217 protein-coding genes, 5 tRNA genes and 1 other RNA gene (1 of these 223 only partly in view) are annotated in these 228703 nt (G+C 59.9%); 112 read left to right on the top strand and 111 right to left on the bottom strand.

Annotated elements, in window-relative coordinates:
* From cbiB to rfbC, 7 genes are all read right to left on the bottom strand, one after another.
* Window positions 1-539, bottom strand: the 5' portion of a protein-coding gene (gene cbiB / locus BM399_RS02505) for an adenosylcobinamide-phosphate synthase CbiB (RefSeq protein WP_092863771.1). It extends 436 nt beyond the left edge of the window; the window shows 539 of its 975 coding nt (coding positions 1-539); its start codon is at window positions 537-539; its stop codon lies off the left edge, out of view.
* 48 nt (window positions 540-587) lie between these two features.
* Window positions 588-2084 (bottom strand): uroporphyrinogen-III C-methyltransferase, encoded by a 1497-nt coding sequence (cobA, locus tag BM399_RS02500; RefSeq protein WP_092863768.1) that lies wholly within the window; start codon window positions 2082-2084, stop codon window positions 588-590.
* A 153-nt stretch (window positions 2085-2237) separates the two neighbouring features.
* The gene (gene trhO, locus BM399_RS02495) at window positions 2238-3059 is read right to left on the bottom strand and encodes an oxygen-dependent tRNA uridine(34) hydroxylase TrhO (RefSeq protein ID WP_210186946.1); all 822 of its coding nucleotides are present in this window, start codon (window positions 3057-3059) and stop codon (window positions 2238-2240) included.
* A gap of 167 nt (window positions 3060-3226) precedes the next feature.
* Window positions 3227-4105 (bottom strand): glucose-1-phosphate thymidylyltransferase RfbA, encoded by an 879-nt coding sequence (rfbA, locus tag BM399_RS02490; RefSeq protein WP_092863762.1) that lies wholly within the window; start codon window positions 4103-4105, stop codon window positions 3227-3229.
* A gap of 10 nt (window positions 4106-4115) precedes the next feature.
* Complete coding sequence (gene rfbD / locus BM399_RS02485; protein ID WP_092863759.1) at window positions 4116-5072, bottom strand: dTDP-4-dehydrorhamnose reductase; 957 nt, start codon at window positions 5070-5072, stop codon at window positions 4116-4118.
* Window positions 5069-6160 (bottom strand): dTDP-glucose 4,6-dehydratase, encoded by a 1092-nt coding sequence (gene rfbB, locus BM399_RS02480; protein ID WP_092863756.1) that lies wholly within the window; start codon window positions 6158-6160, stop codon window positions 5069-5071. The genes rfbD and rfbB overlap by 4 nt, the downstream gene beginning before the upstream one ends.
* Before the next feature lie 25 nt (window positions 6161-6185).
* Window positions 6186-6737 carry a dTDP-4-dehydrorhamnose 3,5-epimerase gene (rfbC, locus tag BM399_RS02475; RefSeq protein WP_092863753.1) on the bottom strand — a complete coding sequence of 184 codons (552 nt, stop codon included), beginning with the start codon at window positions 6735-6737 and terminating at the stop codon, window positions 6186-6188.
* A gap of 707 nt (window positions 6738-7444) precedes the next feature.
* Here rfbC and BM399_RS02465 point away from each other — a divergent pair.
* Window positions 7445-8575, top strand: coding sequence for a glycosyltransferase family 4 protein (locus BM399_RS02465; protein ID WP_177228021.1), 1131 nt, complete (start codon window positions 7445-7447; stop codon window positions 8573-8575).
* Window positions 8576-8680: 105 nt separating this feature from the next.
* On the top strand, window positions 8681-9760 hold the full coding sequence (locus BM399_RS02460) for a rhamnan synthesis F family protein (protein WP_092863743.1): 1080 nt from the start codon (window positions 8681-8683) through the stop codon (window positions 9758-9760).
* Between the two features lie 15 nt (window positions 9761-9775).
* Here BM399_RS02460 and BM399_RS02455 read toward each other — a convergent pair whose 3' ends face one another.
* A complete protein-coding gene (locus BM399_RS02455; RefSeq protein ID WP_092863740.1) occupies window positions 9776-10651 on the bottom strand; it encodes a ParA family protein in 876 nt (291 codons plus the stop codon).
* 930 nt (window positions 10652-11581) lie between these two features.
* Between BM399_RS02455 and BM399_RS02445 the strand changes: the two genes are divergently transcribed.
* Window positions 11582-12094, top strand: coding sequence for a tetratricopeptide repeat protein (locus BM399_RS02445; RefSeq protein ID WP_244531034.1), 513 nt, complete (start codon window positions 11582-11584; stop codon window positions 12092-12094).
* 195 nt (window positions 12095-12289) lie between these two features.
* Here BM399_RS02445 and BM399_RS02440 read toward each other — a convergent pair.
* The 3 genes from BM399_RS02440 to BM399_RS02430 form a co-directional block, all read right to left on the bottom strand.
* A tRNA-Phe gene (locus tag BM399_RS02440) sits at window positions 12290-12365 on the bottom strand.
* A gap of 89 nt (window positions 12366-12454) precedes the next feature.
* A complete protein-coding gene (locus BM399_RS02435) occupies window positions 12455-12679 on the bottom strand; it encodes a DNA gyrase inhibitor YacG (RefSeq protein WP_092863731.1) in 225 nt (74 codons plus the stop codon).
* Between the two features lie 7 nt (window positions 12680-12686).
* Complete coding sequence (locus tag BM399_RS02430; protein WP_092863728.1) at window positions 12687-13436, bottom strand: Maf family nucleotide pyrophosphatase; 750 nt, start codon at window positions 13434-13436, stop codon at window positions 12687-12689.
* A gap of 150 nt (window positions 13437-13586) precedes the next feature.
* On the opposite strand from BM399_RS02430, the gene BM399_RS02425 reads away from it, so the two are divergent.
* A complete protein-coding gene (locus BM399_RS02425) occupies window positions 13587-14294 on the top strand; it encodes a Crp/Fnr family transcriptional regulator (protein WP_244531033.1) in 708 nt (235 codons plus the stop codon).
* 32 nt (window positions 14295-14326) lie between these two features.
* Window positions 14327-15649, top strand: coding sequence for an adenylate/guanylate cyclase domain-containing protein (locus BM399_RS02420; RefSeq protein WP_092863722.1), 1323 nt, complete (start codon window positions 14327-14329; stop codon window positions 15647-15649).
* Here BM399_RS02420 and BM399_RS02415 read toward each other — a convergent pair.
* The 5 genes from BM399_RS02415 to BM399_RS02395 form a co-directional block, all read right to left on the bottom strand.
* Window positions 15615-16112 carry a UPF0262 family protein gene (locus BM399_RS02415; protein ID WP_092863719.1) on the bottom strand — a complete coding sequence of 166 codons (498 nt, stop codon included), beginning with the start codon at window positions 16110-16112 and terminating at the stop codon, window positions 15615-15617. The two genes, BM399_RS02420 and BM399_RS02415, sit on opposite strands and share 35 nt — an antisense overlap.
* A 6-nt stretch (window positions 16113-16118) precedes the next feature.
* Window positions 16119-17417, bottom strand: a complete 1299-nt coding sequence (hisD, locus tag BM399_RS02410; protein ID WP_092863716.1) for a histidinol dehydrogenase — start codon at window positions 17415-17417, stop codon at window positions 16119-16121.
* 34 nt (window positions 17418-17451) lie between these two features.
* On the bottom strand, window positions 17452-17925 hold the full coding sequence (locus tag BM399_RS02405; protein WP_092863713.1) for a DUF2948 family protein: 474 nt from the start codon (window positions 17923-17925) through the stop codon (window positions 17452-17454).
* A 107-nt stretch (window positions 17926-18032) separates the two neighbouring features.
* On the bottom strand, window positions 18033-19325 hold the full coding sequence (gene murA, locus BM399_RS02400) for a UDP-N-acetylglucosamine 1-carboxyvinyltransferase (protein ID WP_092863710.1): 1293 nt from the start codon (window positions 19323-19325) through the stop codon (window positions 18033-18035).
* Between the two features lie 121 nt (window positions 19326-19446).
* Window positions 19447-19629, bottom strand: coding sequence for a hypothetical protein (locus tag BM399_RS02395; protein ID WP_143111307.1), 183 nt, complete (start codon window positions 19627-19629; stop codon window positions 19447-19449).
* A gap of 190 nt (window positions 19630-19819) precedes the next feature.
* Between BM399_RS02395 and BM399_RS02390 the strand changes: the two genes are divergently transcribed.
* Window positions 19820-19894: transfer RNA gene (locus tag BM399_RS02390), tRNA-Thr, on the top strand.
* A 295-nt stretch (window positions 19895-20189) separates the two neighbouring features.
* Here the strand turns inward: BM399_RS02390 and rnk are convergent.
* Together rnk and BM399_RS02380 are read right to left on the bottom strand one after the other, a co-directional pair.
* Window positions 20190-20603: a nucleoside diphosphate kinase regulator gene (rnk, locus tag BM399_RS02385; RefSeq protein ID WP_092863704.1), complete on the bottom strand. Its 414-nt coding sequence runs from the start codon at window positions 20601-20603 to the stop codon at window positions 20190-20192.
* A gap of 257 nt (window positions 20604-20860) precedes the next feature.
* On the bottom strand, window positions 20861-21637 hold the full coding sequence (locus tag BM399_RS02380) for a glycosyltransferase family 25 protein (RefSeq protein ID WP_092863701.1): 777 nt from the start codon (window positions 21635-21637) through the stop codon (window positions 20861-20863).
* A gap of 191 nt (window positions 21638-21828) precedes the next feature.
* Between BM399_RS02380 and BM399_RS02375 the strand changes: the two genes are divergently transcribed.
* The 3 genes from BM399_RS02375 to folE all read left to right on the top strand — a co-directional run bounded on the left by BM399_RS02375 (window position 21829) and on the right by folE (window position 26718).
* Window positions 21829-24243: a tetratricopeptide repeat protein gene (locus BM399_RS02375; RefSeq protein WP_092863698.1), complete on the top strand. Its 2415-nt coding sequence runs from the start codon at window positions 21829-21831 to the stop codon at window positions 24241-24243.
* A 268-nt stretch (window positions 24244-24511) separates the two neighbouring features.
* Window positions 24512-25882, top strand: a complete 1371-nt coding sequence (gene mgtE, locus BM399_RS02370; RefSeq protein WP_092863695.1) for a magnesium transporter — start codon at window positions 24512-24514, stop codon at window positions 25880-25882.
* Between the two features lie 242 nt (window positions 25883-26124).
* Window positions 26125-26718, top strand: a complete 594-nt coding sequence (folE, locus tag BM399_RS02365; RefSeq protein ID WP_092863692.1) for a GTP cyclohydrolase I FolE — start codon at window positions 26125-26127, stop codon at window positions 26716-26718.
* On the opposite strand, the gene truA is transcribed toward folE, so the two are convergent.
* From truA to BM399_RS02300, 13 genes are all read right to left on the bottom strand, one after another.
* Window positions 26666-27466 carry a tRNA pseudouridine(38-40) synthase TruA gene (gene truA, locus BM399_RS02360; RefSeq protein ID WP_092863689.1) on the bottom strand — a complete coding sequence of 267 codons (801 nt, stop codon included), beginning with the start codon at window positions 27464-27466 and terminating at the stop codon, window positions 26666-26668. The genes folE and truA overlap by 53 nt on opposite strands.
* A 94-nt stretch (window positions 27467-27560) precedes the next feature.
* A complete protein-coding gene (locus BM399_RS02355; RefSeq protein WP_092863686.1) occupies window positions 27561-27983 on the bottom strand; it encodes a hypothetical protein in 423 nt (140 codons plus the stop codon).
* Between the two features lie 80 nt (window positions 27984-28063).
* Window positions 28064-28999, bottom strand: coding sequence for a methionyl-tRNA formyltransferase (fmt, locus tag BM399_RS02350; protein WP_092863683.1), 936 nt, complete (start codon window positions 28997-28999; stop codon window positions 28064-28066).
* A 66-nt stretch (window positions 29000-29065) separates the two neighbouring features.
* Window positions 29066-29581: a peptide deformylase gene (gene def, locus BM399_RS02345; RefSeq protein ID WP_092863680.1), complete on the bottom strand. Its 516-nt coding sequence runs from the start codon at window positions 29579-29581 to the stop codon at window positions 29066-29068.
* Window positions 29582-29612: 31 nt separating this feature from the next.
* A complete protein-coding gene (locus tag BM399_RS02340; RefSeq protein WP_092863677.1) occupies window positions 29613-30599 on the bottom strand; it encodes an NAD-dependent epimerase/dehydratase family protein in 987 nt (328 codons plus the stop codon).
* Window positions 30600-30703: 104 nt separating this feature from the next.
* Complete coding sequence (locus BM399_RS02335; RefSeq protein ID WP_092863674.1) at window positions 30704-32068, bottom strand: MATE family efflux transporter; 1365 nt, start codon at window positions 32066-32068, stop codon at window positions 30704-30706.
* A gap of 122 nt (window positions 32069-32190) precedes the next feature.
* Window positions 32191-32796, bottom strand: coding sequence for a recombination mediator RecR (recR, locus tag BM399_RS02330; RefSeq protein ID WP_092863669.1), 606 nt, complete (start codon window positions 32794-32796; stop codon window positions 32191-32193).
* Between the two features lie 7 nt (window positions 32797-32803).
* Complete coding sequence (locus tag BM399_RS02325) at window positions 32804-33178, bottom strand: antibiotic biosynthesis monooxygenase family protein (RefSeq protein WP_092863665.1); 375 nt, start codon at window positions 33176-33178, stop codon at window positions 32804-32806.
* A gap of 11 nt (window positions 33179-33189) precedes the next feature.
* Window positions 33190-33510 (bottom strand): YbaB/EbfC family nucleoid-associated protein, encoded by a 321-nt coding sequence (locus BM399_RS02320; RefSeq protein ID WP_092863661.1) that lies wholly within the window; start codon window positions 33508-33510, stop codon window positions 33190-33192.
* A 47-nt stretch (window positions 33511-33557) separates the two neighbouring features.
* Window positions 33558-35372 (bottom strand): DNA polymerase III subunit gamma/tau, encoded by a 1815-nt coding sequence (locus BM399_RS02315; protein WP_092863658.1) that lies wholly within the window; start codon window positions 35370-35372, stop codon window positions 33558-33560.
* Between the two features lie 132 nt (window positions 35373-35504).
* Window positions 35505-35600, bottom strand: an RNA gene (gene ffs, locus BM399_RS02310) — signal recognition particle sRNA small type.
* A 98-nt stretch (window positions 35601-35698) separates the two neighbouring features.
* The gene (locus BM399_RS02305; protein ID WP_092863655.1) at window positions 35699-36610 is read right to left on the bottom strand and encodes a prephenate dehydratase; all 912 of its coding nucleotides are present in this window, start codon (window positions 36608-36610) and stop codon (window positions 35699-35701) included.
* Window positions 36611-36637: 27 nt separating this feature from the next.
* Window positions 36638-37372, bottom strand: a complete 735-nt coding sequence (locus tag BM399_RS02300) for a 3-deoxy-manno-octulosonate cytidylyltransferase (protein WP_092863652.1) — start codon at window positions 37370-37372, stop codon at window positions 36638-36640.
* Between the two features lie 159 nt (window positions 37373-37531).
* On the opposite strand from BM399_RS02300, the gene BM399_RS02295 reads away from it, so the two are divergent.
* The 8 genes from BM399_RS02295 to BM399_RS02260 all read left to right on the top strand — a co-directional run bounded on the left by BM399_RS02295 (window position 37532) and on the right by BM399_RS02260 (window position 47248).
* The gene (locus BM399_RS02295) at window positions 37532-38095 is read left to right on the top strand and encodes a c-type cytochrome (RefSeq protein WP_092863648.1); all 564 of its coding nucleotides are present in this window, start codon (window positions 37532-37534) and stop codon (window positions 38093-38095) included.
* A 163-nt stretch (window positions 38096-38258) separates the two neighbouring features.
* The gene (locus BM399_RS02290; RefSeq protein WP_092863645.1) at window positions 38259-40190 is read left to right on the top strand and encodes an extracellular solute-binding protein; all 1932 of its coding nucleotides are present in this window, start codon (window positions 38259-38261) and stop codon (window positions 40188-40190) included.
* Window positions 40187-42094 (top strand): extracellular solute-binding protein, encoded by a 1908-nt coding sequence (locus BM399_RS02285; RefSeq protein WP_092863641.1) that lies wholly within the window; start codon window positions 40187-40189, stop codon window positions 42092-42094. The genes BM399_RS02290 and BM399_RS02285 overlap by 4 nt, the downstream gene beginning before the upstream one ends.
* On the top strand, window positions 42094-43215 hold the full coding sequence (locus BM399_RS02280; protein WP_092863638.1) for a microcin C ABC transporter permease YejB: 1122 nt from the start codon (window positions 42094-42096) through the stop codon (window positions 43213-43215). Before BM399_RS02285 ends, BM399_RS02280 begins: the two co-directional genes overlap by 1 nt.
* Window positions 43216-43217: 2 nt before the next feature.
* On the top strand, window positions 43218-44432 hold the full coding sequence (locus BM399_RS02275) for an ABC transporter permease (RefSeq protein WP_244531120.1): 1215 nt from the start codon (window positions 43218-43220) through the stop codon (window positions 44430-44432).
* Window positions 44432-46063: an ABC transporter ATP-binding protein gene (locus BM399_RS02270; RefSeq protein ID WP_092863635.1), complete on the top strand. Its 1632-nt coding sequence runs from the start codon at window positions 44432-44434 to the stop codon at window positions 46061-46063. The genes BM399_RS02275 and BM399_RS02270 overlap by 1 nt, the downstream gene beginning before the upstream one ends.
* An 11-nt stretch (window positions 46064-46074) precedes the next feature.
* The gene (locus BM399_RS02265) at window positions 46075-46710 is read left to right on the top strand and encodes a glutathione S-transferase N-terminal domain-containing protein (RefSeq protein ID WP_092863632.1); all 636 of its coding nucleotides are present in this window, start codon (window positions 46075-46077) and stop codon (window positions 46708-46710) included.
* A gap of 88 nt (window positions 46711-46798) precedes the next feature.
* Window positions 46799-47248, top strand: coding sequence for a hypothetical protein (locus tag BM399_RS02260; RefSeq protein ID WP_092863630.1), 450 nt, complete (start codon window positions 46799-46801; stop codon window positions 47246-47248).
* Between the two features lie 7 nt (window positions 47249-47255).
* On the opposite strand, the gene BM399_RS02255 is transcribed toward BM399_RS02260, so the two are convergent.
* Entirely contained in the window at window positions 47256-48152 is an 897-nt protein-coding gene (locus BM399_RS02255) for a C40 family peptidase (RefSeq protein ID WP_244531032.1), read from the bottom strand.
* The gene (locus BM399_RS02250) at window positions 48149-49570 is read right to left on the bottom strand and encodes a leucyl aminopeptidase family protein (RefSeq protein ID WP_092863627.1); all 1422 of its coding nucleotides are present in this window, start codon (window positions 49568-49570) and stop codon (window positions 48149-48151) included. Before BM399_RS02250 ends, BM399_RS02255 begins: the two co-directional genes overlap by 4 nt.
* Before the next feature lie 222 nt (window positions 49571-49792).
* Between BM399_RS02250 and BM399_RS02245 the strand changes: the two genes are divergently transcribed.
* Window positions 49793-50743: a tetratricopeptide repeat protein gene (locus tag BM399_RS02245; RefSeq protein WP_092863624.1), complete on the top strand. Its 951-nt coding sequence runs from the start codon at window positions 49793-49795 to the stop codon at window positions 50741-50743.
* Window positions 50744-50914: 171 nt separating this feature from the next.
* On the opposite strand, the gene BM399_RS02240 is transcribed toward BM399_RS02245, so the two are convergent.
* The 10 genes from BM399_RS02240 to BM399_RS02195 all read right to left on the bottom strand — a co-directional run bounded on the left by BM399_RS02240 (window position 50915) and on the right by BM399_RS02195 (window position 60344).
* Entirely contained in the window at window positions 50915-51898 is a 984-nt protein-coding gene (locus BM399_RS02240) for a type II secretion system F family protein (RefSeq protein WP_092863621.1), read from the bottom strand.
* Between the two features lie 39 nt (window positions 51899-51937).
* On the bottom strand, window positions 51938-52927 hold the full coding sequence (locus BM399_RS02235) for a type II secretion system F family protein (RefSeq protein ID WP_092863618.1): 990 nt from the start codon (window positions 52925-52927) through the stop codon (window positions 51938-51940).
* Window positions 52920-54413, bottom strand: coding sequence for a TadA family conjugal transfer-associated ATPase (locus tag BM399_RS02230; RefSeq protein WP_092863615.1), 1494 nt, complete (start codon window positions 54411-54413; stop codon window positions 52920-52922). The genes BM399_RS02235 and BM399_RS02230 overlap by 8 nt, the downstream gene beginning before the upstream one ends.
* A gap of 13 nt (window positions 54414-54426) precedes the next feature.
* Window positions 54427-55728: a CpaE/TadZ family protein gene (locus BM399_RS02225; RefSeq protein ID WP_092863612.1), complete on the bottom strand. Its 1302-nt coding sequence runs from the start codon at window positions 55726-55728 to the stop codon at window positions 54427-54429.
* Window positions 55729-55743: 15 nt separating this feature from the next.
* Window positions 55744-56481: a CpaD family pilus assembly protein gene (locus BM399_RS02220; protein ID WP_092863609.1), complete on the bottom strand. Its 738-nt coding sequence runs from the start codon at window positions 56479-56481 to the stop codon at window positions 55744-55746.
* A gap of 19 nt (window positions 56482-56500) precedes the next feature.
* The gene (locus BM399_RS02215) at window positions 56501-58069 is read right to left on the bottom strand and encodes a type II and III secretion system protein family protein (protein ID WP_244531031.1); all 1569 of its coding nucleotides are present in this window, start codon (window positions 58067-58069) and stop codon (window positions 56501-56503) included.
* 89 nt (window positions 58070-58158) lie between these two features.
* A complete protein-coding gene (cpaB, locus tag BM399_RS02210; protein WP_092863603.1) occupies window positions 58159-58965 on the bottom strand; it encodes a Flp pilus assembly protein CpaB in 807 nt (268 codons plus the stop codon).
* 225 nt (window positions 58966-59190) lie between these two features.
* The gene (locus BM399_RS02205; RefSeq protein WP_092863600.1) at window positions 59191-59700 is read right to left on the bottom strand and encodes an A24 family peptidase; all 510 of its coding nucleotides are present in this window, start codon (window positions 59698-59700) and stop codon (window positions 59191-59193) included.
* A 100-nt stretch (window positions 59701-59800) separates the two neighbouring features.
* On the bottom strand, window positions 59801-59980 hold the full coding sequence (locus tag BM399_RS02200) for a Flp family type IVb pilin (protein ID WP_092866151.1): 180 nt from the start codon (window positions 59978-59980) through the stop codon (window positions 59801-59803).
* Between the two features lie 187 nt (window positions 59981-60167).
* The gene (locus BM399_RS02195) at window positions 60168-60344 is read right to left on the bottom strand and encodes a Flp family type IVb pilin (RefSeq protein WP_092863597.1); all 177 of its coding nucleotides are present in this window, start codon (window positions 60342-60344) and stop codon (window positions 60168-60170) included.
* 466 nt (window positions 60345-60810) lie between these two features.
* Between BM399_RS02195 and BM399_RS02190 the strand changes: the two genes are divergently transcribed.
* The 4 genes from BM399_RS02190 (at window position 60811) to BM399_RS02175 (ending at window position 63690) form a co-directional block, all read left to right on the top strand.
* Complete coding sequence (locus tag BM399_RS02190; protein WP_342028733.1) at window positions 60811-61416, top strand: pilus assembly protein N-terminal domain-containing protein; 606 nt, start codon at window positions 60811-60813, stop codon at window positions 61414-61416.
* Window positions 61417-61576: 160 nt separating this feature from the next.
* Window positions 61577-62146, top strand: a complete 570-nt coding sequence (locus tag BM399_RS02185) for a TadE/TadG family type IV pilus assembly protein (RefSeq protein ID WP_092863591.1) — start codon at window positions 61577-61579, stop codon at window positions 62144-62146.
* Window positions 62147-62173: 27 nt separating this feature from the next.
* A complete protein-coding gene (locus BM399_RS02180; RefSeq protein WP_177228020.1) occupies window positions 62174-62776 on the top strand; it encodes a TadE/TadG family type IV pilus assembly protein in 603 nt (200 codons plus the stop codon).
* A 386-nt stretch (window positions 62777-63162) separates the two neighbouring features.
* Complete coding sequence (locus tag BM399_RS02175) at window positions 63163-63690, top strand: TetR/AcrR family transcriptional regulator (protein ID WP_244531030.1); 528 nt, start codon at window positions 63163-63165, stop codon at window positions 63688-63690.
* Here the strand turns inward: BM399_RS02175 and BM399_RS02170 are convergent.
* Window positions 63656-64591 (bottom strand): metal-dependent hydrolase, encoded by a 936-nt coding sequence (locus BM399_RS02170; RefSeq protein WP_244531029.1) that lies wholly within the window; start codon window positions 64589-64591, stop codon window positions 63656-63658. The two genes, BM399_RS02175 and BM399_RS02170, sit on opposite strands and share 35 nt — an antisense overlap.
* A gap of 222 nt (window positions 64592-64813) precedes the next feature.
* Here BM399_RS02170 and BM399_RS02165 point away from each other — a divergent pair, with 222 nt between their 5' ends.
* Window positions 64814-65731 (top strand): cation diffusion facilitator family transporter, encoded by a 918-nt coding sequence (locus tag BM399_RS02165; RefSeq protein ID WP_092863579.1) that lies wholly within the window; start codon window positions 64814-64816, stop codon window positions 65729-65731.
* Here BM399_RS02165 and rimO read toward each other — a convergent pair.
* Window positions 65728-67119, bottom strand: a complete 1392-nt coding sequence (rimO, locus tag BM399_RS02160) for a 30S ribosomal protein S12 methylthiotransferase RimO (RefSeq protein WP_092863576.1) — start codon at window positions 67117-67119, stop codon at window positions 65728-65730. The two genes, BM399_RS02165 and rimO, sit on opposite strands and share 4 nt — an antisense overlap.
* Before the next feature lie 71 nt (window positions 67120-67190).
* Here rimO and BM399_RS02155 point away from each other — a divergent pair, with 71 nt between their 5' ends.
* Together BM399_RS02155 and BM399_RS02150 are read left to right on the top strand one after the other, a co-directional pair.
* A complete protein-coding gene (locus BM399_RS02155; RefSeq protein WP_092863573.1) occupies window positions 67191-68219 on the top strand; it encodes an XdhC family protein in 1029 nt (342 codons plus the stop codon).
* A complete protein-coding gene (locus tag BM399_RS02150; protein WP_177228019.1) occupies window positions 68216-68827 on the top strand; it encodes a nucleotidyltransferase family protein in 612 nt (203 codons plus the stop codon). Before BM399_RS02155 ends, BM399_RS02150 begins: the two co-directional genes overlap by 4 nt.
* On the opposite strand, the gene BM399_RS02145 is transcribed toward BM399_RS02150, so the two are convergent.
* Genes BM399_RS02145 through BM399_RS02125 form a run of 5 tightly spaced genes read right to left on the bottom strand, consistent with a single transcriptional unit; the run spans window position 68806 to window position 74950 of the window.
* Window positions 68806-69909: a DUF1513 domain-containing protein gene (locus BM399_RS02145; RefSeq protein ID WP_244531028.1), complete on the bottom strand. Its 1104-nt coding sequence runs from the start codon at window positions 69907-69909 to the stop codon at window positions 68806-68808. The genes BM399_RS02150 and BM399_RS02145 overlap by 22 nt on opposite strands.
* Window positions 69899-70969 (bottom strand): imelysin family protein, encoded by a 1071-nt coding sequence (locus BM399_RS02140; RefSeq protein ID WP_092863564.1) that lies wholly within the window; start codon window positions 70967-70969, stop codon window positions 69899-69901. The genes BM399_RS02145 and BM399_RS02140 overlap by 11 nt, the downstream gene beginning before the upstream one ends.
* Complete coding sequence (locus BM399_RS02135; RefSeq protein WP_092866148.1) at window positions 70966-72129, bottom strand: di-heme oxidoredictase family protein; 1164 nt, start codon at window positions 72127-72129, stop codon at window positions 70966-70968. Before BM399_RS02135 ends, BM399_RS02140 begins: the two co-directional genes overlap by 4 nt.
* Before the next feature lie 8 nt (window positions 72130-72137).
* A complete protein-coding gene (locus BM399_RS02130; RefSeq protein ID WP_092863561.1) occupies window positions 72138-73616 on the bottom strand; it encodes a multicopper oxidase family protein in 1479 nt (492 codons plus the stop codon).
* A 47-nt stretch (window positions 73617-73663) separates the two neighbouring features.
* Window positions 73664-74950, bottom strand: coding sequence for an imelysin family protein (locus BM399_RS02125; RefSeq protein ID WP_092863558.1), 1287 nt, complete (start codon window positions 74948-74950; stop codon window positions 73664-73666).
* A 214-nt stretch (window positions 74951-75164) separates the two neighbouring features.
* Between BM399_RS02125 and BM399_RS02120 the strand changes: the two genes are divergently transcribed.
* The 8 genes from BM399_RS02120 (at window position 75165) to phoB (ending at window position 82629) form a co-directional block, all read left to right on the top strand.
* The gene (locus BM399_RS02120) at window positions 75165-75662 is read left to right on the top strand and encodes an RrF2 family transcriptional regulator (protein WP_092863554.1); all 498 of its coding nucleotides are present in this window, start codon (window positions 75165-75167) and stop codon (window positions 75660-75662) included.
* Between the two features lie 48 nt (window positions 75663-75710).
* Window positions 75711-76976: an ATP-binding protein gene (locus BM399_RS02115; protein WP_092863551.1), complete on the top strand. Its 1266-nt coding sequence runs from the start codon at window positions 75711-75713 to the stop codon at window positions 76974-76976.
* A gap of 378 nt (window positions 76977-77354) precedes the next feature.
* Window positions 77355-78398: a phosphate ABC transporter substrate-binding protein PstS gene (gene pstS, locus BM399_RS02110; RefSeq protein WP_092863548.1), complete on the top strand. Its 1044-nt coding sequence runs from the start codon at window positions 77355-77357 to the stop codon at window positions 78396-78398.
* Window positions 78399-78491: 93 nt separating this feature from the next.
* Window positions 78492-79475: a phosphate ABC transporter permease subunit PstC gene (gene pstC / locus BM399_RS02105; protein ID WP_092863545.1), complete on the top strand. Its 984-nt coding sequence runs from the start codon at window positions 78492-78494 to the stop codon at window positions 79473-79475.
* Window positions 79476-79477: 2 nt separating this feature from the next.
* Complete coding sequence (gene pstA / locus BM399_RS02100) at window positions 79478-80329, top strand: phosphate ABC transporter permease PstA (protein WP_092863542.1); 852 nt, start codon at window positions 79478-79480, stop codon at window positions 80327-80329.
* Complete coding sequence (gene pstB, locus BM399_RS02095; protein WP_177228018.1) at window positions 80326-81111, top strand: phosphate ABC transporter ATP-binding protein PstB; 786 nt, start codon at window positions 80326-80328, stop codon at window positions 81109-81111. The genes pstA and pstB overlap by 4 nt, the downstream gene beginning before the upstream one ends.
* 62 nt (window positions 81112-81173) lie before the next feature.
* Window positions 81174-81887 (top strand): phosphate signaling complex protein PhoU, encoded by a 714-nt coding sequence (gene phoU, locus BM399_RS02090; RefSeq protein ID WP_092863539.1) that lies wholly within the window; start codon window positions 81174-81176, stop codon window positions 81885-81887.
* 34 nt (window positions 81888-81921) lie between these two features.
* Window positions 81922-82629 carry a phosphate regulon transcriptional regulator PhoB gene (phoB, locus tag BM399_RS02085; RefSeq protein ID WP_092863536.1) on the top strand — a complete coding sequence of 236 codons (708 nt, stop codon included), beginning with the start codon at window positions 81922-81924 and terminating at the stop codon, window positions 82627-82629.
* Between the two features lie 33 nt (window positions 82630-82662).
* Here phoB and BM399_RS02080 read toward each other — a convergent pair whose 3' ends face one another.
* The gene (locus BM399_RS02080) at window positions 82663-83652 is read right to left on the bottom strand and encodes a zinc ABC transporter substrate-binding protein (protein ID WP_092863533.1); all 990 of its coding nucleotides are present in this window, start codon (window positions 83650-83652) and stop codon (window positions 82663-82665) included.
* Between the two features lie 181 nt (window positions 83653-83833).
* Here BM399_RS02080 and BM399_RS02075 point away from each other — a divergent pair, with 181 nt between their 5' ends.
* The 7 genes from BM399_RS02075 (at window position 83834) to BM399_RS21455 (ending at window position 88641) form a co-directional block, all read left to right on the top strand.
* A complete protein-coding gene (locus BM399_RS02075; protein ID WP_244531027.1) occupies window positions 83834-84496 on the top strand; it encodes a DUF1007 family protein in 663 nt (220 codons plus the stop codon).
* A gap of 123 nt (window positions 84497-84619) precedes the next feature.
* Entirely contained in the window at window positions 84620-85012 is a 393-nt protein-coding gene (locus tag BM399_RS02070) for a thioredoxin domain-containing protein (protein ID WP_092863528.1), read from the top strand.
* A gap of 173 nt (window positions 85013-85185) precedes the next feature.
* A complete protein-coding gene (purE, locus tag BM399_RS02065; RefSeq protein WP_092863525.1) occupies window positions 85186-85683 on the top strand; it encodes a 5-(carboxyamino)imidazole ribonucleotide mutase in 498 nt (165 codons plus the stop codon).
* Window positions 85680-86789, top strand: a complete 1110-nt coding sequence (locus tag BM399_RS02060; protein WP_244531026.1) for a 5-(carboxyamino)imidazole ribonucleotide synthase — start codon at window positions 85680-85682, stop codon at window positions 86787-86789. The genes purE and BM399_RS02060 overlap by 4 nt, the downstream gene beginning before the upstream one ends.
* Before the next feature lie 182 nt (window positions 86790-86971).
* Complete coding sequence (locus BM399_RS02055; RefSeq protein ID WP_092863522.1) at window positions 86972-87739, top strand: intradiol ring-cleavage dioxygenase; 768 nt, start codon at window positions 86972-86974, stop codon at window positions 87737-87739.
* A 255-nt stretch (window positions 87740-87994) separates the two neighbouring features.
* Entirely contained in the window at window positions 87995-88363 is a 369-nt protein-coding gene (locus BM399_RS02050) for a hypothetical protein (protein WP_143111306.1), read from the top strand.
* Window positions 88364-88512: 149 nt separating this feature from the next.
* A complete protein-coding gene (locus BM399_RS21455) occupies window positions 88513-88641 on the top strand; it encodes a hypothetical protein (protein ID WP_280140513.1) in 129 nt (42 codons plus the stop codon).
* On the opposite strand, the gene BM399_RS20835 is transcribed toward BM399_RS21455, so the two are convergent.
* The 5 genes from BM399_RS20835 to BM399_RS02030 all read right to left on the bottom strand — a co-directional run bounded on the left by BM399_RS20835 (window position 88622) and on the right by BM399_RS02030 (window position 93959).
* On the bottom strand, window positions 88622-89479 hold the full coding sequence (locus tag BM399_RS20835) for a hypothetical protein (protein ID WP_143111305.1): 858 nt from the start codon (window positions 89477-89479) through the stop codon (window positions 88622-88624). The genes BM399_RS21455 and BM399_RS20835 overlap by 20 nt on opposite strands.
* Window positions 89476-90468, bottom strand: a complete 993-nt coding sequence (locus tag BM399_RS02045) for an HAD family hydrolase (protein ID WP_092863516.1) — start codon at window positions 90466-90468, stop codon at window positions 89476-89478. Before BM399_RS02045 ends, BM399_RS20835 begins: the two co-directional genes overlap by 4 nt.
* A gap of 69 nt (window positions 90469-90537) precedes the next feature.
* Window positions 90538-91422 (bottom strand): formate/nitrite transporter family protein, encoded by an 885-nt coding sequence (locus BM399_RS02040; RefSeq protein WP_092863513.1) that lies wholly within the window; start codon window positions 91420-91422, stop codon window positions 90538-90540.
* Window positions 91422-92105, bottom strand: a complete 684-nt coding sequence (locus BM399_RS02035; protein WP_092863510.1) for a TlpA disulfide reductase family protein — start codon at window positions 92103-92105, stop codon at window positions 91422-91424. The genes BM399_RS02040 and BM399_RS02035 overlap by 1 nt, the downstream gene beginning before the upstream one ends.
* A gap of 84 nt (window positions 92106-92189) precedes the next feature.
* On the bottom strand, window positions 92190-93959 hold the full coding sequence (locus tag BM399_RS02030; protein WP_092863507.1) for a glycosyltransferase family 39 protein: 1770 nt from the start codon (window positions 93957-93959) through the stop codon (window positions 92190-92192).
* 60 nt (window positions 93960-94019) lie between these two features.
* On the opposite strand from BM399_RS02030, the gene pyrE reads away from it, so the two are divergent.
* A complete protein-coding gene (gene pyrE, locus BM399_RS02025; RefSeq protein WP_092863504.1) occupies window positions 94020-94598 on the top strand; it encodes an orotate phosphoribosyltransferase in 579 nt (192 codons plus the stop codon).
* Window positions 94599-94750: 152 nt separating this feature from the next.
* Here pyrE and BM399_RS02020 read toward each other — a convergent pair whose 3' ends face one another.
* Together BM399_RS02020 and BM399_RS02015 are read right to left on the bottom strand one after the other, a co-directional pair.
* Entirely contained in the window at window positions 94751-95422 is a 672-nt protein-coding gene (locus BM399_RS02020) for a dienelactone hydrolase family protein (protein WP_092863501.1), read from the bottom strand.
* Window positions 95423-95578: 156 nt separating this feature from the next.
* Window positions 95579-97168, bottom strand: a complete 1590-nt coding sequence (locus BM399_RS02015) for a phosphoenolpyruvate carboxykinase (protein ID WP_092866140.1) — start codon at window positions 97166-97168, stop codon at window positions 95579-95581.
* Between the two features lie 457 nt (window positions 97169-97625).
* On the opposite strand from BM399_RS02015, the gene BM399_RS02010 reads away from it, so the two are divergent.
* The 5 genes from BM399_RS02010 (at window position 97626) to BM399_RS01990 (ending at window position 101488) form a co-directional block, all read left to right on the top strand.
* On the top strand, window positions 97626-98330 hold the full coding sequence (locus BM399_RS02010; protein WP_092863498.1) for a response regulator transcription factor: 705 nt from the start codon (window positions 97626-97628) through the stop codon (window positions 98328-98330).
* Between the two features lie 26 nt (window positions 98331-98356).
* The gene (locus BM399_RS02005) at window positions 98357-100204 is read left to right on the top strand and encodes a stimulus-sensing domain-containing protein (RefSeq protein ID WP_092863495.1); all 1848 of its coding nucleotides are present in this window, start codon (window positions 98357-98359) and stop codon (window positions 100202-100204) included.
* 37 nt (window positions 100205-100241) lie between these two features.
* Window positions 100242-100664, top strand: coding sequence for an HPr kinase/phosphorylase (locus tag BM399_RS02000; RefSeq protein WP_244531117.1), 423 nt, complete (start codon window positions 100242-100244; stop codon window positions 100662-100664).
* 107 nt (window positions 100665-100771) lie between these two features.
* Entirely contained in the window at window positions 100772-101173 is a 402-nt protein-coding gene (locus BM399_RS01995) for a PTS sugar transporter subunit IIA (protein WP_092863489.1), read from the top strand.
* A gap of 9 nt (window positions 101174-101182) precedes the next feature.
* Window positions 101183-101488 carry an HPr family phosphocarrier protein gene (locus BM399_RS01990; protein WP_092863486.1) on the top strand — a complete coding sequence of 102 codons (306 nt, stop codon included), beginning with the start codon at window positions 101183-101185 and terminating at the stop codon, window positions 101486-101488.
* A 115-nt stretch (window positions 101489-101603) separates the two neighbouring features.
* On the opposite strand, the gene BM399_RS01985 is transcribed toward BM399_RS01990, so the two are convergent.
* Complete coding sequence (locus tag BM399_RS01985; RefSeq protein ID WP_092863483.1) at window positions 101604-103046, bottom strand: pilus assembly protein; 1443 nt, start codon at window positions 103044-103046, stop codon at window positions 101604-101606.
* A 360-nt stretch (window positions 103047-103406) separates the two neighbouring features.
* On the opposite strand from BM399_RS01985, the gene ahcY reads away from it, so the two are divergent.
* The 7 genes from ahcY to trxA all read left to right on the top strand — a co-directional run bounded on the left by ahcY (window position 103407) and on the right by trxA (window position 116999).
* The gene (gene ahcY, locus BM399_RS01980) at window positions 103407-104816 is read left to right on the top strand and encodes an adenosylhomocysteinase (RefSeq protein ID WP_092863480.1); all 1410 of its coding nucleotides are present in this window, start codon (window positions 103407-103409) and stop codon (window positions 104814-104816) included.
* 204 nt (window positions 104817-105020) lie between these two features.
* Window positions 105021-107534, top strand: coding sequence for a sensor histidine kinase (locus tag BM399_RS01975; protein WP_092863477.1), 2514 nt, complete (start codon window positions 105021-105023; stop codon window positions 107532-107534).
* 11 nt (window positions 107535-107545) lie between these two features.
* Complete coding sequence (gene tsaE, locus BM399_RS01970) at window positions 107546-109093, top strand: tRNA (adenosine(37)-N6)-threonylcarbamoyltransferase complex ATPase subunit type 1 TsaE (protein ID WP_092863474.1); 1548 nt, start codon at window positions 107546-107548, stop codon at window positions 109091-109093.
* A 22-nt stretch (window positions 109094-109115) separates the two neighbouring features.
* On the top strand, window positions 109116-109856 hold the full coding sequence (locus BM399_RS01965; RefSeq protein ID WP_092863471.1) for a nucleotidyltransferase family protein: 741 nt from the start codon (window positions 109116-109118) through the stop codon (window positions 109854-109856).
* A complete protein-coding gene (gene addB, locus BM399_RS01960) occupies window positions 109856-112987 on the top strand; it encodes a double-strand break repair protein AddB (protein WP_092863468.1) in 3132 nt (1043 codons plus the stop codon). Before BM399_RS01965 ends, addB begins: the two co-directional genes overlap by 1 nt.
* Window positions 112984-116568: a double-strand break repair helicase AddA gene (gene addA, locus BM399_RS01955; RefSeq protein ID WP_092866137.1), complete on the top strand. Its 3585-nt coding sequence runs from the start codon at window positions 112984-112986 to the stop codon at window positions 116566-116568. The genes addB and addA overlap by 4 nt, the downstream gene beginning before the upstream one ends.
* 98 nt (window positions 116569-116666) lie before the next feature.
* A complete protein-coding gene (gene trxA / locus BM399_RS01950) occupies window positions 116667-116999 on the top strand; it encodes a thioredoxin (protein WP_092863464.1) in 333 nt (110 codons plus the stop codon).
* Window positions 117000-117092: 93 nt separating this feature from the next.
* Here the strand turns inward: trxA and BM399_RS01945 are convergent, their stop codons facing one another.
* The 18 genes from BM399_RS01945 to aroA form a co-directional block, all read right to left on the bottom strand.
* A complete protein-coding gene (locus tag BM399_RS01945) occupies window positions 117093-117692 on the bottom strand; it encodes a cysteine hydrolase family protein (RefSeq protein ID WP_092863461.1) in 600 nt (199 codons plus the stop codon).
* Between the two features lie 50 nt (window positions 117693-117742).
* On the bottom strand, window positions 117743-118138 hold the full coding sequence (locus BM399_RS01940) for a DUF779 domain-containing protein (protein WP_092866134.1): 396 nt from the start codon (window positions 118136-118138) through the stop codon (window positions 117743-117745).
* A 78-nt stretch (window positions 118139-118216) separates the two neighbouring features.
* Window positions 118217-119737 carry an aldehyde dehydrogenase gene (gene adh, locus BM399_RS01935; protein ID WP_092863457.1) on the bottom strand — a complete coding sequence of 507 codons (1521 nt, stop codon included), beginning with the start codon at window positions 119735-119737 and terminating at the stop codon, window positions 118217-118219.
* Between the two features lie 249 nt (window positions 119738-119986).
* Entirely contained in the window at window positions 119987-121336 is a 1350-nt protein-coding gene (locus tag BM399_RS01930; protein ID WP_092863454.1) for a bifunctional folylpolyglutamate synthase/dihydrofolate synthase, read from the bottom strand.
* A 24-nt stretch (window positions 121337-121360) separates the two neighbouring features.
* Window positions 121361-122446, bottom strand: a complete 1086-nt coding sequence (accD, locus tag BM399_RS01925) for an acetyl-CoA carboxylase, carboxyltransferase subunit beta (RefSeq protein WP_092863451.1) — start codon at window positions 122444-122446, stop codon at window positions 121361-121363.
* Between the two features lie 175 nt (window positions 122447-122621).
* Window positions 122622-123452, bottom strand: a complete 831-nt coding sequence (gene trpA, locus BM399_RS01920; protein ID WP_092863448.1) for a tryptophan synthase subunit alpha — start codon at window positions 123450-123452, stop codon at window positions 122622-122624.
* Between the two features lies 1 nt (window position 123453).
* Window positions 123454-124695, bottom strand: a complete 1242-nt coding sequence (gene trpB / locus BM399_RS01915) for a tryptophan synthase subunit beta (RefSeq protein ID WP_092863444.1) — start codon at window positions 124693-124695, stop codon at window positions 123454-123456.
* Window positions 124696-124739: 44 nt separating this feature from the next.
* A complete protein-coding gene (locus BM399_RS01910; protein ID WP_092863441.1) occupies window positions 124740-125390 on the bottom strand; it encodes a phosphoribosylanthranilate isomerase in 651 nt (216 codons plus the stop codon).
* A 13-nt stretch (window positions 125391-125403) separates the two neighbouring features.
* A complete protein-coding gene (locus BM399_RS01905) occupies window positions 125404-125643 on the bottom strand; it encodes a hypothetical protein (protein WP_092863437.1) in 240 nt (79 codons plus the stop codon).
* 17 nt (window positions 125644-125660) lie between these two features.
* On the bottom strand, window positions 125661-126011 hold the full coding sequence (locus BM399_RS01900; protein WP_092863434.1) for a LapA family protein: 351 nt from the start codon (window positions 126009-126011) through the stop codon (window positions 125661-125663).
* 47 nt (window positions 126012-126058) lie between these two features.
* Window positions 126059-126355 (bottom strand): integration host factor subunit beta, encoded by a 297-nt coding sequence (gene ihfB, locus BM399_RS01895; protein WP_092863431.1) that lies wholly within the window; start codon window positions 126353-126355, stop codon window positions 126059-126061.
* A gap of 32 nt (window positions 126356-126387) precedes the next feature.
* Complete coding sequence (sppA, locus tag BM399_RS01890; protein WP_092863427.1) at window positions 126388-127353, bottom strand: signal peptide peptidase SppA; 966 nt, start codon at window positions 127351-127353, stop codon at window positions 126388-126390.
* 225 nt (window positions 127354-127578) lie between these two features.
* Window positions 127579-129300: a 30S ribosomal protein S1 gene (gene rpsA / locus BM399_RS01885; RefSeq protein ID WP_092863423.1), complete on the bottom strand. Its 1722-nt coding sequence runs from the start codon at window positions 129298-129300 to the stop codon at window positions 127579-127581.
* Window positions 129301-129617: 317 nt separating this feature from the next.
* The gene (gene lpdA / locus BM399_RS01880; RefSeq protein ID WP_092863420.1) at window positions 129618-131378 is read right to left on the bottom strand and encodes a dihydrolipoyl dehydrogenase; all 1761 of its coding nucleotides are present in this window, start codon (window positions 131376-131378) and stop codon (window positions 129618-129620) included.
* A 9-nt stretch (window positions 131379-131387) separates the two neighbouring features.
* Window positions 131388-132701 (bottom strand): 2-oxo acid dehydrogenase subunit E2, encoded by a 1314-nt coding sequence (locus tag BM399_RS01875; protein WP_092863418.1) that lies wholly within the window; start codon window positions 132699-132701, stop codon window positions 131388-131390.
* A gap of 18 nt (window positions 132702-132719) precedes the next feature.
* Window positions 132720-135398 carry a pyruvate dehydrogenase (acetyl-transferring), homodimeric type gene (gene aceE, locus BM399_RS01870; protein WP_092863415.1) on the bottom strand — a complete coding sequence of 893 codons (2679 nt, stop codon included), beginning with the start codon at window positions 135396-135398 and terminating at the stop codon, window positions 132720-132722.
* 244 nt (window positions 135399-135642) lie between these two features.
* The gene (gene cmk / locus BM399_RS01865; protein WP_092863412.1) at window positions 135643-136272 is read right to left on the bottom strand and encodes a (d)CMP kinase; all 630 of its coding nucleotides are present in this window, start codon (window positions 136270-136272) and stop codon (window positions 135643-135645) included.
* Between the two features lie 64 nt (window positions 136273-136336).
* Window positions 136337-137680, bottom strand: coding sequence for a 3-phosphoshikimate 1-carboxyvinyltransferase (gene aroA / locus BM399_RS01860; protein WP_092866131.1), 1344 nt, complete (start codon window positions 137678-137680; stop codon window positions 136337-136339).
* 234 nt (window positions 137681-137914) lie between these two features.
* Between aroA and BM399_RS01855 the strand changes: the two genes are divergently transcribed.
* From BM399_RS01855 to BM399_RS01835, 5 genes are all read left to right on the top strand, one after another.
* The gene (locus BM399_RS01855) at window positions 137915-138292 is read left to right on the top strand and encodes a TIGR02300 family protein (RefSeq protein ID WP_092863409.1); all 378 of its coding nucleotides are present in this window, start codon (window positions 137915-137917) and stop codon (window positions 138290-138292) included.
* A gap of 90 nt (window positions 138293-138382) precedes the next feature.
* A tRNA-Ala gene (locus tag BM399_RS01850) sits at window positions 138383-138458 on the top strand.
* A gap of 144 nt (window positions 138459-138602) precedes the next feature.
* Complete coding sequence (locus BM399_RS01845) at window positions 138603-140654, top strand: carbon starvation CstA family protein (protein ID WP_092863406.1); 2052 nt, start codon at window positions 138603-138605, stop codon at window positions 140652-140654.
* Between the two features lie 3 nt (window positions 140655-140657).
* Window positions 140658-140873, top strand: a complete 216-nt coding sequence (locus BM399_RS01840; RefSeq protein ID WP_092863403.1) for a YbdD/YjiX family protein — start codon at window positions 140658-140660, stop codon at window positions 140871-140873.
* 123 nt (window positions 140874-140996) lie between these two features.
* Window positions 140997-142817, top strand: a complete 1821-nt coding sequence (locus tag BM399_RS01835) for an ABC-F family ATP-binding cassette domain-containing protein (protein ID WP_092863400.1) — start codon at window positions 140997-140999, stop codon at window positions 142815-142817.
* A gap of 76 nt (window positions 142818-142893) precedes the next feature.
* Here BM399_RS01835 and pqqA read toward each other — a convergent pair whose 3' ends face one another.
* Together pqqA and BM399_RS01825 are read right to left on the bottom strand one after the other, a co-directional pair.
* Entirely contained in the window at window positions 142894-142983 is a 90-nt protein-coding gene (gene pqqA / locus BM399_RS01830; RefSeq protein ID WP_045838205.1) for a pyrroloquinoline quinone precursor peptide PqqA, read from the bottom strand.
* Window positions 142984-143131: 148 nt separating this feature from the next.
* A complete protein-coding gene (locus tag BM399_RS01825; protein ID WP_092863397.1) occupies window positions 143132-143836 on the bottom strand; it encodes a hypothetical protein in 705 nt (234 codons plus the stop codon).
* Window positions 143837-144098: 262 nt separating this feature from the next.
* Here BM399_RS01825 and BM399_RS01820 point away from each other — a divergent pair, with 262 nt between their 5' ends.
* Window positions 144099-144545 (top strand): Hsp20 family protein, encoded by a 447-nt coding sequence (locus BM399_RS01820; RefSeq protein ID WP_092863394.1) that lies wholly within the window; start codon window positions 144099-144101, stop codon window positions 144543-144545.
* 140 nt (window positions 144546-144685) lie between these two features.
* Complete coding sequence (locus BM399_RS01815; protein ID WP_092863391.1) at window positions 144686-144973, top strand: BQ00720 family protein; 288 nt, start codon at window positions 144686-144688, stop codon at window positions 144971-144973.
* A gap of 129 nt (window positions 144974-145102) precedes the next feature.
* Here BM399_RS01815 and BM399_RS01810 read toward each other — a convergent pair whose 3' ends face one another.
* Complete coding sequence (locus BM399_RS01810; protein ID WP_092863388.1) at window positions 145103-146077, bottom strand: complex I NDUFA9 subunit family protein; 975 nt, start codon at window positions 146075-146077, stop codon at window positions 145103-145105.
* 206 nt (window positions 146078-146283) lie between these two features.
* On the opposite strand from BM399_RS01810, the gene BM399_RS01805 reads away from it, so the two are divergent.
* Window positions 146284-146369, top strand: a tRNA-Leu gene (locus tag BM399_RS01805).
* Window positions 146370-147281: 912 nt separating this feature from the next.
* On the opposite strand, the gene BM399_RS01795 is transcribed toward BM399_RS01805, so the two are convergent.
* Genes BM399_RS01795 through BM399_RS01775 form a run of 5 tightly spaced genes read right to left on the bottom strand, consistent with a single transcriptional unit; the run spans window position 147282 to window position 151537 of the window.
* Window positions 147282-148070 carry a sulfite exporter TauE/SafE family protein gene (locus BM399_RS01795; protein WP_092863382.1) on the bottom strand — a complete coding sequence of 263 codons (789 nt, stop codon included), beginning with the start codon at window positions 148068-148070 and terminating at the stop codon, window positions 147282-147284.
* Window positions 148067-149734, bottom strand: a complete 1668-nt coding sequence (locus BM399_RS01790) for a bifunctional protein tyrosine phosphatase family protein/NAD(P)/FAD-dependent oxidoreductase (protein ID WP_092863379.1) — start codon at window positions 149732-149734, stop codon at window positions 148067-148069. Before BM399_RS01790 ends, BM399_RS01795 begins: the two co-directional genes overlap by 4 nt.
* Window positions 149735-149751: 17 nt before the next feature.
* A complete protein-coding gene (locus tag BM399_RS01785; protein ID WP_092863376.1) occupies window positions 149752-150186 on the bottom strand; it encodes a DUF6691 family protein in 435 nt (144 codons plus the stop codon).
* Entirely contained in the window at window positions 150183-150617 is a 435-nt protein-coding gene (locus tag BM399_RS01780) for a YeeE/YedE family protein (protein WP_177228016.1), read from the bottom strand. The genes BM399_RS01785 and BM399_RS01780 overlap by 4 nt, the downstream gene beginning before the upstream one ends.
* Entirely contained in the window at window positions 150617-151537 is a 921-nt protein-coding gene (locus BM399_RS01775) for an MBL fold metallo-hydrolase (protein WP_092863370.1), read from the bottom strand. The genes BM399_RS01780 and BM399_RS01775 overlap by 1 nt, the downstream gene beginning before the upstream one ends.
* An 84-nt stretch (window positions 151538-151621) precedes the next feature.
* Here BM399_RS01775 and BM399_RS01770 point away from each other — a divergent pair, with 84 nt between their 5' ends.
* The 9 genes from BM399_RS01770 (at window position 151622) to BM399_RS01725 (ending at window position 159938) form a co-directional block, all read left to right on the top strand.
* On the top strand, window positions 151622-152260 hold the full coding sequence (locus BM399_RS01770) for a peroxiredoxin (protein ID WP_092863368.1): 639 nt from the start codon (window positions 151622-151624) through the stop codon (window positions 152258-152260).
* Entirely contained in the window at window positions 152257-152667 is a 411-nt protein-coding gene (locus tag BM399_RS01765; RefSeq protein WP_092863365.1) for an ArsR/SmtB family transcription factor, read from the top strand. Before BM399_RS01770 ends, BM399_RS01765 begins: the two co-directional genes overlap by 4 nt.
* Before the next feature lie 529 nt (window positions 152668-153196).
* Window positions 153197-154282, top strand: coding sequence for a DNA polymerase IV (dinB, locus tag BM399_RS01760; RefSeq protein WP_092863362.1), 1086 nt, complete (start codon window positions 153197-153199; stop codon window positions 154280-154282).
* 433 nt (window positions 154283-154715) lie between these two features.
* The gene (locus BM399_RS01750; RefSeq protein WP_143111304.1) at window positions 154716-155171 is read left to right on the top strand and encodes a hypothetical protein; all 456 of its coding nucleotides are present in this window, start codon (window positions 154716-154718) and stop codon (window positions 155169-155171) included.
* Between the two features lie 152 nt (window positions 155172-155323).
* Window positions 155324-156262 carry a phosphoenolpyruvate carboxykinase (ATP) gene (locus tag BM399_RS01745; RefSeq protein ID WP_143111303.1) on the top strand — a complete coding sequence of 313 codons (939 nt, stop codon included), beginning with the start codon at window positions 155324-155326 and terminating at the stop codon, window positions 156260-156262.
* Window positions 156259-157056: a glycosyltransferase family 2 protein gene (locus tag BM399_RS01740; RefSeq protein ID WP_092863350.1), complete on the top strand. Its 798-nt coding sequence runs from the start codon at window positions 156259-156261 to the stop codon at window positions 157054-157056. The genes BM399_RS01745 and BM399_RS01740 overlap by 4 nt, the downstream gene beginning before the upstream one ends.
* Complete coding sequence (locus BM399_RS01735) at window positions 157053-157802, top strand: glycosyltransferase family 2 protein (RefSeq protein ID WP_092863347.1); 750 nt, start codon at window positions 157053-157055, stop codon at window positions 157800-157802. The genes BM399_RS01740 and BM399_RS01735 overlap by 4 nt, the downstream gene beginning before the upstream one ends.
* A 4-nt stretch (window positions 157803-157806) precedes the next feature.
* A complete protein-coding gene (locus BM399_RS01730; RefSeq protein ID WP_092863343.1) occupies window positions 157807-158487 on the top strand; it encodes a glycosyltransferase family 2 protein in 681 nt (226 codons plus the stop codon).
* On the top strand, window positions 158484-159938 hold the full coding sequence (locus BM399_RS01725) for a nucleotidyltransferase family protein (protein WP_092863339.1): 1455 nt from the start codon (window positions 158484-158486) through the stop codon (window positions 159936-159938). Before BM399_RS01730 ends, BM399_RS01725 begins: the two co-directional genes overlap by 4 nt.
* Window positions 159939-159979: 41 nt before the next feature.
* On the opposite strand, the gene BM399_RS01720 is transcribed toward BM399_RS01725, so the two are convergent.
* Together BM399_RS01720 and BM399_RS21530 are read right to left on the bottom strand one after the other, a co-directional pair.
* Window positions 159980-161878, bottom strand: coding sequence for a potassium transporter Kup (locus BM399_RS01720; protein ID WP_092866128.1), 1899 nt, complete (start codon window positions 161876-161878; stop codon window positions 159980-159982).
* 204 nt (window positions 161879-162082) lie between these two features.
* The gene (locus tag BM399_RS21530; protein WP_342028732.1) at window positions 162083-162292 is read right to left on the bottom strand and encodes a hypothetical protein; all 210 of its coding nucleotides are present in this window, start codon (window positions 162290-162292) and stop codon (window positions 162083-162085) included.
* A 68-nt stretch (window positions 162293-162360) separates the two neighbouring features.
* Here BM399_RS21530 and BM399_RS01715 point away from each other — a divergent pair, with 68 nt between their 5' ends.
* From BM399_RS01715 to BM399_RS01700, 4 genes are all read left to right on the top strand, one after another.
* Complete coding sequence (locus BM399_RS01715) at window positions 162361-163548, top strand: metallophosphoesterase (RefSeq protein WP_092863336.1); 1188 nt, start codon at window positions 162361-162363, stop codon at window positions 163546-163548.
* A 96-nt stretch (window positions 163549-163644) separates the two neighbouring features.
* Complete coding sequence (locus BM399_RS01710; RefSeq protein WP_244531025.1) at window positions 163645-164520, top strand: ABC transporter ATP-binding protein; 876 nt, start codon at window positions 163645-163647, stop codon at window positions 164518-164520.
* Window positions 164517-165308: an ABC transporter permease gene (locus BM399_RS01705; protein ID WP_092863332.1), complete on the top strand. Its 792-nt coding sequence runs from the start codon at window positions 164517-164519 to the stop codon at window positions 165306-165308. Before BM399_RS01710 ends, BM399_RS01705 begins: the two co-directional genes overlap by 4 nt.
* A 14-nt stretch (window positions 165309-165322) precedes the next feature.
* On the top strand, window positions 165323-166270 hold the full coding sequence (locus tag BM399_RS01700) for an ABC transporter substrate-binding protein (protein WP_092863329.1): 948 nt from the start codon (window positions 165323-165325) through the stop codon (window positions 166268-166270).
* A 41-nt stretch (window positions 166271-166311) separates the two neighbouring features.
* Here the strand turns inward: BM399_RS01700 and BM399_RS01695 are convergent, their stop codons facing one another.
* On the bottom strand, window positions 166312-168699 hold the full coding sequence (locus tag BM399_RS01695; RefSeq protein WP_092863326.1) for a PHP domain-containing protein: 2388 nt from the start codon (window positions 168697-168699) through the stop codon (window positions 166312-166314).
* A 261-nt stretch (window positions 168700-168960) separates the two neighbouring features.
* Here BM399_RS01695 and BM399_RS01690 point away from each other — a divergent pair, with 261 nt between their 5' ends.
* The 4 genes from BM399_RS01690 to BM399_RS01675 all read left to right on the top strand — a co-directional run bounded on the left by BM399_RS01690 (window position 168961) and on the right by BM399_RS01675 (window position 172872).
* The gene (locus BM399_RS01690; RefSeq protein WP_092863323.1) at window positions 168961-170376 is read left to right on the top strand and encodes an ABC transporter substrate-binding protein; all 1416 of its coding nucleotides are present in this window, start codon (window positions 168961-168963) and stop codon (window positions 170374-170376) included.
* An 11-nt stretch (window positions 170377-170387) separates the two neighbouring features.
* Entirely contained in the window at window positions 170388-171185 is a 798-nt protein-coding gene (locus BM399_RS01685; RefSeq protein ID WP_092863320.1) for an ABC transporter permease, read from the top strand.
* Window positions 171182-172024 (top strand): ABC transporter ATP-binding protein, encoded by an 843-nt coding sequence (locus BM399_RS01680; protein WP_092863317.1) that lies wholly within the window; start codon window positions 171182-171184, stop codon window positions 172022-172024. The genes BM399_RS01685 and BM399_RS01680 overlap by 4 nt, the downstream gene beginning before the upstream one ends.
* An 89-nt stretch (window positions 172025-172113) precedes the next feature.
* Window positions 172114-172872, top strand: coding sequence for a Crp/Fnr family transcriptional regulator (locus tag BM399_RS01675; RefSeq protein ID WP_092863314.1), 759 nt, complete (start codon window positions 172114-172116; stop codon window positions 172870-172872).
* A gap of 1 nt (window position 172873) precedes the next feature.
* On the opposite strand, the gene BM399_RS01670 is transcribed toward BM399_RS01675, so the two are convergent.
* Window positions 172874-173107, bottom strand: a complete 234-nt coding sequence (locus tag BM399_RS01670) for a 4Fe-4S dicluster domain-containing protein (protein ID WP_092866122.1) — start codon at window positions 173105-173107, stop codon at window positions 172874-172876.
* A gap of 14 nt (window positions 173108-173121) precedes the next feature.
* Window positions 173122-173433 (bottom strand): gamma-butyrobetaine hydroxylase-like domain-containing protein, encoded by a 312-nt coding sequence (locus BM399_RS01665; protein WP_092863311.1) that lies wholly within the window; start codon window positions 173431-173433, stop codon window positions 173122-173124.
* A 143-nt stretch (window positions 173434-173576) separates the two neighbouring features.
* On the opposite strand from BM399_RS01665, the gene BM399_RS01660 reads away from it, so the two are divergent.
* Together BM399_RS01660 and BM399_RS01655 are read left to right on the top strand one after the other, a co-directional pair.
* Window positions 173577-175346, top strand: a complete 1770-nt coding sequence (locus BM399_RS01660) for a fumarate reductase/succinate dehydrogenase flavoprotein subunit (protein ID WP_092863308.1) — start codon at window positions 173577-173579, stop codon at window positions 175344-175346.
* The gene (locus BM399_RS01655) at window positions 175343-176305 is read left to right on the top strand and encodes a HEAT repeat domain-containing protein (RefSeq protein ID WP_092863305.1); all 963 of its coding nucleotides are present in this window, start codon (window positions 175343-175345) and stop codon (window positions 176303-176305) included. Before BM399_RS01660 ends, BM399_RS01655 begins: the two co-directional genes overlap by 4 nt.
* Before the next feature lie 8 nt (window positions 176306-176313).
* Here the strand turns inward: BM399_RS01655 and BM399_RS01650 are convergent, their stop codons facing one another.
* Window positions 176314-177450, bottom strand: a complete 1137-nt coding sequence (locus BM399_RS01650) for a porin (protein ID WP_244531024.1) — start codon at window positions 177448-177450, stop codon at window positions 176314-176316.
* Between the two features lie 618 nt (window positions 177451-178068).
* On the opposite strand from BM399_RS01650, the gene BM399_RS01645 reads away from it, so the two are divergent.
* The 8 genes from BM399_RS01645 (at window position 178069) to BM399_RS01605 (ending at window position 187532) form a co-directional block, all read left to right on the top strand.
* Window positions 178069-178154 (top strand) — tRNA-Leu (locus tag BM399_RS01645).
* A 568-nt stretch (window positions 178155-178722) separates the two neighbouring features.
* Window positions 178723-178974 carry an autotransporter domain-containing protein gene (locus tag BM399_RS01640; RefSeq protein ID WP_177228015.1) on the top strand — a complete coding sequence of 84 codons (252 nt, stop codon included), beginning with the start codon at window positions 178723-178725 and terminating at the stop codon, window positions 178972-178974.
* Window positions 178975-180387: 1413 nt separating this feature from the next.
* Window positions 180388-182640 (top strand): DUF3141 domain-containing protein, encoded by a 2253-nt coding sequence (locus BM399_RS01630; protein WP_092863299.1) that lies wholly within the window; start codon window positions 180388-180390, stop codon window positions 182638-182640.
* Between the two features lie 76 nt (window positions 182641-182716).
* Window positions 182717-183112 (top strand): hypothetical protein, encoded by a 396-nt coding sequence (locus BM399_RS01625; RefSeq protein ID WP_244531023.1) that lies wholly within the window; start codon window positions 182717-182719, stop codon window positions 183110-183112.
* A 21-nt stretch (window positions 183113-183133) separates the two neighbouring features.
* Complete coding sequence (locus BM399_RS01620) at window positions 183134-184093, top strand: phosphate acetyltransferase (RefSeq protein WP_092863293.1); 960 nt, start codon at window positions 183134-183136, stop codon at window positions 184091-184093.
* A gap of 3 nt (window positions 184094-184096) precedes the next feature.
* Window positions 184097-185311, top strand: coding sequence for an acetate/propionate family kinase (locus BM399_RS01615; protein ID WP_092863290.1), 1215 nt, complete (start codon window positions 184097-184099; stop codon window positions 185309-185311).
* On the top strand, window positions 185308-186090 hold the full coding sequence (gene fabI, locus BM399_RS01610; protein WP_092863287.1) for an enoyl-ACP reductase FabI: 783 nt from the start codon (window positions 185308-185310) through the stop codon (window positions 186088-186090). The genes BM399_RS01615 and fabI overlap by 4 nt, the downstream gene beginning before the upstream one ends.
* Before the next feature lie 251 nt (window positions 186091-186341).
* The gene (locus BM399_RS01605) at window positions 186342-187532 is read left to right on the top strand and encodes an OmpA family protein (protein ID WP_177228014.1); all 1191 of its coding nucleotides are present in this window, start codon (window positions 186342-186344) and stop codon (window positions 187530-187532) included.
* 194 nt (window positions 187533-187726) lie between these two features.
* On the opposite strand, the gene BM399_RS01600 is transcribed toward BM399_RS01605, so the two are convergent.
* Window positions 187727-188062, bottom strand: coding sequence for a hypothetical protein (locus tag BM399_RS01600; RefSeq protein WP_177228013.1), 336 nt, complete (start codon window positions 188060-188062; stop codon window positions 187727-187729).
* A 413-nt stretch (window positions 188063-188475) separates the two neighbouring features.
* On the opposite strand from BM399_RS01600, the gene betI reads away from it, so the two are divergent.
* The 8 genes from betI to BM399_RS21035 all read left to right on the top strand — a co-directional run bounded on the left by betI (window position 188476) and on the right by BM399_RS21035 (window position 196576).
* Window positions 188476-190404 (top strand): transcriptional regulator BetI, encoded by a 1929-nt coding sequence (betI, locus tag BM399_RS01595; RefSeq protein WP_092863281.1) that lies wholly within the window; start codon window positions 188476-188478, stop codon window positions 190402-190404.
* Between the two features lie 672 nt (window positions 190405-191076).
* Window positions 191077-192615, top strand: coding sequence for an alpha/beta hydrolase domain-containing protein (locus BM399_RS01590; RefSeq protein WP_143111301.1), 1539 nt, complete (start codon window positions 191077-191079; stop codon window positions 192613-192615).
* A gap of 99 nt (window positions 192616-192714) precedes the next feature.
* A complete protein-coding gene (locus BM399_RS01585; protein ID WP_177228012.1) occupies window positions 192715-193770 on the top strand; it encodes a helix-turn-helix domain-containing protein in 1056 nt (351 codons plus the stop codon).
* A gap of 352 nt (window positions 193771-194122) precedes the next feature.
* Entirely contained in the window at window positions 194123-194665 is a 543-nt protein-coding gene (locus BM399_RS01580; protein WP_092866115.1) for a sigma-70 family RNA polymerase sigma factor, read from the top strand.
* On the top strand, window positions 194662-195294 hold the full coding sequence (locus tag BM399_RS01575) for a ChrR family anti-sigma-E factor (protein ID WP_092863271.1): 633 nt from the start codon (window positions 194662-194664) through the stop codon (window positions 195292-195294). The genes BM399_RS01580 and BM399_RS01575 overlap by 4 nt, the downstream gene beginning before the upstream one ends.
* Before the next feature lie 97 nt (window positions 195295-195391).
* A complete protein-coding gene (locus BM399_RS01570) occupies window positions 195392-195817 on the top strand; it encodes a hypothetical protein (protein ID WP_092863268.1) in 426 nt (141 codons plus the stop codon).
* A gap of 142 nt (window positions 195818-195959) precedes the next feature.
* The gene (locus BM399_RS01565) at window positions 195960-196310 is read left to right on the top strand and encodes a four-helix bundle copper-binding protein (RefSeq protein ID WP_092863265.1); all 351 of its coding nucleotides are present in this window, start codon (window positions 195960-195962) and stop codon (window positions 196308-196310) included.
* Window positions 196311-196417: 107 nt separating this feature from the next.
* Entirely contained in the window at window positions 196418-196576 is a 159-nt protein-coding gene (locus BM399_RS21035) for a hypothetical protein (protein WP_177228011.1), read from the top strand.
* Between the two features lie 22 nt (window positions 196577-196598).
* On the opposite strand, the gene BM399_RS01560 is transcribed toward BM399_RS21035, so the two are convergent.
* A complete protein-coding gene (locus BM399_RS01560; RefSeq protein ID WP_092863262.1) occupies window positions 196599-196886 on the bottom strand; it encodes a hypothetical protein in 288 nt (95 codons plus the stop codon).
* 581 nt (window positions 196887-197467) lie between these two features.
* Between BM399_RS01560 and BM399_RS01555 the strand changes: the two genes are divergently transcribed.
* On the top strand, window positions 197468-197686 hold the full coding sequence (locus BM399_RS01555) for a hypothetical protein (protein ID WP_092863260.1): 219 nt from the start codon (window positions 197468-197470) through the stop codon (window positions 197684-197686).
* A 126-nt stretch (window positions 197687-197812) separates the two neighbouring features.
* Window positions 197813-198001 (top strand): DUF3606 domain-containing protein, encoded by a 189-nt coding sequence (locus BM399_RS01550; RefSeq protein WP_092863257.1) that lies wholly within the window; start codon window positions 197813-197815, stop codon window positions 197999-198001.
* A 528-nt stretch (window positions 198002-198529) separates the two neighbouring features.
* On the opposite strand, the gene BM399_RS01545 is transcribed toward BM399_RS01550, so the two are convergent.
* Entirely contained in the window at window positions 198530-199342 is an 813-nt protein-coding gene (locus tag BM399_RS01545) for a COG3904 family protein (protein WP_092863254.1), read from the bottom strand.
* A 5-nt stretch (window positions 199343-199347) separates the two neighbouring features.
* Window positions 199348-200655, bottom strand: a complete 1308-nt coding sequence (locus BM399_RS01540; protein ID WP_143111300.1) for a hypothetical protein — start codon at window positions 200653-200655, stop codon at window positions 199348-199350.
* A gap of 219 nt (window positions 200656-200874) precedes the next feature.
* Here BM399_RS01540 and BM399_RS01535 point away from each other — a divergent pair, with 219 nt between their 5' ends.
* Window positions 200875-201177 (top strand): polyhydroxyalkanoic acid system family protein, encoded by a 303-nt coding sequence (locus BM399_RS01535; protein ID WP_092863248.1) that lies wholly within the window; start codon window positions 200875-200877, stop codon window positions 201175-201177.
* A gap of 280 nt (window positions 201178-201457) precedes the next feature.
* On the opposite strand, the gene BM399_RS01530 is transcribed toward BM399_RS01535, so the two are convergent.
* The 7 genes from BM399_RS01530 to BM399_RS01505 form a co-directional block, all read right to left on the bottom strand.
* Window positions 201458-201715: a hypothetical protein gene (locus BM399_RS01530; RefSeq protein WP_092863245.1), complete on the bottom strand. Its 258-nt coding sequence runs from the start codon at window positions 201713-201715 to the stop codon at window positions 201458-201460.
* Between the two features lie 259 nt (window positions 201716-201974).
* Window positions 201975-203984, bottom strand: coding sequence for an AI-2E family transporter (locus BM399_RS01525; protein WP_092863242.1), 2010 nt, complete (start codon window positions 203982-203984; stop codon window positions 201975-201977).
* A 53-nt stretch (window positions 203985-204037) separates the two neighbouring features.
* Window positions 204038-204253 (bottom strand): CsbD family protein, encoded by a 216-nt coding sequence (locus BM399_RS01520; protein WP_092863239.1) that lies wholly within the window; start codon window positions 204251-204253, stop codon window positions 204038-204040.
* 116 nt (window positions 204254-204369) lie between these two features.
* Window positions 204370-204501 carry a hypothetical protein gene (locus BM399_RS21450; protein WP_280140511.1) on the bottom strand — a complete coding sequence of 44 codons (132 nt, stop codon included), beginning with the start codon at window positions 204499-204501 and terminating at the stop codon, window positions 204370-204372.
* Between the two features lie 147 nt (window positions 204502-204648).
* Window positions 204649-204990, bottom strand: coding sequence for a hypothetical protein (locus BM399_RS01515; protein ID WP_143111299.1), 342 nt, complete (start codon window positions 204988-204990; stop codon window positions 204649-204651).
* Window positions 204991-205003: 13 nt separating this feature from the next.
* Window positions 205004-205486, bottom strand: coding sequence for a hypothetical protein (locus tag BM399_RS01510; RefSeq protein WP_092863233.1), 483 nt, complete (start codon window positions 205484-205486; stop codon window positions 205004-205006).
* A 15-nt stretch (window positions 205487-205501) separates the two neighbouring features.
* A complete protein-coding gene (locus BM399_RS01505) occupies window positions 205502-205792 on the bottom strand; it encodes a DUF883 family protein (protein ID WP_092866112.1) in 291 nt (96 codons plus the stop codon).
* A gap of 237 nt (window positions 205793-206029) precedes the next feature.
* On the opposite strand from BM399_RS01505, the gene BM399_RS01500 reads away from it, so the two are divergent.
* The 3 genes from BM399_RS01500 (at window position 206030) to BM399_RS01490 (ending at window position 208334) form a co-directional block, all read left to right on the top strand.
* Complete coding sequence (locus BM399_RS01500; RefSeq protein WP_092863230.1) at window positions 206030-206638, top strand: hypothetical protein; 609 nt, start codon at window positions 206030-206032, stop codon at window positions 206636-206638.
* A 48-nt stretch (window positions 206639-206686) separates the two neighbouring features.
* A complete protein-coding gene (locus BM399_RS01495) occupies window positions 206687-207493 on the top strand; it encodes a COG4705 family protein (protein WP_092863227.1) in 807 nt (268 codons plus the stop codon).
* A gap of 103 nt (window positions 207494-207596) precedes the next feature.
* Entirely contained in the window at window positions 207597-208334 is a 738-nt protein-coding gene (locus BM399_RS01490) for a phosphatase PAP2 family protein (RefSeq protein WP_177228010.1), read from the top strand.
* A gap of 18 nt (window positions 208335-208352) precedes the next feature.
* On the opposite strand, the gene BM399_RS01485 is transcribed toward BM399_RS01490, so the two are convergent.
* A complete protein-coding gene (locus tag BM399_RS01485) occupies window positions 208353-209753 on the bottom strand; it encodes a sensor histidine kinase (RefSeq protein ID WP_244531022.1) in 1401 nt (466 codons plus the stop codon).
* Entirely contained in the window at window positions 209737-210414 is a 678-nt protein-coding gene (locus tag BM399_RS01480) for a winged helix-turn-helix domain-containing protein (RefSeq protein ID WP_092863221.1), read from the bottom strand. Before BM399_RS01480 ends, BM399_RS01485 begins: the two co-directional genes overlap by 17 nt.
* Window positions 210415-211275: 861 nt before the next feature.
* Between BM399_RS01480 and BM399_RS01470 the strand changes: the two genes are divergently transcribed.
* Both BM399_RS01470 and yghU read left to right on the top strand, forming a co-directional pair.
* Complete coding sequence (locus BM399_RS01470; protein WP_092863215.1) at window positions 211276-212394, top strand: THUMP domain-containing class I SAM-dependent RNA methyltransferase; 1119 nt, start codon at window positions 211276-211278, stop codon at window positions 212392-212394.
* 50 nt (window positions 212395-212444) lie between these two features.
* Window positions 212445-213311, top strand: a complete 867-nt coding sequence (gene yghU, locus BM399_RS01465) for a glutathione-dependent disulfide-bond oxidoreductase (RefSeq protein WP_092863212.1) — start codon at window positions 212445-212447, stop codon at window positions 213309-213311.
* On the opposite strand, the gene BM399_RS01460 is transcribed toward yghU, so the two are convergent.
* A complete protein-coding gene (locus BM399_RS01460; RefSeq protein ID WP_177228009.1) occupies window positions 213312-213989 on the bottom strand; it encodes an alpha/beta hydrolase in 678 nt (225 codons plus the stop codon). It lies immediately after the preceding gene.
* Between the two features lie 99 nt (window positions 213990-214088).
* Between BM399_RS01460 and BM399_RS01455 the strand changes: the two genes are divergently transcribed.
* Entirely contained in the window at window positions 214089-214871 is a 783-nt protein-coding gene (locus tag BM399_RS01455; RefSeq protein ID WP_092863206.1) for a cobalamin-binding protein, read from the top strand.
* Between the two features lie 144 nt (window positions 214872-215015).
* Window positions 215016-215453: a hypothetical protein gene (locus tag BM399_RS01450; RefSeq protein ID WP_092863203.1), complete on the top strand. Its 438-nt coding sequence runs from the start codon at window positions 215016-215018 to the stop codon at window positions 215451-215453.
* A gap of 245 nt (window positions 215454-215698) precedes the next feature.
* On the opposite strand, the gene BM399_RS01445 is transcribed toward BM399_RS01450, so the two are convergent.
* On the bottom strand, window positions 215699-215923 hold the full coding sequence (locus BM399_RS01445; RefSeq protein ID WP_143111298.1) for a hypothetical protein: 225 nt from the start codon (window positions 215921-215923) through the stop codon (window positions 215699-215701).
* A 281-nt stretch (window positions 215924-216204) separates the two neighbouring features.
* Between BM399_RS01445 and BM399_RS01440 the strand changes: the two genes are divergently transcribed.
* The 3 genes from BM399_RS01440 (at window position 216205) to BM399_RS01430 (ending at window position 219162) form a co-directional block, all read left to right on the top strand.
* Complete coding sequence (locus tag BM399_RS01440; RefSeq protein ID WP_092863197.1) at window positions 216205-216483, top strand: hypothetical protein; 279 nt, start codon at window positions 216205-216207, stop codon at window positions 216481-216483.
* 148 nt (window positions 216484-216631) lie between these two features.
* Window positions 216632-217627, top strand: a complete 996-nt coding sequence (locus BM399_RS01435) for an aldo/keto reductase (RefSeq protein WP_092863194.1) — start codon at window positions 216632-216634, stop codon at window positions 217625-217627.
* A gap of 71 nt (window positions 217628-217698) precedes the next feature.
* Complete coding sequence (locus BM399_RS01430; protein ID WP_092866106.1) at window positions 217699-219162, top strand: MFS transporter; 1464 nt, start codon at window positions 217699-217701, stop codon at window positions 219160-219162.
* 5 nt (window positions 219163-219167) lie between these two features.
* Here BM399_RS01430 and BM399_RS01425 read toward each other — a convergent pair whose 3' ends face one another.
* Genes BM399_RS01425 through ssuD form a run of 3 tightly spaced genes read right to left on the bottom strand, consistent with a single transcriptional unit; the run spans window position 219168 to window position 221967 of the window.
* Entirely contained in the window at window positions 219168-219956 is a 789-nt protein-coding gene (locus tag BM399_RS01425) for an ATP-binding cassette domain-containing protein (RefSeq protein ID WP_092863191.1), read from the bottom strand.
* 29 nt (window positions 219957-219985) lie between these two features.
* Window positions 219986-220786 (bottom strand): aliphatic sulfonate ABC transporter permease SsuC, encoded by an 801-nt coding sequence (gene ssuC / locus BM399_RS01420; protein ID WP_092863188.1) that lies wholly within the window; start codon window positions 220784-220786, stop codon window positions 219986-219988.
* The gene (gene ssuD / locus BM399_RS01415) at window positions 220783-221967 is read right to left on the bottom strand and encodes an FMNH2-dependent alkanesulfonate monooxygenase (RefSeq protein WP_425284045.1); all 1185 of its coding nucleotides are present in this window, start codon (window positions 221965-221967) and stop codon (window positions 220783-220785) included. The genes ssuC and ssuD overlap by 4 nt, the downstream gene beginning before the upstream one ends.
* Before the next feature lie 248 nt (window positions 221968-222215).
* Here ssuD and BM399_RS01410 point away from each other — a divergent pair, with 248 nt between their 5' ends.
* Window positions 222216-223193, top strand: a complete 978-nt coding sequence (locus BM399_RS01410) for an aliphatic sulfonate ABC transporter substrate-binding protein (protein WP_092863183.1) — start codon at window positions 222216-222218, stop codon at window positions 223191-223193.
* 53 nt (window positions 223194-223246) lie between these two features.
* Here BM399_RS01410 and BM399_RS01405 read toward each other — a convergent pair whose 3' ends face one another.
* Together BM399_RS01405 and BM399_RS01400 are read right to left on the bottom strand one after the other, a co-directional pair.
* Complete coding sequence (locus BM399_RS01405) at window positions 223247-224863, bottom strand: DHA2 family efflux MFS transporter permease subunit (RefSeq protein ID WP_092863180.1); 1617 nt, start codon at window positions 224861-224863, stop codon at window positions 223247-223249.
* Window positions 224864-224900: 37 nt separating this feature from the next.
* Complete coding sequence (locus BM399_RS01400) at window positions 224901-226127, bottom strand: HlyD family secretion protein (protein WP_092863177.1); 1227 nt, start codon at window positions 226125-226127, stop codon at window positions 224901-224903.
* A 114-nt stretch (window positions 226128-226241) separates the two neighbouring features.
* Between BM399_RS01400 and BM399_RS01395 the strand changes: the two genes are divergently transcribed.
* Together BM399_RS01395 and BM399_RS01390 are read left to right on the top strand one after the other, a co-directional pair.
* The gene (locus BM399_RS01395) at window positions 226242-226889 is read left to right on the top strand and encodes a TetR/AcrR family transcriptional regulator (RefSeq protein WP_092863174.1); all 648 of its coding nucleotides are present in this window, start codon (window positions 226242-226244) and stop codon (window positions 226887-226889) included.
* Between the two features lie 192 nt (window positions 226890-227081).
* Window positions 227082-228224: an HlyD family secretion protein gene (locus BM399_RS01390; RefSeq protein ID WP_092863171.1), complete on the top strand. Its 1143-nt coding sequence runs from the start codon at window positions 227082-227084 to the stop codon at window positions 228222-228224.
* Window positions 228225-228703 lie beyond the last annotated feature (479 nt).

Here is a 228703-nt window from a genome sequence, read left to right as displayed (position 1 = left end):
TAAACGGCAAGACCCGGCAGTCCGAAAAAGGCAAACCAGAACACCGGCGCGACGACGCCGTCGGACGCATTCTCGGCCAGACTTTCAATCGCGGCCCGCGCGACACCGTGTTCGTCGAGCGTCTCAGGATTGCGGCCGACGATACGGCCCACCGCAAGCCGCCCGCCTTTGAGGCCATCGTTCGCGAGCGCGCGAGCGACAGCTGCGACATGGTTGTAAAGACTTCGGCTCGCGATGAGCGTCGAAGCCAGAACCGCGATCAGAATTTCACCAATCGCGCTATACGCCGACGCCCGCTCGATGACCCAGGCGACTGCACCGGCAGTCACGACGATGATGCTGAGCGCCAGAACGCCCGCCAAGCGGCGTGCCTCGGCGCTTTCGCTCTCCTTGTTGAGGCGGTGATCGAGTGCGGAGATGAGCGAGCCGATCCACGATACGGGATGGCCGATGCGCTCATAAAGCCAGTTCGGGTACCCAAAGAGCGCTTCCAGCGCGAGCGCGCCTGCCACAATGAGAAGGGTCTGGGCCTCACTCACGGAAATTGCACGTGATGCTGGTGTGAGAGACGCGCACGGCCGCCGATCTCAAGATTGCTCGGGCAGAACGCCGTAAGTTGCAGCGATCGCCTCAGCCTGCTTCGCAGCGTCTCGGGCTGTGGCATAACGCAAAGCCTCCCCAAGCATGACAAGCACCGGCCCCTCCGGATGCGCTGCTTCGAGCGCCGTGGCAATGGCACCGATGGTCGAGATGAAAACACGCTCGTCCGGCCGCGTTGCGTTCGCGACGGCGATGGCGGGCGTCTTCGGGTCGAGCCCGTGCACGAGCGCAATCTCGGTAAGTTCCGCGAGCGTCCGCTTCGGCATGTAGACGACGGTCGTCGCCGCGCTGTCGGCAACAGCACTCCAGTCGATGTCCTTGGGCAGCTGTCCGCGACGGTCGTGCGCCGTAATGAACTGCAAACGGCGCGCATGATCCCGATTGGTCAGCGACACCTTGAGATTGGCCGCCGCGCCCTGCGCCGACGTCACGCCCGGCACGATGCTGATCGCAATGCCTGCCGTCTCGCACGCTTCGATCTCTTCGCCCGCACGGCCGAAGATCAGCGGATCGCCCGACTTGAGACGCACGACATTCAGCCCCTCGCGCGCAAGCGACACCATTTGCGCATTGATGTCGGGTTGCTTGCACGACTGCCGGTAGCCGCGCTTGCCCACATCGATCAGGCGAGCCCCAGGGCGGACCAGATCGAGGATGGGTTTCGCGACCAGATCGTCGAACAGCACAGCATCCGCCGATTGCAGCGCATTGAGTGCCTTGATCGTCAAAAGCTCGGGATCCCCGGGTCCCGCCCCGACCAGCGTGACTGCGCCCAATACTTTGGCGTCTCCCGGACGAGAGCCCGTCTCACCAGTCGCGAGCGGCCCTGAACCGGCCGTAAAATAGCGCGTATCGAAAGCTGTTCGCGGCTGCCACCCGTGTCGTTCGAGCTCGGGATCGAGATGTTCTTCGATCGGCCAGCCGAGTGAGAGATATCCGACGAGCTTCCACTCGGCAGGCACGCCAAGCACCCTAGAGACTTCCGCCGGGTCGATGATCGACACCCAGCCAAGCCCGAGCCCGGCCTCGCGTGCAGCGAGCCACAGCACCGTCACCATGCACGCGCAGGAATGGTCGAGCGCTTCCGGCATCGTATGCCGCCCGAGCCCGTGGCCCTGGAGCGTGCCGTGATCGGAAAAGATCGCGAGATGCACGGGCGCCGCGTTCAATCCCTCGAGCTTCAATCGATTGTAGAGATCAGCCTGATCGCCGTCGTAGCTCGCTCCTGCTCGGACGCGCGCCCCTTCGAAGTTCTTCGCAATCTCCGCTCTGACTTCCGGAGACCGCACGTTGACGATCCGCCACGGCTGACTGTTGCCAACCGACGGCGCGAGATCCGCGAGCCGCAAAAGCCGGTCGATCAATGCATCGGGAACCGCATCTGTCTTGAAGCGCCGAACGTCCCGCCGCCAGCGGATAAGCTCCTCCAGCGTCGCGCGCTCTTCCCCGTTGGGGTTCTCATCGTCGGGCTTGCGAATAGTCATTGCAAAAATATTCGGTCAGGATGGCTGGGCGCTACCAGCTATATCATTATTCCGGCCCCGGCGAGCAAGCGGGCATCTGCGGTGCCTGACGCACGGGGCCAAGTGAGGCCAAGAAGCCTCCTTTTAGCGCTGGCGGAGCGACCAGAGCTGGATTTAGTCCGCGTTGACCATGGTTTCGCGGCAACCGTCGCAGACCGCGGTTTCGCCGGCCCCGTCCGGGCGCTTGATCGGAAATCCGCATTCGGAGCAGAGCGTGTGGTGCCCCTCGCGAACACCGTGCTCCAGCGCGACCCGCTCATCGAAAACGAAGCATTCGCCACGCCACAAGCTTTCTTCCGGCGCAACCTGCTCCAAATAGCGCAAGATGCCGCCGTTCAGCTGATAGACGTTCGGAAAACCCTCGCGAAGCATAAACGCGCTCGCCTTTTCGCAGCGAATGCCGCCCGTGCAGAACATCGCGATCTTGCGCTTCGGATCGTCCGAAAGCGCTCGCTTGACGTAGTCGGGGAACTCGTTGAAGGCCCGCGTTTCCGGATTATGCGCGCCCTCGAATGTGCCGACCTGAAACTCATAATCGTTCCGCGTATCGATCACGAGAACGTCCGGGTCGGCAATCAGGGCATTCCACGCATCGGGTTCGACGAACGTGCCGGTCGCGACGGATGGCCGGGCATCGGGAACGCCGAACGTCACGATCTCCTTCTTGATCTTCACCTTCAGCCGCTGAAACGGATGCGCGCTCGCTTGCGAATATTTGACGATCAGATCCGAAAATCTCGCATCCGCTACGAGCGCCTCGATCAGCGCATCGATATCGCTCTCGGCACCCGAAACGGTGGAGTTGATACCTTCGCTTGCAACCAGGATCGTGCCTAGAATTCCGCGCGCCGCGCAAAGCTCGCGTAGGCTTGCCTGCAGCGTCTCGGGCTCGTCGATCTCGACGAATTTGTAGAAGGCGGCGACTTTGACCGTCACGCACGTAGCTTTCATATATGAACCGGTGGATCGGCAAATCAGGGACGGCCGTCCGAGAATTACGCCGGTTTCAATACGGTCACGGCCCCCGAAGAGCAAGCCGCGGCATTTTGGCCGCATCCCGGGGCGACGCGGGACGATCCCCTGCAGCCTTTAACTATTGGCGATCATATACTGGCGATGACGCGCCGGATGTACTCGGCGTAAGGGCTCTTCCCCAGGCGGCCAAGCCAGGGCTCCAGGCCGGAAGGCGAAATGAACCCCATGCGCACGGCGATTTCTTCGGGGCAGGAAATCTTGAGGCCCTGACGGCGCTCGATCGTTCCGATGTATTCGCTCGCGTCGCTCAAGCTGTCGAATGTACCGGTATCGAGCCAGGCATACCCCCGCCCCATGCGCTCGACATGAAGCGCGCCCGCCGCCAGATACATTTCATTGAGCGTCGTGATCTCAAGCTCGCCGCGCGCCGAAGGCTTTACTCGCGACGCAAAGTCAACGACCCGGTTGTCGTAAAAATAAAGACCCGTTACCGCCCAATTGGAATTCGGTTTTTTCGGCTTCTCATCGATCGCCTTCGCGTTGCCCGCCTTGTCGAACGTCACGACGCCGTAGCGTTCGGGGTCGGCCACCTCATAGGCGAAAACCGACGCGCCGTCTTCGCGGAGCGCCGCACTTCGAAGCAGTTCGCTGAACCCATGACCGTAGTAGATGTTGTCGCCGAGCACGAGCGCGCACCGGTCGTCACCGATGAAATCGCGGCCGATGATGAAAGCCTGCGCAAGCCCCTGGGGTTCCGGTTGCACCGCATAGCTCAAGCGCAGCCCGAACTGCTCTCCGGTCCCGAGAAGCGTTTGAAAAAGGATTTGGTCATGCGGCGTCGTGATGATCAGGATATCTCGGATGCCAGCCAGCATCAGCGTCGACAGCGGATAATAGATCATCGGCTTGTCGTAGACGGGAAGCAGCTGCTTCGAGATCGTCAGCGTCAGCGGGTAAAGGCGCGTGCCGCTGCCGCCCGCGAGGATGATGCCCTTGAGGGTGCTCATGTCAGCGTGCTCATGCGAATTTCCCGGCTCTATTTATCTGTTGCGAATGTTCCGCAGCTTCGTCGCGGGGAGGACCGGCGAGCCGATCCAGGCAATCGGAAAGCGCGTCTCTCCACGGCCGAAGTTCAAGCCCGTAGACGGCGCGGAGCTTTTCCGTGGAGAGCACAGAGTAGGCAGGGCGCGCGGCCTTGGTCGGATAATCTTTGGTGCCGATCGGCAGAACCCCGATATCGCGCCCGCCCCGGCGCGCCGCGCCCTCGATGATCGCCTGGGCAAAACCGAACCATGTCGTCTCGTTGCGATTGACCGCATGAAAGGTCCCGAAAATTCGCGGGTCCGGCGAGGATGCGCTTGCGAGAGGAATGAGCTTACCGACGAGATCCGCCAAGTCCGGTGCGAACGTCGGGTTGCCGCGCTGATCGGCGACGACTTTGATTTCCGGGCGTTCCACGCTCAGGCGCAGCATGGTCCTGACAAAGTTGCTTCCGAACGGGCTGAAGACCCAAGCGGTGCGAAGAATGATGTGCTTCGGATTGGCTTGAGCGACGCGATCCTCGCCCTCTTGCTTGCTGCGTCCGTAAATCCCGAGCGGCGCCACGGGATCCGTCTCGACGTAGGGCACGCGCTTGCTTCCATCGAACACGTAGTCGGTCGAGAAATGAATGATCGTCGCGTCGACATCGGCGGCGGCCTTTGCGGCGGCTTCCGCACCAGCGGCATTTACGGCGAAAGCCGCGTCAGGTTCATCTTTTGCCTTGTCGACGGCCGTGTAGGCTGCGGCATTGACCACGACGCTCGGCCGAGCCGCGAGAATGGCGCGTCTCACGGATTGCGGATCGCGAAGATCGGCCTCCGGTCGCCCGGCGACAGTGAAACGCTGCCCGCCGGCCTCCAACAACTCGATAAGAGATCTGCTGACCTGACCATGCCGACCGATGATGAGTATGCTTCGCTCGTCGCTGGTCACACGACCGACTCCGCCCGCGCGACATCTTCCGGCATGGGCGTCTGGAGCAAGCCAAGCCTGTTCCCCGCGTAGACTTTGTCGCGAAGCGGCCGCCACCACCACTCATTGCTCAAGTACCATTCGACCGTCGCCGCAATGCCGTCGTCGAAGGTTTTCTCAGCGCGCCAGCCAAGCTCCGTCTCGATCTTGCTCGGATCGATCGCGTAACGCCTGTCGTGTCCGGGCCGATCGGGAACAAATGTAATAAGGCCTCGGCGCGACTCTCCGTCTGGCCGAAGGCTGTCGAGAACATCGCAAATCCGCTCGACCACAGAGATGTTCTCCATCGGCGCTCGGCCGCCGATATTATATGTCTCGCCCACGCGGCCTCTTTCGAGAACCATCGTAAGAGCCTTCACATGGTCCTCGACGTAGAGCCAATCCCGAACCTGCCGCCCGTCGCCGTAAACCGGCAACGGCCGCTTCTCGAGCGCATTCAGCAGAACGAGCGGAATGAGCTTCTCCGGGAAATGATACGGACCATAATTGTTCGAGCAGTTCGTGATCAGCGCTGGCAACCCGTATGTTTCGCGCCAAGCACTCACGAGATGATCGGACGAGGCCTTGCTCGCCGAATAAGGCGATCTCGGATCGTAAGCCGTACTCTCGACGAAGAAGCCGCCGTCCGCGAGGCTGCCGTACACTTCGTCGGTCGATACATGCAGAAATCTGAAAGCCTTCCGTCCTTCCGCGCCAAGCCCATTCCAATAATGCCGGCTGGCCTCGAGGAGAACGTGGGTGCCAAGAATGTTCGTTTTGATGAATTCGGCGGGAGACGTGATTGACCGGTCGACATGGCTTTCAGCGGCGAGATGCATCACGGCATCAGGGCGGAATTCCGCGAAAACGCGATTGATCGCATCGGCATCGCAAATATCTGCAAGAACGAACCGGTAGTTTGACTTGTCCGTGAGCGAGGAGAGCGACTGCAAGTTGGCGGCATACGTCAGCTTATCGACATTCAGCACGTCCCAGCCCCGGTCGAGGACGAGGTACCGAACGAGTGCCGAGCCGATAAATCCGGCTCCGCCCGTAACAATGACTCTCATCCCCGCCCCCGCGTTCAAACGACGTTCAAACTGTCCCCGCGATGTCTCTCAGCAAAGGAAGCTTTGCATCCTTGTCCGAGACGATCGCGTCCTGTGCGCTGACCGGCCATGCGATACCGAGCTCCGGATCGGACCATAGAACGCCCGCTTCTGCTCCAGGAGCGTAGTGACTCGAAACTTTGTAAACGACCTCGGTGTCGGGTTCCAGCGTGCAAAAGCCATGCGCAAAGCCGCCAGGGATATATATCTGCTGCCCATTCTCAGCCGATATCTCGGTAGATACGTGCCGCCGATACGTCGGCGACGATGGCCTGAGGTCTACGGCGACGTCGAGAATGCGGCCGCGGCTGACCCGAACGAGCTTGGTTTGCGAATGGGGCGGAACTTGAAAATGCAGGCCCCGGATCGTTCCGGTCTTCGAGGACAGAGAAAAGTTATCCTGGACGAACACATCCCGGATACCAGCCTCTTCCAGCGCCTTGCTGTTATAAAGTTCGGTAAAAAATCCTCTCGTATCTTGAAAGCGCTTTGGTGTGACTACGATCAAGCCGGGGATATCGAGTTCAGTTATTCGCACGCGCGATTTCCAAGTGGCTGTTCGGCCTGCCTATGTGCCGGTGGCGAATAGTTCGCACATCGAGCCTTGAAAGAACAATCCCAGACTGGCTCGAGCGTGCGGCGGTCCGCAACATTCGCCAACGTGTGCTCGATGCGTCACGCCACTTGGTCCAGCTCACCCGAGCGAAGCGCGTTCCAGTGGCCTGTGCCATTGCGGCGATTGCGAGCGCTTGAGCGCATCAGGTCTTTGTGCAGGCTCGAGTTGCACGCGTCGACGCAGCCGTCTGTCACCAACTCGTTCAAAGCGGCAAACGGCCATCTGCGAACGAAGCCCAAGCCTGCTTTCAAACCTTTCAGATACTCAAACAGCTTGGCTCCGCCGAATTCGATGAGGCAGACCGATACATCGCGATGATCATTTCGCGGGCGCTGCAATGGATGCGGCACGAAAAACCGATTGCGACCGCTCCGACGTTGTATTCACGCCTATTATTTCTCTATGCGACGTTGCCGGTATCAAGTCTGGTATCAACTCCGGCACGACGGGAAAACGATCTTGACTCCGCCGCTGAGAGCTACGTACGCTTTATTCCTGCGGATGGACGTTTGTATTGATTGGGCGTGTGTATTGATAATGAATTAGCCTCGCTTTCGAGTTATTCGACCTCAACAGATTGCAGGCCCACGGTTCATACTATGCGCATATTGATGTTTTTGCCCCGGCACATGCGTTTCGGTCCTAGCAACGCATCCTCAATTGACCTTTGCGTTCGCGACCTCGTCGCGGCGAGCCGTTACCGCCAAACGACGACGGTCATCTGCTGCGAGAACGAGACACTTTTTCCCGGCATCGACGTGATGACCTACTCACGCGCCGTCGACGACTCACGACGCCGCAAGGTGGCGTTTGCGTTGAGCGAAGTTTCGCGCATATCGCCGGATCTTATCGTCGTGCAACAACACCTTCCGACAGCCGCGGCGCTCGCCTCGCGCACCCGCGTTCCTGTGGTTCTTCACAAGCACAACATGATCAAGCCCGTTCCTAGCGGCAGTTTGTTCAATGGGCTTCGGCGGCAGTTCAAGCTCCGGCAATATCGCGGGCTCGCCGGTATGATCTTCGTCAGCAACTTTTGCCGGAAGACATTCGAAGCGGACTGGCCGGAGGTACGCCTGCCGACTTCCGTCGTTTACAACGGCCTGGATTTTTCACAATGGCACCCATCCACGCAGAAGCTCGACGAGATCATTTGCGTCGGCCGTGCAGCGCCCGAAAAAGGAATTAAAGAGGCGGCATTGGCGATTGCCGCCGTCTTGAAAGAGCAGCCCGGCTGGCGGGCGCGTTTCATTCTTAGCGAACCGGAACGCTTTCCGGCTTACATGGAGGAAGTTCTTGCCGTCATTCGCCCATTCGAAAGCAAGATAACAGTAGAACTGAGCCTGCCTTTCGCCGTGGTGAAAGAGCGCTATGAAAACGCGGCCATCGCAATCGTTGCTTCCAGGTGGGAAGAACCCTTTGGCCGCACGGCACTCGAAGCGCACGCTGCAGGTTGCGCCGTGATCAGCTCGGGCACCGGGGGAATGGCCGAAATTTCACCGGACGGCGCTCTGATGCTGCCTCCGAACTTCGCACCGGATCACATTGCCGTACACTTGCGCACACTCCTCCTCAATGGGGATCTCCGTGCTCGTCTTGGCAAGACCGCACGAGAATTTTGCGCCAACAAATTTGCACTCGCCGAAGTTGCACGCTCAGCGGATGACTTCTACGACCTCGCAACGGCCAGCCGAACAAGCGGCATCGTCTCCGCACACAGAGTGGGCGCCGAAACGCCTGCGAGCGCCAGCAGCCACATTTAACCTGTGGATTGCTCACTGCACGGCAGCTGATGCCTTGCCCCAGCGCTCCGCGCGACGTAACGAGAGCACAGTTGGAGCGTAGTGCTCGCGGAGTGGATTGGCCGGATGAGATCTCAGCGGATCTTCGAAACGCCCACACCAATTTTTCAACTCGCAAAATACAGCCGCCGCGCCGCCAGCCTCGCGATCTTCCTGCGCGCAGCACTTCGCCATCCGACGAATCAGCAAAAGCGTCGTCTCTCTTTCGAACGAGTGAACGCTTGGGTCGATGACGAATTGCCATTCGAAAAGTGGGTGCATCCGCAGCGAACTCTGCAGGACGACCGTTGCATACGCTTTCCCGAAGACAGGCCCATTGACCGCGATGGACTGACGCGACCTTTGAGGGTCGCCGTCGTATGCCACCTCTATTACGATGACCTCGTCGAGGAAATACGGACCCGCCTCGCTGTCATTCCGACGAAATTCGATCTCCTCGTATCGACCGACACCGCGGAAAAGAAGAGCCGCATTGAAGCCGCACTCTCGTCAAGCACGGCATCGAACGTCGTCGTTCGAGAATTTCCGAATGTTGGCCGGGATATCGCCCCGAAGCTGATGGCCTTCAACGACAAGTTCGATCAGTACGATGTGATTTTATTCATTCACGGCAAGAAGTCGGTATTTTCTCCAGGACTCTCGGAATGGCGCCAATATATTTTCGACACTCTGATAGGAACGCGGGATCGCACCCAATCCATATTGTCGTCTTTCCAAGATATTCCCGAATTAGGGATGATTGCCCCGGAACATTTCGCTCCTGTCAAAGGCGTCGGCTGGAGAGACAATTTTAAAATTGCAGACGGGCTCTGCTCCAAATTGCTGGGCGATAAATACGCGTTCAACTATTTCGACTTTCCATGCGGATCGATGTTCTGGTGCCGCCCGGCTGCGCTGAAGCCGCTGCTCGATCTCAATTTGAGTGTGCAGGAGTTTCCGGCGGAGCAAGGCCAAGTAGACGGCACGCTCGCACATGCGATCGAAAGATTCTTTTTCACCTCATGCGAACTCGCAGGGCTCCGCTGGTTGAAAATGGCAGCAGACGAAACGAAAATCTTACCGGTGGAGATCGTCGACGTCGGGTCGAGCGCAGAGGTTCGGCAAGTCTTGAAGCGGGCAGGCGGCCGGGTCCTCGCGCCACGGTGAGATAACTCACGACGCTCACGCACCCGGACTAATTCTTTCAACCACGGCCTTTGTCAGCGCCATGACCTCAGGCAACGCACTTCCGTATTTATCGCGCGCGGAGCGAAACACCCCGAGCCCTGGATGCGTAGCCGCATTCTGCAGCGCACTTGTATAGGGCACAGGCCTCGAAATGGCGTTGAGGTGATGCAGACCCTGCTTGATGTGATGCAGCATCTCGCGCTGCACGGTATTCGTTGCCTGATACTGCGTGATGAGCGGATGAACTTTCACCTGCGACGCAAGATCGAGATCGTCGGCGAGAATGAATTTCAAGAAATCCGTGAGGGTCGAATACGCGTTCGTCTCAAGGCTCGTCGGCGCCACTATGTGCTCGGCCAGCCTCATGGCCGCGAGCCCCAGCACGCCGGGCCCCGCGGGACAGTCGATCAGAACGACGTCGTAGTTCGCTTCGATTTTCGAAAGCTCTGATCTCAAGGCATCGGATAGCAGAACATCGAGACGATCTTTGCGCTTCTTTCGCCGCGCCACGTGCTCGAACTCGGCCATCTCGCGAAGAAGTTCGTGATTGGACGGCAAAAGATCGATGAAACCCGCTTGCCTATCGTGCAACTCGATCAAATCGCCTGCCGCCACACGGTGGGCGGCAAGGCGCATACTCCGGCCGCTGGCGAAAGCTCGCAGCATGGCCGCCAAGCCGATCTGCCGTTGGGTGAGTTGCTGCTCCGCGCCGATGCCGAGGAGCGCCTTCGTGACGCCGGCTTGCGGATCGGCGTCGAGAACGAGCACCCGCGCACCGTATGAAAGGGCCAAGCCGTCCGCGAGCATCATGGTGGTCAGCGACTTGCCCACGCCGCCTTTCGGGTTGGCGATCGCGATTCTGACGCTCATCGACCGGCATCCGTGGACCGCCCGGCGAAGGGTCGGGAGGGAGCCTCAATATGGAACGATCCGGCGGAGGCGCGGCTTGCAACCGGCGGAGCCCCGGGCTCCGCCATCGGGCGAGAAAAATCGCCTCCGGGCAGTCTCAGCCGCTGTAGATCACGCCGCTTGCGATACATGAAAAAAGGCTCGTAAAGACAACGCTCGAGCATGCGGAAGCGCCCCACCCGGTTCTGCGCGCGACACTACGTGGAGGTCCAGCCAAATACTAGCGGCTAGAAATCCCAGCGCTATTTTTTCGTCTCGCCGACAGGGCGCCGGGACGGCCCATCATCGAAGCGCCACGGGCTGTTTTTGCGGGCCCGCTCGGCCGCGGCGTCTTTGTCGACTTTGGGACGCTTGTTTGATGCCCGCGGCTCGTTATTTGGCGGCTGCGGCTCGGAGACGTCTTCAGGCACCTGTGGTGCGCGCTTACTCATCCAACCGAGTATGCCCATCGATTCATTCCTTTGGCAGAATCTCAAATTTGCATGCGCGAGACTTGGGCGGTGATTGCGCTTTCCATGTGGCTGCCGTCTGTCGGACATACGCAAGATTGCACAACTGCCTTTTGCTGGACCTTATGTTGCAAACGTCAGCACGTTGCTAACCCATCGACTGACAAATTTCGCGCAAAACAAAAATGGCGACTTGCCCATGTCGCGATCTCGACTATGGAAGAAGCTCTACCCACTTTTAGAAAACGCTTCCTGATCTCTGGTCCGGCGAACCAAGACGCGCCGTTATCTGGGTCATGAAAATTTAATTCCACTGCGAAGACACTGACTTGACATGGGAGCTGGCGCGAAACCGTCTGGCCCCTTGCGAAGTAGTATTGACGACGGCGCAATGTTCGGTCGCTATTCGGTAGCTGACCCCCAAGCGACAAGGCATCCCCTGGTGAACCGCGTACTCAAGCTGGCGACGGCCATTTTCATTCTCACATCGGTACACGCTCGAGCGGACGCCACAGAAGACTGCAACGACGCGACCAATACGACCCAGAAGATTCGGGGGTGCACCGAAGTCATCCAGCGCACGATGCAGAGCGATGCTCTTTCGACGGCCTATATGAATCGGGCCATCGCCCGCGCGGAACGCAAGGAAATGGCAAAGGCGCTGACAGACTTCACCGCGGCCATACACGCCGACTCGGAAAATAATTTCGCATACTACAATCGCGGCAACGTTTACCTCGACTTGCGGAAGCCGAAGCAGGCGAAAGCCGACTTCACCCGGGCGCTTGAAATCGCGCCTGACATGTCTCCCGCGCTCCTCAACCGGGCGTTGGCCAACGAAATGCTTGGCGAACGCGAGGCCAGCATTGCCGATTTTCGCGCCGCGCTGGCACTCGAGCCGACACTCTTCGCAGCCTCCGAGGGCTTGAAGCGGTTGGGCGCAACGCCCCCCTGATAGGCCCGGAATACCTGCGTCCAACAGCTATCCAAGCACGCGCTCCAAGCACGCGCCCCAATCACGCACCTAGTCTGCGTGATCGTTCGATCGTGATTCCTTCGATGCCGGTGAAATTTCAGCGGTCTCGCATGGAGATCACGTGTGGCTGATCTCGCTCGCGGGGCCGATCTTTGGGGTGATTTCGTGGGGCTATGGTGCCCAGGGCCGGAATTGAACCAGCGACACTGCGATTTTCAGTCGCATGCTCTACCAACTGAGCTACCTGGGCCTGCCTCCGCGGCGTTGAGCCCGTGCGAAGTAGAGGCGTCTTATAGGGGCGTGATCCGCAGGATGCAAGCGCCTCAATACGAGATGTTTTCAGTCTTCTTCGTCCTCGCCATTTGGTCGCTGGGACGGTTCTTTCGCGGCCGGGTCGTCGCCCTCGTCTTCTTCCCTGCCGCCGATCGCGTAACTGCCGCTGAACCACTTCGCGAGGTCGATGTCGGCGCAGCGCTTCGAGCAGAACGGGCGATAGGCGTCGACCGCCTCCTTCCCGCAAATAGGACAACGCAACGGCTTGCTGGCGGAACGGGACGCTGACATGGCGCGCTCAATCGCGATCGACTTCTGCGTATTTCAGCCAATTGTACTGGATCGGAAATTTTTCCGAGTTGAGAAGGCTGACGACCTCGGTCAGCGGCAACCCAACCACGTTCGTGTAGGAGCCGATGAGCCGCTGCACGAAACAGCCGGCAAGCCCCTGAATGGCGTAGCCTCCAGCTTTGCCGCGCCATTCGCGGGAGGCGATATAGGATTCGAGCTCCGACCGGTTGATATAGCGGAACCGTACCCGCGTATCGACGATCTTCGTGCGAACCCTGTCGTCGGGTGTGATCAGACAAATACAGGTCTGGACCTTGTGGGTACGCCCCGACAGCAGTTGTAGAGACGCCATCGCCTCCTCGATATGCGTCGGCTTCATCAATACCTTGCGCCCCATCGCGACGACCGTATCGGCCGCGAGAATGTAGGCCCCCGCCAGATCCCGGTCATTCGCGATTTGATCCCGCGCGACCTCAGCCTTCGCCCGCGCAAGCCTTGAAACGAGCGCTCGTGGCATCTCGCCCCGCTTCGGCGTCTCGTCGATGGAAGCGGGCCGCAAGGCATCCGGCGTCACGCCAACCTGCGCCAGCAGCGTCACGCGCCGGGGGCTCGCGCTCGCCAGAACAAGCTGCGGACGCTCGATTTCCGTTTTGGACGATGCCATCTCGCGCACCAGCGAACGGCGCAGCGTCTCGCGGCCGGGGGCTTCGGAGCGTGCAAAGGAGGGAAGGAAGCTGCTCATAAGACTCGATATCATGATCGTGACCAGGGGATAATTAAGGTGAGGCGGCGCAGCCCTTTTCCGACAATGGCGCAGGCATTCCACCCTTAGCAAGTCCGCCTGCGTTGCGGTTGAGAACAAAACAGGGCATGAATAGCGCATTCTTTAACAAAATTGATGGCGGCAATGGCTCTGAAACCAGACCCTGCGGACCTCCTTGCTCGAACGCCACTTTTCGGCGCCCTCGACGAACCGAGCCGTAAGGCCGTCGCCCTGGAATTGCGCGACGCAGCCTTCGAGCCGGGCCAGATCATTTTCTCGCGCGGCCAGGCGGGCTCTGAGCTCCACATCGTAACAAAGGGCCGGGTCCGGCTGTCGGTCCTGACCGCCGACGGACGTGAACTTTCGTTCGCCCACGTTGAGGCGCCTTCGATTTTCGGAGAACTGGCAGTCTTCGACGGAAGGCCGAGATCGGCGGACGCGACGGCCGTCAATAAAGTCGAGACGCTGATGCTCTCGAAAGCAGCATTTCTCCGTCTGCTCGGAACGCGCCCAGCCGTCGGTGAAGCAGCCGTGCGCTTTCTCGCCGGCCGGCTCCGCGACGCCGATGAACAGCTCGAAGCCATCGCCCTGCATCCGATCGAAGCGAGGCTTGCACGCTTCTTTCTCGCCGCCGTGCGCCAGAAAGATCCAACCAGCAAAGCCGAGAAGATCTCCCTTCCCCTTCCGATTTCGCAAAGCGAGCTTGCCCTTCTCGTCGGCGCGAGCCGCCCAAAGGTCAACGCGGCTTTGGGCTTACTCGAATCCGAGGGCGCGATAGAGCGCCGGGGTCAGCAGGTCGTATGTGATATCGCGGCGTTGAGCGGCATTGGCCGGCTCGACGAAAAGGAATAGCCGCCCTTGCATCTATTCGCGGGGCCACGCGTATGACGATCATGGATCGGCAACAACGGCGAGCACGACCGGCGATTCTGCCGGCGCCGGTGCTCGGCGCGTTTCGCGTGATCCGTTCCTTCGTCCGCCGCATAGCGAGCTTCGGCATACATGGCTACCCACCGGATATTCAGCGGCGACTGAAGATCGTCAACGTCTTCTCGTCCCTCGTCGTGGCGACAACCTTTATCTACGCCATGCAGCTTTGGGCATCGGGCAACAAGGAGATGATGCCCGTCGTCTATATCAACCTCGCGCTCGCGTTCATCGTCTCGCTCGTTCCCTTCATGCACAGGATCAACGAGCTTGCAGGAGGACTTCTCCTGGTGTTCGCGGAATTCGTCGCACTCATCGGCTTCACGTCCTACTTCGGACGCCTAGGCGGCGCGCCGTTGCAATACGTCGTGGCGGCAGCGGCGCCCTTCGTCATTTTCGAAGCGCGGCGCTTCTGGCTCGTCATCACCATCGTCGTCGCAGCCCTCATCCTGCATTTGATCGCCTGGTTCCAGTTTCCGATGGAAGCCGCCCAGCTCCAGGCGGACGAAAAAATCATAAGCTCCCTCTACGTCCAGGGCGCCGTTACCACATTCGGCCTCATCGCGGCCTGCGTGTACTATGCCTTCAACCTTTTCGAGCGCGCGAAAGCCGAAACGGAAGCCGTGCTTCGCAACGTCCTGCCCGACAGCGTCGTCGAGCGCCTCAAAGCGTCGCCGGGCGAGACCATCGCCGACGGATTTTCCGAAGCCTCTGTTCTGTTCGCAGACATCACCGGCTTCGTCAGCATGGCCCGCGGACTTGGACCGGAAAAAACGGTGGCGCTATTGAACAAGCTTGTCAGCGCATTCGACGAGCTTGCCGAGCGCCACGGCGTCGAGAAGATCAAAACGATTGGTGACGCCTACATGGTAGCGTCCGGAGTGCCGATCGCGCGTCAAGACCACGCGCACGCATTGGCTGCGATGGCGCTTGATCTGGTGGCTGTCGTGCAGGAAGTCAGTGCCGCTGAGAATGTTCCGCTCAACGTCCGGGTCGGCATGGCGAGCGGCCCGATGATGGCGGGCATCATCGGCAAGAATAAATTCAGCTATGACGTCTGGGGTGATCCGGTCAATCTCGCGAGCCGCCTCGAACAATCGAGCGTTCCAGGCCGTATCGCCATTTGCCCGTCGTGTTGCGCGGCGCTCCGCGATGCGTTCTCGATCGAACCGCGCGGCCTTATCGAAATAAAGGGTGTGGGACCGCAGGAGTCCTGGTTTTTGCTCGGCCGCAAGGACAGGGACGTCAGCCCTTCCAGTGCAGCGAGCACACGAGCGTAAAGAGCCGACGCGCTGTATCGTCATCGACGATGATCCGCGGCAGCAGCTTTTCCTTGAGCAACGCGCTGCCCTCGTCGTGAAGCGCCCGCCGGCTGACATCAATGGCCTGAATGCGAGCGGGAGGCGCGGTTCTGACGGCCTCGTAGTAGGACTCGCAGATCATGAAGTAATCTTTGACGATGCGCTTCAGCGGCGTCAGCGCAACCGTGTGCTCCACGGTTTCCGCTTCGCCCGAAGGACTGATCGCCATCGAAAGCCGGTCGTCCGCCAGCGAGAGATGAAGCTTGTACGGGCCTGCATCGATGCCATCGATGCGGAAGGCATTACCGTCGAGAATGTCGAAGATCGCGACTTCCCGCTCGTGCTCGATATTCGAGTTGGCCCGCCCGAGCGATTTCGCATCGAGTGTAATGTCGACGAGGCGATCCCGGCTTTTCTCTTGAGCGGCGACCGTTTGATCCATCGAAATTCAGCCTGCCTCTTCGAGCCGGATTTCGACAGAGCGGCGGTGGCCTTCCAATCCTTCGGCGCGAGCGAGTGTCATGGCCGCAGGCCCGATTTTTTCGAGAGCGGCACGATCGAGTTTCAGGATCGATGTTCGCTTCATGAAATCCAGAACTCCAAGGCCCGATGAAAAACGTGCACTGCGCGCCGTCGGGAGAACGTGGTTGGAACCGGAAACATAATCGCCGATGACCTCGGGCGTCACGCTTCCAATGAAAATTGCCCCGGCGTTTCGAATGCGCATCGCGAGATCTTCCGCATCCGCCGTCGCGATTTCCAAATGCTCGGCGGCGATACGGTCGGCCAAAGGAACAGCCTCTCCGAGCGACCCTAGAATGATCGTGGCGCCAAACGTGTTCCAGCTCTCGCCCGCGATATTTCCGCGCGGCAGCGTCCCGAGTTGGCGGCGAACAGCTTGCTCGACCGCCTCGGCGAACGCCTCGTCGTCCGTCATCAAAATCGACTGGGCAGCTGTGTCGTGCTCGGCCTGCGCAAGAAGATCGGAAGCGATCCACTCCGGATCGTTGTTCTTGTCCGCGATGACCAGAACTTCGGACGGACCCGCGATCGAATCGATGCCGACCGTGCCGAACACCTGCCGCTTCGCCGCCGCGACCCACGCATTGCCCGGTCCGACGATTTTGACGACCGGCCGTATCGTATCAGTGCCGTAAGCGAGCGCAGCAACCGCTTGCGCGCCGCCGACGCGATAGATCTCCGATACGCCCGCAATTTTCGCGGCCGCCAGAACAAGCGGGTTGAGTTCGCCGCTCGGCGACGGCACGACCATGACGATGCGCGGAACACCTGCGACCTGCGCCGGCACAGCATTCATCAGAACGGAGCTCGGATAGGACGCAAGGCCGCCCGGAACGTAGAGCCCGACGGATTCGACAGCCGTCCAGCGGTGACCGAGCTCGACGCCGGCCGCGTCTGTGTAGCGATCGTCCGACGGCAGCTGGCGCTTGTGATGATCGGCAATGCGGTCGCGCGCGAACATCAACGCATCGAGCGTTTCCTTCGAGCACGCGGCATAGGCGGCTTCGACCTCGGCAGCAGTCACCGCGATGCCGGTCTTGCGAAGATCGAGCCTGTCGAATTTGAGAGAGAGATCCACGAGCGCCGCGTCGCCGCGCGCCCGGACATCATCGATGATTGCGCGAACCGCGTTGTCGACGTCGGTCGAGACTTCGCGCTTCAGCCCGAGAAGCTCCACGAAGTGAGTCTCGAAATCCTTGTCGTTGCTATTCAGCCGCACAGGCATCGGGCATTTCCTTAAGGCAAGCGGTCGAAGGAAATCAGCTTGCGTCCTCGGGATGCTCCGGCGGGCGCTTCGTTGCCCAGGCTGCCCCGAGGTCCTTCAATTCGATCTCGATACACTCGACGCCCAGCCGAATGGCCGCACCGCCGGAAAATGTCAACGTGACATCGCCTTCGGGCGATTCTGAGCCGGCCGTCGGTTCGTAAGTCATCGCGAGCAGCGCCAACGCCGCCCTTTTGTCGTTAAGGTCAAATCCGTGCACTTTCACGGCGTTGACACGCTCGAACCGAACGGCGCACCGGCGTCGCTCGTACTCGGGAGCGATCTTGGTTTTCGATGCTTGCGCATCCTCCGCAAACTTCTGCCAGTCAAACCGGTTGGCTATGCCAACGAAACGCTTCTGCTTCGGCAAATATTTCATGTCGCCGACACGCAGAACGGCGTCCTGCAACTGAGCGGAGATGACGCCGAGATCTTCCGTATCGAAGGCGATGAGCTTGAGGTCCGGCATCGGTATCGAAGGTCTCCGCTGTGCGGCCCCAAAAGGCATGGATCACTGGCTATGATCGCAGAGTGTTACAAAGGCGTGCAGAAAGCTGCAACGCAAGAGCAAGCGCATCAGCCGCTGGCGATACGCTCAATGTCCGCGCCGCAGGCACTGAGCTTCCGCTCGAGTTGCTCGAAGCCTCTGTCGAGATGGTAAACACGGTTGATCACCGTTTCGCCCTCTCCGGCAAGCCCGGCGATGACGAGAGAAACGGAAGCGCGGAGGTCCGTCGCCATGACGGGCGCGCCCTTGAGCGTTTTGACGCCCGTGATCGTCGCCGTATCGCCGTGCAGCTGGATGTCCGCACCGAGACGGGCCAGCTCCTGCACATGCATGAAGCGGTTCTCGAAAATCGTTTCGCGAATGACGCTCGTACCCGAGGCCCGCGTGAGAAGCGCCATGAGCTGCGCCTGCAGGTCTGTCGGAAACCCTGGAAACGGCTCCGTCTCGACCGATACCGGAGCAATGCCCCCGCCGTTTCGATAAACGCGAACGCCCGTTTCGGCCTCCTGGATCGAAGTCCCGGTACTCGCGAGAATTTCGAGCGCAGTCTTGAGATCGCCGAGGCGCGCACCCTCGAGCGTCACGTCCCCGCCCGTCGCCGCAACCGCCATCGCGAACGTGCCGGTCTCGATACGATCCGGCAACACCGTGTGAACCGCGCCTTCGAGACGATCGCGCCCCTGGATCCGAAGCACCGACGTGCCGATCCCTTCGACCTTCGCGCCCATCTTGCTGAGGCAAAGGGCGACGTCTCCGATTTCAGGCTCCCGCGCCGCGTTTTCGATAACGGTCTCGCCTTTGGCCAACGCGGCCGCCAAGAGAACGTTATGCGTGGCGCCCACCGACACCTTCGGAAACACGATACGCGCCCCGTGAAGGCCCTTCGGAGCCCGCGCAATGACGTATCCGGCGTCGATGTCGATTTCCGCTCCCAGCGCCTTGAGCCCCATCAGGTGCAGATCGACCGGCCTTGTTCCGATCGCGCAGCCGCCCGGCAGCGACACGCGCGCTTCGCGCATGCGCGCGACGAGCGGGCCAAGAACCCAGAAGCTCGCCCGCATGCGCGAAACCATTTCGTAAGGAGCCGTCGTGTCGACGATATCGCGCGCCGTGAGATGAATGGTGTCGCCGAGATGAGTGGCCGGACCAGGCCGCTTGCCGTCGACCGCGAGATCGACGCCATGATTCCGCAGGATGCGAACCAGCAGGTTGACGTCCGCGAGGTTGGGGACGTTCTTGAGCGTCAGACGGTCTTCCGTCAGAAGGCTCGCGATCAACAGCGGCAGTGCCGCGTTCTTGGCGCCTGAAATCGGAATGCTACCGCGGAGCGGCTTCCCGCCGACGATTTTGATCCGATCCATGTATGCCAATTGTCTCCGAATGATAAAAACGGCCGCGAATCTCAATCCCGCGCAAACAAGCCAAGCGTGATTAAAGGTTGAGAGACCGCATCGGCAAGCGGCTTTTACGACAGATGGAGCCCTAGACGCCGTCCTCGTCGGGAGGCGGATCGCCGCCCTCCCCCCTCTGGCGCCGGGCCGCGGCCTTGCGCCGCTTCAAATTCGCACGGAGCTCTTCCGCGAGCCGTTCCTGGCGCGTGAGCTTGCCGGAACTTTTCGGCTTATCCGCATTTCCTGGCGGCTTTGGCTGGAAATTTCCCGTCATGCCCGGTCTCGCGCGCTCCACAACTCGATGCCGGCCTTCAATTTTACCGTGCCAGCGTCGTCCACTAACAGCTTGGCTTTCCGTCTTGCTCACCGTCAAGCCTTGTGGCAGTGTCCGCCCGCCCGAAGCAGGAGCGTACCAACGCGACGCCCCTGGCATGTTCGATTCTTCGAGTCACAAAACGCCTTCAGCTGCCGTAGCTCAGTGGTAGAGCACTCCCTTGGTAAGGGAGAGGTCGAGAGTTCAATCCCCTCCGGCAGCACCAGCCAAAAAACTCAAAAAATTCTGGTAAGTCCGAGCCGCGACTCCGTCGCGCCCCGAAGTGCGCCGGATAAAAGGCAGCAACCTCATCAAACGTGACAGCTATTGGTGTCTCTTTCGGCGGCGCCCCCTGGCTGCGCCGCAATCGATACGCGCTCAATGGTGAAGATCAGCGCGGACATCCGGGTGGCGCCTGGCCTGACCTGTCCCGATTGGGACAAGCCAGGGCGGCGACCTATTGAATGCCTGCCATGGCCCGCATTGCTTCAACGGCGCCGCGCATGGATGTTTGATCGAATTTATTGGCCCCGCACGGGCTGCGTGACTTTTTGAATCGTCAGTTGCCGTTCACGCCCTTCGCGATCGGGCCAGCGGATCGAATGACCTTCGCGCAAGCCAATCAGCCCTGCGCCGACGGGCGTGAGAATCGAAATTCGCCCGTTCGATATATCAGCCTCCGCTGGGTAAACGAGCTGCACTGTGCGTTCAGCACCGCTCCCCTCGTCAGTGAATACGACGGTCGAATGCATTGTGACGACGTCGGAAGGCATGCGCTTCGCGCTATGCATCTTGGCGCGCGCAATCTCGCTCATCAGCAGTTCGCTGACCTGAGGCATGGTCTCGGCCACACCCAATGCAAGATTGGTTAGATTTTCCGCCTCGGTATCGATGAGATGAACAGGAGGTCGCCCCGTTCTGGTGCTTTGGGTCATGGTGCTGGCTTTCGAGTGGAAAAGTCGCTCGTCTGAAAAACGGCGTACGTCAGTCCTTCGAGTCATCCCGAGCCCGTGCCGAAATGCACCGGAACCCGGGGCTAGATGCCCTCGAGAAGCTGCCCCCCTTGGTGGCGAAAGCGCAAATGATGAGCACATGACTGCATGGGAGCATGCCTTGGCATGCGGAGTCGTCCAAGTCAAATACGGTGGCTAACCCGGGACTGAATTAAAAATTAGGGCGTCTACTTGGCTCGCTAAGAATGTCGGGTTATCCGGCTCGGCGCAACCGCCGCGCTCAACCCTATCGTCCTGATGATATGGGCGCGCCGCCTGATTTCGTGGCCGAGTTTCCAGGCGCGGTAGGCCAAGATGCTGCGCAGGTCGGAAGAGGGAGGTCTCTCCATCCGGTCACATTCAATTCGTGACCCGGCAAGGTCCTCTTGCACAACGAGCGTCGGAACGACCTCGAACGTCCTCGCGCCATGCACGTGCGTATCCCGCAGATAAATGTCATACGGAAACCGGATCGGCAGAATTCGGCGCAAAAGCTGCGAAGCGCCCTGCCGCGAGACGACATAGGCGTGCGCGCAAACCGTCGTCGCATGAGTCTCCACGATCTTCCCGACAGCGGTTTCCTGCAGCAGTCGCCCCCTGACGCCTCCAATGCCGCCGACTTTGAGGATACCCCAATTCAGAGGCAGGCGATCGACAAGAAGAGCAATCGCATCACCAAGGTTCGACGGGACCACCGCGTCGTCCTCGAGGATCAGCGCCGTCGACTCACTGCTGGCCAGGAATGTTTCGAGTGCGAGCTTGTGAGATAGCGTGCATCCGACCTCCGCCGGCCCGATCTCGCGGCGGAAGCGCGCCATGAACCGGTCTGGAGCAAAAGACTCGATCTCCGCCTCCGAAAGCTCGCGCCCGACGATGCCCGGAAGCATGGAAAACGACATTCCGGCGGCTTGCAGCCCGGCCGAAATCTTTTTCTGACGCTGCGTTGACAAAGGCAGGCTAATGACGAGTGTAAGCATCGGTGCCCCCCAGCCGCCGGCCAGCCCTTCGAGACTCGCTAACTCAAATAGTGCGTATGCAGAATATACCTCCCGTACCAAGACGCCCAGGGCTTTGCAAACACCTTTTGAGAAGCGCTCTGAGCTTCGCACAAGCCATCTCAATCAACTCGCGGTTGCCGCACCAAACACTTATCTGAACGGGAGAATTCATGCTGTCGTTTGCAATTATCTGCGGAGCAAACAAACCCGCCGCCGACGCTTTGGCAGAGCAGATCACAGCAACTGCTGCGACATTGTATGGAGGCCCGCTTGGTGAGCTTTGGGATTGGTCGCCGCGGCATTGCCCGTCGATCAGAGTCCTGGCGTGGCGAAGCGGAAGCGCCAGCAATATCGACCTTTCTCAAGGATTCAGATCCTCCGTCGGCTGGAAGACCAATGGCAATAGAGCCCTCGGAGAATACCTGGACATTGAAATCAATGAGTACGGAACGGGGCAGATCAGTCGAAACAAGTCCGGCATATACGGCCTCTACAAAACCGTCACACCGAGCGGGCTAACGCTCTTCAGCAACAGGAGCACCTTTTGTGCATTCTGCGCGCGCTCGTCCACTCGCTTCGATTTGGATCAACAGTACATGGCTGCCAGTATGGGCGTTGGCTGGTCAATGTTCTCCAACTCGCTATTTCAATCAGTAACTCCCATACGCCCTGGAGAAGAGCCAATATTTGGCGACGGTAATATCTCATACCGCCAGCCGGATCCTGAACCGTTCAATAACAAAGAAATGCGCGAGCTATGGCTTCGCAATCCAGATTCATTCTGGGACAGCGCTTTGGAAGATCTCCGCAGCATGTTCGACCAGTTCTTCGGCGTCGATGGAGAACCTCTCATCCCATTCTTGTCCCTGAGCGGTGGCAAGGATAGCCGTCTGATCATCGCCTTGCTGCTGCAGCGCGACGGGTTTCGCAAAGTTCCCATCCGGACGAGCGGGAGCCCGTATCATGGCGATGTTATCGTGGCATCGATGATATGTGAGAAATTTGACCTGAAGCACCTTGTTTCAGACGTGGTCTTTTCCGATTTCGAAATTGGAAGCTCACTTCGTGAGCACCTGTTTGTGTCAGAGGGAAGGTGCGCTCCACACGTGCCGCTTCGACGCGTATCGAAGCCGCCATCAGGCATCCACTTGTACGGCCACGAACTAGGCATGCGAGAGCCATTCCCAGTTCAAGACGATTTTAGCCCCGATGGCGTGTTGCGCGCTGCGACTAAAGCTCTTGGTGGTTTCGATATCGCCGGCATACTCACAGATGATGCTGTCGCCGAAGTGAGGCGCCTAGCCCGCGAACAGATCAAATCTCTCCACGAGCGTACGGCGAACCCTGAGAATGTCGGATGGCGTTTTTATATTGAGAACCGGCTTCTTCACTACGTCGTTCAGCTGAAGCAGCAGGGAGAGTTTTTATCGCACGTACCATTCCCGCTGATGTCTGACCGTGTGGGCGAGATGTCATACGTGATTGGCATCGATGCCCGCTTGGAAGAACGACCTCACTACGAACTCATGCGAAGACTGGAACCATGGCTCGTCTATGGCTGCCCCCTGAATAGTCAGACTTGGCCGGCCAAGCTTAAATCAAAGGAAAGAGAGCATCTCTTCGCATCGCCCACCCCAATGCACTCGAGTACTCTGGCCCCATCGAGCGGCATGTATGCGGCGGCCGATCGCAGTCGCGCAATATTGAAGGAGTTCGCCCTCGACAACGCCCATAAACTAGCGGCCATCGTCGACCGCAGCAAAATATCGGCCGCATTCGAGCGCGAGAAATGGACACAGCATGAATTAGGTGCCCTCGTCAATTTGGTGATGTTCTGTGGCGCGTCCGGGTCTGACTGGAATGATGTGGCCTCACCCGCGGGTGACAGGTTGTTTCCTCGCGCCCAGTATTCGACCATCCCAACCTCTGGCTCACCGGATGCCGCCAAGGTTGATCTGTATCTAAAGATTGTGCCGCGCGCGATCGCAAACATATGCCGGCCAGAGCAAGCAAGCCTAATTCTGCGCGACGCCTATGCTCTGCAGGCAGAAGGGCGGCACGACGAGGCCATTCCACTGTACGCGGCGGCGGCTAGCCTTGGCAGTCCGTCAGGACAGCTTCATCTCGGTCGTGCCTACATTAATGGCACTGGCGTGAACACGAATATAGAACTTGGCATCAAGTACCTGAAAGCCGCTCTTGGCAATGGGAACAACTTAGCGGCAGCCACCCTGGGGGACATCTACAGTCAGGGTAATGGCGTGCCTAAGTGCTTGGAGACGGCGCTCGGTTTTTTCACTATTGCCAGTTCGACGGATGATGCTTGGTCAAGCTTAAAGGTTGCCAAAACGTTGGACGCCATGAACCGGCCATCAGTTAAAGAGTGGACAACCGCCTACGAACGGCTTGTTTCGTCCGGGCTTGCAAGTCGCAACGCTTACGCCGCCTTCACTTGCTGGGAGATCGCGAGCAAGCCTGAACATGACGTTGGCGACACGGCTCGTTCTCATCTCGATGATGCGGTACGTCTTGGGCACCCGCGGGCAAAAGAGATCCAAGCACGCCTTCTGCCGGCAGGCGCGTAGGCAAACTCGGTTTCGACCGCACAGAGCTTATCGGCGATCGAAAGCCGCCGGCCAGTGCGCCCAAAAATGCGGCTTCCCCCGCCCTTGACTATTGTTGTCAATCGGATCATGTGGGCTTGTGGCCGCCATGATTTCGGCGCCGCGATTTCGAAGGAACCCAACCCTTGTCTGGCGACAGTAGTCGAATGCTTCGGCCGTTGCGGCTCGTGGCCTGACCTTCGGGTCGGCTCGCCACGATCCGTTGCAACGGCGGATCGGAAGGTGAGCCATGGAAAACATCCGCACCGCATCGGGTGAAGACGTCGATCCGATTGTCTTGGTCGAGCTGCTCGAAGAGCATGATGCCGATATTGTCGCCCAGCTGAATGAGCTGGACCTCGAGACGGCAGGCTCGATCCTCGCCGAATTGCCCCTTGATCGCGTTATCGAAATATTCGACCGGCCTGAGCTCGCGCGCGCCGGCGATCTCATCCTCGAACTCCCCGACGAATTCGCAGGCCAAGTGCTCAAGGGCATGTCCGCCGACCGCGCGGCCGACACCCTCCGCCAGCTTGATGGGCCCGACCGCACCAAGCTGCTGACCCTGCTCGACTTCGAAACCGCCCAATCCCTGAAACTGCTGCTCGCTTACCCTGAAGGCACCGCCGGCAGCATCATGACGACCGAGTTCGTCAGCGTTCCTTCGACCTACACCGTTGCCGAAACCCTGAAGCTCATCCGCGAGGTGGAACACACGCGGGAAACGATCTACGCGATCTATGTCCTCGACCCGCAATCGCGCGAACTGGTGCGGACGGTCACGTTGCGTCAGCTAATCATGGGACAGCCCGATCAGTCGATCCTCGATATTGCGCCCGACCGCGACCCCGTCTGGGTCTCACCCGACACGGACCGCGAGGAAGTGGCGCGTCTGATCTCGATCCACGACCTTCTCGCAGTCCCGGTCTTGAACGCGCGCCATCGCGTCCTCGGCATCGTGACCGTCGACGACGTCGTCGATGCGATCCTCGCCGAAAGTACGGAAGACGTTCAAAAGTTCGGCGGCGTCGAAGGTATCGCGGAGCCGTATCTGCAGATCGGCTTCGTTGAGATGATCCGGAAACGCGCCGGCTGGCTTTCCGCCCTCTTCCTCGGCGAAATGCTGACGGCCAGCGCCATGCAGCACTACTCGGATGAACTGGAAAAAGCCGTCGTGCTCACCCTTTTTATCCCGCTCATCATGAGCTCGGGCGGCAATTCCGGCTCGCAGTCCACCTCGCTACTCATTCGTGCGCTCGCGCTTGGCCAGTTGCGCCTGCGCGACTGGTGGCGTGTGGCCGTCAGAGAAGTCCCGACCGGTTTGACGCTTGGAGCCATCCTCGGCGTGATCGGCATGGCCCGCATCGCGCTATGGCAGCAGCTCGGCATCTTCGATTACGGCGAGCACTGGAAGCTGGTGGCATTGACGGTTGGATTGGGGCTCGTCGGCATCGTGACCTTCGGCTCGCTGGCGGGCTCCATGTTGCCGTTCGTACTGAAACGCCTCGGCTTCGACCCGGCAAGCGCCTCGGCCCCGTTCGTCGCGACGCTCGTCGATGTGACCGGCTTGATGATCTATTTCAGCGTCGCGCTGCTTGTCCTGCGCGGCACGCTGCTTTGACAGGGAAAATTTGACGGGGGTGATCCGGCCGGAAACGCGCGCCGTATCCCCCCAGTGCCCCATATTAACTGCGAGAGGCGTCCCATATCGACAAACCGCGTCTCCGCTCCCATCTAACGGCGGCCCCCAATCTACCGGCGGCAAGGTGACGTTTGCCGTCTGGAATCCGATGGGTCTATAAGGGCCGACGTCCAAAGCCGTGCTACGATCCCCCCCCTTCCAATAACAACCAGTGTTTTCCAATGAATTCAAACAACAAGCCGACGCGCGCCGAGGTTGAAGCAGCCGTCAAGACGATCATCCGCTGGACGGGTGATGATCCTTCGCGCGATGGCCTGAAGGAAACGCCTTCCCGCGTGACGAAGGCATTCGAGGAATATTTCCGCGGCTACGACCAGGACCCGGTGGCGATCCTCCAGAAGACCTTCGAAGAGATCGAAGGCTACGACGAGATGATCGTCCTGCGCGGCATTCGCTTCGAAAGTCATTGCGAGCACCACATGGCGCCGATCATCGGCCGCGCTTGGGTCGGCTATATCCCCGATGGCCGCGTCGTCGGCATCTCGAAGCTCGCCCGTGTTGTCGATGCCTACGCCAAGCGGCTCCAGATCCAGGAGAAGATGACCGCGCAGATCGCCAACACGATCCAGGACGTGCTGCAGCCGCAGGGCGTCGCCGTCATGATCAAGGCCGAACATCACTGCATGACGACACGCGGTGTGATGAAGCCCGGCACCGACATGGTGACGAGCAGAATGCTCGGCGCCTTCCGCGACAACCCGATCACTCGTCAGGAGTTTCTGGCGATCGTGACGGAGGATACGAAGACGTCGTAATGGCGTCCTCGGGGTAATCAACACCAACGAGATAGAGGCCTGATGCGGGCGACACCGTCCCGCACGCCTCGCGATTGCGCGCGGCGAGCGCCGAAACGATATCCTCGCGCGACCACTTCCCTTCGCCGACGAGCTTCAGGCTGCCGACCATCGACCGCACCTGATGGTGCAGAAACGATCGCGCCGATATCTCGCAAACGATTTCCTCGCCCGAACGCGTGATGTCGAAGACATCGAGCGTCTTCACGGGCGAGGGCGCTTGGCATTGCGCCGCGCGGAATGTCGTGAAGTCGTGTCGTCCGACAAACACCTTGGCGGCATCGGCCATCGCCTCTGCATCGAGATCGCGCATCGTCCACCAGACACGGTTTTTGTCGAGAATCGGCGGCGCGCGACGGGTCAGAAGCCGGTATCTGTAATGGCGCTTCACCGCGCTGAAACGCGCGTCGAACGTAGCATCGACGGCATCCGACGCGACGACGCCGATTGGATGCGGACGCAGATGAAAATTCATCGCGTCGCGCACGCGCGAGGCCGCCCAGTCTTTCGTCAAATCGACATGCGCGACCTGCCCCAGCGCATGAACGCCCGCGTCGGTGCGGCCCGCGCCGCGCACGCCGACGGTCTCGCCGGTGAATTTACGAATTGCCTCTTCGAGCAGGCCTTGGATCGATAGGCCCTCGGCCTGTCTCTGCCAGCCGACGAAAGGCGTGCCGTCGTATTCGATGGTAATGCGGTAGCGCGGCATCGGGCTCAGGTTGAAAAAATGCTTCGGCCATCCCTAGCCTTTGCTGGGCAGCAGCTCAACGGCGCATCGTCACGTCAAGCACCACTTCGAAGCGCTAATGAGCCGGTTGGATAGCGTGCGGCTTGCCGTGGTGACCCGGATGCAAGCCCTCGCGCGGTCCGCCGATACGATAGAAACCCGGCCGCCACTGATAAGCCAGGCCCCAAGCCGGGGCATGGTAGAGCCCGTCGCCGGTGTAGACATTCGCGCTCCCATCATAGACCGCTGGCGCGCGCTGCCCGTAGATGTTCGTTTCGCTGATGCTGAGCGACAACGGAACCCGGTCGGGGTTGATGATGACGTAACGATCCGGCGGCAGCGGGCGATAGACGCGAACGCCATGTTCGAGCGTTACGACGGCGCCATAGTAGGGGCGCGTCTCGATCCGGGTCGTGAAGCTATCGGCACTCGCTGACGCCGCCAGCGCGCACATGGCCGAACCGCAGGCAGCAAGACGAAGCGCAAACTCTGAAAGCACGGCTGGTTCTCCGGACCGAGGAATCACGCGAAGAGATTAACCTCACACCGCGAATGTCTCAGAGCCTTTCACGCCTATGATTAACAGGCGAGACGTAACCCCGCCGCGAGTCGCGTGCCGCGAAGGAAGTCGGCCGCAGCCATCGGTTGCTTTCCCGCCCGCTGCAGTCTTTCGACGCGAATGGCGCCAGTGCCGCAAGCGATCGTCAGATTGTCGTCGATGAGCGTGCCAGCCTCGGCCGTCCCCTCGGCCGCCGTCGCCGTCAGGACCCTGATCCGTTCGGCCTTGCCGCCAATTGTGATCTCGAACCATGCACCGGGGTACGGTGAAAGCCCGCGAATGTGATTGATGACGTCGTCGGCGGGCCTTGAGAAATCGATGCGCGTTTCACTCTTGCCGATCTTGGCGGCATAGGTCGCGCCCTCGGCCGGCTGCGGCACGCAGTCGATCTCACCCGCCTCGATCTTGGCAAGCGCTTCGACCATCAGCGCCGCGCCGAGCTTCGACAGCTCGTCGTGCAACTCTCCGGCGGTCATGCTGCGAGGAATAGGAACGTCTCGGCCGAGGCAGACCGGCCCCGTGTCGAGCCCCTGCTCCATCCGCATGATGTTGACCGCCGTCACCGTATCGCCCGCCATGATGGCGCGCTGGATCGGCGCTGCTCCCCGCCATCGCGGCAGCTTCGATGCGTGAACGTTGAAACTGCCGAGCCGCGGCGCATCGAGAACCGGTTTCGGTAGAAGTAGACCGTAAGCGACGACCACAGCCACGTCCGCGTTGAGCGCGGCGAAGGCCTCGCGATCCCCATCGCTTTTGAAGTTCACCGGTGTCCGGACTTCAATTCCCAGCGCTTCGGCGCGGCGTTGAACGGGCGATTTGACTTCCGCCATGCCACGCCCCGCCGGCCGCGGCGGCTGGCTGTAGACCGCGACGACGCGATTGCCCGCCGACGCGATCGCATCGAGCACTGGCACCGAGAAATCGGGTGTCCCCATGAAGACGATATTGAGCGGCATGTCGCCCGTTTATGTTGGCGCGTGCGACTGCCCTGAAGGTCCAGCCGGCCGCACACGCACCAGAATTCAGTCGCCGCTCGTTCTGACCTGCTTCTTGAACTTGCGGATAATGATGTCGCGCTTCAGCCGCGAAAGGAAGTCAATGATCAGCTGCCCGTCGAGATGATCGATTTCGTGCTGAATGGCCGTCGCGAGCAAGCCGTCCGCGGCAAGCTCCTGCTCTTTGCCATAGCGGTCGATGTAGCGCACGGTCACCGTCGACGGCCGCTCGATCTCGACATGCACATCCGGAATCGAAAGGCAGCCCTCTTCATGTACCCGCGTCGTCGACCCGACAGCGATCAGTTCGGGGTTCGCCATGGCGATCGGATTGGGCGGCTCATCGTCCTTTGCCGCATCGATGACGACGACCCGCTTCAGGATGCCGACCTGCACGGCGGCGAGCCCGACGCCCGGCGCGTCGTACATAGTCTCGAGCATGTCGTCCATCAGCTTGACGACGGCATCGTCCACCCGCTCGACAGGATCGGAGATCTTGCGCAGCACGGGATCAGGAATGGTGATTATCGGAAGAACAGCCATGAGGCTGACATATGAAAGCCCGCAGCGCCGGTCAATGGCGTGCGGCTCTATACCGTGGAGGTTTTGGCCGCTCGGAGCTGGGACCCGCCCGCGCCGACGCGGCAAGCGCCCCGAGCGTCTCCTCTGGCGGGGCCCATCCGATCCGCCTGAGGCGCACGGCATCGACGACGAGATCGCCCGTCAGCCGGTCCGCGAAATGCGGTTTCCCTGCCATCCGAAGCACCGCCGCGAGGGACGCTTCCGGAACCGGCAGGAGCATTTCGGGCCGCCCGGCGCCTCGGCGTAACGCCCGAATGATCTCCGCTATTGTTAACGGCGCCGGGTCGGCCACGATGAATGTCGCGTTCTCGGCCGTTTGGGTTTGCAGCACATACTGAATGGCACTGAGAAGATTGCCGATACTGAGCAGCGACCGGCGAGCCTTGAGCGCCGCGAATGGCAGCGGCAACGGCAAGGCGGCGAGCCGCATCAACGTCGCCATATTGCCCCTGACGCCGCCGCCGTAGACGAGCACGGGACGAAGCACGGTCCAATGCGTCGGCGATCCCTCGAGCATCTTCGCAAGAACCCCCTCGGCCGCGAGCTTCGACCGGCCGTAAGCGTCCGTCGGCGTCGGAAACGTCGTCTCGGTGACGACGCCTGGATGCGTCGCGCCCACTTGCGCGCGAATCGAGGACATCAGCACGAACCGCCTCACACGCGCCGCGCGGGCCGCCCGGGCGAGCTGGCGAGTTGCATCAACATTGATCGCCGTGTACGCGGCATCGGGCAAATTCGTGCGGGCATGAGACAAACCGGCTGCATGAACCACCGCATCGACACCCCGAACCAGAAATTCGGCGGCGAACGATCGCGACATGTCGCCGACGGCCACGCCCTCGACCCGCGGACTATCGAAGACGATCGGCTGGCGCGACGCCGCACGCACGCTGTATCCGCGGTCGGCAAGCATCCGGACCACGTGCTGGCCGATGAAGCCAGACGCGCCGGTCACGAGAATGCGCTGCGCAATGGCCACGCCGGTTCCCTCGAATATGCCGGTTGGTGAGCCAACGGGCGCAAAAAGGACGTCCCCGGACGATCTAGAAACTGCGTCGCGAAAAAGTGCAACGACGGCGAAGCCTAAAGCTCCAGCGTTTCCCCAACCCGGTCGATCAGCCTGTATCCTGCTATTATGGCAATCAAACCGAACGCAACGCCACCGATCATATTTCCGGCCAGCACGCCTTCGGCCCCGTAAAACTTGCCGCCGAGGAGCACGAACGGCACGGTTCCGACCGTCGCCCGCCCCCAATTCAACAGCGTCGAGAAATGGGCGCGGCCCAGAGTATTGAATACCGCGTTGGTAATGAAAACCGTACCGAGAAATACGAACAGCGGCGACAGCCAGCGACAGAAAAAGACGATCAGATCTCGCGCCTCCGGCCCAGCCTTGAAGAGGCCCGCGAGCGGATGGGCGACGAGTGCCAGAATGAGCCACGCGAGGCCCGTGAACGCGGCCATCGTCAACAATGACAGCGTGAAAACGTCCCGCATGCGCGACGGCGAGCGGGCGCCGAAGTTCTGGCCGAGAATGGGGCCCACGGTGCCGGAGAGCGCGTAAATCGCCCCGAACGCGACCGGCGTAATACGTCCGATGATGGCCCACGCCGCAACCGCGGCATCTCCATAGGCCGATATCGCGAGCGTAATGTAACCGTTGCCGACCGCCGGCGCGATATTGGTCAACACCGCAGGCCCCGCGATGCGACAGAAGGGCGGAGCATCTTGCTTGAGCGTTGCGATTTTCGGCCGCCCCATCAGGTCGTGAACCGAGATGACGCCGTAAAATCCGACGCCCATGATCACGATGCGCGCCAGCAACGACGACAGGACTGCGCCTTCGAGGCCCCATCCGAAATGCACGATGAAAACGAGGTCGAGGATCGTGTTGACGATGGCGCCCGACAACGTGACGTGCATCGCGCGCCGCGCATCCCCGACTGAACGAAGCACCGCCGCCGACGTCATGCCGAGCGACAGGAGAGGCAACGTCGGCACTAAAACGACGAGATAGAAGCTCGCCAGTTCGAGCGTCCGGCCCGTCGCGCCCAGAAGCTCGAGCAGAGGCCGAATGGCAAACCAGATCGCAACGCTCGCGACTGCTGAAAATAGAAATGTCAGCATATGCGCATTCACCGACAGCCGGCGTGCGCGAACGCGTCTGCGGGCACCGAGCGCGGGCGCTATCAGCGACGTCGCCGCAATCGCCAATCCTATGCCGATCGACGTCGAAAAGAAGAGAATGGAACTCGCATATCCAACCGCGGCGACGATCGCTTCGTCGCCGAGGCGCGACAGAAAATAGATATTTGCGAGGTCGCCGATGAAGATCGCCATCAGCCCGACGGCGCCTGCTGCCGTCATCGACAGGATGTGGCGGAGGAGCGACCCGGTGACGAACCTCGGACCGTCATTCCGCCGGCGAACGATATCGACTTCCGCCATTCGCTAGGCTCTCTCAACCACTTCCCACCGTCATCCCCGCGCAGGCGGGGATCCGTCCAAGCAAGAGTTCGTTACTGTGGGCCTGGATAGATCCCGGCCTTCGCCGGGATGACGGAAGGCATCTATAGTTTGCGCCGCGCTTTGAACGCGGCGGCGAGCGTACCATCGTCGAGATAATCGAGTTCGCCGCCGATCGGAACGCCTTGCGCAAGGCGCGATACCGTAACGTCCGCCGACACGAGTTGATCCGAAATAAAATGTGCCGTCGATTGCCCTTCGACGGTGGCGTTGAGCGCGAGCAGAATTTCTTTGACGTCCGGTGATCGCGCCCGCCCCACGAGGCTCGCAATGTTGAGCTTGTCCGGACCGACGCCGTCGAGCGGCGACAGATGCCCGCCGAGCACGTGATATTGCGCCGAGACGACGCCAGCACGTTCGAGCGCCCACAGATCGCCAACCTCCTCGACGACCACGATCAAACTCTGATCGCGGCGCGGATCGGCGCAGATACTGCACGGCGAAACCGTATCGAGATTTCCGCACACAGGACATTCCGCGATCTTCGCGATCGCCTGCTGCAAAGCTTCCGACAAAGGAACGAGCAGTTCGTTGCGCCGCTTGAGCATCGAGAGCACCGCTTTGCGCGACGAGCGCGGACCGAGCCCCGGCAGCCGCGCCAGCAGCTGCACCAGGCGCTCAATTTCAGGGCCTGCGGTTTTGCGTGACATTCAGCAATCAGCCCAGCGATGGCGCCGTTGAGGCCTCTGCCCGACCTGCCGGCCCGGCATAGGCGCGCTCAACTTTGGCGACGCGCACCTCATAGTGAGAATACCAGCGCTCACGGCCACCGGCCTGCGCCGCCCGATGTTCGGCGACGCTCTTCCAACGTCGAACGCTTTCCTCATCTCGCCAATACGAGACGGTAATGCCAAAGCCATCGGCCGAGCGTGCGCTTTCATGACCGAGATAGCCCGGCTGAGCGGCAGCGAGTTTAGACATTGCCTCTGCCATTCGCTCATAACCCGCGTCGCCGGCCGCACGCTGGCTGGTGAAAATGACGGCGTAGTAGGGTGGCTCAAGCGTTCGGCTGAAGTTGTCTGAATCGACCATCGGACGGGATATCAAAAAAGTTTCATGCCTGGCGGCAACGGAAGCCCACCGGTGATCTCGGCCATCTTGTCCTGCATGGCCGTATCGACCTTGCTGCGCGCGTCAACCGCCGCAGCGACGATCAGATCTTCGAGAATCTCGACTTCGTCCGGCTTCATCAGGGTCGGATCGATCCGCACCCGTTTGACTTCGCCCTTGCCGTCGACGGTCAAATGCACGAGGCCGCCGCCCGACTGGCCTTCATGCTCGGCCTTGGCGAGATCGTCCTGCATCTCTTTGAGGCGAGCCTGCATCTGGCCCACCTGCTTCATCATTCCCATAATATCTTTCATATCGTCCTCGCGGCATCATGCCGAAATTTTGAAATTCGTTGCGAGCTTTAAACCGCTTCGCTCTCGCTGTCCGTATCTGTGTCACGCCCAGTGATTCGCCGCACCTCAGCGATCTTCGCATCGGGAAAAGCTTCGAGCACAGCCCGCACCGCCGGATGCGCTTTGAGCGACTCGAGTTCGGCCGCTTCACGTTGTCTGCGCACAGCGCCGACGGCCGGAGCACCGGCTTCCTTCGAAAGCAAAACGACCCAGCGCCGGTTCGTCCAGGCATTGAGTTTCTCGCGAAGCTCGTTAGGAAGCTCCGGAGGCGCCTCGGGAAAAAGAAACAGATCGATCGACCCCGCGGCCGCATCGAATTTCACGAGGCTCACATGATCTTCGAGATGGATCGTGAGCTTCACATCGCGCTTCGCGCTCGTGAGCGCGATGACCTCCTCGAACGAACGCGGATTGGCGACGGGAAAAGCACTCGGACTTTCTCCATCGTCTTCGTCATCGCCGATCGGTTCGCCGTCGTCGAACTCGAATGCGTCCCCCGCCTCGTCGTCGAAGCTTTCGGCAACCTGCGCCGCGGCGCGCGAATTGAGCGGCTGACGTTGATCGGCAGCGCCGCCGCCGTCGCCCGCGGGAAGAGCCGGACGCCGCGCCGAGACTGTGCCGCCACCGAGCGCCCGGATCAGTTCGTCCGGGGTCGGCAGATCCGACGTGTAGGCAAGGCGAATGAGAACCATCTCGGCCGCAACGCGCGGATTGGGCGCGCGCGCCGTTTCTTCGAAACCTTTGACGAGCATCTGCCAAGCGCGCGACAGGTACGGCATGGAAAGCCGCCCCGCGAGATCTTTGAGCCGCGCTTTTTCTTCAGCCGTCAGACCTTCGCCCGCAGGCTCTTCGCCAACGGCTTTGACACGCGCGATCGCATGAACGGCTTCGGCAAGGTCGGACACGACCTCGGCCGCTTCGGCACCGTCACGATGCAGCGACGACAGCCCTTGAAGCGCACCGGCGACATCGCCGCGAAACAGACATTCCGCGAGATCGAAAATGCGTGCGCGGTCGGCGAGGCCTAGCATGTCGCGCACCTTCGCGGCGGTCACATGCCCCTCGCCCATCGCGATGGCCTGATCGAGAATGGAAAGTCCATCGCGAACCGAGCCTTCGGCCGCGCGCGCAATCAGCTGCAAAGCATCCGCATCGGCGCTCGCACCCTCGGCGCCGACGATTTTCTGAAAATGTTCGGCAAGCACCGGCTGCTCGACGCGGCGCAGATCGAACCGCTGACAGCGTGACAGCACGGTCACGGGAACCTTGCGGATTTCCGTCGTCGCGAAGATGAAGCGGACGTGTGCCGGCGGCTCCTCGAGCGTCTTCAGGAGCGCGTTGAACGCGCCCTTCGACAGCATGTGAACCTCGTCGATGAGGAAGACTTTGGTGCGCGCAACGAGCGGCGTGTACTGCGAGCTTTCGATGATTTCGCGAATGTTGTCGACGCCGGTGTTCGACGCGGCGTCCATTTCGAGCACGTCCGGATGACGGCCCTCCATGATGTCCTTGCAGTGAGCGCCAAGGCCCGGCATGTCGATCGTCGGCTTGTCGTAGCCGGGCGCTTCGTAATTGAGCGCGCGCGCCAGAATTCGCGCTGTCGTTGTCTTGCCGACGCCGCGCACGCCGGTCAGCATGTAGCCCTGGGCGATGCGGCCGGAGGCAAAGGCATTCCGGAGCGTCGTCACCATGGCCGACTGCCCGATCAGGTCGTCGAACGTCGCCGGGCGGTACTTACGCGCCAGAACGACATAAGGCTTCGTCGGCTCTAAGCCGCCAGAACCCTCCACGCCGTCCGACGCATCTGATTTTTTCTTTGCCATGATCCCTGAGCCAACTTTCGCCCGAAGGGCGAGGGAGCAAGGCGACCCGCGCCAAGACTCGTGTAGGAGACCGCGCCCCCGCGGAGAGCGCCGGATCGCCCTCGCGATCGGATTAGCGCTCGTGAGCGAGTAAAGAGAGGCTGGCGAACGACCCGACTTCTGATCGTTAGGGCTGCTTCCTTCCGGACCTGACCCGGTTGGCGACGAATTCGTCCGTCGCCAGCCCGCTCTTATAATGGGCCGAGCAGCGGAAAAGTACAACCCTTCGGAAGATCAAGGATTTAACTCATCCTCGAAAATCTGAGGCGGCTGGATGTCCTTGGCCATCAACTAGGGCGCTTGATCGGCACGAGACCGCTCGCGGCAAGCTCGCGGGCTTCCTTGCGGAATGGGCTTGCCGGGTAGGTGCCGAAAATTTTCGTCTGCGTCGAGAAAAAGGAGAGCTCCTCCAGCGCCAGCTGAACGGGCCGGTCGACCGGGTGGCCTTCGATATCGGCGAAAAACATCGTCGCGTTGAAGGTGCCTTCTTCCTGATAGCTCTCGAGCTTCGTCATGTTGACGCCGTTCGTCGCAAAGCCGCCGAGCGCCTTGTAGAGGGCCGCCGGCACGTTGCGGACACGGAAGAGGAACGTGGTCATGACCGGGCCATTCCCGGGCTCCGCATCGTCCGGTTCCTTCGACAGAATGACGAACCGCGTCGTGTTGTGCTCCTGATCCTCGACGTCGCTCTTCAGGATCTTCAGCCCGTAGATTTCGGCGGCAAGCCGCGATGCGATGGCGCCCGTCGTAAGGTCGTCGCTTTCCGCAACGAGGCGCGCGGAACCGGCGGTGTCGGCTTCCGGAACTGGTTTCAAGCCGAGCATGCGCAGCGTGTTCCGGCACTGGCCGAGCGCCTGCGTGTGGCTCATGACCCGCTTGATCGTCGACATGCTGGCTTCGGGCTTCGCCATCAGCTGGTGGCGCACCCGCAGAAAGTGCTCGCCGACGATATAGAGACCGGCATCGGGCAGCAGATGATGGATGTCGGCAACACGCCCGGCGACCGAATTTTCAACCGGGATCATCGCATACTGCGCTTCCCCCATTTTGACCGCCGCCAAGGCGTCCTCGAACGTCGGATAGGCGATGCTTTCGAAATCTGGATAAGCCTCGCGCGCCGCCAGATGCGAATTCGCCCCCGGCTCACCTTGGTACGAGATTTTGCCGGCGCCGAGTTCGGAGCCCGTTTGATTTGTCATAGCCTGTCGATTGTCCGGGAGAAGATGCTAGGGCGCGATGAGGCGGCGGGCGCGCTCAAGGTCGGCGGGAGTATCGACACCGAGAGGAACGGTGTCAACGATAGCGACGTCGATGCGCATTTGAGCCTCAAGCGCCCGTAATTGTTCAAGTTTTTCCCGCTTTTCGAGAACCGCTGGAGGCAGCCCGACGAAGCGTTCGAGACTGTCGCGGCGATAAGCGTAGATCCCGATGTGATGAAAGAGCGGCCCCTCGCCGTGAGGCGCGGTGGCGCGCGTGAAATAAAGCGCCCGGAGCCGGTTCTCGCCGATCGGCGTCCCAACGACCTTCACGACGTTCGGATTGCCTCGCTCATCGTCATCGGCAATGAGCGCCGCAAGGGTCGCGATATCCGTTTCACCCGACCCGAGCGGCGCGACGCATTCGGGCACGAGCCGGGGATCGAGCGTCGGCAGATCGCCCTGCAGATTGACGATGATCTCGGCTTTGTGCGCCGGATCGACCTTGGTGACGGCCTCGTAAATGCGATCCGAGCCCGATGCGTGATCGGCGCGCGTCATGACGGCCTCGCCGCCGGCCGCTTTCACCGCCTGTAAAATCTCGGCGCTGTCGGTCGCGACTATGACGCGCCCTGCGTTCGCTTCGACCGCACGCCGCCAGACGTGGACGATCATAGGCTTTCCATGAATGTCCGCGAGCGGCTTGCCGGGAAGCCGCGTCGCCTGCATCCGCGCCGGTATGAGGATGAGAGTTTCTTGGGCCACTGCGCTGAGATCTTTTGTTCGGTGACAAATTGCCACGATATCGCTATCGACATTCAAAAAACGTCGACGTGCTTGCGGGGTGGACGAGCTTATATACCGCAAATCGATCTCGTCACCTTGAATTGCGCGTCCTGGGGAAGCCGAAGGGAGCGAAGATAAATGGACAGTTTCGAGTTCACGAAGATAGCGGGCGCTGTGCTGTCGGCGCTGCTTTTGATTTTCGGAGTGAAGACGGCGATCGACATGAACGTCGGGCACACCCCCGAGAAGCCGGGATTCGTGCTGCCGGCTGCCGCACCCGCAGCCGAGGCTGCGACATCTAAGGAAGACGCTGCGGCAACCGCGCCCGCAGCTGGCGGCGGTGGTGAAGATGTCATCGCACTCCTGGCGAAGGCAAATCCCGAAAACGGCAAGGCCATATTCAAGAAATGCCAGGCGTGCCACGTGTCCGAAAAAGGCAAGGCGGCGACCGTCGGTCCGAACCTGTGGGACATCGTTAATCGCCCGAAGGCGAGCTTCCCCGGTTTTAGCTATTCTGAAGCAATGAAATCAAAGGGTGGCAACTGGTCGTTCGAAGAACTTGCGCATTTTCTCCATGGGCCCAAAACCTTCATTCCGGGCACCAAAATGGTGTTCAAGGGGCTCCCCACCGCGTCTGATGAAGCAGACGTAATCGCCTATCTGGCGACGCTTGCAGATACCCCCGTTCCACTGCCAAAATGACGGCGTTTTAACTCGCTAAGAACGGAAAACTTTGCGACCCTGCCGGGCAATTGGCGGGGTCGTTTCATGTCCGGCTCATATCCGGCCGGGCGGCCTTATCCCCGGTCGCCGGAGCCATGTTAACTTGGCATTGCAAGCGAGAGTTGGAAGGACGAATTCAAATATGCAGATGCGCCTGACGCCGTTCATGGTTGCCGCGCTGGCGTTCTTGAGTTTCTGGCCGAACCAGGCAAGTGCGGACGAATCCCAGTGCCGCAACGCCATGTCTCTCGTCGGCGCGCCGAAATACGGACCGGACTTCAAAAATTTCGATTGGGTCAATCCCGATGCGCCGAAGGGCGGGACCGTGCGCCAATGGGCGAACGGCACCTTCGACACGCTGAACCCGTTCTCCGATAAAGGTGTCAAGGCCGCGGGACTTGGGCTCTTGTACGACAGCCTGTTCACGCCGAGCCTTGACGAGCCCTCGACGCAATACGCGCTCATCGCCGAGTGCGCGTCCTATCCGGATGATTTTTCCTCGGTGACGTTCAAGCTCCGCCCCGAAGCGAAATTTCAGGACGGTCAACCCATCACGCCTGAAGACGTGATCTTCTCGTTCGACGAATTCAAGAAGGTCAATCCGTTCTACGCGTTCTACTACAAGAACGTCCAAAAGGCGGAAAAGACCGGCGACCACGAGGTGAAGTTCACGTTCGACAAGGCAGGCAATCGCGAGTTGCCGATGATTGTCGGCGAGTTGAACGTCGTGCCGAAGCATTACTGGGAAGGCAAAGACGCCAACGGCAAGCAGCGCAGTCTCGCCGAGACCACTGTCGAGCCGCCGCTCGGCAACGGCCCCTACAAAATCAAGTCGGTCGATACGAGCCGCAAGATCAGCTACGAGCGCGTCCCCGACTACTGGGCGAAAGATCTGCCCGTGATGCGCGGACAGCAGAATTTCGACACTCTCGAATTCACCTATTATCGCGACCGCACGCCCGCCTTCGAAGACTTCAAGACCGGATCCCTCGATATCTGGGGCGAAAACCAGGCAGCAGCCTGGGCGACGCAGTACAATTTCGACGCCCTGAAGAAGGGCCTCGTGAAAAAGGAAGCGATCCCGGTCAAGCGCGTCGCGCCGATGCAGGCCTTCGTCTTCAATCTCCGCCGCCAGCAATTCCAAGACCCGCGTGTTCGCCAGGCGTTCAACCTGCTTTTCAATTTCGAGGAAACCAACAAGAAGCTGTTCTTCGATCTCTATCAGCGCGTCGATAGCTACTTCGCCAATTCCGATCTGGCCGCGACCGGGCTGCCCCAAGGCCGCGAACTCGAAATCTTGAACGAAGTGAAAGACGAGGTCCCGCCGGAAGTCTTCACGACCGAATGGAAAAACCCGGTCAACGCGCAGGAAGGCGATTATCGCAAGCATCAGCAGGAGGCTCTGAAACTTCTCGAAGCCGCAGGCTGGAAAATCAGGAGCGAAGAAGTCGACGATCCGTCGTGCGGCACCTGGTGCAAGATCAAGAAGACGATCGGACTGTCGTCGGCCTCGACTGCGCGCGCCCTTCGCAATGATAAGGGCGAGCAGATGACGGTCGAATTCCTGATCAACGGCGATACGTTCGAACGGATCATCCTGCCTTACGTCAAAGACCTTTCCGCACTCGGCATTAAGGCGACCGTGCGTAACGTCGACGACGCGCAGTACAAGCAGCGCGAAGACAATCGCGACTTCGATATCATCGTCGACACGTTCGCCCAGTCGAATTCGCCCGGCAACGAGCAGCGGGATTTTTGGGGCTCGGCATCGGCAGACAAACCGGGCAGCCGCAATACGGCCGGCATCAAGAACCCCGCAGTCGACAAGATCGTCGACAAGATCGTGTTCGCCAAGGATCGCGACGACCTCGTTGCCGCAACCCACGCACTCGACCGCGTGCTGCTGTGGAATAACTATGTCGTACCGCACTGGCATTATCCCTACGAGCGCCTCGCCTACTGGGACATCTTCGGACGCCCGGCGAAATTGCCGTCACAGACAGCAGGTCTGACACAGGTCTGGTGGGTCGACGCCGACAAGGCAAAGGCCGTCAAAGCAGCGAAGGGAAAATGACCCGCGTGCCCGGATCTCCTTCAGCACGAACGACGACGCTGCTCCCGGTGACGTTCGTCACCGCTCTGGCGCTGCTGTTCTCCGTGTCATGCGCGAGGATCGCGAGCGCGGAACCGCGCCATGGTCTCTCGGTTTTCGGCGAGCTCAAATACCCGGCGGATTTCCAGCACTTCGACTACGTCAACCCGGATGCGCCGAAGGGCGGCCGCATGGTGACGATGGGAACCGGCGGCGCCAACACGTTCGACACGCTGAACCAGTTCATCCTGAAGGGCGACGCCGCCCAGGGCCTCGACTTGTTGTTCGACGCCCTGATGGTGCGGGCGCAGGACGAGCCCGATGCCGTCTATGGCCTCGTCGCCAAGTCGGCTGATGTCGCGCCCGACAAAATGTCGGTGACGTTCAAGTTGCGCCCCGAAGCGAAGTTCTCCGACGGTTCGCCGCTGACGGCCGAGGACGTCGCCTTTTCGTTCGCCATTTTGAAGGAAAAAGGTCATCCCGCAATCTCGATGACGCTGCACGATGTCGTGTCCGCGGAAGCGCTCGATAAGGAAACGGTGCGCTACACGTTCAAGGGCACGCTTGTGCGCGACCTGCCGATTATCGTCGCGCAGCTCCCCGTTCTTTCGAAAGCCTATTACACGACGCAGCCGTTCGAAGAGACGTCCCTGAAGCCGCCGCTGGGCTCGGGGCCCTACAAGATCAAGAGCTTCAATCCCGGCACCGACATCACCTATTCGCGGCGAGAGGATTATTGGGCGAAGGATCTACCGGTGAACAAGGGCCGGTATAACCTCGACGAGATTCGCTACGACTATTACCGCGACCGCAACATCGAACTCGAGGCTGTAAAATCCGGCAACACCGATCTGCGCGAAGAGTTCTCGAGCATCAGCTGGGCGACGGGTTACGACATTCCCGCCGTCCGCGAGGGCCGCCTGATCAAAGTCTCGCTGCCGGATGATCGCCCGTCCGGGGCGCAAGGTTATTTCCTCAACACCCGCCGCGACAAGTTCAAGGACCCGCGCGTTCGTCAGGCGCTCGATCTCGTTTTCGATTTCGAATGGTCGAACAAGAAATTGTTCTACGGGCTCTACAAACGCACGACGAGCTACTTCGAAAATTCCGACATGAAGGCGACCGGGAAGCCGAGCCCCGAAGAGCTGGCGCTGCTCGAGCCCTACAAAGATAAGCTTTCACCCGAAGTCTTCGACGAGCCCTACACGCCGCCGGTGACGGACGGCAGCGGCAACAACCGCGACAACCTGAAGAAGGCCCGCGATCTTCTCATCGCTGCCGGCTGGAAGCCCGGCTCCGATAATTTCTTGCACAACGAGAAAGGCGAGCGTCTGACGATCGAATTCCTCGACTTCGAGGCGATGTTCGAGCGCATAACCGTTCCCTACACGGAAAACTTGAAGCGCATAGGCGTCGACGCCTCGTGGCGTCTCGTTGATCCGGCCCAATATGAGCGACGCGTGAAGGCGTTCGATTTCGACATCGCGACCCAGCGCTATTCCTTGCGGCTGACGCCGGGCATCGAGATGCGCAGCTATTGGGGGTCGGAGGCAGCCAAGACCGATGGCTCATTTAACCTCGCCGGCATATCCGATCCCGTTATCGATGACCTCGTCGACAAAGTTGTCGCAGCGAAATCGCGGGCCGAACTGGTCACAGCGACGCGCTCCATTGATCGCGTGCTCCGTGCAGGTCATTATTGGGTTCCGCACTGGTATAAGGCGTCTTACGGGATAGCGTATTGGAATAAATACGCGCGACCTGCCGTGCAGCCCAAATATGATGCGGGCATACTCGATACGTGGTGGTACGATCCGGCGAAGGCCGCAGCGTTAAGCTCCGGTAAGCCAACCGCTCAAACTCAGGAACAACCGGCAAAGCCCTGATGGCTGTTTATCTTTTAAAACGCATACTGCTGGTGATCCCGACCCTTTTCGGGATCATGCTGTTCTCGTTCATCATCATCCAGTTCGCTCCCGGCGGACCGGTCGAGCGCATGATCGCCGAGTTGACGGGACAATCGTCCTCGATCGTCAGCCGCATGGGCGGCGGCGGGGGCGACACGCTCGGCGGCGGAGCCATGAGCAATCAGCTCGGCGTCGGCGGCGGCGATTCCATCACCTCGAAATATCGCGGCGCCCAGGGCCTCGATCCCGCCTTCATCAAAAGCCTCGAGAAGCAGTTCGGCTTCGATAAGCCCGCCTACGAACGCTTCTATCTGATGATGAAGAACTTCCTGACGTTCGATTTCGGCAAGAGCTATTTCCGCGACGTCTCGGTGCTGGAGCTGATCAAGGAGAAGCTTCCGGTTTCGATCTCGCTCGGCATCTGGATGACGCTGCTGACCTATCTGATCTCGATACCGCTCGGCATCCGCAAGGCCGTGAGGGACGGCGAGCCTTTTGATACGTGGTCGAGCGCGGTCCTCGTGATCGGCTACGCGATACCAGGGTTCCTTTTCGCAGTCCTTCTGTTGATCCTGTTCGCGGGCTCGCAGTTCTTCCATTGGTTCCCGTCCCGCGGCCTCTTCTCCGACAACTGGGATCAGCTGTCGATGTTCGGCAAAGTCACCGACTATCTGTGGCACCTCGTGCTGCCGATGATCGCGATGGCCGTCGGCTCGTTCACCGCGATGACGTTCCTCACGAAAAACTCCTTCCTCGACGAGATCCGCAAGCAATACGTCGTGGCGGCGCGCGCCAAGGGCCTGACCGAAAGCCAGGTCCTTTATGGCCACGTCTTCCGCAACGCGATGCTGCTTGTCATCTCGGGCTTTCCTGCAGCCTTCATCAGCGCGTTCTTCTCGGGCGCGCTCCTGATTGAAACGATCTTCTCGCTTGACGGTCTCGGCCTTCTCTCGTTCGAGAGCATCGAAAAGCGCGACTATCCCGTCGTGTTCGCGTCGCTCTACATCTTCTCTCTCGTCGGCCTGTTCGTCGGCATCCTGTCGGACTTCGTCTATACCCTCGTCGATCCTCGCATCGACTTCGAGACGCGCGAGGTATGACGATGGATCAACGGGCCGATCGCGCATCAGGCGCTACCGTATCGCCGGAAGCGGCACCCGCGAAATCGCGCCTTCAGCGACTGCGTCAGCGCTTCCGGCTGTCGCCTGTCAACCGCCGCCGTTGGGAACGATTCAAGTCCCACAAGATCGGCTATCGCTCGTTCATCATCTTCACGTGCCTGTTCGTCGCCTCGCTCTTCGCCGAGTTCATCGCCAACGACCGCCCGCTGATCGCGAGCTACAAGGGCGAAATCCTGTTTCCCGTTCTCGTCGATTATCCTGAAGAGAAGTTCGGCGGCTTCCTCGCCGTAACCGACTACAGGACACCCGACATAGCGAACGAGATCAACGCCAACGGCTGGATGCTGTGGCCGCCGATCCGCTATTCCTATTCGACGATCAACAAGGATTACCCGGGCCGCATCGGCGAAAGCGGCGTGTGCCTCGGCTATCCGGCGCCGCCTCCGTGGGCAACGTCCCTTAAGCTCTGCCCCGCACCGCCCGACCAGCTCCCGCGCTACGAGGAGCTTGGAAATACCAACTGGCTCGGCCTCGATGATCAAGGGCGAGACGTGCTCGCGCGCGTGATCTACGGCTTCCGTATTTCCGTCCTGTTCGGCCTGATCCTGACGATCGTCTCATCCGCCGTCGGCGTCGTTGCCGGCGCCGTGCAAGGCTACTTCGGCGGCCGCGTCGATCTCATATTCCAGCGCCTGCTCGAAATCTGGAACTCGATTCCGGAACTGTTCGTGCTGCTCATCATATCGTCGCTCTTCGTTCCGGGTTTCTGGACGCTGCTCGGGATTTTGATGATCTTCAGCTGGACGTCTCTCGTTGGCCTCGTCCGCGCCGAATTCCTTCGTGGCCGCAACCTCGAATACGTCCGCGCCGCGCGGGCGCTCGGCCTTTCCGACTGGCAAATCATGTTCAAGCACTTGCTGCCAAACGCGATGGTCGCGACGCTGACGTTCCTGCCGTTCAAGCTTTCGGGCGGTATTGCAGCCCTGACGGCGCTCGACTTCCTGGGGCTCGGCATGCCGCCCGGCTCACCCTCGCTCGGCGAGCTTCTTCTCCAAGGCAAGAAGCACCTCGAAGCGCCGTGGCTCGGCATATCGGGCTTCATCGCCGTCTCAATCATCCTTTCGCTCGCGATCTTCATGGGTGAAGCCGTGCGCGACGCGCTAGATCCGCGAAAGACCTTCAGGGGCAAGAGTTGATGACAGCCGGAACCCCTCTCGTCGATGTTCGCAATCTGTCTGTCGCTTTCGGCGACGGTGCCGAAGCGGTGCGCGTCGTCAAAGGCGTGTCGTTCACGGTCGGCAAGGGTGAGACGGTCGCACTCGTCGGCGAATCCGGCTCCGGCAAGACCGTCTCCGCAATGTCGATCCTGCGCCTCCTTCCCAATTCCGCCTCCCATCCAACAGGCGAGATTATGTTCGAGGGGAAGGACATCCTGAAGATGAACCCGGCTGAGCTGCGCGCAATCCGCGGCCGGCGCATCTCCATCATCTTCCAGGAGCCGATGACGACGCTCAACCCGCTTCACACCATCGAGAAGCAGGTCGGCGAGATCATCAAGCTGCATCAGCCCCTCTCGGATGAGAAAACCCGCGAGCGCGTCCTCGAACTTCTCGTGAAGGTCGGCATCCGCGATCCCGAAAAGCGGCTCGGCGCCTATCCGCATCAGCTATCCGGCGGCCAGCGTCAGCGCGTGATGATCGCGATCGCTCTCGCCAATAAGCCGGACCTGCTGATCGCCGACGAGCCGACAACCGCCCTCGACGTGACGATCCAGGCGCAGATCCTCGAGCTTCTGAAGTCGCTGCAAAAAGAGATGGGCATGGCGATGCTGCTCATCACGCACGACCTCGGCATCGTCCGCCGCATGGCCGAGCGCGTCTACGTCATGCGCCACGGCGAGATCGTCGAAACGGGACCGGCGGAAGAAGTCTTCACGGAGCCGAAGCATCCCTACACGCGCCATCTGCTCGAAGCCGAGCCCAAGGGAATGCCACCCACGACCGACACCACGCGGCCCGTCGTCGTTGAGACCGATAACCTCAAGGTCTGGTTCCCGATCAAGCAGGGTTTGCTTCAGCGGACGGTCGATTACGTCAAGGCCGTCGACGGATTGTCGATGAAGCTCAGGGCCGGTGAAACCCTGGGCGTTGTCGGCGAATCCGGTTCCGGAAAGACGACGCTCGGCCTCGCCATTTTGCGTCTTCTCTCCTCCGACGGACCGATCGCCTACGTCGGCAAGCGCATCGACGGCTTGACGAACAAAGAGATGCGTCCGCTTCGCAAGGAAATGCAGATCGTCTTCCAAGATCCCTACGGTTCTCTCTCGCCGCGTCTTACGGTGGGCCAGATCATCGAAGAGGGACTGACGATTCAAAACCCGGAGCTTGACGACAGCCAGCGCCGGGAACGCGTAAGCGCCGCCCTGACGGAGGTCGGTCTCGATCCGACGTCCCAAGACCGCTATCCGCATGAGTTCTCAGGCGGCCAGCGCCAGCGCATCGCAATCGCCCGCGCCATGGTTCTGCAGCCGAAATTCGTCATGCTCGACGAGCCGACGAGCGCGCTCGACATGAGCGTCCAAGCCCAGATCGTCGATCTCCTCCGCGATCTGCAGACGAGACACGATCTCGCCTACCTGTTCATCAGCCACGACCTGAAAGTCGTGCGCGCGCTTTGCAACTACGTCATCGTGATGAAAAACGGCAAGGTCGTCGAAGAAGGCCCCGCGCGCGACATCTTTGAAAACCCGAAGGACGAGTATACGAAGGCCCTTCTCGCGGCCGCGTTCGACATCAAAGTCGCCCACAGAGGTGCGCTCGCGAGCTGAACAGGAGGCCGATGATGGCAACGCCCAAGCTCGTTCACTACCACGCACCGCAAACGCGCTCCTTCGCGATCCGCTGGCTCCTTGAGGAACTCGGCTCACCGCCTCACGAGCTCAAAGTGCTCAACATGAAAAAGGGCGAGCACAAAACTCCTGAATTCCTTGCCATCAATCCGATGGGCAAAGTCCCGGCCATTACCCATGGCGGCGTTCCGGTGACGGAAGTTGGCGCCGTCGCGATCTACCTCGCCGATCTTTTCCCTGATGCGCAACTCGCCCCCGCGATCGGCGACACTGCGCGCGGCACCTATCTCAGGTGGATCGTTTTCAATCATGGCGCCATCGAACCAGCCATCGCCGACCGGTGGCGAAAGATCGAGCCGTCCATGCCCACGGCGATGAGCTATGGAACATATGAATGCACGGTTGACGCTCTATCCGGCGCCGTCAGCGGCGGTTCCTATATTCTTGGTGAACGATTCTCTGCCGCAGACGTCGTAATTGGTTCTGCGGTCCGCTGGATGACGCTGTTCAAGCTGCTTCCCGAAAGGCCGGAATTCACGAGCTATATCGAGCGCCTGACGAGCCGCCCTGCGTTCAAGAGCGCATTGGCGAAGGACGAAGAGCTGGTGCGAGCGCTCGCGTCCTGAAAAGCCAAGTGTCACCGCGGCGTGCTTTCGGAGCCCTCGGGATCGGTTATCCTGTGGTTCCGAATCGCCGTCGCGAGATCCATCGATAATGCTTTCCAATGACGTCTTCCGGGACCGCCTCGAGCGGACACTCATCGATCTCGAAGCGTGGGCCAAGGCGACGGCCGACTGCGCCGAAATCGGCATCGCGGCCTCCGAGCGCTACTGGCGAATGGTCGTCGTTCCGAATGCCGATCTCGCCTGCCCGTTCGAGCTGATGATCAAATCCGATCAGAAATTTGGACTGAAGCTCGCAGCAGAAACATACGAGGACCGGCCGATCGATCGGTTCGATTTGTTCCCGGCCCTCGTTCGGGCGATCGAGGCGGGCCGCGTCGACGAGATCCAAATATTCAATGGCATGACGGATGCGCTCGTCGGCATCACGATGCGCGTCGAGCTGGCGCCCGGCTGGGACTGGCTCGGCAACCGGCGGATCGCTCCGCCGACGCCCGCCGAAGAATGGCGGACACGCCGCTTCCTGCCCTATCGTCGCTGACTAATGATTAGAAAGACGGCGCGCGCCCGGCGAGCCGCTTGATCGCCGAGATATGGCTGCCCGACTTGGCAATTCTCCGCGCGGCTTCGGCCAAAGGCTCGACCGCAACCATCATGTGATAGGCGTTTGCGTGAATGAACATCACGCCGTCAAGCATGATGCCAACGTGCCCCTTCCAGAACACGAGGTCACCGCGCGCCAACCCTTCGAGATCTTCGGAGACGAGAACGTTGTCACCAAGCTCCGCCTGCTGCATGTCGCTGTCGCGCGGCGCCGGAATGCCCCCGGCTTGTAGCGCCGTCTGTACAAGACCCGAACAGTCGATCCCGACGCGCGTGCGGCCGCCCCAGAGATACGGCGTACCGATGAAGCGCTCGGCAATTTCCGCGTAATCGCGCACAAAGCGATCCTTCACCGAAGCATGCCGCGCGTAGATGAAACCGCCACCTTCGAGTTCGAAAAATCGATCGTCGCCACCAAGCACCGCAAGCGGCGTGTTGAGAGCGAGATGCATGATCGGCGGCGACTTGATATCGGGTGCGCCGTAGAGAAATGTGCCGAGCGTCTGCACGCGATGGGTGGGACGTATCGCGCCGCGCGCGATCGTGTCCGAGCGCAGATAGCCGACGTACCCGTCGCGCGCGAGCTGAACCCACGCCCAGCCGTTGGCATCGTCGAAGATCGTCAAGCTCTCGCCGAACAAAACCTCGGTTTCGAAACCGCACGACGGATCGGGTTGCTTGCGAAGGGGCACGGTGGAACGCACGACAAAACCGGGCTCTCCGGTGACGTAACGCTCCGCGCGGATCACGCCTTCGAGCGACTTCGCCGCGAGATCGGGACGAAAAGCGTTGCGGCGCGGATCGAGGGAGCCTGCGGTCCGTTGCGAAACTCCAGTGGTCACGAGGTCAGCTCTCGCCTCAGTTGTTCCATCACTGCGCGGGCCGTCTGCGGCTCCCCGCCCTTCGGGCCAAGGGGCCGAGCCGCCGTTCGCCATCCATATAGGTCGAAGTGGGCGAAACGGCGAGCCCGAGTGACAAAGCGCTTCAGAAACAACGCCGCGGTGATGGCGCCGGCGAACGGCGACTCCCAGACATTGTTCATGTCGGCGATATCGCTGTCGAGATGACGTCGGTAACCATCCCAAAGCGGCAGATTCCACAACGGATCGCCGATAGAGGCGGCAAGCGGCGGCAGGCTGCGCGCCAGTTCATCGTCATTCGTGAAGAACGCTGGTAAGTCCGGCCCGAGAGCGGTTCGCGCCGCGCCGGTCAGCGTTGCGAAAACAAAGATGCTGTCGGGCTCGTCCGCATCGGCGAGCGCCAGAGCATCGGCGAGCACAAGCCGCCCTTCGGCGTCCGTATTGCCGATCTCAACGCTGAGACCGAGACGGCTTGCGAGCACATCGCCCGGCCGGAAGGCGTCGCCGCCGACCGAGTTCTCCGCAGTCGGGATCAGCACGCGAAGCCGGCATTTGAGCCCCTGCCCCATGATCATGTGCGCGAGCGCCAACGCCGTTGCAGCGCCGCCCATGTCCTTCTTCATCAGAAGCATCGCGCTTGCGGGCTTGATGTCGAGACCGCCGGTATCGAACGTGATGCCCTTGCCGACGAGCGTGATCTTCGGCGCGCCGGCTGGCCCCCAACTCATGTCGATGAGACGCGGCTGCCGCGGGCTCGCGCGGCCGACGGCATGAATGAGAGGGAAGTTCTCCGCCAGCAGGTCGTCGCCGGTGGTCACCGAAATATCGGCCCCGTGGCGCTCGGCAAGAACACGCGCGATGGCTTCGATATCGGCGGGCGCCATGTCCGACGCGGGCGTGTTGATCAGATCCCGGCCGAGCCAGACGGCTTCGGCAGTATTGATGATGCGATCGGATCCCGCGTTGGCGAGCCGCAGCTTGGCGCGGCCGCCATTCTTGTCTTTCTTCAGGTAGCGCGAAAACGAATAGGCGCCGAGAGACCAGGCCAATGCTGCAAGATCGGCGTGCGCCGGCTCCGAAGCAAAGCGATACGTTCCCGCCGGCAAGCCTGAACCCAAAAGCCCGGCAAGCAATTCGGATGGGCCGCTCGGTTCCCCCTGCTGGCCGTTGCCGATCCCGAGCGCGACGGACGCGATGTTTCCATCCGAACCCGGAATGAGCACGGTGCGCTTGCCGTTCCCTGAAAACTTCTGCGCCTTGAGCCAGGCACGCTGAACATCGTCAAGCGAGCCGATGGCATCGACACCGTCGGCCGGAACGAAATGAACGGGTATGTCGTCAGCGGCCGCAGCGCCGAGCGCAAATGTTTCCGCCGCCGCCCAGGCTGTCGTCTCGGCCATTCGTCTCACACTCCACTGCGTTGCATTCATTCGATTGAGTCGCGCGCCGGCTGCAACTGCCAGGATTGCCCGGGGGCCGCCAGAGCACAAACCGTTTCAGGATTGCACTGCTTATACAGGTCTGGGGCAAAACTTAAGCGTTTGTTGACCCATGCCTCAGAAACTGACGTCTCGCCAAGATTCGCCAGGGGAACGGCGAATCAATCCCCTACGGAGACTTTCATGACGCGTTTTGAGCATCCCCTCGCATGTGCAGTGCTGCGGCCCCGGCGCCTTGGCACCCTCGCGGCCCTGACCGCGAGCCTGCTTTTGGGCGCCTGCTCCGCGTCGACCGATCTGCTGCCGAGCATCGCCATGAAGCCGAACGACACCAAGACGGCTGATGCGGGCCCGTCGTCTCCACAAAACGAGTTGCAGAAGGCCACGATCTACTGGGGCAACGAATACAACAAGAAGCCGACCGAACTTCGCCCGGCGCTCAACTATGCCAAAAATCTGAAAGCCCTCGGCGAAAAGGACAAGGCTCTCGCCGTCCTTCAGCAGGTCAGCCTCATTCACGGCAACAATCCGGAAGTCGCCAGCGAATACGGACGCCTCGCGCTCGAAATGGATCAAGTCGGCGTCGCCAATCAGATGCTGACGATGGCCGACGACCCGACGAAACCCGATTGGCGCATCGTCTCGGCGCGCGGCACGGTCATGGCCAAGCAGGGCAAGTACACCGATGCGATCCCATTCTATGAGCGCGCCTTGACGCTTTCACCCAACAATCCAACCGTCACGAACAACCTCGCGATGGCTTATGCGATGAACGGCGATCCCAAGAAGGCCGAGGGTCTGCTCCGCCAGGCGGTGTCCTCGTCCGGAGCGACCCCGAAAATGCGCGAAAACCTCGCGCTCGTACTGGGGCTCCAGGGCCGCTATGACGAATCGAAAGCCGTCGCCTCCGGCGTCCTCAATACCGACACCGCATCCGCCAACGCGGCTTACCTGAAGCAGATGGTGAAGATCGAGCCGACGACCGAGATGCCGGACGCGCGAAGCTTTGCCGCCAATACCCAGGTCAGCGCAGCCGCTCCCGTTCAGAACGCGGCGGTGACGGCAGGCTCCCTGCCCGTGACGCAAGGCGTCTGGCAGACGAGCACCGACGAGGCGCTGCCGATCGCGCACTGACGTCGAGCGACACGCACACACACCAGATCACAATCCAAGCAGTGCACAGCCGGCGAATTGCGCCGGCTGTTTGCGTTCGCGCGCCCATTGCCGCGTCAGAAAAAAAGGCCCCGGCCACCGAAAGGGGCCAGGGCCAACGCGACACTAATCTAAAACGCGGCGACGCCGGATCTACTTTTCCATCTGCATGTAGCTGATGCCCGCCGGACCAAGGATGACGATGAAAAGCACGGGCAAGAAGAACACGATCATCGGAACGGTCAGCTTCGGCGGCAAGGCGGCAGCCTTCCGTTCGGCTTCCGACTGCCGGATCTCGCGGTTTTCCTTCGCCATCGTTCTGAGCGCTTGCCCAACCGGCGTACCGTAACGCTCGGCTTGTACAAGCGCCGTCATCACCGATTTGACGCCCGGAAGTCCCGTCCGCTTGGCCAGATTTTCATACGCCTGCCTGCGATCCTGCAGGTACGACAGCTCTGCCGTCGTCAGCATCATTTCCTCGGCGAGTTCGACCGACTGAGTGACGATCTCCTTGCCGACCTTCGCAAAGCCCGCCTCGACCGACATGCCCGATTGCACACATATCAAAAGCATGTCGAGCGCATCCGGCCACGCTTGCTTGATGGCCATCTGCCGCTTCTGAACGCGGTTGGAAATGAACATGTTCGGCACGTAAAAGCCGAGAAATCCCGCCGCTAACGCCATCAAGACATTGACGAGCGCAGAGTAGCCACTGTCGTAGAGAACGAAGAGATAGAACAGCGCAAAAAAGAAGATCACGATCGGCGCAGCAATGCGGAAAAACATGAAGGACACGATATTCGCCTGCCCGCGAAGACCGGCACGCTTCAGGTTTTCACGCAATTCCTCATTGTCGAAGCGCTCGCGAAGCTTCAGCTGATCGACGACTTGCTGCATGAAGCCCTTCGGCGTCGCTCTCAACCGTCCGCTCTGCGGACGATCCTTCGTCGCCAATTCCGCGAGACGGGCCGAACGCATCTTGCCGCGTTCGATGGCCATTTCCTTCATGCGCCGGTTCATCTGGTCGCGCTGCAACATCGGCAGCGCGACCGTTAGAACAGTCGCGAACACGCAGACGGCGGCCAGCACCGTCGCGATGAATTGCGGATCCATTACAACGTCGACGAACGACAACATCGCTATACCGCCAGCATGTCTGTCTGCACGAGCAGAAGCCTAGAACTTGAAGTTGATCATCTTCTTCATGATAAGCACGCCCGCCATCATCCACGTCGCGCCGCCCGCAACCATGAAGTGCCCTATCGTCGTCGTGAAAAGCGGCATGATGTAATCGGGAGACGAAAGATAAACCATTGTCATGACGCCCGGCGGCAACGAGGCGAGCACCATTGCGGACGCTTTTGCTTCAGCGGAAAGCGCCTTCACTTTGAGCGCCAGCATCTGCCGGTCACGAAGAACGTTCGAAAGGTTTGCGAGCGCTTCAGACAAGTTGCCGCCGGATTGCTGCTGAATGCCGATGACGATCGTCAGGAAGCGCACTTCCGATATCGGCATGCGATCGCACATGCGCTCCAAGCCATCCGCGATGGAAACACCAAGCCGCTGCTGCTCGACGACTTCGCGGAACTCACCGGCAAGCGGCTCCGGACTTTCGCGCGAAATGACCTGAAGACATTCGTTCAACGGCAGGCCGGACTTGATGCCACGCACGACGACGTCGATGGCGTTCGCCAATTGCGCGACGAATTTCTGCTGACGCCGGCTGATCATCTTATTGAGGATCCAGCGCGGCATGCCGAACCCGCCGACGATCGCCGCGACGACCGCACCGCTTAACGGCATCCCCATAATGAATATCGCGATCGACGCGAAGAGCCCGCCGAGCAGCGCGCTGGCGATATAGAATTCCCGCGGCGTCATTTTCGAGCCGGACCGCATCAGCCGCAGACCGAGCGTCACTTTCTTGTCGGCTTTCTGGCGGTCGTCGAGTTCCTTCAGCGTATCGGCAACGGACTTCCGTCGGCTGCTTTGCAGATCGCCTGCGACACCCGAAAGGCGCGAGCTCCGTGCACCGGAAACGCTCTCCAACCGCTTCGATTGCCGGTCGTCCGCAAAATACGGATACGCAATCGCGAAGACCGCCCCGGCGAATGCGAGCGCCGCCAGCAGTGGCACCATCATCGAAAAAAGATCGACGTCACCCATTGCGATCACCAAGCGGACTGCCGTGTTTGTCTTCGATCTCGGACTGGACAAGCGCGCGCGTCAGGCGTTCCGTCTCACCGTAATATTCGGCGCGCTCCATGAAGCGCGGCCGCGTAATGCCGGTCGACCGGTGATGGCCGATCAGCTTGCCGTGCGCGTCCTCACCCGTGATTTCATAGATGATCAGGTTCTGCAGAGTGATCGTCTCTTCTTCCATGCCGATCACTTCGGTGATGTGCGTGATTTTACGCGAGCCGTCACGCAAGCGCGAAGCCTGAACGATGATATCGATGGAACCGCAAATCATCTCGCGAATGGTCTTGATCGGCAGCGCGTAACCGCCCTGCATGATCATCGACTCGAGACGGCTCAGCGCTTCGCGCGGGCTGTTGGCGTGCAGCGTGCCCATCGAACCGTCGTGGCCCGTATTCATCGCCTGCAGAAGATCGAACGCTTCGGGTCCGCGGACCTCGCCGACGATAATGCGTTCCGGACGCATACGAAGGCAGTTCTTGATGAGATCGCGCATCTTGATCTCGCCCTCGCCTTCGAGATTGGGCGGCCGCGTTTCGAGACGCACCACGTGCGGCTGCTGCAGCTGAAGCTCGGCCGAGTCCTCGCATGTGATGATGCGCTCGTCGTCGTCGATCGAACCCGTGAGACAGTTGAGAAGCGTCGTCTTGCCGGAACCCGTGCCGCCGGAAATAAGAACGTTGCACCGTACGCGCCCGATAATCTCGAGGATCGTCTTGGCATCCGGCGTAATCGATCCGAACTTGACCAGCTGCTCGAGCCGCAAACGATCCTTCTTGAATTTACGGATAGTGAGCGCGGGACCGTCGATTGCGAGAGGCGGCGCGATGACGTTGACGCGCGATCCGTCGGGAAGACGCGCGTCGCAAATCGGGCTCGATTCATCGACCCGCCGGCCGATCTGGCTGACGATGCGCTGACAGATATTCATGAGCTGCTGATTGTCGGCGAACCGGACGTTGGTCTTTTGAACCTTGCCGCCGACCTCGATGAACGTCGTGCCGGCGCCGTTCACCATGATGTCGGCGATGTCGTCGCGCGCCAGAAGAGGCTCGAGCGGGCCGTAACCGAGCACGTCGTTGCAAATGTCTTCGAGCAGCTCTTCCTGCTCGGAAATCGACATCACGACGTTTTTGATTTGAATGATTTCGCTGACGATATCGCGAATTTCTTCGCGCGCGGCAATGTTGTCGAGCTTCGACAGCTGCGTGAGATCGATCGTATCGATCAGCGCGTTGAAGACGGTCGTCTTAACGTCGTAGTACTCTTCCGAGTGCCGCCGTTGGGACTCGACCACAGGCTCTGCCCGCTGCGGCGCGGGGCTCGGCGCGGCGGGAGCCCGCGCAGGCGTCGACGCGCGCGGTTCGATAACGGCGGCGGCCGCCTGCGGTTCAGGAGCCTGCGGCGCAACGCGCCTCTCTGACGATTGATCGTTCGAGCGCCTACCGAACATGGGGCTTAGGTCCTCAACGCTTGAGCTTCAACTTCTCCAGAATCGGCGCGATGGCCGACAGCGGCGAACTCTGTTTTTCGGCTTTAGTGTCTTTACGCCGCGTTAGCCTGAACGCTAATTCGTGGAACTTCTCGATCGACTTCGCCTTCGAGTTGAACTCGCCGATCATTTGCCCGTTGTTCGCCGCCTGGCTGAAGGTTTCGGAATCGTAGTCGATCACCGAAATGACCTTGAGACCGAGAGCTTGCTCGAATTCCTTGACGCTGATTTCCTGGCGCTTCGGCACGTTCGCCATGTTCAGGATCAAGTGCGGCTTCTCATCGTTTTTGCGCGATGCCTTGAGAAGATCGATGATGTTCTTGGCGTTCCGCAGGTTTGCAAGATCGGGAACGGCCGTGATGACGACCTGGTCAGCCTGCAGCAAGACGCGCTTCGACCACGGCGACCACCCGTGCGGCAGATCGACGGCAACGAACGGCACGTTCTGGCGCGCCACATCGATGACGATGGCGCAGGCCTCGGGCGAAATGTCGTAGTCACGGTCGAGCACAACGGGCGCCGCAAAAATGGAAAGATGCTGCGAGCATTTCGTCAGCAGGCGATCGAGCAGCTGGTCGTCCAGACGCTCCGGCGTCGCCAATGCTTCAGCGATGCCCTGAACCGGATCCTGATTGAAGTCGAGGCCGGTGGTGCCGAACGCGAGATCGAGATCGGCGATCGTGACGTCCGATTTCAAGACTTCCGACATCGTCCACGCCACGTTGTGGCAAATGGTCGAGGAACCAACGCCACCCTTCGCCCCGATGAACGCGAAGACATGGCCGACAGGATCGGTTTCCGGATTGTTGTAGAGATTGGAAATGCTCTCCATCAACCCCATCGGATCCACCGGCGCGACGAGATATTCCGCAACGCCGCGCTTCAAGAGCTCGCGATAGAGGAGCACATCGTTGTGCCGTCCGACGACGATGACCTTCGTCCCGGGATCGCAGCTCTCCGCCAATCTGTCGAGTTCGGCAAGCAATTGGCTGGCGTTGAGCGCGCTGTCGAGAATGATCAAATTGGGCGTCGGGCTATCGAGATAGTGTGCGACGGCAGCGCCGATGCCGCCCATGTGGACGCTGACGTGCGCTTTCGACAGGCGGCGATCGTTGGCCGCATACTGAAGCGCGTCGGCAACTTTCGGGTCGTCGCAAAAGGCTTGAATGGAAATGCGCGGTATGGGACGTGCGCGATCGGCCGGATGGAGCTCAGGCGAGCCGCCATCTTCGAGGATCGGATCCTCGCTCGGGCCGGCTGGAGCGTGCTTGGACATGTCGCCTCCGAAAGATCAATTGCTGGTGGACTTGGCGCTCGTCACGGCTTCCGCAGCGGCGCCGAGCGGCTTACCCGCCACGTATTTGGAATACATGTCGTCCCGGCGGTTCCCATCTCGGGCGGTCATCGTCCGCGGACCGAGCAGGTCAGCCGGGTTCGCCACCATGGCGGCGAGATTGCGTTGTCCCGCGCAGCCCATGTTCGGATACGGCGTATTTTGATAGTTCCGCGCGAGATTTTCCGACCAGTCTTGTCCGCACTCCGGCGCCTCGGCCACGTAGCGCATATAAGACAACCGCAACGGCGCATCCCGGCCGTCGGCATGATAGGCCTCGACCGCGATCGACGTTTCGGAATAGCCGGTTTCGATCATCAGCCGCCGCGCCTCATCAGCTGCTTGCATCGCTGCGCCTTCGTTCGCCGAACCGCCCGGAGCCGAAATGACAATGCGGCTGTTTCCGGCATCCGAAGCCCTGCTTCTGCCGGCGAACTCCAAAACGCGCGCCCGCTGCGCGGGAGTGAGACCATCGGAACTCGCGGCGATTCTGAGATTGAGCGTCGCTGGCTGTTGCGACACGAGGATCGGATGCCGTTGCTCGGGATCGATGACGGACCAGCCCGCAACCTGAGGGCCGGGAGCATCGCGACGGCACCCGGCGACCACAAGCGGAAGCAGCGCGATGAAAAGAACTTTGGCGAAGCCCGAGCCTAACTTCCGGGGCCCGCGGTCGGTCGTGCACTTGATCGGCATGATGCGTCTGCGTCCCAGTTTATTCGACGATAAAACCGTAATCACCCTTGAGACCGCCGGAAGGCATCGCTTCGCTCTTGCCGTAGATCCTGTTGAGATGACCGAGAAAGTCCGCCTTGAGGTCCGTCGCCGGCGCCAACCCGTCCGTCGGCGCAGCAAGCTGCTGACGCGAGGTCGGCTGCACCAGGTAAGGCGTCACGATGACGACGAGCTCCGACTCCTGGTTTTGGAAATCGCGGCTGCGAAACAGCGTGCCGAGAATTGGAATGTCCTTGGCGCCCGGCAGGCCGTCGATATTTTGCTGCGTCTTCGTGCTGATGAGGCCTGCGAGGGCAAGCGATCCGCCGGACGGCAACTCGACAACCGTTTTTGCCTGGCGCGTATCGAGCACCGGATTGCTGCCGATGAAGCGCGAAATATCGCTGACGCTGGTGTCGATCTTCAGACTGATGCGGCCTTCAGAAAGCACGACCGGCGTAAAGCCAAGCTGCACGCCGAATTTCTTGAACGCAACGGCGCTCACGCCCGTTTGCGTGTCGACGCCAGTGACGTACGGCACCTCGCCGCCTGCGAGGAATTCGGCTGCCTCACCCGAAATGGCGGTCAGGTTCGGTTCGGCCAGCGTCCGGATCAGACCGTCCCGCTCCAACGCCCGGATCGCCGACTGGATTTGATTGGCGCCCGAACCCCAGCCCGACAGCAGACCACTGTTGCCGAGGGCGCCGTTGGTGAGACCGGGATTGAACGGGCATATCGGTGCGCCGGCGGCGCAGGCTGCACCCGCAGCCGCCGGAAGTCCGAACGTCGGAAGCGATCCGAGACCCTGGGCTGTCGATATCGGCAATGAGTTCGCAGTCAGAAGCGTTGTCGAGAAGCTTCCCGACTGCAGCATTCCGCCAAGATTGACGCCCAACTGCTTCAGAGCTGTCCGCTGAACTTCCGCGACCGTCACCTTAAGCATCACTTGCTCTTCGGCTTCGACCGTCAGCATGTTGATGACGGCTTGTTTCAGCTGATTGCTCTCGCTCTCGGCTGTCGAAACGCCCTCTTTGACGTTGATGGACGTGCTGGTGAGCTGCTGCGAGATGAACTGGCCTGCGATATTGCCGGCGCGGGTCGAATCGATTGGACTCTTGACGCTTCCCGTCAGGATCACTGTCTGATTGAGCATCTCGACCTTGATCGAAGCACCGGTGATGATCCGGTTGAGGAGCGATTGCAGTCCCGCCGTCTCTCTCTCGATGTAGAGCTCCATGGTCGCGAACTGCGCGCCCGATGTATCGAAGAAGAAGGCATTTGCTTCGCCGGTCCCCTTGGCGAGCAGGAAGACGCGGTTGGAGCTCAGGACCACCGCATCGATGACGGCGGGGTTCGACACCATCACGTCACGGACATCTCGCGGGAATTCGAGCAGCACAGATTTCCCCATGCCGATCTTCAGGCTTTTCCTGATGGGGCCGCCTGTGTCCTGGATGCGAATGAACGACTGGTGACGTCCTGCGTCCGCCGAAAGATCACGATACATCTCGTCGGATTCTGGCGGCTGCGCAACGGCCGCCGAAAAGACGAGCGTCGCGCCAAAAAACATTACGACGGCGCGCAGCCGAGCGCGCCAAGAAAATCCGGAATTACAGCGCATGACCCTAAACCTATGACGACCACTGATTAATCATTTACTCAGTTCACGCCATACACACGCGACTTGGCTCCGTAGCGAACGATGCGCACGGAATTGTTTTTAGGCTTGTCGAGACTGACACCACCGGCCCGCGCCGGGTCGGTGCTTAAATCGGCAACGCTGCGAAGGGACAAAGTGATCTCGCCCATCGAATTCGCGAGCGCCATCATCTCCGCTTGGCGCGGCGTCAGTTCCAACGTCGCCGTCGTCGCCGAACTGTCCGCTGCCTTCTTGCCTTCCTTGGTCTCGATCTGCTGACCGATTGCCATGACACGGACGTTGCGGAACAGCGTGTCGACGACGCTTGCGTCCTGGCCGCTGCGTCCCCGCACCTGCCGGATCAGAATGACGTCCACATGATCGTTGGGAAGAATGAGGCTGCCCGCCGCCGTCTCGGCTTTGATCTTCGTGGAGATGGCGCGCATGCCTTGCGGCAGGATCGCAGCGAGAACGCCGCCCTGCCCCGCCTTGATCAACTTCTGCGCGGTTATGGGCTCTCCGGCGAGCAGCGGCGAGCGCGCCACCGAACCCGAGAGATTATGCATGATCGACTGCCCGCCGCTCTGCTTGGTGATGTAGCTCGCGGAGACGGCTTCAGAGGGCCACGAGACCCAACGGAAGCCTCCCTCGTTGACGATCTGCCCGACAGAGATATCGGTTCCGGCAACTAGAACGTCAGTGCTGTTGACCGTCTTCTCGACTGTGATTGGGGCCGGCGGCGGGCGCACGAAAGCGCTCGCCACGTAATACGCGAGCATGGCGGCGCCTGAAGCCACCGAAAATCCAATGAGCTGAGCCCGTTTCATCCGCCCCGTAGTCCCCGAGAGCACAAATCGTTCTGCTCGGGACGATGACGGCCAATTGTCAATTTGAGGTTAATCTCTGTCTCGAAGCGAGGCTAAGGGGCCGAAACGTTGTAGAGACAGTTATCGAGGCGTAAACGCTCGTGCGGCGCGCACTCAACATCCCATGATCGGCGCTTGCCGTCGGCTCGCGGGGGGCACGCGCGTCGAAAACGCCGACAGGGAAAACTAGACGACGAGAGAAAGAAAAATATCAGTCGCCGGAAAGATCGCGAGGCCGCCAGCAGCGACAGCGATGCCGTAGGGGATGGGACCGTTGGGCAAATGGAGACGCAGTGCCCAGCCCGGAAGAGCGAGCTTTTGAGCCGGAAACCAGTTGCGGTATCCGAGGATTACGAGCGAAAGCGCGCCACCGAAAATCGCGACGAAGAGAAGATACTCGATGATGTGATTTGCGCCGATCCAAACACTTCCCGCGGCGATCAGCTTGGCGTCTCCGCCACCGAGTAGATTGAACGAGAAGAGCGCGAACGTCACGCCGAGGATCGCGAACCCGATTGCGAGGTTGGTGCCGAAAGTCTCGAGCGGCATACGCGTGAGCAGCGCCACGGCGAGAAATCCACCGACGAGCGCCAGCGAGATCTTGTTCGGAATTTTCATCGTGAAGAGATCGTTGGCCGCGGCAAACGCCATCGCAACTGGAAACGTCATGAGCAGGATTGGGGCGAGCGACGCCATGTGCAGAGACCCTAGATGGATGCAAAAAGACGCTGCGAGAATGCAGCATTTGAGTAAAAGCGCGCCTAACGGCCCGGAAACCCCAGCTCTCGATTGCGCGCTATTGATTGGCCGCCGTAAAATGCGAGGCGATGGTCGTGAACGTACCCTGCAAGATGCCAGAAATCTGGGTCAGGGCGCCTACAATACAAATGCTAACGATACCGGCAATCAACGCATATTCGATAGATGTTGCGCCGCTTTCATTGCTTAGAAAGCTCCGGACGAACCTTTTGTGCATGTCGGTTACCTTATGCTGTCGGAGCCGAAGCCAAGCGCCTTCCATGAGGAAATTGTAGCGCAGAGATCTTAATCGCCGGTGGCCGCATAAAATTCACGGAGCATTTCCTCTCAGATAAAAAAATGCGCCCGGAGCTGTTTTTCCGAGCGCATCTTATCCGCAAACCTAGAAAGGCGAGTTGCCTTACTTAGCCGGCATTCGAGGTGGTGAGCTGATCTTTTACCTTATCGAACGTGCCGACCAGCGCCGTCTTAAGAGTGCCGAGCGAAGCAATGATGCCGACAGCGACGATCGCAGCGATCAGGCCATATTCGATAGCCGTTGCACCCGACTCGTCATTCATGAAACGCGAAAACAAGTTCATCTGTACTCTCCCAAACCAGTCTGAAGTGTAGTGTCCAATCCTGCTTCGCCGGGGGGATCCGTCCTCGCCAGCGAACTTTAGCGACAATAATGCTCAAAAATTAAATTCAGGTAAAACCGCGCAGGTTGCACGGATGATCCGACTAAAGCCCAAATGAACGACGGATATTTTGCAAGAATTACAAGTATAGTTACAGAAATAACCAGATCACTCTTGTTACTAAATCACAAATAACCGCATAAATACGCCAATATCAGCAGCATTCATTAGTTAATACTGCTTAATTATTTTGCTATCTGCGTCTGATTGAGATGGGGATACAGTATAAGCTATGCCATTTTCCGCCCTGCGATCCGGGGCGCAGCTGTGCGTGACCTTGGATGAACAAGGCCTGCATTCACGGGCGCACCTTCAACTCAAGTAACTTTTCCGATCCGGCGAATGACGCACCGCAACCTGTAGGATCATGCCGAGGGCAACTCCGCGCTCGATTGAAACGGCTATTACCAGTTCCTTCACTAATTCGTGCGGTAATTATCTCTTCCTCGAGATAGCCGGATGTCAAATGCTCGGAAGATCTAGACGAACCGCAACGCCGCAAAGGGCCATTCGCGGCATCGCGTGTGCGAGTCTCATTGCATTGGCTGGTATGCCGGCCGCCGCCGGCGACTTGGTCGTACGGTACGATCAATCCCAATTGCTGCGGCTTCCAAGACCGGCATCTGAGATTATCGTGGGCAATCCTTCGATCGCGGACGTCACTCTTCAAGACGGCAACTTGGTCGTCGTGACCGGCAAGACGTTCGGAATAACGAACATCATCGCCCTCGATAACGACCACAACGTTATCCAGGACCAGCGGGTGATGGTGGAGCGCGACGATCGCAGAATCGTCAACCTGCATAAAGGAAGTCAGCGCTTCACATACGCCTGCACGCCCAACTGCGAGCCGACGCTAACAATCGGCGACGAGAAGGACTTCTTTGATAACGTCAAGTCGGCAAACACCAGCAAGACGAAGTTCTCCGAAGGCTCAGCCGATCAGGGTGCCAACGCAAACAACCAGCAATAGGGAGGGAGCAGGGCGGAGCGGCCCCGTTCCCAGAGGCACCGTGCTGAATCCGATTAACGCTTTGTGAACCGCGCCAAAGGAAAGATCTTTCGATAAATGCGCTTTTAATGTTCCAGGTCTACCTCTCAACGCAACGCATTGATGAGGGATCTTGAGCGCAATGACGGCGGGCATCAAGCCGCTTTTGAATCTTCGCGGCCTTCGTCGCCTTCAGCGCGACGACAATGGCACGACCGCGATTGAGTTTGCGATCGTCGCCACGCCCTTCATGATGTTCATCCTCGGCCTCGTCGGCTGCGCCTTCTATTTTTTCATTATCAGTTCGATCGAAAAGGGCATGGACCAGGCGAGCCGCCTTATTCGAACCGGACAAGCCGTCACTCAGAAAATGACCGTCGATCAGTTCAGAAAGAAAATTTGCACCGGGGCAGGCGCGTGGATCGATTGCAATAAACTTCAGATTTTTGCGCAGGCTGCGGATAATTGGAATACCGGTATCCAGCCGTACAAATGTTTGGACAACACCAAAAACCTGTCTCTGCTCATGAAGCCGACGGACCTCATCGCCATTTACACCGGCACCGCGAGCCAGATCGTGATCGTCACGACCTGTTATAAATGGGACTTCACTGCCAAGCTCCCCTTGGTCAAATTTGGCAACGCTCCCGACGGCACGACGATGATGCAAACCGCTACTGCTTTCCGCAGCGAACCCTACCCGAGCAATTGAGCCATGCATCAATTTGGGTTTTCTCGATTGATTTCTCAATTCCGCTCGCTGCTACGCGACAGATCAGGCATCGCAGCGGTCGAGTTCGCGTTTCTCGCGCCCGTGCTGCTGCTGATGACTTTCGGCACATTTGAAATCACGCGTGCGCTGATCATTCACAAGCGCTTCCAGAAAGCGACGGCGATGATCGGCGACCTCGTGGCCCGCGAGCAGCAGCTCGGCGCGACGAGTACGGAAGCAAAAAATCAGCTGAATGCCATCATGGTCGCAGCCGTCCAGGCGATGTCGCCGTACAGCTCCAGCACAATGCAGATGGGCATCTATCAATTCAGGGCCAATAGTACCGATGCCACGAAGACCAGAATCGAATGGTCTTACGCCTACAATTCCATGATCACTCAGCCATGCTCGCTGACGTACACCGCCAATAAGCTGGTTCCGGCCAACCTCCTTTCGAAGGGCGACGCCGCAATCGTCATCGACGCCAAATATCAGTTTTCGCCGCTGCTGAAGGACCTGCTGCCGAGCGTCATAAAGAACATGACCTGGACCGATACAGCGACGTTTGCCCCTCGATTCGGCTCGGTCTTCTACGGTCAGGCGACCCAAAATTCGGTTTGCCCGACCTAATTGGCCCATTCACCTCGAAATTTCTGCGGTGTGTGCGCTCGGCGCATCAACCACAAATGAAATTCGAATACTTTTTTTAATTAATCCGGGTACGGAGGAAATTAATCCTCCTATGCTCGATTATTGAGCACTCCATTATCTTAAATACCTCGTTTATCGCAAGCGCTAAGAAAACTTTTTTCGCTACACGCACGAAATTGAGCATTCCTTTCTAGTGACGCGCCAGCAGACCCTTGTCTTGTTGCAACCATCCGGTACAGTTTACTCATCATAATTAAAAGTGCGCTAGGGATTGCCACCTTATGGGACGAAGATCCGTTCATTCGCCGGAGGAGTTGCGTCAGCTAATTCTCGATGCCTCGCAAACCATTGTGGAACGCAATGGAATGACGGGCCTCTCGGCACGCGAAATCGCGCGCATGATCGGATATTCGCCCGGCACGCTCTACAATATCTTTGAAAACCTCGATGACGTTCTGCTGACGCTGCAAGTGCAGTTAATGGGACGCACCCTTGAACATATGAAGCGCGTTCCGCTCGGACCGGATCGGGAAAAGAACGTCGAGGCTTTGGCGCACGGCTACGTCGACTTCGCCCTCGTTAATCGCCGCATGTGGAATCTGTTTCTGGCGCACAGCCTGCCGCCTGGAAGCAGCGTGCCAGTGCTTCTTCACGACTATACAAACAGCCTCATCGATATCGTCAAAGACCAACTCGGTCCAATCGCACCGGATGCATCGCGCGAATCCCTCGATGCGATGGCACGCGCCCTCTGGGCTGGCCTCAACGGCATTACGGCGATTGCAGCAACCGAAAAGGGCGTCTACCTCACGCCCGCGACCGCGCAATCATTCGCCAAGGAATTGACGACCATCTTTATTAGGGGTTTGCGCTGCCAGGCAGCACATCACTAGCCGGAGCGGGAGCCGGAAGCGGTGCCGCTTCTGCCGCCGGCTGAGGCTGCACGCTTGGAACCGCGGCGTCCTTCGCCTCTCCAGGACGATCGACAGAATGCTCGCCGATCGAACTCGTCGTTATACCGCTCGCGCTATCGGGCTTGCGGCTTGCGAAGTGCGGAGCTTGAACGATTCCGAACCACTTATCGGTCGGCAGCATCCGCTGCTGCAAGCCCGTCCACATGCTGCGCGAACTAAGCCCTTCGACGAATGTCGTTGTCTGCGGTGAAATCATGATCGCCGCAGCAGTGGCCCCCGCCATCGCCAGCGAAGCACCGAGATGCCGGCGATCGAAGAACTTCAACGCCGTGCCGAATGACGATTTGATGCGCGTGTCCATCACGTCGACCGAATAGATCTCATCGAGCGTCAGATGCGTGATATAGCCGACGAACATGAACGCGGCGGCGAGCCACGAAACGCCCTCGGGCTTGCCGAGCAGATACCGAAACACGATGGCCGTCGCGACCGACGAAAATACCGCCGCAAGGATCGAATGCCAGATCCCTCTGTGCACCGAGATACGATGGAAGATCGCATGCAAGCCGTATCGAACGAGGAGAAGCGTTCCAAGCCATAGCACCCAAAGCTCGGCGATGGAGAACTCCGTCGCGGCATTGAACAGCACCGCGAATGAAAAGAAGATCGCAAGCCCGGCGAACATCGCCCGGCTCGGGCGCGAGTCCTTGAGGTCGATATCGGGCAGCACGGAACCGAGAACGCCCGCTAAAGTTACCGCGACCAGATTTTGCGGGGCAACGACGTCCGCGGCGAGGGTCAGGGTTGCAAGCGCGCCCGTTACAACGGTACCAATCGCGATGTGAGTGGTGAAATTCGCCATGGTTGCCACCAACCGCATTTGCCCGCTCGCAAACCGAGACGTATGGACTGGCTAGCGGCCCTCTCCTCGGCTAATGGAGCATCAGATTCGCACCGCCCCGGCGAGGGCCTGATGCGGCACGGATGTGGATAAGCCTGCAGGAAGCACGGCGGCGGCGGCAGAGACGCTCCGTCCAATTGCGGCGCTGCGATTCGGTTATAAGACCTGGGCTCAGCCATCGACGACGGAACACCGCTTTTAATGTCCACCCTCACTAAAAACGAACACGGCAGGATCGCACGCATAGCGGCGATCAATATCGGCGTCGCGCTGACCGTCGTGACGTTGAAATATATTGCCTACGCGGTTTCCGGATCGGTCGCCCTCTTCTCCGATGCGCTCGAAAGCATCGTCAATGTGATGACCGCCATCGCGGCCTTTAGCGCTATCCGCCTCAGCGCCAAACCGGCCGACGCCGATCATCCCTTCGGCCACTACAAGGCCGAATTCCTCGCCGCCATGTTCGAAGGCGCAATGATCGCCGTCGCCGCGGTGCTCATCATGATCAAAGCCTATTCGGGCCTGGTCAACGGCGTTGAACTCGCGCATCCGGGGCTCGGCCTGATCATCAACATCGTGTCGACGGTGATCAACGCCGGTTGGGCTTGGGCGTTGATCAAGTGGGGAACGAACTGGCGCTCGCCTGCGCTCGTGGCGGATGGCCAGCACTTGTTTACGGATGTCATCACATCGGTCGGCGTCGTCGCTGCCCTGATTGTGGCGATCCTCACGGGCTGGACCATCCTCGACCCATTGATCGCCGCCGCTGTTGCGACCCACATCCTCTTCATGGGCTACAACATCGCGACGGATTCCATGTCGCGACTGATGGATCAGGCGGCAAGCCCGGAGATCGAGGGCCGCATCAGGGGCGTCATCGAAGCGAACGGCCACGGCGCGCTAGAAGCGCACGACATCCGCACCCGCCAAGCCGGACGCGCCCTGTTCATTGAATTTCATCTCGTCGTGCCGGGTACGATGACCGTCGACGACGCTCACGTCATCTGCGACCGGCTCGAGGATTCGATCGAGCAGAGCATCGAAGGCTCTGAGGTCGTCATCCACGTCGAGCCGGAACACAAGGCGAAGCCCGAAGAATCGGGCGCCGTTCCGCTTTAGGCGCGCTCGGCCCAGAGATCGTACTCATCGGCTTCGACGACCTTCCCGCGGATAATGTCCCCGGCTTTCAAGCCCTCTTCGCCGTTGAGAAACACGTTGCCGTCGATATCGGGCGCGTCCCACTTCGAACGGCCGATGGCGCCGTCTTCGTCGACTTCATCGATGATGATGTCGATCGTCGATCCGACCTTCTCTCGCAGTATCTCGCTGCTGACGTCCTTCTGAGCGGCCATGAAGCGGTGCCAGCGCTCCTCTTTCACCTCTTCCGGAACCGCGCCCTCGATCGCGTTCGCCGTCGCACCCTCAACGGCTTCATATTTGAAGCAGCCGGCACGGTTGATCTTGGCTTCCTTCAGCCAGTCGAGCAGGAACTGAAAATCCTCCTCGGTCTCGCCTGGAAACCCGACGATGAACGTCGAGCGAATGGCGAGATCCGGGCAGACATCACGCCAGCGGCGAATGCGTTCGGCCGTCTTCTCCTGCGATGCAGGCCGCCGCATCGCCTTCAGGACGGACGGAGAGGCATGCTGAAACGGGATGTCGAGGTACGGCAGGATCTTGCCTTCCGCCATCAGCGGAATAACGTGGTCGACATGCGGATAGGGGTAGACGTAGTGCATCCGCACCCAGGCACCGAGATCGCCCAGCGCCCGCGACAGATCGAGAAAGCGCGCTTTGAGCGGACTGCCCTTCCACGGGCTCTCCGCGTATTTCAAATCGAGGCCGTAGGCGCTCGTATCCTGGCTGATGACGAGCAACTCTTTGACGCCCGCGCTGACGAGGCGCTCGGCCTCGATCATGACGTGGTTCGACGGCCGGCTCGCGAGATCGCCCCTGAGCGACGGGATGATGCAGAACGTGCAGCGATTGTTGCAGCCTTCCGAAATCTTCAGATAGGCATAATGGCGCGGCGTGAGCCTAAGCCCCTCGGGCGGCACGAGATCGAAGAACGGATCATGGAGCGGCGGCACGGCATCGTGCACGGCTGACACGACCTGCTCGTATTGATGCGGCCCCGTCACCGCGAGAACACCCGGATGGGCCTCGCGAATTCTGTCTTCTTCCACGCCGAAGCAGCCCGTCACGATCACCCGGCCATTGCCGTTCATCGCTTCGCCGATGGCGTCGAGACTTTCCTTTTTGGCTGAATCGAGAAAACCGCAGGTGTTCACCACGACGACGTCGGCGCCGTCGTAATCGCGGGCTATCGAATAGCCTTCCGACCTGAGCTTGGTGATGATGCGTTCGCTGTCGACCAGGGCCTTCGGACACCCGAGCGATACAAACCCGACTTTGGGCGTGCGTGGTTGCGGCGCGACAGCGCCATGCGCCAGCCGCCGCACCTTTGCACTTGCCTTTGCCTTGATCTTTACTGAGGGTCTCGCCATCTTCGCGCTTCTAGCCTTCGGGCCAGACAAGCGCAATCGCGACACTATGGCCGTTATCCAAAGATAAGCCCGTGACCGACCTCCAAGCCGATCAAGTTGCTTCCAAAACAGACGCTCCGCTCACCAATGCAAGGGCGGCGGCCAGGGCCTGGCTCGAAGCCGGGCGTCCCGTTGCCATGGCGACGGTGATCGACACCTGGGGCTCGGCGCCCGTCCGCGCCGGCGGCCAATTGGCAATCGCCGACATCGACGAGTTTCAGGGCTCGGTTTCCGGCGGCTGCGTCGAAGCGGACGTCATCGCCGCGGGCATGGACGTTATCGAAACCGGCAAACCGGAGATCTTGAGCTTCGGCATCGCCGACGAGACGGCTTGGCGCTCCGGCCTCGCCTGCGGCGGCAAGATCCGCGTCTACGTCACGCGGCTCGACCCGAAAACCGACCTCGAATTCATCAAGCGATTGGACGACGCCACAGCCAACCGGTCCCCGCTCGTGATCGCAACGCGTCTCTCGGACGGCGCCCGCGAGATCCACGATGGAACCGCAACGACCGACTCGGCAATTGCCGAAGCGGTCCGCCGCGCCCACAGCGCCGTCGACAAGAGCGGAGAGACGTTCCTGCACGCGTTGACGCCGCCGCCGCGCATCATCATCGTCGGCGCAACGCACATCGCCCAGCATCTGGCGACCATGGCGACGGCAGCCGGATACGACGTCAAGGTGATCGATCCGAGAACCGCGTTTGCAAGCCCCGCACGTTTCGATCCCTCGCAGATCATCGCCGGATGGCCGGAAGAGTGCTTCAAGAAAATGACCGCCGATCCGTTCTCGGCAGTCGTGACGCTGACCCACGTCGATCATATCGACGATGAAGCTCTATCCATCGCGCTCAAATCGCCATGCCGTTACATCGGCGCACTCGGCTCGCGCAAAACCCATGCAAAGCGCGTCGCACGTCTGCAGGCTGCCGGCTTTACCGATGCCGACATCGCGCGCATTAACGCGCCCGTAGGTCTCGATATCGAAGCCGAGACGGCAGGAGAAATAGCGACCTCGATCCTGGCGCAGATCATCTCGGCATTCCGGAAAGCGCCGGAGTGAAGCTGGCCGCGGTCATTCTCGCCGCCGGAAGCTCGTCGCGCTTCGAGAATGGTCACAAATTGCTCGTCGAGATTGATGGCACCCCGATGGTCAGGCGCGTTTGTTCCGCCCTCGCGCAATCGAAAATCGACGACATCATTTTAGTGACCGGCGGGACCGACGACCGAGTTGCAAAGGCCGCGGGACAAGGCCGCTGGCGGATCGTCGAAAACCCCGACGCTGACGACGGCCTTTCCACATCTCTTCGCACCGGACTTCGCAACATTGATCGCACAGTCGACGGTCTTCTCATCGCGCTCGCCGACATGCCTGGAATTTCCAGCGCACTGGTCGATAAATTGGTGTCGGCTTTTGAGATCAACCCTGATGCAATCGTCTTTCCCGCCTCGCCGGACGGCCGCCGCGGCCATCCGATCATCTGGCCCCGGTCGCTCTTCGCCGCGCTCGACACGGTGACCGGCGACCGAGGCGGAAGGGAGATCTTAGCCCAGCATCAAGAACTCTGGCGACCGGTCGCGTGCGATGAACCCGGCGCCTTCGCCGACATCGACACGCGCGCAGATCTCGCGACGTTTGTCGCGCCGGATCAGCCGACGCGCCGCAAGTGATTGTCGAACGAGATGTCCTGAAGCTCGTGCTCCGTGATGGTCGAAGCCCGCGCCGTTTCGTAACGCACGACGCCGAAACCCGATGACGCCGCAAAATCTTGCTGGCCCTCGGGCGCAATTCCGCACACGTCCTTCAGGTTGCTCTGCCCGACGACGGTCGCTGTCGTCGTATCGACGTAGAGCACATGCCCGGCTTTGGGAGCGCTGGCCGCGATGTAGCGACCGTCGGCGCTCACCGCCATCGCGCCGATGTACCCCTTGAGATCGCTGCCGCCCTTCGCCTGCGGCTCGATGAGCTTCAGCGCACGATCCACACCCGCGCTCCCGACGAGCTGCGGCGTCTCGCTCGGGCTGCCTTCCCACTGAGCCCCGAACCACACGAGGCCCGTGGCGTCCTGCGTGACGTGGCGAATGGAAAGCGATTGGAGATCGCCCGTCATCGTGTGCTTCGCGATGAGTTTTCCGCTTTCCCGGTCTACGAACGCGAGCGACGGCTCCATCGTATCGACGTTGAGATTCTCGCGCCCGGCATCCGGCACGGTGTCGAGACCGCCGTTCCCGACGGCAATCGTCTTGCCGTCCGCCAGCAACATGATCTCGTGCGGCCCGGTACCGTAGCTCGGATGCTCGCCGATTTTCTTGAAGCCCGAAGCGACATCGTAGATGCCGATCACGCCGTCGCCGCTCTCGATGTCGTTTTCGGAAGCGTAGAGCACCCGGCCGTCTTGCGAGAAGCTGCCGTGACCGAAGTAATGCCGCCCCTCACCCGGCGTGAAGACAACGGGCTGACGCGTCGTTGCGAGATCGAAAGCGACCGCGAAAGCTCCCGGCCGCCGCGCAAAGACCGCAACCTTGTTCGAGGGCCGGTGGATGGCGATGTCATGCCCACGGCCCGAGAGCGGAACCTCCCGCAAAACAGATCCGTCAGCGCGAAGAAGAAGAACCGTGTACGACCCGTCGGCGCGACGCGCCGCCGACACGTAGGCGATATCGCTTGCACCCATTGCGAGCGCGCCGCGCATCGGCGCCGCGCCGACGAACGCGAGCGTGCCGAGCAACAACGACCTGCGGTCAATCGCCATCGAGCTCATTGAACCCCACAGTCAGCTTGGCTGCCACCGACAGCCTGTTGGACACCATGTTGCGAAGGCCGTTTGCCCGGTCAAAAACTTCACGCGGCGTCGGAGAATCGTCGCGCTCCACATGCGATGAATGACCGCCCGCGCCGTCGCTCGCCTCGAGCGCGCGCCACGTTCCGGCGACCCAATCCTTCATCCAGCGCCTCTCAGGCGGCAAATAGCTTTCGAGCTGCAAAGCATTGTAGAGCTGGTGCAGCGACGCGATGCTGGCGGCATAAAACGGCTTCTGAAGTCCCGACTTGTCGTACGGCGGCTTCAGCCGGATCTTGGGATCGATCTGCGGTTTGATCTGCAAATCCGCCGTCAGCGACAGCCCGACGATCAAAGCCTTGACGACCTCGACCGCGGCCTCGCTCTCATTCTTGTAAGTGTCGTTCTCCGGCCCCGGATGAAGCATCTTGTCGGCCCAGCCGCCCGGCTTTTCCCATCCCGTTGAAACTTCACCCACGAGGCGAACGATGTTCCCGGCAATCGCCTTCGCGACGACGCAACGATAACGCGCAGCCTCATCCGGCCCGAGCGGCACGTCTTTATCCTGGATCAGATATTCAAGTGCGCCGAGCCCCTGCACGGCCGCGCTCTGCTTGGCGAGCGCCCCGGGCTGCGCAATCGCTTCATCCTGCGCCGTCAGGATGAGCCGCATCTGCCGCCCGAGAAACCCGCGCGGGTCGGGCCAGAATGAAATCTGCTCGCGACGGCCTTTCTCCTGCATCGGCCCGAAGCGAAGAAAATCGATGCCGGCGTACGCTTCGACCACTTTCGCAAATTGCTGCGAAAGCTGCTGCCGCGATTCCGCCGATCCGCTTTTGCAAACGTTTTCGACTGCTCCCGGCAAAGGATCTGCGGCAGCCTTCAGCGCGTCGATGTGCGGAATGATGTGCTGCTCGATAGCCGCCTTCACCATCTCTGCGTGGCTGACCGGTTCGTTTGCTCTGACGCCGGCAGCTTGGCTGATCAATGCAAGGATCGAGAACCCGACCAGCAGCACTCTGTGTACCATCATAATCCGTTCACATATTCGACGAGCCGCTTCTTGTCGCCAAGTGAGAGCGCCTCGAAAAGATTGCGGCTGCGTTCGGCCTCGCCGCGATGCTTACCAATCGCTTCCTCGACGGTCTCTGCCGACCCGTCATGAAGAAAACGCCGCTGTTCCGAAGGTAAGCGGTGACCGATAAGCGGTGCGGTTCGCCATTCCGACGATTTGACGCCCGGCTCTCCGACACCGTCATCGAGCGCAGGACCCATATCGTGAAGAAGCAGATCGGTGAAGGCCGGAATTTGCCGCCCATCGCGCGTTGTGAGCGTCGGCACATGACAACCGGCGCAACCGCTCGCCGCAAAAACCGCTTGGCCCTCCGAAGGCTCAGCCTCCGGCGGCACGCGCAGCGTTTTGATGTAGCTCTCGACCATTCTAAGCATCAGGGACGAGATTTCCCGCCCCTCGAAAGCCGCGCTCTCGCCGTTGGGCGCGGCCAGGCACTCGGTCTGGAGCTTCGTGCAATCGCCGTAGGGGAACGGCATTTTCGGACTGGACATGCCAATGTCGATCGCGAAGGCATGCGCGACCTGTTCATCGAGCGTCACGTGCCCCGCTTTCCAGCCGTATCGACCAATCCCCCGTGGCGTGACGTTCGCACGCCCCTTGATACCGTCGCCGTTGCGATCGTCGGGATCGGCGCGCTTCAAAATCTCTTCGTCCGCAACATCGTCGAACGCCGCCCGGCCAAACAGCGGGGGCGCGAGCCGAACGCCCGCGTGCATGCCGACAGCGAGCGCCGGACCTTCCAGGCTGTATTTGAGATCTGGAAGGAAACGCGCCTGCCCTTCGGGCATCAATCCGGGCACGGCATTGGTTTGCAGTTGCAGCCCGTAATAGGGATCGGTTGCCCCGCCGACATTGCCGAAACGCACGACGGCACCCGAAATATCGGCTTTCCCGTCATCGCGTGTCACGACGCGCGCACCCTCGCCACGTGAATGGCAGCCGGTGCAGGATCGCGACGAGAAAAGCGGCCCCAGTCCATCGGTGCCCTTGGTCGAGGCCGGCGCTGGAATCCATTGACGGTCGAAAAGCGCCTTGCCGACGGCGGCATCGAGCTCGTCGGCGAGCGGCGCATGAGCAGGCACAACGGCGAAAAAGAGAAGCGTAAGCGCAACGCGCATGCGGCCCTTCACACGACCTCGAAGTAGCCCATCATGCCGGCTTCTTGATGTTCGAGAATATGGCAATGGAACATCCACTTTCCGGGATCGCCTGCAACGAAGCCGACCTCAATTCGCTCGTTCGGCAGCAGGAGCACCGTATCGCAGCGAACACGCGGAATGCGACGCACGCTCGAATTCAATACTTCGAATGTATGCCCGTGAATATGGATCGGATGCGCCCGCGGCGTCGTGTTCTTCAACTCGAAAATATAGCTGTTGCCGGCCTTGAGAACGGCGAGCGGAGGCCCGAGATCCTTATGTTCGTGTCCCGGCCAAGCCTGCTTGTTGATCGCCCAGAACGTGTGTTTCGAGAGGCACAGCGGCCCGATCTCAATGCCGGAATTCGCCACACTGTCTGCGAGCGCGGCACCCGTCGGCGTGGCGGAAAATTCAATCGGTATGCGCTCGGCGTTGGCCTCGTCGAGTTTCGCGAACGGCATGACCTTGAGGGGCGTTGCCTTGAACTTGCCCTTGCGCTTCGCCGGCCCCTCGGACTTGAACTCCGCCAGAACGAAGGGCTCCTTCGAAAAATAATCGAAGAGCTTCACGGACTTGCCCCTGGGCGCCGTGCGCAGCAAAACGTCGAGACGCATGGCGCTACCCAGCCGCCAGGATTCGAGCGGCATCGGCGGCACGCCGTTGCCGTCGACGGCGATGATTGCAGCTTCCGCATTCTCGAACCCGATTTCGGATACGCGCGTCGGATCGAGATTGTAAAAGCGAATGCGCACGTCAGCCGACGATGGCACGGTGATGACCGGAGATCTCTCGCCGTTGACGGACCGGACGGTCCCGGCCGTGCCGCTGCGCGCTGCGCCCTCGTCCGTCGTGAATGGCAGGAACGCACCGTCTGGCCCGATGCGCCAATCCTTCATCAGCAGCACATATTCTGCGTCCGGCGGCGTGATCTCGTCGCCCTCGACGATCAGCACACCAGCCAAACCGCGCCCGAAATGCTCGGTCGAATTGCAGTGCGTGTGAAAGAAGAACGAGCCCGTATCCGGCGGCACGAAGGAATAGCGCCCTTCCGCCCCCGGAGGTATGGGCTGTTGCGTCATGTACGGGACGCCGTCTTGATCGTTTGGAATGCGCAGGCCGTGCCAATGGATCGTCGCGACCTCGCCCGCAACCGGCAAGTTATTTTTGAAAACCGTGTCGAACCGCTCGCCGAGTTTGAGGCGCACGATCGGAAACGTCGTGCCCTCCTCGAACGTCCACAACGGCAGCGTTTTGCCATCGAAGCACGGCAACGCCGTCGGCCGCTCGGCAAGATCGAAAGTCGCGGCCTTGACGCCGTTTGCTATCGGCTGCGCGATGACTTCCGGCGTTCCGGCCGCCTTGGCTTTGGATTTGGCTTCGACCGTCCTCGCAACGCCGAGAAAACCCGTTGCGGCACTAGCCGAAAACGCCGCCGCGCCGGCGATGAGATCTCTGCGTGTCACCATGCGAAGACCTCATCCGCCGCGTCGACTTTGGTTAGGAGATAGATCAATTATTTTGCCTTGGCGACCTTGGAGGGATCATCGAGGCTGTCCGAACCTTCGATCTTCACCTTGAGGTTCAGCGCAGCAACAACCGATTCGATGGCACGCGCCTGGGCGACGAGAGCATCGACGGCATCGAGAATGAGGTTGTTGCCTTCGTCGTTGCCGGCAGCCAGCATCTGATCATACATCATTTCGCCGGAATCGGCCTTGGTTTTGATGGCATTCATCTTTTCGAGCGTGGTCGCCATCGCTTCGTCGACGCGCTTTGCGGCATCAGGCGCCTTCTCGCGCGCAAGTTCCGCAATGCTCGGACCGCTGATCGGGGTGGAACCGTCGTATTTTCCGTTCCAGATCGCGGTCATTCCGACTTCATCGTAATAGTGGCTGTTGTGCGTGTTGTTCGAGAAGCAATCATGCGCCTCTTCAGGATCGTGCAGCAGCACGCCGAGCTTCATGCGCTCGCCCGCAAGCTCGCCGTATGAAAGCGATCCGATCCCCGTCAAAATCGTCGACAGCTGCGCGCTCTCGTTGAGACCAGCAAGAGCCTTGCGCGCGGCGCCATCCGGCTTCCAGTTCCCGGCCATCTCTGCGAGATCGTCGACGAGCAGACCCGATGCCGCCTTCAGATAAGCGCGGCGGCGATCGCAATTTTCGTGCGTGCAGTTCTTGAGATCGAAGTCGCTGGCTGCCCGTTCGCCCGATTTGACGCCGGGCTTGTGAAGGTTCTGCCCCCACAGCAAGAACTCGATCGCGTGATATCCAGTCCCGACATTCGTCTCGACATCGAGCGCGCCGTTGAGCTTGGCAATGACCTTCTTGTTGATCTTCGAAGCGTCGAGAATTTTCGGTCCGAGGCGGATCTTCTTGTTGGCGATGATATTCGCCGTGTAGAGAGGATTCTCTTCCTTGGTGTCGCCGTAGCTCTCCTTGTCGACGTAGTCGATCAAGCCTTCATCGAGCGGCCACGAGTTCACGTTGCCTTCCCAATCGTCGACGATCTTGTTGCCGAAACGGAAGCCTTCCGTCTGCATGTAGGGAATGCGCGAAGCTTTCCACGCCTCTCGTGCAGCCTCCAGGGTCTCCGCATTCGGCTTAGCCAGCAGCGCGTCGATCGATTTATCGAGATCCTTGGCCTTGGTCAGGGCGTCGCCATACATCGCCTGCGCGAGATCGCCATAATTCTTCACGATGTCTTTGGTCGCGGGTGCGGCGAAAGCTGGGGCCCCCGTCATCAGAACCGCCGTCAGCGCGAATTGAGTTGCGCAGGCCCATGCGAACGCCTTTTTCGACATCTCGGTCTCCGTAGCTGCTAGGTTTCGACGGCACTAAATGAGTGCGGGATCACCGGATCCAGTAATTATTGACGGCGTAGGTATAGAATGCGGGTTGACCTGACTGTCAAGTGAACTCGGATTGGTGCCGCCCCTTGCCACGCCGATAAGATTTGTGAAACAAGCAAGCCACGGACTTTTGAGCCACGGCCGCGCGGCACCGGGTAAATAAAAGATGCGCTTGACGAAGCAAACCGGCCACGCAATCCGCATCCTGATAGATTGCGCGCTTGCCGGAGATCAATTGATAAAGGTCGCCGATATCTCCGACCGGCTCGGCGTGACCAAGCAGAACGTCTTTAAAATTGTCCACATCCTCTCGCACGCCGGGTTTCTCACGGCGGTCAGAGGCCCGAACGGCGGCGTCAGGCTCGCCAAGCCCGCAACGTCGATCAAGATCGGAGACGTTGTCCGCGCCATTGAAGTAACTCGAGTACAAGTCGAGGGCGGCAACGATCCGACGTCAAACGATACGGACCCCGGCAATATCAACGCGATGTTCGACGACGCTCTCGCGGCGTTCATCACCGTACTTGATCAGCACACGCTTGCCGAACTCGCGGTTCGATCGCCCATGGGATTGAAACAGATCGAAGAGCCCGGCGAGGATGATCACGGTAGCAGCAAGGCACGAAGCAAGAAGCCCGCAGCCCGTGGTTCGCGGCGAAGTTGACCCTTGCTGGCTAGCTTATCGCGCTCATCCGGAATACTTGCACGGACCATGACCCGTGACACCATCCGCTTGCCTTTCGCGGCTCTTGCCGCAGTTGCGCTCCTAGCGCTCATACCCACGTGGATTTGGGTAAGCGATCCGCTGCGCGCCATCATTTTTTTAGGCGCCGGCTTGGTCGCTGGAATTGCCGCGATCTTGGCTTGGCCGCGCACCGCACTCGATCAAAAAGCAAGTGAAATGGCTGGAATTAGCTCGAATTCCGACACGATGCTCACGTGGACCGATCTTGCGGCGGCAATACCCGATCCTGCGATCATCCTCGATCAGACATCCGTCATTCTGAATTATAACCAGGCCGCGTTGAACCTTTTCGACAGGCTGAGACAGGGCGTACCTCTCGAACACGTCGACCGTGACCCCGAACTCATCGCAGCTGTTTCAGGAGCCTTTGAGGGCAGCGAAAAGAAAACGGCGCGGCTCGTTCCCCGCGGCGGCCTGGGACAACGCCTCATCGCGACCGTGACGCCGCTCGGCCGGAGTAATCAGCATGGGCCGCTTGCAGCTCTGATTACGATCCAAGACGAATCCCAGCAGCATCGCCTGCTCGAGATGCGCACCGATTTCATTGCCAACGCCAGTCACGAACTGCGCACGCCGCTCGCATCTGTCCGAGGCTTCATAGAAACGCTTCAGGGACCGGCGCGAAACGACGAAGCCGCCCGCGAGCGCTTCCTCGCCATCATGGCGGACCAGGCAGAGCGCATGACGCGGCTGATCGATGATCTACTTTTGCTCAGCCGCGTTGAAGAGAAAGCCAACCTCAAGCCGACTGGCCGCGTCGATCTCAACGATCTGATGGAAGATGTCGTGCGATCGATGGCGCCATTTGCACAGGAACGGAGCATTACGATCAGTGTAGAACCCTTGGCCACCCCGCTGGTGGCGATGGGCGACCGCGACGAACTCTTTCAGGTCTTTCACAACCTCGTCGAAAACGCGGTCAAATACGGCCGCGACGGCGGCACTGTGAAAATCGCTCTCAAAAAGAACGCGAGCGTCCGTAACGAAAGCGTCGGATCTCGCGCGTTCGTTTCGATAACCGACAATGGCCCAGGCATCGCGCCTGAGCATTTACCAAGGCTGACGGAGCGCTTCTATCGCGTCAGCACCGAGCATAGCCGCCGCATTGGCGGCACGGGCCTCGGCCTCGCCATCGTGAAGCATGTCCTGAACCGCCACGAAGGCGAACTTTCGGTCCAATCTGTGGTTGGCCAAGGGACCACATTTGACGTGGTCTTGCCGGCCTATAGATAAAATTCATATAAAACAGACACTTGAGGTGTCACAAATCCATTGCGTCCCATCGCTAGAAGAGTGCACGACGGATGACGGCATTCGAAAGCGGCCGCTGAGCGGCTCACTCTCAGAACGCCAAGTTCGTCGCAATGCGCGCCTTGGGGAAGGCCGCGGAGGATTCGGTGACAGCATGTCAGCATGACAAGCCGGAACCGCCCGAAGAGACCCATCACTGCTGTTGTAAGAAATGTACGCGACGCCAAGAATGCATAGCAATTCAAAGCGTTAACGTTTCACATAGCCGTGACCTTACTGGACTAGAGAGTGCGGGCCGAGCTCAACTCGGCGATGGAGTGGTGAGGGCTTGAACGCCCCCCGTTCAACAAGGAGACCACAGTGAAACAGTCTTTTCTGGCGTTATTTGCGGCGTTCGCGGCAACTGCTGCCGTAACCGCTCCGGCCACGGCGGCGGATATTTCCGGCGCAGGCGCGACCTTCCCGTATCCGATCTACGCAAAGTGGGCTGACACCTACAAGAAAGAGACGAACATCGGACTGAACTATCAGTCGATCGGTTCGGGCGGCGGCATCAAGCAGATCCAAGCCAACACGGTAACGTTCGGCGCGACCGACAAGCCCCTCTCGGGCGAAGACCTCGAGAAGAGCGGCCTCATTCAGTTCCCGACCGTCATGGGCGGCATCGTTCCGGTCGTGAACGTCGAAGGCATCAAGCCGGGCGAACTCGTATTCGACGGCCCGACGCTTGCAAAAATCTATCTCGGCGAAATCACCGCCTGGAACGACCCGGCAATCCAGAAGCTGAACCCTGACCTGAAGCTTCCTTCTGACGCCATCGCCGCCGTTTTCCGCTCTGACGGATCGGGCACGACGTTCGTCTGGACGAACTACCTCTCGAAGGTCAGCCCTGACTTCAAATCGAAGATCGGCTCCAACACGTCGGTTCAGTTCCCGGTTGGCCTCGGCGCCAAGGGCAACGAAGGCGTCGCCAATAACGTGATGCAGACGAAGGGTTCGATTGGCTACGTCGAATACGCCTACGCCAAGCAGAACAAGCTGTCCTACACCAAGATGATCAATAAGGACGGCAAGGCGGTTGCTCCTGTCATCTCGTCCTTCCAGGCCGCTGCTGCCGGCGCAGACTGGTCTTCGGCTCCTGGCATGGGCGTGATCCTCACGGAGCAGGCTGGTGCCGAATCCTGGCCGATCACGAACCCGACCTTCATCCTTATCCACAAGAAACCGACGGACGTCGCAGCCGTTAAAGAAGCCCTCAAGTTCTTCAACTGGGCATATGCCAACGGCGGCGAAGAAGCCGAAGCTCTTGATTACGTGCCCCTGCCCGACAGCGTCGTAGCTCTCGTCAAGAAGAGCTGGGAAGGTGTCGTCGGCGAGGACAACAAGCCGGTCTTCTCGAACTAAACTATCGGACCACGAGAAGCGCCAACACGGCGCTTCTCGATTTGTTTATAACGCAGACGTCATTCTTCAGTCTGGAGCGATATCTTGACCTTCATGGCAGACGTTCACTCTAACGCAGCGGCTGCGGCCGTAGCGCGGCGCAAAGTTCTCGAACGTCTTCGCACGACAGACGGAATTTTCCGCGGTTTGACCCTCTCCTCCGCGTATTTCGTCCTGATCCTTCTAGGTGCGATCTTCGCTTCACTCGTCGTCGGTGGCTATCTCGCATTCAAGACCTTCGGCCTCAGCTTCCTGACGACCGAAGTCTGGAACCCGGTCACCGAGCAATTCGGCGCGCTGGCCGCGATCTACGGAACGCTCATCACGTCCGCGATCGCGATGCTCGTCGCCGTACCGATCAGCATCGGTATCGCAGTATTTCTGACAGAGCTTTGCCCGATGGCTCTGCGCCGCCCGATCGGCATCGCAATCGAGCTTCTCGCAGGCGTCCCGAGCATCATCTACGGCATCTGGGGCTTGTTCTTCTTCGCTCCGATGATCCAGCAGTACGTACAGCCGGAATTGATCGCGACGTTCAAGAACGTACCCGTGCTTAACCAGATGTTCGCCGGCCCGCCCTACGGCATCGGCATTCTGACGTCCGGCTTGATCCTGGCGATGATGGTTCTGCCGTTCGTAACGGCCGTCTGCCGCGACGTCTTCGAAACGGTCCCGCCGGTCCTGAAGGAAGCGGCGTACGGCATGGGCTGGACGACCCGCGAAGTCGTACGCAACGTCGTAATCCCATACACGCGCGTCGGCATCATCGGCGGCGTAATGCTCGGCCTCGGCCGCGCACTCGGCGAAACCATGGCAGTCACCTTCGTCATTGGGAACGCCCACCGGATCTCCGGTTCGATCTTGGCACCGGGAACGACGATCTCGGCGACGATCGCGAACGAATTCACCGAAGCGGTCGGCGACATCTATACCTCGTCCCTGATCGCTCTCGGCCTCATCCTCTTCTTCATCACGTTTGTCGTCTTGGCTCTCGCGCGCCTCATGTTGATGCGCATCGAGAAGAAGGCGGGAGCATAAACATGGCCTTGGATCTCGCGAAATACCGCCGGCGCCGCATCAGAAGCACGATCACGGTCGCACTGTGCTGGGCAGCCTCGGCCCTCGGCTTGACCATTCTCGGCGTCATTCTGGCGACGCTGCTCTACAAAGGCCTGGCCGGTCTCGGCCCGAAGGTCTTCACCGAAATGACGCCGCCACCCGGCAGCGACGGCGGACTTCTCAATGCCATCGCCGGAAGCCTCGTCATGACGTTCGCCGGCGTTGTCGTCGGCACGCCTATCGGTATTCTTGCAGGCACCTACCTCGCGGAATACGGCCGCTACAGCAAGGTTTCGTCGGTGATCCGCTTCATCAACGACATTCTTCTGAGCGCACCGTCCATCGTCACCGGCCTCTTCGTCTACGAATTGCTGGTGCGCCCGATGGGTCATTTCTCGGCATTCGCCGGCGCCGCGGCACTCGCCGTGCTCGTCATCCCGACAGTCGTTCGCACCACCGAGAACATGCTTCTTCTGGTGCCGAACCAGCTTCGGGAAGCATCCTCGGCGCTCGGACTGCCCCAGTCGCTCGTCATCCGCAAGATTGCCTATAAGGCTGCTCGCGCCGGAATGATCACTGGCGTGCTTCTGGCAATCGCACGCGTCAGCGGAGAAACGGCGCCGCTGTTGTTCACCTCGCTCAACAACCAGTTCTGGAGCACCAATCTCAACGCTCCGATGGCAAGCTTGCCGGTCGTGATCTTCCAGTACGCTCTTAGCCCCTATGAGGACTGGCAGCGCCTCGCTTGGACTGGCGCACTACTCATCACCGCAGCCGTGCTGACACTTAGCATCGCCGCACGTTGGTTAAGCTCTTCGAGGACGCAGCAATGAACTTGATGTCAAAAGACGTTGATACGGGGCTTACCGAAAAGATCTCGGTCAGCAACTTGAAATTCTTCTACGGCTCGACCCTGGCCCTGAAGAATATTTCGTTGCCTCTTTATGAGCGCCAGGTGACTGCTTTCATCGGCCCGTCCGGTTGCGGCAAGTCCACGCTGCTTCGCGTTCTGAACCGCATGTACGACCTTTACCCGAACCAGCGGGCCGAGGGCGAGGTGATGTTCGATGGCGAGAACATTCTCGACATGAAGGACCTCAACCTTCTCCGCTCACGCATCGGCATGGTGTTCCAGAAGCCGACGCCGTTCCCGATGACGATTTACGAAAACATCGCGTTCGGCATCCGCCTTTACGAGCGCCTGCCGAAATCGGAAGTCGACGCACGCGTCGAATCCGCGCTCGAAAAGGCCGCACTCTGGAAAGAAGTGAAGGACAAGCTTCAATCGAGCGGCCTCAGCCTTTCAGGTGGCCAGCAGCAGCGCCTTTGCATCGCTCGGACGGTCGCGATCCGTCCCGAAGTCATCCTGTTCGACGAGCCATGCTCCGCACTCGACCCGATCTCCACGGCGAAGATCGAAGAGCTGATCGACGACCTGAAGAACGAGTTCACGATCGCGATCGTCACGCACAACATGCAGCAGGCTGCCCGCGTCTCGCAGCGCACCGCGTTCATGTATCTCGGCGAGCTCGTCGAATTCGGCGTCACCCAGAAGCTCTTCACGAACCCGACGGACAAGCGGACGCAAGACTACATCACCGGCCGCTTCGGATAAGATAGGGCGCACTCGGACAGTGCCCGGCGTCCAGTCAAAATCTGACTTTAGGAATTGAGACCATGAACGAACATACCGTGAAGTCCTACGAAGACGAGCTGAGGCTCCTCGATCGCCGTATCGCGCAGATGGGCGGCTATGCCGAGAAGCTTCTCGTCCAGGCCATGGATGCCCTCGAGCGTCGCGATCCGAAGCTTGCGGAGAAAGCGGTTGCCGACGACGTCATGATCGATCAGCTCGAACGCGAGTTGCAGGAACAGGTGATCGTGATGATCGCCCGGCGCCAGCCGCTTGCGAACGATCTTCGTCACATCATGACGGTCATCAAGATCGCGGGCGATCTCGAACGGATCGGCGATCTCGCAAAGAACATCGCCAAGCGCGCGCTCGCGATTGCCGGCGAAACATATCCGAAGCCCCTGATGACCGGCATGCGCCACATGACCGAGATGGTGCAGCACCAGCTCAAGGACGTCCTCGATGCGTTGACGACGCTCGACGCCGAAAAGGCAATGCAGGTCTGGCGTGACGATCAGCAGGTCGACGCCATGTACAATTCTCTGTTCCGCGAACTCCTGACCTACATGATGGAAGATCCGCGCAACATCGGCATCTGCACGCACTTCCTGTTCGGCGCCAAGAACATCGAACGCATCGGCGACCATACGACCAACATCGCCGAGAACGTCTACTACCTCGTTCACGGCGTTCCGATCGCAGATGACCGGCCGAAGGGCGACGAGACGTCGTCGACGCTGATAACGCCGCGTCAATGACCAAGAGATTTTGAAGGAACACTGACGAAACGCCATGCCAGCTAAGATCATCGTCGTCGAAGACGAATCGCCTCTTGCAGAGCTTCTGAAATACAATCTTCAGTCCGAAGGCTATGACGTCGTGCATGCCGCGGATGGAGAGGAAGCAGAGCTGCTTCTGTCGGAGCAAAGTTTCGACCTCGCGATACTCGACTGGATGATCCCCAAGATCTCCGGCATCGAGCTCTGCCGGCGCCTTCGCAATCGGAGCGAGACGCAAAGCCTGCCGATCATCTTGCTCACCGCTCGCGGCGAAGAAACGGACCGCGTGCGAGGGTTGACCACAGGCGCCGACGATTACGTGACGAAGCCCTTCTCCGTTCAGGAGTTGATGGCGAGGATCAAGGCTCTGCTTCGGCGCGCGTCGCCGGAGCGGATGAGCGACATCCTCGTCTCCGGCGAGATCACGATGGATCGCGGCGCGCACAAAGTGACGCGTGGCCCGCGCGAAGTTCGCCTTGGCCCGACAGAATACCGGATGCTCGAAGTTTTCATGGAAAGCCCGCGCCGCGTGCTGTCGCGCAGCCAGCTGCTCGACCGCGTCTGGGGTCAGTCCTCCGAAGTCGACGAGCGGACGGTCGATGTTCACATCGGCCGCCTCCGCAAGTCCCTGATCCGCGGCAACGAAAGCGATCCGATCCGCACTGTACGTGGCGCCGGATACGTATTCGACGGCCGCGAGGCGGAAGCTCAAGCCCAATAGCGAACCGGGCAACGGGCTCCACGATCGCTTTGCCTATTCCTTGCCGTTCAGGCAGCTCGCGACATTGTGGGCCAAGCCGCGCATGAGCTCGAAATAGAGGCCGGGGCCGGGCGCCAGCATTTGGCCCTCGGCGTCGATCGTACCGGAGCGCGCGTGCGTTCCCTCGGTCACGGCCGCCACGAGGTTTGGCTGAAAGCTCGGTTCGGTGAAGACACAAACGGCGCCAAGAGACGACAGCTTGCGCCGGACTTCTGTCAAGCGCTTGGCGCTTGGGGGCACATCGGGACTGACGGTGATCGAACCCGCGGCGCTCTGCCCGAAGTGGTTCTCGAAATATTGTGTCGCGTCGTGAAATACGATGAACGGCTTGCCCTTCGAGCCGTTGAGTTCCGTCGTAAGCTCGCTGTCGAGCGCGTCGATATCGGCAATGAGAGACGCCGTATTGGCTTTGATCTTTTCGGCTTGCTCAGGGTATCGCGCCTCGAGGACCTTCGCGACGTCGGCGGCGATAGCCTTGGCATTCTGCGGATCGAGCCAGATATGCCCGTCCTTGCCATCCTCGTCATGATCGTCGTCGTGCTCGTCCGCAGCGCGTGAATGCGCGGCCGCTTCAGTCGCCGCCTCCTCATGCCCATGCTCGTGCTTTTCGAACGCCCCGCCTTTACGCCGATCGAGAAGCTTGACGCCGTCCGCACCCGCCAGCGTCAACACCGTGACGTTCGCCGGCAACGATCCCACGATTTTCCGCGTGAAGGGTTCGAGTTGATCGGAAACCCGAACGAAGACATCCGCATCGTGGATGGCCCGCGCTGTCGATGGCTTCAGCGTGAAGGTATGGGGCGAAGCGGAACCCTCGACGATGAGCTGGGGCACGCCGACGCCCTCCATCACCCGGCTGACGAGGGAATGAATGGGCTTCGTCGTGACGACGACTTTCGGCGCCTCCGCGGCTTCCGTGCCCGGAACGGAGAATTGCGCCAACGCAAAGAACAACGCCGAATACCGCGCCGCCGACCCCATCATGCGCCATCTCCTTTGAACCGAAGCGTATGTTATAACAACCATTCGAAACGTCGCGCAACTGTCTCCGCGTGCCTCTTAGGCCGCTCGACCGATCAAGCGCGTCGCAATCTCGCCATGTTAAATGTGCGTCGGTAGCTGTCGCCGAAGAGATTCCCCATCGCACGAAAGGTCTGAGCTCAGCGTGCTCGAAATCAGCAAGACATACCGCCACTTGGCTTTGATCTTCATTTCCATGTTGGCCATCGTCATCCCCGCATCCGCCCATCCGCATATGTGGGTCACGTACGTATTGACCGTCGACTACGACAAAGGCGCCGTCAGCGGCGTCGATCACGCGTGGACGTTCGACGACTCCTATACGTCGATGGCGCTCGAAGGGCTCGATACGAACAACGACGGCAAGTATGACCAGCACGAACTGGCCGAGCTTTTGAAGGTCAACATGGATGGCCTGAAAGAGTTCAACTACTTCACACTGGCGAAACTCGGAGAGGACCAGCTCGAATTCTCGCCTCCGACTGATGCTCGTCTCGAATATACGAACGGCGTGTTGCGCCTCTACTTTCATTTGCCGCTCGGCAAGCCCGTGCCGGCCGATTCCGAAGGTCTGACGTTCGCGGTCTTCGATTCGTCCTACTTCATCGACTTCCAACCCGAGAAGACGGACGCCATAAAGCTTGCAGCCGCACCCGAAGGCTGCTCGGCGACGCTCATCGATCCTGACGCCGAGAAACTCGACGAGCAGGCGAAGAAGCTCGGCGATGCGATGGCCCAGCAATTCGGCGCCGGCTCCATCGGCTACGGGTCCTACAAAACGGTCGCCGTCACCTGCAAAAAGTCCTGAGCGCGGGCCTCTCGGACCGACGTTTCGATTTGCGACAGAAATTAACTAGCTCTTCATTTTTCAGAATCGGCTGGTCGCGTTTGAATTAAATTCGACGGGTTCCTTGGAGCCCGAGACGTGCCCATGCCGATGATCATCCGAGTAATACTGCTGGCGTTGTTGACGCTGTCGCCCATGGCGGCGTCGCGCGCCGGTCTCGATACGGACGCCGTGGCGAACCCCTATGGAACGTTCGAACTCATCGTCGTAGAAGCCGAGGGCTGCATTTACTGCGAGATCTTCAGGCGCGACGTGCTTCCGGCCTACGAAACCTCCGAACAGGGGAAAAAGGTGCCGGTCCGCTTCGTCGACGTTAACGACGTCGACGCCGGCCACCTCGATTTCAGTGCCTCGGTCGACATCGTGCCGACATTCGTGGTCGTCAAATCGCAGCACGAAGTGGGCCGCATCTCCGGCTATGTCGGCCCCGAGAACTTCTTCCAATCGATCAACTATCTGCTTGGCTCCGCGCCCTAACGCACCCTAAAGACGAGCGAAATGCCGCCAGGCCCCCTGCCCGGTCCAGGAATTTGGGCGACCGGCGGCAGCAACGCCCCATTTTCTCCACTGCGAGACGCCGTAAACCCTTGTAAACTGGGGCCCGCTCCTGTACCGACGCGGTTTCCGTTTTCGGGGCTTTGGACGCCATCATGAGCCGGATCAGGCCGCAAGTCGGTATTATCATGGGAAGCCAGTCAGACTGGCCGACGATGCAGCTCACCGCTGACATTCTGACCGAACTTGGGGTCGCTTTCGAAACCAAGATCGTATCCGCGCATCGCACGCCAGAGCGGCTTTACAGCTACGCCAAGGGCGCGAAGGCTGCCGGCCTCAAGGTCATCGTCGCCGGCGCCGGCGGTGCCGCCCATCTTCCAGGAATGACCGCGTCAATGACGCCGCTGCCCGTCCTCGGCGTGCCGATCGAATCGAAAGCGCTCAAAGGCCAGGACAGTCTCTATTCGATCGTCCAGATGCCGGCCGGCGTGCCCGTCGGTACGCTCGCCATCGGCGAAGCCGGTGCAAAGAACGCGGGGCTCTTGGCCGCTCAGATCCTGGCACTCTCCGATGCTGCTCTCGCCGAGCGCCTTGAAGCCTGGCGCAAGCAGCATTCGGCTGACGTCGCCGAAACGCCAGTGCGAGTTTCATGACTACCACGATGACCGCATTCCCTCCCGGCTCTACAATCGGAATTCTCGGCGGCGGCCAGCTTGGCCGGATGCTCGCCTTGGCAGCCGCGCGCCTTGGCCTCAAGTCGCACATCTACGCCCCCGAGTCCGACAGTCCCGCATTCGACGTCGCAACCAAATACACGGTTGCCGCCTACGAGGACGAAGCCCGTCTCATTGCCTTCGCCGAAGCCGTCGACGTGGCGACCTACGAATTCGAAAACATTCCGGTCAAAACAGTCGAGTTCCTCTCCGCGCGCATTCCCGTTCGCCCCGGCGCAAAAGCTTTGGCGTGCGCACAGGACCGCATGAACGAGAAGTCGCTAGCGCGCGAGCTTGGCGCGATGACGGCCGAGTTCGCACCGATCGATAGCCTCGACGATCTCACGAAGGTCCTCGACGGCGGCTTCCCAATTCCGTCCGTGCTGAAAACACGCCGGTTGGGCTACGACGGCAAGGGCCAGGCCAAGATCCTGAAGCGCGGAGACGCGGGCGCGGCATGGGCCGGCATGCACGGCCAGCCGTCGATCCTCGAGAGCTTCGTGAATTTCCGCGCCGAAGTTTCCGTCGTTGCGGCGCGCGGCGTCGACGGAGCCTTCCGCGCCTTCGACGTAACCGAGAACGAGCACCGCAATCACATTCTCCATCGCTCCGTCGCACCGGCGACGCTCGCGCCGGATACCGCTGCGGAAGCGATCGAAATCGCCCACAGGATTGCCGAAACTCTCGACTATGTCGGCGTCTTCGCGATCGAGTTCTTCGTCGTGACGGAAAACGGCCGCGACCGCCTCTTCGTCAACGAGATGGCGCCGCGCGTCCACAACTCCGGCCACTGGACGATGGACGGCGCGCTCACATCTCAATTCGAGCAGCACATTCGCGCCGTCGCCGGATGGCCCCTCGGCGCAACGGAGCTGAAAGGCCCGGCTGCAGAAATGATCAATCTGATCGGCGATGACATTCTTGCCTGGGAAAAGATCGCGGCCGAACCCGGCGCGTTCTTCCACCATTACGGCAAGCGCGAAGCCCGGCCCGGCCGCAAAATGGGTCACGTCAATCGTCTGCTCGCGAAAAAGCCGAGCGCCTGATACACGCGCGGTCTCGCCGACGAGACGCGACGGCGCTTTCTCCAGCACGTTCACGGAAAGCCAATTGAACCCGGCGTCTGCGCGCTTCGGGCACCGTTAAACTCGCCACAAATTCACTATGTTTGAGGCATCGACCAGCGCACGCTCGCGCCGTCGCCCATCTGTGAATTTGAAAAGAGGCAATGACCAAATCTCTTTCGCGTCGACAAGCTTTGACGGGCGTGCTCGCCGCGCCGGCCGCGTCCGCGATCATGGCAGGCTCCGCGTCCGCCGCGAGCGATACGCCGGCGGCAGCTGAGCAACCTCATGGCCAATGCGTACTGCTGCCCCAAGCCGTCGAAGGTCCGTTCTACTTCGATCCGAAGCTCGTGCGATCCGATATTTCCGAAGGCCGTCCGGGCGCGCCGCTTCGGCTTTCGCTCCGCGTCATCGAGGCTGGCCCCTGCACGCCGATCGCAAACGCCCGTGTCGACGTCTGGCATGCTGACGCAAGCGGCATCTATTCCGGATATTCCGGCCAGGGTGCATCACGCGAGATCTCGACGAAAGGTCAGACCTATCTGCGCGGCACACAGATGACCGACGCCGACGGGCGCGTTACGTTCCAATCGGTCTATCCAGGATGGTATCCGGGACGCACGCCCCACATCCACGTCAAGGTCTTCCTCAACGAGACGAGCCTCGTCATCGGACAGATCTATTTTCCTGACGACTTCAGCGCACGCATTTATTCGACGCGCCAGCCCTACAACGCGCGTGCCGTTCCCGACACCACGAACGCCACCGACTGGATCTTCAGCGATGGCCAACGCGAAGGCGGCGGCACCGTGCTCGCGATGAGCGAAGACGGTGACACCATCGTCGCGGCCCTCCTCATCGGCGTCGACAGGAGCGGTGAAACAACAGCAAAAGCCGGGCGCGGATTTTTCCGCCGCATACTCGGGCTGTGATGATACTCGGGCTCTGATGTTGCAGTAGGGCAAACGAAAAACGGGCCGACTTAACGCAGAACTGTCGAAAATCCGTCGCAACCCTGCAAAAAATCCCGCCGCTTTAACAGCAAATAAAAGTTAGCGGCCAATTTAGCTCGACTTTGCGCACCGACCGGAACTGATCGCTGGAGCTTGCCGTTTGCGCAAGTAGCATCATTCGCTGGTGCGCACTGCGCCGCTCTGCGGCACCACCAAGAAGAAAAAGGAGCCACCATGAAACGAGGTCTAGCATTGGTTGCGGCGATGATCGCAGCGCTGGCGATGCCATTAGCGGCAGACGCACGCCAACACGGCGGCGGCGGTCATAAAGGCGGCGGCCACCACATGAGCGGCGGTCATAAGGGCGGCGGCCATCAGATGGGCGGTCATCGTCGCGGTGGCGGCCATATGGGCAATCCAGGACATCGCGCCGGGAAGCATTACCGCGGCGGAGGCAGACACTACGGACGCGATTTCAACCGCGGCCGCCATCATGGCCACCACGGACGCCGGTTCTGGCACGGTCGCTGGTACGCCTACGGCATCGGCCCGTGCTGGCGCTGGTCGCCGCGCTACGCCGAGTTCGTCTGGGTCTGCTACTAAACGGCTCGTGCGTCCAACCTCGCGTTGAGGTAGAAGCATAACGATTATCAGCGGCTCCGCTTTGCGGGGTCGCTTTTTTATGAGGTAAACTTATAGCTGAAATTCATGCTGATTGATGGCATGATGAAAGCCAACACAGGTAGGGAATCATGGACATCAGATCGGTCGTCATCGGAGTGCTCGCCGGAACGGTGATCGTACTCGGCTATCTCCTCTGGGACTCCCAGCAGACGAAGGTCAAAGTCGATCTTCCTGGGATCAAGATCGAAGGGCGCTAAGAAAACGCCAACCATTAGCGATTAGCGGTGCCTCGAAGCATAGCGGACCCATGGAAAGCGGAAGGGGAAATTCGAAGAATTTTCCTGGTTTATGTATATGGGCCCCTAGTGCGCTCGCCGCTTCAAATTCCCCATCATCCTCCGAAACAAAGAGTATCAAAGCAAAATCCGCCCCAAATGCTGCGAAATAACAAGTGGTGGCCGCATCTGGCCCACACGCGAACAAGAACTGATTTGCGACGTGATTTCGTTTGCCTTGAGCTAGCGTCCTCGGATTGCCCAGGACCTCAAAGAGCTCTGCAGGCGGTCGCCAGCCAGCCAACAAATGTTGCGCAGTTTTGATTTCAACAATCGCCCCACCACGTTCAGGGATAATTCTTTTAGTATGATGGTAATGCATCGCGAATGCCATTCTAGCGCCAAAAGCTTGAAAGTGACGTAGCGTTAGAGGACCAAAGTTTAGAGCGGGGGCTTTCGAAAAATCGCAGCCCGTTATCCGACGCAATCTTCGGCGTTGAGACAGGGTCACCCGAGACCATTCCTGGATTAACTCCGGATGCCTTTTGGCTATTCCGAATTGCATCATCTTTGCAATTCGCTCACGATCTAAACCAACACCCGACCATTCTCGAGTCGCCCTAGCCAGGAAGGCAACAATCTGATCGGTTTGTGCAAACGCTCCATTGCATTTACCACATGCTGGAACGACTAGCTGATCGGGTCTTCGCTTTTCGAAGAATAGTATTTTAGGAGGTGCGTGCTCCTCTTGTTGGGTTGGAGATCTGCCACCGCAATAACAACAATATGGATTCAGTCTTTTGAATTCATCCAGTGTCATTCGGTGTGTTTCAAGGATTTTCCCCCCAACCCCCGCGCCTCTTCCTTCACCCGCACATCCGCGATGATGCGGTCGAGCAGCAGGCACGTGCGCTTGAATAAGTCCGAGCCCTTGCGATAATCGGCGCCCGCGTAGAAATCGCAGCGGCCCGCCTTGAAGAGCTCGACGCATTTCGCTTCGTTTTCGCCCGGATCATGCACGGCAATCGCGTGGCCGCCGTTCTTTTTCAGCAGCGCCATCGACGGCACGTCCGTATCGCCATCTCCGAAATAGATGAAATTCGAAAACGGGATCGGCCGCTCATCCTCGGGCATGTGCGCGTTGATGTTCTCGCCGAGATCCTCGATGCCCTTGTTGATCCGGAACAGGAATTGCGTCTTGCCCGTATCGGAGATGACCCGCTTCGGGAACGGCAGATCGTAGGCGTCGAACCAATACTCGCTCGCAAACACGTTGGCGAAGTGCGGGAAGATCTTCGTCCCCTCGATGATCTCCGTCAGCCCCGACGACACGAGGTAATGCTTCACCGTGATGCCCGCCTCCGCACCGCGCTTCCTCACGTAGGCGTGCATCTGCTCGAACCAGGCCTCGACGCCGGGATAAAGCTCCACCTTCTTGCCCTGAGCGACGAGATCGGCGCGATCGATGCGGACGCCCTTCTCTTTCGCCTTCTTGTAGAGGAGATGCATGTAGGTGATCAGCGCGTCGGCGCGCTCGGCCTTCGATACGCGCGTACACTCGGCCCAGAACTCCTTCGGCTCGATGCCGAGCTTGGGAAGAAACGCGTATTCCTGCATCGGGCGCGGCGACAGCGTGCCGTCGAAATCATAGACCAGCGCAATGGTCATCTTGCTTCCAGCGACCCGCTGGCTTCGCGAAGAGGCGTCGCCCTGATCGGACGCCCTAGCAGAACGCCGCCGGGAGCTGGCTTCCTCGGCGGCCTCGCCCGCTTGCGCTTTCGTCCCTCGTCCACCTGCTCGCTCGACCATGAGCTTTCTCCGCCCTCGACTTGTAGAGCGGAGAAAAGCGTGATTCGGGTGGCGCAAGAAAGTCGGGCGTCAGTGGTCCGCGCGTTCCGCGTAAATTTCTTCGCGCACCTGCGCATAGCTCAGCAACGAAAAGAGCACGGTGCCGCCGAAAACATTGCCCGCCAGGGTCGGAAGAAAGAAGCCGAACAGAGCCTTCTCGACGTTGATGAGGCCCGTAAGCACCCCGTAGATCGCTTCGACGCTCCCGGCGACGATATGGGTAAATCCGAAAAAGGCGATCAGGTAGGTGAGCAGCAGTATGACGAGAAATTCGACGCCTTCCGTCGACGCGATGATCCAAACGAGCGCCGCGATCAGCCAGCCCGCGCCAATGCCCTTGGCGAACATCTCCACCGGCGTGTTGCTCATCACGCTCGTTACGATATTCGCCAGCGAAGGCCCGAGATCCGCCGGAATAATCGGCAGCCGGACGATCGCGAACGCGAAAACAAAACAACCCGCAAGGTTCGCGGCGAGGACGATGCCCCAGAGCCGCAGCATCTTGACGAACCAATGGAATTTCTTCCGCGCCATCACCGGCAACACGGCCGTCAGGACGTTTTCGGTGAAAAGCTGCTGGTGGCCGAGGATGACGATCAGAAAGCCGACCGCGTAGCCGAGCTTGGCGACAATCGGTGTCCACTCCGACGCCGGAAGATGCGCCGCAAGCGCCGCTTCAGTGAGAAATGAAAAGCCGATGGAGATCCCAGCGGCGATGCCGGACCACCAAAGCGCGGAAGCGGGGCGGCGCAACTCCGCCTCGCCTTGCACGCGTATGATCTCGTAGATGACCGCCGGCCGCGGTTTGACCGACTCGCGAACCTGCGCGCGTTCCTTGCGGCTGAGCCCGGACCCCGGCGGAGGATCTTGCGTATCCTCCGGCTTGCCGTCAGTCTCGGTTCGCTTTTCAGCCATTAGTGCTTGCAGTCAGGTCCGTGTACGTGCCCCGGCTCACCGTGCCCATGATCATGGGCGTGATCATGCCCGTGACCGTGATCGTGCCCATGATCATGGCTGTGATCGTGCCCGCAGCCGCATTGATCGCCATGATCGTGATGATGCGCCTCGGGATCGACGAGCGCCGCCGCGAGCTTGCGCTCCAGCGCGATCGACATTTCGCGCGGGCTGTCCTTGTCCTCGATCAGCAACGCCATCACTTCGGCGCCGAGCCGGAAATCATCGACCGCGCCGAGATAGTGCCGCCGCAACCGTCCCTGACGATCGAAGATCAAAAGCGCGGGTGTGCCCTGCAGCTCGTAAGCCTTCATCGTCTCCGGAATACCTTCAGCACTCGGCTTATCGAGCGCGATAGGAATGGTGATGCCGTTTTCCTTCAAGAAGGCTTCGACCTTCTCGGGCGTCTGCTCGTCGAACTTTTCGAATGCCATGTGGAGGCCGAGCACCGACACCTCGTCCTCGGTAAAGCTGCCGCGAAGGCGCATGGCTTGCGGCAGGCCGAACTTCTGCGAGCCCGGGCATGCGAGCTGCCAGATCGCGATGACGACGACCTTGCCCTTCTCGGCCTTCAGCGTGCGCTTCTTGTCGGAGTTGAGCCAGCGCTGCGCGATGATCTCGGGCGGGCGTTCGGGGTTGAACATCTCAAAGCAATCCTTGCGCTATTTTCGTCTCATATAGCATCCCGGCGACCCAACCGGCAGTGGGCAGAGGGATGAACCCCAGGGTCAGTCGCAGTCGCCTGATTTTTCGGGGCCGGTCTTCGGCGTATTTTCGGGGCACGCGAACTCGGCAGGAATTGTGCACGGCTCCGACGAATTTGGCGAATAGATCCGGAAATGCAATGGGCAGCCGCGCATCACATTATAGGCCGAGACGCAGCCGACAGGCGGCGGGAGGGGCGCGAGCGACTTCGATTGGAGCGTCCAGTTCGTTCGCTTCTTCCACCGGTCCTCGACGATCGTAAGCGTCGGAATTTTGGCCTCCGCACTCTCCGCGAGAGCTTCCGGCATCTGCCGGTCCGGAGGAATGCCAAGCACGAACCGGCCGGACGGCTCGCGGAACCCGATGAGTGCCGCTTCCTTCGCCGGGCAGGCCGCAATCGCTTTCGCGAGTTGCTGTGCGGGCCAGATCTTGTCGATACTTGGCAGAACCACGCCAAGCAGCGTGATGGCGAAAAGTCCGAGCGCGGCAACACCGACCGCGGCCCAGCGCCGAAGCTGTCCTTCTCGGCCGAGCCGTCCGCTCCAGATGAAGAGCAACGCGATTGCCGCGATGAGCAAAGCGGGAATGATGCCCGGAATCTCGCCCGCGAACAGATAGACGCCCGCAAAAATCGCAAGCGGCAGCAGGGCGAACGTTAAGGGCCAGGTCGAGAAGCCGCTCCATTCCGGACGCTTGCCCGCGCCGCCCTCGCTCGTCACGACAATCGCAACGCCGAGCGCGAGCGCCGGAAACATCGTCTGCACCATGTAGGTGCCGGGCTTCGACGACAGCGCTTCGAGATAGACGAGATATCCGATCACCCACGCGAGCAGAAACCGCGAAAGCGCCTGGTCCCGGCTTCCCCAGAAGCGCTTGAACGCCGTGCCGATGAGCACCGTCCCCGGAAGAAAGCCGAGGATGAGAGCGAGCACGAATGTGCCCGGAAAAGCGCGAAGCTTCATGTCTTGCGCGCCGCCGAGTGCGCCGAGGAACGAACGCCAGCCCATCCCGGCAAAAGGCGTTCCGTCCTGATGCGCACGGATGATCAACCACGAGGCCCCAATGGCGAGCGCGATCGGAATGCCGATGAGCGGCCGCAAACGCTTCAGCCAAGTCAGGTCCCGATCCATCACATAAAGCGCGATCAGCGTCGCGAGGACGAGGATAGGCACGAGCAGAGCGTTGATCAGAACGCCGAAACCGAGAGCAATCCAGAACAGGAGAGCCATCGGATAGCCTTCGTCGGGCTTGGTATAGATGCGCGCCAATGCGAGCATTGCGATGGTCGCAGGCAGAAGCGACAACCCCTCCGCAATGGCGAGTTGCGAAACGAGCACCGTCAGCGGCGCGACCGCGAACAGCGCCGACGCGATCAGCGCCGTCTCCGCACCGACCAACCCGCGCCCCAGCCAGAACAGCGCCAGCACCGCAAGCATGACCGCCAGCAATGACGGGATCCGGTAGACGGTGATTTCGCGCGCGAGCGAATCCCCGGCGAGCCATCCTGCCGCGCCTTGCGCCCAGAACGTGCCTATCGGCCGGTATTGATGGACGACGTTGCCGTAACGCGGGTCGGTCCAATCGCCCCGCGCCACCATATCCCGCGTCGTATCAGCGTAAACGATCTCGGTCCGATCAACGGCCGGCAGCCGCACGACGCCCGGCAAATAGACCGCGAGGCAAAACCCCAGGAGGGCAAGCGATGGCGCCCACGGCCGCGCTGCGATCGTTGCCCACCAGTTCCACATTGCGCGTTGGCGCTCCACCACAATATGCCCTTCGAAACTTGACATGCCTCAGGAACTCGGCTGTTTGCGCATCGAACGCAGAAAACGCAAGGGCTCAACTACCGCATGCCAGTAAAATCGGCTGATCGCACAGCTCGCCGCGCGCGGCTTATCGAGATCATTAAAGAGCGGTCTTTTCAGGAAGGCCCCGCGTTCAAGCTCGCCTCCGGCAAAACGTCGACTTTTTACTTTAACATGAAGCCCACTATGCTCGACAGCGAGGGCGCGTACCTCATCGCGTCACTGATCCTCGATCAGCTCGAAAATACCGAAGCCGATTTGATCGGCGGGCTCGAAATGGGCGCGGTGCCCATCGCATCGGGCGTGGCCGCCGTTTCTTACACGCAAGGACGAAAGTTACCCGCGTTCTTCGTGCGCAAACAGGCGAAGGAACACGGCACGCAGGCACTCGTCGAAGGTCTGGCCAAGGGCGAGAGCATGTCCGGCAAGAAGGTCGTTGTCGTCGAAGACGTGACGACGACCGGCGGCTCGGCCTTGAAGGCAGCCGATGCTCTCCGCGCCGCTGGCGCCGAGATCGTCAGCGTCATCACCGTCGTCGACCGCCTCGACGGTGCAGCCGAAACGTTTGCAGCTGCCGGACTGAAGTTCGAACCACTTCTGACGCTCGCGGATTTCCGGAGCTAACGCTCCCAGAGCCAGGACCCAGGACCACCAACCCTCCGTCATCCCGGCGAAGGCCGGGATCCATGCAAAGCGCAGCACGTGCGTACCGCGCGGATCGCACAGCCTCCGCCGACCTCCGTCGGCATGACAGTGGTCGCTAAGGGAAAACCGGCTCAGCCCAAATGCGTCTTCAGGAATTCGCTCGTCCGCTCCCAGGCGAGTTCGGCGCAGTGACGATCGTGCACCGAACGCTGCTCGTTCATGAACGCGTGGCTCGCGTCGTAGCGGTAAAACGCGCCCGGCTTGCCGGCGCCTTTCAAGCCCGTCTCGAACGCATCGACCATCGCAGGCGTAATGAAATCGTCGCTGTTGGCGAAATGCCCCTGGAAAGGCACTTTCAAGTCAGCCGGCTTCGCGACTGTTGCGGGCGGCAGGCCGTAGAAGGAGACCACCGCGGAAAATTCCGGCACGCGGCAACCGGCGAGCACGGCAACGGCGCCCCCCATGCAGAAACCCGAAACGGCGACCTTCGGGCTAGACCGCAATAGAAATTGTCCCGCGCCCCGCACGTTCTGATCCGCTGCATCGAGGAAATTCAGCGAATTCATCTCGGCGTTCGCCGCATCCGCATCGTGATAGGGAATGACGACGCCGTTGTAGAGATCGGGCGCCAGCGCGTCATAACCCAAGAGCGCAAACCGGTCGCACAGACCTTTGATCTGATCCTGCAAACCCCACCATTCCTGAATGACGACCACGCCGGGCGCGTTCGCCTTCCCGGCGAGCGACAGATAACCTTCCGCGGTCTTGCCGTCCGGACGGGCGAATGGAATGCGGGTACCCATTTGATGCAGCCTCGTAAGTTCGAGCCGATTGATTGCGCGGCACTTGTTTATGCGCCGCGCCTGAGGTGAGCAATGGCCCCGTGCTGCCCAACGTGCACGACGCCCCCTCGGCAATTGCCGGCTTCAAGGAGGTGCGAAGCTGATCCCGCGTCCTGTCTACTCCGCCGCGACGCTCGGGTGTCCCACCGGGCTCGCTTTCAACACATCGGAATCGACGTATGGCGCGAACTTCGCGAAATTGTCGTGGAACATCTGTGCGAGCTTCGCTGTCATCGCATCGTAAGCCTGCGGATCGGCCCACGTTTCGCGCGGGGTCAACAATTTCGGATCGACCCCCGCGACGGCGACCGGGACTGCGAAGCCGAAAACGGGATCGGTCCGCATCGGCTGATCCTTGAGATCACCGGAAAGAGCCGCCTCGAGAAGCGCACGCGTAACCTTGATCGGAATACGCGTCCCCTCGCCATACTTGCCGCCCGTCCAGCCCGTGTTGACGAGCCAGCAATCGACGTCATGCTGTGCGATGAGATTGCGCAGGAGATTGCCGTAAACGCGGGGATGACGCGGCATGAACGGCGCGCCGAAGCAGGTGGAAAACGTCGGCTGCGGTTCGGGCCCCATGCCCTTCTCCGTTCCAGCGACTTTCGCCGTGAACCCCGAAAGGAAATGGTACATCGCCTGGCTCGGCGTCAGCTTCGCAATCGGCGGCAGCACTCCGAAAGCGTCCGCCGTCAGCATCACGATGTTCTTGGGATGACCCGCGGTGCCGGTTGCGCTTGCGTTGGCAATCGCGTCGAGCGGATAAGCGGAGCGGGCATTCTCCGCGAGGCGATTGTCGTCGAAGTTTGGAACGCGCGAAACGGGATCGATGACGACGTTCTCCAGCACCGTCGCGAAACGGTTCGATGCGGCCCAGATCTGCGGCTCAGCCGACTTCGACAGGCGGATCGTCTTCGCGTAGCACCCGCCCTCGAAATTGAAGATGCCGTTATCTGACCAGCCGTGCTCGTCGTCGCCCAAGAGTTCGCGGGAAGGATCGGCCGAAAGTGTTGTCTTGCCGGTTCCTGAAAGGCCGAAAAACACGGCCGAGTTTCCATCCTTGCCGACATTCGCCGAGCAATGCATGGGCATGACGTTCTTGCCCGGCAGAATATAGTTCAGGAACGAGAACACGCTTTTTTTGATCTCGCCCGCATAGCTCGTGCCGCCGATGAGCACGATGCGCTTCGTGAAGTTGCACGCGATAACCGTCTCGGAGCGCGTGCCGTGGTAGAGCGGCGCGGCGCGGAAGCTCGGCAGATCGACGACTGTGAATTCCGGAAGAAAGCCCTCGAGTTCGCTTGGCTCGGGCCGGCGAAGAAGATTGCGAATGAAGAGCGACTGCCAAGCATGCTCGGTCACGATACGCGTCTTGAGCTGGTGGCCCTTCTCCGCACCAGCATAAAGGTCCTGAACGAAAAGCTCCTTGTGCCGCGCAAAGCTGATGAAGTCGGCGAGCAGACGGTCGAACTCCTCTTCCGTCATGCCGCGGGCGTTGTCCCACCAGATCGCGCCTTCGGTTTCCGCGTCGCGAACAATGTATTTGTCTTGGACCGAACGGCCGGTGTGCTGCCCCGTCTCGACGACGAACGCGCCACTCGCAGCAAGCTTGCCTTCACCTCGGCGGACGCCGTACTCGACGAGTTCCGCCTCCAAGAGGTTACGGCGCACTCTTTGCGAACTTGACGTCGGGAACAGTTCAGCCATCGATATCAGCCCCATAAAAACAGACGCTGCGCGCATCCAAGTTTTCAGCGCCTGAAAACAACGTCCGGTCAGTCATTTTGTGCCGCACAAAACAGAATCGTTGGGCCCAAATGACGCTGGTGGCGAAGGGCCTACCATAAAGTGGGGCCATTTGGTGGCCGAACGCTAATGCCACACGAAAAAACCGGTAACATTATGTTACCGTTTGGATATTCCGAGATTCGTCTTTACGCAGAGGATGGGAGTAACAAACCCGGTAAACAAGCGGAATTTGGAAGTTGTGACCACACAAATCACCCTGTTCGCTTGCCGTTGAGGGCGTGGTCGCCTATTCAGGGGCCATTCAGCCTCCGGCGTCCATTGGACGGGGCGCCACAATTGGTACACCATGCCGCCATAAGCGCCTAATGCTGGCGCGGTGCACATCCGCTGCGGCCGAGGGGCACAAGAGGAACAGATGAAGGAAAAGAGCACCATAGCGCTCGTCGATGACGAGCGGAACATCCTGACCTCCCTGCGGATGGCCCTGGAGGCCGAGGGCTATAAGGTCCGAACCTATGGGGACGGGGTCTCAGCGCTCGAAGCGCTGACTGAAGAGCCGGCCGATCTCGGGATATTCGATATCAAGATGCCGCGCATGGACGGAATGGAGCTTCTCCGCCGCGTCCGTCAGCAGTCGGCGATGCCGGTCATCTTTCTGACCTCGAAGGATGAGGAAATCGACGAGCTTTTCGGCCTCAAGATGGGTGCCGACGATTATATCGCGAAGCCGTTTTCGCAGCGGCTCATCGTCGAACGCGTCAAGGCTGTTTTGCGCCGTGTGGCGCCCAAGGACGGCACGACGACGGAAGACGAAGCCAAGCGCGTGCTCGAAAGAGGCAAGTTGAAGCTCGATCCCGAGCGTCACACCTGCCACTGGGATAACCGGGGCGTCACGTTGACGGTGACGGAGTTCCTGATCTTGCAGGCGCTGGCGACACGGCCGGGCGTCGTCAAGACGCGCGACGCCCTGATGGATGCAGCCTACGACGATCAGGTCTATGTGGATGACCGCACGATCGACAGCCACATCAAGCGCTTGCGCAAGAAGTTTAAGCAGGTCGATGACGATTTTGACGTGATCGAAACACTTTATGGCGTCGGCTATCGCTTCAAAGAGTAGGCGGCCGATCAGCCACCGGGGACGGGATGGCGCTCGACAGCAATGACATTGCAGCGGCCGCAACGCTGAGAAGCGCTGCGGACGTTTCCGCGCCTTCCATAGGCGTGAAGAAGCCGAAATTTGATTTCCGTGCCGCGGCCGCAAAAGCGAGCGCCGCGACCGGCCGGTGGCTGTCGCAAAGTTTCATCGGCCGCGTCATCGGAAAAAACCTCAGGCGGCGCATTCTTCTGGCGAACGTCTTGGGGCTCGCCGGCCTGCTGTTCGCGATGCTCTATCTGAGCCTTCACCACGGCTGGCTGCTCGACGCGAAAGTCGACGTCGTCAAAACGGTGTCGCGCATCACGTCGGAGGCGATTGCGTATCGGGCGGTCAATGAGCGCGCAATTTTCGATCCGAACCGGATCCCTGAGAAAACGATGGCCAGAGCCCAGCGCGACGATGCGTTCGCCGCGCTCGAATTGCCCATCGATCCGCATCAGGCTGCGATCATCCTGAAAAAGCTTGTGGGCCCGGCGAACCTCAAAGCGCGCATCTATTCCGCCAAGGGGACGCTGATCCTCAACGGCGAGACGCTCTTTTCGAACGATGACCCAACCGCCGAAACCGTCACGGTCGCCGCCGACGAACCCGCCCCACGTCTCAAGAATTTTTGGACCCGGCTCCACTATTGGGTGATCAACAAGGAACTCAAGGTCTATCGCGAGCTAGGAACCGCCAACGGGTTTCTCTATCCGGAGGTGCAGCGCGCCGCGCAGAATGGCGTGGAAACCCCCATTTTGCTGCTCAACCGGCACGGCCAGCAAATCGTGTCGATGGCCGAGCCGATCAAACGAGGTAATAAAATCCTAGGCGTCCTACTCCTTTCTACAAATCCCGGCGATATCGACGACGTCCTTTGGGACGAACGTTGGCTGATCTTGCAGATCGCGGCAATGGCGCTGCTGGTCGCGATCGGCAGCTCGCTAGTTCTCGAGAGAACGGTTGCAGGGCCGATGCGTCGCCTGTCGGAAGCAGCCAACCGCGTGACGCAGAATATTTCCGCCCGCGAACAGCTCCCCGATCTCACGGAACGCCGCGACGAGGTCGGGCAGACGGGCCGTGCATTCGTCGCGATGACGAACGCACTTTACCGGCGCATCGAAGCCAGCGAGAAATTTGCAGCCGACGTCGCCCATGAATTGAAAAATCCTCTGGCGGCTGCCCGCTCGACCGCAGAAGCCCTCGCCTACGCGCGATCCGACGCCGACCGCACCGAGCTCGTGCAAGAGATCCAGACCGAGTTGAAGCGGCTCAACCGGCTGATAAACGACATTTCAAGCACATCGCGTCTCGATGCCGAACTCGCCCGCCAGGAAATGCAGGCCGTCGATGTCCGCACCGTGCTGGAGAGCGTCAACGGACTATTCTCCGAGATGCTTGCGGACGACACGCGCAGCATCCGCCTGATCGTCGAGCCCGGAACGGCCGCAGCCTACACGGTGCGCGGTAACGACGGGCGCCTCGGCCAGGTATTCACAAATCTCATCGACAATGCCTTGTCGTTCTCGCCGGAAGGCGGAACCGTCACGGTTCGCGCCAAACTGAACGACAGAAAGATCGAAGTAGCGGTCGAGGACGAGGGGCCAGGCATCCCGCCGGATAAGCTCGCCCAGATCTTCGACAGGTTTTACAGCGACCGCCCGCAGACCGACGCCAAACGCGGAAAGAACTCGGGGCTCGGCCTATCGATTTCCCGCGAAATCGTCGTCAGCCATAACGGCGAGATTTTCGCAGAGAACCGTGGATCAAACAGCGTGCAGGCGCCAAGGGGCGCTCGCTTTACCGTCCGTCTGCCGCTAGCGACAGTAGGACCCGGACTTGTCTGGAGAAGTTGAGCGCGTCCACGCGACCGCCATCGCCATTGGCGGCCGTGTGGCTTTGATCCGCGGAGCTTCGGGTTCCGGCAAGTCCGACCTTGCATTCCGGTGCCTGGGTCTCCCGCTGTCCCCGATCGTTCGAGACAAGGTCCTGCTGGTCTCGGACGACCAAGTCGTATTGAAGCAGGAAGGCTCCTTTCTGCACGCAAGCGCCCCGGCTCAGTTGCGCGGCAAGCTTGAAGTACGCGGCATTGGCATCCTTGAGGTTGATGCCGTAGGCGAAGGGAACGTAGTTCTCGTTGTCGATCTCGTCCGCGACGGCGCGATCGAAAGGTTTCCGGACCCCTGGCAGTTCGCCCATATCCTGGGATTGGACGTACCTCTTATCCGGTTATCGCCCTTTGAGAGCTCAAGCCCCTTGAAACTTGTAGCAGCCATCGACATGGCCCCCCAGCCACGTGTGCAACCAAAGGCCTGAATGAAGTCCAGAAACTTCTTGCGCCCGCACCAAACACTTGCCAATTTCCGCGCCATACGGCGGCAAAACACGAATTCGCCGCACGAGAATGAAATGGCCCGTCGCTCATGATCGGACTTGTCATCGTCACGCATGGCGGGCTTGCGCAAGAATTTCGCAACGCGCTCGAGCACGTCGTCGGCAAACAGCAGTCGCTGGAAACGATAGCCATCGGCCCGGACGACGATATGGAAGCGAGGCGCATGGAAATTTTAAGCGCGGTCCAGCGAGTAGATAACGGCAAAGGCGTAATCGTTTTGACGGACATGTTCGGCGGAACTCCTTCCAACCTAGCCATCTCGGTTATGGATGAGACGAAGGCGGAAGTGATTGCTGGCATCAGCCTTCCCATTCTGGTGAAGCTTGCCAGCATTCGCGGCGACACGCCGCTCGAACAAGCTGTCATCATGGCGCGCGACGCCGGCAAGAAATATATCAAGGTCGCGAGCCAAGAGCTTTCCGGCGGCTGAGAACAAACAATGCCTGAACTGGTCAACAGTCTGAAACCGGAAGCCGTCGTCATCATCCGCAACGTCAAAGGACTGCACGCACGGGCCTCGGCGAAGTTCGTCAAATGCGCGGAAAGCTACGAGGCGCACGTCACCGTCACACACCACGGCAACTCCGTCGGCGGAACATCGATCATGGGGCTGATGATGCTCGCCGCGGGTCCCGGATCCGAGCTCCATATCGTAGCTGAAGGCCCGCAAGGCCCCGAAGCACTGCAAGCTCTCGTCCGATTGGTTGAAGCGGGCTTCGACGAAGAGTGCGTCGGCGACGCCTGATCTCATTCCCTCGAAGACTGCACACTCGGCGGTACTTCGCACTCGGCGGCCGGCTCCCCGCAGGGGAGTCGCCGAGTGCAAAAGTAAGAGTGCGCCGAGTGCAATCAAAAACCCATCACTGAGAAAGATAAAGCGTCGAGATTTTCAGCGCGATATCGCGGAACGCTGCCTTAAGCGCATCGCCCGTCGTCGAGTTGTAGAAATGGTCGGCGTCGGTCGCGCAGCTCTTCAGCGTGTCGATCGCCGTCTGGTTGTCGAGCTGGAAGCCAACCGTATAAACCTCGATACCCTTGGCTTTCATTGCTTTGCATTGCTCTTTAGCCTGTGCGCTAGAGCAACCATTCGCCGCCTTCGGACACGACGTGAGAGAACTCGAGCCGTCATCGATGCCGTTCGACGTGTACTGGGTATTGTACTCGCCGTCCGTCATCAGCACCGCGATCTTCTTCAGGTTCGGCGCGTTGTAAGCAGCAGGCGCACTCGTGGAAGCCCACAGCGATCCCCAGTTGGGCGATAGCAAGTACCACGCCCACGCCGTACCGATGTGTCCAGCCGTACTGCCGGCTGTCGCCAGACCGTTGATCTTCGCGAGCAGAGCCGTCTTGTCGCTCGTCAGCGGCAAAAGCTCTGCAGAGGCTGCCACATCGCAGACGCCTTTTTTGTTCGAGCCGGAGCCCGTTGAGTCCGTCGTGTAATGCGTCATCAGGTATTTGTTCGCCGCGGGCGCAGCATCCGTATACTTTTCCGTCCCGGTACGCTCGACGACGCAATCCGCCGGATAGTATTTAGTGTTGCTGACGGTCAGCGGATTCGTCGGCGTAGCACCACGCACCTTGGCCAGCACCGAGCTCGGCGGCCGCACGTCGTACGCAAACGGAACGATCGCGATCCTCGACGTATACTTGCTCTGGTCCTTCCAAACGACGATGTTGACGAGATCGCTGGCTGCGGCCTTCATATCCGTCAGCTTTTGGCCCTTCATCGACCCCGTGATGTCGAGCATCATGCTGACTTCGAGGTTGAGTTCCGCGTTACCGCCGACCGCAAGAACGGCCTTGGCATAATCCGACCCATCGGCATGGAGGAGCGGCAAGGTCTTCACACCGGCCACACTCATGAATGGGGTCGAGATCTGGGCGTTGCCGTTTGATACAACTGCCGTTCCGCTGTCGGTGACTGCAAAGTTAATGTTATCGGAGTTGGAAACGATCGAGATGCGGCTTTGAACGGCCTGTTTATAGAACGCCTGCGCGACCTTGATCGCGGCCGCTTGGTCGCCACCGTTGGTCTGAAGTGCACGAGCGCCCGCCAGCACCGCTGCGTCTGTCGCTTCGAGCGTCTGGTTGCGCGCATTGACAAGCCGCCCGTAATCGACCGCCAACCCGATCAACATGACGAGCACGAGCGTCATGAGACCGAACAGGATCGCGACGTCGCCTCGCGAGTCGCTGGCGAACCGGCGAAAAGCCGTCCTCCCGCGGAGACGCTCCGCTCCGGCATTCCCCGCCTTCCAATAACCGCACAGCGCACGGCGCAGCGAAAAAGACGCGAACTTCATAGACCGACTCCGTGAATACTTTGAAATCACCCTGAGGCCTTGTTGATTTATGTCGAATTAATGAGATATGCCGAGTTGTTATTGAGACTAACAGGATATTTACTGCAAAATATCCATTTAAAATAAACTTTATGCTTTGAGTTTACTTTCTGTTCACACTCGAGACCTCTTCGCGGCAGCGTCCCCCCATCGAGGGTCAGCAGGACATAAAGACTTGCTTATATGTTATTGCGTGATGGGCCCGAGTTCGTTATAGCAACGCGCAACGACAGTTTGCGCGGCCTGACAGGCCAAAGCGTGCATGTTCACGCACCACGCAGCCCTCCGCATTGCAGGCGCATCCATGAGGAAAAGAGCCCTATGAGCACGAAATTCACGGATTACATCGTCAAGGACCTCGGCCTCGCCGACTGGGGGCGCAAGGAAATTGCCATCGCCGAGACCGAGATGCCGGGCCTCATGGCGACGCGCGAGGAATACGGCTCTTCCAAGCCTCTGAAGGGCGCGCGCATCGCCGGCTCGTTGCACATGACGATCCAGACCGCCGTCCTGATCGAGACGCTGGCAGCCCTCGGCGCCGACATTCGGTGGGTCTCGTGCAACATCTATTCGACCCAAGACCACGCCGCCGCAGCCATCGCAGCTGCCGGCATTCCCGTATTCGCGTGGAAGGGCGAAACCCTCACGGACTACTGGGACTACACGCGCAAGCTCTTCGAGTGGGGCGACGGCGGCATGCCGAACCTGATCCTCGATGACGGCGGCGACGCAACGATGTTCGTGCACCTCGGACTGCGCGCAGAGAACGGCGACACGGCCTTCCTCGATAAGCCCGGCTCGGAAGAAGAAGAGGTGTTCTTCGCCCTCCTGAAGAAGACGCTGGCCGAGAAGCCCAAAGGCTGGTTCGCATCGCTCGCGAAATCCATCAAGGGCGTGTCGGAAGAAACGACGACCGGCGTTCACCGCCTTTATGAAATGCAGAAGAGCGGCAAGCTTCTCTTCCCCGCAATCAACGTCAACGACTCCGTCACGAAGTCGAAGTTCGACAACCTCTACGGCTGCCGCGAAAGCCTCGTCGACGGTATCCGCCGCGGCACCGACGTGATGATGGCCGGCAAGGTCGCGATGGTCGCCGGCTTCGGCGACGTCGGCAAGGGATCGGCTGCGTCTCTGCGCAACGCCGGCTGCCGCGTCATGGTCTCCGAGATCGATCCGATCTGCGCACTGCAGGCCGCGATGGAAGGCTACGAAGTCGTGACGATGGAAGACGCCGTTCCGCGCGCCGACATCTTCGTGACGGCAACGGGCAACAAGGACATCATCACGATCGAACACATGCGGGGCATGAAGGATCGCGCGATCGTCTGCAACATCGGCCACTTCGACAACGAGATCCAGGTCGCCGGCCTCAAGAACCTGAAGTGGAACAACATCAAGCCGCAAGTCGACGAGATCGAATTCGCGGACGGCAAGCGCATCATCCTTCTCTCGGAAGGCCGCTTGGTGAACCTTGGCAACGCGATGGGCCACCCCTCGTTCGTCATGTCCGCGTCGTTCACGAACCAGACGCTTGCGCAGATCGAGCTGCACATCAACCAAGGCAAGTACAAGAACGAGGTCTATACGTTGCCGAAGCACCTCGACGAGAAGGTCGCAAGGCTCCACCTCTCCAAGATCGGCGCCAAGCTGACGAAGCTCAGCCCCGATCAGGCCTCCTACATCGGCGTCAAGACCGAAGGCCCCTTCAAGTCGGACCATTACCGCTATTAATGGCCGAGTTCCGCTGAGCCGGAACCGAATTGCGCGGCGCCAGGGGAACACTCTGGCGCCGTTTCATTTTGTGGCACCCGGCGCGGTAGCGGCGAGGGCCCCGGCACCCCATACTCGGGGTGATTCGTGCCGCAAGGCCCGGACCTCCATTAGCGTGCCCGCACATGGTGTGCGGACCGCTTTCATGAGCTACAACGGAACTAAATGCGCACTACGCCCGGCCAGAACCGACGGTTGACGACCCGGCTTCAGCTGGCGCTTCTGCTACTCGCGGCCATGGCCTGCGTCGCCACCATGCTCGCCGTCTTCATGGGCGGCCACCAGATCGAGTCGAACCAACTCAGCGAACGTCAGTTGGCCATCGTCGGCATCGTAGCGGCGGCCGTGTTCATGGCGGGCCTCCTCATCTGGCACATGGGCAGCGTCGCCCGTAAGGAAGCCGGGAAAGCAAAAGCCGAGAGCCAACACCTTCGTCGCAACCTCGCGGCAGCAGACGCCATCATCCGCGCAGAGCCCCAGGTTCTCATTTTTTGGGAGCAGGAACAGGCCGTCCGCATCGCCTCTCACACGCTGACCGGAATTCCGGGCCTGCCTGAGCAGCACGCGGAGATCCTGCGCTTCGGACAATGGCTGCAACCGGCATCCGCCGACACGCTGAAGACATCGCTCGACATGCTCTTCACCAATGGCCGCGCCTTCAGCATCATCGTGAAGACGAACGCCGGCGCCGCTATCGAAGCGGAGGGCCGGGCCGCCGGCGGACGCGCCGTGCTGCGCTTCAAGGACGTGTCGACTTACAAAGCCGAAATCGCAAGGATCGACGAGCGCCACGCCGCACTCACGCGCGACGTTCACTCGAGCCGCGCCCTTCTCGACACTCTTCCAATGCCCGTCTGGCTGCGCGATCCGGCCAACCGCCTCATCTGGGTCAACAAGGCGTACGTCAAAGCGGTCGAAGCCGACAGCGAACTCGAGGTCCTGGACCGCCAGATCGAATTGCTCGAGACGCGCCAGCGCAAGCATGTGCTGAAGGCTGTCGGCGCCGGTCAAAGCTATCGTGCGCGCGTTCACCTCATCGCAGGCGGCGAGCGCAAACCCCACGACATCGTCGTCATACCCGTCGACGGCATGATGGCCGGAGCGGCGATCGACGTCACGGAAATCGAAACCGCGCAAGGCGAACTCGATCGCCAGGTCGAGGCTTACGACCGGACGCTTGACCGCGTGGAAACCGCCGTTGCGCTGTTCAATCGCGAACAGAAGCTCGTTTTCTACAACGCCGCTTTCGCGAAGCTTTGGTCGCTCGATCCGGAGTGGCTGACGACCCGTCCGACCGACTCCGACATCCTCGACCGCCTGCGCGAGATCGGCGTGCTTCCGCCGGTCGTCAGCCATCGGGATTGGAAAGCCCAGGTTCTCGCCGGCTACCGCTCCGGTACGCCGCTCGAAGACATCTGGAATCTGACGGACGGACGCATCATCAACGTCATCGCCGAGCAGCGCCCCGATGGCGGCGTCACCTACCTCTTCGGCGACGAGACCGACCGCCTCGCACTCGAAGCCCGCTATAACGCCCTGATCGACGTGCAGCGCGAAACGCTCGACAGCCTCAAGGAAGGCGTCGCCGTGTTCGGCACGGACGGCCGCCTCAAACTGTTCAACCGGGCCTTCTGCGGCATCTGGCATATTCCCTCCGGCAAGCTGAACGAGCTGCCGCATATCGGCGAAATCATCGCCGCGGTTCAAAACCTCTATCCCGACGCGGGAACATGGCTGCGCATCGGCCGCGCCGTCACCGCATTCCAGGACGAGCGCGAGACATTCTCCGGCCAGATGATCCGCACGGACAACGTCGTCGTCGACTACGCGTTAATGCCGTTGCCCGACGGCGCGACGCTGCTGACCTACGCCGACGTGACGGACGCAAAGCGCGCCGAACGCGCCCTCGTCGAACGCAACGAAGCTCTCGTCGCCGCCGACCGCCTGAAGACGAACTTCATCGGCCATATCTCCTACGAACTGAGAACGCCGCTGAACACCATCATCGGCTTCTCCGACATGCTCGCAAGTCCGATGTTCGGCGAACTGAACGACAAGCAGAGAGAATATCTCGCCGACATCATGTCCTCGTCGAAGACGCTGCTGGCGATTATCGATGACATCCTGGACCTGACGACGATCGAAGCCGGCGGACTTGAGCTCAAGGTCGCGCCGGTCGGCGTGCGCGCGATCATCGACGCTGCCATTATGGGCATCCGCGAGCGCGCGGTCCGCTCGCGCCTCACGATCGATATCGCGGTCGCCGACGACGTGACGGAAATCATGGTCGATGAAGCCCGCATGCGTCAGGTGCTGTACAATCTCCTGTCCAATGCGGTCGGCTTCTCGAAGATCAACGGCACCGTGTACCTCGCCTGCTGGCGGCAAGCCGGAAACATATTCTTCAGGGTCGAGGACGCCGGCATCGGCATCCCGAAAGATCAGATCGGCCGTGTCTTCCAGCGCTTCGAAAGCCGCAGCCGCGGCTCCGAGCATCGTGGCGCAGGTCTCGGCCTTTCAATTGCCAAAAGCCTCGTCGAGCTTCACGGCGGCAATATCGAAATCACCTCGGAAGAAGGCCGGGGAACACGCGTGGTCGTTCGAATTCCTGAGCGGCCCGTCTCCCGGACATCCGGCGGCGACAGAGACAGGCTGGCGGGCGGCGAGCGCGCAGCATAAAACCGAGCGCGATGATAAACCCGGCATTCTCATTCAACGACCTGACGGAAGGCGACGTCTCGCGAGTGGCGCAGGAGGTCGCGTTCCTCGTGCAGACCGGAGATACGTTGGCGCTGGAGGGTGATCTCGGCGCCGGCAAATCGACCTTTGCGCGCGCCCTCATCCGAGCCATCTCGGGCAATCCGTCGCTTGAAATTCCAAGCCCGACCTTCACCCTGGTGCAGGCCTACGAAACCCCGCGTTTCGACATCGCACACTTCGACCTCTACCGTCTTTCCGACGCGAGCGAGATCGACGAGCTTGGTCTCGACGCCGCCCTGACGCGCGGCATCGCCGTCATCGAATGGCCATCGAAGGGCGACGACCGCATTCCACGCGAGCGGTTCACCATTCGCTTCGACGAAACAGGCGCGCCCGACCGCCGAAACGTCAGCATCGGCACGCCGGCCGATTTCGTGGCCCGTATCGAGCGCTTCGCGGCGATCCGCGATTTTCTGGCGCGCGCAGGCTGGGGCGAAGCGTCGACGGCCTTCAGCTATCTGCAGGGCGATGCCTCCCCGCGCCGCTATGCCCGCCTTCAGAAAGCCGACGGTACCCGCGCAATCCTCATGGATTCACCGCAGCGGCCTGACGGTCCACCGATACGCGACGGCAAGTCCTACAGCGCCATCGCGCATCTGGCCGAAAGCGTCAGAGCCTTCGTCGCGATCGGCGGTGCGCTCGGAGCCAACGGACTTTCGGTCCCCCGCATACTTGCCGAGGACCTCGCGCAGGGACTGCTGATCATCGAGGATTTCGGCGACGAAGTTTTCGGCGCTGAAGTTGCGCGAGGACGCGATCAAGCCGAGCTCTGGAAACGCGGCGTCGCCACGCTGATCGCGGTGCAGAGTGTGCCACCGCCCCCCCGCATCGTACTTTCGGATGGCTCGACGTTCGCGCTCCCCGAAGCCGACGACGGCGTGCTCGAAATCGAAACCCAGCTGCTCCTCGATTGGTACTGGCCGGCGCTTCACGGCACACCTGCGCCCCAATCGGCTCGCGACGCATTCACGGCGTTGTGGAAGAGCACATTCGAGCGCCTGTTGGGCCAGCCGAAGACTTGGCTGCTGCGCGACTTTCATTCGCCAAATCTGATCGCGCTCGACAACCGGCCGAGCCCCCGCGACGTCGGCATCATCGATTTCCAGGATGCCATGATCGGGCCCGCTGCCTATGATCTCGTGTCGCTTCTCGAGGATGCGCGGGTTGACGTGCCGGAAAACCTGGAAAAACAACTGCTCGACCATTACGTCGCGGTCAACGCCTCCCGGAACCCCGCATTTGACGAGCCCGAATTCCGCTTCAGCTACGCCGCACTAGGGGCACAACGAAATACCAAAATCCTCGGCATCTTCGCGCGGTTGGCTATGCGCGATGGGAAAAGGCAATACCTGGCCCACATGCCACGGATCTGGGGGTATCTCGAACGAGACCTGCAGCATGAGGCTCTCGCCGGACTGAGAGCATGGTATGACGCAAACCTACCTCGGAGCCTGCGCGCAGAAGCCCTGAAGATCTAACCCGATTTCGGAGACGCTTCACATGACGTCCGCCAAGCGCCCCACCAGCGCTTTCGTACTGGCAGCCGGCAAAGGCGAGCGCATGCGTCCGCTGACCAATACCCTGCCGAAGCCCCTCGTGCCGCTCGACGGCAAGCCACTGATCGATCACGTCCTCGATCGCTTAGCCGACGCGGGCGTCAAGCGTGCCGTGGTCAACGTTCACTACCTCGCCGACAAAATCGAAAAGCATCTGGCGCACCGCTCCGCTCCGAAAATCATCATTTCCGACGAGCGCGACAAACTTCTCGATACGGGCGGCGGGGCAGTGCGTGCGCTGCCGAAGCTCGGCGCCGGGCCGTTCGTCATTCATAATTCCGATTCAGTGTGGATCGAAGGACTGGGCTCCAATCTCGACCGCCTGCTGAGCGGTTTCGATGCAGACCTGATGGACAGTCTGATGCTCGTTGCGCCCCTCTCCGCAAGCATCGGCTACGACGGTCTTGGCGATTTCCAGATGGATGCGACGGGCCGCCTGACGCGCCAGACCGGGCCACGCCTTGCGCCGTTCGTGTTTGCCGGAGTGTCGATCGCCCATCCGCGTCTCTTCGAAAATGCACCAAGCGGAGCGTTCTCGTTGAACAAACTGTGGGATCGCGCCATCGACAAGGGCCGGCTTTATGGTCTTCGCCTCGAAGGCATTTGGATGCACGTCGGCACCCCCGATGCCCTCAAGGAAGCGGAAGCCGCACTCAGCGCACCGCTGGCGACGAGTTCCGACTGATGCCGGGATCCGTATTTACCCTGCCGCTCGGAGTGCCGTTCCTCGAAGCGCTTGCACGAGCGATCCTGAACGGTGACCTGCCCGCCGCCGGCCGCACCCCACCCGACATTCTGACGCTTCCGAAAATCACGCTGCTGCTGCCGACACGCCGCGCGGCACGCGTCGCCCGCGAAGCCTTCCTGGCCGTCGCGAACACGCGTGCGCTGATCATTCCGCGCATTCTGCCGATCTCCGAAGGCGAAGGCGATCTCTCCCTGATCACGAGCATTGCGGAACTCGGTCCATCCGGCGCCGAAGCGCTGGAGCAACCGCCCGCGATCAACCCGCTCGACCGCATGCTGACCCTGATGCAGCTCGTCGCGCGGTGGCGCCAATCGATGGCGGAAGCCGCCTCGCAATCGGGCAACACCACGCTCGGATCGACGCCGGCACAAGCAGCCCAGCTCGCCGCCGAACTCGGCAAACTGATGGACGACATCGAACGCGAGAACGTCTCGCTGTCGGGCATCCAAACGCTCGTTCCCGAAGCCTACTCCGAGCATTGGAACAAGACGGTCGACTTCCTGAAGATCGTCACCGAGTACTGGCCGCTCCATCTCGAAGCACACGGCCTGACGTCGCCCGAAGCCCGCCGCAACGCGCTGATCCTCGCCGAAGCCGATCGCATCGCGCGACTGAAGCCCGACGAGGTCGTGATCGTCGCGGGCGTCACGGGCTCCATACCGTCAACGGTGACGTTGATGCGGGCCGTCGCCGCCCACCCCTCAGGCGCCATCGTCCTTCCCGCACTCGACCACACGCTCGACGAGGACAGCTGGAACCAGATCGTGCCGCTCCACCCGGAGCATCCGCAGTTCGGCTTGCGGAAGCTGCTCGACGGCCTCGGCATTTCGAGAAGTGACGTGAAGACATTGCCCGGCGTCAACGTCGATGCGGCACGCACCGCGCGCTCAGCCTTCTTCAGCGAGGCGATGCGACCCTCCGCGACGACCGCGCGCTGGCACGAATTTGCAGCAAATGCCGACCGCGAAAAACTTGAGGCAGCGCTTTCCGGCGTATCCTTGATCGAAGCGCCATCGGCGCAGGACGAAGCCGAAACCGTCGCATTGATACTGCGCGAAGCGATCGAAACGCCCGGTCGAACCGCCGCGCTCGTTTCGCCGGACCGATTGCTCGCGCGGCGCGTCGCGATCCGTCTCGAAGCCTGGGGCATCCGCGTTGACGACAGCGCCGGGCGGCCGTTCGCGAAAACCGTTCCGGGCGCGTTTCTAGCCCTCGTCATCAACGCGGTCGTCAGCGATTTTGCACCGGCCGAGACGATGGCGCTCCTGCGCCACCCGCTGTGCCGCGCCGGCATGAAAACCTTCGATATTCGCCGCTTTGCGCGCGCGCTCGAAATCAGCGCCTTCCGCACGGCCTATCTCGGCCGCGGCGTCGAAGGGATTATCGCGGCACTCGACACCGCAGAGCGCGACGACGGTGGCGAAAAAAAATTCATGCACGTCGCCGCGCGCCGCCTCTGGGCCGAAGACCGCGAAGGCGCGCGCCTGCTCGTGACGAAGGTTGCCGAAGCTTTCAAGCCGCTGACCGATCTCTACGCCGATCAAAGCCCGCACACGCTCGCCGAATTCGCTCGTGCCCATGCCGAAAGCGCCGAAGCTCTCGCCGCCCTGCCCGAGGACGAAGCGCCCGCATCCAATGGCCAAAACCCGCTTTGGCAGGGCGAAGCCGGCAACGTCGCAGGCCGCTTCTTCACGGAGCTTCTGAAACCCGAAACACCTGACGTCGAAATACGCGCCACCGATTATGCCGATCTCTATGCGACGCTGCTCGCCAAGGAAAACGTCCGCGAGCGCACCGCCGTGCATCCGCGCATTTCCATATGGGGCCCTTTCGAAGCGCGCCTGCAGCAACCCGATGTGCTGATTATCGGCTCGCTCAACGAAGGCACCTGGCCCGAAGCCGCTGAGCCCGGCGCTTGGCTCAACCGGCCGATGCGCACCGAGCTGGGCCTTCCCTCACCCGAGGAAGAAACCGGCCGCGCCGCCCACGACTTCGTCTCGCTCCTCGGCGCCGAGACCGTCTATCTGACGCGCGCCGAAAAGGTCGGCGGCGTTCCGACGGTACCATCGCGGTGGCTCATGCGCACGACCGCGCTCCTCAAGGGCATGGATCTCTTGCCGGCTCTCGAGGCCGATAAACCGTGGCTGGCTTGGGCGCGCTCGAGAGATTGGATCGATCCGGCAAACCAGATTCGCGTCGAGGCGCCGGAGCCAAGGCCGCCCGTCGACGCACGCCCGCGAAAATTGAGCGTAACCGAGATCGAACGTTGGACGAGCAATCCCTACGCGATCTTCGCACGCCACGTCCTGAAGCTCGATCCGTTGCCCGTGCTCGGAGCAGCGCCCGACGCGAGCCTCCGCGGCGGACTGGTGCACAGTGTCATGTCGCAATTTGCGACCGAGTACCCAAACGCGCTGCCCGCTGATCCGCGCGCGGAACTGGAACGCATTGCGACAGCCGTGCTCGAAATCTACACGGGGCATCCCCGCGTCGCCGCCTTCTGGCTGCCGCGTCTCAAGCGCTTCCTCGCATGGTTTGCGATGACGGAGGCGGCGCGGCGCGACGGTGTCCAGGCGATCATCGCAGAGACGTCCGGAAGGCTTGTCCTCGACACAGGTGTCAAACCCTTCACGCTGACCGCGCGAGCAGATCGCATCGACGACAAGGGCGCGGCGATTGTCATTACCGACTACAAAACGGGAGCCGCGCCGAGCGACGCAGCCGTCAAGGCCGGACGCTCGCCGCAGTTGCCGCTCGAAGCCGCAATCGCGCTCGGCGAAGTCGGCTTTCCGCATCTCAGCGGACATACCGTCGAAGCATTGCGCTACATCCGCGCTTCAGGCGCCGAGCCGCCCGGCGAAGAGCGGACGATCAAATGCGACGACGTTGCAGCACTCGCCGCCGAAGCGCGCGCAGGCCTTGAACAGCTTATTGCCACGTTCGATCGCGTGGAAACGCCCTACCGCGCCATCCGGCGGCCCGGCTATCGCTATGATTTCGATGCGTACGCGCATCTCGCACGCGTTGCGGAATGGTCGGCACACGTCGACGAGGAGGCAGCCTCGTGAACCTCGAAATCAAGAAGACCTCACCGGAAGACATCCGGCGGCTCACTGATCAGGCACAGAGCGGCGCCTCCGACCCGCAAAACTCCGCATGGGTCAACGCCAACGCCGGAACCGGCAAGACACACGTTTTGACGCTGCGTGTATTGCGCCTGTTGCTCGCCGGAACGCGCCCCGAGCGCATCCTCTGCCTCACCTTTACGAAGGCGGCGGCAGCCGAAATGTCGAAACGCGTTTTCGACCGTCTCGCCGGCTGGGTGACGGCCGACGACGAAACGCTTCACAAAGACCTCTCCAAAATCGTCGGCGTGCCCGCCTCAGTCGACTTGATGCAACGCGCCAGAACACTCTTCGCGCTCGCCATCGAAACGCCAGGCGGCCTCAAGGTCCAAACCATCCACGCCTTTGCCGAACGCCTTTTACAACGCTTCCCGCTGGAAGCAGGCGTGCCGCCGGATTTCAAGATCCTCGACGACCAGGCCGCACGCGAACTAAAGGCTGACGCGATCGAGGCGACGTTGACCGAGGCAACGGGCGCACCGAATACGTCGCTTGGAAAGGCGCTCGATTTCGTCATTCGCTACGCCGCCGACGCACATTTCGATCAGCTCGTTTCCAAGGCGGTCGAGGAGCGTAAATGGCTCGAAGCAACCTCCCACGTCGAACCCGGCAGGATAGAAGACGGGCTTGCGGCGATGGATGCTCACCTTCGCAAAGAGCTGAGCGTCCGTGCGGCCATCGCTTCCGTCGATCTGCACACCGAATGCGCGAACGTTCTCTCGAAGGAAGACATACGCGAACTCACGGAGCTGTTGGCAACCGGCGGCAAAACGGATGCCGGCCACAGCGCGAAATTGATCGCCATGATGGCGCACTCCGAGCCCCAGCGCCGCGCGCATGTTCTCGGCGATTACTTTCTCGTCGATAATGGAGAAGCGCTCCGAAAGAGCCTCATGACGAAGGCGCTTTCTCAGGCGAAGCCGGGCCTGCATGATCGCTGCCAGGAGGCGCAGCAGAATTTCTTCAGGCTCTCTCAGGAATTGAAAGCGCTGACGCTGATCGATGCGTCGCTCGCCCTTTATCAGCTCGCGGGCTCAGTGCTGAGGCGCTACGCAGCTGCGCGAAATTCCGCCGGCGCGCTCGATTTCGACGATCTCATTCTGAAAACCCGTGCGCTGCTGACGAGCGAAAAAGGCCAGGCGCAGTGGGTGCTCTTCAAGCTCGACGGCGGTCTCGATCATATTCTCGTCGACGAAGCGCAGGACACGAGCCCCGAGCAGTGGGAGATCATTTCCGCGCTCGCGCACGAGTTCTTCGCCGATATGGGCGCGGGCTCTGTTACACGCACCGTGTTTGCCGTCGGTGACGAAAAACAATCGATCTATTCGTTCCAGGGCGCCGCGCCGAAGATGTTCGCCGAAATGGGCCAGCGTTTCGCGACGCTCGCGACCGGCGCCAATCTCGCGTGGAGACGCGTGCCGCTTACGCTGTCTTTCCGTACCGTCGCGCCTGTGTTGGCGGCTGTCGATCGCGTGTTTGCCGATCCGGCGCGCACGCCGGGATTGACCGCCGACAACGGCAATATCGACCACGTCGCCAACCGTATCGGCCATGCGGGTTTGGTCGAGATATGGCCGACCGAGATGCCCGACGAAACGGTCGTCGCCGATCCGTGGAACCCGCTTTCCGATACGAACGAGCGCTCGCCCGCTAACCGGCTCGCGGATCGCATAGCGGACACGATCAAGAACTGGATCGACGGCGGCGAACGATTGCCGTCCGAGAACCGCCCCATTCGCGCCGGCGATATCCTGATCCTCGTCCGAAAGCGAAACCCGTTTGCGGTGCCCATGGTCGCGGCGCTCAAGCGGCGTGGTATCCCCGTCGCAGGCTCAGATCGCGTCAGACTGACGGATCAGATCGCAGTTCAGGACCTGATCGTCCTCGGCGACTTCTTGACCTTGCCTGAAGACGATCTGGCATTGGCGACCGTTCTGAAGGGTCCGCTCTTCAATCTCAACGACGACCATCTCCTCGAAATCGCGCATGGCCGCAAACGGACGCTGTGGTCCGCACTGCTCGAAAGCGCCGATACGAATTCCGCGTTCAAGGACGCAGCCGAAACGCTGAAGCGCTGGCGTGCCAAATCCGACTTCACGCCGCCCTTCGAATTCTTCTCAGGCATTCTCGATCGCGACGGCGGCCGCGAGAAAATGCTGAACCGGCTCGGGCCCGAAGCCGCCGACGTCATCGACGAATTCCTTGACCTCGCGCTCTCCTACGATGAAAGCGATCCGCCGTCGCTCACGCAATTTCTCGCCAAGCTTCGCGACGCGAACCCCGAGGTGAAGCGCGACATGGAGCACGGCCGCGACGAAGTTCGCGTCATGACCGTGCACGGCGCCAAAGGGCTCGAAGCGCCGATTGTCTTCCTTCCCGACACCTGCACCACGTCGTCGGGTGACGACGCATCTTCGCGCCTCGTGAAACTTGCCGCACATACGCTTGCGGAGGAATCCGCCGAAGCGATCGTCTGGTGCGTCAAGGGCACAAATCGCGTTCCGGCCGTCGAAGGCGCGCGAAGAGAGAAGGAACAGGCCGACACCGAAGAGCGCAACCGCCTCCTCTACGTCGCCATGACGCGAGCCAGAGACAGGCTCTACATCGCGGGCTTCGAAACCAAGCGCGGCCGCGCCGATGGCTGCTGGTATGACGTGGCGTCTGCTGCGTTGATACCGGCCATGGATGAAATCGATCTCGGCGACGGCCGGAAAATTTGGCGCATGGAACGGCCGCAAGTAGCGGAGCCTGAAAAGCCGAAGCACGAAAAACGAACCGAACAGAGCGCGTTTGCGCGTCCCGGGTTCGCAACACGCCGTGCGCCGGCTGAACCGAAACTATCCGTGCCACTCGCGCCCTCGCGTCTCGAACCCTACGCACCCGATGCCGAGGGCGAGCCGCGCGTCCCCGTCAAACAGGACGCAGCAGCGACGAACGACACGCCCTCGCCGCTCAGTGTCGGCGGCGCCAATCGGTTCTTACGCGGAACGATCACGCACGCGCTCCTTCAGCATCTGCCCTCGATTGCTATTGACCGGCGCGAGATGATCGCGACCGCCTTCGTCGACAAACGCGGCGCAGCCCTGCCAGTGAGAGTGCGCGCGAGCATCGTGAAGGAAACGCTCGCTGTTTTAGAGCATCCGAGTTTCGCCGCGATCTTCGGAGCCGACAGCGTTGCTGAGGCCCCGATTGCCGCCGTCATACCGCGGCCGAACGGCAAGGGACCGGCCCTCGATCTGTCGGGCCAGATCGATCGCTTGGCGCTGACCGAAGGCGAAGTTCTTATCGTCGATTACAAGACCAATCGCCCGCCGCCAGCGGAGGTGCGCCAGGTTGCAGATGCCTATCTTTATCAGCTTGCGGCATATCGGCTGGCGCTCCGAGAAATCTATCCCGGCCGGATCGTGCGGGCTGCGCTGCTCTGGACGGACGGCCCCCGACTCATGGAAATTCCGGGTGACATCCTCGATCTTTATACGGTCCGTCTTTGGGACCTCGATTGGGGGAGCCTTGACGCTTCCTGACCTAATCCCTACTTCATGGATCGGTTTTTCATTTGCCCGCCGACGGGCGGCAAGTCGGGATCGGCCAATAGAACGGGCCCGAAAATGGAGCATAATCAATGTCTAACGCAGTGACAGACGCCAGCTTCGAAGAGGAAGTTCTGAAGTCTAGCGAACCGGTTCTCGTCGATTTCCACGCGACGTGGTGCGGACCGTGCAAAGCCATGGCCCCTGCACTCGATCAGGTCGCCAAGGAGATGACCGGCAAGGTCAAAGTCGTGAAAATCGACGTTGACGAGAACCCGCAGGTCACCGGTCATTACGGTATCCGCGCTATGCCGACGCTGCTGATCTTCAAGGGCGGCAAGGTCGCTGCACAGCACACCGGCGCGATCGTGCAGAAGAAAAAGCTCGAAGACTGGATCACGTCGAGCGTCGCCGCTGCCGTTTGAAGCGCGCGCGCCAGTCACGACACATCTCGAATGGAAAAACCCTGCTGAACGCGGGGTTTTTTATTTTTGGAATTTGCTTTCGGGGCCGGCCGATCAGTCCGCGATCTTGTCCGCAGCCGGCACGACCACGGCAAATATATCGTTGAGCGCCACGAGGCTGGCTTCGTGCAGCTCCTTCGCCGAAATAGAGCCGCCGGAAGGATTGGGAAGCGAGCGGGTCGCCGTCGCATTGCCGACCACCGTTGCGCGATAGCCGTGATTGAAAGCGGCTCGCGCCGTTGAATTCACGCACACATGCGTCATGAACCCGGCGATGGTCACATCCTCGACGCCATAGCCTTTCAGAAGCTCATCGAGGTTCGTCTTTTCGAACGAGCTCGGATAGTTCTTCACCACAACGGGCTCGCCCGCTTTCGGGCTCACGACGTCTGCGATGGCGCCGATACGGTCGTTGACGTCGTAAGGCGATCCGGCCCCGGCATCGTGTTGAATGTGAATGACCGGCCGCCCGGCGTCGCGGTACCGCTTCAAGAGACCCTGGCATTCAACGAGCGCGGGCTCCACTCCTTCGAGCTGCATCACGCCTTCGCGATACGTATTCTGGCAATCGATGAGGATCAGCGCAGAGTTGGCCACGCGCGCAGGCGCATAGCCGAGCCCCGTGAGGTCGCGCAGTGTCCGTGAAACCGTCATCGGTTATTCTCCCGAATTTGAATGGATTGAAACGCCCGGAATTGAAGGTCCTAAAGAGGCGGATGCTCGACACCGGTCGGCGGCGGACCCAGAGCATCGAGTTCGTCGTTTTCGGCATCCGAGTAGACGCGCGACCGCGTCAGGAAACGAACGCCCTCCGGGCTTTCGACCGAGAAACCCGATCCGCGTCCCGGCACGACGTCGATGAGGAGCTGCGTGTGCTGCCAGTATTCGAATTGCGACCGGCCCATGTAGAACGGCTGGCCGCCGATCTCGCCCATGTAAACGTCTTGCGCGCCGACCTTGAACTCGGCCCGCGGATAGCACATCGGCGCGCTGCCATCGCAGCAACCGCCCGATTGATGAAAGAGCAGCGGTCCGTGAATACCCTCGAGCTTCTTGATCAACGTCAGGGTATCGGGTGTGGCCGTCACGCGATTGACCATCTGGCTCGCCTCCGTGTTGAGAAAAAGGGCATGCACCGGGATCGGCACATGCCCTTCGATCTTACGCGAGGCTCGGCATCAGAAGAAGCCGAGAGCCTTCGGGCTGTAGCTGACGAGCAGGTTCTTCGTCTGCTGGTAATGGTCGAGCATCATCTTGTGCGTCTCGCGGCCGATGCCCGACAGCTTGTAGCCACCGAATGCAGCGTGCGCGGGATAGGCGTGGTAGCAGTTCGTCCAGACGCGACCCGCCTGGATGCCGCGGCCCATCCGATAAGCCCGCGTTCCGTTACGCGTCCAGACGCCCGAGCCGAGGCCATAGAGCGTGTCGTTAGCGATGGCGAGCGCTTCCGCCTCGTCTTCGAAGGTCGTGACGGAGACGACCGGCCCGAAGATTTCTTCCTGGAACACGCGCATCTTGTTGTGGCCTTCGAGCACGGTCGGCTCGACGTAATAGCCGCTCGCAAGCTCGCCGCCGAGAGTGGCGCGACGGCCGCCCGTCAGAACGCGTGCACCCTCGCCCTTGCCGATCTCGATGTAGCTGAGAATCTTCTCGAGCTGATCGTTGGAAGCCTGCGCGCCGATCATCGTCGAGGCATCCATCGGATGACCCTGCTTGATCTTCACGACGCGTTCCAAAGCCCGCTCCATGAACTTCTCATAGATCGAACGCTGGATGAGCGCGCGGCTGGGGCACGTGCAAACCTCGCCCTGGTTCAACGCGAACATCGTGAACCCTTCGAGGCACTTGTCGAAGTACTCGTCGTCGGCGTCCATGACGTCGGCGAAGAAGATGTTCGGCGACTTGCCGCCGAGCTCCAGCGTGCAGGGAATGATATTTTCCGATGCATACTGCATGATCAGACGGCCCGTCGTCGTCTCGCCGGTGAATGCGATCTTGGCGATGCGCTTGTTCTGGGCAAGCGGCTTGCCAGCCTCGATGCCGAAGCCGTTGACGATGTTCAAAACGCCTTCAGGGATGAGGTCGGCGATCAGATCGGCGAGAACCATGATCGACATCGGCGTCTGCTCGGCGGGCTTCAGCACGACGCAGTTACCGGCTGCAAGCGCAGGAGCGAGCTTCCAGACTGCCATCAGCAGCGGGAAGTTCCACGGAATGATCTGGCCGACGACGCCGAGCGGCTCGTGGAAATGATAGGCGATCGTGTCGTGATCGATTTCAGCGATCGAGCCTTCCTGCGCGCGAACGCAGCCGGCGAAATAACGGAAGTGATCGATGGCCAAGGGAAGATCGGCGTGCGTCGTCTCGCGGATCGGCTTGCCGTTGTCGATCGTTTCGACGAGAGCGAGGATGTCGAGATTTTCTTCCATCCGGTCGGCGATCTTCGACAGCACGCGGGCGCGCGCCGCGGGAGACGAATTCCCCCAAGCCTCTCTGGCCTTATGCGCCGCGTCGAGTGCGAGTTCGATGTCTTCGGCGGTCGAACGGGCGATCTCGCAGACCTGCTGTCCGGTGATCGGCGTCACGTTGGAGAAGTACTGGCCGCGGACAGGAGCAACCCACTTGCCGCCGATGAAATTGTCGTAGCGCGGCTTGATGATCTGCCGCCCTTTGAGCTTGTCCATTGCTACATGCTGCATCGTGCATCTCCTCCGAATGACGCCTAGACGGCGATCTTGTTGGTGTTGGAGTTCTCTAGAATTGGTCTGTTACGCTTTGGTCCGGCAAGCCTCGACTTCTCACTTGGTAGATCAGCTATGCGTCGCCATTGGCCGTGGCCGACATTGTCCCACCAACCTAGCGATTTTTGTGACCTTTTCGAACTGTAAATATCGAATCCGGGCGAAGCACTTTGACCTTGCGCAACGAACTCCGCTGCTCGGCGGAGTTTATTCGAGGCCCTTGTGCAATAAAAGTACATATCCTGCAAGATAGAGCGATCCGCATATCAGAACGCGCTTCGGCCCCTTCGAAAGCCCGGCAATCGTTTGGAGTGCATCAATCACGTTTTTGCGATCAGCCGCCTGCATTCCGGCGCCTCGCGCGACCTCGGCAAGGTTCTCTTCACTGTGCGGCGCCTCGTTGGCTCCGGGGATCGGAACTGTGTAGATGGCCCGCACAAGCCCCCGGAACGGCGCAAGAAAGCCCAACGCATCCTTCTGGCCCATCATGCCGACGATCAGATAGACGGGCTTGGGCGACTTCTCATCGAGCGTTGCGAGTGTATCAGCGAGCATATCTCCGGCCGCCGGATTATGACCGCCGTCGAGCCACAGCTCGGTCTCGTCGCCAAGAATGTCGGCCAGAGGCCCTGACGTCAGGCGCTGCATCCGCGCCGGCCATTCGACCGAGCGAAGCCCCGCTTCGAGAGCACCCTCGTCGATCGCAAGGGACGGTATTCTTTCGCCGAGCGTCAGCGCCGCCGCCACCGCGGTTCCGGCGTTGGTGATCTGATGCCGCCCGATGAGCGCCGGCAACGGCAAATCGAGCAGACGGTCGTTCTGCTGCACGATAAGACGGCCCGCCTGCTCGTAAGCGTCGTAATCGCGACCCCAGACAGTCAGCGGCGCGTGGATTGCCCGCGAACGTGATTCAAGGACCGTGAGAACATCATCGGTTTGCTGCGAGATGATGCCCGGAACACCGCGCTTCAGAATGCCGGACTTTTCGAAAGCAATCTTCGCGAGCGTCGGACCGAGCTTCTCGGCGTGGTCCATCGAGATCGGCGTGATGACCGTGAGCGCTGGCTCGGCAATGACGTTCGTCGCGTCGAGCCGGCCACCGAGTCCGACTTCGAGTAGGAGAACGTCGGCGGGCCGTTCGGAGAACGCGAGAAACGCCGCCGCTGTCGTGATCTCGAACTGCGTGATGTCCTCGCCGTCGTTCACCGCTTGGACGCGCGTCAGGACGTCGACGAGCAGGTCTTCGTCGATCGGATGCGATTTGCCGTCATCTCCGGCAAGCGAAATTCGCTCGTGAAACCGCACGAGATGAGGCGAGGTATAGACGTGCACGCGCTTCCCGGCAGCTTCGGCAAAAGCGCGAAGATACGCCGTGACCGAACCCTTGCCGTTGGTGCCCGCGATGTGGACCACCGGCGGGAGCTTCTTTTCCGGATGCCCGAGCTTTGCCAGCAGCCGCTCCACGCGGCCGAGCGAAAGGTCGATCAGCTTCGGATGCAAGAGCATCATGTCGGCCAGTAAAGCGTCGCTTGTGGGCCGTGTCGTCGACGAGGTCATGCCCCGCAATACCTTCGAGAAGTGCTAGGCGCCGCGAGGCGCATCTTTGGGATTTGCAGATGTTGACGATCCGCCCTCATCGCGTTTTGGCTTGTCGCCCTTGCCCGGCTCGAAGCGCTGGCTGTTCGGCACAGCCTCCGGCTCGACGACGCCGCTTTCCCGTGCGGCCGTCTCGATGACTTTGCTATCGACAGAAGCGCCGTTGACGTACGGCTTGCCGTTCATCTTGCGCGTGTCTTTTGCCTTCGTCGCCTGGACGCCACTCATCAGGAGTTTGCAGACGCGTGCGAGCGTCTCCCGCATCTCATGACGATGCACGACCATATCGATCATGCCGTGCGAAAGCAGATATTCCGCGCGCTGGAAGCCGTCCGGCAACTGCTCGCGGATCGTCTGCTGAATGACGCGCGGACCCGCGAAGCAAATAAGCGCGCCGGGTTCCGCGATATGGATATCTCCGAGCATCGCGTAGGAAGCGGTCACGCCTCCCGTCGTCGGATCGGTCAGAACGACGATGTAGGGAAGCCGCGCATCCCGGAGACGTTGAACGGCAATGGTCGTACGCGGCATCTGCATGAGGGACAGGATGCCCTCCTGCATGCGCGCGCCACCCGAGGCCGCGAAAAGAATAAACGGCGTTCTGAGATCGAGCGCGCGCTGCATGCCGGCGATGATCGCCTCGCCTGCAGCCATGCCGAGCGAACCAGCCATGAAACGGAAGTCCTGAGCCGCAGCGACAACAGGCAAACTATCGAGCTCGCCTTCGCCGACGAGAACGGCATCATCGAGCTTCGTCGCAGCCTTCGCGTCTTTCAGTCGATCCGTGTATTTGCGGCCGTCGCGAAACTTCAGCGGATCTTGCTGCACGGTCGGCACCGGGACAACGCGATACTCTCCGCCATCGAACGTATGCTGCAGGCGCTGCTGCGAGCCCATGCGCATGTGATAGTTCGAGCCAGGCACGACGAACTGGTTGGCCTCGAGGTCTTTGTAGAAGACCATCTGACCTGAGTCCGGGCACTTCACCCAGAGGTTATCCGGAACGTCGCGTTTCGCCGTCGATAAGAGCCCACTGATCTTTGGGCGGACGACGTTGTTAATCCAATTCACGTGTTCTTGGCTCCTTGTAAGCCGCAGCGGGTGCCTATCGCTTTAACGTGCGGGCACAATGGCAAGCTCCTCGCAGTCCGCCATTTTTAGCGCCTCTCGAGGGACCGGCGCCAGGACAATGCCCAAAATGGGGGTGCAGAAGGCCCTCTCCAATAGACTTTATCCAGGGAAAGCGCTAGTCGGCCGATAGTGCCAGGCTCAATTCCTTGACGAGTTCCGCCACCCCCTTCCGGGTGCCTTCCGTCGCCTCGCCCTTCGCTCCAAGAGACTTTTCTATAATAGAAACAATGGCTGAGCCGACGACCACGCCATCAGCCCCCTTCGAGATCGCCCGTGCCTGCTCGCCGGAGCGAACCCCGAAGCCCACGACAACCGGTAAGGGCGTCTCGGCCTTGATTGCCTTCACTTGGCTGTGGACATCGTTAACGACTGGCGCGGCGGCTCCCGTGATGCCCGTGATCGAAACATAGTAAACGAAACCGGACGTATTCTTCAAAACCGTCGCCAAACGCGCCTTGTCCGTCGTCGGCGTCGCGAGCCTGATGAAGTTCAGCCCCGCCGTGAGCGCGGGAAGGCACAGCTCGTCGTCGGCCTCCGGAGGCACGTCGACGACGATGAGGCCATCGACGCCCGCGGCCTTCGCATCCTTGATGAAGCGCTCGTTGCCGTAGACGTAGATCGGATTGTAGTAGCCCATCAGCACGATCGGCGTCGTGTTGTCGTGCGCGCGGAAATCACGAACCATCTGCAGCGTCTTGATCATGTTCTGACCGGCCTTCAGCGCCCGCTGCGACGAGGCCTGAATTGCCGGACCGTCCGCCATCGGATCAGAGAATGGCATGCCGAGTTCAATGATATCGGCGCCGGATTTGGCGAGATCACTGAGAATCTGCGCACTCGTTTCCGGATCAGGGTCGCCCGCGGTGACGAACGTGATGAGCGCCGGCCGGTTTTCTTTTTTCAGTGCTTCGAAGCGGGCATCGATGCGCGTGACGTGCTTGGTCATCTTAGATCTTCATCCCAAGATGTTTGACGACCGTGGCGAGATCCTTGTCGCCTCGGCCAGAAATATTGACGACGAGAAGGTTGTCCTTCCCCAAAGTCGGCGCAAGCTTCTTCACAAGTGCCAGTGCGTGACTCGACTCGAGTGCCGGGATGATGCCCTCAAGCCGCGTGCAGAACTGAAGTGCTTCGAGCGCTTCTTTGTCCGTGGCCGGGACGTAGGTCACACGCCCGATAGTCTTCAGCCACGCGTGTTCCGGCCCAACGCCCGGATAATCGAGGCCGGCGGAAATCGAATGACCTTCGAGGATCTGCCCGTCGCTGTCTTGCAGGAGATACGTGCGATTTCCGTGCAGCACACCCGGCGAACCACCGTTCATCGACGCCGCATGACCGTTCTCGACATCGATCCCGTGGCCGCCCGCCTCCACGCCGTAGATCGCAACATCCTTGTCATCCAGAAACGGATGGAAAATGCCGATAGCATTCGAGCCGCCGCCGATGCAGGCAATGATCGTATCTGGCAACCGGCCTTCGGCTTCCATCATCTGCTTGCGCGTCTCATGCCCGATGATCGCCTGGAAGTCGCGGACCATGGCCGGATAGGGATGCGGACCCGCGGCCGTGCCGATGAGATAGTAAGTGTCGCGCACGTTGGTGACCCAATCGCGCAACGCTTCGTTCATCGCGTCTTTCAGCGTGCCGGCGCCCGACTTCACCGGATTGAGTTTCGCGCCGAGCAACGCCATGCGCGCTACGTTGGGCGCCTGACGTTCGACGTCGGTCGCGCCCATGTAGACCTCGCACTCCATGCCGTACTTGGCGCAGACCGTTGCAACAGCGACGCCGTGTTGACCCGCCCCAGTCTCTGCGATGATCCGCTTCTTGCCCATCCGGCGCGCGAGCAGGATCTGACCGAGGCAGTTGTTGATCTTGTGCGAGCCCGTGTGATTGAGCTCTTCGCGCTTGAAGTAGATTTTCGCGCCACCGAGTTCGGCCGTCATTCGCTCCGCATGATAGAGCGGGCTCGGCCTGCCGGCGTAATGGAGGTTCAGAAAATCGAGTTCGCGCTGGAATTCGGGATCGGCTTTCGCCGCCTCGTAAGCGCGCTCGAGTTCCAGGATCAGCGGCATCAGCGTTTCGGCAACGAAACGGCCGCCGAATATGCCGAAAAATCCCCTGTCGTCGGGACCCGTGGCGTAGCTGTTGAGCGCGGCCTCCGCGGTCTTCTTCGATTTCGTCGCCATGAACGCCTCGCTTATCTCCCTGGCCCATCAGGAAGATGAAATTATCACGTCTGCTTAGCTGTCTTTACGGCCAGAAGAAAGCGACGGATCTGATCAGGGTCCTTGATGCCCGGCGCACTTTCGACACCGGAAGATACATCGACGGCGACCGGCTTCGTTAACGCGATCGCGTCCGCGACGTTATCAGGCCCGAGGCCACCCGAAAGCATGAAGGGCAGAGCTTCGGAAACACCATCGAGGGCGTGCCAGTCGAACGTTCGACCGTTGCCGCCAGGAAGCAACGAGCCCGGAGGCGCCTTCGCGTCAAAGAGGATGAGATCTGCAGAGCCCGCGTAGCTGCGCGCACGCTCCGCGTCTCCGGCCGTCGCGACGGCAATCGCCTTGATGACCTCACGGCCGAATTGCTTCTTGATGACGGCGACGCGTTCCGGAGTTTCCTTGCCGTGCAGTTGCAGGATGTCGGGACCAACATCATCGACAATCTCTTGCAGCGTCTCGTCGTCCGCATCGACCGTCAGCGCGACGATCTTGGCCCTGCCGCGTGCGAGCTCAGCCAGTCGCTTGGCTTCAGGGATTTCGAGATGGCGCGGGCTCTTCGCATAAAAGACAAGCCCGATGTAGTCGGCGCCGCCGGAGATGGCCGCTTCCAACGCTTCAGGCGTCGTGATCCCGCAAATTTTGGCTGTCGTGACCATCAAAGTTCGTGTGTTACGCCGCAGGCGCACCGGCGAGCCGGCGCTTTTGCCAGCGCTTGAGAGCGATAAAAGTCCAAACGCCTTCGACCAGGCCGAATGGCCAGGCGCCCTGCAGAAATCCATAGACCGAACCCATCGCGCAAGCGACGGAAAATCCGAGGATGCACCAAGGGCTGCTATCCTCGAACGTGTAGAACAGCAGCATCAGGCTGACGGACACGAGTCCGAAAAGCGTCAGCGCATCGAATGACATTTAGGATCTTGCTCGCATCAACGGCCAGAGATGGCCAATCGCTGGTCTGCCGGATCGCCAGCCCCTTCGCGTTCCCGCGCGAGGCGATCGGCTTCCGCTTGCCAGCGCGCTGCGCGCCGGCCTTGCGAACGCGCCGTCTGGCGCCATCGGCTCTGCCCCATCCACGTCGCAATGCCGCCAAGGATGACGCCGACGACGAGAGCCACCATGAGATAAATGTAGAACGGCAACTCAATGGAAAGCGCTGGCGTCTCGGGCCGGAAGGGATCGAGGATCAGATCCACTGGCTGCCGGTTGGAAACCGCAATCGCGACCAGGATGATGCCGATCGGAAAACCGATTAGCAGCGCGAGAATACGCCTGAACATGATCTTTCCTCACTTGGCGTGCGCGCAACGAACCGCAGCGGGTATCGTCAGTGTTTGCTGCCGTTAAGCTTATTCAACCGGTCGCGAAGTTCCTTGCCGGTTTTGAAGAACGGCACGAATTTCTCGGCGACGGCGACCGTGGTTCCCGTACGCGGATTTCTTCCCTGTCGTGACGCACGATGCTTGACCGTGAACGCACCGAAACCGCGAAGCTCGACGCGATCACCTCGCGATAAAGCATCGACAATTTCATCGAAAATTACGTTGACGATGCGTTCGACGTCACGATGGTAAAGATGCGGATTGGCAGTGGCAATCCGTTGCACCAGCTCCGATTTGATCACGTTTCGCTCCCAGCTTCGGCGACCATTTCTTCTTATTTTTCAGAAGGGTGCCAAACTGAGAGAAGACCGTCAAGTCCGAGCGTGGAAATCATCCGATCACGAAGCAAAAAATTTACGGCGTCCCCCGCTGCCGGTCCGAGCAACCAGCCCGCGATGCCGGCCGACATGCCGGCAAAGCCGTAACCGCCGCTGTTTCCGGGCTTCCAGTCGGTGACTTTCGCCGTTTGGGGAACGCTTTTCACGTCCTTGAGCCATTTGACCGCCTCGTCCTCGCCGCCGAGTTGATCGATCAACTTTGCATCAAGAGCCTCGCGGCCCGAGTAGATTCGGCCCTCCAGAAGCCCCGGAATATCGGCTGCTTTCACGCCCCGGCGCGTCTCGACCAGGCCGATGAACCATTTGAAGCCATCGGCCACCATGCCCTCGGCGACCTTCTTGCTGGCGTCGTCGAGCGGCTCGAACGGCGAGGGTGAAGCCTTCAGAGGGCCACTCTTAACCTCGTTCATTTTAACGCCGATCTTGTCCAGCAGCTGGACGACTTCAGGCCACTGCACGATGACGCCAACCGAGCCGGTAATCGTGTTGCCGCGAGCCACGATGTGATCCGAGGCAAGACCCGCAATGTAGGCGGCCGACGCCGCGACGGTGCCGAATTGCGCGACAACAGGCTTCTTTTTGGCGAGCGTACGGATACCTTCGAAGAGCGCCTCGCCCCCCGTTGTCGTGCCGCCGGGACTGTTAATGAACAAGAGAACGCCGGAGACGCTGTTATCGTCGGCGATGTCCTTCAGCATTTTGAGCTGATCGCGATCTTCCGTAATGGTGCCTTCGATTGTCACGCGGGCGATCTGTTTTTCGCCGGTAAGCGAAGCAAGCTTGTCGCCGCCGAATGCCAGCACGCCGATCGCGATAAGGAGACCGGCGAGCCCGGCGGCGCGCCAAATCGATACCGACCGGCGAAGCCGCCTGCGATCGAGAACCGTTTCCGTTTCAAGCATTGGGGGTGGTGCCCTTTCCGTCATCTCGCGGCAAGTCGAGCGGGAGGCTCGTCAGCGCGGATCGTTCTGGCGGCGAACGTAGGCAAGGTTGCGGCCGCGAGCAACGGGGAAGCCCGCGGCGTCTCGCCCAAAAGTTAAGGCGCGCAGCAGAGTCTGCCGCGCGCCTCCAATTTTTTAACGCTGACCGAGGCCGACCAAAGTCCGGCCGGAGCCTGGCCGGGCCGATTACTCGGCGTCTTCGGCGCCTTCGCGCTTCTTGATGGCGGCCTTGAAGATGTCGCCGAGCGAAGCGCCCGAGTCGGTCGAACCGTACTGAGCAACCGCCTGCTTTTCTTCAGCAAGCTCAAGCGCCTTGATCGAAACCGCGATACGGCGCGCTGCCTTGTCGACCGAGATGACGGCCGCGTCGACCTTGTCGCCGACGTTGAAGCGTTCCGGACGCTGCTCCGAGCGGTCACGCGAGAGATCGGCGCGCTTGATGAACGACGTCAACTCGCTGTCTGCGATCCTGACTTCGATACCAGCGTCGCTGACCGACGTGACCGTACCGGTGACGGCATCACCCTTCTTGTACTTCGCCATGGCGTCTGCCGGATCGCCCGACAGCTGCTTGACGCCGAGCGAAATGCGCTCCTTCGAGCCGTCGACATCGAGAACGATGGCTTTGACGTTGTCGCCCTTCTTGTAGTCCTTGATGACCTCGTCGCCGGCCTTCTGCCAGTCGAGGTCCGAAAGATGGACCATGCCGTCGATGCCGTTGTCGAGACCGATGAAGAGACCGAACTCGGTGATGTTGCGGATCGGACCTTCGACGACCGAGCCCTTCGGGTGCTGCGTCAGGAACGCATCCCACGGGTTCTCCTGCGTCTGCTTCAGGCCGAGCGAGATACGGCGCTTCTGCGGATCGACTTCGAGAACCTGAACTTCGACCTGCTGGCTCGTCGAGACGATCTTGCCAGGGTGCGTGTTCTTCTTCGTCCAGCTCATTTCCGAAACGTGGATCAGGCCTTCGACGCCCGGCTCCAGCTCAACGAACGCACCGTAATCGGCAATGTTCGTCACGGTGCCCTTGACGCGAGCGCCGACCGGATACTTGGCTTCGATCGCCGACCACGGGTCGGACTGAAGCTGCTTCATACCGAGCGAAATACGCTGCGTTTCCGGATTGATGCGGATGATCTGCACCTTCACCGTATCGCCGACGTTGAGGATTTCGGACGGATGGTTGACGCGGCGCCATGCCATGTCGGTAACGTGGAGAAGGCCGTCGATGCCGCCGAGATCGATGAACGCACCGTAATCGGTGATGTTCTTGACGAGGCCGTCGATGATCTGGCCTTCGGCGAGACGAGCAACGATTTCCGTCCTCTGCTCGGCGCGGCTCTCTTCGAGAACCGAGCGGCGCGAAACAACGATGTTGCCGCGACGGCGATCCATCTTCAGGATCTGGAACGGCTGCTGCTGATGCATCAGCGGTCCGATGTCGCGAACGGGGCGAATGTCGACCTGGCTGCCCGGAAGGAACGCAACGGCGCCGTCGAGGTCGACCGTGAAGCCGCCCTTGACCTTGTTGAAGATGACGCCTGTAACCTTCTCGCCCTTTTCGTAGAGGCGCTCGAGGCGGGTCCAGCTTTCTTCGCGGCGAGCCTTGTCGCGCGAGAGAACCGCTTCACCGAGCGCGTTCTCGACGCGCTCAAGGTACACTTCGACGGTGTCGCCGACTTTGAGGTCGCCCGGCTTGCCGCCGACGCCGAATTCTTTGAGTGCAACGCGGCCTTCCATTTTGAGGCCGACGTCGATGATCGCCATGTCTTTTTCGATGCCGACGATCTTGCCCTTTACAACGGAACCTTCGAACAGGTCATCCTTGGCAAGGCTCTCGGCGAGCAGCGCGGCAAAATCTTCGCGCGAGGGATTAAAATCTTTATTGGCAACTTCAGCGGACATTCGTTCTCCTTGATAACGACGTGGTGCCCGGCTCGGCGGCCGGGCGAGTTTGGGTTGATGTTTGAAGCGCCAATAGGCAGACCCGCGCGAACGCGATGCCTGGCTTGGTGGCGCGGATGTCTGGATGTGATGTCGCCGTGATGGGCCGCAGCCCTGCCGGTCAGAATTCGGGGGCCCCTATGGGGCGCCCAACCGGCTGATCTTCCTCTTGACCATCCGACAGCGACGTCGAATGGCGCTGATATAGCCAACCGCCCCCCCGAACGCAAGGCCCGCAAAGCCCCCGGATTGTATCCACGCCGTAAGACCTGCGCCCCTTAAACCCGGGCTCGGGGCGGTTTGGCGGGCATCAGGTCCGTACAGACCCCTTCAGCGACCTCGGCGGCCATGCCCACGGATTCCGACAGCGTCGGATGGGGATGGATCGTTTTCCCGATGTCGACGGCGTCCGCCCCCATTTCGATGGCGAGACAAATCTCGGAAATGAGATTTCCGGCTTCCGTGCCGACGATGGCCCCGCCGATGATCTGCTCCGTGCTCTCGTCGAATAGGAGTTTCGTAAAGCCCTCGTCCCGGGCGTTCGCGATGGCGCGCCCCGACGCCGCCCAGGGAAACACTGCTTTCTTATACGCGATGCCCAGCGCCTTAGCCTCCGTTTCAGTCAAACCTGCCCACGCAATCTCGGGGTCGGTGTAGGCGACCGACGGTATCTGGCGGGCATCGAAGAAACTCTTCTTCCCCGCCGCGTTCTCCGCCGCGACATGGCCCTGGTGGACGGCCTTATGCGCGAGCATCGGCTCATCCGCGATGTCGCCGATGGCGAATATGTTCTGAACGTTTGTCCGCATCTGCTTGTCGACCGGAATGAAGCCACGGTCGGTAACGCCGACACCCGCGTTACCCGCGCCAATCGCCTTGCCGTTCGGCGTCCGCCCGACAGCGACGAGCACCATCCCATAGCGTTGCGGTCCGGCCGGTGCATCCGCACCTTCAAAACTTACATAAATGCCGTCTGGCTTCGCTTCCGCCGCAACGACTTTAGTCTTGAGCATCACACGGTCGAAGCGGCGCGCATTGACCTTCTGCCAGACGTTGACGAGATCGCGATCGGCGCCGAGCATCAGACCGTCGAGCAACTCGACGACATCGAGCCGCGCGCCGAGCGTCGAATAGACCGTCGCCATCTCGAGGCCGATGATGCCGCCGCCGATGACAAGCATCTTGTCGGGAATTTGCGGAAGCTCGAGCGCCCCCGTCGAATCGACGATCCGCGGATCGGACGGCATGAACGGCAACGCCGCCGCTTCCGATCCGGCAGCGATGATGGCGTTTTCGAAACGCACCACCTCTTCGTGTCCGTCGTCGAACACCACGGTCATATGATGATCATCGACGAACGTTCCGGTCCCGCGCAGCGTGGTGACCTTGCGCGCCTTTGCAATCGACGCGAGCCCGCCCGTGAGCTTGCCGACGACGGCGTCTTTGAATGCTGCAAGCTTTTTCAGATCGATCTTCGGCGCGCCGAACGTAATGCCGTGTTTCCCCAACGCAGCCGCCTCGTCGATGACGAACGCCGTGTGCAGCAGCGCCTTCGATGGAATGCAGCCGACGTTCAGGCAAACGCCGCCGAGCGCCGGCCACCGATCGACGAGGATGGTCTTTGCGCCGAGATCGGCCGCACGAAAGGCTGCGGAATAACCGCCGGGCCCAGCGCCCAGCACCAGCACGTCGCACGAGTGATCTGCGTGGCCCGAATATTTTTCCGCTGGCGCGGCAGCAATCGGAGGCGCTTCCCTTTTCGGCGGCGCCTTCTCGGGCTCCGCTGGACTCTGTGCTCCCGCATCCGTTTCGAGCGTCAGTATCGGGCTTCCTTCGCTGACCTTGTCGCCGACCTTGATCAGAACCTCGACGACTTTTCCGCCTTCCGGAGCTGGCACATCGAACGAGGCCTTGTCGCTCTCGAGCGTAATGAGTGCGTCTTCGGCGACGATGGTTGCGCCCGCCTTCACGTGCACTTCGATGACGGGAACATCTTCGAAGTCGCCGAGAACCGGAACGCGAATTTCTTTTCTGCTCATGCCCGCGTCCTACAAGACCAGTTGGCGAACGTCGGCCAGCGCATCGCAGATCTTTCTCAAGAACCGCGCGGCAAGCGCGCCGTCGACCACGCGATGATCGTAAGAAAGACAGAGCGGCAGCATCAGCCTCGGCTGAAATGCAGAACCGTCCCACTGCGGCTTCATCTGAGCCCTGACCGCTCCAAGAATAGCGACTTCCGGCGCATTGACGATCGGCGTGAAGCCCGTGCCCCCGATTCCGCCGAGGCTCGATATCGAGAAGGTCGCGCCTGAAATGTCCGTTGGCGTGATCTTGCCATCGCGCATGCGGGCCGAAACGGCCGTCAGCTCCTGGCTCAATTCGAGGACGCCCTTGCGATCGACGTCGCGAATGACCGGAACGACGAGTCCGTCCGGTGTGTCGACCGCGACACCGATGTTGTAGTAGCGCTTGAGGATGAGCGCATCTTTGCCCGGCGCAAGAGACGAATTGACGTCCGGATATTCCTTCAGCGCCGACACCGAGGCTTTCAGCAGAAACGCGACAAGCGTCACGCGGTAATTCTTGCTCTTCGCCGTCGCGTCGAGATCCCGTCGATAAGCTTCGAGATCTGTGATGTCGGCTTCGTCGGAATTGGTGACATGCGGAACGTTCAACCAGGCCCGATGCAGGTTCGGCCCGGTCAGCCTTTTCAGCCGCGACATCGGCTTCGTTTCGACCGGCCCGTACTTCGAGAAATCCTGAGCCGGAATTTCCGGAATGCCCGTCATCTGCCCCGTGCCGGCGCCCGGCGCCGCCGCGGGCTGACTGCTCCGCGCGATATAGGCTTTGACATCATCCTTCGTGATGCGGCCCTTGTCGCCCGTCCCTTTGACCTGTCTCAGATCGACGTCGAGATCGCGCGCGATGCGCCGGACTGACGGGCTCGCGTAAACCGACCCGAAATCGCCGGGCGGCGGTATCGATCCCCCGTCTTTTGCTTCAGGGGCTGCTTCGACGGATTTGGGCTTATCGGGCGCACTCGGAGCCTTCGCAGCGGCCTCGGACTTACCGGACTTATTAGCACCCTTCGCGTTGCCAGACGGCGCTTCCGGCTTCGCATCGCCCGAAGTATCGAGCTTCACGATGGCGATGCCTTCGCTCACCTTGTCGCCGATGGAGACGAGAATTTCCGCCACCCGGCCTTGAAAGGGCGCAGGCACGTCCATCGCAGCCTTGTCGCTCTCGAGCGTGATCAACGGATCACCGATCTTCACTTCGTCGCCGGGCTTCACTTGAATTTCGACGACGGGCACATTCTCGAAATCACCGATGTTCGGCACCTTGACGTCGACGAGCGGCATGTATCGAACCTGTTCTGATCAGCTGTGCGCGGGATTGGCCTTATCGGGATCGATCCCGTATTTCGCGATCGCTTCGGCGACCTTGATCGACGGAATCTTGTTCTCGTCGGCAAGAGCCTTGAGGCTAGCAACCGTCACGAAATGCCGGTCGACCTCGAAGAAGTAGCGAAGCGTCCGGCGATAATCGGAACGTCCGAACCCATCCGTACCAAGAACCGAATACCGGTTCGGAACCGACGGCCGGACCTGATCGGCATAGAGCTTCATGTAATCGGTCGAGGCGATCACCGGTCCCTCGCCGCGCTCGGAGATCTTTTGCTTCACATAAGGAACACGCGGCGTCTCGGTCGGATGCAGCAGGTTCCAGCGCTCGACGTCATGCGCTTCTCGCGCAAGTTCCGTAAAGCTCGTCACGCTCCAGATATCGGCAGGCACGCCCCAGTCATCGCGCAAGAGATCGGCGGCCGCGATGACTTCGCGCAAGATCGCCCCTGAGCCCATCAGCTGAACTTTGTGGCCCGGCGCACCGTCGGGTGCTGCCCGGAACAAATACATCCCCTTGATGATGCCGTCCTCGACGCCCTCCGGCATCGGCGGATGCTCATAGTTCTCGTTCAGAAGCGTCAGATAGAAGAAGACATCTTCCTGATCCGTCAGCATGCGTTTCATGCCGTTCTGGATGATGACGGCGACCTCGTAGTTGAAAGTCGGATCGTACGAGATGCAGTTCGGCACCGTCGCCGAAATGAGATGGCTGTGGCCATCCTCGTGCTGCAAGCCCTCGCCGTTGAGCGTTGTACGCCCCGACGTGCCGCCGAGCAGAAAACCGCGGCAGCGCTCGTCGCCAGCAGCCCACGCAAGATCGCCGATGCGCTGAAAACCGAACATCGAATAGAAGATGTAGAACGGCACCATCGGCACATCCGACGTCGAATAGCTCGTCGCCGCAGCAATCCACGATGCCATCGCACCGGCCTCGTTGATGCCTTCCTGCAGCATCTGGCCGGACTTGTCTTCCTTGTAGAACATCAGCTGATCGGCATCCTCCGGCCGGTACAGCTGACCGACCTGACTGAAGATGCCGAACTGCCGGAACATGCCTTCCATGCCGAAGGTGCGGCTCTCGTCGGGCACGATCGGGACGATGCGCCGGCCAAGCTCCTTATCGCGCATCAGCGCCGTCAGAATTCGCACGAACGCCATCGTCGTCGAGATCTCGCGGCCTTCGGAGCCCTTGAGCTGTGACTCGAACAGCGAGAGCGGCGGTGCCTGAAGCGTTACCGATGATTTGCGCCGGCGTGACGGCAAATAACCACCGAGATTGCGCCGCATCTTGTGCAGGTACTCGTCCTCGGGCGAGCCTTTCGGCAATCGAATGAAAGGCACCTCGGCCAACTGCTCGTCGGACACCGGAACCTTGAAGCGATCGCGGAACTGACGAAGCGCATCGACATCCATCTTCTTCGATTGATGCGCGAGCATCTGGCCTTCGCCCGCCTGGCCCATGCCGTAACCCTTGACGGTCTTGGCCAGGATGCACGTTGGCTGGTCCTTGTGCTGCGTCGCCGCCGCGTATGCCGCGTAAACTTTCGACGTATCGTGCCCGCCGCGCGTCAAGCGCCAGATCTTCTCATCCGACCAGTCCTCGACGAGCGCCGCCGTTTCCGGATAGCGCCCGAAGAAGTGCTTGCGGATGAAGGCGCCGTCGCGCGACTTGAAGACCTGATATTCGCCGTCGACGCACTCTTCCATCAACTGTCGCAGTTTGCCGGTCGTATCGCGCGCCAGCAGCTCGTCCCATTGCGAGCCCCAGATCACCTTGAGAACGTTCCAGCCCGCGCCGCGGAAATTGCGCTCGAGCTCCTGGATGATCTTTCCGTTGCCGCGCACCGGCCCATCGAGCCGCTGCAAATTGCAATTCACGACGAAGATCAGGTTGTCGAGCTTCTCGCGGCCCGCGAGCGAAATCGCGCCGAGACTTTCCGGCTCGTCCATCTCGCCGTCGCCGCAGAAAACCCAAACCTTGCGATCTTCCGTATCGGCGAATCCCCGCGCGTGGAGATACTTGAGAAAGCGTGCCTGATAGATCGCCATCAACGGCCCGAGCCCCATCGAGACCGTGGGGAACTGCCAGAAATCCGGCATCAACCAAGGATGCGGATATGAGGGAAGCCCGCGCCCGCCGACTTCGCGCCGGAAATGCAGAAGCCGGTCCTCGTCGAGCCGCCCCTCCAAGAACGCGCGCGCATAGATCCCTGGCGACGAATGCCCTTGGATGAGAATGAGATCCCCGCCGTGACTTTCGGTCGGCGCATGCCAAAAGTGATTGAAGCCGGTTTCGTAGAGCGTCGATGCAGACTGGTAGCTCGCGATGTGACCACCGAGCTCCGTCGACTCTTTGTTCGCGCGTAGCACCAACGCGGCCGCGTTCCAGCGAATAGCCGCCGAGATCTTATGTTCGAGTTCGCGATTCCCCGGAAGCTTCGCTTCGTCGTCGACGCTGATGGTGTTGATGTAGGCGGTGCTCGATGCAAAAGGAATTGCCGCGCCGCTGGCCCTCGCCCGTTCGACGACTTCTTCCAGAATATTGTCGGCGCGTTCCGTTCCGCCATACGCGATAACGGACGATATCGAGTCCGTCCAATCGCGGATTTCCGGATCTTCCGGCTTCACAACCTTCTGCTCGTTCTTGCCCATGGCATCCCTTGTTCCCCGTTGTCGGAGAGACTCGTGAAACCCCGAAACGGCCGTGTCGGTTCGAACTGCCACTTACCGTAAATTGTTTAGCACAAACCTACGGGCGCCGCTGAGGCGTCTAGCAGTGAAAAATGGTTTATGACGCTTCGGTTGAGCGGTCGAGCCCGTGGATGGGCGGCAAACCTCGCCAGAGAGAGCGCACGACGCGGCGAACATCACCGCAAAGAGGCATAACGCCCCAATATCAGCACTTGTTGCTGGCGAGTTCGATCAATCGCAATGCCGCGGCGAATGCCTGATCTGCGTCCAATGCCGTCGTATCGAGATGAACCGCGTCGTCGGCGGCATGCATGGGGGCGGCGGAACGGCCCCTATCGCGCGCATCTCTCTTCCGGATATCGGCAAGAAGCTCGTCGTACGTGATGCTATCGCCTCGCGACTGGTGCTCCAAAAAGCGCCGCATCGCCCGGGCTTCGTCGGAAGCAGTCACGAAAATTTTCACCGGCGCGTCCGGACACACGACCGTGCCGATATCGCGGCCATCGAGAACGGCGCCGCCTGCCTGCCGGGCAAAAGCCCGTTGATATTCGAGCAGAGCCGCGCGCACCTCGGGAATTTTTGCCACGATCGATGCCGCATCACCGGCACGCGGTCCCCGCAACGCGGAGTCATCCAGGCTGTCGGCATTCACCGATTTAGCGGCGGCCGTCGCCGCCTGAACGTCTTCCAGATCACCGCCGGCTGCGAGGACGTCCCTCGCGACAGCGCGATAGAGAAGGCCGGTGTCCAGCCACGCCAAACCGAAATGAGCCGCAATACGCTTTGCGAGAGTGCCTTTGCCCGATGCGGCCGGACCATCGATCGCAATGATCAATTGCGTTCTCCCCGTTCCGGAATGACCCGGGTCACATTCTTGAGACGGAACACAAGCATCGCGGTCACCGGGCGACCGGCTCGTCATACCTCGCCCCGAGCGTCTCCATGAGCTGGCGAAACTCGGGGAAACTCGTCGCGATCATCGTCGAATCGTCCACGACGATCGGCTTGTCGCTCACGAGACCGGCCGTCAGAAACGCCATCGCGATCCGATGGTCGAGATGAGTTGCAACAACGCCGCCGCCCTTGAGGCCGCCGTTGCCGGTAACCGTCAAGCTGTCACCATCGACCCGCACGACCGCCCCATTGGCCTCCAAGCCTGCCGCCGTTGCCTGAAGCCGATCGCTCTCCTTGACCTTGAGCTCGGCCAGGCCGTCCATCTGCGTCTGCCCTTCGGCAAAGGCCGACATCGCCGCAAGCACCGGATATTCGTCGATCATCGACGGCGCGCGTTCTGCCGGCACGCGGACGCCCTTGAGACGCGAGGCGCGGATGCGAATGTCGGCAACCGGCTCGCCACCCTCCTCGCGCTCGTTGAGGAACGTGATATCGCCGCCCATTTCCTGCAGCGTTGTATAGAGGCCGATACGCGTCGGATTGGTCAGCACGCCCTCGATCGTGACATCGGAGCCCGGCACGAGCAACGCCGCAGCCGCGAGGAATGCCGCAGACGAAGGATCGCCGGGAACGTGAACATCCCGGCCCACGAGTTCGGCATGCCCCGTCACGGTGATGTGCGTATCGAGGCCTTTTGCTTCGGTTCGGACCGATGCACCGAAATGGCGCAGCATACGCTCCGTATGGTCGCGCGTTGGCTCGCGCTCGACGACGGTCGTTTCGCCCGCGGCGTGAAGCCCGGCGATAAGGACAGCGCTCTTCACCTGCGCCGAGGGCACCGGGAGCACATAGACGATCGGCGTCAGTTCGCTCGTACCCCTGAGGGTCAGCGGCAACTTCTCCTGACCGGGCTCGAGAACCTCGAGACCCATTTCCATGAGAGGAGCCAAAACCCGCCGCATCGGCCGCCGCGACAAAGAAGCGTCGCCCGTCATGACCACCGTCATCGAATGTCCCGCGACGACGCCCATCATCAGCCGTGCACCGGTGCCGGAATTGCCGAAATCGAGCGGCCCGTCCGGCGATCTGAGGCCACCGACGCCGCGGCCCTTGACCTCCCAAACGTCGCCACGCTTCTCAGCGAGCGCGCCGAGAGCATTTACCGCCTTAGCCGTGTTGATAACGTCCTCGGCTTCGAGAAGCCCCGTAATGCGGGTCGTACCGGTCGCCAGCGCCCCAAAAATCAGCGCCCGGTGCGAAATCGATTTATCGCCGGGAACCCGCACGCGGCCCTTGAGCGGTGCTGCCCGGAGCGATGAAAGCGGTTTCGGTGTGGCCGTAGTGTTCAAATCAACCTTCCAAACCGTTAGAAAATTGGGGGCATCGGGCACTTCGGCCTCGGTCGAAGCCCGGATAGACACTGGACCGCGACGCCCTGTCAACGGCACGCTCGAACGGGGGGCAAGACGCCGTCGGCGAGGGCCCTTGACGCAGTCCGGCCAGCTCCCACTTTTTCGTTTTGACAGGCAGCACCGCCTATGGCAGACGGGCTCCTTCAATTTCCGAGATGTCGAGGCACGATCATGGCGACCAAGCAAGCGCGAGGGACGAAGCGCACCTGTCAGAATTGCGACGAGCGCTTCTACGATCTCGGGCACGACCCAATCATCTGCCCCTTCTGCAATGCCAAATATGTGATCGCATCATCGCCCGCCGCACTGGCAGCCCTTCAGGCTGAGCAGCGCGACTTGGCAGCCAAGAAGGCGAAGAAGGTTGTGGCTGACGATGCCGACGGCGAATTGCCGGTCGTCGAGGGCGAAGAAGCTCTTGTCGACGTCGAAGCCGATGATGCAGGTGGCGGCGAAGACGACGAAACCTTCCTCGAGGAAGAGGAAGAAGAAGGCGGCGACGTTTCCAATATTATTGGTGGCCCGGCGGGCGAGGGCGACGAAGAGCCTTGATAAAGCTCTGAAACGTCCTTGCAGTTTCCTTCAAGACGACTTATCAGGCACGACTTCGGTGGGATCCAGCTCCACCGATTGGAATGGTTCGGGGCTATAGCTCAGCTGGGAGAGCGCTTGCATGGCATGCAAGAGGTCACCGGTTCGATCCCGGTTAGCTCCACCAATCCACTCTTGAGCCAATTTGGCTTGGCCGATTAGGCGCATCCCCCCGCGACCGCCGATACGGCTGTTCTCCTTCGCCTTTTTATGTAGTCTCCGTCCCCGAACCGATTTGCGAGCCATAATCGCGAACGATAGGGACGGAACGATGCTTAACTGGCGCTTAAATCTCACTTGGATTGCCGTCGCTGTACTCGGCGCGATCTCGCTTGCCATCGTTGCGCTATCGCGAGGCGAGACGATCAACGCCATCTGGCTCGTATCCGCCGCGATATGCTCCTACCTCCTCGCATACCGGTACTACAGCCGCTTCATCGCCGACCGCGTATTGCGCCTCGATCCCAAGCGACTGACCCCAGCCCAGCGCTTCAATGACGGGCTCGACTATTGCCCGACCGATAAAACCGTCCTCTTCGGCCACCACTTCGCAGCCATCGCCGGTGCAGGTCCGCTCGTCGGCCCCGTGCTCGCAGCGCAGATGGGATATCTGCCCGGAACGCTCTGGCTGATCTTCGGCGTGATTTTCGCCGGCGCCGTGCAGGATTTCATCATGCTTTGGGCCTCGACGCGTCGCGACGGGCGCTCCCTCGGCGAGATGATCCGCACCGAGCTTGGCAACACCGCCGGCACCATCGCGATGATCGGCGTCCTTCTCATCATGGTCATCTTGCTGGCGGTACTGGCGCTCGTCGTCGTCAAGGCCCTGAAGCAAAGCCCGTGGGCAACCTTCACCGTCATGATGACGATCCCGATTGCCGTCTTCATGGGTTTCTACGGCCGCTTCATTCGGCCCGGCCGAATCGCCGAGATGTCCCTGATCGGCTTTGGCTTGTTGATGCTGTCTTTGATCTTCGGCCGCCACGTTGCCGAAGATCCGACGCTCGGACCGATGTTCAACTATTCGGGCGAGCAGCTTTCGATGATGCTAATCGGCTATGGTTTCGTCGCCGCCGTGCTGCCGGTGTGGACGCTGCTCGCGCCGCGCGACTACCTGTCGACGTTCCTGAAAATCGGCACCATCGCGGGCCTGGCGATCGGCATCTTCTTCGTTCTGCCCGAACTCCGAATGCCGGCCGTTACGAAATTCATCGATGGAACCGGGCCGGTCTTCGCCGGCAACCTCTTCCCGTTCCTGTTCATCACCATCGCCTGCGGCGCGATCTCTGGTTTTCACTCGCTCGTCTCATCCGGAACGACGCCGAAGATGCTCGACAACGAGATCAACGCCCGCTTCATCGGCTATGGCGCGATGCTGATGGAAAGCTTCGTTGCCATCATGGCTTTGGTCGCGGCGTCGACGCTCGACCCGGGTCTCTACTTCGCGCTGAACAGCCCGGCAGCCCTGATCGGGACGACCCCGGAAACGGCCGCCGCGGCGATCACCAGTTGGGGCTTCGCCATCACCCCCGACGCGCTGAGGGAAACCGCAGCCCACGTCGGCGAGTCGACGATCCTCTCACGCACCGGCGGCGCGCCAACGCTTGCCGTCGGCATGGCCGAAATTCTCTCAAGCGCCATTGGCGGCAAAGCCATGATGGCGTTCTGGTATCACTTCGCCATTCTCTTCGAGGCGCTCTTCATTCTGACGACCATCGACGCCGGGACGCGCGTCGCCCGCTTCATGATCCAGGATCTGATGGGAACGGTAAGCCCGGCTTTGCGGGATACGCGCTCATGGACGGCAAACATCGGGGCAACAGCTATCGCCGTCGCCGGCTGGGGCTATTTCCTCTACCAGGGCGTCGTCGATCCCTTGGGCGGCATCAATACACTCTGGCCGCTATTCGGCATAGCGAACCAGATGCTCGCCTGCATCGCGCTGACGCTTTGCACCGTCATCCTCTTCAAGATGAAACGGCAGCGCTACGCTTGGGTGACGCTCGCGCCCGCCACGTGGGTCGGCATCTGCACGCTGACCGCCGGCTGGCAGAAGATCTTCAGCGAAAATCCGGCAATCGGCTTCCTGTCTCACGCGGCGAAATTCTCAAACTCGCTCGCCTCCGGCCAGGTCCTTGCACCCGCCAAATCGATCGAGGACATGCAGCGCATCGTCTTCAACGACTACCTGAACGCCACGCTGACGGGACTCTTGATCGCGCTTGTTGTCGCCATGGCGGGATTCGGCGTAGCGGCAGTGATGAAGGCCCTCGCCGACCCGAATGTTTCGGCTCGGGAGAGCGCTATGGTTGCGGCGGAGTGATGCATGCGGATATCCAGCACCAGCCTGCTGTTCAAGTTTGCAACCGGCGTCGCGAAGACCGCGCGGCTGATGGTCGGCGTGCCTGATTACGAAACCTACGTCGCCCATCGCCGCCGTGCTCACCCGGATGAACCCGTTATGAGCTACGAGGATTTCTTCCGCGAACGTCAGGCGAGCCGGTACGGCGAAGGCGGCGGCAAAATCAGCCGCTGCTGCTGACGGAACATCCGCGCCGGAGATTAGTGCGGCAAAACGCACCGTCCCGCGTTTGTTGGTAACGCTTGCTGCGCCCAACGACCGCAAGGATTGATCCGGCGCGCGTCCGCCGCTACGAGGGGCCTCATGGCTCCTCCTCTCATTACGCTCAAAGACATCAACCTGACCTTCGGCGGAACTCCGCTGCTCGAAGGCGCCGAGCTGACGGTCGCCGTCGGCGATCGCGTCTGCCTCGTCGGCCGCAACGGCTCCGGAAAATCGACCCTGCTGAAAATCGCAGCCGGACTGGTCGAACCGGATAGCGGCGAGCGGTTCGCCCACCCGAATGCAAGCATTCGATATCTTCGGCAAGAAGCCGATTTCACGGGCTTCAAAACCGTCCGTGAATATGTCGAGTCCGGCCTCGGCCCGACCGACGACCCCTATCAAGCCGACTACCTTCTGAGCGAACTCGGGCTCTCCGGCGACAGCGACCCCCAGCATCTCTCGGGCGGTGAAGCGCGGCGCGCGGGCCTCGCGCAGGCCATCGTATCGAAGCCCGACGTCCTTCTGCTCGACGAGCCGACAAACCATCTCGATCTCACCGCGATCGAATGGCTGGAATCGACGCTCCAGGCGTCACGCTCGGCGCTCCTCCTCATCAGTCACGACAGGCGGTTCCTCGAAACGCTGTCGCGCTCGACCGTATGGCTCGACCGGGGCAGGACGCGGCGCCTCGAACAGAGCTTTGCGGCATTCGAGGATTGGCGCGACAAGGTCCTCGAAGAGGAAGAAATCGAGCGCCATAAACTCGACCGCAAGATCGTCCGCGAAAATCAGTGGATGCATGGCGGCGTCACAGGCCGGCGGAAGCGAAACGTCCGCCGCGTGCGCGAGCTGAGGGCCATGCGCCAAGAGGTGCGCGAGCAGCGCCATACCGTCGGCACGGTCCGCCTGGATGCTTCGGAAGGCAGTCTCTCCGGCAAGCTCGTCGTCGAAGCCACCGGCATCTCCAAAGCCTATGGCGAAACCGATATCGTCTCGAACCTCGATCTCCGCATCATGCGGCACGACCGGCTCGGCATCGTCGGCCCGAACGGCGCCGGCAAGACGACGCTGATCAAGTTGATGACGGGAGAAATAGCCCCCGACAGCGGCAACATCCGTCACGGCGCCAATCTCGAAATCGTGGCGCTCGACCAGAAGCGCGACGAGCTCAATCCCAATTGGACGGTTTCCGACGCCCTGACAGGCGGACGCGGCGATCAGGTCATCATCAATGGCAAGGCGCGGCATGTCGCGAGTTACATGCAGGACTTCCTCTTTCTTCCCGAACAGCGGCTGTCGCCGATCCGTGTTCTGTCAGGTGGAGAACGGGCGCGCTTGATGCTCGCGCGAGCGCTGGCCAAGCCATCGAACGTGCTCATTCTCGACGAGCCGACGAACGATCTCGATCTCGAAACGCTTGATCTCTTGCAGGAGCTTCTTTCGGATTACGCAGGCACTATTCTGCTCGTCAGCCACGACCGCGATTTCCTCGATCGCATCGTAACAAGCGTATTGGCACCCGACGGCGACGGCCATTGGACCGAATATGCCGGCGGATATTCCGATATGCTCGCCCAGCGCAAAGGCGAGGGTCTGAAAAAGAAATCGCAATTGAATTCCGCCGGAGCATCCCGCAAAGCCACGGCAGACTCGAATGCAGCGGCAGCTCCCGCGAAACAGAAACTTTCCTTCAAGGATAAGCACGCGCTTACGACGCTTCCCCAGGAGATGGCGAAACTCGAAGAAGAGATCCAGCTGATCGCCGCAAAGCTCGCCGACGCAGATCTCTTCACGCGTGACCGCCCGGCGTTCGATAAAGCGAGCGAACGGTTGGCGCAGGCGCAGCTTCAGCTCGAAACGGCTGAAACGCGTTGGCTGGAACTTGAGGAAAAGCGTGAGGCGATCGAAAGCCTCGGGTGACGCAATAAAAAAAAGCGACGACCGAGAGACTCGGCCGCCGCTTAACAGTTCGACCCTAAGGCCGACCCCATCCGAATTAGATGAGATCGATCTCAGCCGGCAGATAGCTGGTCACTTCGAGACCAACTTCCTGCTCACGAACTTCAGGCTTCGACCACGTCTTCATGGTTTCCTCCAAGAGTGGGTTGTCCACGCTTAACGGGCATGTACCTATGCTTGCTGGGTAATAAGTGCCAATCGTATTTACAATGACCACTCATAAGCCAGCCTAATAACAATATAACACTTCGCAAATGCGAAAGGTTATAAGCTGGCTATTGCTTGGCAGCCCATTGATCTTTGACTTCGTCGCATCGCTTCGTGATGAACTCGTTGACTTCCTCGACGATGGAACTCGATAGGATGTTCACGGTGTTGTCTGCCGCGGTCGCGGTCCAAAGCGCACTTTTGATCAGCGTAGGCGCTTCGATCTTTCCCCACTGAGCCTGCGCCTTGATCGCCTTCCCGTTCTCGAACGTCACTTTCGGAGTCAAATCGAACGAGAAATCCGTCGCGCCCTTCTTCTCACTTGCAATCGAGCATGTGACCGTATGCTTGACGAAAACCACCTCGGCTTTCGGCTCGGTCATCGCCTTCACCAGATCGCCCCGGTTGACGCTCAAGTCTGTCGAACAGTGGGCGCCATCGTAAGGCCAGGTCACCTTCAGTTTGCCGACGAGCTTCACAAGCTGTTCCTTGCGCCAGCTTTTGATCACATGGCAGGCGATGTCGCTTCCCGAGGCAGCTTTCGAGTGGAAGGCTTTGCACAGATCGACCTTGCAGGCCTGACGTGACGCCTTCTCCGCCTTTTCTTCAGGGGTAAGCGGCCCGTCGGGATCGCCGAGGACCTTTCCGGAATCCGAGGCTTTCGCGGCATCGGCTGGTGCCGTCGCCGGCTCCTCTGCGGCGGCGATTGAGCATGCGAAGGGAACGATCGAAAAAGCAAAAGCCGACGCGAACAGCACGGACGCGAATTTCATGAATCCACCTACCCGGAATAAGACCCTATTGGCCCCGGCTCCTTGGCCATGGCCCCAAGGCGGGACGAAGGCAAAAAGCCGGCTCCACAGCGTTTTGAAGGCGCATGAGGCGCCCGCGACACTGCCCACCCCCGATCACGCTTGAAGACCGGTTCGACACCCCCATATCTTGAGTAAATCACCGGGCAACGATGCCGGTGTACCGGGTGGCCCGAAAGGGCATCCGGCGGGAATAGATGGTCGCTTGGCTGAGGACCTTCAAATGACACGCCTAACCGCACTTTCGAACCCCTTGCTTCTGGGTTTCGAGGAAATCGAACGGCTGGTCGACCGGGCCGCCAAGGGTGGCGACGGTTATCCACCTTACAATATTGAGAGGATCGCCCGGGATGGTGACGCCGGCGGCGAGCTTCTCCGGATTACACTGGCGGTGGCCGGATTTACGCGCGACGAGCTGGAAATAACGCTCGAAGACAAACAATTGACGGTTCGTGGCAAGCAGCAGGACGACAAGGCACGCGATTATCTCTACCGGGGCATCGCTTCCCGGCAGTTTTCGAGAACGTTCGTCCTGGCTGATGGCATTGAAGTGAAAAGCGCCGAGCTTTCCAACGGGCTGTTGGCCGTCGATTTACAGCGCCTAGAACCAGAGCGCCTTGTCCGGCGTATTGAGATAGGGACGGCGAAGCAGATCAAAAGCCGGACCTGAGCTGAGTCTTTCGCGTCACAGCGCCGGCGGCCGAATCGTCGGAGGATCGGAGCACACTCGCAGAAGGGAAGGCAGCAGGAGTGCCACACCTTTCCGAGCTGCGATGAGAGCCCGGCCTCGACACAAGGAGGAAGAGCGTCATGAACACTAAGACCACCGCAAAAGCTACCGAAGTCCACGATCTTGTAGGACCCGTCATGAGCGAGCTGGAGCTCGCACGGCTTGGCGGCGGCGAGGTCGCATACATCAAGACGCTGACCTCGGACGAAGCGATCGAGATGTTCCCGCAGATCGAAGGCCTCCCGAAGGGCATTCCGCTTTTTTCGCTTCACGCAGCCGACGGGACGCCAATCGCGCTGACCGACACCCTGCAAGCGGCCATTGGACATGCTCAGGAAGACGAGTTGTCGATCGCACCGCTGCATTGAAAAACGACGCGAAGACCCTCTAAATGCGAAGAGCCGCCCAATCCCTTGGGTGGCTCTACTTTTTTGTCACGACACCGCGGCGAGCGGCCCCAGAATGCTTCGGTCAAGAACGCTTCAGTCGAGAATGCTTCAGTTGTGATAATGGGCGTATTGGCCCTTCGGCTTGAACCGCTCCAGATAGTCGGGAACGATCCCATCGATTGATGCCGGCCGTTCGACGCCCAGCGCCTCAATTGTGCGCCCTTCTTTTTTCGCAGCTTCCGAAACAACGTTATCCGACTGCAGCAGCCGGACCTGATCGAGCGTTATGGGACGCAGCGAATTCGGGAGCGGCGAACTCAAGATCGCCATGAGCTTCGCCACCCCAAACGGAATGGGCAACAGGAGCCGCCGGCGATCCGCATAGCGAAGCGTCACCTCGAGCAGATCCCTGAAAGTGAAAATCTCCGGGCCGCCTAGTTCATAGATCGTGCCCGTCTTTCCGGCACCCGTGGCAGCATTGGCAGCGGCCTGCCCGACGTCTCCCACGAAGACCGGTTGGAATTTCGTGCCCCCGCCCCCGATCAGCGGAAGAAACGGGCTCATGCGCGCCATCGATGCAAATCGGTTGAAGAACTCATCCTCCGGACCGAACACGATCGACGGCCTCAATATCTGCGCGGTGGAGAATTCGGCAAACGTCGCCCGCTCTCCCTCCGCCTTCGTTCGCGCATAACGCGAGGCGGACGCTGCGTCCGCGCCAATCGCCGAAATATGGACAAGTCGTGCCGCCCCCGCTTCCTTGGCGGCTTTCGCAACACGCGCCGCGCCCTCGGCGTGCAAGGCTTCGAAGGTCTGTGCGCCGCTTGGCGCTAAAATTCCGACGGCGTTGATGACGACCTCGGCGCCTTCCACGGCCCGCGCGATCGAATCGGCAAAACGAAGGTTCGCCTGAACTCCGTAGATCTGCCCGACGACGCCCATGGGTTGCAGATAGCCCGCGAGATCGGGCCTGCGAACGGCGGCACGCACCCGGTAGCCCTTGCGGGCCAACGACCAGACGATGTAGCGGCCGACGAAACCGGAGCCTCCGAAAACCGTCGCCAGCTTGCCGTTTTCTGCCATTCCGAAACCTCGATGCTGCAGCCGCGATGGGCTCAATTGCTGGCTGCAGGTCTAACGATCCAAATTGACGCTGTGAAGCCTGTCGGACTGCCTCATGCCGAGAGTTGATGGCCGAGGGTGATGGCCAAGGTTGATGGATTGTCTCACCCCGCTAACTCGTAACGCAATTGACTGCGGCGCTCGCACAATCTACCTGACACGTCGGAGCCCAGATGGCGGAATTGGTAGACGCACTGCTTTCAGGTAGCAGCGCTCACAAGGCGTGGAGGTTCGAGTCCTCTTCTGGGCACCACTCAACACAAATAATTTTTATAACTAATTGATTTTACAAGAAAAAATATCATAGCCAAGCACAACATTTGACGGGATTTTCCAAGCCGCTCATGACTTGCGAGTTTCCTGAACACGGGCTCGGCACTCTGAACCATCGGATCAAGTTCGTCGGTCTTAGTGGCAGCCCACATAATCCAATCATCGAGACTACGCCCTGCGACTTCGATTGATTCGTCGGCAATCGTTCTGGACAGCGAGCGCAGAAAGCGGCGGACCAAAACCGCCTTTGGATGGCGCTCGGCCAACTCCACCAGGGCTTCATAGATCTTCGGATCGCAGCGCGCGGCGAAACTGCCGACCTGAAGCGCATCCAGCTTCTTTAATCCGTCAAGGACGCGCAGGAGCTCGGCATCAAGCTGCGACTATAAATGTTCTCGGCGCGCCCGCGCGGCGCTTCGTGCTGCAATCAGAATGACATTCGCAGTCCTCCAGACGCATGCCTCCGTCTGTCCAATCCGCGTACGCGGTAGAGGCTTTTGCGGCTGATCTGCCGGCGACCCGATCAACCGGCTCAAGCGACGCCTCGATGATCGTCCCCTGATATGTGAAATGAAATTCCGGGTAGCCAAGTGAGTCAGGCACGACGCTGTGCTTCTCGACGGCAAAAAAGATGGCATCGAACTTCGCAAGAGCTTGGAATTCGTCGATGAGCCACTTCGTTACGAGCTGTCGCAATAGGCCCAGAGACCTCGGCCTTAAGCTTGCCTTAAGCTGGCAAGAGCTCATGACACCGGCGCTGGCGCCGCCACTGCCAACGCAACAATCCGACGCTTTGTGTGAAGCCCGCTAGGGTACCCCCCCGTCCTCTAGCGGCTTTACTCCGTCACCGGTTCTTCGGAATCGGTGGCGGAGCGCCTCATGCTTCCTCTCGCTACGATCCGATCGCGGGAAGACTTTTCCAGATCATGTATGCGGCGACGACGAAGATGAGGACCGCGAATACGGTCGTGAGCAGGCCCCGCTCCTTGGCTAGGTGCCGGGCAACGTGGGTGCCGGCCCATCCTCCAGCGACGCCGCCGGCGATGAATAGGAGTGCGAGCGGCCAGTCGATGAGGCCGGAATAGGCATAATTCATCGCGGTCGTGAGCCCGAACGCTGTGACGGCAATTAGCGACGTGCCTATCGCGTTCAGGATCGGCATCCCCGTCGAACCAACGAGACCCGGCACGATGAGAAAGCCGCCGCCAATCCCGAAGAACCCGGAGAAGAGTCCGGTGCCCAGGCCGTAGCTGAGAACCTTGGGAGCTTTGTCGCGATTGCATTCGGCGCCGGGGTTGCCGGGATTGCCACGCCCCTTCAGCATCAGAACACCGATGAGCACCATGACCATCGCAAACAGAATGAGAAGCTTGTGGCCATCAATGGCCTTGCCCATGGTCGAACCTAGCAGAGCCCCGACGATGCCGGAGGCTGCATACATTCCGCCGCAGCGCCATTTCACTGTGTGCGCGCGGGCATGACCTATGAGTCCCGTCGCAGCATTTACGGCGACGGCGAACGCGCTCGTTCCGATGGCGATGTGCGGGTTGGCAACGCCCACGAGGTAGACCATCAGCGGCACTGCGAGTATCGATCCACCGCCACCGACAAGGGCAAGTGTGAAGCCGACCAGCGATCCCGAAGCGGCGCCGAGGAAATATTGCAGAGGCTCGAGCGTCACACCGGCTCCTCAATGAGGTGCGGATGAACCATCCATTCGCGACCCTTGAGCATTCCCCGCCAATAGATCGGCGGCAGCAGTCTCTCTTTGAGGAACCACGCGGCGCGGCTCGGGCGCGTGCCGTCGATCAGCCAAGTGGGGAAGCTTGGAAGCAGCTTGCCGCCATATCCAAATTCCGCGAGCACGATCTTGCCGCGTTCGACGGTGAGAGGGCAGGAGCCATAGCCATTGTAATCGGCGGCTGGTTGTTTGCCCTCCAGGACAGCCAGCGCGTTGACCGCAACCACCGGCGCTTGTTTGCGGGCCGCGGCAGCTGTCTTCGCATTGCTCGTTCCCGCCACGTCGCCCAGGGCGAAGACGTTTTGATAGCGCACGTGCTGGAGCGTCGCCTGGTCGACTTCGATGAAGCCACCGGGACCCGCGAGCGGGCTGCTGGCAACGAACTCGGGCGCCACTTGGGGCGGCACGGCATGGAGCAGGTCGAATGATCGCTCGATGCGTTCTGTGGAGCCATCGGCGGTCTTGCGTTCGAGGGTCGCAATTTTCCTTTGGCCATCGACTGCCACCAGCTTTGATTCCAGGCGGAGGTCTATGCCGTATCGTTCGATGTAGTTTTTGAGCGCAGGCACATAGGCCGGAACACCGAAAAGCACTGCGCCGGCGTTATGAAATTCGACGTCGATATCCTGAAGCACGCGGGCGTCGCTCCAGATGTCGCACGACAGGTACATCGCCTTCTGCGGTGCGCCGGCGCATTTGATCGGCATCGGCGGTTGAGTGAAGAGCGCGCGGCCGCGACGGAATTCTCGTACCAGCCGATACGTGTAGGGGGCCAGATCGTAGCGATAGTTGGACGTCACGCCGTTGGAGCCGAGTGCTTCAGCAAGACCCGGGATGGCGTCCCAAGCGAGCTTGATGCCCGGGGCCGCGACGAGCACGTGATATTTCACGATGCGCCCATCAGCGAGCTGGACCTGGTTCTGTTCAGGCAGGAACCCGGTGACGGCCGCCTTGATCCATTCGACGCCTTTCGGAATGACGCTCGCTTCGCTGTGCCGCGTCTGCTCGGGCGAGAACACGCCGGCACCGACCAACGTCCAGCCCGGCTGATAGTAATGGGTCTCTGCAGGATCGATGACGGCGATCGAAATTTTCCGGTTGCGCTTGCGCAGGCTCGCCGCTGTAGAAATTCCAGCCGATCCGCCGCCGACGATGAGAATGTCGTAGGTCATCGGGCGGGCTGCTTTAGCGCGTCGCTCGAGCGACGGCATGATGGATCTCAGGTCGTAACCTGCACGCCTGGCGGTTTCGATCGTGATTGCAGGCTCTTTCGGGTCGGAATCGGCTAGCGCCCACAGCGTCGCCGAACGCGTGCCGCTTCGGCAGAATGCCAGTACCGGGCGAGGGAGATGCGCGAGTGCATCCCGCATCGCGTCGGCATCGTCGCTCGTGATCTTCCCCGCGACGACCGGTACATGCGCGAACGCCATGCCGTTGCTTTCGGCAACGTGGGATATGTCCGACGCAGTTGGCTGCCCCCGCTCTTCGCCGTCGGGCCGGTTGGATACGATCGAGCGGAAGCCCATTTTTGCAGCTTCGGCAATGTCTGCTTCCGTCAATTGCGGCGCGACCGAGAATGTCGGGCTGAGTTCCTTGAAGGACATGAAAAAAATCTCCTGCTTTACGCTCGGCTCAGGCTTCGCGCTGAAAAAATGAAACTGTGCAGTCGCATGCCCGCAGCCATGGCTAATACAAAGAGGAGCGCCGACATTGGCTGGACCGCGAGGGCTGCTATCCCGGGGCCAGGACAAATGCCGGCAAGACCCCAACCGATTCCGAAAATCGCCGCGCCGCTGATCAATCGCCAATCGACGTCGCTCGTCGAAGGAAGATGAAAGTCATTCGACACAAGCGGCTTTCGGAGGCGCTTCGCTACCTGCCAAGCAACGGCCATCGGAAGCAGCGCACCGCCCATGACGAAGCCCAAGGTGGGATCCCAATTGCCAGTCACGTCGAGAAACGCGCGAACCCTCGCCGGATCGATCATTCCGGATATGGCGAGACCCGCGCCGAAGAGTACGCCGCTGAGCAGGGCGAGTACGTTCTCTCTCGTCATGGAGATAATCCCAGCAGTCGCATCATCGTGACCGTGATCACGCCTGCGCTCATGAAGGTGAGCGTCGCGAAGACGGAGCGTTTTGAAAGGCGGGAAAGGCCGCAAATGCCATGCCCACTCGTGCAGCCCGATCCGAGCTGCGTGCCGAAGCCGACGACCGCACCCGCGATGAGCAGCACGGCGGGAGTGGGGAAGTTGGCGTTCACGCCGACGACGAGCTCGACCAACCCGGCCCCGATGGGCAAGCCGATGATGAAAGCCCACGCCAGCTGTCGCGGCGTTTTACCGGGCGATATGGCTAGCGCCCGTGCGAACAGCCCGCTGACGCCGGCGATGCGCCCGTTGCCGAGCAACATGATTGCTGCGGCGAGGCCGATGAGAAGTCCGCCGACGAGGCCCTCTATCGGGGCAGCTTGAGGAAAGCCCGGCATCACAGCACGTTCAGCGGTAGTTTCAGATAGCGCGTTCCATTGTCCTCAGACTCGGGGAGGCGCCCGCCGCGCATGTTGACTTGGACCGAAGGCAGAATGAGCTTGGGCATCGAGAGCGTCGCATCCCTGGTCGTCCGCATGGCGACGAATTCGTCTTCGCTCACGCCTTCGTGGACGTGGATGTTGCTGGCGCGCTCGGCGCCGACTGTCGTTTCCCAGGCATATTCATCGCGTCCATCAGCTTTGTAGTCGTGGCAGAGGAAAAGACGCGTCTCTTCCGGCAGCTGCAGGAGGCGGCGTATCGAGCGATAAAGCTGACGCGCATCGCCGCCGGGGAAATCCGCTCGGGCGGTGCCGTAATCAGGCATGAACAACGTGTCGCCCGTGAAGACGGCGTCACCGATGACATACGCCATGTCGGCTGGCGTGTGTCCCGGCACGTGGAGCGTAATCGCCTCGATCTCTCCGATCTGAAAGCGGTCGCCATCGGCGAACAGCCGATCGAATTCTGATCCGTCGCGCTCGAACTCGGTGCCGACGTTGAAGATTTTTCCGAAGACGTTTTGGACGCGAATGATCTCGCGTCCGATCGCCAGTTTGCCGCCGAGCGCATTCTGCAGATACGGCGCGGCCGAGAGGTGATCGGCGTGCGCGTGCGTTTCCAGCAACCACTCGACCTTCAACCCGTTGGAGCGAACATAGGCAATGATCGCATCTGCCGACTTCGTGTCGGTACGGCCAGCCGCCTGGTCGAAATCCAATACGCTGTCGATGATCGCCGCTGCACGGGTGGCAGGATCATGCACGACGTAACTCACCGTGTTCGTCGGTTCGTCGAAGAAGGCCTGAATCGCGGGTTTCACTGCGGATTCGCGCGATCTGCGGATCAAGGCGTCGGCTTGACTGACAACGGGGTCCATGGGCTGTAACTCCTATGATTTCATAAATTATGTAATTGTGTATTTTTCTTGCGTCAAGTGGGAGTGCTGTGGCAAGCAGGCGCTATGGAAAACACAGTAACGACGGGCGCTCGGCCTCTCCGAATTGGGGATTTGGCGCCCAATTTCCGGGCTCGCACGACGCAGGGCGAGGTGACCCTCGATCAGTTTCGCGGGCGATGGGTGGTGTTCTTTTCGCACCCCGCCGATTTCACGCCGGTCTGCACCAGCGAATTCGTCGCCTTGGCCAAGGCGGCGCCGCGGTTTGCCGAGATGGACTGCGACCTGCTTGGATTGTCCGTCGACAGCCTGTTCTCTCACGTCGCGTGGTTGAATGCGATCAGGGAGCTATCCGGTGTCGAGGTTCCGTTTCCTGTCGTCGAGGATCCGTCGATGGCGATCGGGCGTGCCTACGGGATGCTCGATGAAGAAGCGGCGGATTCGTCTGCCGTTCGCGCGGTCTATTTCATCGATCCCAAAGGGATCATTCGCGCCATGAACTGGTATCCGATGAGCGTCGGACGATCCGTCGAAGAGATGCTGCGCATGGTGGCGGCGCTTCGGCGGTCGCAGAACGGAGACGCACTCACGCCCGCCGATTGGCAGCCCGGCGATGATATTCTTGTTCCGCCGGTCGTTCCGCAGGGCCGCTTGACGGCGGCTCTACCGCACGACTGGTTCTATCGTTTGAAAGCTGACAGATGAGCGCGCTTTTTCAGTCTCGTGAACTCGCGGATACCGCGACCGAAAAAATTCGTGTCTTCGCACAGCCGCAGCGTCTGATGATCCTTTCTTATCTTCTCGGCGGCGAGCGGGGCGTAGCGGAGATCGAGAAGGCAACGGGCATCGGTCAGCCAACGCTCAGTCAGCAACTTGCCGAGCTTCGCCGTGCGGATCTCGTCGTCACGCGCCGCGAAGCCAAGCTGGTCTACTATCGCCTTGCGAGCGACAGCGTGATGCTTTGCGTGCGTACGCTGGAAGCGATGTTTGGGCGTGATGAGATCGTCGGGCTGACAGAAGAACAGCCTCAGCCGAGCCAACGTGCCGTCAAAGCCGAGACTCCGGCTGTGGAGCCTTCAACCGGAGCGGCGGCGTTTGCGAGGATTATTTAAGTGACCGCGCCTTGAACCGATAAAGCAAAACGGAACTACTACCCGCTTTGCGACGGGCCCTACTTCATCTGCATTGCCCTCACGACGAAGCAGAAACGGGATTACTGGCGAGCCTGTCGACACCAAATCTGAGCGCACCGCGCGCGATCGGGAAGTCGACAAGCGCGTCATGAATCTAGATCTGAACGCGTTCAGCCTTATCCGTGTGGTTGATAGCAACACGCGGCTCCGGCGAGCCACGAGGAGATTTGCGCCGAAGCCAATGATCGGCCTCCAGAGTTGGAGCTCGTTCACGAGGCCATCATTGAAAATGATCCAATAGCCTATCAGCGGGATTAGAATTACTTTCAGGAGTGCCGTCTTCGCGCGTCGCAACAGACGAGCTTACGCTAGGGCTGGGTTCCTGCGCTGGAACGCGTGAAGATATCCCGCACCATGACGCGGTCTTCTCTTGGCACCCTCGATAACGGAATGGCCCGGCCACATTGTCATCCTCGGCTGGCACCGACGATTGTGCTAAACTTCCGCCATGATCGAAATCGCCGTTCGCAAAATCATTCATGTCGACATGGATGCCTTCTACGCCTCGGTTGAGCAGCGAGATAATCCCGAGCTACACGGCAAGCCGGTTGCCGTCGGTTATGGCGCCAAGCGCGGCGTCGTCGCTGCCGCGAGTTACGAAGCACGCGCGTTCGGCGTGCGCTCCGCCATGCCCTCGACGACGGCGCTGCGGCAATGCCCCGATCTCATCTTCGTGCCGCCGCGGTTCGAGGTCTATCGCGCCGTCTCGCGTCAAATCAGGGAAATCTTCGCCGCGTACACGCCACTCATCGAACCGCTTTCGCTCGACGAGGCCTATCTCGACGTCACGGAGAACTTGCGCGGGTTGCCGACCGCTTCTGCCACCGCATCCGAAATTCGCGCTCGCATCCTCGCCGAGACGCAACTAACTGCATCCGCCGGCATCTCCTATAACAAATTCCTCGCCAAGCTCGCCTCCGACATGCGCAAGCCCAATGGGCAATTCGTCATTCCGCCCCAGCTTGGCGCGAAATTCATCGAGAGCCTGCCGGTCAAGAAGTTTCACGGCGTGGGGCCGGTGACGGCTGATAGACTCAACGGGCTCGGCATACACACTGGCGCCGATCTTCGAGCGCAGAGTATCGAATTTCTTCAGCAGCATTTCGGCAGATCCGGCGCCTGGTATTACGCCATCGCGCGCGGCGAAGACGACCGGCCCGTCGAGCCCAATCGGCCAAGGAAGTCGTCGGGTTCCGAGACAACGTTTGCGGAGGATCGTATCCTTCCCGCGGAGATCGAAGCGGGAATACTCGAAATGGCCGATGACGTCTGGGCCTGGTGCGAGAAAAATCAAAGCTTCGGCGCGACCGTCACCGTGAAAATAAAATACGCGGATTTCCGGATCGTCACCCGCAGCCGCACCATATCGGGAACTGTGGCAACGCGCGATCGCCTTCACGATATAAGTTTGTCCCTCGTGCGATCCGTCTATCCGGTCACGACAGGCATTCGTCTGGTTGGCGTCGCCGTCTCCAAATTTGCATCCGACACCGACTGCCAACTTGATCTCGCTCTAGATGCGAAGCTCAGCTAGCGGACATTCTTCGAATTTGAGACCGGCGTGAATGTCGTTGGCTCGTCAAGCCGCACAAGGACGCCTGACCGTGCGGGGGCGCTACTTGACTTCCAGAAGATAGAGCGCTCACACCCACGTCGCTTTCACCTCTGCGAGACGGCTTTGCCGTCTGTGCCGTGGATCGGCCAGACCGGGCCGCGGCCGGCTATCGACAAGTGCGTCGCCGTATACTTGTCACTGTCCCAGGTATGGCGGCGTTCGTGCCCGCTGCAACGAACGGCAAGAGTAGCGGAACCGCAACGCCATGCGGCGAAATCCAGCGCGTTGTGAATATTGTGAACAATTGCGGGCAGCCACCTCGCTTTTCGCGCAAAACCGCGCCAGATGGGATCGGCCCGTCGGATGATTCAGCAACTTCGATTGGTCTGTCCAGATTCGGGGAAGATTTTAAATGGTAGTGGCTGCGGCCGATATTGGCATCTTGGAGGTCTCAACTCCCGACTGCGTCGCCAACGATTTTGACGGCGAGATCGTGGCACTGAATTTGTCGAGCGGTGTCTACTGGAGTCTGCGCGATCTCGCGGCCGCACTGTGGCGGGATGTTACGTCAGGACACAACCCAGTAGCGATCGCCGACCGCTTAGCTCAGATAAATTCAAACCTCGCTCATGAAAGTCATCTCATCATTGCGAATCTCGTGAATGCCGGCCTGTTGCGCCCGTGCGGTACGAGCCCGGTTGCGCTCGAGGGGAGCGAGACGGTGGCACGTGCCGAGGCGGGCGAAATTGCCTTCTCGGTCGAGTCCTATGAGGACATGAAGGACCTGATCCTGGCAGACCCGGTGCATGATACCGAGGAGCACCTCGGCTGGCCTGTCATACGCAACGACAATGGCGTCGGTGCATGATTGCGGACGCTCTGTCCGGTGTTGCGCAATCTGAGGCAAACCGGCCGCGCGCAGACCAACTTTTAGACGCGCTTGACTTATTCACAGCGCGACACGCTAAACGGGCCCATCAGGTCCGGGTCCGCGTAGCGGGTCTGTCCATCCGTCTCCACATGCCATCGGCCGCCATGGCCGATCTCTATGCACGTCGGCTCGGTGGTGCGATCACAACGAATACCGGGACCGATGATCTGCACTTCCATCTCGGCGAGGCACCGACGGTAGGCAGCCCCGATGCGGCAAGCCTTGCTTTCTACCAATCCCTCGGACCTGATTTCGAGCGGCTTGCCGGAGAAGCGGGCCTAATCGGCATCGTCGGCCGGCCAGACGCGTACAACAATCCAACCGAACCATGCACGCTTTTCAATCCGCGTACCGGCGTCGGCGTGCAGTGGGTGACCTCGCTGGCGCACCTGCCGCCGTGGGATGCTGGCTCGCCTTTCCGTTTGCTTATTCACTGGGCCACTGCGCAGCGCGGAATGCGCATGATGCACGCCAGCTCTCTCGTCTCGGGGCACAGGGCTATGCTGTTCGTCGGTGCGGGCGGCAGCGGCAAGTCGGGTACGACGCTCGCGGGCATCAGCTCGGGGCTTCAGACCGTGGGCGACGACTATGTAGTGGTCACGGCGGACCCTGTGCCTCGCGTCCATCGTGTCCATCAGTTGCTGAAACAGGACCCGGCCGGTATCCAACGTGTCCTTGGGCCACGCGAGTTAGAGAAGCCCTTAGCGCTGAATTGGCAGGGCAAGGTCGAAATCGATCCCGAGTTACATTTTAGGGGATGCATGGCCGAGAGTGCTGTCGTTGTGGCGCTCGTGCTTCCCCGGATCGCTCGTGCAGATCAGACGACATTCGAGCCTCTTCGACCTCAGGATTTATTCCATCACGCAGCCGCATCCATGTGGCAGCAGCTTCCGGGCGCGCAGAAATCCGGCTTCGTTTTTGCCACGGCACTGACGCGGCGCGTTCCGACGTGGCGCATGAACCTTTCCAACGACCCGTCCGAGATCAGCAGAGCGGTACGTCAGTTTCTCGATAACGGTGCGCCATGACCGCTCCCATAGTCAGCATCATCATACCGGTTTTCAACGGTGAGCGGCACCTTGGGGAAGCGCTGGCTTCGCTGGAAGAAGAGCCTGGCTTTCAGCTCGACATCGTCATTGTCGATGACGGATCGACGGATCGTTCTCTGGATATCGTCTCTGAAATCAGTCGCCGCGATCAGCGCCTGCGCATCATTCGCGGGCCACATCGAGGCGTCGCAGCCGCGCGCAATGTTGGCGTCCAAGCGGCCGAGGGCGAGTTTGTAACTTTTCTCGATTGCGATGATGTTTGCCCGCGCGGCCGTATTGCGCGCCAGCTCGGAAAGCTTCTCGCCAATCCTGAGGTAGCGTATGTCGTCGGGCAGACCCTACTGTTCGAGCAGCTCGACGATGCGCAGTGTCCGTGGCCCGGTTCGCGGAGCGTAAGCATGTTGCTGCCTACATTGCACTGTGCGCTGTTTCGAAGAGGTGTGTTCAGTCAATTCGGGTTGTTCGACGAAGAACTCGCCTTCTCGGAAGACCTGGATTTTTTCTTCCGGCTCGCCGAGCACGACAAGCAGGCGCTGGTCGAAGCCGAGATTGCCTCGCTCTACCGTCGGCACGACGGCAATATGACACGCAACGGTCGCGCCATTCGCACTTCCACTCTCCAGGTTCTCAATAAATCGATTGCCCGGCGAAGGGCGATGGGACGGCGTAAGCCGCTGGACTTGTTCTTCGTGCAGCACCAAGAGGCAGAGACTTTGTTCGGTAGGCCACCAAGCGATGATGCGCGTGACCGCTCAGAGGCAGGAACGCAATGACCGTTCAAGCTCTCCCTCGGATCTCGGTCATCATGACGACGTATAACGGGGCCGAATTCGTAGAACAATCTATAGGGTCGCTTACGGCCGAGGCCGGCGTCGATCTGGATATCGTCGTCGTCGACGATTCCTCGACTGATGGAACGCTTGCGCGCCTGCGCGATCTCGAGGCGCAGGATCCTCATATCCGCGTTTTCGCCGGGGAGAAGCGCGGCATCGCCGGATCGCGCAATGCTGGGCTGGCCGAAGTTAGACACGAGTTTCTTACGTTTCTTGATCAAGACGATCTTTGCATGCCGGGCCGTCTCGCGCGTCAAGCCGCGCTGATCCAGGGAACGCCCGGTGTAGCGGCCGTCATGGGTGAAACGCTCATGTTCCAGACCCTCGGGCCGGACCGGATGCCTTTGCCGGGCACCAACACAGCGCGCATCCTTGGTATTCAGCTCTCAGCCGGCCTGTTCCGGACCAGCGCTGTGCGGCCACTTGGGTTCGACAGCACATTCACTATGGCGGACGATTTTGATCTGATCCTGCGCCTGCTTGAGACGGATCATGAGATCGCGGTCGAACGCGAAATTGCAACGTTGCACCGGCGTCACGCCGGAAACACGTCGGGAAATATCCCGGCCCTGCGGCTCGAACTGGTCAAGGTGTTCCAGGAATCATTGAAGCGTCGCCGCGCTGCGGGACGAGTGGGACCCATCATGCATCCGCTGGTGGCAGCGATGTCTCGGGCTGGGAACTAAGTCGATGTCGGATAACGCGTATGCAGTAGTCATCCCCGCATATAACGCGGCGCGCACGTTGGATGAAGCAATCCGGTCGGTGCTTGCACAAACGGTTGCCGCCAGCGACATCCTCGTGGTTGACGACGGCTCGACAGATGATACGGCGGATATTGCCGCGAGATACGGCGGCACCGTTCGCGTTATCCGGCAAGGCAATGCGGGGGCGGCTGCAGCGACGACCGTAGGGTTGAGGAACGTATCGGCGCCGTTCGTTGCCGGTTTGGACGCCGATGACATTTGGCTGCCCGAGAAAGCCGAACGGCAATTGGAGCGATTGGCGCATGGACCACACGTCGACGGTCTGTTCTGTCGCGTTCGGCGTTTCCAGCATGGCAGCGATGATCGATCGAGCGGCGCGGTTTCCGATTGCCTGTCGCGCACCGCCATGATGTTGCGCACTTCTGCCGTTGCGGCGATCGGGCCCGTCAACGATCCAGGGGGTGCGCGTGGCCGTGGCGAGATGATCGATTGGGTCCAAAGAGGCCGCGAACTCGGATTGATTTTCGACACGCTGCCGGAGGTGTTGGGGCTCCGTCGGATCATCCCGGGGAGCTTGAGTTACGGCTATGACCCGATGGCAGATCGCGGTTATCTCGACGTTGTTCGTGCCTCGCTCGAGCGGAGGAGAGCGAGATCAACATGAGGGTCCCTGTATTGAAAGGGGCGCGGCCGGCCCCTGAGATAGATCTTCTGCTTCAAGCTTGCCTCGCTTCGCCGGACTCAGCGCGTGCGGCTTGGTATCGCTGGCTGGCGAGCCGCGAACTCGACGATGCGAGTTGGCCTGAAATGCGTATTCTTGCACCTCTTTCAGGTCGCCTGCGATCGCTCGATCCGAACTCAACCTACCGGCCTCGCATCGATGGACTCGCCAAATCCCATTGGACCCAAACCCAGGTCATGCTGGGTGAAACGCTGCCGGCCATCAAAGCCCTTCGCAAGGCCGGGATCGAATGCATGCTCATCAAGGGCGCCGCCGGATACGCAGAAGGATTCGGACCAACGGTTCGTCGTTTGATGGGCGATGTCGACATACTCGTTCGACAAGAGGATGGGCCGCGTGCCGCCAGCGTGTTGACAGGAGCAGGTTGGGAGGCCACGAACGGCGATTCTGCCCTCCTGCTGCGGCAACTCGCGCCGCTGCGTGCGTCCTCGAATTATCGTCGGGGCGTTTACGGCGAAGTCGACCTGCACACTCAGGCGTTTCACTTCTGTCGTCGCGACCAAGAACTCGAAAGCGCACTATGGCGAGATTCGAGATCAATCTCGTTCGGCGGCACTGACGTTCGCGTTCCCTCTGCTGCGGACAGCATTGTGATCAGTCTCGCACATGGCGTGGTCGGCCGCGATGGAGACTGGGCAATCGACATCGGTCAGCGCATCAACGCCGGCGCCGTCGATTGGGACCGCACGATCGAGCTTGTCGAGCGCCGAGCCTTGGTTCCATTGGCGCTCGCTGGTCTCAACTATCTGCACACGCTTGGCCTCGGTGTGCCGCAGGAAGTGCTGCGCAGACTTGCCGAGACGCCTGTCGCGCCTGGCGTCTGGTTGAAGCATTACGCAAGTATTCGCCCGAACAGACGAAAGCGCCGACTGCTGCAAAGAATTGCCGACGTATTATCATCGCCGCTCCTGCCGCGTGCCATCTACCATCGGACGTTCAAATCCGACAATTTGATCGGAGTCGCACGCGACAATCTTGGCGTTTGGTACCCGCGCCGGTGGAAGCGCATACCGCTGGCGCAAGGTCATACGGCAGCGTCGGTAGGTCATTGCATCGAAATTGAATCCGACCCGGATACAAGGGTATGCGGAGTATCGCTGCGTTTTCCGGCGAGCCGCCAATCGAGGCGAGTGTTCATCGAGGTCGTGTCCGGCGAGAGGGTCATACATCGCCTGCGAGGCCGTTTGCGCTCCCGTGCCGGAAAGCATCAAACCATGCGCTTCGAAATTCCTCTCGATGATCTGCCCCCCGGTCGGCGCATCATAACGCTTCTGGCGCGCCCCTCTGGCTATGTGTCGTCCGCGACACCCCATGCTCAGGCGGTGGCAAACGCAGCGCCTGCTTTCCAAATAGCTGATGCCTGGGCCGCTTGACATCGCGATGGCCACGCAGACGTAATCGCGGCAACATCGTCCTAAATTGCGACCTGCCTCCCGATCTCGATGAGGCGGTCGCGCGGGAAATTGAACGCATCAGAGAGGTGCATGGCGTTGCGATGCAAGAGAGCGAAGACGGCGACGAGCCATTTCGGCAGGCCGCCTCCGTCCTCTCGTGAAACAACAGTTTCGACGGCCACATAATATGTCACATCCGTAAGGTCCACGCCGCAGCCGCGCTTCGTGAGATCGTCGAGCAGTTGCACCACGTCTGGTCGCTCGAGAAATCCATAACGTGCGTTCACACGCCAGAAGTTCGGACCTTCGAGGGCGAGTGTTGCGCGGTTCGCATCATCGACCCAAGGCGTGAGTTGCGTTTCCATCGTAAGGGCGATGACCCGCTCCTGCAGCGCATGGGAATGGTCGACGTACCAACAGATGACCGGCGGCGTTTCCGTCTTCACGCGAGTTAGGAATACCGCAGACCCTCGAACGCGAGACACGCCCGCTGCGGGCAGGCCCGCAAGAAATGGCGCCAGAGGGATTGCTCGCCCCCGCAGACGATCGCGCATCGCGGTCTGCCCAAGGTGCCAGATGTACATGACGGCATAAACGGACGCCGCAAGAATGAGTGGAATATACCCACCATCAGCGATCTTGACGAGATTGGCGGCAAAAAACAGGGAGTCGACTGTCAAAAAGAAGCCCGCCACAATTGCGGCCTTGATCAGACTCCACTGCAGAACTTCCCGCATGGCGATGAACAGGAGGACACTCGTCATAAGCATGGTCGCAGAGACGGCGATGCCATACGCCGACGCCAGGTTGTCCGATTTGCGAAATGCGAGCACGAGACCAATCGTTACCAGCATGAGAAGCCAGTTGACGACACCGACGTAGATCTGGCCATAGCCTTCTTCGGACGTTTGCGTAACGAACATACGCGGCATCCAGCCTAGCCGGATCGCTTGCCGCGTCATCGAGAACGCGCCGGAAATAATTGATTGGCTGGCGATGATTGTTGCCAACGTCGCCAAGATGACGAGAGGAAGAAGTAGCGAATCCGGGCAGAGACGGAAAAAGATGTTGTCGTCGCTCGCGCCGTTATCAAGGATATAGGCGCTCTGTCCGGCATAGGAAAAGAAGAGGGCCGGAAAAACGATCCCGAACCACGAGAGACGAATGGGGGCCGCACCGAAATGGCCCATGTCAGCGTAGAGCGCTTCAGCGCCGGTAACACATAGGAACACACCGCCAAGCACCAAAAAACCGGTAACACCGCTTATTGCCAGGAAATGGATCGCATACACTGGGTTGATGGCGCCGATAACGGAAGGATGGCGGAACATCGCTATAAGGCCGAGCACCCCGATCACAACAAACCAACAAAGCATGATTGGACCAAAGGCACGGCCAATTCGCGCCGTCCCCAGTGGCTGGATAAGAAACAATGCGACGAGTATGCCGATCGTGAGCGGCAGGATATAAGGCGCGACAGCCGGCGCCGCGCGCTCCAGGCCTTCAACGGCCGACAAGACAGAGATTGCGGGAGTGATGGCGCCGTCACCATAGATGAGCGCCGCGCCGAAAAGACCTGCAGCAATGATCATCGGCCGTCTATGACGTTTAATGCCGATCAGCGACATCAGCGCTAAGATCCCCCCTTCGCCGTCGTTATCGATTTGCATCGCAACCATCACGTACTTGATGGTCGTAATGATTGTGAGGGTCCAAATGATGAGTGATAGGCACCCGAGAACGACGTCCGGATCGGATTTGCCGCCGGCGAGCGCGACAACGGTTTTCAAGGTGTATAAAGGGCTCGTTCCAATATCCCCGAAAACGACGCCAAGGGCGGCTAGACCAAGAGCGGCCAAACCGGATTGTCTCACCGGCACCTGATTGATCGCCTCCAAGCCGCCTTTTCCGGTCGTCATCGGCATCGGGTCTCGAGCCCACATTGCTTATCTATCGACTAGTGCAAAACGCGACGAAGCAGCAGTAGTTCTAAAGTTCGATGTCAGCATGTCGATGCAGGTCAGCGGCCGAACCTGGAGGCTCGTTACGAAGTTCCACCTTGGGCGCCACTGGAGTTTGCTCTCATTCGTGCCAATTTTTATCAGGGCGCGCACCGTATCGCTCTATTCTTCCGAAATAGTGCGGTCGACTTGCCAACTCGCCGCCGTCACGTGTGGCTCTAGGCTTAGCCGTCCGACGATCTGTTCAAGAGATGCGTCGTTGCGTTTTTCCGCAACTGCGCTGGCTCCCAAACGCGTGGTGCCCAGACGCGCAAATGAAAAATATCGAAATACAATCCCGCAATTCTTATTGGATACCGGCCCGGCCACCATCGCATTGATCGGCGGGAACTACGCACATCAATCGTCGGCTCCCAGATGCACTGAACTGGGGGAACGCCATGACGACACAAGCAGCTGACGCGAACGGCGAGGCCGAGACGTTCAATCTTTGGGTCTTCTCTGATGCACACGTCGCGACCGATCGCGCCGTCTCCGCGGCCATCCGCAACGGCATGGGGTTTATACCGCCGGCTGGATATCCGGAGAGCCTGGCCAACGCGCTCAAGCAATCTGAAGAGGGTGGCGAACTCGGCGGCCCTTCGTTCCCCTGGGACATCGCACTCGACCTCGGTGACAACGCCGGCCTTTGGGATATTCCTGACGACGAGCAAGGACGGGAGGTCGTCCGCCAGCTCGGCGTTCTGAAACAGCACCGTCGCGAACAAATCTATCCGGTTGCGGGGAACCACGACGCCTCGCCCGGCAGCGCCCCTTCAAGCCAGGGAAAGCCAGCAAACTGGTGGTTTCGCAAATGGGTGGACCCGGTGGGCGAGCACCCGGCGACCTCCGGCGTTGATCTGAGCCGCCGCCCCTATCAGACGGAAGGGTCTTGGGAACGCTACTCATTCAAAGTCGGCAATCTTCGCTTCCTCATGATGAGCGATCGCAACGATCTTCCCTACCCTGTAGGTCGGCAGGAGTTCGGCGGCGGATCTCCAGCTGGTGCGGTAACGGGCGAAACCTTCAGTTGGTGGCAGCAGCATGTTGAAGAGGCCCAAAGCAACGGCGAGATCGTCGTTACGGCCCACCACCACATGCTGCGAGAAACAACAGTCGCATCTGGCGACTATGAAGGCGTGTCCCGGTATCCCGATGGGCGTTACCGGCACGGCAGATATCACGGTGTCGATGGCGTGCCTGAAGGCGCATCTTATCTTTACTTCGTCGATGACGTACCGAAGGCCGAACGGTTCGAGCGCTACCTCGCGGCGAACGAAGGAAGCGTCGATATCTGGCTGGGCGGGCACACCCATACGTATCCCGACGACGTCGTCAGCGGCCGCAGTCACATAGAGCGGAAGTGGGGCACCAACTTCGTCAATTGCGCTCAGCTCTCGAAGTATCATTCCTTCGTGACTTGCCCACCGATGAGCCGGCATTTCACGTTCACGGCAGGATCAAAGCTGGTCCGCGTCCGCTGCTATCTTCACGATGATAGCTACGCGCCACAAGGTTGGTATCCTCCTTCCGAGCGCGTTATCGAACTGAGCAGACCTTTTCGGCCCGACGCACGAATTGAACAGTGATGAACTTCCTAAGGTTTGCAACTTTTCTTCGTTCACGCGCATCCCGCGCGGCCCTAGTCGTTCTGTTGTTGGACAGCAGATATGTAAAGGTGGGCAGTGGCGCGGGGTGTTTCGCCAATTCATCAACGCGCCGACTACATCGAGACGGCGCCCACTGGCCCGGCTCCGCACCTGCACGTTGTTGATCCGGTACCGTCGCATGCGCAGCAGAAGCCGCGCCTCAGCCTCGATGGTGTGACCGTCAACTTCGGCGCACGCGCCGTTTCAGCAGTACAAGATGTGTCCCTGACGATTGGAGCCGGCGAGTTCGTTGCTCTGCTGGGACCGAGCGGATGCGGGAAGTCCACTCTTCTCAACGTGATGGCCGGCTTCTGTACACCGGTACAGGGTCGCGTTTTGCTGGACGGTGAGCCGCTGACCGGACCGTCGGCAAAGTGCGGCGTCGTCTTCCAAAAGCATTCTCTGTTCCCTTGGATGACCGCTCTCGACAACGTCGCCTTCGGGCCTCGGCGTCTGGGACTCACAAACGCTCGCCAGATTGCGCAGGATCTATTGGACATTGTCGGCCTCGCTCATGTCGCGAACGAGTGGCCGGCGAGCTTGTCAGGCGGCATGCAGCAGCGGGTTGGGATAGCTCGCGCACTTGCGACACGTCCGCCGGTATTGCTTATGGATGAGCCGTTCGGAGCTCTCGATGCACAGACACGCTCTCTGATGCAGGAGGAGCTGCTCTCGATCTGGGACAAGCTTCGGCCAACCGTCGTCTTCGTCACGCATGACATCGAGGAAGCCATTTTCCTCGCCGACCGAGTCGTGGTGATGCAAACGTATCCCGGGCGGATCGCACGCGAGTTTGCAATCGACATTCCGCGGCCGCGCTCCGCGGAGGTCCTCAACGACCACGCTTTCATCGAACGTAGGCGCGAAATCACCGACGTCATTCGCGTTGAGGCCCGAAAGACGTTTCGATGACAGTCGCCCTCCAATCGTTGCGGAAGTTCAAAGGCGTCGCCGTCGCAATCACGCTCGGCGCAATTGGCCTGTCGCTCTTCGCCGGCATCTGGACGTGGGCGTCCGCCCATCTCGGCAACGACGTCCTGCTGCCCTCGCCGTTATCGGTGCTTTCAACATACGCTGAACTCATCGCGGACGGTTCACTGGCGAAAGACATCGGCGCCTCCATCTTCCGGGTCTTCGCTGGGTTCTCTATCGCCTCCACCATTGCCGTTCCCTTGGCTCTGGTGCTCGCATACTCACGCATCCTGCGCGGCTTGGTGATGCCGCTCATCGCACTGATCCGGCCGATTCCGCCTATCGCCTGGATTCCGCTCGCGATCCTGTGGATGGGCCTGGGAGATCCTCCAAGCTACTTCATCACGTCGATCGCCGCGTTCTTCCCGATATTCCTGAACGCCTTCGCCGGCGGCACGTCCCTCCAGCAGGAGCACGTCAACGCTGCACGCTCTTTGGGTGCCGGTCCCTTTGCGTTGTTGACCAAAGTGATGCTGCCATCTGCTCTTCCAATGATCGTGACTGGCCTTCGCATTGGACTTGGCCAGGCGTGGATGGCCGTTGTCACAGCCGAGCTGATCGCCGCCCAGTCGGGGCTCGGCTACATGATCCAGATCAGCCGTCTTAGCCTCGAAACCTCTCGCGTCCTCGTCGGAATGACGGTCATCGGCCTGCTTGGAGCAGTGATGATTGGCTCGCTCGGCGTGCTCGAACGCCGCTTCATCGTACCTTGGAACTACCCTCGATAAAGAAGGAAACACAGATGTCCCGTTTACGCGCTTCGGCGCTTCGCATGATGCTCGCAATACTCGCCGGCGCACTTTCCGTCGGCACGGCGGCGGCGGAAGATGCCAAGATCCGCATTGGATACCCGTCCGGCATGAACGGCCAGGTACCGGTAGTGCTCGAAAAAGCCGGCATCGCTCAGAAGCATCAACTCACCGCGGAGTTTACGGGCTTCCAGTACGGTCCTCCGATGATGGAGGGCCTCGTTTCCGGCCAGCTCGACGCCGTTGTCACCAGCTTCCTGCCACCGCTCACGCTTTCGGCAAAGGCACCCGGCAGCGTGAAGTTTGTCGCAACGCTCGGCCAGTCGAGCCATGCGCTGCTTGTTCCGAAGGACAGCTCGGCAAAGTCACTTATCGACCTGAAGTCCAAAAAAATTGGTGTCTCCGTGGGATCCGAGTCCCACCTCGATCTCATCCTGGCGCTGAAGGATGCAAAACTCGATGCGAAGACCGACGTCGAGCTCGTCAATCTGCAACCCAACGAGCTTCCGGCCGCCCTCGAGAAGGGCTTGGTTGACGCCGCGCTTATCCGCCAGCCGCAGGTTCTTCGTTTGGAAGAAAGCCTGGGCGCCAAGAAAATTCAAAGTTGGCCGTTCCGCTTCACGTCGATCGTGCGCACCGAATATCTGAACAGCAATCCTGATGCGGTGAAACGGTATGTCGAAGCCTTGAAGGACGCGGTCCTCTATATCGCAACAAATCCGGATCAGGCAGCAACGTGGTTTGCCGAATCCCAGCGCCTCGATGCAGCTGTCGTCAAAAAGCTGGAAAGCGAGAATCCGCTATACGCCGCCAAGTCACGCGATGACATCAAGATCGAAATTGACGACGGGTTCAAGAAACTCCTCGCCGAGCGGCTTGCCGCGGCGATCGACAATGGCCTCGTCAAGTCCAAGATCGATCCCGCCTCACTCACCCAGTAGGACGAGAGGGGCCGTCGTCGCGAAGACGGCGGCCCACACTGTTAGCTCTGCGCAAAGGTTATGAAGACCGGCGACGTCCACACTTTTTCATCGTCAATTTGACGGCCGTAAACATAGACGGGTCTGAACCCGTGTGGGCCATTGCGTGGATCGACTTCCAGTTCACCGGCGACCTCCAAAGGCAACGGCTTGCCGGTCAAGCGTTCGAGCGCGAGAAACAAACCCTCGCCACCCAAATCACGACGCAACACACCTTCGTCGATGAGCTGCGCGCCCGACACGTGCCAGGCGAAGGTTGGCCGATGTGCGAAGAGCGCAGGTGATAGAGTGTCACCGACCTTTTGATATTCCCCGATCGTCCCCTCGACCGTTATTGTAGCGTCCGCCAGACCGGTGACGTCAAACTCGATCGTGTCGGCATCACCGTAGGTCTCGGATTTGAACGAGACTTCGTTGGCGCCGTGTCGCCACGCAGCCTCTTCGATGTGTTCAAATCCGAAAGTCTTGACGGAATGGATCACCGCGTTCGCGACCTTGATCGTGCCGGACCACTTTGCTGCCCGATAACGGTCCTTGATGCGAGCGCCGCCCCAACGCAGCCGGAAACGCCGCGAGCTATACCCCGCCTCTGACTGAAGGTTCCGCTCCCAGAATACGCCGTTGTGATCGTACGCTGCGATGTAGTCCCAGGCAGCACTGCCTAACAGACGATACTTCAGCGTCGTCGCCACCGCTGCACTGATCTCATCTCCTTGGATCGCCGCGCCGGATGAGAGCAAACCGACGATGCGTTCTCCGGTCGTCGCCCAGGTGTGCCGTGCCCGAAGCGCTCGCCCTATATCTCGCCTCGTCAGTGCCGGCGCGATCACGCCCGTTAGACCGCCCCGGACTCCGAAGACTTGTGCACCCGGTGCTCCTCCCCCACATCGGCCGCGGTGTTCATCTCCCGCAGCAGAAGCGCCGAGCTTGTATCCTCGAGAAATCGCTTCCTGGTAGAACCACCCGAAGTGACCCCAGGTCGAACTGACCTCGATCAGCCGTTCGAGCGCCGGATCATGCCAATCGAGGTTTGCTCGCCGTCCGCCCACGTGCGGAATGAGCAGATGTCCCTCAGGATCATGTTCGTAGACGCTCCACAGATCATTGAGCGGCCACGTCCCGGGTTCGATCGTTCCACCCTGCATCGCCGCGTTCCATTCGAACGATCGGGCCGGGCGCCCTGAATGATGGAAGGGAAACTCGGGCTGCCTGTCGTGAAGGAAGATGACGTTGTGGTCCCCTCCGGCACAAGAGTTGCCGCACCATTCAGTCCCTGGAAACGTGACGAACGCCCCATCACGATGCAAGTCACGAATGAGATCAACGGATTTGATCCAATCGCTTTCCGTGACGTTGAAATCATTCGCCGTGTAGCCAAGGACATCGAGACCCGCCACATCCCGGCCGTACCGGAGATTGTAGTCGGTGCTGTTGATGCCGACCGTGTCGTCGGAGTGAACATGAAGATCGGCAAACCAGGCCTGCGGGACACTTAAACCGGGATCCACGCTCAGCACCGCGCGCGCGGCGGCAATACGGGAATTGCTCGGAAAGTGTGCCAGAATTTCTACCGCACCATCCAGGCCATCGGTCATCAAGTCGTGCCGCACCACGGCCCATCCGGCCTCGGGAAACGCGATCGTCTTGACGTCCTGCTTGTTCGTTTCCGTGATCTTCAGCTCGACGGGCTCCTTCACGTCTCGGCAAACGTTTCCCCACACATCAAACGCACGGACCCGGATGGACGCCTTCTCACCAGCCTTCACAAGTCGTGGCGTTACGATCGACAGTGCCGCCGGCGATCCCGCCAGGAATTCAATCGTGGCGTCACCGGGAACCGGTGCGAATTTGGATGTGCCGAGCGGATCAATGTAGGCCCGGAATGTGAACGCCGCCTCCTCGAAGGTCTGAACCCGCGTGCCTGGCCCACCAGAACGCCGGTCACCGAGGCGAATGATGATCGTGTCGCCAGGATTGAGGTAGCCGTCGACGAAATCGATTAAGAGGGCCTTCTGAAACGGTCTCTCGTGACCCTTCTGGTCAAAAGTGATTTTCAGAGCCTGCACCGTCGGTGGACTTTGACCCTCAACGAGGGGCGCGGCAGCGTATTCGGCAGACACGTAGTTCGCTGCGGTCGGGTCGCTGGTCTGAAACAGCGCCCAATCCGTATAGAACTTGAAAGCAATCTTGAGCCGCGCTCCATCCGCGATGCCACTTTCGCCGACAACGTAGGTCAGCAGGACCTCCTCCCACGATCCCGCAACCAGCCGTTCGTGCGAGCAGCTCAGCGCACCAAGGAACGGCCGTTCGGAGCTGCGCTGACCTTTCCCTTGCGGGAATATCCGCCGCTCCTCTTGAAAGCTTTCATGATCATACGTCCCGTCAGCCATTTCATTTCGTCCCGGACAAGCGTTTGAACGAGTGCGCGATTATCTAGGAGACGATCGAAGCGGGCCGTAACAACAATTCCTGCTTTTCTTATTCCAAATGGAATGCACCAGTCCCAAAGGAAGAACGATATAAGAAATCGATCTAACGGCTCTGCAAACTAATTGCTTCAGGGTTTATCGCGCCATCAGCATCCTCTCGGGATCGACCGGCCTCGTCATTAGCGAAGGCCGGGGCACACATGATTCCGTAGGGGTTCACACATGCGCGGCAAGCTACTTATTCCGGCGATCCTGCTCACCTTGAGCAGTCACGTCACCCAAGCGATCTCGGCTGAGACGATCCGCGTTGCCATCGGCACGCAGGACACCACGATCAATACGGCCACCGGCGGTCTGATCATTCGCGAAGAGAAGCTTCTCGAAAAGTACCTGCCGAAGGATGGAAAGTACAAGGACGTAACTTACGACATTCAATGGCGTAACTTCACCACGGGCGCGGCCATCACCAATGATCAAATCGCGGGCAAGGTGGACTTCGGCGTCATGGCTGATTTTCCAGGCTCGCTCAATGGCGTTGCGCATGAGAAGGCAGGACGCAGCAGCATCTTCATCTCGGTTCTGCAGGGAAGCGTAAAGGGCTCGGGTAACGGCATCGTGGTGCCGAGTTCCTCATCGGTTCAGTCCCTCGCCGAGCTGAAGGGCAAGACCATCTCCGTACCCTTCGCCTCGACATCGCATGGTCTTCTGCTCCGCGCGATCAAAGCTCAGGGTTGGAACCCCGATACCGACGTGAAGATAATCGCGCAAACACCGGAAGTGGCGGGCTCCGCTCTGCAATCCAACCAGGTCGATGCGCACGCCGACTTCGTACCATTCGCCGAGCTGTTCCCGTGGCGCGGATTCGCCCGCAAGATTTATGACGGCTCGCAGGCTAACGGTCCGACGTTCCACGGCGCCCTCGTCGACAAGGCCTATGCGGAGAAATATCCGGAGATCGTGACCGCCTATCTGCAGGCAGCGCTCGAGGCCAACAGGCTCATTGCCGAACAGCCCGAGAAATACAGCGAACTCATCGCCAAGGTCACGGGCGTCGAGGCGGAAGTGAACTACCTCTTCCACGGTCCACTCGGCCTGCAGACTCGCGACCTCACCTGGAAGCCTGAATATCGCCAAGCCGTCGCGACCGCCATTGAGACACTGAAGCTTCTGAAGAAGACCGATCAGGGACTCAACTTGGATACCTTCGTCAACGACACCTATATCAAGGCCGCCTTCAAGGCCTCCGGCCTGGACTACGATGCGCAGCTCAAGAACTACGAGCAGCTGCCGCTAAATGCAAAGGACGCGGCAACCGGCGAGGAGATCAAGGATAGCAAGCGCGTAGCGCAGATCTGGGTCAAGGACGAGCCGCTGGTCCGTCACTACGCTCATGCAGAAAACGCGCTCAAGGCACTCAAGACGCTTGAGACCGAGGGGAAAGCCATCCGCGTGCTTTACGCGCAGGATCGCAATACCGGTATCAAGTTGCTGGGCGCGCAAGCCTGGTTCGTCCGCTCCGATGCAGGCGAAGTGAGCGCATTCCTTCTCAAGGAACAGGCTGAGGCCTGGGCCAAGGCAAACGGCGGCAAAGTTCTCGACTACGCCGGCGTCCGCGCGGCTGTCCTCGCAAGCAACTGACCGGGCAGCACGTGACATCCTCCGCTCGCTCCAGCCTTGCCAGCTGGTTGTTGAAATTGACCTCGATCGCCGCCTGCCTCCTCGTATGGCAGGCGGCGTCGAAGTTCCGCATCAATCTTGGCGTCGTCACCTTTACGAACGTGCCGGCGCCAACCGACGTCCTGGAAGCGGCAGTCGCGCTGGCACAGTCTTCCAAAGTGTTCGATCACGTGTCGAGCAGCCTGAGGCGCGTTGGCGTGGGCTACGTCATCGCCGCGTGTCTCGGTATAGCCCTCGGGCTTGCGGTAGGCCGCTCGCGCCGGGCGGCGGATCTGTTGTTGCCTCCGCTCGAGTTGCTGCGGCCCATTCCGGCGGTCGCTTGGATACCGCTTGCGGTTCTGATGTTTCCGTCGTCGGAAGCCTCGATGATCTACATCACGTTCATCGGCGCATTATTTCCCATTTTGCTCAACACAGTGCACGGCGTTGAAAACGTCGACGCGCGTTTGATCGCATCGGCGCAGAGCCTTGGCGCTTCTCGCGGCGCAATCCTGCGTGAGGTGGTGATTCCCGCAGCCGCTCCCAGCATCGTGACTGGGCTCGCCATCGGGATGGGAACGAGCTGGTTCTGTCTCGTCACTGCGGAGATGATCTCCGGCCAGTTCGGCATTGGCTACTACACGTGGGAATCCTACATTTTGCAGAACTATCCGGACATCGTCGTCGGCATGGTGCTGATCGGCGTACTTGGCATGGGATCGAGCGTGCTCCTGCGCTGGCTCGGAGCGCGTCTGACGCCGTGGAACAATCTTGAAGGTGCCCGGCGATGAGCGGCGAAGAGAGACTGACGAAGCCCGAACTGGGCCGCATCGAGGCCGAGCACGTTTCGATACGCCTAGGCTTCGGCCATCAGGCATTTGAGGCCGTACAGGACGTGAGCTTCGACGTCGAACCCGGAGAGCTGGTGTGCCTGATTGGGCCCTCGGGCTGCGGAAAATCGACACTTCTTGGTGCGCTCGCTGGCCACATCACCCCGAGTGGCGGAACTCTGAAAGTCGACGGCCTCGCCGTGCGCGGTCCGCACCCGGATCGCGGGATTGTCTTTCAACATCACACGTTATTTCCGTGGAAGAGTGCGCTTGCCAACGTCGCGTTCGGGCCCAAGATGCGCGGCGTTCCCAAGGCGGAGCGTAAGCGGCAGGCGATCGAAATCCTCGACCTGATCGGCCTTGGCGATTTCGCAGATCGATATCCCAAGCAACTGTCGGGCGGTATGCAGCAGCGTGTCGAGATCGCACGCGTTCTCGTCAACAAGCCGCGTCTGCTGCTCATGGATGAACCTTTCGGCGCCCTGGATGCGCTGACACGCCTGATGATGCAAGAACTGCTGCTGGAGATATGGGCGCGCGTTCGCACGACAGTGCTGTTCGTCACACACGACATCGACGAAGCGTTGTTTCTCGCCGACCGCATCATCGTGATGACGCCGCGGCCGGGCCGGTTACTGGAGATCATTCGCGTGCCGTTCGTTCGGCCGAGGCCGGCGGAAATCGTCGCGACAGCTGAATTCGGCGAGCTCAAGCGCCATTGCCTCGAGCTGCTTCGCGGCCGTCAGAACGGGTTCCCGCTGCCGCGCCTCAGCCCGCTAGGAAGCCCGCCTCAAAGCTGAGCAACCCACGTCACAAGCAATGCAGAAATTCTTCTTAGGCGTTTTCCCTGGAAGCCTTCTAATACAATCCCGTCAGCTCTGGAGGCTCCATGCAGAATTTTGATGCTGCACAAGACGTTTCGCCGTCCAGCCCACAGGGCCATGCACTCTTCTTGATCGATGAGCAAGAGACGGTCGACGACAGCTTACAGCTGATGGGCACTCTGCCGGAGAGCCTGCGGGCTAGCCTGCGGCGTGCCGGTTCGGTGCTCCGCCTCAAGACCGGCGAGCCGGTTTTCGAACAAGGCCAGCCTCACAACGGCATCTTCATGATCGAGAGCGGCTCCGTGCGCACGTTTTACTCTGGGCCTTCGGGTAAGGAGATTACACTCGCTTACTGGGGCGAGGGTCATTTCGTCGGCGGACCGGAGCTGTTCGGACGCGGCGCCCATATCTGGTCGGCGGAGGCCGCGACGCCAAGTGTGCTCTACAGCGTTTCGGGACGCGCGTTGCGAGCCTTAGCCGCGCAAAATTCTATTCTCGCAATGGGACTGATCGATGCGCTTATCGTGAAGGGGCGATGCTATTCCTCGCTGGCGCAAATTCTGGCGACGAAGCCGGCACGCGACCGGCTGGCCGAACTGCTTTTGGCCCTTGCAGACCGCACCGGCTCGGCCCCCATTGGTCAGGAAAGCGAAATACCACGCGACGTCACGCACGAGCAGCTTGCGGCCATCATCGGCTCGACACGTCAGTGGGTCACGGCGACGTTGGCACGCTTCGAGCGCGAGGGGCTCGTGTCGGTCCGGCCGGATTCGATCGTAATCCTCAATCGGCGCGGTCTGCGCGAAGCCCACACCGCCGGCTGAGTCATTTCAGCAGATACGGGATGTTGACGGTAACCGCATCGGTCGGACAATCGGTCTGGCACGGCATGCAGTACCAGCATTCATCGTACGCCATGTACGCCTTCTGCGTGATCTCGCTGATCCGCAGGACATCGAGCGGGCAGACATCGACGCAAACGGTACAGCCCTTGTCGGCAATGCACTTCGCATCGTCGACTTCGACTGGAACGATCGTGTAGGAAGTGGCTAGCGGCATGCGGTCATAAACTTTCAATCGATCAGGAAATCTTCGAGTTGGGGTCGCGTGGCCAAGGCAGCAAGATACGGCCATGGGTAGATGCCGCGTGCGTGGCCGTCAGAGAAAACGAGATTGACGGCGTAGTTGCCAATCGGGTTTACGGCCGCGATGGTCAGGCCTTCGGGCGCAGCACGATGCAAACCGCGCTCGCGGCGCACGCGACCTTGCGCTGAGGGACACTCGACCCACAACAACGCCGCGCCGAGTTCATGCCGGCGGCCATTGTCGGCGACAATGATCAATCCCTCACCCTGTTCGGTCAAAAGCACATCGGTAACGCGCATCCGTCAGCCAGACTCCTGTATCGCCATCGCCCCCCAAAACTGGCATCGTGCAGCACACTGCAAAAGCAATTAGTTGCTGCCTCTCGGTCCCGGATCCGCACTAGTGTGTTCGCCGAAGTCTTAAGCCAGGCGAGAGGGTATCCGTGGCACTCGACCAACTCATTGACGGCACGTCGGAGATCAGTTGCGACGTTCTTGTTCTCGGCGGCGGAACGGCAGGGCCCATGGCGGCGCTGAAAGCCAAGCAGAAGAACCCGAAATCGAAAGTCATCCTGCTCGAAAAGGCGAACGTGAAGCGCTCCGGCGCGATCTCGATGGGAATGGACGGCTTGAACAACGCTGTCATTCCAGGCCATGCGACGCCCGAACAGTACGTCCGCGAGATCACGATCGCGAACGATGGCATCGTCGATCAGAAGCCGGTGCTCAAATATGCGGAACGCTGCTACAGCGTCATTGAGGAACTCGATCGCTTCGGCATCAAATTTCAGAAGACCGAGAACGGGGACTTTGCGGTCAAGAAGGTTCATCATCTCGGCGCATACGTGTTGCCGATGCCGAACGGCGACACCGTGAAGAAGGCGCTCTACCGCCAGCTCAAGCGGGCACAGCTGCTGATCTCGAACCGATACATGGCAACCCGCCTGCTGAAGGGAAGCGACGGGCGGATCGCCGGCGCGATTGCTGTCAATACGCGCACGGGTCAGTTCCTGATCATCCGGGCCAAGGCGATCATCCTCTGCATGGGCGCGGCCGGACGCCTTGGTCTGCCTGCCTCCGGATACCTGTTTGGCACGTACGAGAACGCGGCAAATTCCGGCGACGGGTATGCCATGGCCTATCATGCCGGCGCGAAGCTCGCGAACCTCGAATGCTTCCAGATCAATCCCCTCATCAAGGATTACAACGGCCCTGCATGTGCCTACGTCGCCGGTCCTTTCGGCGCCTACACTGCAAACAACGAAGGCAACCGCTTCATCGACTGCGACTACTGGTCGGGGCAGATGATGCTGGAGTTCTACACCGAGCTACAGTCCGGCAAGGGGCCGGTGTTCCTTAAGCTGAACCACCTCCACGACAGCACGATCTCGGAGATCGAAGACATCCTGCACAAAGTAGAACGACCATCGCGCGGCAAATTCCACGAGCAGCGCGGAACGGATTACCGTGCGGAGATGATCGAAATGCACATCTCCGAGATCGGCTTCTGCTCCGGCCATAGCGCCTCGGGAGTGTTCGTCGACGAGTTCGCGCGAACCACCGTGGAGGGCCTCTACGCCGCCGGCGACATGGCGAGCGTACCGCACAGCTATATGCTTGGCGCTTTTACGAACGGTATGATCGCTGGTGAGCATGCCGTGGAATACGCCGCCGGCGTCTCACTTGCGGATATCGATGCGGAGGAAGTGACGCGGGAGTGCGAGCGGGTTTTAGCACCGACGAAGCGCGAGCGCGGCATTCCGCCAAACCAGATCGAGTACAAGACGCGGCGGCTTGTGAACGATTACCTGCAGCCGCCGAAGGTCCCGCGCAAGTACCAGCTGGCACAGCAGCGCTTCGCCGAGGTCCGCGAAGACCTTGAGCAGGGCATGCTGGCGCGCAACGCCCATGAGCTTCTGCGAGCGCTCGAAGCCTCATCCATTCTCGATTGCGCGGATATGGCGGCCGCCGCCTCGCTGTTTCGGACAGAGAGCCGGTGGGGCCTCTATCACTTACGCACGGACTATACGGATCGAAATGACGCCGATTGGTTCTGCCATACGCTTGTCGGCAAAACCGATGGCCGGATGACGGTCGAGAAGCGTGAAGTCCAGCCATACGTCGTGCCGATAGCCGACGACGAGAAGGATCTTTATTACAGGCAGCGCACGCGCCAGGCTGACGATGTGGCCGCGACGAGGATTGCCACGTGACGGCGGACCTGTTTGAAGACGACGTCGACCTCGCGGCGCTGGCAGAGGACCTGCAGTCGGACGACCCTCAGCGGCGTAGAGTTTCGGTCTTGGCCTTGAGCGACAGCGGCGATCCCGAGGCGTCGAAGCTGCTTCTAAGCGTCGTGCGCGATCCGGATCCGGGCGTGCGGAGGCAAGTAGCGCTCGGACTTGGAACCTTCGGCGGGCCTGGCGACGCCGAAGGCCTGGTCGCGCTTCTCCGCGATGCCGATCCCGGCGTTTCGCAAGCCGCTGCTGAAGGCCTCTGCGAGATCAAGGATGCCGACGCGGCACCTGTCCTTGTTGCTGGATTGACCGATGCATCCCCGTTCGTGCGCGCGTCGCTGTTGCGCGGGCTGAAGGAACTGCGGTCGGCTCTCGCTTTGGGGCCAGCGCTGCAGGCCCTGCAGGACGAAGATACCGAGGTTCGAATTCAAGCGGTCGGCGTCATCGGCTATTTGAAACGCGAGGACGCCGTTCCCGCGCTGCAGGCCGCCGCGAGAGATCCCGACCCGCACGTGAGACGCACGGCAATCAGCGCCCTTGGATTTTCGCGCCTTGCCGGTGGCGTCGCGACCCTCGTGCGTGGGCTCGCCGACAACGCGTGGAGCGTGAGGGAAGCGGCGGCGGAAGCCCTTGGCTACACCAAGGTTGAGGGATTTGATCCCGCGCCGCTCGTAGCGGCTCTCGATGATGCCTTCTGGCAGGTACGTCTCAAGGCCGTGCGCAGCCTTGCGCAACTCGGCGTCAGGGAAGCTGCGCCTCACATCGCGCGGAACCTCGACCATCCAGAGCCAAATTTGCGGAAGGAGGCGGCCAACGGCTTGGGTCATCTCGCGCATCCGGACACGCGCGATATCCTGAACCAAGCAGCGACCGATCCCGACGCCGATGTCCGCAAGAACGCCCGGTGGGCCCTGTCGCGGCTTGGTGCGGCGTAGCCGTTTCATCAAAACTGAAGTTGCATACCCAGAATAAATCTGTCGACGTTCCTGTCGCCGAAGTTGTCGATATTCTCATGCGAATAGAGGGCGGACAGAAGCGCGTCGTGCCCATCGATGATGAAGTTGCTGCCGACCGAATATTCGACCTGGTCCGGACCGAAATCGTGATCGAACTCCTGATAGCGGAAGACCGGCTCAAACCTGCCGATGCAAACCTTGTGATCGATCAGGTAGCTCGTCAGGATGAACCAGGCATTGCCGGAAGCAAGCCCGTTTCCGCCATCCGCGGTGCTCGTATCGATGCCGTAGGTATCGTAGATGTAATACGCACCTTCGATCGTAAAATTGTCATGCGCGGTAAACGCGTGATGCTGCATCAGCACGTCCACGTTGAAGCCGGTGAAATCACCTGACCGCACACCGTCGGTCGCGGCTCCACTCTGGAACTGCCCGACGACACCGACCGACAGAATTTTCTTTTTGCCGTAATAGTCGCTCGAGTAGGTGTAATAGCCGTCCTCTGCATCCCAGAAATCATACTGCACACGGCCAGCAACAAGCGGCCCATTGGCTTCGCGACTGAAGCACGTGTTGTTATCTGCGGTGCAACCCTGGTATCCGCCAATCATATATTTGAACTTGCCGATATCGCCCCAGACGGCGCCTCCATTGTCGCGCCCATCGAAAATACTGGGATAGGCGCTGACGAACGGAAATTCCCACGTTCCGAGATTGAATGGCCCGTCGAGGTTTGCGCGATCGCTCGGAGGCAACATACGCCCACCGTAGAGGTTGAACTCGTCGTGAAACTCGAAGCGAGCCATCGCGTCGAGAGTTTGCATACCAGTGGGATCGCCGTTCGGAGCTTGATCTATGTCGGTATTATAAGTGAAGCCGACTTTCTTGGTGAGCTGGCCCTGTATATAAAGTCGGGCGTTTGCTAGTTCCGCATCATTAAGTCCTGACTTCTCGGGCTCCGTGATGAACTGCCCGCGCAGGCCCGCTCCGACGCTGATCCAAGAGTCGTCATCCCAGAGATTGAACCTCAGGAACTCTTGCGCGAAAGCGGACGAACTGCCGAAAAGAGTGAAGGTGCAGGTGGCGGCAGCCAATCCCCGCTGCAAAGCACTGATCAAAATCATTCTCCCGGAATTTGGGATCAGCGTGCGAATTGGAAAAAAAGCATTTGTCTACGCCGAACAAGCGCCGCTAGACCAATTGTCAGCATTGAGAACATCGGCCACAAAATGCACTTATGAGAAAGGCGATTTGTTCAATCGACGAGCACAGATCGAGCGGGCACGAAGATGCGCGACTCGAAAAATAGAAACGAATGGCTCCAAGAGAAAAATCAGTAGGCGGTAATTATTTCGAAACCTTGGGGTGATTCTGCGATCCGTCACATACTCGCCGTTTCGCGTGCAGACGAATAGCGACCTTCTGTAGATCGACGGCCACGCTCGCGCGGCGCGGCACCACAAGCGCGAGATCTCGATGTTGCCACGTTTGGAGCAAGCGGCCGCCAACCCTCGTCCTGATTATTGCTCCACACGGCATCGGCCGCAGACCGCTCTGCATCGTCGAGCACAGCGTGAAGCCCTGCAGCGCCCGTCATCTCATGGTGCAACCGCTGGCACTAAGGGTCGAAATGACGCTGCAAAGTCGCCGGGCCCCTCGTCGGTCCCCTTGAACATTGTCTCGACCGGATAGCTGTCACGCAATTGACTTCCGGGCCGGCACAATTTACCTGACACGTCGATGCCCAGATGGCGGAATTGGTAGACGCACTGCTTTCAGGTAGCAGCGCTCACAAGGCGTGGAGGTTCGAGTCCTCTTCTGGGCACCAATCAACACAAATAATTTTTATAACCAGTTGATTTTGCAAGAAAAAATATCATATCCAAGCATTTGGCGGGATTTCCAAGCGGCTCGTGACTTCGCGAGTTTCCGGAACACGGGCTCGGCGCCCTGAACCATCGCATCAAGTTCATCGGTCTTAGTGGCGGCCCATTTCATCCAGTCATCAAGACTACGGCCTGCGACTTCGATTGATCCACGGCAACCGTTCTCGATAACGAGCGAAGAAAATGGCGGACCAAAACCGCCTTGCGATGACGCTCGGCCAACTCCACCAGGGCTTCATAGGTCCTCGGATCGCAGCGCGCGGCGAAGCTGCCGACCTGAAGCGCGTCCAGCTCCTTTAATCTGTCGAGGACGCCAGGAGTTCGGCATCAAGCTGCGACTTCAAATTTTCTCGGTGCGCCCGCGCGGCGCTGCGTGCTGCAATCAGAATGACATTCGCAATCCGAGGAATGCAGTCCTCCTTGCAGCCTACGCGGGCGGACCGGTCGGCGCCTCCGCTCTGCGCACCGGCGCGTCGTGGACATGGCACGACATCGACACGGAACGGAGAGTTGTATTTCCTGTTTTTCCTCGAAAGCATCGAAGCCAATTACGGCGGCGACACCGGCCAGATTTTCGGCGAGATGGGACTTCCAATGAACGCAGGCTCACTCGCATTTGAGCCGTTTGCCGGCATCGCATACGTTCACGTCTCGACGGACCGCTTCAGCGAAGAGGGCGGCGTTGCCACGCTCGGGACCGCTTTATCCCATTTGCGGAAGTCGGCCCACGACCGAGTGGCAAGGCGGTGGCGACGCCCCTGACGCGGTCATGCGCGCCCAATCGATCCGCACCGGAGATGGGCCAGAGACAGAGAGCCAAGATACCTGCGCGTTTGCTTGTTTTGGAGCGGGCGAGTCTGAAGAACTCGAGGAGGCATCATGGTTCACTCACATCGGGAATCGCGTCGCATCGTAAAACCAGTCCACGATCTCCAACCCGGCGAGATCCGCCAAGTCCTGAATCGCATCACTCACCTGGAGTGAACGTGGCGCGCCGGCAATTCCCGCGGGACAAACTGGCTTCAACCCACAACCGAAAACCGCCCCGAAAGGCATTGGCGTTGTCGCCTGCGCGACAAGGCGGCGGCAGTGTGCGGAGCTTTCTGACATTGCCTCCGCCGATCACCGTATCATCTGGCTGCAGGGCCGCCATAAGACGCTCGATGCATCGGCCACATGACCTTGCCACCTTCTCTTCCCGTTGCGCTCAAGGCCGGCGCGTCCGACGTAATCCTCGTAGGTTCCTTGCTTGTACGGCAAATGACCGAGTTCCATCGGCTGCTAGCGATCAAGGTGGTGCCGAGTCCTGTTCCTAGACCGAGAAACAGCATCTTTCCGCCTTCGTAGCTTCCCAAGGCCTGCATGGCGGCATCGTTTATCACTTTGACGGGACGACCAAACGCCTGCGCGAAATCGAACGCGACCCATCCACGCGCTAAGTTTACAGGTTCCGCTGAAGGCCGGCCCCCCCCAAGACTGGGCCCGGGTAGCCGATGGACACCACATCATAGGTCCAATCAGCGGCAAGTTTTTTCACCCCAGACACCATGCGCCGGGGCGTGAGCGTTGGGCCTGATCGAAACGAACGACTTTCCGACTGTCCGGTAGCGAGCCGACGAGCGCCCACGGTCTTAACGGATGACTTAAGTGCATCTGGTTGAGCTTGCCGCATTACCGCACACTCGCGCCGCCGGACGAAGGTTCACTTGCGTCGGCGTTTCACCGCTGTACGCTTTCCGTCACGACGTGTTCGCTCGACCGCCGTTCTTGTGGATCGTCAAATTTGGCGAGCGATCCATAACCCAAGGCCTTTTCAACGCTGGCCATGTTTTCGCTGAGACGGGTCAAAATCAGTTTGCGCTGCTTGCCGCGAGTGAGGGCAACCTCGACCAATTCACGATTTTTTAAATCACATTTGCATCGTCATTTAATCACTTCATAAGGCGTTGAATTGCGCTGAAATGGGGACGAGAGAGTGATTACTTAAACTGCAAACTCGCCGCGATCAGCGTCGCTGGATAACCTATTATGAAGCGCTACGCGACTCCACGCGCGAGATTTATAAGCGGTCGTCGTGCGAGATGATGAACAAGTTCGCAACCTTGATTTCGATCAATATCGGCATATGGTGCAACGCATTAGTGCGCCGGCTGATAATTTTGTGAGTAGCCGCTCATGCCCGACCCAACGATTTCAGCCGTCCAAAAACCGAGCAACCCACAACCATTCAACGTAGCCTTGGACGCGTGGGCGTATTCGATCGATGCTTGGCAACGCAGCATTCTCTTTCTCGACGCACTCGAGCAAAGAAGCTCGCGGTATCATGAGCACGCAGCCAAGCGCGCGCCGCATGTTTTGAAATTCGCCTGCGAGCTTGTCATTGATGGCCGCACATTATCAAAGCCTGTGAACTACGCACTCGTACGCATAGTCCCCTCCGAAGAAGACAAGCCCGACAAACGTAAGCGGCCATTTGTGGTCGTCGACCCACGAGCCGGGCATGGACCCGGCATCGGCGGGTTCAAGCCGCAGAGTGAGATCGGCGTGGCGATGAAGGCCGGTCACCCGTGCTATTTCATCGGCTTTCTTCCGGAGCCGGTTCCGGATCAGACAATTGAAGACATCGCACAGGCGGAAGCCGTCTTCATTCAGCATGTCATTAACCTGCATCCGGAGGCGGACGGCAAGCCAGCCGTTATCGGCAATTGCCAAGCGGGTTGGGCTGTCATGATGGTGGCGGCCGAGCGGCCTGAGCTGTTCGGCCCAATCATCATCGCGGGGGCTCCCCTCTCGTATTGGGCCGGAGAGCCGAGACAGAATCCCATGCGTTACACCGCCGGTTTACTTGGCGGCACTTGGCTCACCGCTCTGCTCGGAGATACCGGTAACGGCAAGTTCGATGGTGCGTGGCTCGTTTTCAATTTCGAGAACCTCAACCCCGCAAATACTCTTTGGGCCAAGCACTACAATCTCTACTCCAAGGTCGACACCGAAACGCCGCGGTATCTGGATTTCGAACAGTGGTGGGGCGGACATGTGTTGCTGAACGCCGGTGAGATGCAATTCATTGCCGATGAATTGTTCGTCGCAAATAAACTCACGACGGGTGAGATCGCATCGTCCAACGGCGCTCGCATCGATCTTCGTAACATTCGCTCGCCGATTGTCGTCTTCTGCTCGAAGGCAGACAACATCACGCCCCCGCCGCAGGCCTTGGATTGGATTCTCGATCTCTACGACAGCGTTGACGACATTCGGACTCACGGCCAAACGATCGTTTATGCGGTGCACGAGTCCGTGGGACATCTCGGCATCTTTGTTTCGGGCTCCGTTGCCAAGAAGGAGCACGATCAATTCGCGAGCAATATCGATCTGATCGATACGCTACCGCCCGGTCTCTACGAAGCCGTGATGACGCCCAAGAACGGTGACGAAGCCGGGGCCGAATTCATAGGGGGTGACTATCTAGTCCGCTTCGAAGCCCGCACTTTAGATGACATCCGCGCACTCGGCAGCAACAGCGAGGAGGACGATCGCGAGTTTGCGGCCGTCGCGCGCCTCTCCGAAATCAATCTCGGGCTCTATCGGACGTTTATGCAGCCATGGATGAGAGCCTGGGCCAACGAGACCACCGCAGAATGGATGCGCCGATTACATCCTCTTCGCATGCAATATGAATTTTTCTCCGACTCTAATCCTCTGCTGCAGCCCCTGCTGTCGAATGTTGAGTGGATCCGGGAAAACCGCCAGCCTGTCTCGAAAGACAACGTCTTATGGCAGGCGCAGGAAAGCTTCAGCGAGTGGTTCATTGATAGGCTCGATGCCTATCGCGATCTACGCGACAATACGATCGAAGCGTGGTTTCATGCGTTTTACGGTTCGCCGCTTTTGCAAGCACTCGTGGGACTCAAAGCAAGCGACGACAAACCCCGGCGAAGACTGGATGACGGCGTCGCCTATCGTACGCTGATCGCGCAAAAAATTGACGAGCTCAAAAGCCGGATATCGGACGGCGGTCCGCGGGAGGCCATTATCCGCGCGCTTCTCTATATCCGAATGCCCGATGGCGTCATTGACGAGCGCGGATTCAATCTTCTGCGGCGCATGCGAGAAGATACCGGCAAAGGCGTCACTCTCACGACATTCAAGCAAATCGTGCGCCAGCAGTTCCTGATGCTGTTGCTGGACGAGCGCGGAGCTATCAATGCCATTCCGTCAATGCTCGCACGCAATCCGGATCTAGCCTTCAGAATGAAGGGAAAGCTCGACCGGATCATTGAACTCGTCGGTGTCCGAAGCAAACCAGCGCGGGAGCGACTGGCGGAGATCGAGGCTATTTTCGAATCCGATGAGTTGCAGAATTTGACCCGGCAACATGCGGCCGCTGCTCCAACGGTGCAGACTGTCAGAAGTTCGAAGCATCACTGAGAAAGCAGCTTTCCGCTGGCCGAAGACAGAAGGAGAAGAAAGCATGCCTGGACTGTTGAGACCCGAAGATCTGCAGATGATCGCCTCCGATGCGGAAATGGAAGAGCTGAAACGCGAGCAAAAGCTCAGTCAAAGCCAAAAACAGCAACAACGCGAACTGCGCGAAGCCTTCATGTCGCGTAAAGTTGCGCCTGAGGCAGTCGAGCGCATCAACAATGCCGTGCGCATCGCAGCTCAAAACGGACATCATCACCTACAGGTCATTACCTTCCCGTCGAACTACTGTAGCGACGGGGGTCGACGCATCAACATAGCGGATCCCGAATGGCCGACGTCGCTAACCGGCTTCGCCAAGGATGCGTTCGAATTCTACGACGAGCAATTGCGGCCACTTGGGTACAGGCTTCGTGCTGAAATCGTAAGTTTTCCCGGTGGAATGCCGGGTGAGGTGGCGCTCTCCCTCGTGTGGTAACCTTTTCGAAGGAGAAAGGTTATGGCGAAGGCAGCCGTCTCAGAATTGCACCGCCACGAGAAATATGAGCGCCTGATCGCGGCTGCACAGCGCCTCTCGGCTCTTTCGACGGCGGTGGCGCATCCGTGCGATGAGACTTCTCTCCGTGGCGCGCTCGAGGCGATGCAAGCGGGCTTGATTACGCCGATCCTCGTCGGACCCAAGGATCGCATTACCGCCGTCGCGAAAGCAGCTGGGCTCGATATCAGCGGCTTGGAGTTGATCGATGTGCCTCACAGTCAGGCGGCTGCCGAGAAGGCCGTCGAGCTTGTTCGCTCCGGAAGGGCCGAGTTGCTCATGAAGGGAAGCCTCCACTCGGACGAGCTATTGGGGGCCGTGACGAAGCGCGAGACGGGGCTCAGGACCAACAGGCGCATCAGCCATGTGTTCGTGATGGACGTTCCTGATCATCCGCGTACATTGTTTATAACCGATGCCGCCGTGAACATCGCACCAGACCTCTCGGCGAAGCGCGACATCGTGCAGAATGCGATCGATCTCTATGTCAGCTTGGGTCTCGGCACACCGAAAGTCGCAATTCTCTCGGCTGTCGAGACGGTATCGCCTGCCATTCCCTCCACAATCGATGCGGCCGCGCTCTGCAAGATGGCGGATCGAGGACAGATCACCGGCGGCGAAGTCGATGGGCCGCTCGCATTCGATAATGCCATCAGCCCAGCGGCCGCTCAAATCAAAGGCATTAAATCGCCGGTCGCGGGACAAGCGCAAATTTTGGTCGTTCCCGATCTCGAAGCGGGCAACATGCTCGCGAAAAATCTTACGTTTATCTCGAAGGCGGATGCCGCTGGCATTGTTCTGGGTGCCAGAGTGCCGATCATCCTGACTTCACGCGCGGACAATATTCGCACGCGTCTGGCTTCTTGTGCCGTGGCGATGTTGCTCGGCCATAGTCGACGAGCAGATGCCGCAATCAGAGCTTGAGCGATGACGGAAGCGATTTTGGTGGTCAACGCCGGCAGCTCAAGCATCAAGTTCCAGCTGTTCGAAGTTGGACGTGGTGACGAGCTCAATCGACGCCTCAAGGGGCAGATCGAGGGCATCGGGACAAGACCACACTTTTTGGCAAGAGACGCCAAGGGCGAACTTGTGGTCGACAAGTCATGGAGCGACGGCGAGGTCGGCGATTTGGCGGACGCGCTCGATGAACTCGTGGCGTTCCTACGCGAGTATGTCGGGGAAGTGCCGGTCGCGATCGGTCACAGGGTCGTACATGGCGGCCCGGACTTCACCGAGCCGGCCGTCGTCAGCCCATGGGTGGTCGACCGCCTCGAACGTTTCGCTCCGCTTGCGCCGCTGCATCAATCGAACAACCTCGCACCTATAAGGATCGTGCTCGAACGGCGGCCGCACCTTTTGCAGGTCGCCTGCTTCGATACCTCCTTTCATCGAGGCCACCCGGATCTGGCAGACCGCTACGCCATCCCGAAAAATCTCTACGACGAAGGCGTCCGCCGATATGGTTTTCATGGGCTGTCGTATGAGTCCATCGCGAGATCACTTCGCGAAGTCGCGCCCGAAATTGCCGATGGCCGGGTCGTCGTGGCTCACCTCGGCAGCGGCGCTTCGATGTGCGCGCTACTGGCGGGAAAAAGCATCGAAAGCAGTATGGGCTTCACAGCGCTCGACGGCTTACCCATGGGGACACGTCCAGGCCAGCTCGACCCCGGCATCGTGCTCTATCTCTTACGTGAAAAGGGGATGAGTCCAAATGAAGTCGAGCATTACCTCTATCACGATTGCGGCCTCAAAGGCCTCTCTGGGGTGAGCAATGACGTCCGCGAATTGCTCGCGAGCACCGAGCCGAAGGCCAAGTTTGCGATCGATTACTTCACATATCGTATCGCGCTCTTCACCGGCATGCTCGCGGCCGCTCTGCGTGGGATCGATGGCTTCGTATTCACTGCAGGTATCGGCGAGAATGCGCCGGCGGTTCGCCGGTCCGTTGCGGACCGTCTGTCGTGGCTCGGCATCGAACTCTCTGAACAAGCCAACACGAACAACGAGCTTCGGATCTCCCGGCAGGGATCGCGCGTCGCTTGCTATGTGCTGCCGACCGATGAGGAACTGACGATCGCGCGACATACGCTCCGGACGCTGCGAGCGCATACCGCAGAGTCGCTCGAGGAAAAGCGGGCATGATCGACGTTGCATCGCTCAACCTGCTCAAGGGCAAAAAGGCGCTGGTCACCGGCATCGCGAACGATCAGTCGATTGCTTGGGGATGCGCCAAGGCTTTTCGGGCCTTCGGCGCCGATGTTGCAATCACCTATCTGAATGACCGGGCCAAGCCCTACGTCGAGCCTCTCGCCAAGGAGATTGACGCCCCTATCTTGATCCCGCTTGACGTTCAACAGGAGGGTCAGCTCGAGCAGGCATTCGAAAAAATAAAGAAGGAATGGGGCAGGCTTGATCTTTGTGTTCATTCGATCGCGTTCGCGCCGAAGGAAGACTTGCAGGGGCGCGTTGTCGATTGTTCCAAAGACGGGTTTCTTCGAGCGATGGAAATCTCGTGCTGGTCATTCATCAGAATGGCGAAACTCTCCGAACCCTTGATGAAATCCGGCGGAGCCCTGTTCACGATGACCTACTACGGCTCGCAAATGGTGGTCGAGCATTACAACATCATGGGACCGGTGAAGGCTGCTCTGGAATCCGCGACACGCTACATGGCCGCCGAACTCGGGCCAAAAGGCATAAGAGTTCACGCGATATCTCCCGGTCCGCTGAAGACTCGCGCCGCCTCTGGCATCACCGAATTTGATAAGCTCCTAAAAAAAGCACAATCGAAGGCGCCGAGCCGTAGTCTGGTCTCGATCGATGACGTCGGGGTCGCCGTCGCGTTTCTCGGCATGGATGGAGCTAAGCTGATTACCGGCGAGACGCTATACATCGATGGCGGCTACCATATCATCGATTAGATTTGAGCGCCGATGATGCGGGCTGCGGCAGCAGGCCTCCGCAACGTATATGATCGCGCCCAACCGCTGCCTGGTGAAGTCGCGCCGGAACTATGACGTGATGCTGCTAATGGCCCGGAAGCCAATATTTTGTGGACGCTTACGCCCGACGTGTCGCCTGCTGAGCACGATGGCCTTGCGCGCCGGCCCACCATATCTTGAACGAAATTGATGTAAGAATGATGCTTTATGCATCCTGCAAGGCATCTCGTATGCGCGCCAGACTTTTGTTCGTCCTGATCCTTCTTCTGCTCGGCGGCTTTGTTGCGCTGGCTCAGGTCGGCTTCCTTACGTGGCCTGTTGAGCTCGCCGTCACTCTGCACGTGGGGATGCCAGAGAAATGGAGACCAGCGGCAGGGGCCGATGCCGCGACGCCCAAAGCCACCGCTCCGCGCTCTGCCGAAGCGAATGCGCCTCGGCCGCCGCTCAATTCAGAAACACCGGCGACCACGGCAGCAAACGAAACCGCAGCAGCCGAAGCACAGTCTAGCGAAACTGCCACAAAAAAGAATTCAGACGCCCCGGCTTTGACGATCGCACGCATCTCGTCAATTGGCCCGTCCGTGTTCGGAGGTACTGCCGCCCCATTTGCGCGAGTGACCGTTCTGGAGGGCTCAACGCCGATAGGGACTGCCACGGCCAACGATAGGGGTGACTGGTCGATCGTGACGGAATACCGGTTCGCGAATTCCTCACCCGATATTAGCTTGCGCGTCGAAGCTAACCCCGAGAATGCGACGGCCTCGGCGTCCGAACCGCTGAAGGCTGTGCCGTCTCCGCAACCAACGACCTCAAGCCATGAACCGCCAGCAACTCAACTACTGAAGAAGTTCGAAGGCGTCGTAGCCGCTGCCCGAGAGGAAGCAAAGCATCAGGACGCAACTGGTGCGCCAAGCGCCAAGGTCAGTGAACAGGGCGGTTTGGCTAACGTTCAGCCCTCTCGTCCGCCGGAACCGCCGGCAAATCAGTCCTCGGCGACGCAGCCGCTGCTGTCGCCCTCACCGCCTTCGGCGCCGGAATCGACATCACAAGCTCCCGCCTCGCGCATCACAGCGACGACCATGCCCGTCCCGATTACCTTCGTCTACAATGAAGCAACGCTGACGCCGGAAGGGCACAGCGCCGCTCATCTCCTGCTCGAGTTTTTGATGTTGAAGAAATTCGCGGCGGTCATTCTTTCCGGTCACGCCGACGAGCGCGGTTTACCGGCTTACAACATGGAACTCTCCCGCGAGCGGCTCGTCGCAATTGAGCGCGTGCTTCGCAATGGTGGCTATCAAGGCAAGCTCGAGTTGGTGCCGAAGGGCGCGAACGAACCCTTCACGGGAGTCGACAGGAGCAAATATACAGCCGAAGAGCTGTATCAGCTCGATAGGCGCGTCGAACTCCGCGTTGCGAATTGACAGAAATTCAGCGGATTTTTCTCACGGGTGAAGCTCGCGCTCGCCGTCATCGCCCTTACGGACCACGCTGTCAGTCCGCCCCGGAAAGATCGCAGGCCGCAGCTCGATCGTGGTTGCAGGAGAATGCGCACCATGGCTAGGACATCGCGGGTCCCAACGCGCTCACCGCGGTCTGGCTGGAAGAATGAGAAGGCTCAGGGAATCTCCGGCGGCACCGGCAGCGTTCGCCGCGGCGTCACACTCTTCTGGCCTTTTGAGGGGTCAGAGAAGGCGATCAAAATCTTCTCCACGCCCGTGACGTTCTTTTTCGATCGGACGATCATGTAGTTCTGATTACGAAGTAATCGCCCCAGTATTTCCGGCAGACTGCCCTGAAATGTTACCGAGATCAGATCATCCGATCCGACGTCGCCGTTGGCTGCCACTTCAACACTGTATTTGTCGTGCAATGCCTGAAGCACGTCTCTGATGGTTGCTTTGTCGACTTGCACCTTGATGCTTTGCGACGGGTTGACGCTTTCGATGGTCACACCTTCGGCTCGAAGTCGCGATTGATCGAGAAAGAGCGCAAGCGCGAAAAACAGAGCCCGGCCTGACCAATTCATGGTGAGGCGGCCGTACCGAGGCTCATCGCCACAAAGCTCAAAGCTGAGGCCCGCCGTCGGTATGACCTGGGCTCCCACAGCGTGTTCACCAGCAAATGAACGTACTCGTTCGCGAAGTTTTTGCCTTCAGATCGGCCACTATGACGCATTTGCGCAGAAACTGGACGCGTTTGCAATGTATCGATAGGCCAAAGGTCTTAGGCTTTTGGTCTTAGGATTTTCGGGTCGCCGGACTTCACGGCGCTGCCCGCGCTGCAGAATTGCTTAGAGAGAGAGAGAGGCAGCCGAGAAGCGGAAGCATTCCCGAAGAACTGCCTACGGGGGAATTAAATTCTTTGATGAATGGGGATATGGGCGAACGGCGATCCGAATATATCCGGTTGGAGCAGTTACGGAGCTTTGAAGCGGAGCGCCGACGGCACTTGATTATGGCGACGATCGAAACGGTTTCAAAGGTGGGGTTCAAGTCCGCATCGCTAAGTGAAATCGCGATCAAAGCTGGCGTTTCACAAAGCCTTTTTGCCCACTACTTTGGCGATAAGGACGGTTTGCTCGAGGCCACTCTCCGATTCATGGCCGCCCGTCTTTCGTTTGCCACCGCGGCTCGCATGCGAGAGGCGCGTACTCCTCTTCAACGGGTGCTTGCCGTTCCCGAAGCAGCTCTTGACGCCGAGCAGTTCGATCCGAGAACAAGCGCTGTTTGGTTAGCATTTTGGGGCAAAATCGCGCATTCGGAGCCTTATCGACGTGTTCAGTCGATCTACCAACGACGCATGCGCTCAAATTTGCGGCATGGTCTGCGCAGCCTTGTTGCTCCGGCGCGCGTCGATGTGTGCGCGACTCTGATTGCAGCAACTATAGATGGTCTTTGGTTGCAATCACACGCAACCGGGAGGGCGGATGCAGCCAAAGCGCGGGCGATTGTTTCCAATTTGGTCAATCTTCTCGTGGAGAAAACGGAGTTTGTCGAATTCGATGCCGCCTCGCCACCGATAGTAATGACTGCATCGGAGCGCTTGAACAGCGACGCGGTGATTTCAAACGCGTCCGGCGCACTTTTGACACTGCGGACGACCAATGGCGAAAGACGATCGCAGTCTCTGCAAAAATTGGCTCTGCTTCTTCGTAGTGAAATCCGGTCGATCGCGCGACTTCAGGCTCGGGACACAGGTCGTCCCGTCGGCGAAATCGAGCGCTTTGACATGCCCCAGGTTATATCGAGCTTCGAACGGGCTGCTGAACTCGCTTCGCGTCCGCAGCAGGTGCGTCATGGATTCGAAGAGACCGTCTTCGGCTACCTCGAACGAGAACCTGTCGGTGTCGTGGTTGCGAACGCTCATTGGAATTCGCCACTGCTCACTGGAAGCGAAATTGCGGCGCCCGCCCTCGCTCTCGCCAATGCCGTCATAATTTGCGTGCCCGGCGCCCGATCGCGCGCCGTCGACCGCCTTTGCAGTTTTGCGCACGAAGTCGGTATCCCTGATGCCGCTCTAAAGTCCGTTGGCGGGCACGTCGCGGAAGGTTTGCTCCGGAGGCCAGATGTTTTGACGGCCGGCCGAGGCGGGCTCGCGAAATCGGCGGTAATCGTATTGGAAGACGCCGATCTTGATCTTGCAGCGGAGAGCCTCGTGCGGGGACCACGCAGCTGGGCTAGGTCGCGTTCCTTCAGCGAGACCCTTCTGTTTGTTTCCGAGCGCGCTCGGACGGGGTTCATCGCGCGGCTAAGGGAAAAAGTTGCCACTCTTGCCGTGGGCAACCCTTTGGACATCGAAACGGAAGTTGGTTCTCTGCCCTCGAAACGTCACCTCGCGGAGGCTTTGACTCGCATTCAAGAGGCAAGAAATGCAGGTGCTGAACTCCGACTAGGAGGACGGGAACTTGAGAATTATCGGGGTAGGGCCGCGATCTTAAAACCTACGATACTTGATTGCTGCAACACTGAGATGCGCATCGTGCGAGAGAGCCTCTATTGCCCAGTGTTTCTGGTTATTCCCTTTAAGGAAGATGAAGAGGTGGAGTTGAAGTTGAGGGCTATCGGTCCGAATCTGTCGCTGGGTATTTTTGGGCGCGATTTGACGAGAATTTGGCGGGTTGCCCGAAATACACAAGCGGCCATTTGCCGGGTCAACGACGCGCGAAAGACTATCTCCACTGTCAAGGATGATTGGTTGGAGGGACATAGCCGCGAGGAGCTTCTTAATCGTTTATGCAGAACGCGACGGATATTGGCTTCAGGGGACGGTTTGCGCCCAATATCGCCGACTTAATTTGCATTGTGCCTGTTTTTTTCCGTAAAACGAATTTCCAAAGAAATGGCCATTGGAAGCGCTATTTAATAGCCGTCGCAATAGGCTTGATAGCGATCTTTGTGCCTAAGGCTTGTGCATAGGATGCGACTGCGTTAAGTGTGATAAACGCCGCGTCTCCACGTAGAAGTGTTGCCCAACGATACCTATTAAATCCCTATCATCAGCCGACTTGGTGGCGTGACATGATCCGGCGCTGGAATCGCGCGGTCGGGGGATATCCGACACTCAATTAATGTTTGATCTCGCGTATGTCTTTTATTTCGATAGAAATAGCGTAGCAGCGGTTCAGCAGATTCTTAGATACCGGCTTGAATTGTAACGCGCTGAAAAGCGCTTCCGCGAATGCGGCAGAGTATTTTGCGGCGAATACCGAGGCGCGCCAGTATTGAATGCCGTCTATCACTTCGCAATTACATCAAAAAAGCGTGCCTCCAGCGAATTGCTCGACATAATTCTGTTGAGCATCCAATTCCTCTTGGATTCTGCTGGGTTCTCATGAGTTCCGCGACAGCACCCCCCTCCATCCAAATATTATTTTTTTGCGACGAAAGCACTCGATCCCGTGAACCATTCGAGCCAACCTTCTGCTGGCTAAAAAACTGAATACTGCAACGGGTCACGGAGAACAAAATGCGATTAATGGCGATACTGGGGGGCGTGCTCCTTAGTGCTCTGGTTTGCGCAGCGCCTGCTGTAGCGGGCAAACCTAAACCAGGTGGCAATCCTAGCACCGATGTCCCTCTGCCAACTCTAAAGGGACCGATCCCCGTCACCAGCGTGTCGCATCCGTGGAACGGAGCCGCTTGGCAGAACACGCCCATAAACTTGGCCAAGTATGGCTTCGTGGAGGAGGAGTACCTCGCATCCGGCAAAGCGAATGTTTACAATTGGCTGCCGAACAACAACTACAACGTCAACGTTACAGGCAGCGCCAACTACACGACGCGAGTTATGATCCGTCGACCGAAGAACATGAGACATTTTAGCGGTCGCGTCGTCGTCGAGATCATTAACATGAGCGCGGGCTACGATTGGACCGCGATGTGGGGAGCGCTTTGGGAAAGCATTGTCGCCAATAACGACGTCTATGTCGGCATTACCAGCAAGCCGAACGTATTTGACGGTATGATCAGATTTGACGCCAATCGCTATTCTACCCTCTCGATGCCAAATCCGTTGCCAGCTGCCCAGCAGACGTGCGGAAGGTTGCCCGGTGAGGGCGGATACAGCAGCAACCTCTCGAAGCTGTACGAGAACGGCCTAGCCTATGATATTTTTTCGCAGGTGGCCGCCTTGGTTAAGTCGAAGGACAAGACAAACCCGCTAGCAAAGCCCGCTAAATATGCCTACCTCGCTGGTGAATCGCAAAGCGGGAACTACCTGATCACCTATTACAAGTACATCCACAACTTGGCGACCGTAAAAGGGAAGCCCGTTTTTGACGGCTACATTGCTGAGGCTTCAATTTCGCCGCTCGGAGCGCCGATCAATCAGTGCGCGACAGCTTTGCCGGCCAACGATCCTCAGTTGGCTGTACCCGGTCGTGGCGTCCCATTGGTGATGATCAATTCGCAGTGGGATATCTGGCCAGCCCGCAACAATCCTCGGAAACCTGATAGCAATACTAAAACCGACAAGAGCCGGACTTGGGAACTTGCCGGTTCAAACCACGGCTGGAGATTCCAGTATCTCTTCAGTGACGCCGCGGCGGCGGATCTCGTGAAAATCGGTTTCTCGGAGTACAATTGGTCATGCCCCGCTGAAACGCCCGAAGTACCCCTTTATATGGCCGAGAAGGCGCTTTATCGCCACTTGATCAAGTGGGCAGAAAAAGGAAAAGCACCGCCGACTGCACAGCCGATTGAGTTGAGCCCAGGTACCAACACGATCGTTTACGATGCAGATGGGAATGCCAAGGGCGGCCTTCGCCTGCCAATGCTGACTGTTCCTACGACCACGTACGGTGTCGGAAGATACGTGCTTTCAGAAAATTGCAGCGAGTACAAACTTTGGTCCGCCGATAAGCTAAAGGCACTCTATCCGACCCATCTCGATTATACAAAAAAATACGGAAAGGCGACCTCAGATCTCGTGAAGAAGGGATACCTTCTGAAAGAAGACGGCGCTGCGCTCTTCAAGCAAGCAGGGAGCGCGAAAATTCCTCAGTGATGCGGTTGATCGGACTGGATGCGCGTATGCGTGTCCAGCCCGACTGCTTTATATATGAGAGTTTTGCATCTGTGGCCGGGGGTAACGGCGCCATGGTGCGTGCAAAATGAAACGGGGTCTTGTGTGCGCATAAATGATGACATCGGTATCGGCGCTGCCGCCCATTTTTGCCACTCGGATCTCTCCAGCACTTTGAATCTGCGGCCCGACTTGGGCAATCGCATTGCTCCCGATTCACCTTTCCCAAGCCTCGCCGGAGTGAACCCTTTATCCGAAGGCGACCTCGGCAAGGAGCGCGCATGCCTTCTCGATACAATCGCGCTGGATAATGGCACGATAAGTCAAATGAGGTCCTCACCCTCCAGTGCGGGGGGCGTCTTTGACATCGCCCCATCGTCGTCCGACTACTTCGCTATCTGCTACGTTCGCTCGGGCGAGATAACCATCAAGCAAAACGACCGCATCGATATCGTTAGCGAGGGCGACTTCGTGGTCATAGACGGCGCCCGCCGGCCCATGATGACCGCAGCCTACCCAGCATCTCATGAACTCGTTGTCCTAATGATTCCCAAGGAGCAGTACGCGCTCGTTGATGGCGCTGAAACTGAACTGGGAAACGTTGTAGTGGGCCGCCGCAACGCGATGAGCCCGATCTTTTCGTGTCTCGCGATGATTGCAGACGGCATGCATGGGTCTTCCAAAGAGAGGCTGTTGGCCCTTTACAGAGCTTGCGTTGTTCTCTTGCCGCTCACGGCAGGCCTCTACGATCGAATTGATGGAGAGGAGACGGGCGCCGACCGCCACCACCTTCTTCCGCGGATCCTGCAATATCTCAACCGCAACCTTCCCGATCCGGAACTATCGCCACCGGGCACAGCGAAACGTTTCGGCATCTCCGTACGATACCTGCACAGGCTCTTCGAGGTGACGGGGACGACGTTCAATTCCTATATCTTGGCACGGCGGCTCGACCACATTCGTGAGGAACTTATCGCGCCTCCGTCACATCCACAGGCAATAGCCGCAGTGGCGCGAAAATGGGGTTTCACCAAGGTCGCCACGTTTAACAAGGCGTTTCGTAAACACTTCGGTTGTTCTCCGAGCCAGTTTCGTCGAGGCGCCTCGCTCACCTGCCGCCCGCGAAAACGGAATTAACTGCTTTTGAGATTGTTGCGCGCACCCACCGTGGATAATCTGGTAGGCGGTGGTATTGATTGTAGATGCGGACCTGCGCCGGTGTGAGCGGGTGCTCGAGATATCGACCGCCACGCCCTGGTAGGAAAGTGAGCGGGCGATGTAGAGGCCAAGGGATTCGCGATCCCGCGCCATACACTTCAAGCATGGCCGCCACGATCCAACGATTGATCCGCAAGATATCAGCGCAACGACGAGAGCGACATTGAGATAGACGGGATCGGAATGGCCGCTATCTATCGTGAGCGCTATCGTCAACGAGCCGGGCATGGAATATCCTTTCGGCCGTGACCGAAAACCAAGATCGGCAAGCATGTCTGACTCGGACAACCTTCTGCAGATCGCAAACCAGAAGGATCGGCTGGCATTTCAACAGCTGTTCCAGAAATACGCGCCGCGCGTCAAATCCTTCATGATGCGGCACGGCGCGGACGCGAACACCGCGGAAGAACTCGCGCAGGAAACCCTTCTGGCGGTCTGGCGCAAGGCGAACCTCTACTCCAGCGAACGCGGAAGTGTCACGACGTGGATTTTTACGATCGCGCGCAATCTAAGGATCGATCGGCTGCGTAAGGAGGAAATGTGGGTTGAGCTTCCCGATGGTTACGATCAGGAGGCGAGCATGGATGCACAGCCGGATGAGGTCGTCTCGGATGAAGAGCGACGGCTCAACATGCACCGCGCGCTGGATGCCTTGCCGCGCGATCAGTATCAAGTTGTCGTCTTGTCGTTCATCGATGGTCTGTCCCACCGTGAAATCGCTGAGCGGCTGGGCTTGCCGGTCGGCACCGTAAAATCGCGTATTCGGTTGGCATATTTAAAACTTCGCGCGACGGTTGGGGCACAAGACGAATGAGCATCGAACGTCATCCGGCGCTTGAAAACCTCGTGAGCTGCTCCGCCGGAAGCATGCCGGAGGCTTTGGCCGCCGTTATGGCGAGCCATATCTCGCTTTGCAAACGTTGCCGCCGCGAATTGGCGATCATGGAAACCATAGGCGCATCGCTGTTTGATGATGTTCCTTCGGCCTCACTCACTACGGGAATTGGCATACTCCGAGACTCGAAAGAACCCAAAGTGCTTGCTTCAGGCGAGGGCGACGTACCCTCGGCTCTCAGAAAGTATGTCGGCCCTTGGCTCAAGGATATCCCATGGAAATGGGCTGGCTTTGGCGTTTGGCAGCATCGGATTCCGCTTTCGGGACGAGCTAAAGGGTCCCTGCGCCTCATCAGGGTTTCGCCGGGATTGAAACTTCCTGACCACGGCCACATTGGCTCGGAAATGACCCTCGTCTTGCGGGGATCCTTCACTGACAATACCGGCTCATACGGCGTCGGCGACGTCGCCGATATGAATGAAGGTGATGAGCACGCTCCGGTTGCTGGCGCCGGAGAGGACTGCATCTGCTTGGTCGCCTCCGAGGGGCCGATGCGCTTCAACAGCATCCTCGGCAGAGCTATGCAGAAGTTGACTGGCTTCGAATGAACCGCCGCTGCGGACCTGCCGCGGACCTCCTGTGATCCACAGTGTTATGCTCGACGTAATTCTGACTGGAGTGCCTATAACAAACTGAACGGTCGCGATGACAAAGCACGAGCGCCGGATCGCAATACACCTTTTGTCGACACCTGTTTCCGGGCTGGGATGTCTTCTCGTTCTGTCCCTCGGACTAACCAACGCTTTCGCCGGCGCTTCATCCCAACTCTCCCCGCAAGAGGCCGGCGCCCGATATGGCGAAGCGCTCGGCGCGATAGAAATTTGCGACAGAACCGCCCTCACCGATAAAGCCAAAAATTTAAAGGCGTCCTTCGCGGGCGCCGAGCTCGATCGCTTCACCGCCCAAGCTGCGAAAATATACAGCGCCTGGGTTACCGTCAAAAATTGTGTCCATCAAAACGATCCCAATCCCTGCAGAATAATCATGCAGAAGAGCTGTCAGGAGGCGATATCCGAAATCGGCCCGCAAGGCTCGGCGCTCCCCGGTTTGCTTGCCGTCCGAAACCGCTGAAGTCGCCCCCCGGGCGCCATTCTCGTGGCGCGGAAGTCATGGCGCAGTCGATCAAGGAAATTGCACACACCCCCACGCAAGCCCGCAACTCCCGGGCCTATCCGAAGTTCCTCCCGTATCGAACTCCTGGAGGTAGCGTACGATGCAACAACTCAGCACTGAAATGCGGGCCTGTGCCGATCTTTGCCAGACCTGCGCCACCACATGTTTCAGCGAGGCCATGAACCATTGCCTGGAGTCTGGCGGCAAGCATACGGAACCCGAGCATTTCCAGTTGATGATCGCCTGCGCTGAAATTTGCCAAGCGGCGGCAGCCGTCCTGCTGACGGGAATTCCCCAGCACGTTTTCGTCTGTCACGCCTGCGCACAAATCTGCCGCGCATGCGCTCAAAGCTGCCAGAAAATCGGAGACATGCAGGATTGCGTGGATGATTGCAGCGTTTGCGCAGAGAGCTGCGAGGCCATGAGCGCAACCATGCAAAAAGCAGCATGAAGACGACCGGACCCGGTCCATAAAAACGAAAATGACCGGTTCCGCCGAAGTCGCGGAACCCAAAGCCCGGCAGTCACGTTTACAGGCGGGTTTAGCGAGGGTGACTTATGAAATCGCTTGTGGCCGCGCTTTCGGTATTATTCATCTCATTCATGGCGTTGAGCGCCTACTCGCTCAACGCGGACTCTGAAACGCCCGCTGCCTCGAACGCGGACGCTGCCATGACACCTGATTCAGGCACGTCAGGCGTCGGCTACACCCCCTGATCCTTGGCACGCCGAGCGATCATCAAGCCGTAGGTTTGAAGGCAATCCTCGCGTAGCCAACTTCATCGCCCGCACGAAGCTTTCGAACGCCCAATATCGTCGCCGCTTCGTCGAACTTCTGTAGAAAGTTGGCGACAGGCAGAGGCTGCACATCCTTCTTGCGGCACCAGAGAGAATATTCAGTCCAAAGCGCACTTGGCGCCAGCCAATTGTTCGGATCCGGCCTCAATCTCTCTATGGCAAAGATGCCGATGCGCCACGAAATGTCATCGGAATTCGCGCGCGGCTGTAAATTGCGGAGTGCCTGCAAGAGCCGTACTCCCCCTTACTTTCCCGTCGAACATCCCTTCCGCCAAAAACTAGGTGCTACAAGGGCAGCACATGTTGCCGATCCATCTTTGCGGTGGACGACATGTTGAAAACGAGGACTGTCCGACAGACTGGATGTGGAGAAGATCTCTATACGCCTCTATCCGTGCGCGGCCTTCTTCTTGAAGAACTAAACTTGCCGCTCGCGTTTCTCAGCACCCGCCTTGCTCTTGTAGGTTCCGAGATTTTTGCCCTTCTTCGACAACAACCGATAACCGGACTTCACCTTGCGAATGGTCATGACTGAGCTCCCTTTGCCAGCTGATCGGTCAACCCGCTGAAAGCGCATTCGTTGCGATTGCAGTAGCCGGGCAGAAACAAAGCCTCCTTGAGCGCGCATCTGAAGGCACATCGCCACTTCTGAAACGAGTCGGGCGCCGCGCCGGTCACACCGGCTGTTAAAGAAGTCTGAACATATTGGGGCACATAAAGAAAATATTGTCGGGAGAACTTTTGGAACCTCGATTCCAGGCTGACGGTTCTGTAAATGAACGGGGCTGCACACCACGTTGAGGGACGCACATGAAGACACAAGGCTATACGGCCGCCGAGCTAGCGGGCTTCTATGCCGTGCTCGATCGCGCAGTTTGTGAAGCGGCCGAGCGCGATCTGCAGATTTCCATTCCGACAATGGTACAAAGGCTCTTTGAAGCAGCTGACCGCGGCGAGCGCGACCCCATGAAGTTGGCGAGCATAATCATTGGTCGCCCGGATCATGCCCTTCAGACGGAAGCAGCCTAACACCTCGTTGTCGCCGATCCCGCGGACGATTTCGCAACCGATCGACTTCGCATTTCGACAGTGTGCGGACAATGAGAAGCCGTGGTACGATTTGAATGCGAAAGCTAGTCGGGAAAGGATATTCCAATGGCCGATGACAAAACAAAGAAAGGCAAGCAGGACCGTACGCGCATAGCGATGAGCGAGCCCTATGAGGTTCAATATTGGAAGAAGAAATTCGGCGTAACCGGACAAGGCCTCGCGGGCGCGATCCGGGCTGTCGGATCCAATAACGTCGAGAAAGTTGGTGCGTATCTGAAGGCGAAGCGGAAATAGCTCCGCGAATAATCCCAAAATAAGAGCCCCGGAATAAACCGAGGCTCTCCACACTCGGGGTTTCCTCCGGTGTGATACGGCTTCTGACCCCTTTCAGGGCTTCGCCGCTTTCATCGTCCTCGCGGGCGTGAGGACTTTGCGTGTTTTGCTTTTCTCATCGTGCATATGGATTACGCGTGGGTTGTGCGCGTGTTCCTTGACTCTCGGCAATGTAGCCGTGCGCTGCAGTAGGTGCATCGCAAAAAAAATGAAAAAGCCCCGGCTAGAAAGCCGCCGGGGCTCCGCTGAATTGCTTCAGCTCGTCGGCACCGTCTGCAAGCGTCACGGGCCACGTGCCCCTTCATACGGCAGAACGAGCGGATCGGTTTCATCAGAACTATTCGAATTGACTCTGAGTCCCGCTTATCTGCGGCCCATATGAACTGGCTGCGAGGCGAAAGTGGCAATTGAGGATGCATTCGTCAGGCCGGCCCGCTGAAATCGGAACCGCTGAATGCCAAACATGAAGGATTGGCAACTTGCGAGGATTCAGGTCTTCGCCGCTCCCGTCGTGATCTTGAGGAGGTGAAGCTCATCGGTCCTGAAAATATAAAGACGCTCCTTGGGCGTCCGCATTGCTTTGATCCAGCTATCTGGATCGACACCCATGCTGACTAGATATTCCACGCAGCGCGCGGAAATCTGTTGAGCGGCGGAAATACCGTCGCCCCAAGTTTCAGCCCCTTTCGCCACAGCCGAAACCTGATGAACTCCTATCAGCGCGTGCTTCCCGGCCGTGCGGCGAACACCACCTGCAAACATCAGCGGACAAGACGACGCGCAATATCCATTGTCGGCCACCATCGTATCGAGCCCGCGCTTCCGGACGGAGCGTCCCATGCTGATGGCATCCGGCACCGACCCTCCCGGCGAAAGCAGCCAGATCGTCTTTGCGCCTTTTCCATCGTGATCGAGAAACTTCTCGAAATCGTCGGAACTTCCCGTTTCAATTCTTCCGACTGCCGAGACATCGCCGTTGGCGCCCACATGAAACGACATACGGCCGGCCACCATATCGGGCGTAGGCTTGTCCGGAACGCCCGGCATTTTCGGGCTTCCTGCTCCACGGATGACGGGCAACGCCTTCGGGAAGTAGGGCCGCTCCTGGTCCGTTCGGGACGGGGGTTGAATGACGACACGCGTCACCTGCTCCGCTCCTTCGTCGAGCGTGAGATCCAGCTGGTCGCGAAGATCCAATGCGAGCATGCCGGCGCTCATCGCCACCAGGAAGAGAAATATCGATCGTACGAGCGCGCCCTCTAAGACACCCTCTTCCCGCCACACGATGCGTTTTTCAGCCATGACATTTAGCGGTTAAATCCCGCGGCCGGATTGATGGAGGCGACATTTCCAGGTGGCTTCTCGACACCCGGCGCGGGCGCTTCCACGGACGCAGATTTTTCGAGAACCACGTGAGGCTGCGATGATAAGGGCCGTGTTTCGAGCGCCTGCATGTTGTTATAAATCTTGAGAGCCCGCATGACCTCCCCGGCGGACATTCCATCTTCGTCACGCGCGTCGCCCTCATCCCTTCTGATCGCCTCGAAGACGATCGAGTGGATGAAAATCAATACCGCCGGCATCAGGTCCAGCGAGATGGCGCCTGCCCAGCTTGGCAGAAAGTCGGTGCCGTATTGAATCACGGCTTCAGCCGTCGACAAAGGAACGAACCGTACAGGCTTCACCTCAGGCCGCGATAGTATGTCGTCAGCGGCCATTGCCAACGCCTGTGATTGAGCTTTGATCGACTGCTCCACCTTCCCAACGACTTGGTTCTGGCGTTCTGCCAAATTGGCGGTCCGGCCGTCAGCGGCAGGCGCGATAAAGGACTTCGATAGATCCTCCGCAGTCCGCTTGACCGCGGGTGCAATCGACGTCTGCTGCAGATCGGCGATGATCCCGGTCAAGACCACGGTCTCTGCTGCAAACTCGTTCGTCCGCTCATCGATTGGTCCCGCCCCGGAAGTGAGCTGACGCATCCTTTCGAGCGTCTTGCTTCCCGATTCGAAAAGCGTCTTTATCCGGTCGCGCGACGCGTCGACCTCGCCGGCAAGCGCATTGAGCTGCGCCGACATCTGTGCGGTCAGCTGAACCACCGTCCCGCTTCCCGACGTTCCAGTAAGCGCGCCCGATTGACGTTCTTGATCGGAAAGAATGGCAAACCGCCGCGAAGCCAGTTGAATGTCAGGCAAAAGGCCTTGCGCCGCGAGGGCATTGCCGTGCGCCCTATCCAGGCTCTGCTGAAATTGGTCGGTCGAATTCGCCATGTGCTGCTGGAGCGCCGCGGCCCCCGCGAGCGCTGCCGCATTGAGCCAAGCCGACATCGCGAGGATCATCAAGCTGCCGATAAACATCGCGACATACATGAGCCGCCGCGACGATGCCTGCCGAACGTGCGGCAGAAATCGCATCAAATACGTCCAAAATGCAAATATAGCGACGGAGACCGCCGCCGAATACACGATCGCGGCGAGAAACACCTCGATTGGGGAACCCTCGAGAAGGCTTCGAACGCCAATGTACGTATAAACGCCGCTGGCAAGTGCGAGCGTCGCGAGCGTGAACTTCGTCATCACGTCGAGGCGGGTGATGCCGCCTCGCAGCACCTGAGACATCGAACCATCCTTGGACGGAAACGCCAAAACCTGAGATAATGCACGGTATACGGATCGATTTTAAAGCAGGCTCAATCTTCGACCGAAAAATAAGAGCAAATCCGATCACTTCCGCAGCCTGGATCGAAGTCTTGCTGATCGGCGTTATGGAGCAGCCAATATTATATTGCTCAATCGGCGGATTAGACCGCCCGCAATTTACTGCAAGGATATGAGGTCGTGTCGGAGCCCGTTGTCATCACCATTCCTCATCGTCTTGGCAAAGACGAAGCTATACGGCGCATGAAAAGCGGATTGGCGTCAGCCCATCTCCCGTTCGTGACGATTGACCGTGAAGTTTGGAACGGCGATCTCTTGGAGTTCAGTCTGACCGGAATGGGCCACAAGGCGAGTGGCTCCGCCTTGGTGATGAACGATTCCGTGCGCCTCGAACTTGTTCTGCCGTGGCTTCTTCAGCGTTTCGCAGAGTTGGCACTCAAAGGACTGGCGTCCCGCACCAAGCTCCTCTTGGAAAAGAAATAGGCGGTTTGCGGCGCAATCGATGATTTACACTGTTCGTCAACAGTCGATTGCCGATGTCATTCCGCATGCTGTTGAAAACTCGGGCTTCGCCCTTGCTTCGAATCATGCCTCACGCAACGGTCAAAATCTCTCGCCCTCATTGGCAAATCTGGGAGAGACCCCGCACCCCGACAGCAACCCTCGCTCGTCGGGGTGTTCTCCTTTTTAGCGAGTTCGAACGGTTCCGTTCGACCTCGTTTGTGGCGGTCGCGATGCCCTAAAAGCGACCGCCACTTTCAACTTAGAACTCGATCCAGATACCGTTGCGCCAATATCCGCGTCCCTCGTGTTCGCGCCAGCGATACCTCTTGGCGTCAGCATCGGCCCATCTCCAATCGTCCGAGTAAACACGCACACCAAATTCCGGACGATACGCGTGACGCTCGCGGACATGCCAGCAATCACCCTCGCCGTTGCAAACGATTTCGGCCGAAGCTGTGGTGGCCGAAACGGCAATCATGCTGGCGGCAGCAAGCACGCACTTGATAATAATCTTCATAGCCGGTCTCCTCTATTTTTTGGATCAGCGGTGATGATCCACGCCTCATGGACGCGACCTTTCAACGGTATGACATCCATGAAGTTCCGAAGAGCCGTTGCCTGAACAGCTGTTCATCCGTAGGCGGTTGTTTTGATGGAGATCAGCCACTTACGGTACGCGAAATACCACAAAACCGTATGCTATTCGCCGTAATCAGCTACGGTCAGCAACCGATCTCGTCGCCTGACCATATCCCAACAGAAGAACGCTCGGAGTTCTAAGCCGAGGGACCGAGTTCCTCGCCGAACCGCATCGAATTTTCGTAGACGATATCGGTGCGAGGCGGCTCGCTATCTGCGATGGCGCCGGAGCGTCCGCCCGTGCGTTCAAGCAATTCCTCGCACAGCACCAAAGCGTCGGAAATTTTGGTCACGACACGATCCGCGCCGACGGCCTCCCGCCACTCTTCAGCCTGAGCGCTATTACTCACTAGCGACCAAAAGCCTGCAACGATGATTGCATCCGGCATCACACTGCGCGCTCGACGCATGAGAATGCCCATGAACGCCGGAGCCTTTTTGGATCCCAAATAGCCGAAGACGACGACCTTTGCCGGGCTGCGCCTGGCATCCAGTGCGCGCAGCCGTATCGACGCGTTGTAGGGAAGCGTCGATGCATGGATGCCCTGCGCCTCGAGCACTTGTTCCAGCATCAAAAGCGGCCCCTCGTCGAGTTCGCTGCGAACAGGAAGGCAAAGCACGACATCGCTTCTGACGGCATCCTCCCCGGACTTCTCGCTTGGCGCATCACTTGCCTTTGCGGGCTCAACGCCGGTCGCATGTTCCGACAAGCCATCGACGACGTCGTCGATCGCGTCTTTGACTTCTGTGATCTCGTCAGCGCTCAGCCGCCCCGCGGAAGCATCTTCGTAAGCCATCGACAGCGCCTTCAACGCGACGTCGTCGTAATAGCGGATCAGAGGCATTTCTTTCATGCTCTGCTCGGCAACTTCGATCGCCTCGACGCCATCACCCGCCAAAACGCGTTGATATAATCGCTCGTGGGGTTCGAGAGCCGGTTCGTCTCCAAACAGGATCTCAAGGAATCTCAGCGCCTCAACGTGCTTGCCTAAAACCATGAGACAGACAGTCAGAGGCGTAGCCAGAATCAATCCGACCGGCCCCCACAACAACGTCCAGAAAAGCGTCGCGACGACCACCGCGACAGGAGATAGTCCCGTGTTGCGTCCGTAGAGCATCGGCTCGATGACTTCCCCCGCCATGACTTCGGACACGAGGAACAGCGCCGCCGTCCACAACACGAGCGACCACCCGGGATCGATTGCGGCCGCAAGAATAATCGGAAACACGCTCGCGATTACCGAGCCGATGAAGGGAACAAACCGCATCAGCCCTGCGAGAACGCCCCATAGGACAGGATTTGGCAGACCCATCGCCCAAAGGCACAAACCGATGAACACGCCGAAGCTCGTGTTCAGCAAACCCTGAATGATGAAAAACCTGCTGAGCCGGTCGCCTGCATCATCGAGCGCGACAGTCGTCCTCTGGAGATCGCCCTTTCCCGCCAGCCTTAGAAACCGGTCTCTCAGATCTTCCCGCTGTGCGAGAATGAAAAAGAGAAAGAGAACGATTAGCCCCGTCGTCGCAAGCGGCGAAATCAGCGGGCGGATCAGAGACACCGTCTTATCGAGTACCGGCTCCGGCGGCTGGTGTATTTCCACCGGGATCGGCTTGACGGCGGCAGTGCCATCCGGAGCAGCGGGGACGGCCGAACGTTTTCCGCTGTCGGATCGCGAAAGCTCCGCCTGGAGATCATTGAGCGTGCTCCTTGCCCGTTCCAGCACACCGGATTCGACAGACGCGGAACGAACCGATGAAACCTTTTTGAGCAGGTTGTATTCATAGGACGGGATTCGCTCGAGCAAATCCGAGATCTGTCCGCCGACGACGACGCCAACGCCACCAATGGCGGCAATTGAGATAACGACGACAGCAATCACTGCGGGCACTTTCGGAACGCCGGCCTGCTTCAGCAGACGAATTGCCGGCGTCAATACGAAACTCAGAAGGCCCGCCAATGCGAGCGGCATTAATACGCTGCTGCCGTAGTAAAGAATGAGTATGGCGCCGGCGAAGATGACCATGTAGCAAGCGGCATTCATCGCCGTCAGCCGGCGGGGCGCGTCACCCACAGCAAAGGCTGCCTGGCGCTTTCTTAGCCGACGAATTGAGGTCGAACCGTTGTTGTTGATGTCGACAGCGCGCATTGCAACCTCCAGAAAAGAAAAGGCCGGTCGTCGACCGGCCTTTGTGCTTTCGACTAGAGCTTGCGACTGATCTCGTCGGCAACTTTGTTGGCGCCGTCCTTGACGGTAGCTTTCGCCTTTCCGACCTCGACCTGCGCTTCACCTTTCAATTCCTGAAGAGCGCCTTCGATCTCCATCTTGTCCGAACCGACGGCTTTGCCCACGTTCTTCTTAATGTTTCCTGCAGCTTCATTCGCGTAGCCGGAAACCTTGTCAGCTGTGCTGCCCATAGCGGTAATTCCTTTTGTGGATGCGGCTTTAAACGCGTGGCGCAACCACTAAGTTCCTGAGCAGTGGACGTGTGCTGACGTGTCTCGAAATCGCAGGTGCTTGAACTTCAAACTCTTCACTTCACCGAGTGCGCATCCTGCGCATCGGCAGGTGAAAACGCTTCGCCCATGTGCCCATAGTGACTGACGATAATTGCGATACCGGCGATCAGAACGATATGAAAAATGATCTTTTGGATCGGCTGCATGTCCCGCGTTCGCTCCTGTCATGTTCGGTGAAATTTCGCCCGCACCCGGCCTTTCCTGGGGCCGACGCAAAAAAATCGGAACAGCATCGGCGCGGCGCTCGCGACGATGCTGTTCCGGATTTCGATTACATAAAACGCGCCGCGAAACTAGTAGGCCCTTCTCTGCACCGCGTCGATAAATCGGCCCAAATGCTTCTTTGCCGCGCCTTCGATCTGGGCAGGGGAATAGCCCTCTTCCTGCAGTTTCCTGCTAAGTCTTTGTACCGTGTCAGTTGCGCCGGATCGAGCCACGTCAAAGGCCCGCCCAAATGAGCCATACGAAGACGTGTTGGATTTTCGATATCGCCAGATCACGGCCCCCACCGCGAAGCCGATAGCCCCTGCTGCCAGCAACGCGACTGTCGGGTCGCTGAGAATCGATCCGTTTTCATCGTGCTCCTGAGTTTCCATCGTATCGTCGTCGGGCCTGTTCATATCTGCGGATCCCATTGAGTTCTCCTTATCAAGCTTGCGGCGGGGATTGCTGAGCACTCCCCGCGCTCTCGGAGCGGCTGAAGACGTAGAGGCCAGCCGCGGCCGCCAGAATGAGCGGCCAGTTCTTCGATGCCGTTCGTAGCATTGCCGGAAGCACGATCGGTGCGGCAGCCGAAACGATGCTCATCACCTTTTCGTCTTCTAGAAAAGAAGGGCCGGTGCTCTGAGGTTCCTCTGATGCCGGCTCTTCATGAACTTCGGATGCCGGGCCACCGGGCCGCTTCCGCAACTTCACCACCAGCGCAACGAGAAATCCCAGAAGAATAAATCCTCCCGCGACGATCAGGTTGCCGATCTCGGGACCGTAGTTGCGATTTGCGTACGATGAAAAACTGGCTGCGGCAAAACCCAGCGCCACGATAAACGGAATGCCGATCAACACTCGGTTCCCGAGTTCGCCAAGTGTATTTTCTACACTCGCTTCGGCTCTCTTGAATAAGCTTGCGAACACCGGATAACTCCGAAATTAAGATTTCCAGATTGCACCGAGAATGAAACCGGCGGCCACGGCCATTCCGAGCGTGGTCATCGGCTGCTCGGCGACAGACTTGTCGATGGCCTTCGAAAAGTTCTTGGCAACTTTCTGCAAATTATCACTGAGTTCGGATGTCTGAGCAGCGAGTCTTTGCCCGGTATCCTGAGCGCTCGAGACCGCGCGATCCAGCGAATCGACGGCTCTCAATCCAGCATCCACGGCTCTATCGGCCAGATCGTGCGAGGCCGATCTGACCTCATCCGTCGTGTCAAGTCTTCCCATGGGGACTCTCCCGATAACGTGTTCAAGCGTGCCATGAACGCGGGGCCTCGGGCGATAGTTCCGGTATTTCAGGCATCCGAGCGGGAGCGCGGGCACGCGATTGGCCTTGCCCATATCGTCAAGGCCAACCCAGATGCACCGTCGCCGGCATACAGAACTGTATGCATCGCGCCCCAAAGTGACCGCCAAGGGACTGAACGTTGGTCCGCTTCGCTGTGATCGTTAGGGCAATAAGGCATGCACACTAAGGAATTCGCGCGATCTCTTCGCGCGTTCGCGGAACTGGCAGAGTTTGATAAGTCGCAGGAATTATATCGCTTCGCGGGCTGTTTTGATGAGGGTCATAAGGAAACGATCCTCACGCGGCTGAAGCGAATGAGCCCTTCCACCGCCTATCCGTTGCGGCTCAAGGAAAGCTTGGAAGCCATCGAGCAGGGCTTCCGGGCTCTCGGCGCCACCAAACAGGCCAACGCGCTTCGCGCCATCCTCACGTTGTTCGCCGGCCGCCCCGGCGCGACGATCGACGTCTTCATCGCCGAGATTTCGGCGTCGCGTCGAATAGCGAACCTTAGCGTCAAGCGCTTCAAGACGGCCGATATCGATCTGGTCAAGACGGTTGCGAGCCAACTCGCGGAGCCTGCCCTCGAAGCCCAAGCGTTTGAAGGGATCTTGGCGACCCTTAGTTCGTCAAAAGCCGTAGGAACCCCGACGTTGGTTTTGATCGCCAACTGCTATCTGGGCAATCAACGGATCTATCGAGACCGGAAATCCGCGCTCGAAGCGATCGAAAGACATTTTCGCGGAAGGCCGTTGCGCGCAGCCCGCCAATGCGAAGTGTTGGAATGAACGGCCAGGCCCCATTCAGAGGGAAGCCTCCCAATGAAAGGATCACGAATGAACCGAGAGCACGTGGTCCCCGGCGCGCCGACCTATTCGAAGGTCGCCCAAGTCACGATCTTCTTCTGGATTATGAAGGTGCTAGCCACGACGCTCGGAGAGACCGCGGGCGATTTCATCTCCATGACCCTTGGCCTCGGATACTACGTCGGCCTAGCCATTACGTTCTCCGTACTGGGCATCGTGCTATGGACCCAGATCGGCAGCAAAACATTTCACCCCGTCCTATTCTGGACGGCGATCATCGCAACGACGACTGCCGGCACGGAAATATCCGACTTTATGGATCGCTCGATGGGCCTAGGCTATTTCGCCGGCTCGATAATACTCGTGACCGGATTGGCTCTAAGCCTTGCGGTCTGGTACCACCGCGTAGGTAATCTCAGAGTATACCCGATCACGGCGCCAAGCGCTGAGTCGATGTTCTGGCTGGCCGTATTGTTCTCAAACAGTCTTGGAACCGCGTTCGGCGATTACCTCGTAGACGACGTTGGACTTAGCTTTATCCAGGGCGCACTGGTAACCGCCGGTATCATTCTCGCAGTGGCTGCCTTGCATTACTTCACGCAAATGAACGACGTCCTGTTGTTTTGGATCGCCTTCGTCTTCACACGTCCCTTCGGCGCCACTTTTGGAGATTTCCTGACAAAGCCACTCGACGCCGGAGGCCTGAGCATGTCGCGTGGGTACGCGTCGCTCGTTACATTGGCGATTCTGCTTACGGTGCTTTACGTGTCGATGCGCTGGTCGTCAGAGCGAAGGTCTTCGCCTGCTCCGGCGGATCGGTCAGACCTCTCACGCTAGTGGAGACCAAGTTGGAAACCATACGAATTTGAGAGAAATTCGCCCAGATCAGGGCTTAAAGCCCTTCGAGATTGCAACCCGAAAGCTTCGAGGGGGCAAGTTCTTGGTTTCAAATGAAATTACAGCGCCATATGCGGCGGCTGCACCGGTCGACCTCCAACGCGGAACGGCGAAAACGCTTATCCTGGGCGGGTTGGCGGTCGCCATCGCCAGCGCACTTCTCTTCCAGGTTTATCCGAAGCTCGATCTCACCGTGTCGGAACGGCTTTTCACAAATCACCAATTCATCGGACGTGACTCGCCCGCGTTCAATGCCGCGCGGTTCCTGTTCAACGTCTTGTTCTACAGCGGTTGCGCTGTTGGGCTGGTAGGCTGCGTGATCACGCTTTCCACGGGACGCAAGTGGCTGAACCTCTCTTCGAATAAATGGCTTTTCCTCGCCGTCTGCGTTCTCGTCGGGCCGCTGACCGTCGCGAACCTCGGCTTCAAGGACCATTGGGGGCGGGCCCGGCCACAGATGGTGGTCGAATTCGGAGGAGACAAATCGTTTACGCCTCCCCTCGTCAAATCGACTGAGTGTCCAAGAAATTGTTCGTTTTTTTCGGGCGAAGCCTCTTCGATCTACGTCTTGGGCTTCGCCGCAGCTTTCCTGTTCCCGACGGCAGCGGGCGCATGGATCGTGTCCGGCATCGTACTCGGAAGCCTGTGTGGCTTTGTGCGAATGACTGAAGGCGGCCACTTCCTGTCCGACGTGATCTTTGCAGGTGTGTTCATGGCCATCACGGTCGCCCTCATCCAGATGCTGTTCTCGGCAATTTCTGGAAAAAGCGAACCGGTATGATCGGCTGTGATTTCGCCGCTAGCCGACGCGCGGCGCCTGATCGAACATGATTTCAGCAACGAGACCCGGCTTGTTATCCGCGAGCGTCACCTTGGCGCTGTGAAGCTCTGCAATCGCGGCAACCAAGCTGAGCCCGAGCCCGCTCCCGCGCGTGGTCCGGCTTTTTTCCAACCGGTAAAGCCGTCTGAATACTTTTTCGCGCTCTTCGGCGGGGATTCCTGGCCCCGTATCGCGCACCCGAACGATCGGCTGTGGCGTGTCGCCTGCCAACTCCACCTCGATATCCGATGCGGGCGGGCAGTGCAGGATCGCGTTCTCGATGAGATTGACGAACAGCTGATTGAGAAGCCTACGGTCTCCGCGGACCGTCACGGGGCTCCCCGCGCCCCCGAGCACCCGCAAACGATGCTGACGCTCTTCGGCAACCGCTTCCAAGGCATCGATGATATTTGCCAAGAGGCCGTTCAACTCGACATCGACGAACTTCATCCTCCGGGCGCCCGCCTCGATTTCGGAAATGCGCAGCAGCGCATCGAAGGTATCCGCGATGCTGTCGATTTCGCCGAGCGACTCATCGACGGCAGCTTTGTAAGTGTCGATGGTGGCAGGCCCAGACCGGACGACTTCGAGCTTCTGGCGCATGCGGCTGATGGGCGTGCGCAGATCGTGCGCGATGTCGACCGAGACCTGCTTCAAGTTGCCGATGAGCTTCTGCAGCCGGTCCAGCGTTACGTTGATAAGAGCCGCCACGTGATCGATGTCGTCAGACGCTGCATTCCTTGGAATTCGCCGGTTGAATTCTCCGGAAGCGACGGCATCGAGCACCTGCTCCATCTCCTCGACGCGCCGCTGCGTTTTGAGGCCAATGAGGTAGCCGCCACAGAGCGCACAAATGACTGACAAGCCGATGCCCCACAGCAACCCCGTCAGAAGCAACTTTTGCGCGTCTTTGATGTCGCCGTTGCCGTCTCCGACGAATAGATAGCCGCCTTTTACGGGCGTCCAGGTTCCAATGACGGCATCGCTCGCTCGCGGCGACGACCATTGTCCGATGAGTTGCAAATTCTCCCACGGGATCGTTCGCCATCCATCGAACCGCTCCAATGATTTGACGTTGCCCGCGATGTATTTCCCGCTCTCGTCCGTCAGCAGATAAATGTCTTCGTCCGACTGGGCGACCAGCGTATGCCGCCCGACCGTTTCCGCAAGCTCGCGAAACCCGTCGCTCTCATTGCCTTGAACATCGACGAGAGTTTCACGCACCTCATCGACGTGGGCTTTCAAATGCAGGCCGAGCTGCTCACTGATGACGAGAAACAAAATCGCAAAAATGACGACGTTGGTCAGCGTGATGATGGCAGCGACGACACCCGCCAGACGAAACGCCGTTCGTTGCGTTAACTTATGCCGGCTGATCAATGATGTAACCCAAGCCTCTCACCGTGCGGATCAGAGGCGTATCCCCCGGCCGGTCGATTTTCAACCGCAAGCGGCTGACGTTTGTTTGAACGATGGACGTCTTGGTGTCCGTCTCCAACCCCCACATTTGTTCGAGAATCATCGATCTCGTAACGACGCGCCCGCGATTTTTGATCAGAAGCTCGAGCATCCTGAACTCGCGCGGCTGCAGATGGATGACCTCACCGCCGCGCCGCACTTCGTGTTTGACGAGATTGACCTCGAGGTCATCGATCCTGAAGAGAAAATCCTGCTTCGGACTTGGCGGCCGCCGCCCGAGCGCCGTCACACGCGCGAGAAGCTCACCCAGCGCGAACGGCTTGACGAGGTAATCATCGGCGCCGCTTTCGAAGCCCTCGATGCGGTCTTCTATGCCGCCGACGGCAGTGAGAAATATAATGCCGGAAGTGACTTCGGCGCGGCGCAGGCTCTGGACGACATTGAGGCCGTCGAGATCGGGAAGCATCCGGTCGATGACCAACACGTCGTACAATCCGACAACCGCTTGCTTCAAGCCATTGATGCCGTCGGAAGCGATCTCGACTTGATGCCCATTGGACGAAAGGCTGTCGCTGACAAGCCTCGCCGTCTCGGCATCGTCTTCAATAATCAAAATCCGCATTGCAACTTCATGTTTGCGAGCGGGCTAAAGCAGCCGGCCCACGTCCGATGATTGGGCGTCGAACTCTCCGCGGAGAGTGACGGAATTGCGGCCAAACGGCTACGGATATGTAAGGACTGTCCGCCCCGGGCCTCGCGAACCCAATCGCCCCAAAAATCAAGGTTAAATATTACGAGCCAACATTACGCGCCAACATTACGAGACTGAGACGCCGCGGCCAAAATCCGAACGCCCCCGAGACCGATTCTCGGCTCGGAATGGGGGAAGGTTTTGACCGTCGGAAAATCCCAGTCTCATGCATTGCGGGTGGCCGCAAGCTCAGGCCTCATCCTCGCGTCTGCGGCCTCGAGCGGCCACAGCTCGCCCGTTTGCGTCCGCTGCGATGGACCCGCGCCGATCCGGCTTTGCGTGGTCGACGATTCCGCAAAAGTCGAAGCGCTCCCATTCGGGCACGTACTTGTCGAACGGGCATGCGTGAAGCTGCTCAAGTCGGAAGGTCTCCGGCACTGCAAGGTAGCGAGCGACGAAGCATGCAAGAGCGCAACCCCGAAACATGTCAGCTTGAAAGATGCCAAGCACGCCCTGCTCGGACAAGCTCGAAGCGAACCGCCGCAACCCGCCGCAATCCCCGATGCCACAGTCACTAACCCTCCCAGCTTCAAGGAGGCAGAGACATCGAGCAACCCTGCGATAAACGCTTGGATGCACATAAAAGCGATCTTCGGCTGGAATTAGCAGGCGGCGATGCCAGCCGGAAAGTCCGCGCGAATTAACGAGAGGTGGCTTCTCTCCTCGCCCTAGGGACGCGGCCGCGGCGAGAAAACTGTCGAAGCGCACGCCTCTTCCCGATAAGCAGACGGGATGACCACAGATGGCGATTTCGAAATCTTCCTTTCGGCCACTCCAGGCTTTGAACCCGCGCTCGGCAAAGAGGCCGAGGCCGCAGGATTCAAAGAGCCGAAGATCACGACCGGCGGCGTCACGATCAAAGGCGGCTGGCCCGAGGTCTGGCGCGCAAATCTCGAACTCCGGGGAGCGGGCCGCGTCCTCGCCCGCATCGACGAGTTCCGCGCCATGCATCTCGCCCAGCTGGACAAGCGCGCCCGCCGCTTGGTCTGGGGCGAAGTCCTCCGCCCCGATGTGCCCTTTCGCGTCCAGGCTTCCTGCAGCAAGAGTTCACGCATCTATCATTCGGGCGCCGCAGCGCAACGGATAGAAAGGGCGATCCGCGAGGAACTCGGCGCACGGCATTCGCCCGAGGCCGACGTCGTCATCAAGGTGCGCATCGATGACGATCTCTGCACCATTGCCGTCGATACGTCCGGCGAGCCGCTACACAAGCGCGGCCACAAGGAAGCCGTCGCCAAGGCACCGATGCGCGAGACGATGGCATCCCTCTTCCTGAGCCAGTGTGGATTCGTCGGGACCGAGCCCGTCTTGGATCCGATGTGCGGCTCGGGAACATTCGTCATCGAGGCGGCAGAAATCGCGGCTGGCCTTAAGCCTGGCCGCTCGCGCCACTTCGCCTTCGAACAATTGGCAACCTTCGATAAAGCAGCTTGGGAGCGCCTACGCGGCACAGCGGACGTGCCGAAGCCCGCGCTTCGCTTTTTCGGAAGCGATATCGATGCGGGCGCGATCCGTATGAGCCGCGCCAATGCCGAACGCGCGGGCGTCACGGGGATTACCGAGTTTCAACAACTCGCATTCACCGAAGTCATGCCGCCGCCAGGTCCGCCGGGTCTCGTCATCGTCAATCCACCCTATGGCGACCGGCTCGGCGACCGGAACGAACTTCAAGCCCTCTACCGGTCTCTCGGTAAAACTTTGCTCAAACGATTCTCCGGCTGGAGAGTTGGCATGGTGACGAGCGAAGCATTCTTTGCTAACGCGACCGGCCTGCCGTTCGCTCAGCCGGGGGGACCGGTGTTGCACGGCGGATTGCGCGTTACCCTCTTTTTGACTGGCCCGCTGAAATAATGCTGATCGGGCCATGCGATCACCCCGCGGCCGAAATGGGAGCTTGAGAGATGACGGAATACATGCCGCCCAAGGTCTGGGTTTGGGATAAGCCGAGCGGCGGTCAATTCGCCAGCATAAATCGCCCGATTTCGGGTCCGACGCACGACAAGGATTTGCCGGTCGGCCGCCATCCGCTTCAGCTCTATTCGCAAGGCACGCCCAACGGCGTGAAGGTCACGATCATGCTCGAAGAGCTGCTGGCGCTCGGGCTGAGCGGCGCGGAATACGATGCGTGGCTGATCAAGATCAACGATGGCGATCAGTTCGGCAGCGGCTTCGTCGCGGTGAACCCCAACTCCAAAATTCCGGCCATGATGGATCAGAGCGGACCGGAGCCGGTGCGCATCTTCGAGTCAGGCGCGATCCTGTTGTATCTCGCCGAGAAGTTCGGCGCCTTCCTGCCGGCCGAGGTTGCCACACGTGCCGAATGCCTCTCTTGGCTGTTCTGGCAGGTGGGAAGCGGACCGTATCTGGGCGGCGGCTTCGGCCACTTCTACAGCTACGCGCCGACGAAGATCGAATACGCCATCAATCGCTTTGCGATGGAGGTGAAGCGCCAGCTCGACGTACTCGACCGCCGCTTGGCCAATAACGCGTACGTTGCGGGCAATGAGTATACCATCGCGGATATCGCGATCTGGCCTTGGTACGGCGCGCTGGTCCAGGGCACACTTTACGGAGCGGCCGAGTTCCTCTCGGTCGACGAGTATAAGAACGTCCGTCGCTGGGCTGACGCCATTCGCAAGCGGCCAGCGGTGCAACGTGGGCGAATGGTGAACCGCATCTCGGGCGATCCCGCGAGCCAATTGCATGAACGCCACGACGCGGCCGATTTCGAGACCAAGACACAGGATAAGTTGCTCGCTGGTGGCTAATCACGACGCGCCGCGCTCAGCCAGCCACGCGTTGAGATCCTGCATTTCGCGATCGCCGATCTCGTGATGCATACGCTCGTAGGAATGAAACGCATTCGGAACGCCGAGCCGGTCGAGTACGTCATGAGCGTGCCGCCCGCTCGCGAACGGAATACGCTCGTCAGCCGTTCCATGGCCGATGAAAAACGACTCGTGCGCTAAGTCCGCCTTTGGCGAAAGCTTGCGGTCGTCGAAGGCGTAAAGCGAGCCGCTGAGCACTGCCGCGCCGCGAAACCTGCCGGGCGCCCCGAGGACGGCATGGTAAACCATCACCGCGCCCTGACTGAAACCCGCTAGAAAAACCCTCTGAGGATCGGCGTGGAATCGGTTGACGGCTGTTTCGACAAGCTTGCTGATGCCATCGCAGCTGAGCCTGATGTCTGCATCGATCGATGCTCCCTTGCGATACCATCGATAACCGCTCGCCGGATCACCAAATGGCGCGCGGGGCGATACGACGACAAAGCCTTCCGGCAATTGCGGCCAGAGACCGATCATATCGTTCTCATCCGAGCCGCTTCCGTGAAGCAAGACGATCAGAGGCGGACGGGCAGATGGCTTCGCCGGCTCGTGAAAGAGATAGGTCAGCTCGCTATCCGCGGCCCGCGCGTACGTGGCAGCGACAAGCCAAACGGTCATGAGCAAAAACAGGAAACACCATTTGGGCGCCCGGCCGGACTTAAACTCGCTATGATGACTCATCGCTCCCCGCGTCGACCGCTCAGGGTCATAAATCACATGCGCCACTTTCCCGCCCGCCGGCTTGTCTGCCTCACCGAAGAGACGGTCGAAACACTCTATTTGCTCGGAGAAGAGCACAGGATCGTCGGCGTCTCGGGATACGCGGTTCGCCCGCCGCAGGTTCGGCGTGAGAAGCCGCGCGTGTCGGCCTTCACTTCGGCGGACATTCCAAAAATCGAAGCCCTGAAACCCGATCTTGTTCTCGCATTCTCGGATATTCAAGCGTCGATCGCGGCGGATCTCGCGCGCGCCGGCCTCGCCGTTCATGTTTTCAATCAACGTGACCTGGCCGGCATCTTCGCGATGATACGAACACTCGGGGCGCTGATCGGCTGCAACGAAAAAGCCGATGCACTGGCCCGCTCGTTCGAAGAGCGCCTCGACAACGTCCGGCGCGAAACGCAAACGCTAGCCCGCCGTCCGCGCGTCTATTTCGAGGAATGGGACGAGCCGATGATAACCGGCCTGTGCTGGGTTTCTGAGTTGATCGAGATTGCGGGCGGCGATGATATCTTTCCCGAGAAGCGCAGCGAGCCCGCCGCCAAAGATCGCATCGTGTCCCCCGCGGACGTGGCGCACCGGTCGCCCGAAATAATTCTCGCATCCTGGTGCGGCAAAAAGGTGAGAGCGGAGAAAATTCGCGCACGGGACGGATGGCAAGACATACCGGCGATTGTCGAAAACAAAATCTACGAGATCAAATCGCCGCTCATTTTGCAACCTGGTCCCGCTGCTCTGACAGATGGCCTCGACGCCATCCGCGCCGCGATCAGGGTTTGATCGCGCCGTCATCGGCCGACGCGAACAACTGCGCGATCTTCGCTAAGGCGATTTTTAGCACAACCGGGGAACACCAGTGGCCGCAGGGAGTATTCTGCTAGGCTGTTGTGTGGGGGCACGAAGCCAGAGGTTGTTGGCTGTGCCATGTCAAATCGGTTTTACGCGTCGCTGTTTTATATTGCTTTGATCGTGGCCAGCTCCTGGACCGTCGTGACCATCGGAGAAGCTCTTGCCCGTGAAGCACTCACAAAGTTGGCGCTTGCTCCCTCAGCGGAACGGCGGCCGACGCGGGTGAATGTTGTACTGGCTTCGCAGAAGGCCATTGCTTCCCCGTCAACAGCGAGGGATGTGATCGTTCCGAAAGCGCCTTCGATAGCGCTCGGCGAGCTAGCGAAAGGCCTCGACGATGCCGAGCAGAACAACAAGCAAGATAAAACGATGGGTGTCGTCGTGCGGCCGCGTGTAGCCGGCTGGGTGAAACGGATTCCGAGACGCGCGATACCGGAAGACCTGCCGAGACGGGCCGCATCGGAAGATTCCTCGGGCCGCATCATCATGCGATCGTTGCGCGCAGAAATGTAGGCGCGAACACGCTGACGACTCGAATGGAGTTGTGGGCACCCGGCGGGGGGAAGAGGGGGTGGCCGAGTGCCCACGCTCAAGACCTCAATCCGGGGGGAGGATATGAGGTACACGTACGATACCAGAAATCCGACAGCGAGAAGTTAACGGCCGCGCTCTTTTGCGAACGATATCCGCTTGAGGCTCGCAGCACCTAAGAGATGAACCGAACGTTTCGCAGCAACCCACGAGACTTGCTCCAGCTTTCAATGATCGACGTCATCGCGGCTTGTGCTGCGCGATAATCTATTCATCGGCTCACCGGATCCATCCGCCGGAAAACGCTCGTTCCTATATCCCGCTGCATTATCGCTGCTCGGCCGCGTCGAGAGCGCCTGCTCCCAAGCACGCGCCAGGGCATAAAGAATTACGATCCCGAAGGCGTACACGCTCGCGATGAAGAAGATGACGGGAGTTGCGTCGTCAGACACGGAGACCTCCATTTCATTTTCCCGCTACGTGGTTATCTCGGCATATCCAGACAAGGTGCCAAAATCGATGGCTGTCGTGCAATTGTCATCATCGCGACGGCAACGGAATCGAGAAGAACCGCCATCTCGGCATTTCACGGAATTCGCCGTCCTTGGAGCCAATCTGCCGAATTGATCGGCATAAACGGCGCATTTTGTCTAAATTGTCGTCAAGCCTTCTTATAGCCCTGATGTAGAATCCGAATGCATTCACCGATTCGGGTTCCCAAGGGACGGCCGGCGTGACTCTCGTCATCGTCTTCATCGGCGCCATTTGTTACTATTATTTTGGAGCCATCGGCGCTGTCCTCGGCGCTTTGGTCATCACCTCCTCGCTTTCCAAATCCAGAGCCAATGTCCTTGTCCCGTTGCTTGCGATTATCGGCTTGTCATGGGCGGCTGGCGAAGTCGTAGCTAACCACACCGGAGCCGTTGCAGGCGTAACATTGGCCACCGCTTTGGCGCTGTGGCTCGACGGCGGTAAAAAAATCCGCCCGCATCAGGCTATCGACAAGCGTTGACGAACGGCCTGCTTTGCCTGCTTTATTGCTGCCTTCATCATTGCCGTTTTGATTGTCGGCGCCCGCCGGTTGTGCCGAACAAATTTATTCCAAATCACGGAATTCCGATCCGCACGCTTCCCGATGCGTTCACTCCCGCGAGGTATCCATGGAATACGTCAAGCTCGGTCACACTGGTCTCGAGGTGTCCCGCATCTGTCTGGGCTGCATGAGCTACGGGCAATCCGATGCAGGCGTCATGAAATGGACGTGGACCTTGAGCGAAGAGGACAGCCGCCCCTACATCAAATCGGTTTTGGAACACGGCATAAATTTCTTTGATACCGCCAACGTCTATTCGCACGGCGAGAGCGAGCGCGTGCTCGGCCGCGCCCTTCGCGATTTCGCCAGGCGCGAGGATGTCGTTATCGCCACGAAGGTCTATTCCCCCATGCGGCCTGGACCGAACGGCAAGGGCCTCTCGCGCAAGGCGATCCTTTCCGAGATCGACGACAGCCTGATGCGCCTCGGCACCGACTACGTCGACCTCTACATCATCCATCGCTACGATTATGAAACGCCGCTGGAGGAAACGCTCGAAGCACTGGACGAGGTCGTGCGCTCCGGCAAGGCGCTCTATCTCGGCGCTTCCTCGATGCACTCATGGCAGTTCATGAAAGCCATCGGTCTGCAGCGCGCCCACGGCTGGGCGCAGTTCATATCGATGCAAAATTATTACAACCTCCTCTATCGCGAGGAAGAACGCGATATGCTGCCGCTCTGCCTTTCCGAGGGTATCGGCGTCACGCCCTGGTCGCCGTTGGCACGCGGACGCCTTGCTCGCCCCTGGCAAGATGAACCACAGACAGATCGCGCCAAGGCCGATCCTTTCGCTGGGCGGCTCTACGAAAAGACGAAGAAGATCGACAAGCCTATCGTCGATCGCGTAGTCGACGTCGCCAAAAAGCGCGGCATCTCAGCGGCTCAGGTCGCACTCGCCTGGATGCTGACGAAACCCGCAGTGACGTCTCCCATCATCGGCGCGACCAAGCCCCATCAGCTCGAGGACGCGATAAAAGCCGTATCGGTCAAGCTATCGCCCGAAGAAATCACCTACCTCGAAGAGCCGTATGAGCCCCACGGGCCTTCTGAAGCTTTCGCCTAAACCTTCATTCCGATTTGAACCGCAACTCCGCTCGCGCGTTTCTCTTCGAAGCGAGCGAGCCCTGCGGTTCCATGCAAAAGCCGGCTGCAAGCGAGAAGGTGGAAGGCGGGACGGTCGTCGAAACGACGATACCCTCACGCCTCGATCGCTTGCCGTTCGGGCGCTTTCACGTCCTCGTCATCGCGGCACTCGGCATAACTTGGATTCTCGATGGACTGGAGGTCACCCTCGTCAGCTCCATAGCCGGTGCCCTGAAGAGCAGCCCCACACTCCAGTTCACCAATACCGATGTTGGCATAACGAATAGCGCTTATCTCGCCGGCGCCGTGCTTGGGGGCTTATTCTTCGGCTGGCTCACGGACCGGCTCGGGCGCAAGAAGCTCTTTTTTATCACGCTGACGACGTACATGATCGCAACGCTCGCGACGGCCTTCTCATGGAACCTTCTGAGCTTTTCGCTATTCCGGTTTCTGACCGGCGCCGGCATCGGCGGCGAGTACACGGCCGTCAATTCGACGATCCAGGAACTCGTCCCCGCGCGCTATCGAGGCTGGACCGATCTCAGCGTCAACGGCAGCTTCTGGCTCGGCGCAGCGCTCGGCGCCCTGGGCTCTGTCGTCCTGCTCAATACCGCGCTCGTACCGGCGGACATCGGCTGGCGGTTGACCTTCCTGATCGGCGGCGGATTGAGCGCATTCATTTTCCTGTTGCGCCTATGGATCCCCGAGAGCCCGCGGTGGCTCATCACGCATGGCCTTCCCAAAAAGGCAGACAAGATCGTGGACGGAATAGAAGCGAGATTCGAAAACGACAACCACGTTCTCGACAATACCGCACTCAAAACGACGCGCCTCAAAACCCGCAGTCATACGCCGCTCATCGAGGTCGCGACGTCTATCCTGAAGACGCACCTCGACCGCGCGATCGTCGGATTTTCCCTGATGACCGCGCAAGCCTATTTCTACAACGCGATTTTCTTCACTTACGCACTCGTTCTTTCGTCGTTCTACGGCGTCGCGACCGACAAGATTGGTTGGTACCTTCTCCCCTTTGCAGCCGGAAACTTCCTCGGACCGCTGCTGCTCGGACGGCTCTTCGATATTTGGGGACGCCGGCCGATGCTCATTATGACGTATAGCGTCGCCGGCGTGCTGCTGGCCCTCACCGGATACTTGTTTGCGGCCGATCTCGTTTCGGAATCGGCGCTCACGTTCGCCTGGGTGATCGTATTCTTCTTCGGTTCGGCTGCATCGAGCGCAGCCTACCTCACGGTCAGTGAATCGTTCCCGCTCGAAGTTCGCGCGCTCGCCATTTCGTTTTTCTATGCCGTAGGAACCGGCGTCGGCGGCGTTATCGGCCCTGCTTTCCTCGCCCACCTTATCGATACCGGATCACGCAATAGCGTATTCGTCGGCTATCTCATCGGCGCGGGATTGATGCTGTTGGCGGCGGGCGTCGCTGCATTCAAAGCAGTCGCCGCCGAACGCAAGCCGCTCGAACAAGTTGCGCGCCCTCTGTCCCTCGCCGACGAGTAGCGTTATCACACCTCGGCAAGAATCTTGTCCTGCAAAGCGGCGAGATGCGGATCGGCGCGATGGCGCGGCCTCTCCGCCGCAACGTCGATATCGAACGTGAGACGGCCGTCCTTGATGACGATGACGCGATCCGCCAACGCCACGGCTTCGGCAACGTCGTGCGTGATGAGAAGCGTCGTAAATTTGCGCTGGAGCCAGAGCCTTTCCAAGAGCCCGTGCATTTCTACCCGCGTCATCGCATCGAGCGCGCCAAAGGGTTCATCGAGAAGCAGCACACTCGGACGGCCGACAAGCACGCGCGCCAATGCCACGCGCTGGCGCTGCCCTCCCGACAGCACGGCCGGCCATTCGTTGAGGCGATCTGCAAGCCCGACGTCGCTCAGCGCCTCGATAGCCGCTTCCCGCCAGCCGGGCGTACGCGCGATACCGACGTTGCTCAATACGCTGTGCCACGGCAACAAGCGCGCATCTTGGAACAAGAGCCGCACCGAACTCTGCAATCCTTTGACCGGTTCGCCGTCGATGACGACGCGTCCCTCTTCCGGCTGATCGAGACCAACGACAAGTCGCATGAGCGTCGATTTGCCGACGCCCGAACGCCCGACGATCGCGACGAACTGCCCGGCGGGAACATCGAGGCTGAGCCCGTCGAGAACTTTGCGCGGCCCGAATGAACGCTTTAGCCCCTCGAGCTTCAGCCGCTTGCCGAGCGGTGTCGGCTGCGCTACGGGCGCGACGGACACGGCGTCGTCAGCGCTGACGAGATCGCGGCGTGGATCAATTCTCTTCAACATTGCTGCAATTTACCTGATGCGATTTGGTTCTAAGCCGAGACGGAGCCGGAAGCGTGATAGGCGGGATGCCACGCCAGAACACGGTGCTCGATCAGCTTCGTCGCGAAGTCGGCGGCCTTGCCGAGAAGCGCATAGACGAGGATGCCGAGCACGACGACATCGGTCTGCAGGAATTCCCGCGCGTTCATCGTCATGTATCCGATACCCGAGGATGCGGAGATCGTTTCGGCAACGATGAGCGTCAGCCACATGATACCAAGCGCGTAGCGCAGCCCGACGAGAACAGAAGGCATCGCGCCCGGCAAAACCACGCGCCAGAAAATCGCGAAACGACCGAGCCCGTTGACCTTCGCCATCTCGACGAGCCCGCGGTCGACGGTGCGTATTCCATGAAACGTGTTGAGGTAGATCGGGAACATGGTGCCGACAGCAACCAGGAATATTTTCGCTGTCTCATCGATGCCGAACCATAGGATCACCATCGGAATGATAGCGAGATGCGGCACGTTCCGCAGCATCTGTAACCCGGAATCGAACAGCTTTTCGGCGGGCCTCGATACGCCGTTGAGAACCCCGAGAATAAATCCAATGCTGCCGCCGATCGCGAGCCCCACAATGGCGCGATTGAAGCTGACCATCACATGATGTGCGAGCGCGCCGCTCTTCGCGTTCTCCCAGAACGCAACCGCGACTTGGCTCGGCGCAGGAAGCACGCGCTGCTCGATCAAGCCTACCCGCGTGCAGATCTCCCATAAAACAAGCACCGACACCGGCAGCAGCCACGGCGTCAGACGATCGACGAAGCTCTCGCCCCGAGAAATTCGGCTCATGACTGACCCCGCTCCCGCTCTTCGGGAAGAATGGAATTTGCAATCGTCTCACCGATTGGCCCGCCGGCGTTTTCCCGCCGCCGCTGGCCGCTCGCACCATCGGCCAATGGCAACAAGGGGAAAACGAGTTCGGCGAAACGATAGGACTCTTCAAGGTGCGGATAGCCCGAGAAAATGAAGGTATCGATCCCGACCCGCATATACTCCTTGATGCGCTCCGCCACGGTCTCGGCATCGCCGACGAGCGCAGTTCCCGCGCCGCCACGAACAAGTCCCACTCCTGCCCAAAGATTGGGACTGACCTCAAGCTTGTCGCGGCTGCCGCTGTGCAGCGCCAGCATGCGTTTTTGCCCGACGGAATCCATTCTCTCGAATGTCTTTTGTGCGGCCGTGACCGTTTTCTCGTCGAGATGCTTCAAGAGATCGCTCGCGGCGCGCCACGCCTCCTCATTCGTTTCGCGCACGATGACGTGCAGGCGAATACCGAAGGAAAGTTTGCGCCCGCGCGCGGCAGCTGCGGCCTGAGCCACCTGAACTTTCTTTGCGACCTCTCCGGGCGGCTCGCCCCACGTCAGATATTTATCGACCGTCTCCGCCGCCACCGCGATCCCCGCATCCGACGAACCGCCGAAATAGAGCGGCGGATGCGGAGCCTGAATGGGTTGAAAGAGCAGACGCCCGTCCTCGACCTTGATGTGCCGCCCCTGATAATCGACGCGATCACCCGCAAGAAGCCCCTTGTAGACGTCGAGAAATTCCCTGGTCACTTCATAGCGTTCGTCGTGCGACAGAAACACGCCGTCGCCCTTGTTCTCGACCGGATCGCCGCCGGTCACGACGTTGATAAGCAATCGCCCATCCGAAATGCGATCGAGCGTCGCTGTCATTCGCGCTGCGACGGCGGGCGAAAGAAGGCCCGGCCTTACGGCGACGAGAAAGCGAAGCCGCGTCGTCTGCGGTAGCAGCGCCGACGCAATCACCCAGCTGTCTTCGCAGCTTCTCCCCGTGGGCAAAAGCACGCCGAAATATCCGAGCCGGTCGGAACCTTCCGCGATCTGCTTCAAATAGCTGAGATCCACGCGGCGGCCACCGATCGACGACCCGAGATAATGCCCGTCGCCATGCGTCGGCAGAAACCAAAGGATATTCGCTCGTTCTGCGGCTTCGATCGTCACAGTCAACTTCCCCGGTGTTGTGGGTTGATGCGAAGCGTCGCGCCACGGCATTTTCTCTGCCACCGCCGGGTCGACACTCGTTCCGTTTTATTGGACGAGCGTGAGCAGCATCACAAACAACAAAATCCGATTTGCTTTTCGGATTTTTATATTGGCGTCCCCGGCGCGGGCTTCGCGATAGTTCGACGGAAGCCACATCGCGGCCGCGGCAGGCGCGGCAGGATCGCGGCGACGAAAATCGGGGGTACTTCCTTATGAACCGACGCCATTTCTCGAGCGGCCTTGCCGTCCTTGCACTCACGCTCACTGCCGCAATAAGCGGCACTGCGAGCGCCGATGCGCCAAAAACGGTGCGCATCGGATTTCAAAAGTCGTCGACGCTCATCAATGTACTCAAAGCGAACGGCGAGCTCGAAAAGGCGCTGTCTGAAGTTGGCGTCTCCGTGACGTGGTCCGAATTTCCGAGCGGCCTGCCGTTGCTTGAGGCGCTGAACGTCGGCGCTATCGACGTCTCGGGAGACGTCGCCGATACCGTTCCGATTTTCGCCCAGGCCGCGGGCGCCAAGCTCACATATCTCGCCAGTGAAGCACCCTCTCCCTCGGCGCAAGCACTGGTCGTCAAGTCGGAATCACCGATCAAATCCCTCACCGAACTCAAGGGTAAGAAAATCGCCGTCGCCAAAGCGTCGGGCAGCCATTACCTGCTCATCGCCGCTCTCGCGCAAGCAGGCCTGAAGTTCAACGACATCGAACCCGCATACCTGACACCCGCCGACGGCCGCGCCGCCTTCGAGAAGGGCGCCGTCGATGCGTGGGCGACATGGGACCCGTTCGTGGCTGCCGTCCAAAAGCAATCCGACGTCCGCATACTGGCCGATGGCAAGGGCATCGCTGACTATCAGCGCTATTACCTTGCATCTTCCGCTTTCGCCGCCCAACGGCCCGACGTCCTCAATCTCGTGTTCGCGAAACTGAAAGAGACCGGCGAATGGGTAAAGAAAAACCCCGAGGCCGCCGCTCAGCTTTTGGCCCCGGTCTGGGGTCTCGACTCGGAAATCGTCAGCGCAGCAAATGCACGCCGCAGCTATGATGTTCGCCCCGTCGGCCCCGAAAACCTGACTGACGAGCAGAAGATCGCCGACGCATTCTTCGCTGAGGGCATTCTTCCGAAACAGATCAAGGCCAGCGACGCCGAGATCTGGGCCCCGGCGAAAAAAGCGGCCGCGAATTAATTCGCCGCCGCCCGATTGGCTGGGTCACACTTGGCTGGGTCACGCCCATAAAATCAATGTGCAGCTGAGGCGCCGCCGCTGGGTGGCGCCTTTCGCGCAAAGAGGAGCGCCACCGCAGCAACCGCGAGCATGATGGCGATGACCGCGAAGGTATCGCTGAATCCCATGACGAGTGCCTGGCGCTTGACGGTCTTTCCAAGCGCGACAATCGCCTCGTGGCGCGCCGTTGCCGCATCCGAAACGCCGTGCGCCAGGAAATAGTTCGTCATCTCGTCGATCCGCTGACGAACCTCGTCACGATAAACATTCACGGATTGCCCGATGATGTTCGAGTGAAACTGCTCGCGTTTCGTGATGATGGTTTCGAGCGCGGCGGTACCGACGGCACCGGCCAAATTCCGGAGCATATTGAATAGACCCGAAGCGTTGGCTGCATCCTTCGGCGCAATGCCCGAGGTCGCTATTGCAGTCAGCGGCGTCAGGATGAGGGCCTGCCCCACGGCACGCACGATGTTCGGCACGAAGAACTGGTCGCCCGAATAATCGAGCGACATATTGATGTTCATAAAACAGCTCAGCGCAAAAAGCGCGATACCCGCGACGCCGATGTAGCGAACGTCGAAAATCTTCATCAGCCGCGGCACGAAGGGGATGATGAGAAGCTGCGGCAAACCGGTCCACGCGAGTACGTTCCCGATCTGCTCGGCGTTATAACCCTGCACCTGCCCGAGATACTGCGGCAGAACATAAACCGTGCCGAACAGCGCGAAGCCGACGAGCATGTTTGCAACGGTGCCGATACCGAAATTTTTGTCTTTCAGCAGCCTGAGATCGACGAGCGGCTTTTCGACCTTGAGCTCGATCCACACGAAAGCGACCAGAAACACCACCGCGATAACTGCAAGCTTCACGATGAATGGCGAACCGAACCAGTCGTCCTTGTTTCCCTCTTCGAGCAGCGTCTGAAGCGCGGAAAGACCGATCGCCATCGTAAAGATGCCAGCCCAATCGCCTTCCTTGAGAAGACCAAGCTGCGGCTTGTCCTTTTCGAGCGTGAACCACAGCGCGACGATCATGATCGCACTCGGAACGGCGTTGATGAAAAAGATTTTCTGCCAGCCGTAGTTCTCGGTCAGATACCCGCCGATCGTCGGGCCGATGGCAGGAGCAAACGTGACGGCAATCGCGAACAGCGCCAACCCGACGGGTTGCTGGGACTTCGGCAGCTTCGTCACGACCATCGTGAAAGCCATCGGGATCAGCACGCCCCCGGCGAAACCCTGAAGCCCGCGCATCGCGATCATCGTGCCGAGGTCATGCGCGAACGCACACGCCATCGAGAAGACGGCGAAAAAGAACGTGCTGACGATCATATACCGGCGAAACCCGAAGACGCGGCTGAAATAGCCCGTCAGCGGGATGACCACGATTTCGCCGATCAGATACGACGTCGAGATCCACGCGCCGTTGTCGGCGCCTGTTCCGATCCCGCCCTCGATATCGAGAAGAGACGCGTTGGTGATCTGGATGTTCAGGATCGACATGAAGGCGCCGATCATGCCGGCGATGACCGCGATCCAAGTCGTCAGGCTTGCTTTGTCGACTGATCCGGCGCCGGCCGCGTTGGGAAAATCTGCGGCCGGTATCGCTGTTTGATCCGCGCTTGCCATAGCTGCTTACTCCAACTCAGGGCCTAGGCCCTTGCCATCACTTGGCGGCGAGAGAAGTGCCGGATTTGCTCTGCTGCTGGGTTTCTATCGTCGGGTAGACCGACATTCCCGGACGAAGTTCTCCAGCGAGCGGGTTGCCCGGATCGAGTGTGATCTTCACCGGAATGCGTTGGACGATCTTCGTGAAGTTGCCCGTCGCATTGTCAGGCGGCAAAAGCGCGAACTGCTGACCGCTCGCAGGCGCAAGACTATCGACGCGCGCCGGTATCTCCACACCCGGGAACATGTCGACTTCGACGTTCACGGCCTGCCCCGGACGAACATCCGCGAGCTGCGTTTCTTTGAAGTTGGCGACGATGTACGCGGAAGCAGTCGGCACGACAGCCATCAACTGCGTTCCTGCGTTAACGTACTGACCGACGCGCAACGTCCGGTTTCCGACCACGCCATCTACCGGTGAAAGAATGTTCGTGTAGGAGAGATTCAACTCGGCCTGTCGCTGCACGGCTTCGTCACGCGCCAGCGTTGCCTGCGCCTGCGCAAGTTCTGCTTTGAGAATATCGGTCTGCTTGATTGCATTCGCGAGCGCCGCCGTATCCCGCGCGATCGAAGCGCGAGCAGCCGCAATGCGAGACGTAGCCTGCTGCGCGTTCTGGACGCTGCCGTAACCCGTGGTGGCGAGGTGCGTGAAACGCTCATTGTCCTGCGCGGCGAACGTCTCGTTCGCACGATCAACGTCGATGGTCGCCTTCGCGCTATCAATGATCGACTGCTGGGCGTCGAGCGACGCCTGCTTATTGGAGACGGCCGCCTTGGCGCCCTGAACGTCGGCCTTCGCCTGATCGAGAGCGACCTTGAAGTCGCGATCGTCGATCCGCGCCAGTACCTGTCCAGCCTTCACGACTTCATTGTCGCCGACGAGGACGTCCGAGAGATAGCCCGATACCTTCGGTGCGATGGTCGTGTTGTCGGCCTGAACGTATGCGTCGTCCGTCGATACCTGGAAACGCCAAACCGACCAGTACTCCCAGCCGACGTACGCGGCGGCTGCCAGGACCACGAGGCTCGCGCCGGCCAGAAGCGGCCAGCGCGACCTTTTCGGAGACGCGGACGCGACAGGCCGCTGCGGCTCGGCCGCCTTGGCGCCGGGAGCCGGTGCCTTCAGCTCTGCAGGCTGGTGCTGCCCGGACGGCGGGACAAACAACACGGTCTCGGCGTCGGTAACCGGCCTGTCCGCGATCGTGGCATTGGAATGATGGCCCATTGGGCTGCTCCTCAACACGCTGCAGTTCGGCCGGCATCGCGGCCATTAGGAAACTTGATGTTTTCCAAAATAGGCACTATAAACTGGATGTCAACAGGAATTTGGAAAATAGTCATGGGACAAAATGCAGTGGCCCCGAAGCGCTGCCGCGGCCGGCCTCAAATCCGGCCCGACGACGAGACGCTCCACCTCCTTGTCGAAGCGGCGGCTGCTGAGTTTCGCGACAAGGGCTATGCCGCGACGACGATGGGAAATGTCGCCCAGCGCGCCGGAATTTCGACTAAAACCATGTACCGGCTCATCCCGGCCAAGGCGGATCTTTTCCAGAAGGTCATTGCCGACCGGACCGGGCGCTTCATGCTGAAAGTCGATCCCTCGGAACTCGACCGCTACGAGCTCGCCGATGCTGTAGAGCATTTCCTCGTCGCCTTCGGCGCCCTGGCGCTCGACAGCGAAACGATCGCCATGCTCCGGCTGGTCATCAGCGAGAGAGATCGCTGTCCCGAGCTTGCCGCGACCTTCAACGACGTCGCGGTGGCGCAGACCACGAAAGCCATGACGCAGTGGCTCGAACGCCAGCGCGACCGCGGATTGCTAAAATTTGATGATCCTGTCGCGACCGTCAGCGCACTGCGCGGAATGATGGTGATGGATTTGCAGCGCACCGCCATGATCGGCCTGAGCCCGCCCCCTTCGCCCGAAGAGATCAAAAGCCGGGCCCGCATCTGCGCCAAGCTCTTCCTTGATGGTTGTCGCGCCTAAGGCGCCGCTGCTGGCACGGCAAATGAGAGACGCTCACGGAACTTCGGCGTGACCTGGAAGTAACAAGCTTCGGTCCGGCGTTGAGATCGCCACCTCCCTGCGGCGAGTTGGTTCGAACGGATTGCGCAGACCAGCGGTAACGCGAGTGTTCAGTGGCTGCAGCGCTTCTTCGACGAAGACCAGGAGAAAGTCATGACCGATGGCCCGCGAGGAGAGCAACGACGTGCTGCCTTCGCCGCCATACTGAGCATCCTCGCCGCTGCATGCGCAGGATTTCTGGCGTGGCAGTTGACCGGAAGCGAAAATCGCTGGACCCGCCCCGCCCATAGCGAAACCACGAACGAGGCACTTCAAACGACCGACGACGCGTTCATTGCAGGTGACGTCACGCCACTCTCGGCCAAGGTCTCTGGTGTCATCAAGGCGGTTCCGGTCAAGGACTTCCAGCCGGTGAAAAAGGGCGACGTCATCGCGGAAATCGATCCTTCGGACTATGACGCAGCACTCGCGCAAGCCCAGGCGAACGTCGTCTCGGCGAAGGCGAACCTCGCTAATCTTGCAAATCAAAAGGCAAGTCAGCGGAGCCTCGTACGGCAAGCGCAAGCCGGAATTGACGCGGCGCAAGCAGACCTCGAGCGTTTCAATCTCGAAGAGAAGCGCCAGCGCGATCTGTTGAAAACCAGCGACATCGGAACGACGCAGCGCGTTGAGCAGGCAGTGAACAACGCCAGACGCAGTTCGGCTCAAATGGCGCTGAGCAGCGCTCAGCTCGATCAGCAAAAGACAGTCCTTGCGAGCCTCGACACTGCGCAGGGACAGCTCGAAGCGATGGTGCGCGGCGCCGAAGCTGTGGCGACCGTTGCCCAGAACAACGTGAACAGCACGCGCATCTTATCGCCGGCCGACGGCATCGTCGGTCAGCGCCAGGTTCGGCCGGGTCAATTCGTGAGTGTCGGATCGCCTGTGATCTCCGTCGTTTCCCTGCCGGAGATCTGGGTCATTGCCAATCTCAAGGAAACGCAGATGACGAACGTCCGCAGTGGCCAGCCCGCGCGCATCACGGTGGATGCATTTCCGGATTTGAAATTGACGGGTCACGTCGAAAGTTGGGCGCCGGGAACCGGAAAGATCTTCGCGCCTCAAGCTCAGGATGCTGCGACGGGAAATCTCACGAAGGTCGTCCAGCGCGTACCCGTGAAGATCGCTCTCGATCAAAATCCGGCCTTCGGCACGCTGGTTCGGCCAGGCATGTCGGTCAAAGCCACGATTGATACGGAAGGCGCGCCAAACGCCACGGCAGCAACATTCGACCCGCCCGCTACATCCACCAGATAAGCCAGATGAATGGGCTTCATGCCTGAAAACCGGCGGTGTCTCGGTTTGAATTTCTAGGCCATTGTCAAAAATCCACGGGCGGTGAACTCCGTGCTATGCTTAGCGAAAAGCATGGGCCGGACACATGGCGCGGATTTGGAAGATTCTACGCCACGGGGCGCCCGACCAATGGGAGGATTCCATCCCAGAGGAGTCTCTGGCGGAAGGGCAATTAGTCGTGCTTCTCGGGCGGCTGGCTGCTAGCCATCTGCCACCCGTCGCCACGACCCCATTGCCCCGAGACGCTCCGCGATACACCACCTCGCTCACTGTCAAAAACGACCGCTTGGGCAACAAGTGTTTCATCGTCTACGCGAGCGGCAGCAGGGTGCACTACATAGCGACCTTAGAGGATACGCCTCGGAAAAACGCGCCTCCTTGCTAACGGCGGCAGCCGAATGCTACAGACCTATTTCGCTTCGAGTCCTAGAGCGTAACAA

This window comes from Hyphomicrobium facile, from assembly GCF_900116175.1.
GTDB lineage: Bacteria > Pseudomonadota > Alphaproteobacteria > Rhizobiales > Hyphomicrobiaceae > Hyphomicrobium_B > Hyphomicrobium_B facile.
Note: the sequence above shows the minus strand (reverse complement) of the source record. Positions and strands in the feature narration are given on the sequence as shown.

Bases quoted from the DNA above. Each gene is read 5' to 3' on its own strand.
- phoU (WP_092863539.1), top strand. From the start codon at position 81,174: ATGAACGAACATACCGTGAAGTCCTACGAAGACGAGCTGAGGCTCCTC.
- phoB (WP_092863536.1), top strand. From the start codon at position 81,922: ATGCCAGCTAAGATCATCGTCGTCGAAGACGAATCGCCTCTTGCAGAG.
- BM399_RS01905 (WP_092863437.1), bottom strand. From the start codon at position 125,643: ATGTCATTCGATGCGCTGACGCTTTTCGGACTCGTGTCCGTCAGCCTG.
- BM399_RS01725 (WP_092863339.1), top strand. From the start codon at position 158,484: ATGAGGGTCCCTGTATTGAAAGGGGCGCGGCCGGCCCCTGAGATAGAT.
- BM399_RS01730 (WP_092863343.1), top strand. From the start codon at position 157,807: ATGTCGGATAACGCGTATGCAGTAGTCATCCCCGCATATAACGCGGCG.
- adh (WP_092863457.1), bottom strand. From the start codon at position 119,737: ATGCAGCATGTAGCAATGGACAAGCTCAAAGGGCGGCAGATCATCAAG.
- trpB (WP_092863444.1), bottom strand. From the start codon at position 124,695: ATGGCGACGAAATCGAAGAAGACCGCGGAGGCCGCGCTCAACAGCTAC.
- BM399_RS01840 (WP_092863403.1), top strand. From the start codon at position 140,658: ATGCGGATATCCAGCACCAGCCTGCTGTTCAAGTTTGCAACCGGCGTC.
- BM399_RS02200 (WP_092866151.1), bottom strand. From the start codon at position 59,980: ATGCACAAAAGGTTCGTCCGGAGCTTTCTAAGCAATGAAAGCGGCGCA.
- BM399_RS01665 (WP_092863311.1), bottom strand. From the start codon at position 173,433: ATGCGCGTTACCGATGTGCTTTTGACCGAACAGGGTGAGGGATTGATC.
- BM399_RS01620 (WP_092863293.1), top strand. From the start codon at position 183,134: ATGGCGAAGGCAGCCGTCTCAGAATTGCACCGCCACGAGAAATATGAG.
- BM399_RS02080 (WP_092863533.1), bottom strand. From the start codon at position 83,652: ATGATGGGGTCGGCGGCGCGGTATTCGGCGTTGTTCTTTGCGTTGGCG.
- BM399_RS01470 (WP_092863215.1), top strand. From the start codon at position 211,276: ATGACCACAGATGGCGATTTCGAAATCTTCCTTTCGGCCACTCCAGGC.
- BM399_RS21455 (WP_280140513.1), top strand. From the start codon at position 88,513: ATGGACATCAGATCGGTCGTCATCGGAGTGCTCGCCGGAACGGTGATC.
- BM399_RS01425 (WP_092863191.1), bottom strand. From the start codon at position 219,956: ATGTTGAAGAGAATTGATCCACGCCGCGATCTCGTCAGCGCTGACGAC.
- BM399_RS02265 (WP_092863632.1), top strand. From the start codon at position 46,075: ATGATGGCAACGCCCAAGCTCGTTCACTACCACGCACCGCAAACGCGC.
- BM399_RS01435 (WP_092863194.1), top strand. From the start codon at position 216,632: ATGGAATACGTCAAGCTCGGTCACACTGGTCTCGAGGTGTCCCGCATC.
- BM399_RS01575 (WP_092863271.1), top strand. From the start codon at position 194,662: ATGAGCATCGAACGTCATCCGGCGCTTGAAAACCTCGTGAGCTGCTCC.
- BM399_RS02405 (WP_092863713.1), bottom strand. From the start codon at position 17,925: ATGCCGGACCTCAAGCTCATCGCCTTCGATACGGAAGATCTCGGCGTC.
- BM399_RS02335 (WP_092863674.1), bottom strand. From the start codon at position 32,068: ATGGCGGAAGTCGATATCGTTCGCCGGCGGAATGACGGTCCGAGGTTC.
- BM399_RS20835 (WP_143111305.1), bottom strand. From the start codon at position 89,479: ATGACACTGGATGAATTCAAAAGACTGAATCCATATTGTTGTTATTGC.
- BM399_RS01900 (WP_092863434.1), bottom strand. From the start codon at position 126,011: ATGTTCAGGCGTATTCTCGCGCTGCTAATCGGTTTTCCGATCGGCATC.
- BM399_RS02190 (WP_342028733.1), top strand. From the start codon at position 60,811: ATGCCGAGGGCAACTCCGCGCTCGATTGAAACGGCTATTACCAGTTCC.
- BM399_RS02325 (WP_092863665.1), bottom strand. From the start codon at position 33,178: ATGGTCGATTCAGACAACTTCAGCCGAACGCTTGAGCCACCCTACTAC.
- BM399_RS01965 (WP_092863471.1), top strand. From the start codon at position 109,116: ATGACGTCCGCCAAGCGCCCCACCAGCGCTTTCGTACTGGCAGCCGGC.
- BM399_RS01740 (WP_092863350.1), top strand. From the start codon at position 156,259: ATGACCGCTCCCATAGTCAGCATCATCATACCGGTTTTCAACGGTGAG.
- BM399_RS01515 (WP_143111299.1), bottom strand. From the start codon at position 204,990: ATGGGATCCGCAGATATGAACAGGCCCGACGACGATACGATGGAAACT.
- BM399_RS01405 (WP_092863180.1), bottom strand. From the start codon at position 224,863: ATGGCAAGCGCGGATCAAACAGCGATACCGGCCGCAGATTTTCCCAAC.
- BM399_RS02250 (WP_092863627.1), bottom strand. From the start codon at position 49,570: ATGGCCGAGACGACAGCCTGGGCGGCGGCGGAAACATTTGCGCTCGGC.
- BM399_RS02060 (WP_244531026.1), top strand. From the start codon at position 85,680: ATGACTACCACGATGACCGCATTCCCTCCCGGCTCTACAATCGGAATT.
- BM399_RS01495 (WP_092863227.1), top strand. From the start codon at position 206,687: ATGAACCGAGAGCACGTGGTCCCCGGCGCGCCGACCTATTCGAAGGTC.
- BM399_RS02225 (WP_092863612.1), bottom strand. From the start codon at position 55,728: ATGTCCAAGCACGCTCCAGCCGGCCCGAGCGAGGATCCGATCCTCGAA.
- rnk (WP_092863704.1), bottom strand. From the start codon at position 20,603: ATGACCCAAAGCACCAGAACGGGGCGACCTCCTGTTCATCTCATCGAT.
- BM399_RS02285 (WP_092863641.1), top strand. From the start codon at position 40,187: ATGACCCGCGTGCCCGGATCTCCTTCAGCACGAACGACGACGCTGCTC.
- BM399_RS01855 (WP_092863409.1), top strand. From the start codon at position 137,915: ATGGCGACCAAGCAAGCGCGAGGGACGAAGCGCACCTGTCAGAATTGC.
- BM399_RS02320 (WP_092863661.1), bottom strand. From the start codon at position 33,510: ATGAAAGATATTATGGGAATGATGAAGCAGGTGGGCCAGATGCAGGCT.
- truA (WP_092863689.1), bottom strand. From the start codon at position 27,466: ATGCCGCGCTACCGCATTACCATCGAATACGACGGCACGCCTTTCGTC.
- BM399_RS01480 (WP_092863221.1), bottom strand. From the start codon at position 210,414: ATGCGGATTTTGATTATTGAAGACGATGCCGAGACGGCGAGGCTTGTC.
- BM399_RS02165 (WP_092863579.1), top strand. From the start codon at position 64,814: ATGTCCACCCTCACTAAAAACGAACACGGCAGGATCGCACGCATAGCG.
- mgtE (WP_092863695.1), top strand. From the start codon at position 24,512: ATGGAAAACATCCGCACCGCATCGGGTGAAGACGTCGATCCGATTGTC.
- ssuC (WP_092863188.1), bottom strand. From the start codon at position 220,786: ATGAGCCGAATTTCTCGGGGCGAGAGCTTCGTCGATCGTCTGACGCCG.
- BM399_RS02140 (WP_092863564.1), bottom strand. From the start codon at position 70,969: ATGATGGTACACAGAGTGCTGCTGGTCGGGTTCTCGATCCTTGCATTG.
- BM399_RS01545 (WP_092863254.1), bottom strand. From the start codon at position 199,342: ATGGCTGAAAAACGCATCGTGTGGCGGGAAGAGGGTGTCTTAGAGGGC.
- BM399_RS01540 (WP_143111300.1), bottom strand. From the start codon at position 200,655: ATGTCTCAGGTGCTGCGAGGCGGCATCACCCGCCTCGACGTGATGACG.
- BM399_RS02145 (WP_244531028.1), bottom strand. From the start codon at position 69,909: ATGGCGATTGACCGCAGGTCGTTGTTGCTCGGCACGCTCGCGTTCGTC.
- BM399_RS02220 (WP_092863609.1), bottom strand. From the start codon at position 56,481: ATGCCGATCAAGTGCACGACCGACCGCGGGCCCCGGAAGTTAGGCTCG.
- pyrE (WP_092863504.1), top strand. From the start codon at position 94,020: ATGCCAGTAAAATCGGCTGATCGCACAGCTCGCCGCGCGCGGCTTATC.
- BM399_RS02010 (WP_092863498.1), top strand. From the start codon at position 97,626: ATGAAGGAAAAGAGCACCATAGCGCTCGTCGATGACGAGCGGAACATC.
- BM399_RS01875 (WP_092863418.1), bottom strand. From the start codon at position 132,701: ATGCCGCTCGTCGACGTCAAGGTGCCGAACATCGGTGATTTCGAGAAT.
- BM399_RS21450 (WP_280140511.1), bottom strand. From the start codon at position 204,501: ATGCAGCCGATCCAAAAGATCATTTTTCATATCGTTCTGATCGCCGGT.
- BM399_RS01395 (WP_092863174.1), top strand. From the start codon at position 226,242: ATGGGACAAAATGCAGTGGCCCCGAAGCGCTGCCGCGGCCGGCCTCAA.
- BM399_RS01995 (WP_092863489.1), top strand. From the start codon at position 100,772: ATGATCGGACTTGTCATCGTCACGCATGGCGGGCTTGCGCAAGAATTT.
- BM399_RS01400 (WP_092863177.1), bottom strand. From the start codon at position 226,127: ATGGGCCATCATTCCAATGCCACGATCGCGGACAGGCCGGTTACCGAC.
- cobA (WP_092863768.1), bottom strand. From the start codon at position 2,084: ATGACTATTCGCAAGCCCGACGATGAGAACCCCAACGGGGAAGAGCGC.
- BM399_RS02435 (WP_092863731.1), bottom strand. From the start codon at position 12,679: ATGTCAGCGTCCCGTTCCGCCAGCAAGCCGTTGCGTTGTCCTATTTGC.
- BM399_RS01650 (WP_244531024.1), bottom strand. From the start codon at position 177,450: ATGATTTTGATCAGTGCTTTGCAGCGGGGATTGGCTGCCGCCACCTGC.
- BM399_RS02230 (WP_092863615.1), bottom strand. From the start codon at position 54,413: ATGTTCGGTAGGCGCTCGAACGATCAATCGTCAGAGAGGCGCGTTGCG.
- BM399_RS01930 (WP_092863454.1), bottom strand. From the start codon at position 121,336: ATGACCTCGTCGACGACACGGCCCACAAGCGACGCTTTACTGGCCGAC.
- lpdA (WP_092863420.1), bottom strand. From the start codon at position 131,378: ATGAGCAGAAAAGAAATTCGCGTTCCGGTTCTCGGCGACTTCGAAGAT.
- BM399_RS02050 (WP_143111306.1), top strand. From the start codon at position 87,995: ATGAAACGAGGTCTAGCATTGGTTGCGGCGATGATCGCAGCGCTGGCG.
- BM399_RS02045 (WP_092863516.1), bottom strand. From the start codon at position 90,468: ATGGTCGAGCGAGCAGGTGGACGAGGGACGAAAGCGCAAGCGGGCGAG.
- BM399_RS02305 (WP_092863655.1), bottom strand. From the start codon at position 36,610: ATGACAAATCAAACGGGCTCCGAACTCGGCGCCGGCAAAATCTCGTAC.
- BM399_RS01455 (WP_092863206.1), top strand. From the start codon at position 214,089: ATGCGCCACTTTCCCGCCCGCCGGCTTGTCTGCCTCACCGAAGAGACG.
- BM399_RS02040 (WP_092863513.1), bottom strand. From the start codon at position 91,422: ATGGCTGAAAAGCGAACCGAGACTGACGGCAAGCCGGAGGATACGCAA.
- BM399_RS01530 (WP_092863245.1), bottom strand. From the start codon at position 201,715: ATGAAGATTATTATCAAGTGCGTGCTTGCTGCCGCCAGCATGATTGCC.
- BM399_RS01615 (WP_092863290.1), top strand. From the start codon at position 184,097: ATGACGGAAGCGATTTTGGTGGTCAACGCCGGCAGCTCAAGCATCAAG.
- BM399_RS01750 (WP_143111304.1), top strand. From the start codon at position 154,716: ATGGTAGTGGCTGCGGCCGATATTGGCATCTTGGAGGTCTCAACTCCC.
- BM399_RS01825 (WP_092863397.1), bottom strand. From the start codon at position 143,836: ATGAAATTCGCGTCCGTGCTGTTCGCGTCGGCTTTTGCTTTTTCGATC.
- BM399_RS01820 (WP_092863394.1), top strand. From the start codon at position 144,099: ATGACACGCCTAACCGCACTTTCGAACCCCTTGCTTCTGGGTTTCGAG.
- BM399_RS01720 (WP_092866128.1), bottom strand. From the start codon at position 161,878: ATGACGACCGGAAAAGGCGGCTTGGAGGCGATCAATCAGGTGCCGGTG.
- BM399_RS02015 (WP_092866140.1), bottom strand. From the start codon at position 97,168: ATGGCTGAACTGTTCCCGACGTCAAGTTCGCAAAGAGTGCGCCGTAAC.
- BM399_RS21035 (WP_177228011.1), top strand. From the start codon at position 196,418: ATGAAATCGCTTGTGGCCGCGCTTTCGGTATTATTCATCTCATTCATG.
- pstB (WP_177228018.1), top strand. From the start codon at position 80,326: ATGAACTTGATGTCAAAAGACGTTGATACGGGGCTTACCGAAAAGATC.
- yghU (WP_092863212.1), top strand. From the start codon at position 212,445: ATGACGGAATACATGCCGCCCAAGGTCTGGGTTTGGGATAAGCCGAGC.
- BM399_RS02240 (WP_092863621.1), bottom strand. From the start codon at position 51,898: ATGTTGTCGTTCGTCGACGTTGTAATGGATCCGCAATTCATCGCGACG.
- BM399_RS02425 (WP_244531033.1), top strand. From the start codon at position 13,587: ATGGCTCTGAAACCAGACCCTGCGGACCTCCTTGCTCGAACGCCACTT.
- cpaB (WP_092863603.1), bottom strand. From the start codon at position 58,965: ATGAAACGGGCTCAGCTCATTGGATTTTCGGTGGCTTCAGGCGCCGCC.
- BM399_RS01835 (WP_092863400.1), top strand. From the start codon at position 140,997: ATGGCTCCTCCTCTCATTACGCTCAAAGACATCAACCTGACCTTCGGC.
- BM399_RS02175 (WP_244531030.1), top strand. From the start codon at position 63,163: ATGACGGGCCTCTCGGCACGCGAAATCGCGCGCATGATCGGATATTCG.
- BM399_RS01705 (WP_092863332.1), top strand. From the start codon at position 164,517: ATGACAGTCGCCCTCCAATCGTTGCGGAAGTTCAAAGGCGTCGCCGTC.
- BM399_RS02170 (WP_244531029.1), bottom strand. From the start codon at position 64,591: ATGCGGTTGGTGGCAACCATGGCGAATTTCACCACTCACATCGCGATT.
- BM399_RS01790 (WP_092863379.1), bottom strand. From the start codon at position 149,734: ATGTCCTTCAAGGAACTCAGCCCGACATTCTCGGTCGCGCCGCAATTG.
- rfbB (WP_092863756.1), bottom strand. From the start codon at position 6,160: ATGAGAGTCATTGTTACGGGCGGAGCCGGATTTATCGGCTCGGCACTC.
- BM399_RS02375 (WP_092863698.1), top strand. From the start codon at position 21,829: ATGCTGTCGTTTGCAATTATCTGCGGAGCAAACAAACCCGCCGCCGAC.
- BM399_RS01670 (WP_092866122.1), bottom strand. From the start codon at position 173,107: ATGCCGCTAGCCACTTCCTACACGATCGTTCCAGTCGAAGTCGACGAT.
- BM399_RS01845 (WP_092863406.1), top strand. From the start codon at position 138,603: ATGCTTAACTGGCGCTTAAATCTCACTTGGATTGCCGTCGCTGTACTC.
- BM399_RS01690 (WP_092863323.1), top strand. From the start codon at position 168,961: ATGCGCGGCAAGCTACTTATTCCGGCGATCCTGCTCACCTTGAGCAGT.
- BM399_RS02215 (WP_244531031.1), bottom strand. From the start codon at position 58,069: ATGTTTTTTGGCGCGACGCTCGTCTTTTCGGCGGCCGTTGCGCAGCCG.
- sppA (WP_092863427.1), bottom strand. From the start codon at position 127,353: ATGCTTGAAACGGAAACGGTTCTCGATCGCAGGCGGCTTCGCCGGTCG.
- BM399_RS02430 (WP_092863728.1), bottom strand. From the start codon at position 13,436: ATGATATCGAGTCTTATGAGCAGCTTCCTTCCCTCCTTTGCACGCTCC.
- BM399_RS01770 (WP_092863368.1), top strand. From the start codon at position 151,622: ATGGAAAACACAGTAACGACGGGCGCTCGGCCTCTCCGAATTGGGGAT.
- rimO (WP_092863576.1), bottom strand. From the start codon at position 67,119: ATGGCGAGACCCTCAGTAAAGATCAAGGCAAAGGCAAGTGCAAAGGTG.
- BM399_RS01715 (WP_092863336.1), top strand. From the start codon at position 162,361: ATGACGACACAAGCAGCTGACGCGAACGGCGAGGCCGAGACGTTCAAT.
- BM399_RS02185 (WP_092863591.1), top strand. From the start codon at position 61,577: ATGACGGCGGGCATCAAGCCGCTTTTGAATCTTCGCGGCCTTCGTCGC.
- BM399_RS02275 (WP_244531120.1), top strand. From the start codon at position 43,218: ATGGATCAACGGGCCGATCGCGCATCAGGCGCTACCGTATCGCCGGAA.
- betI (WP_092863281.1), top strand. From the start codon at position 188,476: ATGAATGGGGATATGGGCGAACGGCGATCCGAATATATCCGGTTGGAG.
- BM399_RS02415 (WP_092863719.1), bottom strand. From the start codon at position 16,112: ATGGATCAAACGGTCGCCGCTCAAGAGAAAAGCCGGGATCGCCTCGTC.
- BM399_RS02280 (WP_092863638.1), top strand. From the start codon at position 42,094: ATGGCTGTTTATCTTTTAAAACGCATACTGCTGGTGATCCCGACCCTT.
- BM399_RS02135 (WP_092866148.1), bottom strand. From the start codon at position 72,129: ATGCGCGTTGCGCTTACGCTTCTCTTTTTCGCCGTTGTGCCTGCTCAT.
- BM399_RS01390 (WP_092863171.1), top strand. From the start codon at position 227,082: ATGACCGATGGCCCGCGAGGAGAGCAACGACGTGCTGCCTTCGCCGCC.
- BM399_RS01780 (WP_177228016.1), bottom strand. From the start codon at position 150,617: ATGCCGGGCTTTCCTCAAGCTGCCCCGATAGAGGGCCTCGTCGGCGGA.
- BM399_RS01975 (WP_092863477.1), top strand. From the start codon at position 105,021: ATGCGCACTACGCCCGGCCAGAACCGACGGTTGACGACCCGGCTTCAG.
- addB (WP_092863468.1), top strand. From the start codon at position 109,856: ATGCCGGGATCCGTATTTACCCTGCCGCTCGGAGTGCCGTTCCTCGAA.
- purE (WP_092863525.1), top strand. From the start codon at position 85,186: ATGAGCCGGATCAGGCCGCAAGTCGGTATTATCATGGGAAGCCAGTCA.
- BM399_RS01985 (WP_092863483.1), bottom strand. From the start codon at position 103,046: ATGAAGTTCGCGTCTTTTTCGCTGCGCCGTGCGCTGTGCGGTTATTGG.
- BM399_RS01775 (WP_092863370.1), bottom strand. From the start codon at position 151,537: ATGGACCCCGTTGTCAGTCAAGCCGACGCCTTGATCCGCAGATCGCGC.
- BM399_RS02205 (WP_092863600.1), bottom strand. From the start codon at position 59,700: ATGGCGTCGCTCGCCCCAATCCTGCTCATGACGTTTCCAGTTGCGATG.
- ahcY (WP_092863480.1), top strand. From the start codon at position 103,407: ATGAGCACGAAATTCACGGATTACATCGTCAAGGACCTCGGCCTCGCC.
- rpsA (WP_092863423.1), bottom strand. From the start codon at position 129,300: ATGTCCGCTGAAGTTGCCAATAAAGATTTTAATCCCTCGCGCGAAGAT.
- fabI (WP_092863287.1), top strand. From the start codon at position 185,308: ATGATCGACGTTGCATCGCTCAACCTGCTCAAGGGCAAAAAGGCGCTG.
- BM399_RS02260 (WP_092863630.1), top strand. From the start codon at position 46,799: ATGCTTTCCAATGACGTCTTCCGGGACCGCCTCGAGCGGACACTCATC.
- BM399_RS01680 (WP_092863317.1), top strand. From the start codon at position 171,182: ATGAGCGGCGAAGAGAGACTGACGAAGCCCGAACTGGGCCGCATCGAG.
- BM399_RS02465 (WP_177228021.1), top strand. From the start codon at position 7,445: ATGCGTTTCGGTCCTAGCAACGCATCCTCAATTGACCTTTGCGTTCGC.
- BM399_RS02035 (WP_092863510.1), bottom strand. From the start codon at position 92,105: ATGTTCAACCCCGAACGCCCGCCCGAGATCATCGCGCAGCGCTGGCTC.
- hisD (WP_092863716.1), bottom strand. From the start codon at position 17,417: ATGCCTGTGCGGCTGAATAGCAACGACAAGGATTTCGAGACTCACTTC.
- BM399_RS01505 (WP_092866112.1), bottom strand. From the start codon at position 205,792: ATGGGAAGACTTGACACGACGGATGAGGTCAGATCGGCCTCGCACGAT.
- pstC (WP_092863545.1), top strand. From the start codon at position 78,492: ATGGCAGACGTTCACTCTAACGCAGCGGCTGCGGCCGTAGCGCGGCGC.
- recR (WP_092863669.1), bottom strand. From the start codon at position 32,796: ATGTCACGCAAAACCGCAGGCCCTGAAATTGAGCGCCTGGTGCAGCTG.
- BM399_RS01430 (WP_092866106.1), top strand. From the start codon at position 217,699: ATGCAAAAGCCGGCTGCAAGCGAGAAGGTGGAAGGCGGGACGGTCGTC.
- BM399_RS02055 (WP_092863522.1), top strand. From the start codon at position 86,972: ATGACCAAATCTCTTTCGCGTCGACAAGCTTTGACGGGCGTGCTCGCC.
- BM399_RS01500 (WP_092863230.1), top strand. From the start codon at position 206,030: ATGCACACTAAGGAATTCGCGCGATCTCTTCGCGCGTTCGCGGAACTG.
- trxA (WP_092863464.1), top strand. From the start codon at position 116,667: ATGTCTAACGCAGTGACAGACGCCAGCTTCGAAGAGGAAGTTCTGAAG.
- BM399_RS01555 (WP_092863260.1), top strand. From the start codon at position 197,468: ATGAAGACACAAGGCTATACGGCCGCCGAGCTAGCGGGCTTCTATGCC.
- BM399_RS01735 (WP_092863347.1), top strand. From the start codon at position 157,053: ATGACCGTTCAAGCTCTCCCTCGGATCTCGGTCATCATGACGACGTAT.
- BM399_RS02115 (WP_092863551.1), top strand. From the start codon at position 75,711: ATGACCCGTGACACCATCCGCTTGCCTTTCGCGGCTCTTGCCGCAGTT.
- folE (WP_092863692.1), top strand. From the start codon at position 26,125: ATGAATTCAAACAACAAGCCGACGCGCGCCGAGGTTGAAGCAGCCGTC.
- dinB (WP_092863362.1), top strand. From the start codon at position 153,197: ATGATCGAAATCGCCGTTCGCAAAATCATTCATGTCGACATGGATGCC.
- BM399_RS01605 (WP_177228014.1), top strand. From the start codon at position 186,342: ATGCGCGCCAGACTTTTGTTCGTCCTGATCCTTCTTCTGCTCGGCGGC.
- BM399_RS01580 (WP_092866115.1), top strand. From the start codon at position 194,123: ATGTCTGACTCGGACAACCTTCTGCAGATCGCAAACCAGAAGGATCGG.
- BM399_RS02030 (WP_092863507.1), bottom strand. From the start codon at position 93,959: ATGTCAAGTTTCGAAGGGCATATTGTGGTGGAGCGCCAACGCGCAATG.
- trpA (WP_092863448.1), bottom strand. From the start codon at position 123,452: ATGACCAAGCACGTCACGCGCATCGATGCCCGCTTCGAAGCACTGAAA.
- BM399_RS02460 (WP_092863743.1), top strand. From the start codon at position 8,681: ATGAGATCTCAGCGGATCTTCGAAACGCCCACACCAATTTTTCAACTC.
- pqqA (WP_045838205.1), bottom strand. From the start codon at position 142,983: ATGAAGACGTGGTCGAAGCCTGAAGTTCGTGAGCAGGAAGTTGGTCTC.
- BM399_RS01785 (WP_092863376.1), bottom strand. From the start codon at position 150,186: ATGACGAGAGAGAACGTACTCGCCCTGCTCAGCGGCGTACTCTTCGGC.
- BM399_RS01565 (WP_092863265.1), top strand. From the start codon at position 195,960: ATGCAACAACTCAGCACTGAAATGCGGGCCTGTGCCGATCTTTGCCAG.
- BM399_RS01910 (WP_092863441.1), bottom strand. From the start codon at position 125,390: ATGGTCACGACAGCCAAAATTTGCGGGATCACGACGCCTGAAGCGTTG.
- def (WP_092863680.1), bottom strand. From the start codon at position 29,581: ATGGCTGTTCTTCCGATAATCACCATTCCTGATCCCGTGCTGCGCAAG.
- BM399_RS01590 (WP_143111301.1), top strand. From the start codon at position 191,077: ATGCGATTAATGGCGATACTGGGGGGCGTGCTCCTTAGTGCTCTGGTT.
- BM399_RS02315 (WP_092863658.1), bottom strand. From the start codon at position 35,372: ATGGCAAAGAAAAAATCAGATGCGTCGGACGGCGTGGAGGGTTCTGGC.
- BM399_RS01810 (WP_092863388.1), bottom strand. From the start codon at position 146,077: ATGGCAGAAAACGGCAAGCTGGCGACGGTTTTCGGAGGCTCCGGTTTC.
- tsaE (WP_092863474.1), top strand. From the start codon at position 107,546: ATGATAAACCCGGCATTCTCATTCAACGACCTGACGGAAGGCGACGTC.
- BM399_RS01695 (WP_092863326.1), bottom strand. From the start codon at position 168,699: ATGGCTGACGGGACGTATGATCATGAAAGCTTTCAAGAGGAGCGGCGG.
- BM399_RS02395 (WP_143111307.1), bottom strand. From the start codon at position 19,629: ATGACGGGAAATTTCCAGCCAAAGCCGCCAGGAAATGCGGATAAGCCG.
- BM399_RS01570 (WP_092863268.1), top strand. From the start codon at position 195,392: ATGACAAAGCACGAGCGCCGGATCGCAATACACCTTTTGTCGACACCT.
- BM399_RS02455 (WP_092863740.1), bottom strand. From the start codon at position 10,651: ATGAGCGTCAGAATCGCGATCGCCAACCCGAAAGGCGGCGTGGGCAAG.
- BM399_RS02245 (WP_092863624.1), top strand. From the start codon at position 49,793: ATGACGCGTTTTGAGCATCCCCTCGCATGTGCAGTGCTGCGGCCCCGG.
- BM399_RS01700 (WP_092863329.1), top strand. From the start codon at position 165,323: ATGTCCCGTTTACGCGCTTCGGCGCTTCGCATGATGCTCGCAATACTC.
- BM399_RS01745 (WP_143111303.1), top strand. From the start codon at position 155,324: ATGCCATCGGCCGCCATGGCCGATCTCTATGCACGTCGGCTCGGTGGT.
- BM399_RS21530 (WP_342028732.1), bottom strand. From the start codon at position 162,292: ATGGTGGCCGGGCCGGTATCCAATAAGAATTGCGGGATTGTATTTCGA.
- BM399_RS01550 (WP_092863257.1), top strand. From the start codon at position 197,813: ATGGCCGATGACAAAACAAAGAAAGGCAAGCAGGACCGTACGCGCATA.
- aceE (WP_092863415.1), bottom strand. From the start codon at position 135,398: ATGGGCAAGAACGAGCAGAAGGTTGTGAAGCCGGAAGATCCGGAAATC.
- BM399_RS02120 (WP_092863554.1), top strand. From the start codon at position 75,165: ATGCGCTTGACGAAGCAAACCGGCCACGCAATCCGCATCCTGATAGAT.
- BM399_RS01630 (WP_092863299.1), top strand. From the start codon at position 180,388: ATGCCCGACCCAACGATTTCAGCCGTCCAAAAACCGAGCAACCCACAA.
- BM399_RS01450 (WP_092863203.1), top strand. From the start codon at position 215,016: ATGTCAAATCGGTTTTACGCGTCGCTGTTTTATATTGCTTTGATCGTG.
- BM399_RS01945 (WP_092863461.1), bottom strand. From the start codon at position 117,692: ATGACGGTTTCACGGACACTGCGCGACCTCACGGGGCTCGGCTATGCG.
- BM399_RS02005 (WP_092863495.1), top strand. From the start codon at position 98,357: ATGGCGCTCGACAGCAATGACATTGCAGCGGCCGCAACGCTGAGAAGC.
- BM399_RS01990 (WP_092863486.1), top strand. From the start codon at position 101,183: ATGCCTGAACTGGTCAACAGTCTGAAACCGGAAGCCGTCGTCATCATC.
- murA (WP_092863710.1), bottom strand. From the start codon at position 19,325: ATGGATCGGATCAAAATCGTCGGCGGGAAGCCGCTCCGCGGTAGCATT.
- BM399_RS01410 (WP_092863183.1), top strand. From the start codon at position 222,216: ATGAACCGACGCCATTTCTCGAGCGGCCTTGCCGTCCTTGCACTCACG.
- BM399_RS02420 (WP_092863722.1), top strand. From the start codon at position 14,327: ATGACGATCATGGATCGGCAACAACGGCGAGCACGACCGGCGATTCTG.
- BM399_RS02290 (WP_092863645.1), top strand. From the start codon at position 38,259: ATGCAGATGCGCCTGACGCCGTTCATGGTTGCCGCGCTGGCGTTCTTG.
- BM399_RS01815 (WP_092863391.1), top strand. From the start codon at position 144,686: ATGAACACTAAGACCACCGCAAAAGCTACCGAAGTCCACGATCTTGTA.
- fmt (WP_092863683.1), bottom strand. From the start codon at position 28,999: ATGCCGCTCAATATCGTCTTCATGGGGACACCCGATTTCTCGGTGCCA.
- BM399_RS02270 (WP_092863635.1), top strand. From the start codon at position 44,432: ATGACAGCCGGAACCCCTCTCGTCGATGTTCGCAATCTGTCTGTCGCT.
- BM399_RS01460 (WP_177228009.1), bottom strand. From the start codon at position 213,989: ATGACCGTTTGGCTTGTCGCTGCCACGTACGCGCGGGCCGCGGATAGC.
- rfbA (WP_092863762.1), bottom strand. From the start codon at position 4,105: ATGAGCACCCTCAAGGGCATCATCCTCGCGGGCGGCAGCGGCACGCGC.
- BM399_RS01520 (WP_092863239.1), bottom strand. From the start codon at position 204,253: ATGGGCAGCACAGCTGACAAGGTTTCCGGCTACGCGAATGAAGCTGCA.
- BM399_RS01625 (WP_244531023.1), top strand. From the start codon at position 182,717: ATGATCGCCTCCGATGCGGAAATGGAAGAGCTGAAACGCGAGCAAAAG.
- BM399_RS02020 (WP_092863501.1), bottom strand. From the start codon at position 95,422: ATGGGTACCCGCATTCCATTCGCCCGTCCGGACGGCAAGACCGCGGAA.
- BM399_RS02380 (WP_092863701.1), bottom strand. From the start codon at position 21,637: ATGCTTACACTCGTCATTAGCCTGCCTTTGTCAACGCAGCGTCAGAAA.
- BM399_RS01675 (WP_092863314.1), top strand. From the start codon at position 172,114: ATGCAGAATTTTGATGCTGCACAAGACGTTTCGCCGTCCAGCCCACAG.
- BM399_RS02130 (WP_092863561.1), bottom strand. From the start codon at position 73,616: ATGGTGACACGCAGAGATCTCATCGCCGGCGCGGCGGCGTTTTCGGCT.
- BM399_RS02125 (WP_092863558.1), bottom strand. From the start codon at position 74,950: ATGTCGAAAAAGGCGTTCGCATGGGCCTGCGCAACTCAATTCGCGCTG.
- BM399_RS02235 (WP_092863618.1), bottom strand. From the start codon at position 52,927: ATGGGTGACGTCGATCTTTTTTCGATGATGGTGCCACTGCTGGCGGCG.
- BM399_RS02295 (WP_092863648.1), top strand. From the start codon at position 37,532: ATGGACAGTTTCGAGTTCACGAAGATAGCGGGCGCTGTGCTGTCGGCG.
- BM399_RS01525 (WP_092863242.1), bottom strand. From the start codon at position 203,984: ATGCGCGCTGTCGACATCAACAACAACGGTTCGACCTCAATTCGTCGG.
- BM399_RS02070 (WP_092863528.1), top strand. From the start codon at position 84,620: ATGCCGATGATCATCCGAGTAATACTGCTGGCGTTGTTGACGCTGTCG.
- BM399_RS01940 (WP_092866134.1), bottom strand. From the start codon at position 118,138: ATGGTCAATCGCGTGACGGCCACACCCGATACCCTGACGTTGATCAAG.
- BM399_RS01765 (WP_092863365.1), top strand. From the start codon at position 152,257: ATGAGCGCGCTTTTTCAGTCTCGTGAACTCGCGGATACCGCGACCGAA.
- pstA (WP_092863542.1), top strand. From the start codon at position 79,478: ATGGCCTTGGATCTCGCGAAATACCGCCGGCGCCGCATCAGAAGCACG.
- BM399_RS02195 (WP_092863597.1), bottom strand. From the start codon at position 60,344: ATGAACTTGTTTTCGCGTTTCATGAATGACGAGTCGGGTGCAACGGCT.